At 41.2% G+C, this 230,686-nt stretch carries 212 protein-coding genes (2 of these 212 cut by a window edge); 95 read left to right on the forward strand and 117 right to left on the reverse strand.

All coding sequences use genetic code 11. From position 1 onward, the window contains the following. From E4S40_RS06085 to E4S40_RS06120, 8 genes are all read right to left on the reverse strand, one after another. Window positions 1-388 carry the 5' portion of a cytochrome-c peroxidase gene (locus E4S40_RS06085; protein ID WP_135072230.1) on the reverse strand. 797 nt of this gene lie to the left of the window's left edge, so 388 of the gene's 1,185 nt are visible here — the first part of the coding sequence; it begins with the start codon at window positions 386-388; its stop codon lies off the left edge, out of view. 292 nt (window positions 389-680) lie between these two features. Next, window positions 681-2,003, reverse strand: a complete 1,323-nt coding sequence (locus tag E4S40_RS06090) for an erythromycin esterase family protein (RefSeq protein WP_135072232.1) — start codon at window positions 2,001-2,003, stop codon at window positions 681-683. A gap of 302 nt (window positions 2,004-2,305) precedes the next feature. After that, window positions 2,306-2,887 (reverse strand): fibrobacter succinogenes major paralogous domain-containing protein, encoded by a 582-nt coding sequence (locus tag E4S40_RS06095; protein WP_135072234.1) that lies wholly within the window; start codon window positions 2,885-2,887, stop codon window positions 2,306-2,308. Window positions 2,888-3,104: 217 nt separating this feature from the next. After that, window positions 3,105-4,850 (reverse strand): hypothetical protein, encoded by a 1,746-nt coding sequence (locus tag E4S40_RS06100; protein ID WP_135072236.1) that lies wholly within the window; start codon window positions 4,848-4,850, stop codon window positions 3,105-3,107. A 33-nt stretch (window positions 4,851-4,883) separates the two neighbouring features. Then, a complete protein-coding gene (locus E4S40_RS06105; RefSeq protein WP_135072238.1) occupies window positions 4,884-5,612 on the reverse strand; it encodes a WG repeat-containing protein in 729 nt (242 codons plus the stop codon). A 274-nt stretch (window positions 5,613-5,886) separates the two neighbouring features. Next, a complete protein-coding gene (locus E4S40_RS06110; RefSeq protein WP_135072240.1) occupies window positions 5,887-6,300 on the reverse strand; it encodes a hypothetical protein in 414 nt (137 codons plus the stop codon). 200 nt (window positions 6,301-6,500) lie between these two features. Continuing rightward, window positions 6,501-7,853: an ADP-ribosylglycohydrolase family protein gene (locus E4S40_RS06115; RefSeq protein ID WP_135072242.1), complete on the reverse strand. Its 1,353-nt coding sequence runs from the start codon at window positions 7,851-7,853 to the stop codon at window positions 6,501-6,503. Between the two features lie 40 nt (window positions 7,854-7,893). Beyond that, window positions 7,894-8,634: a hypothetical protein gene (locus tag E4S40_RS06120; protein WP_135072244.1), complete on the reverse strand. Its 741-nt coding sequence runs from the start codon at window positions 8,632-8,634 to the stop codon at window positions 7,894-7,896. 642 nt (window positions 8,635-9,276) lie between these two features. Here E4S40_RS06120 and E4S40_RS06125 point away from each other — a divergent pair. Further along, window positions 9,277-9,840: an SdpI family protein gene (locus E4S40_RS06125; protein ID WP_135072246.1), complete on the forward strand. Its 564-nt coding sequence runs from the start codon at window positions 9,277-9,279 to the stop codon at window positions 9,838-9,840. Between the two features lie 236 nt (window positions 9,841-10,076). Here E4S40_RS06125 and E4S40_RS06130 read toward each other — a convergent pair whose 3' ends face one another. After that, window positions 10,077-11,306 (reverse strand): alpha/beta hydrolase-fold protein, encoded by a 1,230-nt coding sequence (locus E4S40_RS06130; RefSeq protein WP_135072248.1) that lies wholly within the window; start codon window positions 11,304-11,306, stop codon window positions 10,077-10,079. Window positions 11,307-11,723: 417 nt separating this feature from the next. Here E4S40_RS06130 and E4S40_RS06135 point away from each other — a divergent pair, with 417 nt between their 5' ends. Further along, window positions 11,724-12,218, forward strand: a complete 495-nt coding sequence (locus tag E4S40_RS06135; protein ID WP_135072250.1) for a hypothetical protein — start codon at window positions 11,724-11,726, stop codon at window positions 12,216-12,218. 100 nt (window positions 12,219-12,318) lie between these two features. Further along, window positions 12,319-14,133 carry an adenylate/guanylate cyclase domain-containing protein gene (locus E4S40_RS06140; RefSeq protein WP_135072252.1) on the forward strand — a complete coding sequence of 605 codons (1,815 nt, stop codon included), beginning with the start codon at window positions 12,319-12,321 and terminating at the stop codon, window positions 14,131-14,133. 872 nt (window positions 14,134-15,005) lie between these two features. On the opposite strand, the gene E4S40_RS06145 is transcribed toward E4S40_RS06140, so the two are convergent. From E4S40_RS06145 to E4S40_RS06195, 11 genes are all read right to left on the reverse strand, one after another. Beyond that, window positions 15,006-15,512, reverse strand: coding sequence for a Cif family virulence factor (locus tag E4S40_RS06145; protein ID WP_135072254.1), 507 nt, complete (start codon window positions 15,510-15,512; stop codon window positions 15,006-15,008). A gap of 893 nt (window positions 15,513-16,405) precedes the next feature. Further along, window positions 16,406-16,963 carry a hypothetical protein gene (locus tag E4S40_RS06150; RefSeq protein ID WP_135072256.1) on the reverse strand — a complete coding sequence of 186 codons (558 nt, stop codon included), beginning with the start codon at window positions 16,961-16,963 and terminating at the stop codon, window positions 16,406-16,408. Between the two features lie 63 nt (window positions 16,964-17,026). Next, complete coding sequence (locus E4S40_RS06155; RefSeq protein WP_135072258.1) at window positions 17,027-17,677, reverse strand: heavy metal-binding domain-containing protein; 651 nt, start codon at window positions 17,675-17,677, stop codon at window positions 17,027-17,029. 144 nt (window positions 17,678-17,821) lie between these two features. Continuing rightward, a complete protein-coding gene (locus tag E4S40_RS06160) occupies window positions 17,822-18,547 on the reverse strand; it encodes a hypothetical protein (protein WP_135072260.1) in 726 nt (241 codons plus the stop codon). 800 nt (window positions 18,548-19,347) lie between these two features. Next, complete coding sequence (gene fumC / locus E4S40_RS06165) at window positions 19,348-20,748, reverse strand: class II fumarate hydratase (RefSeq protein ID WP_135072263.1); 1,401 nt, start codon at window positions 20,746-20,748, stop codon at window positions 19,348-19,350. Between the two features lie 76 nt (window positions 20,749-20,824). Then, window positions 20,825-21,313 (reverse strand): hypothetical protein, encoded by a 489-nt coding sequence (locus tag E4S40_RS06170; protein WP_135072265.1) that lies wholly within the window; start codon window positions 21,311-21,313, stop codon window positions 20,825-20,827. Window positions 21,314-21,960: 647 nt separating this feature from the next. Next, a complete protein-coding gene (locus E4S40_RS06175) occupies window positions 21,961-22,341 on the reverse strand; it encodes a RidA family protein (RefSeq protein WP_135072267.1) in 381 nt (126 codons plus the stop codon). A 202-nt stretch (window positions 22,342-22,543) separates the two neighbouring features. After that, window positions 22,544-23,362, reverse strand: a complete 819-nt coding sequence (locus E4S40_RS06180; protein WP_135072269.1) for a TPM domain-containing protein — start codon at window positions 23,360-23,362, stop codon at window positions 22,544-22,546. Continuing rightward, the gene (locus E4S40_RS06185; protein WP_135072270.1) at window positions 23,340-23,777 is read right to left on the reverse strand and encodes a TPM domain-containing protein; all 438 of its coding nucleotides are present in this window, start codon (window positions 23,775-23,777) and stop codon (window positions 23,340-23,342) included. Before E4S40_RS06185 ends, E4S40_RS06180 begins: the two co-directional genes overlap by 23 nt. A 10-nt stretch (window positions 23,778-23,787) precedes the next feature. Beyond that, window positions 23,788-24,378 (reverse strand): LemA family protein, encoded by a 591-nt coding sequence (locus E4S40_RS06190; protein WP_135072272.1) that lies wholly within the window; start codon window positions 24,376-24,378, stop codon window positions 23,788-23,790. A gap of 95 nt (window positions 24,379-24,473) precedes the next feature. Continuing rightward, complete coding sequence (locus E4S40_RS06195; protein ID WP_237563141.1) at window positions 24,474-25,724, reverse strand: aspartyl protease family protein; 1,251 nt, start codon at window positions 25,722-25,724, stop codon at window positions 24,474-24,476. A 190-nt stretch (window positions 25,725-25,914) separates the two neighbouring features. On the opposite strand from E4S40_RS06195, the gene E4S40_RS06200 reads away from it, so the two are divergent. Further along, window positions 25,915-26,385 (forward strand): Fur family transcriptional regulator, encoded by a 471-nt coding sequence (locus E4S40_RS06200; protein WP_135072274.1) that lies wholly within the window; start codon window positions 25,915-25,917, stop codon window positions 26,383-26,385. Here the strand turns inward: E4S40_RS06200 and E4S40_RS06205 are convergent. Together E4S40_RS06205 and E4S40_RS06210 are read right to left on the reverse strand one after the other, a co-directional pair. Continuing rightward, complete coding sequence (locus E4S40_RS06205) at window positions 26,382-26,822, reverse strand: SRPBCC family protein (protein WP_135072276.1); 441 nt, start codon at window positions 26,820-26,822, stop codon at window positions 26,382-26,384. The two genes, E4S40_RS06200 and E4S40_RS06205, sit on opposite strands and share 4 nt — an antisense overlap. Before the next feature lie 3 nt (window positions 26,823-26,825). Beyond that, on the reverse strand, window positions 26,826-27,440 hold the full coding sequence (locus tag E4S40_RS06210) for a cytochrome c oxidase subunit 3 (RefSeq protein ID WP_135072278.1): 615 nt from the start codon (window positions 27,438-27,440) through the stop codon (window positions 26,826-26,828). Between the two features lie 114 nt (window positions 27,441-27,554). Between E4S40_RS06210 and mfd the strand changes: the two genes are divergently transcribed. From mfd to E4S40_RS06260, 10 genes are all read left to right on the forward strand, one after another. Further along, the gene (gene mfd, locus E4S40_RS06215; RefSeq protein WP_135072280.1) at window positions 27,555-30,908 is read left to right on the forward strand and encodes a transcription-repair coupling factor; all 3,354 of its coding nucleotides are present in this window, start codon (window positions 27,555-27,557) and stop codon (window positions 30,906-30,908) included. A gap of 178 nt (window positions 30,909-31,086) precedes the next feature. Continuing rightward, window positions 31,087-32,310, forward strand: a complete 1,224-nt coding sequence (gene gldJ, locus E4S40_RS06220; RefSeq protein ID WP_135072282.1) for a gliding motility lipoprotein GldJ — start codon at window positions 31,087-31,089, stop codon at window positions 32,308-32,310. Between the two features lie 144 nt (window positions 32,311-32,454). Continuing rightward, complete coding sequence (gene cls, locus E4S40_RS06225; RefSeq protein WP_135072284.1) at window positions 32,455-33,909, forward strand: cardiolipin synthase; 1,455 nt, start codon at window positions 32,455-32,457, stop codon at window positions 33,907-33,909. A gap of 1,154 nt (window positions 33,910-35,063) precedes the next feature. Beyond that, window positions 35,064-37,163 (forward strand): LuxR C-terminal-related transcriptional regulator, encoded by a 2,100-nt coding sequence (locus E4S40_RS06230; RefSeq protein WP_135072286.1) that lies wholly within the window; start codon window positions 35,064-35,066, stop codon window positions 37,161-37,163. Window positions 37,164-37,267: 104 nt separating this feature from the next. Beyond that, on the forward strand, window positions 37,268-38,812 hold the full coding sequence (locus E4S40_RS06235; RefSeq protein ID WP_135072288.1) for an amidohydrolase family protein: 1,545 nt from the start codon (window positions 37,268-37,270) through the stop codon (window positions 38,810-38,812). A gap of 67 nt (window positions 38,813-38,879) precedes the next feature. Further along, a complete protein-coding gene (locus tag E4S40_RS06240; protein WP_135072290.1) occupies window positions 38,880-40,535 on the forward strand; it encodes an amidohydrolase family protein in 1,656 nt (551 codons plus the stop codon). A 39-nt stretch (window positions 40,536-40,574) separates the two neighbouring features. Further along, window positions 40,575-42,299 (forward strand): amidohydrolase family protein, encoded by a 1,725-nt coding sequence (locus E4S40_RS06245; RefSeq protein ID WP_202615342.1) that lies wholly within the window; start codon window positions 40,575-40,577, stop codon window positions 42,297-42,299. 327 nt (window positions 42,300-42,626) lie between these two features. Continuing rightward, the gene (locus E4S40_RS06250) at window positions 42,627-43,154 is read left to right on the forward strand and encodes an HdeD family acid-resistance protein (RefSeq protein ID WP_135072292.1); all 528 of its coding nucleotides are present in this window, start codon (window positions 42,627-42,629) and stop codon (window positions 43,152-43,154) included. A gap of 39 nt (window positions 43,155-43,193) precedes the next feature. Continuing rightward, on the forward strand, window positions 43,194-44,474 hold the full coding sequence (locus E4S40_RS06255; RefSeq protein ID WP_135072294.1) for a DcaP family trimeric outer membrane transporter: 1,281 nt from the start codon (window positions 43,194-43,196) through the stop codon (window positions 44,472-44,474). A 384-nt stretch (window positions 44,475-44,858) separates the two neighbouring features. Beyond that, the gene (locus tag E4S40_RS06260; RefSeq protein WP_135072296.1) at window positions 44,859-45,647 is read left to right on the forward strand and encodes a hypothetical protein; all 789 of its coding nucleotides are present in this window, start codon (window positions 44,859-44,861) and stop codon (window positions 45,645-45,647) included. Window positions 45,648-45,715: 68 nt separating this feature from the next. On the opposite strand, the gene E4S40_RS06265 is transcribed toward E4S40_RS06260, so the two are convergent. From E4S40_RS06265 to E4S40_RS06285, 5 genes are all read right to left on the reverse strand, one after another. After that, the gene (locus tag E4S40_RS06265; RefSeq protein WP_135072298.1) at window positions 45,716-46,138 is read right to left on the reverse strand and encodes an organic hydroperoxide resistance protein; all 423 of its coding nucleotides are present in this window, start codon (window positions 46,136-46,138) and stop codon (window positions 45,716-45,718) included. Between the two features lie 2 nt (window positions 46,139-46,140). After that, entirely contained in the window at window positions 46,141-46,566 is a 426-nt protein-coding gene (locus E4S40_RS06270; RefSeq protein WP_135072300.1) for a MarR family winged helix-turn-helix transcriptional regulator, read from the reverse strand. Between the two features lie 75 nt (window positions 46,567-46,641). Continuing rightward, window positions 46,642-48,183 carry an amidase gene (locus tag E4S40_RS06275; RefSeq protein ID WP_135072302.1) on the reverse strand — a complete coding sequence of 514 codons (1,542 nt, stop codon included), beginning with the start codon at window positions 48,181-48,183 and terminating at the stop codon, window positions 46,642-46,644. An 87-nt stretch (window positions 48,184-48,270) separates the two neighbouring features. Then, window positions 48,271-48,720 carry a hydrogenase gene (locus E4S40_RS06280; protein WP_135072304.1) on the reverse strand — a complete coding sequence of 150 codons (450 nt, stop codon included), beginning with the start codon at window positions 48,718-48,720 and terminating at the stop codon, window positions 48,271-48,273. 96 nt (window positions 48,721-48,816) lie between these two features. Then, window positions 48,817-50,109, reverse strand: a complete 1,293-nt coding sequence (locus tag E4S40_RS06285) for a Gfo/Idh/MocA family protein (protein ID WP_135072306.1) — start codon at window positions 50,107-50,109, stop codon at window positions 48,817-48,819. Between the two features lie 164 nt (window positions 50,110-50,273). On the opposite strand from E4S40_RS06285, the gene E4S40_RS06290 reads away from it, so the two are divergent. After that, on the forward strand, window positions 50,274-51,206 hold the full coding sequence (locus E4S40_RS06290; protein ID WP_135072308.1) for a hydrogen peroxide-inducible genes activator: 933 nt from the start codon (window positions 50,274-50,276) through the stop codon (window positions 51,204-51,206). Between the two features lies 1 nt (window position 51,207). Here E4S40_RS06290 and E4S40_RS06295 read toward each other — a convergent pair whose 3' ends face one another. The 5 genes from E4S40_RS06295 to E4S40_RS06315 form a co-directional block, all read right to left on the reverse strand. Then, the gene (locus E4S40_RS06295; protein WP_135072310.1) at window positions 51,208-51,687 is read right to left on the reverse strand and encodes a copper resistance protein NlpE; all 480 of its coding nucleotides are present in this window, start codon (window positions 51,685-51,687) and stop codon (window positions 51,208-51,210) included. 18 nt (window positions 51,688-51,705) lie between these two features. Next, window positions 51,706-52,314 (reverse strand): energy transducer TonB, encoded by a 609-nt coding sequence (locus E4S40_RS06300; RefSeq protein WP_135072312.1) that lies wholly within the window; start codon window positions 52,312-52,314, stop codon window positions 51,706-51,708. 110 nt (window positions 52,315-52,424) lie between these two features. Further along, window positions 52,425-53,078: an energy transducer TonB gene (locus E4S40_RS06305; RefSeq protein ID WP_135072314.1), complete on the reverse strand. Its 654-nt coding sequence runs from the start codon at window positions 53,076-53,078 to the stop codon at window positions 52,425-52,427. Window positions 53,079-53,084: 6 nt separating this feature from the next. Further along, entirely contained in the window at window positions 53,085-53,735 is a 651-nt protein-coding gene (locus tag E4S40_RS06310) for an energy transducer TonB family protein (protein ID WP_135072316.1), read from the reverse strand. Window positions 53,736-53,803: 68 nt separating this feature from the next. Beyond that, entirely contained in the window at window positions 53,804-54,256 is a 453-nt protein-coding gene (locus tag E4S40_RS06315) for a DUF1569 domain-containing protein (RefSeq protein WP_135072318.1), read from the reverse strand. A gap of 121 nt (window positions 54,257-54,377) precedes the next feature. On the opposite strand from E4S40_RS06315, the gene E4S40_RS06320 reads away from it, so the two are divergent. From E4S40_RS06320 to E4S40_RS06335, 4 genes are all read left to right on the forward strand, one after another. Further along, complete coding sequence (locus tag E4S40_RS06320) at window positions 54,378-54,953, forward strand: hypothetical protein (protein ID WP_135072320.1); 576 nt, start codon at window positions 54,378-54,380, stop codon at window positions 54,951-54,953. Beyond that, window positions 54,940-55,227, forward strand: coding sequence for a winged helix-turn-helix domain-containing protein (locus tag E4S40_RS06325; RefSeq protein WP_135072322.1), 288 nt, complete (start codon window positions 54,940-54,942; stop codon window positions 55,225-55,227). The genes E4S40_RS06320 and E4S40_RS06325 overlap by 14 nt, the downstream gene beginning before the upstream one ends. 43 nt (window positions 55,228-55,270) lie before the next feature. Further along, on the forward strand, window positions 55,271-55,996 hold the full coding sequence (locus E4S40_RS06330) for a tetratricopeptide repeat protein (protein ID WP_135072324.1): 726 nt from the start codon (window positions 55,271-55,273) through the stop codon (window positions 55,994-55,996). A 131-nt stretch (window positions 55,997-56,127) separates the two neighbouring features. Next, window positions 56,128-56,910 carry an undecaprenyl-diphosphate phosphatase gene (locus tag E4S40_RS06335; protein WP_135072326.1) on the forward strand — a complete coding sequence of 261 codons (783 nt, stop codon included), beginning with the start codon at window positions 56,128-56,130 and terminating at the stop codon, window positions 56,908-56,910. A gap of 590 nt (window positions 56,911-57,500) precedes the next feature. On the opposite strand, the gene E4S40_RS06340 is transcribed toward E4S40_RS06335, so the two are convergent. Together E4S40_RS06340 and E4S40_RS06345 are read right to left on the reverse strand one after the other, a co-directional pair. Further along, complete coding sequence (locus E4S40_RS06340; protein ID WP_135072328.1) at window positions 57,501-59,936, reverse strand: S9 family peptidase; 2,436 nt, start codon at window positions 59,934-59,936, stop codon at window positions 57,501-57,503. A gap of 156 nt (window positions 59,937-60,092) precedes the next feature. After that, window positions 60,093-61,721 (reverse strand): helix-turn-helix domain-containing protein, encoded by a 1,629-nt coding sequence (locus tag E4S40_RS06345; protein ID WP_135072330.1) that lies wholly within the window; start codon window positions 61,719-61,721, stop codon window positions 60,093-60,095. 115 nt (window positions 61,722-61,836) lie between these two features. Between E4S40_RS06345 and E4S40_RS06350 the strand changes: the two genes are divergently transcribed. Both E4S40_RS06350 and E4S40_RS06355 read left to right on the forward strand, forming a co-directional pair. Further along, a complete protein-coding gene (locus E4S40_RS06350) occupies window positions 61,837-62,412 on the forward strand; it encodes an outer membrane beta-barrel protein (protein WP_135072332.1) in 576 nt (191 codons plus the stop codon). 71 nt (window positions 62,413-62,483) lie between these two features. Further along, window positions 62,484-63,077: a hypothetical protein gene (locus tag E4S40_RS06355; protein ID WP_135072334.1), complete on the forward strand. Its 594-nt coding sequence runs from the start codon at window positions 62,484-62,486 to the stop codon at window positions 63,075-63,077. Between the two features lie 56 nt (window positions 63,078-63,133). On the opposite strand, the gene E4S40_RS06360 is transcribed toward E4S40_RS06355, so the two are convergent. Then, on the reverse strand, window positions 63,134-64,111 hold the full coding sequence (locus tag E4S40_RS06360; RefSeq protein WP_135072336.1) for an NADPH:quinone oxidoreductase family protein: 978 nt from the start codon (window positions 64,109-64,111) through the stop codon (window positions 63,134-63,136). 99 nt (window positions 64,112-64,210) lie between these two features. On the opposite strand from E4S40_RS06360, the gene E4S40_RS06365 reads away from it, so the two are divergent. Together E4S40_RS06365 and E4S40_RS06370 are read left to right on the forward strand one after the other, a co-directional pair. Then, window positions 64,211-65,599 (forward strand): dipeptidase, encoded by a 1,389-nt coding sequence (locus tag E4S40_RS06365; RefSeq protein ID WP_135072338.1) that lies wholly within the window; start codon window positions 64,211-64,213, stop codon window positions 65,597-65,599. Between the two features lie 54 nt (window positions 65,600-65,653). Continuing rightward, window positions 65,654-67,711 carry a protein-disulfide reductase DsbD family protein gene (locus E4S40_RS06370; protein ID WP_135072340.1) on the forward strand — a complete coding sequence of 686 codons (2,058 nt, stop codon included), beginning with the start codon at window positions 65,654-65,656 and terminating at the stop codon, window positions 67,709-67,711. 8 nt (window positions 67,712-67,719) lie between these two features. Here E4S40_RS06370 and E4S40_RS06375 read toward each other — a convergent pair whose 3' ends face one another. Next, window positions 67,720-69,033: an APC family permease gene (locus tag E4S40_RS06375; RefSeq protein ID WP_135072342.1), complete on the reverse strand. Its 1,314-nt coding sequence runs from the start codon at window positions 69,031-69,033 to the stop codon at window positions 67,720-67,722. 84 nt (window positions 69,034-69,117) lie between these two features. Next, window positions 69,118-70,350, reverse strand: coding sequence for a M28 family peptidase (locus E4S40_RS06380; RefSeq protein ID WP_135072344.1), 1,233 nt, complete (start codon window positions 70,348-70,350; stop codon window positions 69,118-69,120). 74 nt (window positions 70,351-70,424) lie between these two features. Between E4S40_RS06380 and E4S40_RS06385 the strand changes: the two genes are divergently transcribed. The 3 genes from E4S40_RS06385 to E4S40_RS06395 all read left to right on the forward strand — a co-directional run bounded on the left by E4S40_RS06385 (window position 70,425) and on the right by E4S40_RS06395 (window position 73,624). Next, entirely contained in the window at window positions 70,425-71,534 is a 1,110-nt protein-coding gene (locus E4S40_RS06385; RefSeq protein ID WP_135072346.1) for a TolB family protein, read from the forward strand. Between the two features lie 111 nt (window positions 71,535-71,645). After that, a complete protein-coding gene (locus E4S40_RS06390) occupies window positions 71,646-72,560 on the forward strand; it encodes a mechanosensitive ion channel family protein (protein WP_135072348.1) in 915 nt (304 codons plus the stop codon). A gap of 2 nt (window positions 72,561-72,562) precedes the next feature. Then, a complete protein-coding gene (locus E4S40_RS06395; protein WP_135072350.1) occupies window positions 72,563-73,624 on the forward strand; it encodes a porin in 1,062 nt (353 codons plus the stop codon). A gap of 12 nt (window positions 73,625-73,636) precedes the next feature. Here the strand turns inward: E4S40_RS06395 and E4S40_RS06400 are convergent, their stop codons facing one another. The 5 genes from E4S40_RS06400 to lysA all read right to left on the reverse strand — a co-directional run bounded on the left by E4S40_RS06400 (window position 73,637) and on the right by lysA (window position 81,130). Further along, a complete protein-coding gene (locus E4S40_RS06400; RefSeq protein WP_135072352.1) occupies window positions 73,637-75,166 on the reverse strand; it encodes a cryptochrome/photolyase family protein in 1,530 nt (509 codons plus the stop codon). Between the two features lie 58 nt (window positions 75,167-75,224). Further along, window positions 75,225-76,250 (reverse strand): PorP/SprF family type IX secretion system membrane protein, encoded by a 1,026-nt coding sequence (locus tag E4S40_RS06405; protein ID WP_135072354.1) that lies wholly within the window; start codon window positions 76,248-76,250, stop codon window positions 75,225-75,227. A gap of 3 nt (window positions 76,251-76,253) precedes the next feature. Further along, window positions 76,254-78,320 (reverse strand): T9SS type B sorting domain-containing protein, encoded by a 2,067-nt coding sequence (locus tag E4S40_RS06410; protein ID WP_135072356.1) that lies wholly within the window; start codon window positions 78,318-78,320, stop codon window positions 76,254-76,256. A 359-nt stretch (window positions 78,321-78,679) separates the two neighbouring features. Beyond that, window positions 78,680-79,711 carry a PorP/SprF family type IX secretion system membrane protein gene (locus E4S40_RS06415; protein ID WP_135072358.1) on the reverse strand — a complete coding sequence of 344 codons (1,032 nt, stop codon included), beginning with the start codon at window positions 79,709-79,711 and terminating at the stop codon, window positions 78,680-78,682. Window positions 79,712-79,897: 186 nt separating this feature from the next. Then, window positions 79,898-81,130, reverse strand: coding sequence for a diaminopimelate decarboxylase (gene lysA, locus E4S40_RS06420; RefSeq protein WP_135072360.1), 1,233 nt, complete (start codon window positions 81,128-81,130; stop codon window positions 79,898-79,900). Between the two features lie 174 nt (window positions 81,131-81,304). On the opposite strand from lysA, the gene E4S40_RS06425 reads away from it, so the two are divergent. After that, window positions 81,305-83,023, forward strand: coding sequence for a sensor histidine kinase (locus E4S40_RS06425; protein ID WP_202615343.1), 1,719 nt, complete (start codon window positions 81,305-81,307; stop codon window positions 83,021-83,023). Further along, entirely contained in the window at window positions 83,020-83,715 is a 696-nt protein-coding gene (locus E4S40_RS06430; protein ID WP_135072362.1) for a response regulator transcription factor, read from the forward strand. The genes E4S40_RS06425 and E4S40_RS06430 overlap by 4 nt, the downstream gene beginning before the upstream one ends. A 27-nt stretch (window positions 83,716-83,742) precedes the next feature. Here the strand turns inward: E4S40_RS06430 and E4S40_RS06435 are convergent, their stop codons facing one another. Next, window positions 83,743-84,753, reverse strand: coding sequence for a dipeptide epimerase (locus E4S40_RS06435; RefSeq protein WP_135072364.1), 1,011 nt, complete (start codon window positions 84,751-84,753; stop codon window positions 83,743-83,745). Window positions 84,754-84,843: 90 nt separating this feature from the next. Between E4S40_RS06435 and E4S40_RS06440 the strand changes: the two genes are divergently transcribed. Both E4S40_RS06440 and E4S40_RS06445 read left to right on the forward strand, forming a co-directional pair. Beyond that, window positions 84,844-86,325 (forward strand): M14 family zinc carboxypeptidase, encoded by a 1,482-nt coding sequence (locus tag E4S40_RS06440; protein ID WP_135072366.1) that lies wholly within the window; start codon window positions 84,844-84,846, stop codon window positions 86,323-86,325. Window positions 86,326-86,516: 191 nt separating this feature from the next. Continuing rightward, window positions 86,517-87,242, forward strand: a complete 726-nt coding sequence (locus E4S40_RS06445; RefSeq protein ID WP_135072368.1) for an SIMPL domain-containing protein — start codon at window positions 86,517-86,519, stop codon at window positions 87,240-87,242. Between the two features lie 3 nt (window positions 87,243-87,245). Here the strand turns inward: E4S40_RS06445 and E4S40_RS06450 are convergent, their stop codons facing one another. The 7 genes from E4S40_RS06450 to pdhA all read right to left on the reverse strand — a co-directional run bounded on the left by E4S40_RS06450 (window position 87,246) and on the right by pdhA (window position 92,307). Continuing rightward, window positions 87,246-87,551: a hypothetical protein gene (locus E4S40_RS06450; RefSeq protein ID WP_135072370.1), complete on the reverse strand. Its 306-nt coding sequence runs from the start codon at window positions 87,549-87,551 to the stop codon at window positions 87,246-87,248. A gap of 116 nt (window positions 87,552-87,667) precedes the next feature. Then, window positions 87,668-88,078, reverse strand: coding sequence for an OsmC family protein (locus tag E4S40_RS06455; RefSeq protein WP_135072372.1), 411 nt, complete (start codon window positions 88,076-88,078; stop codon window positions 87,668-87,670). A gap of 64 nt (window positions 88,079-88,142) precedes the next feature. After that, on the reverse strand, window positions 88,143-88,478 hold the full coding sequence (locus E4S40_RS06460; RefSeq protein WP_135072374.1) for a DUF6787 family protein: 336 nt from the start codon (window positions 88,476-88,478) through the stop codon (window positions 88,143-88,145). 71 nt (window positions 88,479-88,549) lie between these two features. Next, window positions 88,550-89,872: an aspartate kinase gene (locus E4S40_RS06465; protein ID WP_135072376.1), complete on the reverse strand. Its 1,323-nt coding sequence runs from the start codon at window positions 89,870-89,872 to the stop codon at window positions 88,550-88,552. A gap of 30 nt (window positions 89,873-89,902) precedes the next feature. Then, window positions 89,903-90,379, reverse strand: coding sequence for a 6,7-dimethyl-8-ribityllumazine synthase (gene ribH / locus E4S40_RS06470; protein WP_135072378.1), 477 nt, complete (start codon window positions 90,377-90,379; stop codon window positions 89,903-89,905). Between the two features lie 82 nt (window positions 90,380-90,461). Then, a complete protein-coding gene (locus tag E4S40_RS06475; protein ID WP_135072380.1) occupies window positions 90,462-91,175 on the reverse strand; it encodes a tetratricopeptide repeat protein in 714 nt (237 codons plus the stop codon). Window positions 91,176-91,287: 112 nt separating this feature from the next. Continuing rightward, complete coding sequence (pdhA, locus tag E4S40_RS06480; RefSeq protein WP_135072382.1) at window positions 91,288-92,307, reverse strand: pyruvate dehydrogenase (acetyl-transferring) E1 component subunit alpha; 1,020 nt, start codon at window positions 92,305-92,307, stop codon at window positions 91,288-91,290. A 90-nt stretch (window positions 92,308-92,397) separates the two neighbouring features. Between pdhA and recF the strand changes: the two genes are divergently transcribed. After that, window positions 92,398-93,504, forward strand: coding sequence for a DNA replication/repair protein RecF (gene recF / locus E4S40_RS06485; RefSeq protein WP_135072384.1), 1,107 nt, complete (start codon window positions 92,398-92,400; stop codon window positions 93,502-93,504). A gap of 250 nt (window positions 93,505-93,754) precedes the next feature. Here the strand turns inward: recF and E4S40_RS06490 are convergent, their stop codons facing one another. Further along, window positions 93,755-94,465, reverse strand: a complete 711-nt coding sequence (locus E4S40_RS06490; protein WP_135072386.1) for a hypothetical protein — start codon at window positions 94,463-94,465, stop codon at window positions 93,755-93,757. 366 nt (window positions 94,466-94,831) lie between these two features. After that, complete coding sequence (locus E4S40_RS06495) at window positions 94,832-95,734, reverse strand: nucleotidyltransferase family protein (protein WP_135072388.1); 903 nt, start codon at window positions 95,732-95,734, stop codon at window positions 94,832-94,834. A 283-nt stretch (window positions 95,735-96,017) separates the two neighbouring features. Between E4S40_RS06495 and E4S40_RS06500 the strand changes: the two genes are divergently transcribed. The 14 genes from E4S40_RS06500 (at window position 96,018) to E4S40_RS06570 (ending at window position 109,630) form a co-directional block, all read left to right on the forward strand. Then, complete coding sequence (locus E4S40_RS06500) at window positions 96,018-96,356, forward strand: P-II family nitrogen regulator (RefSeq protein WP_135072390.1); 339 nt, start codon at window positions 96,018-96,020, stop codon at window positions 96,354-96,356. A 31-nt stretch (window positions 96,357-96,387) separates the two neighbouring features. Next, window positions 96,388-97,617 carry an ammonium transporter gene (locus tag E4S40_RS06505; RefSeq protein WP_135072392.1) on the forward strand — a complete coding sequence of 410 codons (1,230 nt, stop codon included), beginning with the start codon at window positions 96,388-96,390 and terminating at the stop codon, window positions 97,615-97,617. A gap of 406 nt (window positions 97,618-98,023) precedes the next feature. After that, window positions 98,024-99,472, forward strand: coding sequence for a BatD family protein (locus tag E4S40_RS06515; RefSeq protein ID WP_135072396.1), 1,449 nt, complete (start codon window positions 98,024-98,026; stop codon window positions 99,470-99,472). Then, window positions 99,472-100,557: a chorismate synthase gene (gene aroC / locus E4S40_RS06520; RefSeq protein ID WP_135072398.1), complete on the forward strand. Its 1,086-nt coding sequence runs from the start codon at window positions 99,472-99,474 to the stop codon at window positions 100,555-100,557. Before E4S40_RS06515 ends, aroC begins: the two co-directional genes overlap by 1 nt. A 9-nt stretch (window positions 100,558-100,566) precedes the next feature. Next, entirely contained in the window at window positions 100,567-101,895 is a 1,329-nt protein-coding gene (locus E4S40_RS06525) for a dicarboxylate/amino acid:cation symporter (protein WP_135072400.1), read from the forward strand. Between the two features lie 123 nt (window positions 101,896-102,018). Then, window positions 102,019-102,699: a cytochrome c biogenesis protein CcsA gene (gene ccsA / locus E4S40_RS06530; protein ID WP_135072402.1), complete on the forward strand. Its 681-nt coding sequence runs from the start codon at window positions 102,019-102,021 to the stop codon at window positions 102,697-102,699. Beyond that, entirely contained in the window at window positions 102,696-102,944 is a 249-nt protein-coding gene (locus tag E4S40_RS06535) for a CcmD family protein (RefSeq protein ID WP_135072404.1), read from the forward strand. The genes ccsA (E4S40_RS06530) and E4S40_RS06535 overlap by 4 nt, the downstream gene beginning before the upstream one ends. A gap of 1 nt (window position 102,945) precedes the next feature. Continuing rightward, the gene (locus E4S40_RS06540) at window positions 102,946-103,362 is read left to right on the forward strand and encodes a cytochrome c maturation protein CcmE domain-containing protein (protein WP_135072406.1); all 417 of its coding nucleotides are present in this window, start codon (window positions 102,946-102,948) and stop codon (window positions 103,360-103,362) included. A gap of 24 nt (window positions 103,363-103,386) precedes the next feature. Continuing rightward, entirely contained in the window at window positions 103,387-105,906 is a 2,520-nt protein-coding gene (gene ccsA, locus E4S40_RS06545; protein ID WP_135072408.1) for a cytochrome c biogenesis protein CcsA, read from the forward strand. Window positions 105,907-106,026: 120 nt separating this feature from the next. After that, window positions 106,027-106,395 carry a molecular chaperone DnaK gene (locus E4S40_RS06550; RefSeq protein ID WP_135072410.1) on the forward strand — a complete coding sequence of 123 codons (369 nt, stop codon included), beginning with the start codon at window positions 106,027-106,029 and terminating at the stop codon, window positions 106,393-106,395. Window positions 106,396-106,407: 12 nt separating this feature from the next. Further along, the gene (locus E4S40_RS06555; protein WP_135072412.1) at window positions 106,408-107,154 is read left to right on the forward strand and encodes a hypothetical protein; all 747 of its coding nucleotides are present in this window, start codon (window positions 106,408-106,410) and stop codon (window positions 107,152-107,154) included. A 2-nt stretch (window positions 107,155-107,156) separates the two neighbouring features. Beyond that, complete coding sequence (locus E4S40_RS06560; RefSeq protein WP_317129217.1) at window positions 107,157-107,915, forward strand: sensor histidine kinase; 759 nt, start codon at window positions 107,157-107,159, stop codon at window positions 107,913-107,915. 36 nt (window positions 107,916-107,951) lie between these two features. Beyond that, window positions 107,952-108,578, forward strand: a complete 627-nt coding sequence (locus tag E4S40_RS06565) for a response regulator (protein WP_135072415.1) — start codon at window positions 107,952-107,954, stop codon at window positions 108,576-108,578. After that, window positions 108,575-109,630, forward strand: a complete 1,056-nt coding sequence (locus tag E4S40_RS06570) for an oxidoreductase (protein ID WP_135072417.1) — start codon at window positions 108,575-108,577, stop codon at window positions 109,628-109,630. Before E4S40_RS06565 ends, E4S40_RS06570 begins: the two co-directional genes overlap by 4 nt. 5 nt (window positions 109,631-109,635) lie before the next feature. On the opposite strand, the gene E4S40_RS06575 is transcribed toward E4S40_RS06570, so the two are convergent. Next, on the reverse strand, window positions 109,636-110,589 hold the full coding sequence (locus E4S40_RS06575; RefSeq protein ID WP_394345406.1) for a pyridoxal-phosphate dependent enzyme: 954 nt from the start codon (window positions 110,587-110,589) through the stop codon (window positions 109,636-109,638). Window positions 110,590-110,686: 97 nt separating this feature from the next. Here E4S40_RS06575 and E4S40_RS06580 point away from each other — a divergent pair, with 97 nt between their 5' ends. Then, the gene (locus E4S40_RS06580; RefSeq protein WP_135072421.1) at window positions 110,687-111,352 is read left to right on the forward strand and encodes a peptidoglycan DD-metalloendopeptidase family protein; all 666 of its coding nucleotides are present in this window, start codon (window positions 110,687-110,689) and stop codon (window positions 111,350-111,352) included. Window positions 111,353-111,354: 2 nt separating this feature from the next. On the opposite strand, the gene E4S40_RS06585 is transcribed toward E4S40_RS06580, so the two are convergent. Continuing rightward, window positions 111,355-112,128 (reverse strand): type III pantothenate kinase, encoded by a 774-nt coding sequence (locus E4S40_RS06585; RefSeq protein ID WP_135072422.1) that lies wholly within the window; start codon window positions 112,126-112,128, stop codon window positions 111,355-111,357. A gap of 62 nt (window positions 112,129-112,190) precedes the next feature. Here E4S40_RS06585 and E4S40_RS06590 point away from each other — a divergent pair, with 62 nt between their 5' ends. Then, complete coding sequence (locus E4S40_RS06590; protein ID WP_135072424.1) at window positions 112,191-112,667, forward strand: GNAT family N-acetyltransferase; 477 nt, start codon at window positions 112,191-112,193, stop codon at window positions 112,665-112,667. 43 nt (window positions 112,668-112,710) lie between these two features. Here E4S40_RS06590 and guaB read toward each other — a convergent pair whose 3' ends face one another. From guaB to E4S40_RS06605, 3 genes are all read right to left on the reverse strand, one after another. Then, entirely contained in the window at window positions 112,711-114,189 is a 1,479-nt protein-coding gene (gene guaB / locus E4S40_RS06595) for an IMP dehydrogenase (protein ID WP_135072426.1), read from the reverse strand. Window positions 114,190-114,359: 170 nt separating this feature from the next. Continuing rightward, window positions 114,360-115,298, reverse strand: a complete 939-nt coding sequence (locus E4S40_RS06600) for a lytic transglycosylase domain-containing protein (RefSeq protein WP_135072428.1) — start codon at window positions 115,296-115,298, stop codon at window positions 114,360-114,362. Continuing rightward, window positions 115,298-116,020 carry an LOG family protein gene (locus E4S40_RS06605; RefSeq protein ID WP_135072430.1) on the reverse strand — a complete coding sequence of 241 codons (723 nt, stop codon included), beginning with the start codon at window positions 116,018-116,020 and terminating at the stop codon, window positions 115,298-115,300. Before E4S40_RS06605 ends, E4S40_RS06600 begins: the two co-directional genes overlap by 1 nt. A gap of 173 nt (window positions 116,021-116,193) precedes the next feature. On the opposite strand from E4S40_RS06605, the gene E4S40_RS06610 reads away from it, so the two are divergent. The 4 genes from E4S40_RS06610 to E4S40_RS06625 all read left to right on the forward strand — a co-directional run bounded on the left by E4S40_RS06610 (window position 116,194) and on the right by E4S40_RS06625 (window position 118,336). Then, a complete protein-coding gene (locus E4S40_RS06610; RefSeq protein WP_135072432.1) occupies window positions 116,194-116,793 on the forward strand; it encodes a YkgJ family cysteine cluster protein in 600 nt (199 codons plus the stop codon). Between the two features lie 62 nt (window positions 116,794-116,855). Continuing rightward, window positions 116,856-117,224 (forward strand): phage holin family protein, encoded by a 369-nt coding sequence (locus E4S40_RS06615; RefSeq protein ID WP_135072434.1) that lies wholly within the window; start codon window positions 116,856-116,858, stop codon window positions 117,222-117,224. Continuing rightward, the gene (locus E4S40_RS06620) at window positions 117,205-117,585 is read left to right on the forward strand and encodes a hypothetical protein (protein ID WP_135072436.1); all 381 of its coding nucleotides are present in this window, start codon (window positions 117,205-117,207) and stop codon (window positions 117,583-117,585) included. The genes E4S40_RS06615 and E4S40_RS06620 overlap by 20 nt, the downstream gene beginning before the upstream one ends. Beyond that, on the forward strand, window positions 117,557-118,336 hold the full coding sequence (locus tag E4S40_RS06625; protein ID WP_135072438.1) for a geranylgeranylglyceryl/heptaprenylglyceryl phosphate synthase: 780 nt from the start codon (window positions 117,557-117,559) through the stop codon (window positions 118,334-118,336). Before E4S40_RS06620 ends, E4S40_RS06625 begins: the two co-directional genes overlap by 29 nt. On the opposite strand, the gene E4S40_RS06630 is transcribed toward E4S40_RS06625, so the two are convergent. The 6 genes from E4S40_RS06630 to panC form a co-directional block, all read right to left on the reverse strand. After that, window positions 118,322-119,248: an AraC family transcriptional regulator gene (locus tag E4S40_RS06630; RefSeq protein WP_135072440.1), complete on the reverse strand. Its 927-nt coding sequence runs from the start codon at window positions 119,246-119,248 to the stop codon at window positions 118,322-118,324. The genes E4S40_RS06625 and E4S40_RS06630 overlap by 15 nt on opposite strands. Before the next feature lie 140 nt (window positions 119,249-119,388). Beyond that, complete coding sequence (locus E4S40_RS06635; protein ID WP_135072442.1) at window positions 119,389-120,528, reverse strand: acyl-CoA dehydrogenase; 1,140 nt, start codon at window positions 120,526-120,528, stop codon at window positions 119,389-119,391. Between the two features lie 96 nt (window positions 120,529-120,624). Beyond that, window positions 120,625-121,311, reverse strand: coding sequence for a zinc metallopeptidase (locus E4S40_RS06640; protein ID WP_135072444.1), 687 nt, complete (start codon window positions 121,309-121,311; stop codon window positions 120,625-120,627). 32 nt (window positions 121,312-121,343) lie between these two features. Next, a complete protein-coding gene (locus E4S40_RS06645; protein WP_135072446.1) occupies window positions 121,344-122,348 on the reverse strand; it encodes a lysylphosphatidylglycerol synthase transmembrane domain-containing protein in 1,005 nt (334 codons plus the stop codon). After that, the gene (gene panD, locus E4S40_RS06650) at window positions 122,348-122,695 is read right to left on the reverse strand and encodes an aspartate 1-decarboxylase (RefSeq protein WP_135072448.1); all 348 of its coding nucleotides are present in this window, start codon (window positions 122,693-122,695) and stop codon (window positions 122,348-122,350) included. Before panD ends, E4S40_RS06645 begins: the two co-directional genes overlap by 1 nt. A 25-nt stretch (window positions 122,696-122,720) precedes the next feature. Continuing rightward, window positions 122,721-123,569, reverse strand: a complete 849-nt coding sequence (gene panC / locus E4S40_RS06655; protein WP_135072450.1) for a pantoate--beta-alanine ligase — start codon at window positions 123,567-123,569, stop codon at window positions 122,721-122,723. A 124-nt stretch (window positions 123,570-123,693) separates the two neighbouring features. Here panC and E4S40_RS06660 point away from each other — a divergent pair, with 124 nt between their 5' ends. The 3 genes from E4S40_RS06660 to glmS all read left to right on the forward strand — a co-directional run bounded on the left by E4S40_RS06660 (window position 123,694) and on the right by glmS (window position 127,787). Next, entirely contained in the window at window positions 123,694-124,506 is an 813-nt protein-coding gene (locus tag E4S40_RS06660) for a glycogen/starch synthase (protein ID WP_135072452.1), read from the forward strand. Next, window positions 124,445-125,824: a DUF4270 family protein gene (locus E4S40_RS06665; protein WP_161971780.1), complete on the forward strand. Its 1,380-nt coding sequence runs from the start codon at window positions 124,445-124,447 to the stop codon at window positions 125,822-125,824. The genes E4S40_RS06660 and E4S40_RS06665 overlap by 62 nt, the downstream gene beginning before the upstream one ends. Window positions 125,825-125,945: 121 nt before the next feature. Continuing rightward, a complete protein-coding gene (gene glmS / locus E4S40_RS06670; protein ID WP_135072456.1) occupies window positions 125,946-127,787 on the forward strand; it encodes a glutamine--fructose-6-phosphate transaminase (isomerizing) in 1,842 nt (613 codons plus the stop codon). Window positions 127,788-127,811: 24 nt separating this feature from the next. Here the strand turns inward: glmS and E4S40_RS06675 are convergent, their stop codons facing one another. After that, window positions 127,812-128,048, reverse strand: a complete 237-nt coding sequence (locus E4S40_RS06675) for a Kazal-type serine protease inhibitor family protein (RefSeq protein ID WP_135072457.1) — start codon at window positions 128,046-128,048, stop codon at window positions 127,812-127,814. A 116-nt stretch (window positions 128,049-128,164) separates the two neighbouring features. Between E4S40_RS06675 and prfA the strand changes: the two genes are divergently transcribed. Together prfA and E4S40_RS06685 are read left to right on the forward strand one after the other, a co-directional pair. Then, the gene (gene prfA / locus E4S40_RS06680; protein WP_135072459.1) at window positions 128,165-129,241 is read left to right on the forward strand and encodes a peptide chain release factor 1; all 1,077 of its coding nucleotides are present in this window, start codon (window positions 128,165-128,167) and stop codon (window positions 129,239-129,241) included. 84 nt (window positions 129,242-129,325) lie between these two features. Beyond that, on the forward strand, window positions 129,326-129,850 hold the full coding sequence (locus E4S40_RS06685; RefSeq protein WP_135072461.1) for a GNAT family N-acetyltransferase: 525 nt from the start codon (window positions 129,326-129,328) through the stop codon (window positions 129,848-129,850). Window positions 129,851-129,867: 17 nt separating this feature from the next. Here E4S40_RS06685 and E4S40_RS06690 read toward each other — a convergent pair whose 3' ends face one another. Next, window positions 129,868-131,100: a cystathionine gamma-synthase family protein gene (locus E4S40_RS06690; protein WP_135072463.1), complete on the reverse strand. Its 1,233-nt coding sequence runs from the start codon at window positions 131,098-131,100 to the stop codon at window positions 129,868-129,870. A 215-nt stretch (window positions 131,101-131,315) separates the two neighbouring features. Continuing rightward, the gene (locus E4S40_RS06695) at window positions 131,316-134,126 is read right to left on the reverse strand and encodes a YCF48-related protein (protein WP_135072465.1); all 2,811 of its coding nucleotides are present in this window, start codon (window positions 134,124-134,126) and stop codon (window positions 131,316-131,318) included. Between the two features lie 142 nt (window positions 134,127-134,268). On the opposite strand from E4S40_RS06695, the gene E4S40_RS06700 reads away from it, so the two are divergent. The 6 genes from E4S40_RS06700 (at window position 134,269) to E4S40_RS06725 (ending at window position 140,094) form a co-directional block, all read left to right on the forward strand. Then, window positions 134,269-134,922: a Tll0287-like domain-containing protein gene (locus tag E4S40_RS06700; protein ID WP_135073089.1), complete on the forward strand. Its 654-nt coding sequence runs from the start codon at window positions 134,269-134,271 to the stop codon at window positions 134,920-134,922. Between the two features lie 17 nt (window positions 134,923-134,939). Then, a complete protein-coding gene (locus tag E4S40_RS06705) occupies window positions 134,940-135,905 on the forward strand; it encodes a formylglycine-generating enzyme family protein (protein ID WP_135072467.1) in 966 nt (321 codons plus the stop codon). Window positions 135,906-135,920: 15 nt separating this feature from the next. Next, window positions 135,921-137,234 (forward strand): Gfo/Idh/MocA family protein, encoded by a 1,314-nt coding sequence (locus E4S40_RS06710; protein ID WP_135072469.1) that lies wholly within the window; start codon window positions 135,921-135,923, stop codon window positions 137,232-137,234. 3 nt (window positions 137,235-137,237) lie between these two features. Beyond that, a complete protein-coding gene (locus E4S40_RS06715) occupies window positions 137,238-138,152 on the forward strand; it encodes a hydroxypyruvate isomerase family protein (RefSeq protein ID WP_135072471.1) in 915 nt (304 codons plus the stop codon). Beyond that, on the forward strand, window positions 138,139-139,194 hold the full coding sequence (locus E4S40_RS06720; protein ID WP_135072473.1) for a WD40/YVTN/BNR-like repeat-containing protein: 1,056 nt from the start codon (window positions 138,139-138,141) through the stop codon (window positions 139,192-139,194). Before E4S40_RS06715 ends, E4S40_RS06720 begins: the two co-directional genes overlap by 14 nt. A gap of 165 nt (window positions 139,195-139,359) precedes the next feature. After that, on the forward strand, window positions 139,360-140,094 hold the full coding sequence (locus E4S40_RS06725; RefSeq protein WP_135072475.1) for a 1-(5-phosphoribosyl)-5-[(5-phosphoribosylamino)methylideneamino]imidazole-4-carboxamide isomerase: 735 nt from the start codon (window positions 139,360-139,362) through the stop codon (window positions 140,092-140,094). 105 nt (window positions 140,095-140,199) lie between these two features. On the opposite strand, the gene E4S40_RS06730 is transcribed toward E4S40_RS06725, so the two are convergent. Beyond that, the gene (locus E4S40_RS06730) at window positions 140,200-140,475 is read right to left on the reverse strand and encodes a hypothetical protein (RefSeq protein WP_135072477.1); all 276 of its coding nucleotides are present in this window, start codon (window positions 140,473-140,475) and stop codon (window positions 140,200-140,202) included. 159 nt (window positions 140,476-140,634) lie between these two features. Here E4S40_RS06730 and E4S40_RS06735 point away from each other — a divergent pair, with 159 nt between their 5' ends. Next, window positions 140,635-140,973 carry a tRNA-binding protein gene (locus E4S40_RS06735; protein WP_135072479.1) on the forward strand — a complete coding sequence of 113 codons (339 nt, stop codon included), beginning with the start codon at window positions 140,635-140,637 and terminating at the stop codon, window positions 140,971-140,973. A gap of 3 nt (window positions 140,974-140,976) precedes the next feature. Beyond that, on the forward strand, window positions 140,977-142,485 hold the full coding sequence (locus tag E4S40_RS06740; RefSeq protein ID WP_135072482.1) for a S10 family peptidase: 1,509 nt from the start codon (window positions 140,977-140,979) through the stop codon (window positions 142,483-142,485). A gap of 1 nt (window position 142,486) precedes the next feature. Here E4S40_RS06740 and E4S40_RS06745 read toward each other — a convergent pair whose 3' ends face one another. The 6 genes from E4S40_RS06745 to tpiA all read right to left on the reverse strand — a co-directional run bounded on the left by E4S40_RS06745 (window position 142,487) and on the right by tpiA (window position 148,339). Then, entirely contained in the window at window positions 142,487-144,007 is a 1,521-nt protein-coding gene (locus E4S40_RS06745; RefSeq protein WP_135072484.1) for a GH3 auxin-responsive promoter family protein, read from the reverse strand. Beyond that, a complete protein-coding gene (gene lptB, locus E4S40_RS06750) occupies window positions 144,007-144,747 on the reverse strand; it encodes an LPS export ABC transporter ATP-binding protein (protein ID WP_135072486.1) in 741 nt (246 codons plus the stop codon). The genes E4S40_RS06745 and lptB overlap by 1 nt, the downstream gene beginning before the upstream one ends. A gap of 1 nt (window position 144,748) precedes the next feature. Beyond that, window positions 144,749-146,473, reverse strand: a complete 1,725-nt coding sequence (recJ, locus tag E4S40_RS06755) for a single-stranded-DNA-specific exonuclease RecJ (protein WP_135072488.1) — start codon at window positions 146,471-146,473, stop codon at window positions 144,749-144,751. Between the two features lie 72 nt (window positions 146,474-146,545). After that, window positions 146,546-146,743 carry a hypothetical protein gene (locus E4S40_RS06760; protein ID WP_135072491.1) on the reverse strand — a complete coding sequence of 66 codons (198 nt, stop codon included), beginning with the start codon at window positions 146,741-146,743 and terminating at the stop codon, window positions 146,546-146,548. A gap of 1 nt (window position 146,744) precedes the next feature. Then, entirely contained in the window at window positions 146,745-147,572 is an 828-nt protein-coding gene (gene prmA, locus E4S40_RS06765) for a 50S ribosomal protein L11 methyltransferase (protein ID WP_135072493.1), read from the reverse strand. Between the two features lie 5 nt (window positions 147,573-147,577). Then, a complete protein-coding gene (gene tpiA / locus E4S40_RS06770) occupies window positions 147,578-148,339 on the reverse strand; it encodes a triose-phosphate isomerase (protein WP_135072495.1) in 762 nt (253 codons plus the stop codon). A gap of 66 nt (window positions 148,340-148,405) precedes the next feature. On the opposite strand from tpiA, the gene E4S40_RS06775 reads away from it, so the two are divergent. Beyond that, window positions 148,406-148,906 carry a regulatory protein RecX gene (locus E4S40_RS06775; RefSeq protein WP_135072497.1) on the forward strand — a complete coding sequence of 167 codons (501 nt, stop codon included), beginning with the start codon at window positions 148,406-148,408 and terminating at the stop codon, window positions 148,904-148,906. A gap of 146 nt (window positions 148,907-149,052) precedes the next feature. On the opposite strand, the gene crtD is transcribed toward E4S40_RS06775, so the two are convergent. Next, window positions 149,053-150,522, reverse strand: a complete 1,470-nt coding sequence (gene crtD, locus E4S40_RS06780; RefSeq protein WP_135072499.1) for a 1-hydroxycarotenoid 3,4-desaturase CrtD — start codon at window positions 150,520-150,522, stop codon at window positions 149,053-149,055. Window positions 150,523-151,129: 607 nt separating this feature from the next. Here crtD and E4S40_RS06785 point away from each other — a divergent pair. Beyond that, the gene (locus E4S40_RS06785; RefSeq protein ID WP_135072501.1) at window positions 151,130-152,167 is read left to right on the forward strand and encodes a hypothetical protein; all 1,038 of its coding nucleotides are present in this window, start codon (window positions 151,130-151,132) and stop codon (window positions 152,165-152,167) included. Window positions 152,168-152,359: 192 nt separating this feature from the next. Here E4S40_RS06785 and E4S40_RS06790 read toward each other — a convergent pair whose 3' ends face one another. The 9 genes from E4S40_RS06790 to E4S40_RS06830 all read right to left on the reverse strand — a co-directional run bounded on the left by E4S40_RS06790 (window position 152,360) and on the right by E4S40_RS06830 (window position 162,546). Next, window positions 152,360-153,826 (reverse strand): glycine--tRNA ligase, encoded by a 1,467-nt coding sequence (locus tag E4S40_RS06790; RefSeq protein ID WP_135072503.1) that lies wholly within the window; start codon window positions 153,824-153,826, stop codon window positions 152,360-152,362. A gap of 188 nt (window positions 153,827-154,014) precedes the next feature. Then, entirely contained in the window at window positions 154,015-154,476 is a 462-nt protein-coding gene (locus E4S40_RS06795) for a hypothetical protein (RefSeq protein ID WP_135072505.1), read from the reverse strand. A 448-nt stretch (window positions 154,477-154,924) separates the two neighbouring features. After that, a complete protein-coding gene (locus tag E4S40_RS06800; RefSeq protein ID WP_135072507.1) occupies window positions 154,925-155,446 on the reverse strand; it encodes a hypothetical protein in 522 nt (173 codons plus the stop codon). A gap of 421 nt (window positions 155,447-155,867) precedes the next feature. After that, window positions 155,868-156,422: a hypothetical protein gene (locus E4S40_RS06805; protein ID WP_135072509.1), complete on the reverse strand. Its 555-nt coding sequence runs from the start codon at window positions 156,420-156,422 to the stop codon at window positions 155,868-155,870. Between the two features lie 245 nt (window positions 156,423-156,667). After that, window positions 156,668-157,201, reverse strand: a complete 534-nt coding sequence (locus tag E4S40_RS06810) for a hypothetical protein (protein ID WP_161971781.1) — start codon at window positions 157,199-157,201, stop codon at window positions 156,668-156,670. Beyond that, on the reverse strand, window positions 157,182-157,775 hold the full coding sequence (locus E4S40_RS06815; RefSeq protein ID WP_135072514.1) for a hypothetical protein: 594 nt from the start codon (window positions 157,773-157,775) through the stop codon (window positions 157,182-157,184). Before E4S40_RS06815 ends, E4S40_RS06810 begins: the two co-directional genes overlap by 20 nt. Window positions 157,776-158,150: 375 nt before the next feature. Further along, complete coding sequence (locus E4S40_RS06820) at window positions 158,151-159,860, reverse strand: GMC oxidoreductase (protein ID WP_135072516.1); 1,710 nt, start codon at window positions 159,858-159,860, stop codon at window positions 158,151-158,153. After that, window positions 159,853-160,425 carry a gluconate 2-dehydrogenase subunit 3 family protein gene (locus E4S40_RS06825; RefSeq protein WP_135072519.1) on the reverse strand — a complete coding sequence of 191 codons (573 nt, stop codon included), beginning with the start codon at window positions 160,423-160,425 and terminating at the stop codon, window positions 159,853-159,855. Before E4S40_RS06825 ends, E4S40_RS06820 begins: the two co-directional genes overlap by 8 nt. Before the next feature lie 90 nt (window positions 160,426-160,515). After that, window positions 160,516-162,546, reverse strand: coding sequence for an alpha-L-fucosidase (locus tag E4S40_RS06830; protein ID WP_135072521.1), 2,031 nt, complete (start codon window positions 162,544-162,546; stop codon window positions 160,516-160,518). 131 nt (window positions 162,547-162,677) lie between these two features. Between E4S40_RS06830 and E4S40_RS06835 the strand changes: the two genes are divergently transcribed. Further along, a complete protein-coding gene (locus E4S40_RS06835; protein ID WP_135072523.1) occupies window positions 162,678-164,921 on the forward strand; it encodes a TonB-dependent receptor family protein in 2,244 nt (747 codons plus the stop codon). Here the strand turns inward: E4S40_RS06835 and E4S40_RS06840 are convergent. Continuing rightward, a complete protein-coding gene (locus E4S40_RS06840) occupies window positions 164,918-165,238 on the reverse strand; it encodes a Rieske (2Fe-2S) protein (RefSeq protein WP_135072525.1) in 321 nt (106 codons plus the stop codon). The two genes, E4S40_RS06835 and E4S40_RS06840, sit on opposite strands and share 4 nt — an antisense overlap. Window positions 165,239-165,340: 102 nt before the next feature. Between E4S40_RS06840 and E4S40_RS06845 the strand changes: the two genes are divergently transcribed. Both E4S40_RS06845 and E4S40_RS06850 read left to right on the forward strand, forming a co-directional pair. Next, window positions 165,341-166,087: a hypothetical protein gene (locus E4S40_RS06845; RefSeq protein ID WP_135072527.1), complete on the forward strand. Its 747-nt coding sequence runs from the start codon at window positions 165,341-165,343 to the stop codon at window positions 166,085-166,087. A 202-nt stretch (window positions 166,088-166,289) separates the two neighbouring features. Continuing rightward, window positions 166,290-166,670: a GxxExxY protein gene (locus E4S40_RS06850; RefSeq protein WP_135072529.1), complete on the forward strand. Its 381-nt coding sequence runs from the start codon at window positions 166,290-166,292 to the stop codon at window positions 166,668-166,670. A 171-nt stretch (window positions 166,671-166,841) separates the two neighbouring features. Here the strand turns inward: E4S40_RS06850 and E4S40_RS06855 are convergent, their stop codons facing one another. From E4S40_RS06855 to E4S40_RS06865, 3 genes are all read right to left on the reverse strand, one after another. After that, the gene (locus tag E4S40_RS06855) at window positions 166,842-167,984 is read right to left on the reverse strand and encodes a cysteine desulfurase family protein (RefSeq protein ID WP_135072531.1); all 1,143 of its coding nucleotides are present in this window, start codon (window positions 167,982-167,984) and stop codon (window positions 166,842-166,844) included. A gap of 25 nt (window positions 167,985-168,009) precedes the next feature. Further along, window positions 168,010-169,404 (reverse strand): phosphoglucosamine mutase, encoded by a 1,395-nt coding sequence (glmM, locus tag E4S40_RS06860; protein ID WP_135072533.1) that lies wholly within the window; start codon window positions 169,402-169,404, stop codon window positions 168,010-168,012. A 62-nt stretch (window positions 169,405-169,466) separates the two neighbouring features. Beyond that, a complete protein-coding gene (locus E4S40_RS06865) occupies window positions 169,467-169,697 on the reverse strand; it encodes a hypothetical protein (protein WP_135072535.1) in 231 nt (76 codons plus the stop codon). Between the two features lie 72 nt (window positions 169,698-169,769). On the opposite strand from E4S40_RS06865, the gene mazG reads away from it, so the two are divergent. Continuing rightward, window positions 169,770-170,570 (forward strand): nucleoside triphosphate pyrophosphohydrolase, encoded by an 801-nt coding sequence (gene mazG / locus E4S40_RS06870; RefSeq protein ID WP_135072537.1) that lies wholly within the window; start codon window positions 169,770-169,772, stop codon window positions 170,568-170,570. 15 nt (window positions 170,571-170,585) lie between these two features. Here the strand turns inward: mazG and E4S40_RS06875 are convergent, their stop codons facing one another. Next, a complete protein-coding gene (locus E4S40_RS06875; protein WP_237563142.1) occupies window positions 170,586-171,803 on the reverse strand; it encodes a voltage-gated chloride channel family protein in 1,218 nt (405 codons plus the stop codon). Window positions 171,804-171,919: 116 nt separating this feature from the next. On the opposite strand from E4S40_RS06875, the gene E4S40_RS06880 reads away from it, so the two are divergent. Beyond that, window positions 171,920-172,810: a TIGR01777 family oxidoreductase gene (locus E4S40_RS06880; RefSeq protein ID WP_135072541.1), complete on the forward strand. Its 891-nt coding sequence runs from the start codon at window positions 171,920-171,922 to the stop codon at window positions 172,808-172,810. Between the two features lie 19 nt (window positions 172,811-172,829). Here E4S40_RS06880 and E4S40_RS06885 read toward each other — a convergent pair whose 3' ends face one another. Genes E4S40_RS06885 through E4S40_RS06900 form a run of 4 tightly spaced genes read right to left on the reverse strand, consistent with a single transcriptional unit; the run spans window position 172,830 to window position 174,004 of the window. Beyond that, window positions 172,830-173,330: a DUF1648 domain-containing protein gene (locus E4S40_RS06885; protein ID WP_135072543.1), complete on the reverse strand. Its 501-nt coding sequence runs from the start codon at window positions 173,328-173,330 to the stop codon at window positions 172,830-172,832. 6 nt (window positions 173,331-173,336) lie between these two features. After that, window positions 173,337-173,510 carry a PLDc N-terminal domain-containing protein gene (locus E4S40_RS06890; protein ID WP_135072545.1) on the reverse strand — a complete coding sequence of 58 codons (174 nt, stop codon included), beginning with the start codon at window positions 173,508-173,510 and terminating at the stop codon, window positions 173,337-173,339. After that, a complete protein-coding gene (locus E4S40_RS06895) occupies window positions 173,510-173,731 on the reverse strand; it encodes a PLDc N-terminal domain-containing protein (RefSeq protein WP_135072547.1) in 222 nt (73 codons plus the stop codon). Before E4S40_RS06895 ends, E4S40_RS06890 begins: the two co-directional genes overlap by 1 nt. A 9-nt stretch (window positions 173,732-173,740) precedes the next feature. Next, the gene (locus E4S40_RS06900; RefSeq protein WP_135072549.1) at window positions 173,741-174,004 is read right to left on the reverse strand and encodes a PLD nuclease N-terminal domain-containing protein; all 264 of its coding nucleotides are present in this window, start codon (window positions 174,002-174,004) and stop codon (window positions 173,741-173,743) included. Between the two features lie 92 nt (window positions 174,005-174,096). Here E4S40_RS06900 and E4S40_RS06905 point away from each other — a divergent pair, with 92 nt between their 5' ends. From E4S40_RS06905 to E4S40_RS06935, 7 genes are all read left to right on the forward strand, one after another. Then, window positions 174,097-176,652: a M14 family metallopeptidase gene (locus tag E4S40_RS06905; protein ID WP_135072551.1), complete on the forward strand. Its 2,556-nt coding sequence runs from the start codon at window positions 174,097-174,099 to the stop codon at window positions 176,650-176,652. A 63-nt stretch (window positions 176,653-176,715) separates the two neighbouring features. Continuing rightward, window positions 176,716-177,837 (forward strand): amidohydrolase family protein, encoded by a 1,122-nt coding sequence (locus E4S40_RS06910; protein WP_135072554.1) that lies wholly within the window; start codon window positions 176,716-176,718, stop codon window positions 177,835-177,837. 127 nt (window positions 177,838-177,964) lie between these two features. Continuing rightward, a complete protein-coding gene (locus tag E4S40_RS06915) occupies window positions 177,965-180,124 on the forward strand; it encodes a TonB-dependent receptor (protein ID WP_135072556.1) in 2,160 nt (719 codons plus the stop codon). A 12-nt stretch (window positions 180,125-180,136) separates the two neighbouring features. Continuing rightward, window positions 180,137-180,781: a hypothetical protein gene (locus E4S40_RS06920; RefSeq protein WP_135072558.1), complete on the forward strand. Its 645-nt coding sequence runs from the start codon at window positions 180,137-180,139 to the stop codon at window positions 180,779-180,781. Window positions 180,782-180,859: 78 nt separating this feature from the next. Continuing rightward, window positions 180,860-181,930 carry a sensor histidine kinase gene (locus tag E4S40_RS06925; RefSeq protein ID WP_135072560.1) on the forward strand — a complete coding sequence of 357 codons (1,071 nt, stop codon included), beginning with the start codon at window positions 180,860-180,862 and terminating at the stop codon, window positions 181,928-181,930. Beyond that, entirely contained in the window at window positions 181,927-182,679 is a 753-nt protein-coding gene (locus E4S40_RS06930) for a LytR/AlgR family response regulator transcription factor (RefSeq protein ID WP_135072563.1), read from the forward strand. The genes E4S40_RS06925 and E4S40_RS06930 overlap by 4 nt, the downstream gene beginning before the upstream one ends. 36 nt (window positions 182,680-182,715) lie before the next feature. Further along, window positions 182,716-183,936 carry a hypothetical protein gene (locus tag E4S40_RS06935; RefSeq protein ID WP_135072565.1) on the forward strand — a complete coding sequence of 407 codons (1,221 nt, stop codon included), beginning with the start codon at window positions 182,716-182,718 and terminating at the stop codon, window positions 183,934-183,936. A 64-nt stretch (window positions 183,937-184,000) separates the two neighbouring features. Here E4S40_RS06935 and E4S40_RS06940 read toward each other — a convergent pair whose 3' ends face one another. The 3 genes from E4S40_RS06940 to E4S40_RS06950 all read right to left on the reverse strand — a co-directional run bounded on the left by E4S40_RS06940 (window position 184,001) and on the right by E4S40_RS06950 (window position 186,901). Then, the gene (locus tag E4S40_RS06940; protein WP_135072567.1) at window positions 184,001-185,572 is read right to left on the reverse strand and encodes an Rne/Rng family ribonuclease; all 1,572 of its coding nucleotides are present in this window, start codon (window positions 185,570-185,572) and stop codon (window positions 184,001-184,003) included. A gap of 189 nt (window positions 185,573-185,761) precedes the next feature. Continuing rightward, window positions 185,762-186,574 (reverse strand): tetratricopeptide repeat protein, encoded by an 813-nt coding sequence (locus E4S40_RS06945; protein WP_135072569.1) that lies wholly within the window; start codon window positions 186,572-186,574, stop codon window positions 185,762-185,764. An 18-nt stretch (window positions 186,575-186,592) separates the two neighbouring features. Continuing rightward, window positions 186,593-186,901, reverse strand: coding sequence for an HU family DNA-binding protein (locus E4S40_RS06950; protein WP_135072571.1), 309 nt, complete (start codon window positions 186,899-186,901; stop codon window positions 186,593-186,595). 145 nt (window positions 186,902-187,046) lie between these two features. Here E4S40_RS06950 and mutY point away from each other — a divergent pair, with 145 nt between their 5' ends. The 5 genes from mutY to E4S40_RS06975 all read left to right on the forward strand — a co-directional run bounded on the left by mutY (window position 187,047) and on the right by E4S40_RS06975 (window position 196,390). Next, window positions 187,047-188,117, forward strand: coding sequence for an A/G-specific adenine glycosylase (gene mutY, locus E4S40_RS06955; RefSeq protein WP_135072573.1), 1,071 nt, complete (start codon window positions 187,047-187,049; stop codon window positions 188,115-188,117). A gap of 41 nt (window positions 188,118-188,158) precedes the next feature. Next, complete coding sequence (locus E4S40_RS06960) at window positions 188,159-188,629, forward strand: single-stranded DNA-binding protein (RefSeq protein ID WP_135072575.1); 471 nt, start codon at window positions 188,159-188,161, stop codon at window positions 188,627-188,629. A 62-nt stretch (window positions 188,630-188,691) separates the two neighbouring features. Next, window positions 188,692-190,041, forward strand: coding sequence for a gliding motility-associated protein GldE (gene gldE, locus E4S40_RS06965; RefSeq protein WP_135072577.1), 1,350 nt, complete (start codon window positions 188,692-188,694; stop codon window positions 190,039-190,041). Window positions 190,042-190,419: 378 nt separating this feature from the next. Beyond that, a complete protein-coding gene (gene gltB / locus E4S40_RS06970; RefSeq protein ID WP_135072579.1) occupies window positions 190,420-194,910 on the forward strand; it encodes a glutamate synthase large subunit in 4,491 nt (1,496 codons plus the stop codon). A gap of 1 nt (window position 194,911) precedes the next feature. Then, entirely contained in the window at window positions 194,912-196,390 is a 1,479-nt protein-coding gene (locus E4S40_RS06975; protein ID WP_135072581.1) for a glutamate synthase subunit beta, read from the forward strand. Window positions 196,391-196,449: 59 nt separating this feature from the next. On the opposite strand, the gene E4S40_RS06980 is transcribed toward E4S40_RS06975, so the two are convergent. Beyond that, a complete protein-coding gene (locus E4S40_RS06980; RefSeq protein WP_135072583.1) occupies window positions 196,450-196,869 on the reverse strand; it encodes a DUF4890 domain-containing protein in 420 nt (139 codons plus the stop codon). A 196-nt stretch (window positions 196,870-197,065) separates the two neighbouring features. On the opposite strand from E4S40_RS06980, the gene E4S40_RS06985 reads away from it, so the two are divergent. Together E4S40_RS06985 and yjjX are read left to right on the forward strand one after the other, a co-directional pair. Next, a complete protein-coding gene (locus tag E4S40_RS06985; RefSeq protein WP_135072586.1) occupies window positions 197,066-197,773 on the forward strand; it encodes a YebC/PmpR family DNA-binding transcriptional regulator in 708 nt (235 codons plus the stop codon). A gap of 24 nt (window positions 197,774-197,797) precedes the next feature. Next, window positions 197,798-198,367 carry an inosine/xanthosine triphosphatase gene (gene yjjX / locus E4S40_RS06990; RefSeq protein WP_135072590.1) on the forward strand — a complete coding sequence of 190 codons (570 nt, stop codon included), beginning with the start codon at window positions 197,798-197,800 and terminating at the stop codon, window positions 198,365-198,367. A gap of 204 nt (window positions 198,368-198,571) precedes the next feature. On the opposite strand, the gene E4S40_RS06995 is transcribed toward yjjX, so the two are convergent. After that, window positions 198,572-199,561 (reverse strand): NTPase, encoded by a 990-nt coding sequence (locus E4S40_RS06995; RefSeq protein WP_135072592.1) that lies wholly within the window; start codon window positions 199,559-199,561, stop codon window positions 198,572-198,574. A 65-nt stretch (window positions 199,562-199,626) separates the two neighbouring features. Here E4S40_RS06995 and E4S40_RS07000 point away from each other — a divergent pair, with 65 nt between their 5' ends. After that, the gene (locus tag E4S40_RS07000; protein ID WP_135072594.1) at window positions 199,627-200,553 is read left to right on the forward strand and encodes a M28 family peptidase; all 927 of its coding nucleotides are present in this window, start codon (window positions 199,627-199,629) and stop codon (window positions 200,551-200,553) included. 114 nt (window positions 200,554-200,667) lie between these two features. Further along, window positions 200,668-202,395 (forward strand): chloride channel protein, encoded by a 1,728-nt coding sequence (locus E4S40_RS07005; RefSeq protein ID WP_394345411.1) that lies wholly within the window; start codon window positions 200,668-200,670, stop codon window positions 202,393-202,395. A gap of 407 nt (window positions 202,396-202,802) precedes the next feature. On the opposite strand, the gene mtgA is transcribed toward E4S40_RS07005, so the two are convergent. From mtgA to E4S40_RS07030, 5 genes are all read right to left on the reverse strand, one after another. Next, window positions 202,803-203,501, reverse strand: coding sequence for a monofunctional biosynthetic peptidoglycan transglycosylase (gene mtgA, locus E4S40_RS07010; protein ID WP_135072599.1), 699 nt, complete (start codon window positions 203,499-203,501; stop codon window positions 202,803-202,805). Beyond that, window positions 203,498-204,298: a class I SAM-dependent methyltransferase gene (locus E4S40_RS07015; protein WP_135072601.1), complete on the reverse strand. Its 801-nt coding sequence runs from the start codon at window positions 204,296-204,298 to the stop codon at window positions 203,498-203,500. Before E4S40_RS07015 ends, mtgA begins: the two co-directional genes overlap by 4 nt. Before the next feature lie 42 nt (window positions 204,299-204,340). Beyond that, entirely contained in the window at window positions 204,341-206,275 is a 1,935-nt protein-coding gene (locus E4S40_RS07020) for a DUF3857 domain-containing protein (protein ID WP_135072603.1), read from the reverse strand. Between the two features lie 110 nt (window positions 206,276-206,385). Further along, window positions 206,386-208,323 (reverse strand): DUF3857 domain-containing protein, encoded by a 1,938-nt coding sequence (locus tag E4S40_RS07025; protein ID WP_135072606.1) that lies wholly within the window; start codon window positions 208,321-208,323, stop codon window positions 206,386-206,388. Next, window positions 208,313-210,172 (reverse strand): transglutaminase-like domain-containing protein, encoded by a 1,860-nt coding sequence (locus E4S40_RS07030; RefSeq protein WP_135072608.1) that lies wholly within the window; start codon window positions 210,170-210,172, stop codon window positions 208,313-208,315. Before E4S40_RS07030 ends, E4S40_RS07025 begins: the two co-directional genes overlap by 11 nt. Window positions 210,173-210,377: 205 nt before the next feature. On the opposite strand from E4S40_RS07030, the gene E4S40_RS07035 reads away from it, so the two are divergent. Beyond that, the gene (locus E4S40_RS07035) at window positions 210,378-210,848 is read left to right on the forward strand and encodes a MaoC family dehydratase (RefSeq protein ID WP_135072610.1); all 471 of its coding nucleotides are present in this window, start codon (window positions 210,378-210,380) and stop codon (window positions 210,846-210,848) included. On the opposite strand, the gene E4S40_RS07040 is transcribed toward E4S40_RS07035, so the two are convergent. The 4 genes from E4S40_RS07040 to E4S40_RS07055 form a co-directional block, all read right to left on the reverse strand. Then, entirely contained in the window at window positions 210,845-211,570 is a 726-nt protein-coding gene (locus tag E4S40_RS07040) for a tRNA threonylcarbamoyladenosine dehydratase (RefSeq protein ID WP_135072612.1), read from the reverse strand. The genes E4S40_RS07035 and E4S40_RS07040 overlap by 4 nt on opposite strands. After that, a complete protein-coding gene (locus E4S40_RS07045) occupies window positions 211,567-212,211 on the reverse strand; it encodes a TatD family hydrolase (protein ID WP_135072614.1) in 645 nt (214 codons plus the stop codon). Before E4S40_RS07045 ends, E4S40_RS07040 begins: the two co-directional genes overlap by 4 nt. 41 nt (window positions 212,212-212,252) lie before the next feature. Beyond that, a complete protein-coding gene (locus tag E4S40_RS07050; RefSeq protein ID WP_135072616.1) occupies window positions 212,253-213,575 on the reverse strand; it encodes a serine hydrolase domain-containing protein in 1,323 nt (440 codons plus the stop codon). Between the two features lie 74 nt (window positions 213,576-213,649). Continuing rightward, a complete protein-coding gene (locus tag E4S40_RS07055) occupies window positions 213,650-216,082 on the reverse strand; it encodes an outer membrane beta-barrel protein (protein ID WP_135072618.1) in 2,433 nt (810 codons plus the stop codon). 23 nt (window positions 216,083-216,105) lie between these two features. On the opposite strand from E4S40_RS07055, the gene E4S40_RS17075 reads away from it, so the two are divergent. Beyond that, window positions 216,106-216,276 carry a hypothetical protein gene (locus tag E4S40_RS17075; RefSeq protein WP_161971782.1) on the forward strand — a complete coding sequence of 57 codons (171 nt, stop codon included), beginning with the start codon at window positions 216,106-216,108 and terminating at the stop codon, window positions 216,274-216,276. Window positions 216,277-216,292: 16 nt separating this feature from the next. Here E4S40_RS17075 and E4S40_RS07060 read toward each other — a convergent pair whose 3' ends face one another. From E4S40_RS07060 to E4S40_RS07070, 3 genes are all read right to left on the reverse strand, one after another. Beyond that, complete coding sequence (locus E4S40_RS07060) at window positions 216,293-216,895, reverse strand: superoxide dismutase (protein WP_135072620.1); 603 nt, start codon at window positions 216,893-216,895, stop codon at window positions 216,293-216,295. Between the two features lie 104 nt (window positions 216,896-216,999). Next, on the reverse strand, window positions 217,000-217,443 hold the full coding sequence (locus tag E4S40_RS07065) for a nucleoside deaminase (protein WP_135072622.1): 444 nt from the start codon (window positions 217,441-217,443) through the stop codon (window positions 217,000-217,002). After that, window positions 217,443-218,579 carry a hypothetical protein gene (locus E4S40_RS07070; protein ID WP_135072625.1) on the reverse strand — a complete coding sequence of 379 codons (1,137 nt, stop codon included), beginning with the start codon at window positions 218,577-218,579 and terminating at the stop codon, window positions 217,443-217,445. Before E4S40_RS07070 ends, E4S40_RS07065 begins: the two co-directional genes overlap by 1 nt. Window positions 218,580-218,819: 240 nt before the next feature. Here E4S40_RS07070 and E4S40_RS07075 point away from each other — a divergent pair, with 240 nt between their 5' ends. After that, the gene (locus tag E4S40_RS07075) at window positions 218,820-219,929 is read left to right on the forward strand and encodes a Na/Pi symporter (RefSeq protein ID WP_135072627.1); all 1,110 of its coding nucleotides are present in this window, start codon (window positions 218,820-218,822) and stop codon (window positions 219,927-219,929) included. On the opposite strand, the gene deoC is transcribed toward E4S40_RS07075, so the two are convergent. After that, window positions 219,926-220,591, reverse strand: a complete 666-nt coding sequence (gene deoC, locus E4S40_RS07080) for a deoxyribose-phosphate aldolase (protein ID WP_135072629.1) — start codon at window positions 220,589-220,591, stop codon at window positions 219,926-219,928. The two genes, E4S40_RS07075 and deoC, sit on opposite strands and share 4 nt — an antisense overlap. Further along, window positions 220,584-221,792 (reverse strand): NAD(P)-dependent oxidoreductase, encoded by a 1,209-nt coding sequence (locus tag E4S40_RS07085; RefSeq protein ID WP_135072631.1) that lies wholly within the window; start codon window positions 221,790-221,792, stop codon window positions 220,584-220,586. The genes deoC and E4S40_RS07085 overlap by 8 nt, the downstream gene beginning before the upstream one ends. A gap of 33 nt (window positions 221,793-221,825) precedes the next feature. Between E4S40_RS07085 and E4S40_RS07090 the strand changes: the two genes are divergently transcribed. After that, a complete protein-coding gene (locus tag E4S40_RS07090) occupies window positions 221,826-222,410 on the forward strand; it encodes a methyltransferase family protein (RefSeq protein WP_135072633.1) in 585 nt (194 codons plus the stop codon). Between the two features lie 58 nt (window positions 222,411-222,468). Here E4S40_RS07090 and E4S40_RS07095 read toward each other — a convergent pair whose 3' ends face one another. Genes E4S40_RS07095 through E4S40_RS07110 form a run of 4 tightly spaced genes read right to left on the reverse strand, consistent with a single transcriptional unit; the run spans window position 222,469 to window position 225,584 of the window. Continuing rightward, the gene (locus tag E4S40_RS07095; protein WP_237563143.1) at window positions 222,469-223,026 is read right to left on the reverse strand and encodes an FKBP-type peptidyl-prolyl cis-trans isomerase; all 558 of its coding nucleotides are present in this window, start codon (window positions 223,024-223,026) and stop codon (window positions 222,469-222,471) included. Further along, complete coding sequence (locus E4S40_RS07100) at window positions 223,023-223,577, reverse strand: FKBP-type peptidyl-prolyl cis-trans isomerase (RefSeq protein ID WP_135072635.1); 555 nt, start codon at window positions 223,575-223,577, stop codon at window positions 223,023-223,025. The genes E4S40_RS07095 and E4S40_RS07100 overlap by 4 nt, the downstream gene beginning before the upstream one ends. 15 nt (window positions 223,578-223,592) lie before the next feature. Next, window positions 223,593-224,519 carry an FKBP-type peptidyl-prolyl cis-trans isomerase gene (locus E4S40_RS07105; protein WP_135072638.1) on the reverse strand — a complete coding sequence of 309 codons (927 nt, stop codon included), beginning with the start codon at window positions 224,517-224,519 and terminating at the stop codon, window positions 223,593-223,595. Window positions 224,520-224,549: 30 nt separating this feature from the next. Continuing rightward, window positions 224,550-225,584, reverse strand: coding sequence for a DHH family phosphoesterase (locus E4S40_RS07110; protein WP_135072641.1), 1,035 nt, complete (start codon window positions 225,582-225,584; stop codon window positions 224,550-224,552). A 187-nt stretch (window positions 225,585-225,771) separates the two neighbouring features. Between E4S40_RS07110 and E4S40_RS07115 the strand changes: the two genes are divergently transcribed. The 4 genes from E4S40_RS07115 to E4S40_RS07130 all read left to right on the forward strand — a co-directional run bounded on the left by E4S40_RS07115 (window position 225,772) and on the right by E4S40_RS07130 (window position 227,795). After that, a complete protein-coding gene (locus E4S40_RS07115) occupies window positions 225,772-226,194 on the forward strand; it encodes a nucleoside-diphosphate kinase (RefSeq protein ID WP_135072643.1) in 423 nt (140 codons plus the stop codon). Between the two features lie 117 nt (window positions 226,195-226,311). Then, on the forward strand, window positions 226,312-226,647 hold the full coding sequence (locus E4S40_RS07120) for an ArsR/SmtB family transcription factor (RefSeq protein WP_135072645.1): 336 nt from the start codon (window positions 226,312-226,314) through the stop codon (window positions 226,645-226,647). A 34-nt stretch (window positions 226,648-226,681) separates the two neighbouring features. Beyond that, the gene (locus tag E4S40_RS07125) at window positions 226,682-227,152 is read left to right on the forward strand and encodes a DUF6428 family protein (RefSeq protein ID WP_135072648.1); all 471 of its coding nucleotides are present in this window, start codon (window positions 226,682-226,684) and stop codon (window positions 227,150-227,152) included. A 10-nt stretch (window positions 227,153-227,162) separates the two neighbouring features. Further along, window positions 227,163-227,795, forward strand: a complete 633-nt coding sequence (locus E4S40_RS07130; protein ID WP_135072649.1) for a low molecular weight phosphatase family protein — start codon at window positions 227,163-227,165, stop codon at window positions 227,793-227,795. A gap of 23 nt (window positions 227,796-227,818) precedes the next feature. Here E4S40_RS07130 and E4S40_RS07135 read toward each other — a convergent pair whose 3' ends face one another. Next, window positions 227,819-228,625: an ion transporter gene (locus E4S40_RS07135; protein WP_135072650.1), complete on the reverse strand. Its 807-nt coding sequence runs from the start codon at window positions 228,623-228,625 to the stop codon at window positions 227,819-227,821. Window positions 228,626-228,662: 37 nt separating this feature from the next. After that, window positions 228,663-230,686: the 3' portion of a bifunctional UDP-N-acetylmuramoyl-tripeptide:D-alanyl-D-alanine ligase/alanine racemase gene (locus E4S40_RS07140; protein WP_135072651.1), read on the reverse strand. 436 nt of this gene lie beyond the right edge of the window; the window shows 2,024 of its 2,460 coding nt (coding positions 437-2,460); its start codon lies off the right edge, out of view; its stop codon occupies window positions 228,663-228,665.

A 230,686-nucleotide genomic window follows, 5' to 3' on the forward strand; every position in this document is an offset into this window, starting at 1 on the left:
GTCGGGTTTTTTCTCCGTTAAAGCCAATACTTAGGACAGCCTCATCTGAAAAACCATGGCTTTGCTTATGGCAGGATGCACAGGATATGGTTCCATTGGCGCTTAGACTTTTATCATAAAATAATACCCTTCCTAAGGTCGCTCCATCATTCGAAACAGGATTGTCGGGAGGGGTGTTGTCATTTTCAAAGGCAGCATTTTGCCCCGGTCCTAAAAGTACATTGTTGGTTAAGTGATTGGGTAAATTGATACTGGTGTAGTCAAATGGTTCGCTGGGAAGATTTAAAACAGATTCTGCTATTGGCTCCAGTTTTTCCTCTTTCTCACAAGCGGAGAATCCAAACATAAAAATCAAAAAAAGTAGATTGGGAATAAGGACCTTATTCATAGGATGGAAAATTGATTCTAGGCATTAGATAGGTTTTAATGGAAAAGGTTTAGCGAGTATCAAGAAAAAGCTGCCTTTGAGGTGAAATGAGGGAATAGATAATGAAGGAAGCAGGGATTTGGGAATGGTTTATTCTAATACCCACGATTAAAAATGAGGTCTATTGAATAGGCTGTTTTAACCGGATTTGAAATCTTTTTTTCAATCAAAAAACCATGTACCCTATGTTTCTATGTGGTTCAAAATGGAAACCATTAAAAGGTTTTGGACTGCCTGGATATTAATCAAAAACTCATTCCCGAATACTTTTTACTTGAGTCAGGTTGGAGAAGGAATAGGTTGGTGAAACTTTCTTTAGGAAAATCAAACCATCATACATTTCCGAAAAGTTGGCCTCAATCAAAGAGCGTGTTTTGGAGGTAAAGCCTGGGCCACCTGTGATAAACTGTTTTTTTCTTGACTTAAAAAACGGTGCCGCTTCACTCTGAAGAGCCTCTTCCATATCCACAAAATAGATATCATATGCTGCCTGAATCAAAGTTTCAGCATAGGTGTCTTTAAAGGGCTTGCTGATGTAAAAAAGCCCCCATTCTTTCTTTTTGGCAACATATCCGGGTAATGTACCACTCCCAAAATCAAACCCTACACTATAGTAGTTGTCTTGATAATAGCTTTTCAAATGGCCGCCCAAATTCGTCCAATTGCTTCCATAGGGCGGAATTTCTAGGTTGTTGATGTGATTATTATGTGCCCAAATGAAGGCTTTTTTATTTGGGATTTCATACTCAAGGATTCGTCTTGTATTTTCAAACATACCCTTATCCCTCACTGTGCTGACAGGGTTTTGCACAAATTCAATATAGCTGATCAAGGAATTTAAAGCCCTTAGAATTCGATATGACTCCTGAAGCTGACTTGGATTGAATGTTAATTTTGCGTCTAAGATCCCTTTTTCAATTTCCTTCAATTTGAGAATCTGGTTAGACGCCCAATCAGCAGCTGGCCTTTGATACATAAATTGGGGCTTGGCGCAGCTATCAGCTGCAAGAAGTAATTCTTCCCGGATGGGGAGATTATTGTTTTTCACAAAACGCCGAATTTCCGTATTGATGCCTTCTACAGTTTGAATATCAATTCCAAAAAAACGGATTTGCTCCTCTTTCGGCTTTTGGATATTGTAATTCCTTATCCATTCCAGGAGATTGACTACTTCTTTTGCATGCCAAGCTCCAATGCTAAATTCCTGCTCAATCGTAGTGGCATCGCCTCTTCCTCCGCTAATCCACTCATTGATTCCTGCCTCAGCTGGATAGGAGTCTTCTAACAAAAAAGCTCTGACTCCTTGGTACTCCACCAAATATTTAAAAAACTGCGCTTTAAGATTGAAAAACTCTTTCCCCTGATGGGTAGCTTCTCCAAAACCAAATATTCGAGCTTCGCTAAATTTTCTGGGGACCTTTTTATGGAAGTTGAGCGGTTGGGAGTCAGGATCGGCACTTTCTATTTCTATCGCATACTGGTTGATCCAATCAATCACTGCTTCATCCTGCGCTTGGAGCCTGGAAGCTAGGAGGCAAAATAGAAAAGCTGTAGCCCAAATAAATTTTCTGCTCATAAGGGGTTAAAAAGTCTTCTTACAAATTCGTATTTGATCCAACTCCCAATCTAGTTTGAATACCCCAACAGGAAGAATTTCGATGCTTGAATTTTGAATTATTAACATCCTACAGGTTTTGGAAATAAGGGGTTGATTATGATTTTTTAATCAATGCCTCTGTAAATAATTTTCCATTAGGGTTCATAATCCACAAGAAACAGTGGTGAAGAAGGATAAACTATCCCGGGTTTTAACCATAGGATAAAATAAATCTAAATACAAAAAGAGAAATTGACAGTGAGTATTAGGAGAATAACAACCTAATCCTTAATGCATCGGATGGAGTATCCATCTGAAAAGGCAGTATCAAAAGTAGTGAACAACTTATCATCTCTTTTACTCAGACTGACGACCCACACCGATTCAGTGCGTGAATCATAAGTAGAACTCCACCAATAGCCGGTGTTTCCTAAACCCAAAAAGCCATTATTGGAATTAAGTAAGGTGATTTCTCGAAAACCTCCCGGCATAGCTGAAAATCCACTCAGGTTATTGCCATTCCCTTGATCATTGCACCCATCTTCATTTTTTAGGGCTCGTCCTGCCACAGGGTGTCCTCCTAGACTAGTGCTCAGTTGCACCCAGTCTTCCTGAGTGGGAATACGCCATCCTTCAGGTGCCAAGCCCCTAGGATCAATGACCGCGAAAAAATTATATAATTTCCCAAATTGAACTCCATTTTCAGTTTTATTGGCAAAATAGCACCATGCCGGTTCTCTATTTCTTGCTGCTTTATTCCACTCTTTAATGGATTTGGCCTGAGGAATGGGATCTCCATTCCTGAAGGAATCTACATTTAAATTTTCTGCCATCCATTTCTGATGACCAATAATAGTTTCCATGAATTGATTTGTAGCCTTTTGATTTTCAATTTCCTGGCTATTTGCAAAATGCCCAATCCATAAAAAAAGCGTTTGAAAAAGCAGAAATTGAGCTGAAATAAAACATGTGGATTTCACAGTATTCAAAAATTTAAAGAGTTTGAATTTACAGGTAAAGGTGTGAAAATACTTGAATAGGGCATGAGATTAATCCTCCATTTACTTCGTTTGGAAAGGGTTAATAATTCCTATAAATCCTGCTATTCAAGTAGTTATTGTACTGGCGCATGGAGTTATTGTAATTGCTTTGGTTTACTGATTGGTTAAACCTACGAGTAGTCTCGGAGCTGTATGTAAAGCCCTGCCAAGTTGATTTCTGAAACACTCCGCCTCGCCTAGGAGCTGGACTCGGATTGGCGGCTGCCCATTCATCCAATTTTCGTTGATTTTCCCTCATCCTATTTTCTCCTTCAATTCGTAATTGTGCCAAGTATTTAGCTCTTGCTTCCGTTACCCTTTTCTCAGTAGTGTCGTTGAGAGCAACTAGAAGGGGCTCGACGGAAGCTATAGCTTCATGTGGGGTTTTGGAGGAGCTACCATAGGGTGTGGGAAAATAAAATCCTAAACTTTCATAGCGGCCATCATATGCATAGCCCCTATACCTAGAAGCAAGATAACAATGCCAGTTGCCGTCTGGCAGGCGAGCAACTAGTAGTTCCGGATGAACATAAATGCTGCTATTATTTTCCTTGATGATTTCACTTTCATAGACCATAAACTCCGTCCATACCGGGTTTTCAGCCGAGCCGAAGGACAATTTTCCATCCGGTCCAGCTACTCCATAGTGCATTTTTCCTTCTTCGGCCCCTGGGTAAGCCACTAGGAAGAAATGGTTCAGGAGGTAGGTCTCGCCAGTTTTGGAAGCAGCATTTTTCTCTTCGGTGATGATAGGCGACAGCCCCAGACTCCCCTCGGGAATATCTACCGTGCCATCTGCTTGTAGCACTCCATACAGCCCCTCCAGTTCGTTGCTGGGCACCAATACCTGGCGCTGAAAGAGCTTGTCAGCCCCCAGGCCTGTGCCGCTCCGGTAGTCGGCCACCAATTTTTTGCCCTGCCCAAAGGTTTTGCTGTCCGGCATTTTTTCCCAGTTTCGGTACACCAAAAGCGCAGGAAAGTAGGAGATTTTTTCTTGTAGCTGGTTGTCGAATACGGCCACTTCGTAGGCATCGCCCATTTTCTGTTCGGCAAGTTGCACATAGCCATCCAGGTAGCGGTAATAGCGCGGTACATCCGGCTTTCCAAATCCCAGCGAACGCGGAGGCGCCATCACGGAGAGATTTTCCCAGGCTTTTACCAATTGGTTGCCCTCATAAAAGTAGCCATGCATTTGGCCAGATTTTTCAGCCGATCCGTTAATTGGGCCTTTTTTGATGTACAGCAGCCTTTTGGAAAAAACCTTGGAGTAAGGAGCGTATACAATTGCCTCGTCACTGTCCTGGACTTTGACCGCACCAGTAGCCAGATCAACTTGCCAGATGACCACCCCTTGCGCAATTTCGATTTCTCCTTTTTTATATTGCTCTTTTTCTTTCGACCCCTCAGGAAGTTTGATCCCAATCAAGCCCAAATCCGGTATATACTGAATGAAATCTGCCCGGAGGCCTATCACTTTGTTGGAATAATCCTTTTGTTCAAGGCCCGCTTTTTGTTTCAGCTTCTCATCTTCCGGGCTATTCCCCTTAGGGAAACTGATGCTTCCTTCCAGCTTCATATCGCTAAACCTTCCACGACCCACTTCGTATTCACGCTTCCCGTTTTTAACCTTCACGCTACCTGCCTTATCCCCAATCCAGACCACTTCTATAGTGGTTTGCCCCATTTGTACTACTTCGGTCCTTATTGGGCTGACGTATTGCTGTGCTACAGCACTTCCCCACATCCATAGTACTCCAATAAATAGGATAAATATGTTCTTTTTCATGACTCTTTTATTTATAAATCAGTCCCCTGATCTCTATTCTTTGATTTCTTTTCCGGTTTTATCAATGTAAAAAGGCCTACCATTTTGCCATACTCTTGCTTTTCCTTCTTTGAATACGGGTATGGTTGTGTTTATTGCCGAATAGTCATATTGGAAAGGGATAATCAGCTTGCCTGTAGGGTCAATAAATCCCCATTTGATTTTTCCTTCTTCTTTAAAAACCAATCGCACCGCAGCCAAGCCTTCCGAAAAAACTCCTGCGCCATCGTATTCAAAAGGGATTACCGGCTGCCCTTGTTTGTTGATATACCCCCATTTGTATTGACCAGTCTCTTCTATGAATCCGCTTACCGGGGCCAAGCCTCCTGAAAAAGCACCTGCACCTTTATATTGAAAAGGAAGTGCCGTTTTTCCTGCTTTGTCAATAAATCCCCAATGAGCAGTAGCCAATAATTCTACTGCTGCCAATCCTTCAAAAAATCCGCCTGCACTTATGAATTTAGCTGGGATCACCTCTTTCCCGTTGCTATCCACATAACCATAAATAGTGTACTCAGTGGGTTGGACGATGGCCATGCCTTCCGAAAATAAAAAAGCGCGGAAATACTTAGCAGGAATGACTACTTTACCCGCCTCGTCTTGATAGCCCCAAAGTTTGTTTTCGCCTTGGAAAGGTTTCAGTTCTTGTCCAAAGGAATTAGAAACAAAAAAGACAAAGGGTATAATTGAAATCAATATTTTCAAAATTTTCACGTAAGTCATAAAAAGCCATTTGATATGAGTGGAAAACCAAGTGTTTTAATCCAAAATCTAAATACTTTAAAAAATTAAGTCAATACGCTTAATGCCGTATTTTACACCGGCAAGAAGGCTTGTGAAAATGTCTGTTTTTTTCTTGGGCCAATACTAACTGTGTGCCCATTTTGACTGGATAAACCCCTTTTATTGGTAATTTTCCAACTAATCCATTGTGACCCAAAATGGAGAAATGGAAAAGTAAACATCAGACAAAAAGGAATTATAGACCAATTGAAATTCAGAGCTTTTCAAAAGTTAATCGATCCTCTGAGACCTCATTGTCTTTTCTAAAAGAAACCCGTTCATAGCCTATGAGTATTTGATACCAATTCCCGTTAAGATTTTCGAATAGAGGATTGCTTGGGAATGAAAGTTCAATTTCTGCTCGGCGATTTTCTATGCTTGTGCTCCATATTCCTAGATCGAGCAATTGAGTTCCTCGGAAAGCCTCAACCTGCCCATTCGATAAAAAATTAAAATTGATGCCTTCAAAATCACTGGCTCGATCGCTACCACCATCTTCAAAATAGCTAATCCCCCATTGCCCTGAAGTAAGTGTTTGGAAAAGGTTTTCTTCAGTACGGGAGGGACTCTCCTCTCCTGTGCAAGAGAAGAGAACCAAAACAGCCCAAAAAATCAATGCTTTTTTCATAGGTTAATTTTTTCACATGTACGAAGAAGGGTTTAATTGGTTTTCGGAAATCATTGAAATACTTTGATTAGAAAAAGATGGATTCTGATAACTCCTCTTTAATACGGGGGCAATTGAATGGGGGGTTCTCATAGGATTTGGATTCTTCTATTGAATTAAAAAGCTATTTTTCCTATGTTCCTATGGGGTTCAAACTTGCATTACTCAGGAATATACCAGCGATTTTCTTTGAGATCTATGCCTCCTTTCATCTCATCCTGAATGACACGATCTACGATCCAAATCCCCTTTTTAGCCATATTTTCAAAGGTGTCGATTCCATCTCCTTCAAATCCCACCCGAGTTCGATGGATATGAAAACGATTTGAAAATTTCCTGCCAAAGGCTTTTTCCACTCCATCTTTCCCAATCATAAAGCCAATTAGTCCACCCCAAGTGGCTGTAGGATTATCGGAATCCCAGCCTGCCAGCGTTCCGATTTTAAGGGTTTCGATCAAATCTCCTTCTCCATAAAAGTAACTGACCAAACTCGCTGCAAAATTGATCCCCGCTGCAAAACAAGCATTACAGTACAAATTGCGACTAGTCAAATCATAGCCGTCCATTTGATTGACCTGGTAGCGGTAATACACCGAATCTCTAGCCTGTTCCCAAGGGATTCCCTCCTCATATTTTGCTTTGACAAATTCATACATGTGCAATGGATAGGAATCCTGAGGCAATTCCTTTTTAGCCTGCTCTGCCATCCAAAAAAGTTGATCTTTTAGTGGTAAGGAAGTGTCTGTTGCTGAAGCAAGAGAAAAGAGGGTTACATAAAAATTTGAAATCCATTCACTTTCTCTTCGGGCAGTGGTTTGTATGGGTAAATGCGCCATTTTTAAGGCAATATCAGGTCTCCCCGGAGCATACAATCCAAAAATTTCGGTTGTCAATTGGGCATCGATCATTTCGTATTCGGGATTATTTGCAGGGTCACCGGTGGCAGGTGGGACCAAGCCCGCATTCATTAGGTCCAAAGCTTTTTGGTTGGAAACCCAGAGGTAATTTTCCTCTTCGGCTCGAATATGGCGAAGCCAACCTTCCCGAATCTGTTCACCTGTTAGAAAGGAAGTTTGATTCCTAAGAAGAAGTTCTTGATAGATGTATTCGATATCCGTATCGTCATCCGCTCCCCAAAGGCTATCCTCATCGGCAAAAACAAAGTCAATAGTCGGTGAGAGGGCACTTGGAACTCCCTGTCCCCAAATGCTGGGCTGATCGTGCTGTCCCCAATCCTCCCGTGTATAAAAAGCTCCGGTTTGGATTTCGCCTATATTTCCGATTTTATCCATTTCGGTGACCAATCCTGTCCAGTTGGCAATGCAGGTTCCCAGCCAAAAACCCTGAAGTTTGGAATAATATTGCCCCCGATCTAAGGGCAGGTCTGTGGCTTTCGGCTCAAAAGAGACATATTCAAGATTTGGATTTTTTTCGGGTTGGGGTTCACTGGAGCAAGCAAATAGCGTAGCCCCCAAAAGGCATATCGGGTATTTTTTCAGGAATTTGAGTTTCATTAAATGGAAATGTCAAATTGATTATTCAACTGGGCTTACTTCAATATAAAAGATCGGCATAGCTTTGGGCAAAGTTTTGCCAAAAGTTACTGTAATCGAATTGCCAAAGGATAGAACCTATCAGGAATACGATGAAAATGACGAGATTAGGTTTGTAGTCCTTTTTCTTTATCAAATCATATCCAAGAAAAGCACCTACAATCAAAAGGTCCAGTACATCGGTAATTGTTAGCGCTGCTTGTAGGGAAAAACCTAAAGTATTTGACAGCCCCCTCCCAATTCCAGGACCAATTGCCAAAAGGCCAGTCCCAATCATATAGCGCATATGGGCGGAAGCGTTTTTTCGATAGGCCATGGCCAAGGCCCAAAAGAGTGCGAAACTGATAAACCCTCGAATGTCCAAAACCATGGTAGCCAAGAGATCACTCAATTCAAAAGGACTATCAGGGTTTGTACTTAAGAAATCCAAACCTCTCCAGTAGGAACCTCGACCAACCAAAAACATGGAGATAATGATCAATGGGCCCAATACCCAGGAAACTTTACCTAGGCTTCGGTGCCAGTTGGCCTTTTTTAAATAAATAAACATAGGCTGCACCACTAGAAGCACCATCCAGCCCATTAATAGGGCTCCGTGAATGTGGATGGTCGGAGTAGAATCCACGAAATTGGGAAACTGGCTGATGTAAGGTTTATAAAATCCCCACTGTATTCCGAGGATTAATAGGATCATTAATAGGGAGGTAAGACGATAGCTGTCTTTTGCAGAGATGGTTATCATGGCTGGGGAGGGTTAAAAGATTATCTAAGCTATTGATTTTCTTGAAATTGTGAAATAATTGTGGAAAAAATACAATTGGGCTTTTACTATAACCTTTATTCATTTAAACCTTGAGCTAGCTCCTTAAAATCAAAAAAACTATGTGCCCTATTCGGTTAAAATATTGCTCTTTAAATGATCTCCATTAATTGCCCCGAGTATTAACTCGGGGATAAGGAATGCCAATACTGATTGGCTTTAGCCAAACTTTTGCTTTACCTAAATAGTAACCCGTCCTGAGGCCTTCAATCGCTTTTGTATTCTTTACTTTTTAAAGTCAAAAAGTAACAAAAGACTTATGCCTGAAGCAGGCTGGAATGGCCTTCGGACCATTCCTGCTTGAACTTGTCAAACGCTAAAAATCGGTGGATCACCGAGACAAGCTCGGTGCTAACCGATTTTCTTCACGCTTATTGACTTCGTTCAATCACCGCCTGCTTCAAAGGCAGATTGGGTATGATGGGAATTCTTTTTCATCTTGAATAACTCTGGGTTATTCTTTAATCAAAAAACTATGTTGGCTATGATTCTATGTGGTTCAAAAATCAGAATATTGGATTTTCCCCAAATCATTGATTTATTTCCTTTTCCTAAACATTAACCATGTCCTCAAACAGCTATTCTTTTCGTAATTCAGCCTTGGAAAAAGGCGAGAATGTCTATAGCCTGACAGATGCGGGACTGGAAATATCCACCCAAGGATATAAGGATACAATCCCCTATTCCGAAATCAAAAAAGTGCGCCTCTACCATGATCCAACTCGATTTGCCATGGACAAATATCAATGCGATCTCACCCTAAGCAATGGCGCTGTTTTCACGTTGAAAAGCGTGCATTACAGGGGATTTGGGGATTTTGAAAATAGGGGATCGGCTTATTCCGCTTTTCTTCGGCAATTGCATGAGCGATTGAAAAATTTCCCGGGTATTATCTACCATAGTGGCAACAATCCCGGTTGCTTTGCCGGAAATTTGCTGATTATAATCGGGACCGTCATCATGGTTTCTTTGGCGCTGCTATATATGGGTTCTTCTTCTACCATTGGAATTTTGATCAAACTCGGGGTAGTAGTTGTGATGTTAATTTTTTCTATTGGTTATATGAGGAAAAACAAACCCGCTACCTACAGCCCGGATCATCTTCCCGAAAAGTTGCTGCCTAAATAGGGCTTGAATCCAAGTAAATCAAAAAAACTATGTGCCTCTATGTTTCTATGTGGTTCAAAAAACCATTAAAATGGTTTGATAAGGGATAAGACTAAATCTTTTTCCCACGGTTAAAACCGTGGGCTATTCAATGGGGTTCACCTTTGGTTTGAGTCTTCCAGTCAATCAAAAAACTATGTGCGCTATGTTCCTATTTGGTTTAAATTCCCTAGAAAAAGGCTTTTGTCAAAAAGCATTCAATCCTTCTCTTTCTCTAAGGCATCGAGTTTTGCTTTAGTATAGTCCTGAAATGAGAGGGAAAGAGCCTTTTTATAGCTTTCGATGGCCTTTTCCTTTTCTTTATTCGCAGCAAAAAAATCTCCCAAGGAATCATACGCATTTCCGCTTTCCGGATACAGTCTGATGTTTAGGTGAAATAAATCCCCTGCCTTTTTCATCTGATTCATGCCCAAAAACTCATAGGCCAGGCCGTTTACCAAACTTTCGTCTGGCTTCACTTCAAATCCGAATTTTGCTGAAACTCTATTGTAATGGGTCTCCATTTTTTGGGCCATGTCAACTTCTGCATCTTCCCAATCCCTAGGAGAAAGCTTCATCGTGTAAAAGTCAAAAATGAAGCGAAAAGCATCATATTCGGTAATCAAAGGAACCGTTGGGTGGATTTCATTTTTGTAAAACTTACTGGCGTAATTGATCTTTTGGGGAGCTTGGCTCTTTAAGTAGGCATCGATTTCAAAAATTGATCGGACACCTTCCGTGATAAAGGTACTGTCAGTCAAATATTCATTGATGTCCTCCTCCATTTCCAGATTGGCGATTCCCAAATACAGGTCAATGTTTTCAAATGATTTTTCCGAGGCAAGGGCTTCTTGAAACTCCCTCAATAATCTTCCAGCTGCCCAATTTGAAGTGGGGTCCACCGCAATGTAGGAGTTGAACATTTCAGTGTGATGAAGGAGGGTGTTTAGAACGGTTAGACCTCCAAATGAATGCCCGATTAACATCCGATAAGGGGCCGTTGAATAAGTTGATTCTATGTATGGAATCAGTTCTTTTTCGATAAAGGCGATGAAGTTTTCCCCTCCTCCTGATTCCTCTACCATTTGTGGAGGAATAAATGGATCAATTGGATCAGGTTTATAGGGCGTCAAATCCCGGGTTCTATTGGTATTGGGTATTCCTACCACAATCATTTCCGGGCAGACTGTATTTCCATTGGAATAACTCAAATGGTTGATTAAGCCAACCACAGAATAAAACTGGGAATTGGCATCGAGTAGGTACACTACCGGATATTTTTTTTCGGGAGAATAGTTAATAGGAAGATGGATCCATAGATCCCTTTGTTCGTTCAGGATTTTTGATTGAATACTTTCTATTGATCCAATTACGATTTGGTTCTTATCCTGCCCTTGGAGTGGAAGATAGAGGGAACAAAAACAAATGAAAAGAATGAGCTTCTTCATACAGGTTGGTTTTGAGGAATAACCACATGTTGGCAAAGCTTTTAGCTTGATATTTATTGCTTTTTGTCCGCTGTGGCTTGACTAATGTAGATAAAAATGAGGCCTTTAAAAAGTCAAGTGAATCCATTTACCCGCCAATAAAATCAGGGACTCTTGAATAGGTGATTTAACAGAATAAGAAAGCCTATTTTCCAAATCAAAGACTATGTTCCAATGTGGTTTAAATTCTAAATCATTCAAACCACAGATTGCCGAAAAACCGGCGAATTTTCAAGAAAATCTCCTTCTAAATATGGTTTCCTGCTTTACCTAAAAACACCATTACATAAAGCCTCAATTGAATTGAATCAAGAGATAATTTATTTTTTTAAAGGCTTTACATAATTTTTTCTATATTCTTACAAAAAAATCATTTCTATGAAAAAGTACAGTTTTTTATTCGCGGCGCTTATCCTAATGTTTTTGGGGTCAAGCAGTGCATTTAGCCAAAGGGCAAAGGATATCAAAATCGATTTTAGAATTAATGCCGAAGCCATCTTTCATGGGGGAAGTGTAGAGGATAATTCCCAACTCTCAGATAACAATAATGGTAGAAGTAACAATGGTAAACCTTCTGATTTCGAATCCACAGCCTATCCTTCCAAATTCGTCAATTGGGAAATTTTTGATGTCGGGCCTCATCAAGAAAATTATCAGATTAAATTTTTAGACTTCCCTTGGACAGGAAGTGTTACAGCATTTGCACAGAATCCTATACCAGGAGGTGGCAAGAGAGCCAAAGTAAAGATAGAGGATAATACGCCGGATGGAACGGTAAAATATACCATTCGCTTTACGATAAGATCTCAGACAACCGGAGAGACTCGTACCTTTGTCCTTGATCCAAAGATCAGAATTACATCGACTCCATAAAGGATCTTTTGGCTAGTCTCTTCTGAAAGATCGCTTTATAAATATGCAATCGAACCAAGACTATGACTGAACTTAACGCCCTAAAAGCTAGCCTTTGAACTTGAAAAATCTGGTTTTCTTATTCCTTTACTTTTCGATCTTTAGTCTGACGCTTGCGCAGTCTATGGAGGGATCTAGTCAAATTCGCTCTGAGGCTGACAGCATCAAGGAATTATATTTTGCCAGTGGTGAAGAAAACCTAGACTATTTGGCAAGTTACCTAGTGTTCGAGGCCAATCCGGATAGCCTGTTGAAATATGGGGAAGTCTACTTGGAAAAAGCTCAGGCAGATTCCCTTTACAGCCATATTTCATATGCCTATAGAATGATTGGCTATTCCTATAAATTCAAGGGAGACTTGTCCAAGGCCCTTGAATACTTTTTTGAGTCGCTGAAGTATGCCCAAAAGTCGGGCTCCATGGAGGCGCAGGGCAAATCATTTATTACGATAGCTGATACCTATTCTGCTAGCGAAAACAGTCAAAACGCTGCCATTTATTACCAAAAAAGTATTGAAATTCTAGAGCAAGAAAACGATTCGACCTCCTTGGGATCTGCAATCTTTAATGCAGGGGATGAGTATTTGAAATTGGGGAAGTTGGACTCCGCCTTGCTCTTCGTCGAGCGGGCTCAATTAATCTTCGAAAAGATAAATTTTGAACTGGGGAAAGCCTACTGCCTAGGAAATCTAGGGATGATCTTTGCCGAGTATGGAGACAAAACAAGTTCAGAAAAACGTATCAATCAGGCGATTGAGATTCTTGAAAAATACGAGGAATACTATCCCATTTCCGACTATTTAAACTACTTATCTAATATTTATTTGGAGCATGGTGATCGTGAATCTGCCTTGGCTTATGCCCAAAGAAGCCTTGATCTCGCGGGAAAGTATGGTTTGAAAGATCAGATAAGCGAAGCGAACCTATTACTTTCCACTATTTATGAAAGCTTGAACAATTCCTCCAAAGCGCTGGAATTTTACAAAAAGCATATTCAATACCGGGATAGTGTGAAAAATATTCAGGCTGTACAGGAAATGGCCAATCTGCGAACCGATTACGAGGTTTCCCAAAAACAGGCCGAAGTGGATCTTTTGGAAAGTGAGGCGACTATCGCTACCCTACGAGCTAAGCGGCAGACCTTGCTGCTCTACGGAGTTTTGCTGATGCTCATTTTGGTGGCCTTGTTGGCGATAGGTTCATTTAGACGTTTCAAGTTTGAAAAGGAGACCAAGAAAATAATCGAAGAAGAGAAAAATCGCTCCGAGGAACTCCTGCTCAATATCCTCCCGGAGGAAATCGCTGATGAGCTTAAGGTTTATGGTAAAGTGAAAGCGCATCGCTTCAATTCAGCCACGGTACTTTTTACTGATTTCAAGAGTTTTTCTACCATGGCGGAAATAATCGCTCCGGAACAGCTGGTAGAAAGTATAGACTATTATTTCAAGGAGTTTGATGCGATCGTAGAAAAGTATGGGCTGGAAAAGATCAAAACCATCGGTGATTCTTATATGTGTGCCGGTGGACTTCCTACCGAAACAGAACGGCATGCCTTTGATGTGGTCCATGCCGGTTTGGAAATGATGGAGTTTATCAAAAAGCCAAAACCCGAGGGGATTGTACAATTTGAAATGCGAATAGGAATCCATACAGGTCCTATTATCGCCGGTATTGTGGGGGTGAAAAAGTGGCAGTACGATATCTGGGGAGATACCGTCAATATCGCATCCCGGATGGAGAGTAACTCAGAAGAAGGAAAGATCAATATCTCCGGTACGACCTATGAGATCATCAAGGATGAATTTGAATGCGAATACCGTGGCAGTGTGGAGATCAAGAATCGAGGGATTTGGGATATGTATTTTTTGAAGTCCTAAACGGGAAAAGTAGGTAAAGTCTTTATCTCCCAAAGCCAAGAATCGTTTATCATAAAACTATGTTGGCTATATTCCTTTGTGGTTTAAAAAAACCATTAAAATGGTTTGGGGCTGGGTATTTCAATCTATTACCCCCGATTAAAATCGGGGGCTATTGAAAAGGTGATTTCACAGAATTTTGATGCATTTAATTCCATTAAGAGCTATGTGCGCTATGCTCCTATGTGGTTTTAAAATCTTGATCATTAAATGATCTCCATCAATTGCCCCGAGTTTTAACTTGGGGATAAGGAAATGCCAATCCTGATTGGCTTTAGCCAAATGCTTTCATTACCTAAATAGTAACCCATCCTGAGGACTTCTATCGCTTTTCTATTCCTTACTTTTTGCTGTCAAAAAGTAACAAAAAACCTCCTACCTGAATCAGGCTGGAATGGCCTTCGGACCATTCCTGCTTGAACTTGTCAAACGCTAAAAATCGGTGGATCACCGAGACAAGCTCGGTGCTAACCGATTTTCTTAACGCTTATTGACTGCATTCAATCACCACCTGCTTCAAAGGCAGGATTGGTGCGATAGTAACTTCTTCTCATTTCTTATAAAACGCTGAGCTATTCTTTAATCAAAAAACTATGTACCCTATGTTTCTATGTGGTTCAATATTTTTAAAATTGGTGAGAACCCGCATTAATTGCCCCGAGTTTTAACTCGGGGATAAGGAATGCCGACCCTGATTGGCTTTAGCCAAATATTTTTCTCTTTAGTAGTAACCCGTCCTGAGCTATCCTTTTATCAAAAAACCATGTTTCTATGTGGTTCAAAAAATTTAGGATTGGAGGTTGTCGATATTTTACCCCCGATTTTAATCGGGGTTATTGAATAGGCTGATGATCAAAACTGAAGACCCGATGCATTTTCCAGCTGTTTTGATCATAACTGAGGAAAACCACAAACCTGCTTTTTCCGACCTCAAACTTTTTATTATCAGAAAGGCGAATAGAATTAAATTTTAGGTTTCCTATGACCATGGCCCCATAGAGTTGGTTTTCCTGAAACATGGTGGAAATCTCGTATGCGCCCTCCCATTCTGCATTTGTTCTCCACTCAGTATTGCTACAGAATTGCTCCCAGGATTCTCTGCTGTTTTCCTTTCCCACGCTGAGCCCACCCAAGTCGTGGTAGAATTCCATGGTATCACTTTCCAGACTCAGGATTTTCTCCACTTGGCAGGAATTATAAGCATCCCAATAGCTAGCCAAAAAATCTGAAACTTGCTGATTTACCATAGATTGAAGGCTATCTGGGTTTACATTTTGGGCGAACCCTATGGATGAAGAAAAAATCCAAAAAAGTAGAAGGGCTGGAATTCTAATGTTCATAAGTTGGATTTTTTAAATTGGTATTAGCTCAGATTCTGAGGCTCTTAGTCAATTTAGAAAACTATACTCATTATTCCATCAGATACTATGTCTGCTATGTTCCGATGCGGTTCAAAAAACCATTAAAATGGTTTGGGTTTGGAGGGTGTCGATCTATTACCCCCGATTAAAATCGGGGGCTATTGAATAGATGGTTTTTACCTGATTTTAATGCTAATCTCTAAATCAAAAACTATGTGCCCTATGTTCCTATGTGGTTCAATATTCTTAAAATTGGTGAGAACCCGCATTAATTGCCCGAGTTTTAACTCGGGGATAAGGAAATGTCAATCCTGATTGGCTTTAGCCAAATATTTTTCTCTTTAGTAGTAACCCGTCCTGAGGCATTCTTTTAATCCAAAAACCTATGTGCCCTATGTTTCTATGTGGTTCAAAACCCCCAAAAATGGTCTTAGCTAAATAGACCACTAATTAGGCCCGACGTCGAACCAAAAAGGTGAACTCATTGAGCAAAAAGGTCCTCGCGCCGAGCAAAAAGGTGAACTAATTCACCAAAAAGGTCCGGCATTTCGCCAAAAAGGTGAACTCACCGAGTAAAAAGGTTCACGCACTAAGCAAAAAGGCGAACTAGTTCACCAAAAAGGTCCGACAGTTCACCAAAAAGACGAACTCACTGAGTAAAAAGGTTCAGGCGAGGTCTTCTGAAGAGGGGAGGGGTACTTCCGAAGTACCCTCCCCCACTTGGGAAGTAGCCCTAAGGGGTTGGGAAATGGGTGAAATAAAAAAGCGTTGAGGTGGTCTACGCTTTGGTTTTGAAGTCTTTTAAATAATGAATTGCAAATTCATTTGGATAGGAAGGTGGAGATGCAGTCTAGACCTAGGCGAGGACTTTGTTATTTATTTTCTCTCCAAAACAATAGGTCCAAATGGACTCTTGCAACTCCTTTTTCAGTTGCTAGCAAATTTGCTTTTTCTTGAAATTGATCACTGGTTTCCTTTGTAAGGTTTTTAATTCTATCCCATTTTGGAAGTTTTTTAGGAAAACTACGAATTAGTCCTTTTGCAACATCTTTGTCCAGTGGAACTTCTAAATACTTTAGCATTCGATTGTTATCACTATAATCTTTTGGTAGGTTAAATTTGTCCGCGAAATATTTATTATAACAAATGTCTCTTAAAAACAAATTGAGACCTTTTCTCGCCGCTCCCCAACTTTTGGCCTCCTTTGGGAATAACTTCAAAAGTTCATTCGTGTGATTGTCAAGAAACAGTGAATACTCATCTTTTTCTTTCAAAGCAGAAAAGAAATTTTGTAGGTCAATCTTTTTTTCAAAATAATTCCTACAGGTTTCTACTAACCCACTTCCGCCTTGATTCCTTAATGCTGAAGCACCAACTGAAAGTTGAGCAATTCGTCTCTGTAATTTTTTGTCGAATTCGTCTTTATCCATTGTTGATTTTACAGCTTCAAAAATACTTTGCCTTAAATAATGGTAAGAATTTATATATCTATTCTAAGAATTCGGCACCCTTGCATTATAAGAATCCAAAATTTCAAAATTCTCTGATTCCTTTATGAGCTGATCTAGGTTTGAGAAATTCTCTCCTAGGTCTTGGAGGTTTTTGATTTTTACAGCAGTTCCTGCCATACAGACCATCAACATTCCTTTACCGGCTCCCGCTTCTGAATAATCAATATCCGTAGCAATAATGGCGTGACACTTTAATTTCAATGCTTGGGCTCGTAATTGCTGTTTACAGTTTTCTTCTGCATCGATTAATTTTTGTCGATAGGTATTGGAGTTGCTTCCAAAAAAATCTGACCAACTTGAAACAACTTCTGCAACTAATCCAGTCCCTGCAACAAGCTGAGCTGTTACAATCGAAACAGGTTCATAGTCCCATTTTGGAGGCTGATGAATCGTTAAAATTGGAAGTTCGCTGATGTGATTAGAAATAAAATCCTTTGCTTGCTTTAGTTTGGGCTGATAGTTCTTATTGGCCTCATGAAATAATTCTGGATAGCATTTTTCACAGTAAGCTTCAGCTTTGGATTCCGTAAAATCATTTAAAAATCGGGTTACATTTTCATTTTGTAAATGATTACTCGATACTAATCCGAATCCGATTTTAGCTCCACAATTTGGACAGATCTCTTTGGTCATTTTTCGTTGATTTTAACGCTCTAGCTATGAGTAGTGCGGGATTAGAAAGCTCTGAACTATCAGACTAACGCTATGTTTGTTAATATTTATTCACTTTCATTTAGCACTAAAACCCGCATTACGTATAGCTTTTGTTAGGCTTTGTTATTTTATTCTTACTATAAATTTCATAAATGAACTTGCCATTTCAATAATGATTTCTACTTCATTTTCATTTACGTTGTCATTGTGCTTTACATAGGTGTTTTGATACTTAGAGAAGTAATCTATTAGTTTTAGAAACATATTATTCAATTCTTTAGAGCCATTTCGTTCATTGATGAATTTGCCTAATTCCGAAATTTGATTTTCCAATGATTTACCATTTTCGAGAACAGTTTTTAGCAAAGTCTCCAAAGATAGTCTCAAGTCGTCCAATAAATTCCTTTGATGAATTCCATTTGAGTGCTTTTCTAAACAGTCATTGTAAAGTTTTAAAACTTCAGGGTATTCAGAGAGCCAATGTTGTGTCTCTTCAACCAAAGACTCGTTAATCTCTTCTTTTGCATTTCCTTCACCTAATGCTCCATATCGTGAGATTAATTTTATTCTTAAATCTTTTACTCCTGCATTATTTTCAAAATGAGGAAGTTCGGATAATTCTTTTATGATTTTAAACTGTTGTTCTGGATTAAAGGCTTTCAAATTTTCTCGAAGTGCAGTTCTTTTGTTTGGCAAATCTGCTGGAAATGGATATTCTGGATATGGAATTTCGATGTCAAAGTCAATTGCATATGCAGCACTGTATTCGGCAATTCGGCTTCCTGTTAGTCCGTCTTGTGTTTCGGCTAGTGTGTCAGCTGCATAATTTATAAATGTTGTTGGAATCATTTAGTTGTCCTGTTTTTTAACAAAGCCTAACTCGTTTATATACGCCACTTTATAGCGTGTATACCCCTTAATTTAGATGGATAAACGCCACAAGGGTTAAGTTTTATTCTTTTTAATTTTTCCGACATTTTCCAGAAGATTTTTTTTAAATGTGCCTTTGGGAGTCCACCAAAACTCAATCCTGAAAAATCTTCCCTGAAAAACGAATCGATTAAGAAAAGCATCTTTTCCATACGGCGCAATCCCCTAAAATGGGTATTTTTTGGCCTTTTTTAGTCAATAGTCCATAGACCATGGTCCATGGCCGGGGCGTAATGGACAGATACGTATCGGCTGTGGACTGTCGACTGTGGACAGTGGACCACAATGGAGATTGCTTCGCTCCGCCTCCCTTCTGGAGGCAGGCCTCCCTACGTGAGGTAAACCTTCCTGTGGGAGGTAAGCTCGCAATGACGTGTCCCCACTGCTTACTGAATACTGTTTACTGAAAACTGCTCACTGTGGTCTGTCGACTGTGGACCGTCGACTTATGAAAAATCCCCCTAGCCCCCTTTGAAAGGGGAAATTGAGGCGTGGTGGACTGGAAGAAAAAAGCCTCCCCATTGCTGGAAAGGCTTTTTTTGCTTTTTGTCAACGGTTGACAGTCCATAGTCCATGGCTGGGGCGTATCGGACTAGTGCGAATCGGCTGTGGTCTGTTGTCTGTGGACAGTGGACCTCACCATGAGACTGCTTCGTCGTTCCTCCCTGCCTTGTCGGCAGACAGGCTCGCAGTGACGGTTTACAACTGCAAACTGCCCACTACTTCAAACTCCCAATCATATCCTCAGGCTTCACCCATTCATCGAATTGCTCGGAGGTGAGAAGGCCTAAAGCGATGGCTGCTTCACGAAGGCTGGTGCCTTCTTTATGGGCTTTCTTTGCGATGGCAGCTGCATTTTCATAGCCTATATGAGTATTCAAGGCAGTTACCAACATCAAGGAGTTTTCCAAGTGACGCTTGATGACAGGAGTGTTTGGTTCGATGCCTACTGCACAGTTGTCATTGAAGGATACGCAAGCATCCCCGATCAAGCGGGCAGACTGTAGGAAGTTGGCTGCGATTAGCGGCTTGAATACGTTCAGCTCGAAATGTCCGTTGGATCCACCGATAGAGATGGCTACGTCATTACCCATTACTTGCGCGGCAACCATGGTCATGGCTTCTACCTGGGTTGGGTTGACTTTACCTGGCATGATGGAGGAACCTGGTTCGTTTTCAGGAATCAGGATTTCGCCGATACCGGAACGTGGACCGGAAGAAAGCATGCGGATGTCATTGGCGATTTTCATCAGGGAAACAGCCAATTGCTTCAAGGCACCATGGGCTTCTACCATGCCATCATGAGCAGCTAAGGCTTCGAATTTGTTTGGAGCTGTCACGAAAGGCTGACCTGAAAGTTCGGCGATTTTCTTCGCTACCAATTCCGCATAACCTTTTGGCGTGTTCAAGCCTGTACCTACTGCCGTACCTCCCAAAGCAAGTTCAGACAGGTGGCTCAAGGTATTTTTCAAAGCTCGAATACCATGATCCAATTGAGCTACATAGCCGCTAAACTCCTGCCCCAATGTAAGGGGAGTTGCATCCATAAAGTGGGTACGGCCAATTTTCACGACATCCTTGAAAGCCTTTGCTTTGGCATCCAAGGTATCCCGCAATTTCTGAACACCCGGAATGGTTGTTTCCACCACCATTTTGTAAGCTGCTATGTGCATAGCCGTCGGATAGGTGTCATTGGAAGATTGGGACTTGTTCACATCGTCATTTGGGTGGATGGATTTTTTGGCATCTTCCAGCGAACCGCCCATCAATACATGCGCTCGGTAAGCGATCACCTCGTTGGTGTTCATGTTGGATTGGGTACCGGAACCGGTCTGCCAAACCACCAATGGGAATTGGTCATCCAGTTTGCCCGCCAAGATCTCATCACAAACGGTAGAGATGATATCGGCTTTTTCCTGGGCAAGTACACCCAATTCAGCGTTGGTTTGGGCAGCAGCCTTTTTCAGGATGGCGAAAGCGCGGATGATTTCGATCGGCATGCGGTTTTTCTCGCCACCGATTTTGAAGTTGTTGATGGATCGCTGGGTCTGTGCGCCCCAGTACTTATCAGCAGGGACCTCTACCGGGCCCATGGTATCTTTTTCAATTCGGATGCTCATGATATTGGGTTTTTGTTTCGGTTTTTCTGGCCGCTAAATTAATGTCTGCCAGCCTTTTTCCCTAGATCCACCCGATTTAATCCTTCAATTGGTAATTGATGGTTTGGTGGAAATCCTTGCGGGACTGATTTACCTGTCGGTGAAAGAGAAAAACAGCAAGAAAATAGTTGATAAAAGCCAATCCCAGACAGATTCCTCCATTCAGGTATTCCTGTGAAATTCCCAGGTAGTAAGCGGAAAATCCCAGCAGCACAATCGTCCAGAAAAGCACAAAAAAGAGGGCTCCGGGAAAGAGTTTGTAGCGGAGGAAAATAATGGATCCCCGAGGGGTGTCTTCCACTTCGCCGAGGATAAGGGGAAGAAAGGTATTGCTGCGCTGAATGACTTTGGAAAGGCGGAAACTTTGATTTCCTACGATGCCATTGAAGGCGATGCCTGCTTGATTGGCTAGCTGGTTTTTATCCAAAAAATTCACTTCCCGTGTTTTGCGGGAAATATGTTCCATGACCTCCTCCTTGGAAAGAGCGCTGACCAGCGTTTCGGTATAGAAAGGGATGAGATTCATGGGTTTATAACTCGCATTTGGTTGATAGGGTTATCAATTTACGAATCGATTTACGATTTACGAAGTACGATTTACGAATTACCGAACCCTCCAAGGGATTGGGGATTCTATTATTTATGGATATTAAAAATTCGATTTTGGATAAAAAAGAACCCTTGGAGGGTTTTTAAGGGTGGTTTTTGAATATCGAATGTTGAATGATGGGAATTACGATTTACGAATGACGATGGACGAATCGAAGTGCGATTTGCGAGGTGCCGAACCCTCCAAGGGATTGGGATTTTTATAATTAATTGATATCAAAAACTCGATTTTAGAAAAAAAAGAACCCTTGGAGGGTTTTTTAGGGAAGGGTTTTTCAATATCGAATGGTGAATTATGGGAATTACGATTTTCGATGGACGAATGACGAGGTTAAATGGAGAATTAGGAATGAAGAATTTTTGTCAGTCCTAGCACCTACTTTACTGTCAGTCCGAGCGCCTGCCTTGCCGGTAGGCAGGGAGTCGAGGACCATTCTTGCCTCCCGACTCCCCTCGGTCATGTGCTCAGGGTGACACTAATTTCAACCTTCCCACTTTCCAACCTTCTCACTTTTCCACCTTAAAACTTTACAACCTTCCAACCTTCCAACCTCAACCTCCCAATCACTTCACCGCAATACAGGAAATCTCCACATTCACATTTTTAGGGAGTTTGCTGACTTCGACGGTTTCACGAGCGGGAGGGTTGGATTTAAAATATTGTCCATATGCCTCGTTGATCGTTGCGAAATCATCCATGGACTTGATGAAAATGGTGCATTTGACTACATCCGCAAAGCTGAATCCAGCAGCTCGAAGTACGGCCTCCAGATTTTTCATCACGGCATGGGTTTCTTCTGTGATGTTTTCATGGATCAATTCCCCGCTATCTGCGTCCAAGGGAATTTGCCCCGAAACATAAAGGGTATTACCCGCCAAAACAGCCTGTGAATAAGGTCCAATTGGGGCCGGAGCTTCCGGGGTGAAAATGATTTGATTTGCCATTTAGTATTCTATGATTATAAACTATAAAACTTTTTATTCTAATGAGGCTTCGACTCCCCGCTTGACAGTGAGGCAGGAGCTCAGCCAGATTATCATTCTAATATGCTTAGAATTGTCCTCGACTCCGCTAGGACTGACACTAGGCCAAACTTTTCCCTTTCCAACCTTCCCACTTTATAACCTTCCAACCTTCAACCCTTCTCTACCAACTTCCTCCGGCGCCGCCGCCACCGAAACTACCACCACCGAACCCTCCAAATCCGCCGCCACCGCCGCCGAATCCACCAAAGCTTCCTCCACCTCTGGAGAAGTCTCCAAACTTCCCTCTTCCTCCGCCTTTCAGCATATTGGCCAGCATGATGGTTGTCCAAAGGTCAATGCCTCCTCCTTTACCACCCATGTGGTTATCATTATCCTTACGGTTTCGAATCAACGGAATAATCACAAAAATCAGGATGAAGATGAAGAGAATTACAAATCCCCCACCCTCATTTCCATTGTCCAAAACCTGCTCGGCTTTGTATTCTCCGGATGCGAGTTTGAAGATCATATCCGTAGCCTGATCCAATCCCGCATAGTAGTTTTCCATTTTGAAATTAGGGATAATCAGGTCGCTGACAATACGCTTTGCCAAGGCATCCGGCACTGCTCCTTCCAAACCATAGCCGGTGGCGATAAATACCTTTCGGTCGTCCATGGCAGCTAGAATCAGGAGTCCATTATCATTCTCAGCTCCACCGATTCCCCATTGATCTCCCAGTTGGAAAGCATAATCGGAGATATCGTACGGACCCACTGATCGAATCATGACGATAGCGATTTGGGTGGAAGTACTGTCATTATAGGCTACCAGTTTTCGCTCGAGTTGATTGACTTCACTGGAGCTGAGTGTTTGGGTGAAGTCATTCACCAAACGGGGAGGATTGGGAGGTGGTGGAAAGTCCTGAGCTTCCGCTCCTGCCAGAATGAAAAAAGTCAATAAAAGGAATAAGAGGTCTTTAAGACCCGAATGAAATTTCATCAGGTAGTTCGTTTTCGTCTGCGTCGCCTTGGTGAGGGAAATGTTCGGAAAGGGCTTTTCCTGCGGATTCGATCCCTTCGATCAGGCCTTGGGTAAATTGACCTTTGCTGAATAGCTCGGCCATGCGGTTTTTGATCTGTTCCCAAAAGTCCACGGGAACCACTTGGTTGATCCCGGCATCTCCCAGAACAGCAAATTTGTGATCTTCCACAGCCAGGTAGAAGAGGACTCCGTTTCTATCCTTGGTCTGATACATTTTGAGGGTTTCGAATACCTCTGCCGCCCGATCGAGTACTTCGATGCGGCAGTGGTTTTCGATATGTACCTGGATTTCTCCGGAAGTGACTTTTTCAGCCCCTACAATGGCTTGGATGATTTGTTCTCGATCTTCGGTAGAAAAGAGTTTCTCAGCCATTTTTCAGAATTTAAAACTGAACCGTTGGAGCATTTTCAGCACCTGCTGAAGCTTCAAAAGTTCCTTTGGTTTCAAATCCATACCATCCTGCAAAGAGGTTGTTCGGGAAGGTTCGCAAGTTGGTATTGTAAGCAACAACCTCTTGGTTGAAGTTCCTTCTAGCAACCGCAATTCGGTTTTCAGTTCCTTCCAATTGAGCCTGCAGCTCGAGGAAATTTTGGTTTGCTTTCAAATCAGGATAGCGCTCCACAGCTACTAACAATCGGCTCAAAGCACCTGAAAGTTGGTCCTGAGCTTGTTGGAATTGCTCGATATTCTCAGGAGTCAGATTCGTCGGGTCGATGGTGATAGAAGTAGCTTTTGCTCGGGCTTCAATCACACCGGTCAAGGTTTCCTGCTCGAAATCCGCATAGCCTTTCACGGTATTGACCAAGTTTGGAATCAGGTCAGCACGACGCTGATATTGGGTTTCTACTTCGGCCCACATGCCATTGACTTGTTCTTCTGTAGCTACAAAGCTGTTATAGGTTCCTACCGCTTTGGTGTAAATGAAAATTCCCACTACAGCTAGGATGGCAATTGGAATCAATACTTTTTTCATAGTGTCTGTTTTTTTAATCTGTGATCAAGTTGGTTAGTTTTTAAATTAACTGCTTGCTGATCAAAAGTAAGAAATTTTTGATGCTTTGCTTTCGATCAAATTTGTTTCTGCAAGGTAATCTGATACGTAAAATCCTCATAGCGGGTTAGGGTCTCGTCAAAGTACCTGCGCACTTCGAATTCCACCACCTTTCCTTCCTCCGACCGGAGGAGTTTGATAACCTCTGCCAGTTCCCAAATAATGACGGGAATTTTATTGATGCTAAGGACCTCATCAAAAGGGAGAATTCCTGCTTTGGCTGCCGGGGAACCTTCACGCACTGCTCCAATGTAAAATCGTTGATCATCCGTTGGGACTTTTTTCACCGTCATCCCGCTCATGTCATATTCATAAGGCACATAAAAAGTCTCGCCTTTTTTAAACATGGCTCGTTTGCGCGGATAATCCAGAATTATTCGGGTTCGTCCCAAAATCTCTGAGCCCAAACTTCCATAGCGCCCTGTTTCCTTGATGACATAGCTAAAGGCTGTTTCCTCCGGATAGGATGTAAGGACATCCCGTTGCTTTAGACTCTTGATTTTGACCCAATCCACTCGCGCGATATGTCCATAGAGTGTACCGCCTAGGCTTTGTCCCAATTCGGTTTCGATATTCATAGAAGGGAGTTCGATGCGATCGGTGGTTTCCTGATTGAGTAAGAGCCCGTGATTAGCACCCGTATCGATGAGCAATTTGGAATCGAGAATATCCCCATTTCGCTGCTTGACAGTAGCACGGATATAAGGCTTGTTTTGCTCAATGCTCATGTCAAGTTTTGTGTAAAAAGGCGGTCGCCATTTCATAGCTTTTCTACGGAAAAATTCAATTCGCTCATCATCATAATTGATTTTGACAGGGTTGAATTTGAAAAACTCATAGCCGATGATTCCATAAATCGGTACACCAACTACTGATTCCAATTCCAAGAAGTCCTCTTCCAAAACGAGTAGACTTTGAGCAGTCCCTTCGATAGGCCCCAAGTCCAGGTGATTCACAGGAGAAACCTGTGCCATGATTTCCTCCGAACCATCAGCTCCCATCAAATTAAGTCGACGGGAATATTCCAAGCCCATGGCATCTCCCAAATCTTTACTGAAAAGGATATTGGAGCGCACACCGGTATCGATGAGGAAATTCACCGGATAGGTGCCATTGATGGAGACGGGTACGATGATGAGGCTGTTGGAGGCGTAAAAAGGTAAAATCACACGCCGTTTATCTTCTTTCATAAAGAATCCTGGAATTTGGGCGATAGCTCCAAATTCTATGGCAAAGATGAGTGAAAACAGAACCAGAAATCTTTTCAAGTCTCTTGGGGTCGGGTGGTTTCTTAATTTACAATTTTGCTTGCAATGCGTACAATGATTAAACGAAAATCCCCACCCTCAATGTTTCCATAAATTTTTAATTAGACTGAAACCAAATTATTGTAAAGAGGATGGCTGGCTTGTCAAAAAATCGATTATCCCGCATCTTTAATTTTTAGATCGTAAAAAAATGGCAGAGACGGCGCTGATCGAAAAAGCGAAAAAGATTTTTGAGAATTTCCTGATCAAAAAGGGAAGCCGAAAAACCCCGGAGCGGTTTTCGGTCATCGATGAATTGTATTTGCTTCCTCAGGATGAGCACATTGATGTGGAGGGGCTTTTTCTGAAGATGCGGAATAAGGGCTATACCATCAGCCGGGCAACGATTTACAACACGCTTGATTTGTTGGTGGAAAGTGGCTTGGCCGTAAAGCACCAATTCAAGGACAAGGTGGCGCTGTATGAGCAGGCCTTGACCTATAAGCACCATGACCATCATGTATGCAATCAATGCCGGAAAATCCGTGAGTTCTCAGATCCTAAAATCAATGAAATCAAGGAGTTGATTGGAAAGGAATTCGATTCATCCATCACCTCCCATTCCTTGGTTTTGTATGGGGATTGTCAGATCAAAAACTGCGAGAATCTCCCTCAGATTTAAGCCTTTCGAAAGATTTTTCGGTAGATAGGTTTGCGATAAACAAACTGTACCCAAAGTGCCGGATAAAGAAGAAAGGTCAGCAAGAAATTAGGCCCTTCGAACTCAATTTCATCTCGAATAATGCTACCCTCTTCTTTTCTGATGACACGGTGTTTGTGTGTCCATTTTTTGAGGAAAAAAGGGAGTTCAGTTCCCTGATCGATGAAATAAAATTCCTTTTCATCGGTATGGTCCTCAGTGATATCACTGGTCCACTTTTGCTTGAAAAAAATAAAATTCAGTTCCAGGGAGACTACATCACCTTTTTTCGAACCATCAAATCGAAGCAATTTCACCGGAGGAAAAGGAGGACTTAACCGCTTGAATAGGCTTTCATCGAAGCCGTCCTTTACGGTTAGGTAATCTTGCTGTACGTGAGTTTCGAGTTGGAGCTTCATCTTTTACAAACTGATCACAAATAATAAAAAGAGCACCAACCAGATCCCATCCATAAATTGCCAGTAAACGGTAAAAAGCCGAAGGCGCATTTTCTCAAAAGGGTTGGTAAAAAGGATGAGGCGCTGAATTTCATCATGTTTCCGCTTTCGCAGTTGTACCCAAAGTATGGCAGCAAATACCATGGCTCCCAACAAGTGGAAGATGTGGATTCCAGATAGGAGGTAGAGAAAACTTCCGCTTGGGATTCCCTTGAAGTCAATTCCCATGGATTGCAATTCCATCCATCCGGATACCTGAAGTGCCGTGAAAATAATTCCTAGCAGCAAGGTCGTTCCTAAAGCCCGACTTACTTTATCGGCTTTTTCTTCCTGATAATAGAGGCGCATTTTGGTGGCAGTATAGCCACTGGAAACCAATAAAAAGGTTGAAATCAGAAAAGAGACTGGGATTTTTTTATTCATCCCGGCTAATTGATCCAAGCCTGAAAATAGGAAAGCAGCCACCAAAAACAGGAAGATCAAACCGCTCCCAATCATCCCCAGGTACAAAAGCGTCTCATAGGGATGCATGGATTCGATGCGCTGAAACCAGGTTTTATGTTGGGAAGTCTGATTCATTGAGAGGAAAACAAATTACAGCGCCTTAGGTTCAGGACTTGGGATATTTCATCAATTTCTAATTTGAAAAAATGAAATAGCCTAAATTGCGCCCCCAAACAAAACCCTACCGTTTTGGATAGAGCATCTTTCCTTTCCATATATCATTCGGATCCTTTCTTACGGACTTTCACTGAAAAGCTCGCGCAAAGCCCCAAGGGGAATTTCCAGATTCGGGGACTTTCCGGCAGTTTGGATATGGTGGTTTTTACGACCATTGTTCAGCGAATGGGAGGATTTCATCTGATTATTGCTCAGGATAAAGAAGAAGCTGCCTATCTCAATACCGACTTGCAAAATCTCACGGGCAAGGAGGATTACCTGGTTTTTCCTTCCAGTTTTAAAAAGCCCTACCAATATGAGGAAGTGGACAATGCCAATGTGCTGCTTCGTTCCGAGATTCTCAGCCATGTGCTTAATGCTCAGGAAGAAGATCAAATTCTGATCACCTACCCTGAAGCTTTGTATGAAAAGGTAATCAATAAGCGATCCCTTCAGGAAAATACTTTTCAAGCCCGAGTCGGAGAACAGGTAGATATGGAGTTTGTATCCGAACTCCTCCATAGCTATGATTTTGAGCGGACGGATTTTGTCTACGAGCCTGGGCAATTTGCCATTCGAGGAGGGATTTTGGATGTTTTCTCCTTTAGTAATGAACATCCCTATCGTTTAGAGTTGTTTGGAAAGGAAATCGAAAGCATTCGGACCTTCGATCCCGAATCTCAGTTGTCCATCGCGGAAGTCGATCTGATTTCCCTGATTCCCAATACACAAACCAAATTATTGCAGGAAGTAAGGCAGTCATTCTTGGGCTTTCTGCCAGAAAAAACCACCCTTTGGATTAAGGATTATCAGTTGACGGCTGATGTGATGGAAGAGTGTTTTCATAAGGCCGAGTTGGCTTTTGATCAGATATTGGCCAAAACCAATCAGACCAAGACCGTTCTAAAACCAGAAGATCTTTTTGAAAGGGCAGATGATTTCATCCGACAGGTGAAGGCCTTTAAAATCGTGGAATTTGGGAAGCAGTTTTACCTCAAGGGTAGCGATCATTTGAATTGGGATTCCAAGCCACAGCCTTCTTTCAATAAAAACTTTGACCTCTTGGTGAGTACCCTTGCTGAAAATGAAAAGCAGGGACTTACCAATTTGATTACCGGTGAAAATGCCAAGCAAATCGATCGCTTGGTTGGAATTTTTGCAGAACTCGATCCGACTTTACAGGTTCAGACCATGCTTTTGGGATTGCGGGAAGGCTATGAGGACAAGCAAAATAAACTCATTTGTTATACGGATCATCAGCTTTTTGAGCGATTCCACCGCTATAGATCCCGAAAGAAAGCCAGCAAATCCAAGGCCCTAACTATCAAAGAGCTAAAGGCTCTGCATCCAGGCGATTACATCGTCCATGTGGATTATGGGGTGGGTCGATTTGCCGGATTGGAAAAGGTGGAAGTAGGTGGAAAAATGCAGGAAGCCGTTCGCCTTGTCTTCCGGGATGATGATTTACTTTATGTCAACATTCACTCACTCCATAAAATCTCGAAGTACTCTGGACAGGAAGGGCAAATGCCAACCATGTCTAAATTGGGGTCGCCGGAATGGGAAAATAAAAAGAAGCGCGCCAAGAAGCAGGTCAAGGATATTGCCAAAGACCTCATTGCCTTGTATGCCAAGCGTCGTTCAGCTCATGGCTTTGCTTTCTCCAAAGATTCGGTATTGCAAGTGGAGCTGGAGAGTTCCTTTATATATGAGGATACTCCAGATCAAGCCATGGCCACGAGTGATGTGAAGGCCGATATGGAAAAAAGTTATCCCATGGACCGCTTGGTTTGTGGGGATGTGGGTTTTGGAAAGACTGAGGTTGCGATCCGAGCCGCCTTCAAGGCGGTCAATGATGGAAAGCAAGTGGCGGTCTTGGTGCCTACGACCATTTTGGCTATGCAGCATTTTCAGACTTTCAAAGAGCGGCTTTCAGGATTCCCGGTTACTGTGGATTACATCAACCGATTCCGCACAGCAAAAGAGGTTAAGCAGATCGTGGAAGAGGTAAAATCAGGAAGAATCGATATCCTGATCGGTACGCATAAAATTGTGAATAAAAGCCTCGAGTTCAAGGATTTGGGCTTATTGATTATAGATGAAGAGCAGAAGTTTGGGGTGCGTGTCAAGGATCAATTGAAAAATATCCGTGTCAATGTGGATGTACTTACCTTGACGGCGACTCCGATTCCTAGGACCCTGCATTTTTCTTTGATGGGAGCACGGGATCTTTCCGTGATTTCCACTCCCCCACCCAATCGGCAGCCAGTCACTACGGAAGTTCACTCATTTCAGGAGGAAGTCATTCGAGATGCAGTAGCCTATGAGCTACGGCGTGGAGGTCAGGTATTCTTTGTTCATAATCGGGTTGGTGAGATTGATAGTATTGCCAATCTGATCAAGAAGCTGGTGCCGGATGCTCGAGTCATCGGTGCACACGGCCAAATGGATGGGAAGAAATTGGAAAAGATCATGGTGGATTTCATTGAGCATGAGTACGATGTGCTTGTTTCCACCAATATCATTGAATCCGGTCTCGATATCCCAAATGCCAATACCATTATCATTAACCGGGCACATATGTTCGGATTGAGTGACCTTCACCAAATGCGTGGTCGAGTAGGAAGAAGCAATAAAAAGGCCTTCTGTTACTTATTGACTACTCCTATGTCAGGTTTGACTCCTGAATCCAGGAAGCGATTGCAGACTTTGGAGGAATTCTCAGATTTGGGAGATGGATTTAAGGTAGCAATGCGGGATTTGGATATCCGAGGAGCCGGGAATTTGTTAGGTGCCGAGCAAAGTGGATTTATCACGGACCTAGGCTTTGAGATGTATCATAAAATCCTGGATGAAGCGGTGCAGGAGTTGAAGGAGAATGAATTCGCAGCTCTATTCGAAGTGGATTTGAAGGAGAAAGTAAAGGTGCTGGTTCAGGATTGTACGGTGGAAACGGATTTGGAATTGCTAATTCCAGAGGAATATGTTGCCAATATCAGCGAACGCTTGAGTTTGTATTCCAAGCTGGACTCCATCAAGGATGAGGAAGAATTGGGTCAGTTTGCTCAAATGCTGGATGACCGCTTTGGACCTGTTCCGCCAGTGGTTCAGGATTTGATGGAGACGGTTAGATTGCGATGGAAGGCAGAGAAGCTAGGAATTGAAAAATTGGTGCTGAAAAATGGACAGATGAAGTGCTATCTCTTGCCATCCGATCGAGGGGATTTTTACTCCTCACCTATCTTCCAGAAAATCATGGCTTTCGCGCAAATAAACTCCCGATACTTTAAAATAAAGGAGTACAAGAATCGTTTGATTCTTACGATTTCAAATGTTTCCAGCATTTCTGAAGGCCAAAAATGGCTGAAAGACATGCTCGAAAGCTAATTTTACAAAAATTTAACTGGCATAAATATTGCAGTTTCGCACTGGAATTTTGCAGATACCTTGTGATTTGGGCAAGTTTGGCAAAAATCAACGTTTTCAGCCGGTTGGCAATGATTGCAAGTCCATCCGAATGAACTTATATTAGCAAATCAAATTGGGCAAAAAAACCTCTTTTCATATGTATTCGAGTAAGAAATCTTGGGGACTTTGGGCTACAGCCTTATTGATCGTAGGCGGGTCTATTCTATCCTCTTGTAACAAAACTCCAGGCTACGGTCGAAGAACTGCAGCCAAGCCGGGTAAGCGAAGTGCTACCACTGGTGCAGAGTTTTCTTTTGACGAGCAAGACACAACTTCATTCTTTGTAGCGAGAAACGCAGAACAGATTCCTGGTCCAAACTTGAAATTCATCCAAGGTGGCCGTGCTGTTATCGGTTCTCAGGAAGAAGATATCATGGCATTCCGTGATAACTTGGAGCGAACTGTGACAGTGGCTAATTTTTACATGGACGAAACAGAAATCACCAATAATGATTATCGGGAGTTCCTGTTTGACATGAAGAAAAAAGTGAGCGCAGACTCCTTGTTGAAGCTAGAGCCTAGAGAAGATGTTTGGGGTGGTGCTTTGTCATTCAATGACATGTACCAGTCTTACTATTTCCGATTCCCAGGTTTCAATTTCTATCCGGTAGCTGGTGTTTCTTGGAAGCAGGCAAATATCTATGCGAAGTGGAGAACTGATTATGTTCAGGAGTTGATCCGTCAGGAAAGAGAATTGGATTCCACCTTTACCAAAGCCCAATTGATTGAAAGAGGTGTGGCTATGGCTGATTTCCGTCTTCCTTCTGAGGCAGAATGGGAATATGCAGCCAAGGCGATGATCGGAACCCAATATTTAGATGAGAATCAAGAATACGGACGTATCTATCCTTGGGATGGTCGTGGCGTTCGTAACCCATATAACGTGAAGCGTAAAGGAAAGCAAGGTGATTTCTTGGCCAACTTTAAGCGAGGCCGTGGTGACTACGGAGGTATTTCCGGTAATCAGCGAAATGACGGTGAAATTCTACCTACCAACGTATATGATATGGCTCCAAATGACTTTGGATTGTATCACATGGCCGGAAATATGAACGAATGGGTATATGACGTGTATCGTCCGATGACCTTCCAAGACGCAGATGACTTAAACCCACTTCGTAAAGATGGATATGGTGACGAAGCTGAAAACTATGAGGTTTCCATGCTAACAGATGAAATGCGTGTTTATAAAGGAGGAAGCTGGAGAGACGTAACTTATTGGTTGGCTCCAGGGACTCGAAGATTCATGCATCAGGATTCTGCAACCAATCACATTGGATTCCGATGTGCTATGATCTCTATCGGAGAAAAAGGAAAATAATAAAGGTTAAATCAATAAAAGAAGGCTAGCTGAATAATTCGGCTAGCCTTTTTTTGTTTTTTGAATTTCCCTAAATGGACTCGGAAGTACGATGATAATAGGCGATATTGAATTTATATGTGAACAAATATATCTTTTAGACTGATGAAAGCATTAATGATTGTTTTAGGTATTTCTTACATCTGCATTTTTATATACACGTCCATAAGGATTCTTACTGATACCCATTCTACGTCCAAATCATTAGCTTATTTTATTTTGGTATTGGCATTTCCGGTTGTAGGTATTATAATTTATTTCTCAATTGGGATAAACTATCGTCATCTAGCTTCTACTTTTAAAGGCAAAAAAGTACAAGAGGAGATGGATGCCGCTTTTCCCGCTTTGGTGCCTGATCAGACCGACTTACTGATTTCCTCCTCACCTAAAAGATTGAGACAATACCATAGGTTAATCACATTTTTGAAGCAAATAGGGGGAGAAAATTTAAGCGAAAATCATTTTCAGCTACTTATTAACGGAGAACAAAAATTTCCTGAGGTTCTTGATACCCTGGCAAATGCCCAACACTTTATTCACATGGAATATTACGATTGGGAAAACGATTTGCGTGGAAATCAAATCAAGGAGGTGCTATTAAGAAAAGTAAAAACAGGAGTCAAAGTTCGTGTCCTTTATGACGATTATGCCAGTAGGAAAATCAAACGAAATATTGTTAAAGAATTAAAAGAAGGAGGCGCCGAAGTCTATCCCAAGATCAGAGTAAAGCTTCGGAAGATAGCTAATCGAATGAATCACCGGGACCATCGAAAGGTGATTATTGTGGATGGACATTTTGGATTTGTAGGAGGAATTAATGTTTCGGATCGGTATGACAACTCTATTGATACAGGATTGTACTGGAGGGATACACATGTTAAAATTTCGGGCCCTTTGGTTTATAGTCTTCAGAGACATTTTATCGTGAGTTGGAATTCTTGTGGTGCACCCGAAATATCTCCAACTGGAGATTTGTTTCCTGAATTTACTAGTGAACCTCAAAAAGGAATCCCCGCACTTGCTCAGATTATTGCTGGAGGCCCGATTTATCCAATGTCAAACATCATGTTGACTTACTTTCATTTATTTACCATCGCAAGGGAAAAACTATACATTACTAATCCGTATTTTATTCCGAATGATAGCATCCTTGACGCATTAAAAGAGTCAGCCCTTTCTGGAGTAGATGTTCGGATTATGCTTCCAGAAAAATCCGATTCAAGCTTAGTGGGAGCGGCTTCTAGGTTTTATTTTGAAGAGCTTCTTGAAGCTGGAGTAAAGATATTTCTATATAGGAAAGGATTTGTTCATGCAAAGACAGTGGTAGCTGATTCCTTTATTAGTGTCATAGGCACAGCAAATATGGACATTCGTAGTTTTGATTTAAATTTCGAAATCATGTCTGTTATCTATGGGGAAGAAATGGGTAAACAACTTGAGGATGTCTTTTTAAATGATTTAAAAGAATGTGTAGAAGTAGACATGGAATCTTGGCGGGAAAACACTTTTTCAAGACGCCTTATTTACGCTATAGCACGCCTTATTTCCTCATTTCTATAAGTTATATTTCTTTCCATTCCAATAAGCATTTTTCTATAGCATCCTTCAATTTATTCTCGTCATTATTCTTTAAATGATCGGTTCTAATGGGGAGTCTAAAGATTTTATTGGATACTCAATTTCTTACATTTTTTTAATTCTGTGGAAGGTATAGGTTCCGGTTTGGAAGTTGATTTCGTAACATTTTTCCAAATCTAATCCCATGGTTTATTGATTATGGGATATTCCAAATCCAAGAGAATGATCTAAAAACTGGAAATGCGCCTAATTTGCCCCCCCGTTTTTCTTACAGATTTCGCCGTGACCTCGATGTTTCCTGTAGTAGCTTTGGAGAAAGGGGAAACTTCAAAAGGTGCTTGGCCAAACCTTCTGGGTTATTATTTTATATTCAATTTTCCTGATTCTCTTTTTTTGCTGCCCAAGTCTTCGAAATAAATTTTTCTATCTGGGTAGAGTTTTAAGACTTGAAATCTAAAAGTCACCTTTTTGATGACACCCTTGAAAAAGGGTTCTCATTAGTATTTTTTTATGAGTCTTGATTTTGATTTTTATATTTATTGTCAAACAAGCAGGATCAAAACAGAAGAATTACCTTGGAAATCCTTCATTCTCTCATCAGTAAGCCGAAATTAACAGGGAAAGAGTTTCTTAGGGAGCGATTAATTGAAAGGCTTTCTTCAGGATGCGAGAGAAAGCTTCTTTACATATCTGCGGGACCTGGATTTGGGAAAAGTGTCTTGGTTAGCCAATGGATTGACCACAAAAAGTCAAAGTATATTTGGATTTCCTCAGATAAGATTCTAAACAATCCAAGTGTTTTTGCCCAATATATTTTTTATGCATTAAAAAAATTGGACTTGACCTTTACTTTAGGGTCTTGGGAGATATTTTGTCAAAATCTGGAAGATAACCCCAGCTTTTCTCTTTCAATCCTAGTAGATTTATTTGAAGAAATAAATGAACCAATAATTTTAGTCATAGATGATTTCCATCTTCTGACCCATCCTTTTTTCGACCGGCTTTTTGTACAGTTTTCCAGTTTTCCATCAGAGAATTTAAAACTTTGCCTTATCACTAGGAAAGATACCCTAAGTAATCTTAATCAATTGAGAATAGGTGATTCAATTTGTGAGGTTAGGGCAGATGATCTTTGTTTGGATGAAATTGAAATCGCTCTGTATTCTACTGAAGTTCATGAGGTAGAACTTAATGAAAAGGAGTTAGAATTCATCCAGAAAATTACTGAAGGATGGCTTTTGGGAATCAATCAATATTTATTTCTGTGTAAGAAAAACTCTCTAGTTAATATTGATCTAACGAAGTTTAATCTTCTTAATTTAGAAAAGATCTTCTTGGAAGAGTTACTAGAGATTTCCCCTCCTTCAATAATTAAGACATTAAGAATATCGAGTCTGTTTGACAGGTTTTCGGAATCATTGCTTCAAGAAGTAATCAATGGTTCGGAGGACGAGCTAGGTTTTCCAATTCCCTGCCAATACATACAAAAATTAAAGGAGAATAATTTTTTTCTAATTCAGCTTGATTCTGAACAGACCTGGTTCAGGTTTCATCACCTTTTTCAAGCCGCCCTAGTTAAGTATACTAATACTTTAGAATTTGAATTAGAGAGGGAATCTTTCTTGAAAAGAGGAAGTAATTGGTTTTTGAAACATGGATTCTTCGAAGATGCGATATTAAACGCATTGAAAACTCAAAATGAAGAATTTGCCATATCCCAATTATCAAAAATTAAATATCAGTTACTGAATACGGATCAATATTTCCGTTTGAAGCAAATTGTATCGAATTTTCCACTCGAATCACAAGAGAGACAACCGGAGCTCTTAATTACCAAAGCCATAATTCTTGAAAATGAGGCTAAACATGAAGCTCTTTTTCAGCAACTCAGGTATATAGAGGAGCAGGTAGATTTTAAGGTGGTTGATAAGCAAATCAAAGCCGAATTTTTGATTTTTAAAGGCATGGGCAGCTATTTTATCGGCAATTTTGATCTGGCCCTGAAGCTTTTAAACGAAGGGATTGAATTGAATAAACCTAAAGCAGAGTCGATCTGCACCTTTGCAAATGCATATAAGGTTTTTAGTCTTAATGCTTTGGGAAGATATACAGAAGCAATCAGGTTTCTTGATAGACATCTTGATTCTTTATTTCCAAATCAAACACAAAGTATTGTCAGAACGCACGTTGCCAAAGCATTATTATTAAGTATCAGAGGGGATTTTAATAATTTGGAGCCTCTTACAAATCGAATTCTGAAAATAAGCAGGGAATTCAATTATTATGAAAGTCAAGGTTTTGCCTTGTATTTTCTTGCCGATATATACTACAGACAATATAGATTTGAGTATTTAAGTCAAATTTTTGAAGATGCTTATGAAAAAAGGTATTTAATTCGATCTGTTTGGTTTTTAAAATTATGGGCCATTAAGGCATTTTATTTTTTGCGAATTGGAAATCAAAAAGAGTTAGATCGAACTATACAAGAAATCAATCAATTTAGCGATGCCAGTAATTCCAGTAATTTAAAACACCTAGCGGAAGCTTTGATTCTTGAGATTAACCTTCAAAATGGGAAAAGTTTTTTTGCAAATTCTTCGTTTGCAAATGTTGACTTTGAACTTTACCCACCCATGTTTTATCATTACTTCACTCAGAATACCCTTTTGAGACTATTGTTAGAGCGCGATGATGAACAATCACAGAATTCATTTGAGGATAAAATTCTTAGCCTAGAGGGTTATGCTACCCAAATATCGCACGCCGGAGCCTTAGCTAGAATTAACATTCTTCATGCGCTAAAATCCTACAGGAAAGGTGAAATGACCAAATCAGAGGAATATATTCTAAAAGCTATTTCCATTTCTGAAAAAGCGAATGATTATATGGTCTTTTCGGAATATGGGATAGAGTTATACCATTTACTCAATGAAATTACCCCAACGAAAAAATCGAGAATTTTTATTGATAGGTTAAGACAAATCCTTAAAACCTTATTTCAGCGAGAAATTAAGCTGAATTCAAAATTTCAAACGGATCCAATTTTAAATCAACGTGATATAAAGATTTTATCCTTGGTCGCTGAAGGATATAGTAATTCAGAAATTGCTGATCAAATGAATCTATCTCTGAATTCAATAAAAAAATACCTTTCCAATATATTTTTAATCCTTGAGGTGAAAAATCGTACCAGCGCAATTCTAAAAGCTAGGGATTTGGGCATTTTTAAAAGTTGAAACTTCTCTATCCTCTTTTGAGATATCTACTTTAGTGTATTGTTTGACTGTTTATATGCAAATACCTTACATACAATGTATGTATCATATAAACAGTAATTGTGATGAATTTCTTAAGATTTTCCTTGGTATTTGCTTCATTTTTCTTGATTTCGGAGGCATCCATTGGACAAGAGTTCGATATTGTTATTAAAAATGGTAGAGTAATCGATCCCGAATCTGGACTAGATGCTGTGCGAAATGTGGGGGTCAATGGAGGAACCATTGCTATAATTACTCAGCAAGACATTTCTGGCAAAGAAACTATCGATGCTTCTGGAAAAGTAGTTTCTCCAGGGTTTATAGATCTTCATGCTCACGGACAAAATATAGGGGATTACCGAATGCAGGCTATGCAAGGGGTAACCACAATGCTAGAGCTTGAGTCGGGAATACTTCCTGTAGCTGGCTGGTATGAGGCTCAGGCAAAGAAAAATCTACCGTTGAATTATGGGGCGGCAGCAGGCTGGACCTATGCAAGGATCGCGACATTCTCTGATACGGAGCCTGAACCCACGGTGGCCTACTTTCAAGATGCTCAAAAAGATTCGGAGTGGAAGATGAACCTAGCCTCACCTGATCAGATGGATCAAATCCTCAATTATGTTCAGCAAGGGTTGGATGAGGGAGGTTTAGGCATTGGAATCAATGCTGGATATGCTCCAGGATATGGATCCAAGGAATATTATGCGCTGGCAGAAATGGCTGCCAAAAATGGAGTCGCTACCTACACGCATGTGCGCTACGCCAGTAATATGGAGCCAAAAAGTTCATTTGAAGCTGTGAAAGAACTTATCGCCAATGCCGCCATTACAGGTGCGCATATGCATATATGCCATATAAACAGCACTTCCCTCAAAGACATAGATGCTACCATGGAACTCATTCACAATGCCTTTGAACAGGATATTAATATTACTGTGGGAGCCTATCCCTATGGGGCTGCTAGCACCGTGATAGGGGCCGCTATGTTTTCAGGGGATGGCTGGCAGGAACGTATGGGAAGTACAGCCAATAATTTTCAATTGGGTACGGAACGAATGACTGAAGAACAGGTGGAGGATTATCAAAAGAATAAGCCTGGGACTTTTATTACCTGGCACTTCCTCGATGAGAGCAATCCTGAAGATTTGGCTTTGTTGGATAAATCAGTTTTGGATCCGAGAGTAGTGATCGAGTCTGATGAGATGTTCTGGATGTTTTTTGATGATCAAGGTGAAGTGGAAAATTATGAAGGGGATGCATGGCCTTTACCAGAAGGTTCCTTTAGTCACCCAAGGTCAAATGGTACGTTTGCCAAGATTCTGCGGTCCTATGTCAGGGAAAGAAACCTGATGACCTTAGGTGAAGCCATCCGAAAAATCTCCTTAATGCCAGCCCAGACCCTGGAAGATTTTGTTCCCCAAATGAAGAAAAAGGGCCGGCTTCAGGAAGGGATGGATGCAGATATTGTGGTATTTGATCCTAATACCATAGCCGATATGGGTACTTATGAGAAGCCAAATCAACCTGCTATAGGAGTGCAATCATTATTGGTAAATGGGCAATTGGTAATAGTAGATGGTCAGCTGAAAATTGATGTTGCTGCCGGAAAACCGATTAGAAGATAGGTTGTATAGAGCCAATACTCTAAATACCTCAAGTTAATTCTTAAAACCCCAGCTTAAACAAATTAATATGAAGAAGGCAATTCAATATTTTATCATTACAGTTTTTGTGGCTATAACTTCAAGTTGTGGCGATGAAACTACGGTAAGTAAGGCTAACCGGCCCTCAGCATCTACAGAATTCGACATTGTAATCCTGAATGGTCGTGTAATGGATCCTGAAACAAATTTCGATGGAATCCGGAATGTGGGAATCCTAGATGGTAGGATCGCATTGATCACAGAGGAAGAAATCTCTGGCAAAGAAACCATAGATGCAACAGATCAAGTCGTGGCTCCAGGGTTCATTGATACCCATTTCCACTGGCAGAGATTGCTTGGTTACAAAATTGGAATTCGGGACGGATTGACCTCCAACTTGGACATTGAGTTGGGTTGTGTCGGCACAAAGATAGATCAATGGTATGCAGACAGGGAAGGTAAGTCTCCAGCCAACTATGGTACAGGTTCAAGTCATGAATTGGCTCGAGCGGCAGTGCTAGATGGCACAGACCCCTATGGCGATATAGATGCATTCCGTACCCGTGCATTAGCACAGGGATGGGCCCTGACCAAGCCAACACTCGAACAGGGTAATCAAATCCTGCAGATTATGGACAAGGGGTTGCAGCAAGGTGCTTTAGGCATATCGAGTACGCTCGGCTACATGAGAGAGGGCATCAGTTCACGCGAGGTTTTTGAAGCTCAAAAAGTTGCAGCTCGATATGGAAGAGCCTATCAAGGACACACTAGATACACACCAGATAATGATGTTGGCGAGGCCAATGGCGCACAGGAACTTATCGCCAATGCTCTGGCACTTGACGCTCCGGTTGTAATTTCTCATTTCAACAATCCTGGTTGGAGACTTGTACATGAGCTAATCACACGGTTAAGAGAGCAAGGTCATAACGTTTGGGGTGAAATTTATCCTTATGCAGCCGGATCTACCACTCTCAATGCCGTATTCCTGCAACCAGAGAACTGGATTGACCGATTGGGACATAAGTACGAGAACACACTACAGGATGTAGAAACTGGAGAGTTCTACACACGTGAGACCTATGCTAAGGCAGTAAAAGAGACACCGACCAAGGAAATTCTATTATGGAAGATGCCCCCAGAAGATGCTGTAGAATGGATTAAACTCAAAGGTACTACTATGGCAAGTGATGGGATGGCACCGATGAATGTCCTAACATCACCGTGGGATACGCCTTGGGAGGAGTTCGGCAATATGCACCCTCGTGGTGCGGGAGCTCGTGCCTTTACATTAAGACTGGCACGTGAGCATGACGTTCCCTTGATGCAAGTCCTTTCAATACTTAGCTATAACGCGGCCAAATACCTTGGTGATACCGGATTAAAGGCGATGCAGGAACGCGGTCGATTGCAGGAGGGCATGGTGGCCGACATCGTAGTCTTCGATCCGATGACTGTGACTGACAACGCAACCTTTTTGAACGGTTCAATTCCTTCGACCGGGTTCAAATCGGTGATAGTCAATGGGGTCCAGGTAGTAATCGATGACAAAGCAATCGAGGTCTATCCGGGACAACCTATCCGCTATGAGCCAGAAGATAAACCTCGTTTCGAACAGGTAAGTCTTGAAGCTTGGGAGGCTATTTATAATACATCCATTGAGATTCCGGGGAGCGAGTGTATTCCTGTGCCTTGGGAGAAATAACGTAGTTCATTTTTAAAAATTCATAAGCAATTACCTCAAATGAAAAATTCAAAAATTATTTCCCTGTTTTTTACTTTACTTATACTCACTTGTATTAAGAATGTAAAAGCGGATCAATCTAGTTTTAAGCCACTACCGGTTTCAACTGAATTCGACTTGGTGATTTTAAATGGCCGAGTTATGGATCCTGAAACCAATTTTGATGGTATTCGAAACGTTGGAATCAAGGACGGCATAATTGCTTTAATCACTGAAGATAAAATTTCAGGTAAAGAAGTAATTGACGCCACCGGTCATGTAGTAGCTCCTGGATTCATTGATACCCATTACCATGCGGTAGATGAATTTGCTACCAAAATGGCCTTGAGAGACGGTGTGACCACCGGTATGGACCTTGAACTTGGAGCTATAAATGTTGGAGCCTGGTACGACAAAAAGGCCAAAACTGGATGGCAAGTCAACTATGGAACAACTTCTGGCTTGAATCTTATCCGAATGATGGTTCATGATTCTGAGGTTGAATTCAATGAGCCTGTTGATTTTTCCATAACGCCGCCATACATAGCTGCTGCTGCTAAAGATGGCGTTCCCGGATGGTCTATTACAAAATCTTCGATTGATGAAATGAACCAGATTATGCAAATTCTGGATGAAGATTTGAGGCAGGGAGCATTAGGAGTTGGTGTTGGTGCTGCTTATATGGCTCGCGGCTTAACCAGTTATGAGCTTTACCTGGCTCAAAAAACAGCGGCAAACTACAATCGCTTAACCTCTGTTCATACCCGGTATCATCTTATAAATGATACACCCACTGAAGCACCTATTTCTTTTGATGAGGTATTTACAAACGCGATGCTTCTTGAAGCCCCATTATTAATGGCACATGACAATGATTATGGATGGTGGGAAATTGAGGAAAAACTGCAAATGGCCCGTGAAAAGGGCTTAAACATGTGGTCTGAATACTATCCGTATACAGCAGGTTCTACCCCGGTAAGTGCCGATTTTTTACGACCTGCAGAATGGAAGGATAAATATGGCTATACCTATGAAACCACACTTTATGATCCTATTGCTGACAGCTTCCTTAATGACGAAAGCTACGCTGATTTGATTCAAAATAATGCTGGTAGGTCTGTAGTAGTGTTTTTTCCTTACCGCGAAAAATGGCTGCCGTATTGGCTCACAGTGCCGCATATGACCTTAGCAAGCGACGCGATGGCTGGCGTTGGAGATGATGGAGAATTGCTACCATGGGATGCAGATTGGTCGGAATATAGAGGTCATCCAAGAACATCGGGCACCCGAGGAGCTACCTTTAGGTTGGCGAGGGAAAATGGTGTGCCTCTAATGTTTACCATTTCCCAAGCTAGTTACTGGGTAGCAAAGCACCTCGGGGATGCTGGGATTGAAGCGATGAAAATTCGAGGCAGAATGCAAGTTGGAATGGCTGCAGACATAACAATTTTTAATCCTGAGACGATTACAGACAACTCGGGCTTTAAGGTTGGTACTCATGGTATACCTACAACAGGAATTCCATATGTAATAGTAAATGGGACAATGGTAGTGAAGGACAACGAAGTTCTTCCTGTAAAACCCGGTAAAGAAGTTCGTTTTCCAGTTGAGGAAAAAGGCCGTTACAAGCCCATTGACCTTAATGGATGGCTGAATGAACATACCATTGGCCTGGATCCTGAATTATCGAAAATCCATACCGATGATGATTCAGGTGCAGGTAAATCTTTAGATGGAAAGAATTGAGATAGTAATATCATTTAGGAATCATTTTCAATTGTAGTAAGAGACTAATATAATATTGAAATGAACCCAAAATTGGTTGCCAAATTATCGGGCAACCAAGATGGGACTAGAATCACAATTCTGAAAAGGAAAACCGTTTGACTTTTCCTATCGGGTTAAGGCAAAAGAACGAAGCGAAATTGGAAAATTACTTACCAAGGTAAGCCCTCAATACCTGGCCTTATTAGCTTCTTATGATGCATTTTGACCTATCATCAATTTAGGTTTCTGAAAGTATCTGTTATCAAATTGACTTAAAATAAAATCGGACTATTTAACAAATTAATTATGAAGCAAAAATCGAAATATTGGTGGGTAATTCTTTTGAGAGGAATACTATTCCTTTTATTGGCCTTTTATGTGTTTTCAAATCCAATTGATTCCTTGGTAGGCTTAGCCATTTACATTGGAATAAGTTTAATGATAAGTGGGGTTTTACTCATTTTCACCTCCTTGGCCTCAAAAAATATAAATGGAGATTGGGGATGGCAATTAGCAGAGGGAGTTTTTGATATTTTATTTTCTCTGGTTCTATTATCCAGTCCGGGGATAACAGCGGCAACTCTGCCGTTTGTTGTAGGTATTTGGGTGATGGTTTATGGAATAATTCTTTTTGTTGGGTCATTTCAAAGTAAATCCTCAGGAGGGGAGTTTTCATGGGTTAATCTTTTTGGGGGAGTCCTTACAGTAATTGTAGGGTATTTAATAACCAATAATTTATTGGTTGGAGCTTTAGCACTAACCTATTGGATTGGATTCGGATTTTTAATTTCAGGTATTCTCAACTTGAATATTGGATTGAAACTGAAGAGTTAGAAGCCAACAATTCCACCTCATTCTATATCCATATTATTCATGAAACATTCGGCCATAGTAGTCTTTGTTGGTTTTCTCATGGGATATGCATTTGAATGTCATTCTCAAAATTGGCATCCAGGTGATTCCCTAAATATTATTGAAACAGATACCGCTAGGATCAACCAGTTTCGTAATAATATGATAGATTATACAGGCCAGGATTTGATAGATGCATCCTTTCCCAAATCCTGGCCATTATTTGGCACAAATGCCCGAATGGCCATAGGTGGATATATCAAACTGGACTATATCCAGGATTTCGATGGAGGATATGATAGGTATCAATATGAAATAAAAAATGTACCTATACCTGGAGATGGTAGGTTGCCTCAAAAGGGCTATATGAATATGCATGGCCGTGAATCGAGGGTAAATATTGACGTAAGAAGTATTTCGAAGGAAGGGGTCCCATATAGGTTCTATTTTGAATTTGATTTTTATAATCTGGATAGAGGAGGATTTTATCAGACCCCTAGATTGCGTCATATATATGCGGTTCTTGGACGGCTTTTATTTGGGCGAACTTGGGGAACACAAACAGATGTATTTGCCCTTCCTAGTACAATTGATTTTTCTGCCGGGGATGCAATTGTAGGTATAAGGAGAGATCAGGTTCGTTGGGAGGATCAAATCAATGATAAGATGAATTACGCAATAGCCATTGAAATGAACGATTTCACCGAAATTGATCCAAATGGTTTTAATGGGCAAGCAAGCAACTCCCTTCCTATGCTTGTAGGTAGAATAACAAAAGAAACAAATTCTGGAGGTAGATTATTTTTAGCGAGTTCTTTGTATCAGTTAAGATGGGATGGTCAGGATATCGGGCCAGATGATTCTGCTTTAGGGTGGGGGGTAAGTTTCAGTGGTCGAGAGTATTTAATTAAAGATAAGTTTTATTTTATTTGGCTTGGATCCTATGGGAAAGGATGGGGCTCAAATGTGATTTCTACTCTTGGTACGAATGCATCAGCCATAATTCAACCTAATGGAGAACTTGAAACAATGCCTCTGTGGAGTCTAAGTGGAGGAATTGTATATAATATTTCACCAACTTTATTGACTAACATAAGTGCTGCTTCCTTTAGCCTTGACCCATCTGATTACCGGGATATTGATCAAATAAAAAATGGTCATTCATTTCATGCAAATGTCATTTGGTCTCCAGCCAAATCTATAAATGCAGGTATTGAAATTATGTCTCTTTATAAGGAAAATGGAAGTGGTGACTCTGGCGTTGGAAACCGACTTCAATTGATGTTGAAATATCTATTTTAATTAAAAGGAACCAACTATATGTTTAATAATTTTCAAAGAATTTATGCTTAGTGGAGGTTTAATTTTGGTCCTTTGGTTTTATTCAAGTCTTTCCTTAACCCAAAAATCTATTTCAGTTAACGGGAATCACCTATTTTCAAGAGGATTTCTCCTGTTATCAAAAGACACTAAGCTTGATTATGAAGTAAACTTCAAGCCTACCAAGTGTAACCTATTAATGGGTTTACGTATTCCATCTTCTAATCATTTTGATTTAGCTGTCTAAGAAGGGTTTGCAAAAAGGTGTTCCTTGATCGCGGTATTGGGATACAGATTTTTCAAAGTTGAAATATGCTAGAATCTAAAACTCTATTGCTTTCTAAAATCTCTGAAAGAATTCATATCATGAACAAGAAAAATAGTTGGTTAATAATCTCCCAATTCTTGGTGATAATGCTTGTACTTATTTTTGGTTTCTCAATCAAAGTAAGGGCTCAACAATTCAATACCGACAACTACCTGACCATGCCCCATGGGACAGGAACATTCGTAATTACTGCTGGGCAGCGTAATTCCACTTTGCTTAGTTCGTTTGCTCTAGTGCCAAACTTTGAATTCTTCTTTCAAGCTAATTTGTTTCGTGATTACCGAATTGAAAATTATACCCAACACTTTACAACTACTGTATATGCTAAATATATGTTTTGGGTAAATGAAGCAAACAACGGAGGGGCTGCTGTTTTCTTGGGTTTTGGAAGATCACCTGGTTACTTTCAGGATACAGAGTATACTGAACTGCACAAGAATATATGGACGGCTATACCTATTACCATTCCTTTGTTTAATAACGCGATATCTTGGGATCTTATGCCAGGCGCTATGGTTGATTTTGATACAAAAGATAAAAATCAGACTGCGTGGGGATTTACCTGGTCTTCACGCTTGGCTATTTATAAAGTCATTCCCAAAACCGCAATAGTTGCAGAAGCTTACGGTACTCAAGGGCAAGCTAGTTCTCCGGCAGAATATAAAATTGGATTGCGTTGGGAACCTAATGATTTTATTGTGCCCGCAATTTCCTACAGTTCACAATTCCGTGGAGGATATGGGGCCGGTTTGGAAATCGGTATCGTCATATTTTCTCCCCAGTTTTTGAAGAAGGACTTTATTAAGTCTAACCACATGGTTTATTGATAATAGATATTCTATTTCAGGGAGGAAAGGCTAAAAAATTGGAAAGGCGTCTTATTTGACGCCTTTTTTTATTCAACCGCTTTCACATTCACTTCAATATTTCCTCTTGTAGCCTTTGAATAGGGGCATACTTCGTGGGCAGCCTCTACCAATTTTTGAGCATGTTCTAGAGATTCAGCTTGGGGGATTTTGACTTCAATATCCACAGCAAGTCCGAAACTGTTTGGGCCATAATTTCCTAAGTGGACTTTAGCCTTGATTTCGGAGTCTCTGAGACTGGTTTTTCCTGCAACAGCTCCTAAAGCCCCTCCGAAACAAGTAGCATAAGCAGCTGCAAAAAATTGTTCGGGATTGGTTTTTTCTCCATCACCCCCGATCTCTTTGGGCATGGATACATCAAAATCCAATTTTCCATCATCGGTTCGAACATGACCTTTTCGGCCACCCGTATTGATCGCAACTGCGGTGTAGTCGATATTCAGTTTTTCCATAATTAGTAAAGTGATTTTAATGTGGATAACAAGTCAGAAAGCGAACTGTTTAGCTTGGCTACCTGGGAATCTGGTAAAAGTTCTAATTGCTCAGAAAATTGGCTCAATACTGCTTCAACTTTACTTTGAAGCGATTTTCCCGGATAGGTGAGTTCTACCTTGACTTTTCGCTCATCCTCCTCGCTTCGGATTCGTTTAAGGTAGTTTTGGGTTTCCAGTTTTTTCAGCAAAGGAGTTAAGGTTCCCGAGTCCAATTCCAATTTTTGCCCGATTTGGTTGACATACTGCCCATCCTCCTCCCAAAGGACTGAAAGAGTCAGGTATTGGGTGTAGGTTAGCCCAAATTCCTGAAGTTGGGATTGGATTTGTTGAATGAGTAAGCGGGAATTGCTGTATAGTAAATAGGTGAGATTTTGTAAGGAGTCCATGATATTTCAATTTGACTCAATTTAATTGGAAAAATTTGGACTTCCGTCAATAAGCAGCTGAAAATGATTTTACCTTTATTCTTGATTCATTGTTAATACCGGAGGCCTTCTATGCATTGTTCCCTGCTCATAAGCATAAGCAAGTTTGATAAGTGTAGGCTCAGCATACATTCTGCCTAAGAACTGAATTCCCGCTGGTAAATTCCCGTTGGTGAATCCCATGGGAACCGTAAATGCAGGTTGACCAGTATGGGGAGAAATGATTTGATTGTTGTCTCCCCTGTATTCCTCTTGAAAATGGTCGATTCTAGCGGGTTTGAAATTCCAGGAAGGATAAACAATTGCATCGAGTTGAAGGGAATCCATTAAATTTTCAATTGCCTCCCGGAAAGCAATCCTTCTAGGATCTTCATATACATTTCCACAGGTTTCCTCTTCCAGCCTCCATCTGCCAGAATTGTTAGCCATCATTTCCAATCTATCCAAAGCAAATTGTGACTTGGAGCCGATTCGAATGATATCCTCTACAGTTTGAATTGTGTCATTTTTCACAAAATCTGCCAAGAAAGTTTCCAAATCTTCTCGGAAAGTAGCGCACCATTGATTTTGACGTAGAGTAGCAAAATTCGGGACTACGATAGGATCAATGACTGTTGCTCCCAGATTTTGAAGATCAACCAAAGACTGTTCAAAAAGGACTTTGACCTCTGGGTCTATTTCTTCACTGATTTCCCGAAGTACGCCGATTCGGGCTCCTTTTAGACCATTTTTATCTAGGAATTGCTGGTAGTTTGTTTGAGTTTTTCCTTCGGAATACTGCGTAATCGGATCTTTTGGGTCAATCCCAACCATTACTTCCATGACACGTGTAGCATCTTCCACTGTTCGGCACATAGGACCGACTACATCATTTCGAAGATAAAGAGGAACAATCCCTGTTCGGCTGATCAAGCCAAGGGTAGTTCGGAATCCAACCAAGGAATTATGAGAAGATGGTCCCCGAATAGAATTCCCTGTGTCTGTTCCCAAGCCTACTGTTCCAAAATTTGCTGCGACTGCTGCCCCTGTACCTCCGCTAGAACCTGCAGGCACAAAGTCAAGATTGTAAGGGTTGTGAGTAGTACCATGTGTAGAGCTTTCGGAATGCATGGGAGAAAATGCCCATTCCGCCATATTGGATTTGGCGAGGATGATGGCTCCTGCATCGATCAATCTAGAAATAATGGGTGCATTTTCTTCAGGAATAAAATCCTTCAGGGCGATGGAGCCAGCTGTAGTAGGGAGTCCGACTGTGTTGATATTGTCTTTGACGATAATCGGAATCCCATGCAAGGGTCTCAATATTCCGGATGTCGCGAATTCTTGATCAAGCTCCTTCGCCTTGGCGATTGCATCAGGATTGATGACTGTAATGGAATTTATTGGACCATCCAAAGCGGCAATTCTATCCAGATAAGCCTTGGTTAACTCTTCTGCCGAAAAGGTTCCCTCTTGGTAAGCATGGTGGATTTCCGAAATCGTAAGTTCTGAAAGCTCAATGGAAATGGACTTTTCCGCTTGCTGACATCCTGATATTCCAAGAATCAATAAAGAAATGAAGGCGAGGATTCTAGACATAGTTGAAAACTATTTTCGGATTTTATTTTAAAAGGCTCAGGTTAAATCTAAGCAGAAATTAAATCGAAGTTTATTGGACTATCAGATTTAGACCATTTCTGACATATTTTTTCGAAGGCCAATCAATAGAATTATGCAGGTGGCAATCATGGCTATTGAAAGTGAAATAAGTGAGAAACCTATCATGCCCTCTACTATGGGAGAACTTTCCTGAGGGGGAGCCATGATACCCAGCATTTTCCCACCATTGAATATAGCCGCGAGTAAGATCCCAAACCAATTCATGAAGGTTCCATAGATAGCCAGCCAAAAGGTAATTTTCAGCCATTTTTCCGAAACCTGGATTTTATGCCAAATAAGTCCAAGAATCATCAGGAACATTCCGTTTAAAATCCCTTCAATATGGCTGGAAACTCCCATTCTTGGGTTTGCGAATACAGGGGCCATTAGCCCAACCACTAAACCAAGGAGGAAAAGAAAAACACCCCAATAGATAAGTCTGTTGGATTGAATTTTTATGAGAATTGACTTTTCCATGCGATTTTGGTTAGGGTTATAATTGAAAAAGAGAGCCTAAAATGGAGGCTCTCCTGATTTAATTTGGATAGATGAATTCTGGACTTTGCATAGTACCTACACTAAAGAGATTCCATTTTGATAGGTGTAGTGCAATTTGGTGTTTGCCTCAAAATCATCTCCAAAATGTTGTGTAATCGGATCCCATTTTAGCGGGCGGTTCAGGTCCTTTGCAATATTTCCAATGGTACAGGAAGTACAAGTGCTATGCCCGATTTCAACTGGTACGATAGGATCTTTTCGACGTTGGATTGATTCTATAAAGTCTATGTAATGCTGGGTGTAATTGAAGTTCTCATCATTTTTTTCCAAGCTGATTTCTGGAAGAGAGCTATCAAAATTTCCTCGTGAAACCTTAATCCAACCTTTTTCCCCCATGAATTTTACACCTTGACGACCTTCATCGAAAGAAGTGATTTTCATTGGGATTCCATCAGCAAAGCGATAGGTGAGAGGAGCATCTCCCATTGGTGGGATGATTTCTACCGGGCCTTTCCTATCCTGATTTAACCCCCATTGTGCGATATCAATCATGTGAGCTCCCCAGTCGGTCATCAATCCTCCTCCTGTCTCCTTAAACCAGCGCCAAGCTGCCCATAGTTTTTCGTTTTCCACTGGATCAAGGGAAATAGGAGGGTTCAAATTGGGATGGTAGGGCAAGTCAGGTAATGGACCCAACCAAGCTTTCCAGTCCAAACCGGTAGGAACAGTTTCTGGAGTTAGATCAAAAGGTTTTGGGAAAGGGTTTTCACCCACATGGACCAAGACCTCCTGAATTTTTCCAATACTTCCCTTTTGAACATGGGCGACAGCAGTTTGGAAGTTTATAGCTGAGCGCTGCATGCTTCCCACAGCAAGTACGGTTCCATTTTCGCGCACGGCTTTGACGAGCTGCTGTCCTTCATAGACGGTGAAAGTCAGAGGTTTTTCAAGGTAAATGTCTTTTTTAGCCCGGCATGCGTCTATAGCAATCTTGGCATGCCAGTGATCCGGGGTGGCAATCACCACTGCATCCACTTCCGAACTTGCCAAAAGGTCCCGGTAATCATCGTAGACTTTTAAGCTCAAGGGTTGAGTTCCTCGCTGTGCATAAGCAGCCTTTACTCGCTCTTCGAACCGTTTCCGTTTGATCTCATACACATCTGCCCCTGCGGTGACTTCTACTTCAGGAAGTTGCATGAAACGATTCATTAATCCCATCGCTTGGCGTCCTACGCCAATAAAGCCCAGTCGGACTGTTTTACCAAAGGAAGTTCGCTTGGTTTTAGCGAAGGAAAACTCAGGAGCTAATGTCAGTCCAGCCCCTGCAAGTGCGCTGGTCAGGAAAAATTTTCTTCTTGAAATAGCCATGGATTTAAGGTTTTTGGGTTGTAGACAATGGAATTTAACCAATTCATGAAAAATCTCGGCTATTTTTTTATAAATGGCGGGGATAGCCCCCAGAATCAAAATGTAAAGATGAATGTTGAACTCTTTGAGGTTTTTCTAACTTAGGGATTCAGATTTTAGTCCTTATGACGATTCAGCAGCTCGAATATTTGATTGCCGTGGATAAGCATCGGCATTTCGGCCATGCGGCCGAATCCTGTTTTGTGACTCAGCCAACGCTTAGTGCGCAGCTTAGCAAATTGGAACGGGAACTGGGTGTGATTCTTTTTGATCGGAGCAAAATGCCCGTAATTCCAACTGAAATTGGGGTTCAGGTAATTGAGCATGCGAAGAAGGTGGTTTCTGAGAGCAAGGGAATTTATGAATTGGTTGCTCAATTGAAAGGGGATATTTCCGGTACAATCAAGCTTGGAATTATTCCTACGCTAGCACCATACCTTTTGCATTTGTTCGTTCGAGGCTTTTTGGAGAAATACCCAAATGTGAAATTGGAAGTGCAGGAAATGGTTACCGAAGAGGTGGTTCGGAGATTAAAAAATGACGAGTTGGATTTGGGAATTATTGTAACTCCATTGGATGAGCCGGGAATAGTGGAAAAGCCCATGTTTTATGAAAAATTCTATGCCTACTTATCCAAAGGCCATCCACTCTTAGCTAAGTCAGAAATCACGGCTGATGAGATCAAGTCTGACGAACTATGGATTTTACAGCAGGGGCATTGCTTCCGGGATCAGGTAATCAATTTCTGTGATCCTTCCAGTAGTGGGCATCGAAATTTCCATTATGAGTCAGGGTCTTTGGAAGGACTTCGAAATATGGTGAATCGCTATAAAGGAGTGACTTTGCTTCCTGAATTAGCAACCCATGATTTGAATGAGGAGGAGCGAAGCCGACTTCGTCCATTTAAGGGCCAAGCACCTACGCGCGAAGTGAGTATTATTCTCAATCGAAGCTTTTTGAAGCAGAAATTGGTAGAATTATTATTTAATGAAATCACTCAAGCCATTCCTGAGGAAATGACTTCTAAAGCGCATGGGAAAATAGTGCGGTTCAAGTAGGCTATTGCTTCCTTAGAATATAGCGATCTGCCAAATCCCCTTCGATGCGCTTTCCATTCATGTCGAGATGCCATAATTGGTTTTCCCCAACCTGATATTTTCCAGGAGCATCTTCCATTTCCAAAAGTGTAATCATAGAGCCTGTTTCATCCCACTGAAATGGAGCTTCGATTTCGAAAACCTTTTCTTCTTCACCCAAATAGGTGGCTTTGTACTTGTATTTCCCATCTAGGTTGAGTGTGAGTTCAATTTCAATTCCTTCACAATCGGCACAGGGGATAGTTCCTATGTAGGTCCCATTCCAATCCAAAGCATTCATGGAATTATCGCCTTTTGGAACTGGCATTTCAATCGTTTCAGGAAATTCATCGGTAACGGTTTTCGTGACTTCCTCAGTGATTTCCACTGTTTTGGATTCTTGTTTTTGGCAGGAGTATAGTGCCAAAAGCAGGAACGCCGACAAAATGGTTGACTTTTTCATAATTTGGGGCAGAAGGAGTTATTCTCCATTGAGCAATTTTTTATGAATTGAATGATAGCCTACCACGACGATAGTCGTCAGTTCTTTTGCTTTTAAAGACTTTGCTTTTTCCTCGTCTAACTCAGCCAACAGGTCCTGTCCAATGCTTTTAAAGTATTCTGCTCGTTGTTGATAAAATTTTGGAAAATAGGGGTTGGACTGGATTTGCTCATTAAGTTTTTTGATTATTCTATTTTCCGAATCAGGTCTTTCCGGAATATAAAATCCGATATTCCTAGGTTCTTGGATTTTAAATTCGACAGAAAGCAAGTATTCCTCGCCAAAGATCTCTGAGGGTAGAATGGTTGCTGTTCCTTGGGCTTCCATCAATTCAAAGATTCTAAAGACCTCCTGTGCCAATGCTTCAGAACCTCCGATAAGTGAGGGAGATTTTTTTAAGGAGCCTTGCTCATCGATGGATAGTAATAACGTTACAGGGCCTTGTACTTTTTCTGATCGCAATTCCGAAGAGTATTGCAGGTTTTTGGACAGAAATTGATTGAACTTGTGTAAGCTACCTACCTCTTGAGCAACAGAGGCTATAGAAATAAGGCCAATTAGGATTGTGGATAAAAGTTTATGTATCATGGCAAAAGTTGATTTAGTTTTTACCAAAATAAGAATTAATAATAAAAAATGAAATAATTAGTTAATTTAACTTATTCAATTATTAAACATATCCTAAAAAAATTTATGAGTTAGCGCTGGAAAGTACCGCTAACTACTCGAGTGCTTGTTACCCCAAAGACCTTGATGTCAATAGTGGCAAGTGTTTTCTCTTTAAGTCGTTGAGATTCCAAGAGATCTGCTGTGGCTTCGGCTTCATTTCCGAGTTGCCGATGAATTTGAGATCGAAGTTCCAAGTATTTGGGATCAAAAGGTTTCTCATTTACCAATCGATCGGCGATTTTCAGTGCTTTTTCAGGCTTGCCTTTGTAGATCTGCTTAGTAGCCGCTTCGATAGGCGCATCCGGATTGTTGGGATCAATCATGTCAAAGCTAAAGACCAGTTGATAGATTTCTTCACGGCTTCTATCACTCAGCATTTCGGGTTTCCAGAGATCCTTGGCTTTTTCCAAAGCAGTTTCTGCGGATTTTTCCATTTCCTTGGACTTTGCTTCTGCAGTTACATGGGAAGCGATATTTCCTTGTTCATCAAACTGAATATCAATGATGATATAGCCGGTTTTCCGAGCCCTTAAGTTGGCAGTCGGATAGCGGGTATTGGAAGCAAGGATTTTTTCCCAAACCTTCAAGGCTCCATTCGAAGCGTTGGCTTCCTGAGCTTGAGTAGGAGATAGGAAGAAAAAGAAGCAGGAGAAAAATAGGGCAATGAATGATATAGGTCGCATTTATTTTTAATTTCTTGAAATTCCGACAATTGTTCCAGGCTTGGTAATGGGTCTTGGAACACCAAAGGCTTTAACTTCTGCACTGACCAAGACTTTCTTCTTGATCTGTTTCGCTGTCATAAAATCACGCTGAGAGTCTTCGGTTTTTCCCATCAAGCGGTAAATTTCTGAACGCGTGGCATAATTTTTCCAATTGAAGGGATTCTCCTCAATTTCTTGATTGATTAAATCAAAAGCCTTTTCAAATTTTTCTTTTTTAATAAACTTCTCAATAAGGCCTTGTGTATCGGTATAATCCGGTTTACCGATTTGAGAGTAAAAAGAAAAGACCAATAGATACTCATCCCCACTTGGTCTATTTTCCAAGAAAGTCGGATCCCAGTTTTGGATGATAAGCTCCATCACCCGTAAGCTTTCAGCATCAAAGCTTTCTGAAGCAGATTGAGCTAAAAATACACTATCTGGCAGTCCCTCTTCGGTAACTTTTAAGGAAAGAATTACCCGACCTTTATTTCCATCGAATAACTCAGGACTGGGGAGTTTGAGATTTTCCCTCACCAGTTTATTCAAACTGCCGGAACTTTCCTGTTCTTGAGCGCTGGCTACAAAACATAGAATAAAGAAGAAACCAAGAACAACAAAAAATCGAATTTTCATATTGAATACTAATTTCTTCTCCAAAGAAAGTAGCATCAATCAATTTCACAAAAGAATTTAGTGAAAAATTAAACCCCAAATTGCGTGAGGTGATGATCGAGGTGTTTGTAGAATAAGTTATTCCACTCCTGAGCGGTCATAGTTCCGAAAGATGGGGATTCTTTCCCTTCAAAATAAGATGCTCCCAATTCCTGAGTCTTTTTGATATAAGCGATCAATTGATCTTTTTCCTTTTCAAAGTTCCTTCTATCTGCGATGATAAATACCGGAGCTGTGCGTGCATTTTTTGGATAGGGCTTTTCATTGACCACGCCAGATTTCACGAAAGTTTTGAGCAAAAATCGCAATAGGGCATTCGGCTTGGGGTGCTTGTCCGTAAAGGCCATCTCATAGGCAATGATGCAATGGGCGAGCATTTGGTCCACGGCCATCTTTCCCCAAAGGGGTTTAGATTCGGGAGTGAGTTTTTCTATTCGTTGGATTAATTCATTGCTTACTTGGGGATCAAAAATATTTTTCATATGCTTTTTTTGGGGTCTAGGAGTTGAATATACTCATTTAGAGATATTTTTTGAAATAAATAGGTTTATAAAATAAACCATTTTATATTTGTCCCGTTGGTATTGATAAAATGAATTCAATATGGAAAAATCATTAACGAGTAATGAGTCGCTTGCCATCATCACAGAAATGATCAGGAAGGCGAAAAGAGAGACGGTCGGAGACGGCGGTTTTCAGATGCTTCTTTGGGGCTGGGTGGTTGCGATTTGCAACTTTGGGCATTTTGCCTTGGAAAAATTAAATTATGAAGCACCCTATGTGGTTTGGCTTTTGATAATCCCTGCTACGGTGATAAGTTTTATAAAAGGCTATCAGCTTTCCAAAAATGCTCCTGCAAAATCCCATTTGACCAGTGTGATCAATCAATTATGGATCATTATTTTCGTGGGCATAATCATTGTCTTAGGCTTCATGGGCCAGCTGAATTTCCATCAAAACCCAATCATTCTGATTCTCGCTGGAATCGGCGTATTTGGTACGGGTGCACTTGTTCAAGAAAAACTGGTCCGGTTTGGAGGAATATTCCTTATAGGTGCAGCCGCGGTGAGCTTTTTCCTTCCAGTCACTGAACAATATTTATTATCTGGCTTGGCCATTGTCGTTGGCTATTTGATTCCAGGTTATCACCTTAAAAAGAAGAGTCTTGAGCGAGTTTAAGCCACTTGATCCTTTATTGCATTCTCAACTTCGGCTAGCAGTAATGTCATTATTGCTCAGTGTGGAGGAGGCAGAATTTACCTTCCTGAAGGAAAAAACAGAATCCACAGCAGGGAATCTCAGCGTGCAACTAGACAAGTTAGAAAAGGCAGGCTATATCGAAATCGAGAAGTCTTTTCGTGGAAAACGTCCCCTTACTACCTGCAAAATCACAGGCAAAGGAATCAAGGCCTTTGAAGCCTATGTGGAAAACTTAAAAAAATACATTCAATAAAAAATTTTCTAAATATAGTTTATAATATAAACCAATTTACGTTATGAAAACGAACTCTAAAATTTTCGCAACAGTCTTGATGGTAATCTTGATGGCTATGGGTTATCCACAGGAACTCCGTAAGATGAATTACCAGGCATATTTGGAAACTAGTAAGGAGCTTTGGAAGCAAAATGTAGCAAAAGCTTTTCAAGCCTTTCAGCAAAATCCAACTCCTGAAAATGAGCTGGAATTGGCTTTGACTGAGTTTGGTCTCTTGAATGCTACCATGGCAGATGAGGATGAGGCTTTGTTTGAGGCCTATGTGGATGGCTTGGAAGAGCGATTGGAAGGGATGAAAAAGTCTGGTAGCTATCAGGCAGAAGCAAAGGCACTGCTTTCGGGTTTGTACGGATACAAAATCGCCTTCAGTCCATTTAAGGGTATGTTGTTGGGAGGAAAAAGCTCCAAACTGATCGCTGAGGCTATGGAGGAAGCTCCTGAAAACCCGATAGTACTTAAGCTTTATGCAAGCAACAAATACTTCACCCCTAGTATGTGGGGAGGGGATGTGGAAGAAGCTCAAAAGGCATTCGAAAAATCAAATGCGCTTTTTGAAAAACAAGGAGTGGAGGACAATTGGATGTATCTGGATAACCTCGCTTGGCTGGGAATGATCTATCGAGAGAATGGACAGAAGGATAAGGCTCGGCAGGTTTGGGAAGAAGCCGTCGAATTAGAACCTAATTTCCATTGGGTTGCTCAAGGGCTTTTACCTTCTTTGAATTGATTTAGAGGTCTAAAAAAGAAAAAACAGCGGTCATTGGCCGCTGTTTTTTTTGATGAGTCCAAAAGCCCCTTATAAAAATGCTAGGCAGTAGGGAGGGGATTTGTATTTTTGCCGGCAAAGAATTTCAACTTATGACGCTTTTTCAAACGATTATCATTGCCATTATCGAGGGGCTTACGGAGTTTTTACCGATTTCATCTACTGGCCACATGATTTTGGCATCCACAGCAATGGGGATTCATGACGATGAATTTGTCAAAACCTTCGAGGTATTTATTCAGCTGGGAGCAATATTGGCTATTGCCCTGATGTATATCAAGCGATTTTTTCGGGGATTGAAAATTTATTTCAAACTATTGGCCGCATTTATTCCTACAGCGATTGTAGGTCTTTTGGCTTATGATATCATCAAAGGCTATTTATTCAATCCTGTGGTGGTTTCTGTTTCCTTGATTTTGGGAGGGGTGATCTTGATTTTGATTGACAAGAAGGTGGTCAGCCGTGAGTCTCAATTGTCAGAAGTGGAGGATATTTCCTACAAAAACGCCTTTTTCATCGGCCTATTTCAGTGTCTTTCCATGGTGCCCGGCACATCCCGTGCAGCTGCCACGATTATCGGCGGTGTTTTCAATGGGCTGGATAAAAAACAAGCGACTGAGTTTTCATTTTTGCTTGCTGTGCCTACCATGATGGCTGCAGGAGGCTATGATTTGATTAAATCGGATTTGGCCTTCACCCGTGAGCAAATTATTCTTTTGGCTATTGGATCGGGTATAGCATTTATTTCAGCTTGGATTGCTGTAAAATTATTCATCCGCTATGTCTCCAATCATGGATTTACCGCTTTCGGTTGGTATAGAATTGTTTTGGGAATTCTTTTCCTTGCTTTAATGTGGGGAACTGATTTGGGTTGATATAAGTATTTGTTTCAAGAATTCCGTGTAGGGATAGGCTTTGGTCAACGGTCCACGGATGACAGGCAACAGTGTGCAGTTGGCAGTTAGTGGTAATCTGTAAGCAGTAAACAGTAGGGAAATGTCACTGCGAGCAGAGCGAATCAATCTCCATTGTGGTCCACTGTCCACAGACGACAGTTTACAGTAAACAGTATTCAGTGAGCAGTAAATAGTGATTAGTCCATAGCAAATAGACCATGGTCCATGGACTATCGACCATCAACCAAAGAAGCCTTCTCAGCAATGGGGAGGCTTTTTTGTTTCCAGTCCACCACTCCACAATTCCCCCTTTCAAAGTGGGTTAGGGGGATTTTTTTATAAGTCGACGGTCCACAGACGACAGAGCACAGTAAACAGTATTCAGTGAGCAGTAAATAGTGCTTAGTCCATAGAAAATAGACCATGGTCCATGGACAATATGCCCGTGCTATCGACTATGGACCGTGGACTGTTGACATAAAAAAAGAAGCCTTTCCAGCAATGATCCGCCCCCAAAAAGTTTGACACTTATTGGAGGCAGATCATTTATTTGGAGAGGGTTTTTTATTTTACTTAGACCGATCGATTTGATTTCGGTTTTTCACATATTTATCAAGCCAGCTATCCATTTCATACAAGGTATGCAAGATGGATTCTTGAGCGGCATAGCCGTGGCTTTCATGCGGTAAAAATACCAATCTGGCAGTTGCTCCATGCCCTTTCAAAGCATTGTAATAACGCTCCGACTGAATCGGGAAAGTTCCGGAGTTGTTGTCTGCCTGTCCATGAATTAGTAGAATTGGAGTTTTCACCTTGTGTGCAAAAGAGAAAGGAGACATGTTGAAATATACCTCAGGAGCTTGCCAGTAGGTACGCTGCTCATATTGGAAACCAAAAGGAGTCAGAGTTCGGTTGTAAGCCCCACTTCGAGCAATACCTGCGGCAAACAAATCTGTATGCGAAAGCAAATTGGCAGTCATGAATGCTCCATAGGAGTGACCTCCAACAGCAATGCGGTTTCTATCACCGATTCCCAAGCTAACGACATGATCTATTGCTGCTTCTGCATTGGCAACCAATTGCTCGATGAAGAAATCATTTGGTTCCTGATCTCCTTCTCCTACAATTGGCATCTCTGTTTGGTCCATGATAGCATAGCCTTGAGTAACCCAATAGATCGGAGATCCCCAGCTAAGGCGGGTGAATCGATACTTAGAACCACGAACTTGAGCCGCGATTTCTGCAGATTTGTATTCCCGAGGATAAGCCCACATCAATACTGGAAGCGGTCCGTCTGTTGCTGGATCATAGCCTTCCGGAGTATAAATCACAGCTGAAAGATCCAAGCCATCATTTCGCTTGTATTTTACCAATTGCTTATTGATGCCTTTCAGGGCTTCATAAGGATGGGCAAAATCAGTGATCTGCATTGGAGCGATTCGCTTCTTGGTGTTGACCAACCAATAGTTTGGCTGAATATCAGTGCTTTCTTTGATAGTGATGAATTCAGAAGCGTCTTCGTCAATTACTTTGACTACTCGCTCATAGTATGGAGCTTGTGATCTCCAAAGGATATTTTGTTCCTTGGTTTTCACATTGAAGGTAGAAAGGAAAGGCATACTTCCCTCCGGGCTTCCTCCTTCAGAAGTCATGAAAAGTAAATCTCCTTTTCGCTTCAATACATTTCTTCCAAAATCATTGGTTTCGAAGAGTGGATCTCCCGGATCATTGTAAATGTCATCATAAGAGCGATCAATGATTACTTGCTTTCCTTGAGATGGATTGGAAGGGTTAATCACAGAGCGGATTTCCCGTCGAGCTCCAAACCAGCGCTCATTCAAAATTGCAAAATCATCAGAAGACCAAGCAATACCCCCAAATCGAAGGGAAGTGGTAGCTAATTTCTGATTTGGACCATTAAATGGAGCGGCAAGTGTATAGACAATCTCCCGTTCTTCCATATCTACTTTTCCATCACCACCATCTTGAGCTTCCACCCAATACAGCACTGCGCCCTTATCTGCTCTCCAATTGATGCTTCGGGGACCTGTCACGGTAGCATCGAAACCAGTTGGGCGAACCTCATCCAATGGGATTTGAGCAAAGGTTTTTACTTTTTGCCCTGCGCTGGACCAGATTTCTACATCGTAAGGGAATCTTCCAGCAGGGACTAGATAGGAGAATGGCTTTTTGATGATTTCTACCAAGATGTATTTTCCATCAGGAGATAAATCAAAGGACTTGATCATAGATGCTGGTCCAATAGGCTTTTTGCTACCATCCAAGCTGACTAGCATCAATTGGGAATCCATAAAGTAGGCAAAAAGCTGCTCGTCGTAAGGATTCTTCAACAAGTCCTGATAGGTACGGCTTGGAGCTGCATCACCGGCAGTTTCCTGAACAATAGGTCCTGCAGGTGCAGCAGGAGCCTGAGGCATGGAACCTCGGGATAGGTTTACGGCTTTGATCAAAATCTGATTATCCGGAGTCCAGGTCATCACATTTCCATAGACATCATTCAGAATAGCATCAGTTAGCTTTTTAGCTTCAAATGTGGATAAGTCCACTACCCACAAGCTGATTCCATTGGATTCTGTATTTGTGAATGCCAAGAACTTTTCATCGTTGGAAAGGGCAATATCTCCGATAGATGGATTCTGAGGCAGGTTTTTTATCTGAATTTCATCCCCAGATCGAGTCATGCGAACTTTGAGGTTTTCAATTCCTCTCGTTCTACTTGGACCGGAAGTAGCAGGGTTGATTCGCATTCCTGCAATACGAAGTTCGGGTTGAGATAAAGTCTCGATTGAAGGATTGTCTGCACGCTCGAGTAGGAGCATCCAATCCGCATTCTCTGAAAATACTACCGAAGGGGTACTCGGTGCATTGACGAGATCGGCGATTGCTTTTGGTGGGGTTTGATAGGTGATTTGGGCGAAAAGAGGTAAACTCAGCCCTAAACCCAAGAAGAGTAGTAGGTAAAGCTTTTTCAGTTGGGAAATCATATGGATTTAGTTTTTTAGAAAATTACAATATTTCGACACCGCCACCTGCGAAAACTCCGTGTGCGGTTTTCGGCTTGTTTGAAGGTGGATTTCAAAGGATTTTTGTGGTAAAAGCATGCAAAAGAGAAAGAAAAAATCAGGAAGTCTGCTTGTGATTTAATCCAAGTTCAGTTCTGTTTTTATCAATTTGGTGGAATAACCGATAGCTTTTGCTACTTCCTCCAAGTCTTTACCGTCTTGAATCATTTCTTTGGCTTGTTTGAGTTTGACTTGCTTGAGAAATTTACCCGGAGTAGTTCCCAGTTTCTTAAAATTCCGGTTAAGTTGAACGGTGTTTGTTTCGAAGGATAAAGCCAAGGCTTCTACAGTCTGGATTTTTTCGGATAAAATTCTGTTTTCAAGTTCTTCAAGACTCCATTCATTCTTACTTCCATTTCTAGCATTGACCAGGTCTTCTTTCCTTTTCTTTCGGAAAAGAATAAAACCAATCAGAAAACCCAAAACAGCTAAAGCACCCCCAATTAGCCATGTAGATTTCCGCTCACTCAAAGGTACCTGAAGGGTGTTTAGCAGATTGGGAAGGTAGGATTTTTCAATTTCGTAGGTGTTGAGTTGATAAAGTCCGTCAACTGCTCCCACATAAAGCATTTCGCCTTGAAGTAAAAGAGCCTCCCGATTAAATTCCACATTGGGGATAATTAAAATAGGGTCCGGATAGTCACTGCTTAGCACGTATAGGCCATTTTCTGTAGAAATCCACAGATTATTGAAGTCATCCAAGGTAGTCATTACCGAATTGGGTGTATCGGCTAGTTGAGTGAGTTTGGGATTATCGGCATTCAGTTCAAAAACTCCCGCGTCGGAACTGAAGATTAAGCGGTTTCCGATTGGGAAAATATCTTTGACTTTCGCTGGTATTTGGGCTAAAGTGTCGATTTTTTCCCCGTCCCACGTTAAACAAATTCCTTCGAATGTGGAAAAAACCAAATCCTCGCCGAATACCTCCAGATCTAAATATTCCAAGCCTTGATGAATAGGTTGCAGTTCAAATTCTGGAAGGATTTTCGATACCGATTGGGTGTATAGCGCATAGTTTTCTCCCTTCCAAGAAATTACTTTTCTAGCTTTTCCAGAAAATAAATTAGTGGCATTTGGAATGATATATATAGAGTCAGGAGGAAAAAATAAGCTCACCTCATCCCAGGGCAGATAGTACAGGGAGTCAATTTTTGCTAGAGGGCCATTAGAGTATTCCGGATATTCCAGTCGGATGCTATCATTTACATAAATTCCCGAATAAGTGAGGATGACTTTCAGGCTGTCTTCTATGTAAATATCCCGGATGGACATGTTATGGTAGGTTCGTGTATAATGGTCCCGAATTTCATATTCAAATAATTCACTTCCTGTAGCAATGAAAAATCGAGAACCTACTCGTGCGGCAGTGGCAATAAATTGACCTCTTTGAGGAACTAGTTCTTTGATTGGGTTTACATCAAAAAGTTCGGAATTGGGGATAAAATCCGATTCGTAAAAGTTGTTTTTATAGAAAACATAGGGCTTAGAAAAATCCTCTTGAATTGGTGTCCATGTATCTCCATCCAACTGGTATAAATTGAGAGTAGTTTTTGCAAAAACAGTTTCCCGAGCCTCGAATACATTTTGAACTGGGCTTGGAAAAAGGTGCTTATTCACAAAAAGGGTATCCTGTGGATAAGCTATGCTCAAAAGGAAAAAATACAGTAATAGACTAAAGAATACCCGCATTTCTATTATAAATAACACCTGAAAATAACGTTTTTTATAAAAAAAACATATTCTGTTATTTTTTCTCAAGCTAAAAGCTTAGCCAATCTTTTTAGAAAGTCGAAATTTCATAAAATCTAAATTTTCTAAAATTATGAAAAAGCTTTTAGCGACTGCCAGTGTGATTATGTTGCTTGTTTTTAGTCTTCAAGCACAAGTCACAATCAAGCCCGGTGTAGGGGTAAATTTCACGAATGTATCTGGAGGATCATTTGATGATTTAAAAGGTAATCCAGGTTTTCAGTTTGGAGGTTCTGTAGCATTTGGGGAAAAATTTTATTTCGAGCCAGGTTTGTTTTATCAAACAGAATCCATTGAGGTAACCAGTGCGAATAACCCTTTTCCTGTTACAGATGGCAATTTCAAAGGTTTCCGAGTTCCAATCGCAGTTGGTTTGGAAGTGCTAGGTGATGCGGATTCATTTGCAGGCCTTCGAATATTTGGAGGAGCTTCAGGATTCTTTGTGACTAGTGTCAGCAATGAATTTTTGAGTGAGGATGATTATGCTTCTCCTAAGTGGGGGGTATTTGCCGGTGCAGGGGTTGATATTGCTATTTTTTATGTAGATCTGTCTTATCAATGGTCTTTGACAAACATTACTACCGACGTAGCTAATCTTGAATTGGGAAAATCAAATGGTCTATTCCTAACAGCGGGACTTCGATTTTAAAAAATTAAGTCTTCAATAAATTAACCACTAACCCAAACGGAGCTAGCAATCGCTAGCTCCTTTTTCCTTTTATGAAGAGAATTGATTTTAGATTTTTATTGGCTTTTTCTATACTACTTGGATGTAAATCCAGCAGTTCGGTGGAAGAAATTGCCTCAGAGATTTCTATCCTAGAGGTAGTCTCGGATTCCACTAGAGAAGAAATTCCTATATCTCAAGGGGATCAGGAAAAAATCGAACAATTAATAAATCTGAAGATTCAGGATTTATTCAAGGAAGATCTCGCAGGGGATTTTTTGGATTCCTTGGATCGTCGCTATATGTACTATCAAGTGGACTTAAATGAAGATGGTATCTCAGAGATTTTGGTCGGTATGACGGGTCCATTTTTCTGCGGTTCCGGTGGCTGTACCCTTCTTCTGCTTTCTGATCAAGGAGATTTTATCACTCAATTCTCAGTAGTGAAGTACCCGGTTTTTGTGGATAATGAAAGCTCAAATGGTTGGAAAAATTTGATTTTGTATAGTGGGGGTAAAAACCGGTTGGTTCAATTTGATGGAGAGACGTATCCATCAAACCCCTCAATTTTACCTGTTTTTGAACGTGATGTGGATAACTTGAAGAAATTGTTGGATTGGGAGGGCTCTGAAACTTACTTTTTCTAGCTTCGATCCAGATTTATATATTACAGGATGTAAGAATTGGATTGGAATTGGGGCCCTTATTTGATAATTACAACCCCTTTCCCAAGCATCTTTCTATCTAAGATAGCTCGTAAAGCTTTCGGGGAATCTTCCAGAGAAAACCGTTCCCCTATGTGTTGTTTAATTTTTCCTTCCTGAATCCACTTCATCAATTGGGCGATGTTCTGGAAACTTTTTTCTGGTTCCAGTTTTGAAAATTGTCCCCAAAAAACACCCATAATGGAACAACCTTTCAAAAGTGGAAGATTCATTGGGATTTTGGGTATTTCTCCATTGGCGAAACCAACTATGAGATAGCGACCTTTCCAGGCTATTCCCCGAAGTGCAGCTTCAGTAAATTTCCCACCAACCGGATCATAAATCACATCCACTCCTTTTCCATTGGTCAATTCTTTGATTCGGGATTTAAGGTCTTCAGTTTCGTAATTGATGGTTAGTTCGGCACCTTTTTCCAGACAGAGTTCCAATTTCTCGGAAGAGGAAGCGGCTGCAATCACTTTTGCTCCCATCAATTTTCCTAATTCAACTGCCGCCAATCCAACTCCCCCTGCAGCACCTAATACCAATAAAGTTTCTCCAGGCTGAAGGTTTGCCCTATCCATTAAAGCATGGTAGGATGTGCCGTAAGTGTATAAAGTGGTGGCCGCGATTTCAGCGGGAATTCCAGAAGGAAGTTTGAAGACGCGATCAGCATCTACGGCAACTTTTTCAGCAAAACCTCCCCAGCCGCAAAGAGCCAAAACAAAATCGCCAACTTGGAAACTTTTCACTTTTTCACCTACTGAAATGATTTTTCCAGCCACTTCCCCTCCTGGGGAGAAAGGCAGCTCCGGTTTAAACTGATAAAGGTTCTGAATAATCAGGACATCCGGAAAATTCACCCCACAGGCTTCTACTCCAATCAATACCTGATCCGGTCCAAGTTTCGGGTCTGGTAATTCTCCAAATCGAAGGGTTTCTGGAAGTCCAAATTGCTCACAAATAATCGCTTTCATACGCTTCTGTATGGTTTGTCACTGAGAAAAGATGAGCGGAAAATAGGCATTTCCTCTTGAATCCGATAATTTTGGGGACTTTCATTAATCCCATCAAGCATGTCAGTAAATAACTATATCCAAACCCATAAGGAACGTTTTTTAAATGAATTGTTAGATCTCTTGCGGATTCCTTCTGTAAGTGCTGATCCCAAATTCAAAGATGATGTTTTCAAAGCAGCTGAATTCGTAAAAGAAAGTCTCCTCAAAGCCGGGGCAGATGTAGCGGAGGTTTGTGAGACAGCAGGTTATCCCATCGTTTATGGTGAGAAAATCGTAGATCCGAATTTGCCCACCGTTTTGGTTTATGGTCATTATGACGTGCAGCCCGCCGATCCTTATGAATTGTGGGATTCTCCTCCATTTGAACCAGTAATTAAAAAGACTCCGAATCATCCTGAAGGAGCCATTTTCGCACGTGGATCTGCGGACGACAAGGGACAGTTTTACATGCATGTCAAAGCTTTTGAGGCGATGATGGCGTCTGGAGATTTGCCTTGCAATGTCAAATTTATGATCGAAGGGGAAGAGGAAGTTGGTTCGGATAACCTGGAAACTTTTGTTCTTGAGAATAAAGAAAAATTGAAATCCGATGTCATCCTGATTTCAGATACGCATATGATTTCCATGCAGGATCCTTCCATTACGGTTGGCTTGCGTGGTTTGACCTACATGGAGGTAGAAGTGACCGGTGCTAATCGAGATTTGCATTCAGGAACTTATGGAGGAGCCGTTGCCAACCCTATTAATGTGCTTTGCAAAATGATTGCTTCCCTAAGAGATGAAAATGAGCACATCACGATTCCGGGCTTTTATGACAAGGTGCAGGAATTATCTGCTGAGCAAAGAGAGCGATTGAATGAAGCCCCTTTTGATTTGGAGGAATACAAGTCCAAATTGGAAATCGATGAGGTACATGGAGAAAAAGGCTTCACCACGATCGAGCGAGTGGGCATTCGTCCTACTTTGGATGTAAATGGGATTTGGGGAGGTTATACTGGTGAAGGTGCCAAAACGGTTTTACCTTCCAAAGCTTATGCTAAAATCTCCATGCGTTTAGTGCCTGATCAGGATTGGAAAGAGATCGCAAAACTCTTTGAAGACTATTTCAAATCCCTTGCACCTGCTTCGGTGAAAGTGAAGGTGAGAAGTCATCATGGGGGTTCTCCTGCGGTAGTTTCTGACACTTCTGTAGGGTACCGAGCGGCAGAAGCAGCGATGGAAGAGACTTTTGGAAAAAGGCCAATTCCTACACGAGAAGGAGGGTCTATTCCTATTGTAGCCTTATTCCAAAAAGAGCTAGGTTCAGATCCGATTCTATTTGGTTTTGGATTGGATACAGATGCCTTGCATTCGCCGAATGAGCACTATGGAGTTCAAAATTACTTTATTGGGATTGAGACCATCGCAGCATTTTTCCGACACTTCAAAAAATTGAGTGAAGCATAAATCGGAACTAAGGCGCTATCAATTTCCTTTCTCTTAAAAAGCTGTTCAAACGGTATGAATAACTCCCATTCTTGGACTAAAAATCTCCTGCTTATCCTGGCATTTTTGATAAGCTTGGGGACCCAGGCCCAAATTATTTCCCCTCCCCAATGGACGATTAGTCTTTCACCTGCGCAGCCTCAGGTAGGAGAGGAGGCTAAGCTGATCCTCCAAGCCCAAATTCCTGCTGGATGGTATATCTACGGAACTGATTTTGATCCGGATTTGGGACCTCTAGTTACGACTTTGATTCTGGATGAATCTCAGGCTTTTGAAAGGGTTGGGGACTTGAAGGAGATTGAGGGGAAAAAGAAGTTTGATGAGATTTTTGAAGGGGATATTACCTATTTCATCAAAGAGGGACGGTTTGAACAGACTTTAAAAATCAACTCTTCAGGGATGATTTCTGGGGTTTTGGAATATCAGATGTGCTCTGATTTGACAGGACAGTGTATCAATTATGAGGAGGACATAGAGCTTTCTTTTACTGCTGTAGGTTTGGAGGAAAATACCAATGCACTTGAAAGTGATGCCTCCGATGAAGGTGAAATGATTTTCAACCAAATTGATTCAGAAGAATCATCGAAAAAAGAAACTGCTGTAATTACTGATTTTGAACCTGAAGGAGCTACCGAAGAAAGCTTGTGGGGATTTATGGTTTTAGCTTTCTTGGCAGGGCTTGCTGCCCTTTTGACTCCCTGTGTATTTCCTATGATTCCTATGACCGTGAGTTTCTTCACGGGTCGAGCAAAAAGTCGATCGGCAGGAATCCGGCAAGCCTTTATTTATGGCTTATCCATCATTGGTATTTATACCATAGCAGGAACAGCTGTATCAGCGATTCAAGGTCCTGAGTTTGCCAATTGGTTGGCGACTCACTGGCTTCCGAACCTATTCTTTTTCGGGATCTTCATTGTTTTTGCATTGGCATTTTTGGGAATGTTTGAGATTACGCTTCCCTCCAGTTTTGTCAACAAAGTAGATGCGAAAGCGGAGAAAGGTGGTTTGGCAGGGATTTTCTTCATGGCTTTTACGCTGGTTTTGGTATCCTTCTCCTGTACCGGTCCAATCGTTGGATCGATTCTGATTTCCTCTGCTGGAGGAGAATTGATCAAACCGATTTTGGGAATGTTTTCCTTTTCCCTAGCCTTTGCTATTCCATTTACGCTTTTTGCGATTTTCCCAGAATGGATGAATCGCCTTCCAAAATCCGGAGGTTGGCTCAATTCTGTCAAGGTAGTATTGGGATTCCTAGAGCTCGCTTTAGCTTTCAAATTCCTTTCTATTGCCGATTTGGTTTACCATTGGGGAATTTTGGATCGAGATATATTCCTGATTATCTGGATTGTGATTTTCGGCGCTTTGGGCTTGTATTTGCTTGGAAAAATTCGCCTTCCTCATGATTCTCCTTTGGAATCTATTTCCGTTCCTCGTCTGCTATTGGCCCTTTTGACCTTCATGTTTGTGGTCTATATGATTCCAGGTCTTTGGGGAGCTCCGCTTAAATATTTGAGTGGGTACCTTCCTCCTATGAGCACCCAGCAATTTCAAATAGGAGAGGCCTCATCAAGTGCTTCTTCCGAAGCCTATGTTTTGGATGAGCCGGTGAAATATGCTGATATTTTGGAAATCCCTCACGGGATCAAGGGCTATTTCGATTATAATCAGGCACTTCGGGCTGCGAAAGAAGCTAATAAGCCACTGTTAATTGATTTTACTGGGCATGGCTGTGTGAATTGCCGGAAGATGGAAGAGAATGTTTGGGTGAATCCTGAGGTGTTACGGCGTCTGAAAGAAGACTTTGTGATGGTGGCTTTATATATCGACGAGCGACTGGAATTGCCGGAAAGTGAGTGGTACACTTCTTCTTATGATGGAAAAGTCAAAAAGACCCTCGGAAAGCAAAATGCAGATTTTCAGATTACCCGATTTCAAAATAATGCTCAACCCTATTATGTGATTTTGGATCATGAGGAACAGCTTTTGGCCAAACCAAGAGCGTATGATACCGATATTCAGGGATTTATTGAGTTTTTGGATGGAGCGAAGCAAGAATTCGAGCTTCGTAATTAAACCCCGAGCTATTTTTTGTCTGCTGTTGGGGCATTCTTTTTTGAATAAATAATGGCTCCGAAAGCGAGTAGCACATAGAATCCAAGAATTGCGATAAACTGACTGAGGTTTTCGGTAAATTCGAAATAAACAATCAACACTCCTGCGGCCAAAAGACCTAGCATGGCTATTCCGGTAAACCAAGCGCTGGAATTAGTTTCTTTCCGCTTTTTGAAGTTTGCTACAGCCATCAAAAAGGACACAAGAATAAAAGTAATACTCCCAAACTCCAGAATCACCTGTAATCCTCCTGAAAGGACTAGAATCCAGGCAAAAATACTCATGGTGATAATGGCCTTGTAAGGAATATAAGTTTGGACTTTTTCGCTGAGGGGCTTTGGGAAAAACCCATCTTTTGAAATTACGGCCATGAGTCTGGATGCTCCAAAAAGTGTCCCACTGATGGCACTGGAAGTCGCCAACAAGGCTCCAAATATCACAATAAACTGTCCAAAGCCACCCAAGAATGTTTTTGCTCCAGCTGCCAATGAGTATTCCTTGTCTGCTATGATGCTTTCCTTTGGGATGACCGAAAGCGCTGCGACGGCAAGCACTACGTATAAGGTGATGGCAATTCCAATCGAAATGTAGATGGCACGTGGAATGTTCACTTGTGGTTTGTCCATTTCATCATAAGCATTGATGACTAGTTGAAAACCCTCGTAGGCGACAAAGGTGATAGCAGAAACCATCAGCACCTTCATCCAAGTGGTGTCTGCTGAAATCAGCGGTTGGAGTTTTTGTAAATCGCCTTTTCCCGCAAGCAATCCAGAAATAAAGAGGAGAATAACAATCTTGGTATAAACCATGACATCCTCGACTTTTCCCATTCCCTTTACACTCACCAAATTCACCACAGCGAAAACTGATATGATTGCTCCAGCCACCAATTTTTGGCCAATGGGATGATTTAAAGACTCAAATTGGCTACAGAAATAAGAAGAAAACGTGAAAGCATATAGAGCCAAAGTACTGATGTAACCAAAGGTGATAAGCCACCCGATGACTGATGAGGCCATTCGGCTTTTCGGGAAGGTTTTTTTGAAAAAAGAATAAGTGGCTCCTTCATCCTTGTAAAGCAAAGCCAATTTGACGTAAGAATAAGCTGCAAAAAATGCGAGTCCCCCTCCGATTAAAATTGCAATCGGAGTGGCATTCCCAATTTGCTCTGTGGAAATCCCAAGGATAGAAAAAATTCCTCCTCCCACCATGCCTCCCAAGGCTACAGCAATCAGTTCTCCGAGGCCTAAAGGATTGTTTCTTTCTCGGCTTATTTTATTCATCTGAGGCTCTGGTCTTGATTTTCAGTTTAGAGGCTGAATAAACAAAAATGCCTTCCAAATTCATCTGGAAGGCATTTTCTGTTCTTAGAATTTGACTTTAGCTTCAAGTCGTTTTCCATCTCGTTCATATACCACTTGGGCTTCTTCCCCTTTTTGGAAAGCACTTAGAGAGCGCATGTAGCTCATCATATCTACAATGGTTGAGTCTCCCAATTGTACGATGATATCTCCTTTCTGTAAACCTGCCGCTTGAGCCGGTTTGTCTTCTGATACACCATCGATTCGCATTCCTTTCCCATCATAGAGGTAATCAGGTACAACTCCAAGAGTTACCGTGAATCGAGGAGAGTCTCCGGAACTGTCTTTCGTTTTGGTGAAAGCCAATTTTGATTCCTGATCTAATTGAACGATCAATCTGTGGATGTACTGAACAACCTGAAGCAGGCCATTGTAATTGATTTTCTCGGAATCGTCAGAAGGACGGTGATAATCTTCATGCTGTCCTGTGAAGAAATGCAGAACAGGCAAATCCTGTAGGTAAAAAGAAGTGTGGTCAGATGGCCCAACGCCTGATTCTGAAGTCACTAATTTCAAACTATCACTATTCACCAAGTCCAAAGCCGGTACAAAACTAGGGCTGGTCCCTACCCCGTTGATTGCCAATGTATTTTCTTCATTCAGTCGTCCCACCATATCCATGTTGATCATGTAGTTGACTGTGCCGAGATCGATGGTTGGATTTTTTACAAAATAATTGGAACCCCATAGTCCATTTTCCTCACCTGAAAAAGCGATGAATAAGAAATTGGAAGGGTGTTTTTCATGTTTTAAAATATCAGCTAGGGCTACTAAGGCAGCTGTTCCAGAGGCATTGTCGTCAGCACCGTTATGAATGGCAGAATCACCTCGGTATAAGGAGCCTGAACCTCCATATCCCAAATGGTCAAAATGAGCGCCGATTACAATGGTTTTTTCGGACTGATTATCAATAAATCCAATAACATTCCGTCCTGTGACTCCTTCTCCATCCGTGCCAATCACTGCTTCTTCGTGAGGATTGGTAGGTTTGGAAACGGTAAATTCCTGAAAAAATCCGTCAGTTCCCTTTGGGCTAAGACCGATTTCAGCAAAACGCTCTGCTAGGTATTTGGCCGCTTGTTCTTCACCAGATGTGCCAATTGCTCGGCCTTCCAACTGGTCAGCAGCTAAGTAACTCACATCTGTTTTCAGATTTTGAAGTAAAATATCATTCGTGGGAGCACTATTGCATGCCAGCAGAAGGCTAGCGGCAATAATAGATAAGCGATAGATTTTCATTATGTAATTTCGGTTTAGCCCAAAGATAATAATTGGTATCTTCGCGCTGCAATGATTATCAACTAATATCCAACATGCGATTTCAATTTCTGATTTTATTGATGTTTGTCATGGCCTGTTCCGAAAAGGCCAGTGAAATAGTAGCTGAAAATGAACCACAGCATACTGCGCTTGATTCGCTTTTGCTCTCCGAAAATGAAATGAAGTACCTGCGAAATATTAAGCAACTCACCTTTGGAGGAAATAATGCCGAAGCTTATTGGTCTTTCGATGATGAAATGCTGGTATTCCAATCCGATTACGCTGAATGGGGAGCAGCATGTGATCAAATTTTTTACACCAACTGGAAAACAGACGATCTGAAAAACAATGTTCCTCAACGCCTATCTACTGGCTTGGGTCGGACTACCTGTTCTTACTTCCTTCCAGGAAATGAAACCATCGTTTATGCTTCTACCCATCTTGGTGGTGATAATTGTCCGCCTGTTCCAGAGCGTCGCACAGATGGCAAATATGTGTGGCCGATTTACGATACCTATGACATTTTCACTGCGGATTTGGAGGGAAATATTCTAGCTCAATTGACTAATGAGCCTGGATATGATGGAGAAGCGACTGTTTCCCCAAATGGAGATAAAATTGTCTTCACTTCCATGCGTACCGGTGATTTGGAATTGTTTACTATGAATATTGATGGATCAGATGTCCGTCAAGTAACCTTTGATTGGGGATATGATGGAGGAGCATTCTTTTCACCAGATGGCACCAAATTAATTTGGAGAGCTTCCAGACCACAAACAGAAGAGGAGATTGCAGAATACAAGGAATTACTTGCTGAAGGATTGGTGAAGCCGACAGAAATGGAATTGTATGTGTCCAATGTGGACGGTTCAGATTTGCGAAAAATCACTGATCTCGGTCAAGCCAACTGGGCTCCATTCTTTCATCCTTCCGGTGAGAAAATCATTTTTGCTTCCAATCACCATACCGAGAGAGGCTTTCCTTTCAACTTGTATATGATCAATTTGGATGGAACAGGCCTTGTTCGAATTACCGAGAACGACACTTTTGACGCCTTCCCTGTTTTCTCAAATAATGGAAAATATCTCGTTTTCTCTTCCAACAGAAACAATGGAGGTACACGTGATACCAACCTGTTTGTAGCAGAGTGGATTGGAGATTAATGAAGGTTTATTCCTTGATGAAATAATTGAAAGCGGGGGTGTCATCACTCCCGCTTTTTTTGTGGTATGGGATTCCTTTTTTAATTTGAAAGCTTACCAACTGATTTTTAGATGAAGATTTACCGCAGATTAATCATTCCACTGCTGGTCACCTTACTTTTGGTTTTTGCCAAGATATATTTTCGGGGCCAATCGGAGAGCTGGGAGGGTTTGTTGGGCTGGTTGCCCCACCTGAATACCATCCTGATTATTTCCGGTTTCACCTGGTGTCTTTTAGTACTCACAGGGATATTGAAAAGGATTTTTTTGAAGCAGTTTGATATCAGTCAGGAGGATAATTTACGGGCGAGAAAGATTTATACCCAGCTGAATATTCTCCAAAAGATTGTCAACTTCATTATCATCATTTTGGGTATAGGATTGATTTTGGTGTCCTTTGATCCGATTCGAAAAATAGGAGTGGGGCTATTTGCTTCAGCGGGGGTAGCGGGGATTATTATTGGTTTTTCGGCACAAAAGGCTATTGGAACCTTGATTGCAGGGATTCAAATTGCCTTTGCTCAGCCTTTTCGACTGGATGATGCTGTTGTGGTTGAGGGAGAATGGGGTTGGATCGAGGAGATCAATTTGACCTATGTGGTGGTGCATATTTGGGATCAACGGCGCTTGGTTTTACCTACCACTTATTTTTTGGAAAAGCCATTTCAGAATTGGACTCGGACTTCAGCAGATATTATTGGTTCGGTTTTCATTTACACGGATTACACGGTTTCCTTTGATGCTATGAGGCAGGAGTTGGATAGAATTTTGGAAAATACTAGCCTTTGGGATAAAAAAGTGAAAGTCCTTCAGGTAACAGATGCTAAGGAGCGAACAGTGGAAACACGGATATTAGTTTCTGCCAGAAACTCACCAACTGCTTGGGATTTGCGTGTTCATGTTCGGGAAAAGATGATTGAATTCTTACAGAAAAATTATCCCGAGGCACTTCCTAGAACCAGAGTAGTTTTGGATAAAGAGGACTAATTATGAGGAAGTTTGGGCTGATTCTTGTTCTCCTTTTTTCTTTCAAGGCCTTTTCGCAGGAAAAAACCAATGGTTTGGAATGGGATTTCTCTGCATTTCTTGATGTTTATTACGGACGTGATTTTTCTAGTCAGCCAGGTGACCCTAAAAGGTTACCATTCTTGTATAATCATACCAATCCAAAACTGGGAATCAATTTGGCATTGGTAAGTGTAACTGTGAAATCTGATTTTTTTCGTGCTAATCTTGGCTTACAACAAGGTTCTTACATGCGCGATAATTATGAAAACGAACCCCAATCCCTGAAATGGATTCACCAAGCTAATGTTGGAGTAGCGATAGATAAAGAGCAAAAACTTTGGTTGGATGTTGGGGTTTTGCCTTCTCATATCGGTTTTGAAAATGCGGTTTCTACGGAAAATTTAACCCTTTCAAGATCCATTATCGCAGAGAATAGCCCTTATTTTGAAACGGGGGCGAGATTGAGTTGGAATAAGGATGAGCGATGGTATTTTGCTTTTTTGTACTTGAATGGCTGGCAGCGGATTCGTTCTATTCCCGGGAAAAATAAACCTTCATTTGGAACACAGGCCACGTTTTCTCCCAATGAGAATACGACCATTAATTGGAGCACATTTTTGGGTACAGATCAGCCTCTTGAAGCGGAGACTATGCTGTATTTCACCAACTTCTATGGAGATTTTAAATTGAGAGAGGGTTGGCGCTTTATTGCTGGATTAGATGGTGGCAGACGAACTTTAGCTTTTGATTTTGATCGAAATTGGTGGGGGATGTCCGCCATTTTACAAAAGCGATTTTCTGAAAAATTCGCATCTGCATTTCGATTTGAATACTATAACGATCCTTTCCAAGCAATTGCAACGAGCTTGATTGATCAGGGAATTAAAACCAGTGGATTGTCTTTAAATACCGATTGGAAACTTGGGAAATTGGCGACTTTTCGATTAGAAGGTCGCTGGCTCACGAGTCCTGAGTTGGGTTTAGATCAAGCAGAAACCGATAATTTTTTCCTGCTTGGCTCTCTGGCTTTACAAATCGATTGATTTTGTAATCGCTTAAAGCTCATTGATTTTATCAAGATAAGCTTCTGCCTGATCCAGAATTTCCTGCTTGTTTTTCATTTTATCCCAAGTCCGGTATGCCATTCCAATTCTGGGGTTCTTTTCTAATTTATCCCGATTTCGATCGTAAAAATGCCAATACAAGCTATTGAATGGGCAGGCTTTTTCACCTACTTTTTCCTTGTGACTGTAAGCGCAGTGATCGCAATAATTCCCTTGTTTCTTGATGTAATTGGCTGAGGATACATAAGGTTTGGTGCCGACAATTCCTCCATCTGCAAACTGAGACATTCCCCGAGTATTCGTAATCTCCACCCACTCAATCGCATCAATGTAGATTCCCAAATACCATTGATCCACTTCGTTTGGATGAATACCAGCCAAAAGGGCAAAGTTTCCAGTGACCATTAAACGTTGGATATGGTGGGCATAAGCTAAGTCCAAAGATTGACCGATGGAGCTAGATAGACATTTCATTTTGGTTTTTCCTGTCCAAAACCAGTCGGGAAGTTTACGGACATGGCCAAAGAAATTAAGCTGGGCATAATCCGGCATTTTTGCCCAATAAACCCCGCGCATGTATTCCCGCCAACCGATAATCTGGCGAATGAATCCTTCTACTTGGGAAATGGAGATCTCATTTTGGTGACTTTCCCAGTACTTTTCCACTCTTTCGACTACTTCCAACGGGGAAAGCATCTTGCTGTTCATGGCAAAACTCAATCGGGAATGGAAGAGGTAAGGGTCCCAAGTGGTCAATGCATCCTGATAGTCCCCAAAATGCACCAAAAGATTTTCGCAGAAATAATCCAAGACTTCCAGACATTCCTCTCGCGTAGTTGGCCATAGGAAATTCTCAGGATCTACTTTGCCAATGGTTTTGATTTGGGCTTTTTGAATGACTTCGTATAGCTCGCTTACGTTTTTGGGATGGGTTTTTGGTTTTCGAAGCAGTCGTTTGTCTTTTAGGGCAGATCGGTTTTCCTGATCAAAATTCCATTTGCCTTGCACAGGCTCCTTGCCATCCATCAGGATGTTGAATTTTTTGCGCATTTCCCGATAGAAAGACTCCATCAGGTAAGATTTTTTCCCTTTGAAAAAATCAGCTAAAAATCCTCTTTCAGTCAAAAAGTGCTCGGAATCAACAGTCTCGGATTGAATCGATAATTTGGAGCAAATCGTTTTTAATTGTTCATCCAAACGGTATTCATCAGGGAGTTGATATTCGAATTTTTCTATCTGATAGGTTTTAATGCAATCCAAAATAATTTTCTCCAAATCCTGAGGATTGGAAGGGTCATTAATTGTAATGTAGTGTACTTGGTGTCCTTTTTCTCGGAGCTTTTTTGCGAAGGCTCTCATCGAAAGGAAAAATGCCAGAACTTTTTGAATATGATGTACGACATAGTCCGTTTCCTGACGCATTTCTACCATCAAGTAGATAATATCCTCGTTTTTTTCATCAAACCAGGAATGCAATTCATTGAGCTGATCTCCTAAGATGAGTCGTAAGATTTTTGCCATAAAAAAGGGGCTTTACCTTAAGATAAAGCCCCTTTGATGAAGTATTGTTTTTGAGAAATCAATATTTAAAACAAGGCATGGAAGACTTTCTTCCTGCTCCTTTTGCTGATCCTGCCAAAAAGCTATAACGAATAGAAATCTCGTGTGCACCGCCTGTATTGGCATTTCCCAAAGAAGACAGGGTGAAATCATGGCTGTATCCAATATCTAATCCTCCGCCAAGTGAGATTCCCACCAAAGCAATCACGGATTCATGATTTGGAATGGCTGTTTCTTTTAAAGGGATTCCTCTATACCAAACCCCCAAAACCAAAGGCTGAATGTTTACCTGAGTGCCCAAGTCCAACTGCGTGAAAGGTCCTTGATTTTTATAATTAAAAGCAAAAGTCAATTCCCGAGTACCAGTTCGTTGATTATAGAATGCTTTTGAATTTCCTCCTGAAAGATCAAATTTCACTCCGCCATGAGCGGAAAGTTTGAGTGGAAGTTCGCTGATTTCACTATCGATAAAGGAGATATTAGGCTGAGTTACGTGATGGGCTGAGGCTCCAAACCAGAAATTGTCATTGTGAAAAAGCATTCCAAAGCTGTAATCAATAAATTGGTGACGCATATCCTCCCCTAAATTTTCACCTGAAAAATCACCGATTGATCCAGTCATATCGTCGATTTGGCTTCCAAAAACCAAGTCTCCAAAATATGCATCCCTATCCATGTAGCTCACCTGTCCACCAACTCTTAAGAAAGAGCGGAATCCCAATCGAGCTCTGTAAGAGTATGTTGCACCAATTTCAGATACGCTGAGGTTTGCCATGCTTTGTTCAGAGCGATTGAAAATGATTCCGATTCCACTGTTAGCACCGAAAATGAAATGATCCAAGTATGCTGAATAAGAATTGAATGATTGATCAAGACCAGGCCATTGATTGCGATAGTTTACCCCAATTCGGGTCATTTCGGAAGCACCTGCCATGGCAGGATTTAGGTATAATGGGTTGGCGTAGAATTGAGAATATTGCACATCCTGGGCGCGAAGGCCCAGGCTGGCAATAAAAAGGATGATAAACGTAAACAGTCTTCTCATAATCTATCGGATTAGGGTGACACCACCGGTTTTCTCGGTAAGCTGAGAATCCCGATCGATATAGGTGATTTTGTAGAGATAATTCCCTGGTGGAAGCAATTGTCCACGATAGGTACCATCCCAACCTTTACTTTCCTGAGAATTGGTGAAAAAGAGCTTTTCACCCCAGGTATTGAATATTTCTAGTGTAATTGATTCGATATTTTTTGCCTTAGGGAAGAAGAAGTCATTCAGTCCATCTCCATTTGGAGTGAAGGCATTTGGAATGACAACTTGAGCATCAGCGCTGGTTACTTGCACTTGATTTACTTCGAATGCAGAGCAGCCGAATATGTCATAACCCGTTAATTTGACTTCATAGATTCCCGGATTTTCGTAAACATGTACCGGGTCTTTTTCGCTGGAAGTTTTTCCATCTCCGAAGTTCCATTCCCAAGCGATGATTTCTGGTGCGATTTCACTTTCAAAAAGGATGCTTTCATCAGTAAATACTTCAGACTCACTTGTGATTTGGAGTTTTCTGTACTGGAAATCCAAGCGACCGCTACGGTTCACTTCAGAAGGGAAATCCAAAACAGTTGAAGTTTTAGACATGCATCCATTGGCATCGGTCACGATGACTTCTACAGTACCTGCATTGAAGTAATTGATTTCGCGGATATTGGTAGCACCTGTGCTCCATTGGATGGTATAAGGTTCTTTCCCACCGGTAATCGATACCCAAGCATGACCAGTTACACTTCCTTGATCACAGTTTACATCCAATGCAGATTCGATTCGGGCATTTACTGCTTCTGCTTGAGTTACGGTATAGGAGCCTTGGACTTCGCAGCCAGACTCATCTGTGATAGTTACCTCGTAGGTTCCTGCCAATAGATTCGATCGCTGCAAAACATCCTTTTGCCCATCAGACCATACAACAGAAGTATTTCCTTTGGATCCAGTTAGCTTTAAGGTGATGCTTCCGTCAGGCTCTCCGCCGCAGCTTTGAGGAGTGGTTTCTACCAAATCCAATTTCAAAGCAGACTCAGCGGCGATAGTAATTTGCTTTTCAACAAAGCACCCTGAAGCATCCGTAATTGTAGCCAAGTAGGTGCCGGCAGCAAGATTTTCAAGTTTTTTGCCATTTGCTCCATTATTCCACTCGATTGTATAAGGGGCTGTACCGCCATTGATAATCAAATCAATCCAGCCGTTGTTGTCCCCAGAGCAGGTTGGGTTTTCAGATTGAACATTTACCTGCATGGATTGAGGTTCTTCTATTCGATAGGAAGCCTGCAGCGTACATCCTCCCTGATCTTGAATCAATACCTCATAAATACCAGCCGGAACATTGATCAAATCCTTTGTTTGAGCGCCATTGCTCCACTTATATATATAAGGAGCAACTCCTCCATTGACATTCAGAGAAATATTACCATCTGATTTGCCTGCACAGGATGCATTGGAAATGGTTTCTGCAACCTCAATTCCAGCTTCTTTGGAAGCAATTTGGAAACTGACAGAAACATCACAATTGTATTTGTCAGCTACGATGACTGTGTATGTTCCCGGCTTTAGGTTTGTAGCTTCCCATACATCCTTCAGACCATTGCTCCAAGTCACCCGATATGGTTCCCCGCGGCCTACTTTCACAGAGATTTTTGCAGATCCATCTGCAGAAGATCCGCAAGAAGCATCAGTCTTTTCTACTGGATTAAGAATAAGTGGGTATGGAGGCTGAACGACAATAGATTCTATATGCTTTAGACCCTTTGAATCGGTGATTTCGACTGTGTAGGATCCTGCATATAGGTTGGTTCTGTTCTGAGTAGTCTCATGTGTATTCCAAAGGAAGGTATAAGGGGGCGTTCCTCCGGTTACATCCAAGATGATACTGCCTTTTTCAGAATGAGAACAAAGGGCGAGTTTGCCACTTACTGAAACTTGGATTCCATCATAACTTAAAATGCGGGCATTTTCCCGCTGAGGAATTTCAAAAGCAAATTGACTCTGAGCATTAAATACCAATCCCCAGCTGAAGCACACAGCCGCTACTAAGAAGCGATATGATCTCAAAATCCTTAACATGGGAACAGTACTAATTTTCAGAAGGGTAATTTTGCCTTATAAATCGAAGTTTTTGTATTTCATTTTTTAGAATATTATTTTTTGTAAATCATATACAACAAAATGATATTCTATAAAATCAATCATTTCGACGAAAAATACCTTAAAAATTCTAAATGTCAAGTATTTTAAAACTCTGTCCGAAAATGAAATGCAGCTTAGAATTTTATCATTTTTCTTAAAAATGTACTATTGTTCAAAAAAGCAGGGAAGTGAAACTTTTTTCTAGGTATGAAATGAAAAAGGCCTGAAAATCAGGCCTGAATAAAAATTTGAAAAAATTTTAAAATTTTTTTCTGTGAGGAGTCGATTTTGCCAAATTAATAGCGGAAACAAGGGATTGTCCGAGCTCTTTGATTTCTGCTTTTTGGGTCTCCCCATAAGAATCGATAGGTCACAGAGATCTCATGAGCCCCTCCTGAGTTCCGCATTCCAAGTTTGGAAACGGTATAATCAAAGGAGTAACCTATATCCAATCCGGTAGGAAGTGAGACACCTACCAAGGCAATAACAGCTTCATTATTCGGAAGTGAATTTTTGGTCGGTAAGCCTCGGTACCATAGACCTAATACTAAAGGATCCAGGTAGAGCTGTGTTCCAATATCTAGCTGATTAAAGGGGTCTTGTTGTTTGTAATTGAAGGCGAAGGAAATTGCCCGTTCCTGATAAGCGTGGGTGAAATAATCTCTTCGGCCTCCTGTAAGGTCAAATTTAACTCCCCCTTGAGCTGAAATTTTCATGGGTAGCTCTGAAATCTGCCCCTCAACAAAACTTACATTGGGTTCTCCCAAGTGGTGGGCTGAGGCTCCAAGCCAGAAGTTTTTGGTATAGAACATACCCCCAACCGCAAAGTCAAAAAAGCTGTATCGGCTATCAATTGGAATTCCATCTAATTCATCTGTAATCACCCCGATATTTCCATTGATGATGTCAATCTGTGTTCCAAAAACCAAGTCCGAGAAAAAAGCATCCCGCTGCATATAACTGGCCTGTCCTCCCAATCGAAAGAAGGTGTCCTCACCAAGTTGGAGTTTATATGCGTAGGAAAGGCCGACTTCATTGGTGGCGAGATTGGCCATGCTTTCGCGATTTCCGTTGAATATCAACCCAATTCCAGAATTGTAATCAAATACGTAATGGTCTATATAAAAGGAATAGGAATTGAAGCTGTGGTCCAATCCAGGCCATTGATTTCGGTAATTTACACCAATTCGTGTGAGTTCGGATGCACCTGTAAGGGCGGGGTTGAGGTAAAGTGGGGCAGCATAAAATTGAGAATATTGTACATCCTGAGCTTTGCTAAAAAAGCTAAGCCCTATCAATACAACCGCTCCAAAAATTTTCTTCAACATAACTTTCCCCTCTTTGACAAAGGTATAGTTGCCTGATAATCAAGCCAAATTAAATTCCACAAAGACTAGAAACTACTAGGGCTTATGATTGGGGCGATCAATCAGATTTGTTTCTTGACTTTTACTAAATGTTGTGGTTCTTTTATTCAATAACTATACCAAAGCGACGTTTATTGGGCATTTTGCCTAAAACTCCAGCTGCACTTGATTCTTCACTAAATCTTCAAAGCTTTCACGCTTTCTGATTAGGTGTGCTTTTCCATTCCATACCAATACCTCAGCAGGTCGAAGTCTTGAATTGTAATTGGATGCCATGCTAAATCCATAGGCACCAGCATTCTTGATTACGAGTATATCCCCTTGCCGAACCTCAGGCAAAACCCGATCAGCAGCAAGCGTGTCTGTTTCACAGATGTAGCCAACCACATGATAAGATTGATTTCCACCTTTTGGATTGCTCAGATTATAAACATCGTGATAAGCATCATAGAGCATAGGACGGATTAAATGATTTAATCCAGAGTCCACTCCTACGAAGGTGATGGTGGGGGTTTCCTTGACAACATTCGCCTCTACCAAGAAGTACCCTGCCTCACTTACCAAAAATTTACCAGGCTCCAACCAAAGCTCTAAGGAGCGCCCATACTCCTTACAAAAATCCTGAAAGGCTTTAGAAACCTTATCTCCAACCTCCCGAATATCCGTAGCTGGATCTCCTGCTTTGTAAGCAACCTTGAATCCTCCACCACAATCGATAAATCGTAGATCAGGGAAATTTTTTGCAGCTTCAAATAGCACATTCGCACCCCTAAGGAAAATCTCGGCATCCAAAATATCGGAACCCGTATGTACATGAAGTCCCGCGATATTCAGGTCATAAGCAGCAACTGTAGCAATGATTTCCGGAAGCTGTTCAATAGAAATTCCAAACTTACTGTGTTTGTGCCCAACTGAAATTTTAGCATTTCCTCCAGCCAGAATGTGTGGATTGATTCGAATGCAAGCTGGAACTTGATTTCCGTATTGCTTCCCAAATTGCTTCATCAAAGGGATGCTGTCCAAATTGACCATCACCCCTAATTTTACCGCTTCCTCAATTTCAGAAAATGAAACCCCACTTGGAGTGTACATAATCTCTACCGGGTCAAAACCCGCCATTATCCCAAGTTTTACTTCCTCAATGGACACGGCATCAATCCCAGCTCCGGCATTTCTGATCAGTTTTAATATAGAAATATTGGAAAGGGCCTTAGTAGCATATTTAATCTTTAAAGGAACATCAGAAAAGGCCTCTTGGATAGAGCGGATTTGACTGACGATTTTTTCTCCATCATAAACATAAAGTGGCAGCCCGAATTCTCTAGCGATAGACTCTAGGCTTACTCCCTGAATCTCGGAAGGATGTTGGTTTAAATTCATGGTCTGAAATTTGCCCCCAAAGATAGGGATCATCCATCCAAGCAACGAATGATTCAAGGCTTTTCCCCGCTGGATTTTCCAAATTGATTTCGAAAAAGACTTGTCCTTGATTGTCTGCCGGTTAAATATTGTTAAGTATTAACCCTCCCTTTTCAAAGGGCGTAAATTTGTACTATGTCCAAAAATAAAATCACCCTGATTATTGTGTTAATGTCCGTGGCCAGTTTGGGGCTTATGGGCTTTCAATATTATTGGGTGAGCAATGCCATTAGGATTAATCAGGAGCGATTTGACCAAGAAGTGTATCAGGCATTAGCAGGTGCTGTAGATCAAATCGAAAAAGGAGAAACCAGTGATTTTTTATTGGGGCAATTGATGCGTGACCCAGTCCTTCAGGAGTCGCTATTTGAAAAAATCGAGCCTATCAATATAGATGAAATCAGACCCAAACCACGAATCCGCCCAAGTACTTCCATTGTAGACACACTCCAAATTGCATCAGTTCCTCAAGTGAGTACGCGATTTAAGCGAATGCTTGAAGTTCGAGGAATTGATCTGAGTTTATTGGAGGAGTTGGAGCAATTTTTTGCCTATATGACTCCCGAGGTGGCGTCTTCCATTTTCACCCCTGATGAGATGGCTATTCTTTTGGAGGAAAAGGAACGGCAACTAGAGTATTTGAGTAGAGTAGAGGTTTTTTCCTTTTCAAGAGGGACAGGAGTACTTCCTAATAATATTGTCGAATATGAACCAGCAATTTCTCCGGAAGCCATTGACAAAATTCGTCGTGCCAACTTGAAGATTGATCTTATGAATAAGGCATGGGAAGAAATGGCAGAGGGGCAAAAGGAAATTTTGGAAAGGCTCGATACGACCAATGTGCGGAAACTGGTGAAAAGTAACCTGCTTGAGCGGGGAATTATGGAGGATTTTGAGTTGGGGATTCTTCAAGATGATGGGCTTTTGATGCCTATTGGGAAAGTGGATCAACCATTTCGATTGGTACAATATGGAACGCAGGCCAAGCTTTTCCCACGGGATATTTTGGGCAAGGAAAACTATCTGTACATCTTTTTCCCTGAAAAGACACAGCATGTGATCCGCCAAGTTTGGTTGCCTATTAGCTCCTCAATCCTTTTTATTGGAGTGATTATCTGGTGTTTTATTTATGCAATTCGTGTGATTTTTAAGCAGAAGGCTCTTTCCGACACCAAGAATGATTTTATCAACAATATGACCCATGAGTTCAAGACTCCTCTTGCGACGGTGAGTTTGGCGGTGGAGGCATTGCAGGATCCTGAACTTTCCACCCAGGATAAATTCAGAGACCGATATCTGGGGATCATTAAAGATGAAAATAAGCGTTTGGTCGCACAGGTTGAAAATGTACTGCAGGCTGCTGCACTAGATAAACAGGATTTCAAACTTAAACTGGAGGAAGTTAATCTTTCAGAGTTATTGGATGATGCGGTAGATCATTTCAGTTTGCAAATTGAAAAAAGAGAAGGTGAATTGGTTTTTGAAAATGAACTTCAGCATCCAGTGATTCAAGCAGACCGTTTTCACATAAGCCATATTTTCAATAACCTATTGGATAATGCCAATAAGTATTCGCCAGAAAAACCAATGATTACCGTTCGGGCTTGGGAAGAAGAGGACCAGATTTTGATAAGTATACAGGATCAGGGGATCGGCCTTAGCAAGGATGCGCAGCGGAAAATTTTCGATAAATTCTACCGAGTTCCTACCGGAAACCTTCATGATGTAAAAGGCTTTGGCTTGGGTCTTTCCTATGTCAAAACTATGCTAGAGGCCCATAAAGGCGGAATTTCCGTCAAAAGTGAACTTGGGAAAGGAAGTACCTTTACCATTAACTTACCAAAAAGAAAATGAGCAAAGCAAGATTATTAGTCGTAGAAGATGACCCTAATTTGGGTGATATCTTAAAGGAATATTTAGAAATGAAAGGCTACGAGCCTACTCTTTGCCGTGATGGGGAAGAAGGTTGGAGCAAGTTTAAAAAAGACAAATACGACCTGTGTCTTTTGGATATCATGATGCCAAAGAAGGATGGTTTTACCCTCGCAAAGGAGATAAAGAAGGTTCAGGAAGATTTACCTATCCTTTTTCTGACTGCCAAAAACCAAAAAGAAGATGTCATCGAAGGTCTAAAAATCGGAGCTGACGATTATTTGACCAAACCGTTTAGCATGGAGGAACTTCTCCTTCGGGTCAATGCCATTCTAAGAAGAACACAAAAAGGTCAGGAGACTGCGCCTTTGAAAGTTTATAAGTTTGGCGGTTTTGAATTGCATTATGATAAGCAGTTATTGGAAGGACCAAAAGGACCTCATAAGTTGACTTCTAAGGAAAATGAATTGCTACGTCTTTTGGCTTCAGAAATGAATCGATTGGTAAATCGAAGTCATGCGCTGAAGCAAATCTGGGGAGACGACAGCTATTTCAATGCCCGAAGCATGGATGTGTACCTGAGTAAGATTCGAAAAATCCTCAAGGATGACCCAAAGGTTCAAATCATCACTGTACACGGAGAAGGCTTTAAGCTGATTGTAACAGAAGATTGATTTTCGCCGGACTTTTGTCCGGCTTTTTTATTTTAAAATGGCACCAATTCCAGATCGGTTTGGAAATTCTACTCCGGAGGAAGTGACTATTACGCCTTCGGCAGGATCTTTAGCCAGCAAAAGTGCTCCATCCATATCCACATAATCCAACAAAGGAGCTAAATGTGCAATGGCAGAGATTCCCACGGATGATTCTGTCATACAACCAACCATGGTTTTCATTCCAAGGGATTTTGCTTCCTGAATCATTCGAAGTCCAGGGGTAATCCCGCCAGCTTTTACCAATTTCACGTTGATGGCATGAAATAAGCCATGGCACCGTTTCACATCTGATTCTACCATACAACTTTCATCTGCCATGACAGGAAGTTTGGAATGTTGGTATACTTCTTTCATTCCTTCCCAATCTTCTCTAGGAAGAGGTTGTTCCATAAATTCTACTCCAAGCTTGGCGAGTTCTTCTGAGTTTCGAATTGCCTGCTCAGCAGTCCAAGCACAATTGGCATCAATTCGGAATACAGCGTCAGTTTCATTTCGAAGAGCCCGGACAATATCCAAGTCATTGTCAGTTCCCAATTTGATCTTATAAATTGACCAATCCACTTCCTTCATTTTGGCAACCATTTTTTCTACCGTATCAATCCCAATGGTATAATTGCTGATAGGAATTCGTTCCGGATTCAAGCCCAAAACTTCGTAGAGTTTTTTGCCTTGCTTTTTGGCAAAAAGATCCCAAGCTGCCATATCCAAGGCACATTGGGCAAAAGCATCCTCCTTAAAATGAGCTTTCCCATGTTCCCAAAGTTCGGAGGGGTGATTCCAATTTATCCCTTCAACTATGGGCCTGAATTTTTCCAAGCTTTCTTGCATTCCTTCGACAGTTACCCCGTAATAGGGATTGCTGGTTGCTTCGCCTAAACCTTCCATTCCGTCTTCTTCCAATTTCACAATCAGGGTGTCTTGTACTTCTCGGCTTTGGTGCGCAATGGTAAATCTGTGTTTCAAAGGAAGGTCATAGACCTGATATGATAGCTTCATAGAATAGTCGCTGGGATATTGGGAGTTTGGCTGTTTTTTTCTGGTGATTTGCGTAGTTTTACTCGAAACCACACTATTGATTTTCAAAAGATGAAGTTAAATAAAAGATCAATTTCTAGTCTTTTCTTATTGTTTTTGTTTTTCGCTTATGGATGCGACCAAGCAAGCAAAACATCACCGGAATCTATTCCATTAGAAACGCTTCAAAATGCTCATGAACAGTTTTTGGAAGGGGCAATTACTCATCGTCGCTTCAAGCATGAAGATTTGCAGCCTCTCATTCAAAAGCATTCTGATGCCTTTGAAATTGCAGTGCTAGGAAACTCTGTGGAGGGAAGAAGTATTTCTTCCTTAGACTGGGGACAAGGAGAAACCAAAGTGATGCTTTGGTCTCAGATGCATGGGAATGAAAGTACAGCTACCATGGCCTTGTTTGATTTATTCAATTTTTTGAAAGCTTCAGGAGATGAATTTGATCCAATTCGGCAGACCTTAATGGAGAATCTGAAAATCAAATTTATTCCTATGATCAATCCCGATGGGGCCGAAGCTTTCAAGCGGAGAAATGCATTGGATATCGACCTCAATCGAGATGCGATTTCCCAGATTTCACCAGAGGCTGTTATTTTAAAGGGAGCTCGGGATTCTTTTGAGCCAGAATTCGGATTCAATCTCCATGATCAGCAGATTTATTATAATGTGGAAAACACACCTAAACAGGCAACTATCTCTGTTTTGGCACCTGGATACAATTATGAGCGGGATATCAATGAAGTACGTGGCCGTGCGATGAAGACCATCGTGGGAATGAATGAAGTGCTTCAGCAATTGATTCCGGGACAGGTTGGGAAATATGACGATGGATTTGAGCCACGAGCTTTTGGTGACAATATTCAAAAATGGGGTACAAGTACGATTTTGATTGAGTCAGGAGGTTATAATGGAGATCCTGAGAAGCAATATATCCGCAAGCTCAATTTCATGATCATCCTAAATGCCCTTCATCAGATTGCCAAAAAGGGTTATGAAGCCTACACTGTGGATCAATATTTTGAGATACCAGATAATGGCTTCCAATTGATGGATTTGATTTTACAGGAAGTTCAAGTTCCAGTGGAGGGATCGTTGTATCCAGTGGACATTGCCATTAGAAGGAGGGAATCCAATGCCGGTCCGACTTATTCTGTCACAGGGAATGTTGAAGATTTGGGTGATATGCAGGTTTATTTTGGTTTGGAAGAACTGGACGCAACTGGCTTGAAGTTTACAGAAGGGAAAGTGTATGAACAGGCTTTTGAATCTGTAGATGAAATCACTGTTGATAAAACGATGGAATTATTGAGGTCAGGCTATATTGCTGTAAAAGTAAAAAATGGCCAAGCTGGAGATTTGCATCAACTTCCAATTGTAGTGCTTCAAAGCACTGATAAATTTTCTTTTGGATGGAAAACCGGATCAAACCCTACCTTTTTCCTTTCCGATGGAAATACGCTTCGTTATGCTGTGGTTAATGGCTATTTGATTGATCTGGAGAATCCAAAAGATCAGTTGATCAAGCAGCGCGTTTATTGATTTTATCATGTCTTAGAATTTGAAAGAGGCTGTCTCGAAAGCCATTTTTTTGTCAGGCTGAGCGAAGTCGAAGTCTATTTTTGCTTGATTAGCATCGTTTCGACTCCGCTCAACGTGACAAAGCTCAATTAGGGACAGCCTCTTTTTCTTTCCAAAAAATCCATAACTTTAATTAGTTAACTCTTTCGACCATGAGATCAAATGCAATACTTTTCGCAATAGCCATTGTGCTGTCATCCATCATTTTTGGCTATGCAGTGATTAATCGAAATCGCCCTCAGGGAACTGTGAATGTGACTGGTTTGGGTGAGAAAAATTTCACCTCGGATTTGATCGTTTGGGAAGGTAACTTCAGTAGAAGCAGTGCCAATATTCAATCGGCATATGCCAATTTGGAAAAAGACAGGGAGGCAGTGACCCAATATTTGGTATCGAAAGGTATTCCTCAGGAACAATTGGTTTTTAATGCAGTCACCACTAATCCAACCTATGATCAAAATTATTCCAATGATGGCCGCTACATGGGCCAGACATTTACAGGATATCAACTGAATCAGTCTTTGGTTATCGAATCTCAAGAGGTGGAAAAAGTCGAGAAAATCAGCCGGGAAATTACCGAGCTTTTAAACCAAGGCATAGCTTTTTATTCTCAGCAGCCTCGCTACTATTACACTGAACTTGAATCTTTGAAATTGGAAATGATTGCCAAGGCTACGGAAGATGCTCGGATTCGTGCCGAACGAATTGCTGAAAATTCCGGGGCAAAACTCGGAAGTCTGATTTCAGCTAATATGGGGGTTTTTCAGATTACCGGTCAAAATTCCGGTGAGGATTATTCTTGGGGAGGAGCTTTTAATACCAGTTCAAAAAATAAAACAGCTTCGATTACGATGAAGCTGGTTTTTGAGGTGGATTAATTTTTATCCCAAAGCCAAGGCTAGTGGAATAAACAGTCCGTAAGCAAGCAAACCTATTGCCCAACCCATTATTTTCTTGAAACCCGTAGATTGGCGAAGGCCAACCGTATTTTTGAAAATTATTCCAGAAATCCCTGCAGCAATAGGAGTGAAGATGAAATAGATGGATAGCTCTTTCAGGTTTTGGATTGAAAGAGAGCCATTTACACTGAAAAACACGAGAAGAAGTAAAATTGCGAAAAGTGCGTTTTTGGCGAAAATCATACGATTGGAATCATAGGTCAATCGCCTTGCAGAGATGGTATTCATGGTAATCTGTGAGTTGGTTTAGTAGTCGTAGCAGATTCCTAACGGATTTGACTGCTGTAAAGTTCTAACAAAAAAAGATCCCGAAGGATCTTTTTGTTATGTTAAAATTCCTAATCTTAATTCAATGTGTATTCCACTGAGATTTCCATGTTTAAAGCTTTGGAAATTGGACAGTTTTTCTCAGCATCTTTGACAAGCTCTGCAAATTTTTCCTCGCTAATTCCCTCCACCTTAGCTTTTAATACCAAGTGGGATTTCTTCAAAGTTCCATCTTCAAAAGTGATGTGGCTAGTGACATCGAGTTCTTGTGGAGGAAAGTTTTCCCCGCTCAAATTGAAGCTTAATTTCATGGCAAAGCAGCCTGCATGAGCTGCGGCGATTAATTCTTCAGGATTGGTTCCGATTCCATCTTCAAATCGAGATGAAAAAGAATATTGTGTTTGATTGAGGACTGTGCTAGCGGTGGTCAAGTGGCCTTTGCCATCTTTTCCACTTCCATTCCATACGGCTGTTGCTTTTCTGATCATGATATTATGGATTTGGGGTTAAAAATTAATTTATTTAAGAAATGAAATTGTGGTTGCTTTAGTTCTATGATTTCGATTTTTTTCCTTTGAAGGGCTTGATCATTCTACGAACTATCTGTTTTTCCTTTTCCCAGAAAAATCTAAACTGACCAAATAGAAAGCCATAGATCAGAAGAAAAATCTGATAGAGAGGAAGAACAAGGAGCAGGTAAACGACTGTATTAATAAAACCTCCTTTTTCTACTCCAAAAAAATCCAAGATGGGATTTTTGATAAAGAGGATGGTAAAACCTGTGCAGGCAAACACGATCAGAACCATGACTACCTGAAACAAGCTGTCCAATTTCCATTTGGCTTGGAGTCGCTTTAAAAAGCCAGGTTTATCAGGGTGATTGGACATGCGGCAAAAATAACAGGAAAGAGGCTAATAAAAAGAGCCGCGCAAATAAGCCCGGCTCCTTAGTCAATTTTTTAATCCCAATTAAATACCCCTTCATTCAAGTGTTGGAGGGCGTCTTTTTTATACTTAGTATCCAATAATAGAGAGACATTATGTCTACTTCCTCCGTAGGAGACCATTCGGATAGGAAAATCAACCAGGCTATCCATAACAGATTTGATTGCTCCCCGAGTTTCCGAAACCATATTTCCCACAATGCAAATAATGGTTTGGTTTTGATCCACTTCGACTGAACCTAAGGTTTCCAATTCTTCGATAATAGCCTTCAAGTGACTAGTATCGTCAATCGTAACAGAAACAGCCACCTCAGAGGTGGTGATCATATCGATTGGGGTTTTGTACTTCTCGAAAATTTCGAAAACCCTTCTCAAGAATCCATAAGCCAAAAGCATTCGGCTGGATTTGATTTTAATTGCAGTAATTCCATCTTTTGCAGCAATCGCCTTCACTCCTTTGGTTTCCACATCGGCTTTGATCAAAGTTCCATGTGCTTGTGGATCCATGGTGTTCAGTAGACGTACTGGGACGTTGTACTGTTGTGCTGGCCAGATTGAAGCAGGATGGAGGATTTTTGCCCCGAAATAAGCCAACTCAGCAGCCTCATCAAATGAAAGCTCTGCGATTGGACGGGTTTTGTCCACGATTCGCGGGTCATTATTGTGCATGCCGTCAATGTCTGTCCAGATTTCACAGACGGAAGCATTGATGGCTGCTGCTATAAGAGAAGCAGTATAATCAGAACCCCCTCGCTTGAGGTTATCCACTTCATTTCGATGATTTTTGCAGATATAACCCTGAGTGATGAAAAGTTTTTCTCCCGAGTGCTGAGCTAAAATGGCTTTGAGTTTTTCAGAAATTTTTCCGAGCTCAGGCTCTGAGTTTTCATCAATGCTCATGAAGTCCAATGCCACCAAGAATACTGCAGGAATTTCCAATTCCTCTAATAGCGTGTAGAATAATTTGGTAGAGAGTAATTCTCCCTGAGCCAAAATATCCCGATTGATTGCCTCATTGAAGGAAATCTTGAGGATGATATTCAAAAACTCAAAATGCTCTTTAATGATAGCTTCTGCTTTCTTTCTAGCTTTTTCAGTTTTAAGTAGCTGTGGATAAAAATCCAAATAATGTGCATGTAGGGCGTCTATTCGCTCTTTTGCCAAGATACGATCAGCTGCAGCAAGTGCTTCTCCAATACTTACAAGTGCATTGGTCGTGCCGGAAAGAGCTGAAAGCACCACAATGGTTGGTTCGTCTGAAGCAGTGACTAGGTCTTTGACCTGATGCATTCGCTCGGGCTTACCTACAGAGGTTCCCCCGAATTTCATGACTTTCATAAATGATCTATAGGTTTTTGGTTTGAGTGCTTAGAATCCGAGCATTTTGACGGCTGTGATAGCAGCTTCGTCACCTTTGTTTCCATGTTTTCCTCCAGCTCGGTCCATGGCTTGTTGCTGATTATTGGGTGTTAAAACCCCAAAAATGACTGGTTTGTTATACTTCAAACCCACATTGGTGATTCCATTAGCAACGGCGTCACAGATGAAGTCGAAGTGACGGGTTTCGCCTTGAATCACACAGCCCAAGCAAATAACCGCATCGATGCTTTCGTCCTGAGCACACCACTGTGCCCCAAGTGAAAGCTCGAAAGAACCGGGGACATTTTTTCGGATGATGTTTTCCTTTTTTGCACCATGCTGAAGTAAGGTCTGATAGGCTCCGGAATAAAGGGCTTCGGTTACGTCCTCATTCCACTCGGAAACTACGATCGCAAATTTTTTGGTGCTTATATCGGAGATGTTTTTGGAGCTGTATTCGCTCAGGCTTTTGTTAGAGGTAGCCATAGTTTGATTTCGTTTGGGTTTAAACAAAAAAGAGTAAGACCGGAGGGGCCTTACTCTTCTAATAATTGCTTATAGTCAAGCATTACTTAGCGGCAAGGCCTTCTAAGCGTGCTTTGTGTTTTCGTGCAAAAGAATACTCGTAAGACTCATAGTAGTTGTCCTCGATTTCACCATATGCTTCGATTGCGTCTTGGATACGACCTGCTTCTTCGAAAGCAATGGCTAATTTGTACAAATACTTAGGAGTGAAATACTTGTTTTCGTTGTAATTAGCTGCTTTTTCATAGTTTGTGATAGCCTTATCCAGGTCACCACTTTCTAAGTAAGCATCGCCTAACAAAGAGTAAGCTTTTCCTTGAACCAAGTAATCGTCAGAAGAAAACTTCTCCAAATAGTTAATTGCTTCTGCGTAGTTTTTCTCAGAAAGGTAGATGGAACCCAAGTAAAAGTTGGCTAGGTTAGCCGCATCGGTATTTGGATATTCATCTACGATTTGCAAGAATCCCGCATTAATTCCATCGCCGTTCAAAGCAAAGTCAATACTGTCCTGCTCATAGAAATATACAGCTTGGAACATTTCGGACTGTGCCTTGTCGTTTTGGTTTTGATTGTTGATTTGGAAGAATAGGATGCCTCCGATCAAAATGATCGCAGCAATCAAGACTCCTCCCAATACTTTGCTATTTTTCTTCAAAAAAGCTTCACCTCTTCCAAGTCTCTCTGCTAAAACCTCAGGGTTCTCTAGCAATTCATTTGAAGGATCGTGCGCTGCTTTTTTGGAATGTTTCGTTGCCATGTTACTCAATTTTCGAGTCGCAAATATACAGTTTTTATGATTTACACAAAGCCCAATAAAAAAGCCATGAAGTCACATGAAATCATGGCTTTGGGTCTTCAATATTTTGTGCTTATTCCATGACGAAAGGATAGTCTTCTTGGACATATACATCCTTGAAGGCATCCATTCCATCAGGCCAAGGAGATTCCTCAGCAAATTTAACGGCATCAGCTACTTGTTTTTTCACCTTTGCATTGATTGCCTCGATCTCTTCTTCAGTCAAAATTTTATTATCCTGAATAGTTTTAAGGACTTGCTCGATAGGGTCTTTCTTCTTGTATTCCTCTACCTCTTCCTTGGTTCGGTATTTTTGAGGGTCAGACATTGAGTGTCCTTTGTATCGATAAGTTCGGAATTCCAATAGGGTAGGACCATCTCCTCTTCTTGCTCTTTCTGCAGCTTCAGCTACGGCCTCGTGAACAGCTTCCACATTCATTCCATCCACGGGGAAGGAAGGCATGTCGTATGCATCTCCAATTTTGTAAAGCTCTGTCACATTTGAAGTACGCGCTACAGAAGTACCCATAGCATAGCCATTATTTTCGATCACGAAAATAACTGGAGTCTTGTACAACATAGCCAAGTTGAAAGCTTCGTGAACGGCACCTTGACGAACGGCACCATCACCCATGTGACAGATACAAAGGTTTTTCGTGCCTTTATATTTTTCAGCAAAGCCAATTCCCAAGCCCATAGGGACCTGAGCACCTACGATGCCGTGACCGCCCATGAAGTTTCTCTCTTTATCAAAAATGTGCATGGAACCGCCCTTACCTTTAGTAGTACCAGTGGCTTTGCCATACAATTCAGCCATGATGGCTCCCGGGTCTGTGCCCAAGCCTAGCGGATGACCGTGATCCCGGTATGCTGTGATCCATTTGTCGTCCTTATCTAGGGCAGTGATTGCACCTGCAGCGCAAGCTTCTTGTCCGATGTAGAGGTGGCAAAAGCCACGGATTTTCTGCTGGCCATAAAGCTGGCCTGCTTTTTCCTCAAACCTCCTCATCAAAAGCATGCTTTCGTACCAGTAGGCGTAAGTTTCCTTGGAATACTTTACTTTGGACTTATTTGCTGTGGTTCTCTTTGCCATATCGTAAATTCAAAATATGCTAATTTAGGCCCCAAATATAACCAACCTCTCCTAAAAATCAGGCTGCCGCCAAAATTATTCCTGAACCGCATGTATCTAAAGTCCCTGGAACTCTTACAATTCAAAAACCATGAGAAAACCCGGCTGGACTTTTCCCCTCAAATCAATTGTTTCACCGGATTGAATGGAAGTGGAAAAACAAATATCCTTGATGGAATCCATTATCTCTCTCTTACCAAAAGTGCGGTTCAGTCCAGTGATTCCCTTAATGTACAGCACGAACATGATTTTTTCGCGATAAAGGGGATTTTTGAGATTAACCAAAAACCACTGGAAGTTCGCTGTACCTTTGAGTTAGGGAAAAAGAAGCAGATCTGGCAAAACGGGAAAGCTTTGGACAAGACCTCTGAACATGTAGGGCTGATTCCTTTGGTTTTAATTGCTCCGGATGATACTGAATTAATAAAAGGAGGAAGTGAAGGCCGTCGAAAATTCTTCGATGGACTGCTGTCCCAAATGGATAAAAGTTACTTATCTGAGCTTATTCGATATCATCATTATTTGAAGCAGCGGAATGCACTTTTAAAGCAGTTTGCTGAGACGGGTAGAAGGGATTTGACTCTTTTGGGAAGCTATGATCAAGAAATGATTCGGCTGAGTCAGATGTTGGCCAAAAGGCGAAGTGAGTTGATGTCAGAATTGGCTCCTATGCTTCAGGAGCATTATGAGGAGATTTCCCAAGGACAGGAAAAAGTAAGTGTACAATATGATACCGAGGCCTTAAGGGAGGATTTTGCAGATTACTTTCTGGATCTTCGGAAAAAGGATTTTATCACTAAGAATTCCAATGCTGGTATTCATAAAGACGATTACAATTTTCTAATTGGTGAACATCCTATCCGAAAAATCGGAAGCCAGGGTCAACAAAAGTCTTTTATCATCGCTCTGAAACTGGCTCAGTTTCAAATCTTCGAGCAGGTGAAAGGAGAGAAGCCCTTGCTCTTATTAGATGATATTTTCGACAAATTGGATGATTCACGAATCGCTCAGATGATGCAATTAATTTCCAAGCATACTTTTGGACAGATTTTTTTGACGGATGCTCGGCCGGAACGCTCTCATTCCATTTTAACCCAGTTGGACTCGGAGGTTTATTTCTTTGGAGTGGAAAATGGAAAAGTAAATCCGGAGCAATAAAAAAAGAGGCCGAAGCCTCTTTTAATATTTCCACAAATTATTTCAACTTTCGAATACCTTGCCTTATTTAACCGAAATGAGAATTTTCTTTAGTTCTGCTAGTGTTGGATGAACTAGAAAACAGTTTTTTTAAAATTTTCCAGCCCTTGTATAAGATTATCAAAATAAGCGCTAGTAGTACCAAAAAAAATATTGATACAACGAATAGATAAATGTAGCTATCGATATAGTTTTCCATAATGATTTCCTTTTAGGGTTGGGCATAGAACCAAGATACGGAACCTGTACATCCATCAATCCTCATTCGAATATAGTAAGTTTCATAATTTGTAAAAGGTGCACCATCAATCCAAAGGTTAAATGTCACCGTATATTCAACTTGAAAAACATAGGTATTCGTTAAGGGCCAAGAATCAGGATTTACTGGATTAACAGTGGTTCCTCTTACACCCATGAAAGGATAAATACCGTACATTGAGAATGAATGACTATTCAAATTGCCGTTTCCAACAGCTAAAGTTATTTTAACTCCATTTAAATCTTGACCAGGAAGCACCATAGCAGGTACACGAGCAGATACGGTATGGGCATTATGAAGGCATAAAATTTTATTATTTGGAGTTGTACTAGAATTTTTCCGAAAAGACTCAAGTGTTTGTTGGGGAATAGAGATATTATTTCTTTCAAGAATTTTCATTATCTCCGAAAAATCTATTTTAGATTTTTCAATATTAGAGTGAGTCTGCTTTCGATATTTTAAGAAATACTCAAATTCTTTTATTGTTAACTGAATTGTTTCGTTTTCTGGGTTTTTAAAATCATTGACACTTTCTGCTCTAAAACCATATCTCTCAGAGAGTAATTTGACTTTATTTGAAAGTTCATTATGATTATCTTCATGTATGGAACAACCTAGAAGTCCCGTTAGAAGCAAAAAAATCAAAGAATTAAACGTTTTCATGATTTTGAAAATTTTATATTAAACAAACTAAGACAACAAAAAACAGCGAAAAAAATAGGTTTGATGTTTTATTTAGGTATTAACCTACTAAAAATATAAATAAAAACAAAAATAAATTTTAAGTTTCACGAAAAAATTTTTTTAAAACATTGAAAATCAATGGAATAAAATATAAAATATTTTTTCGTTCAAGTCTAAAAAATTACCCTCGACACACCTTCAGGTAGATCTTTCTCACCAATGTCCTATAGGAGCGATCCCGGGGTATCTTGAGTCAACTGGATCCGGAGGTTTATTTCTTTGGAGTGGAAAATGGAAAAGTAAATCCGGAGCAATAAAAAAAGAGGCCGAAGCCTCTTTAAATGATTACCACAAATTTTCCGGGTATTCTCCGCTTTCATGTAATTTTTTCAAAGCTTCAATCACCACTGGTTTGTCTTCAGTATAGGTCACTCCAAACCAAGTTTTTCCACCGGGAAGGATCTCAAAGGCTGCCTTTCCAGATTGAATCAAGTTATTTGCGACAGTTGGGATATAAAACTCTGATTTAAGGTTTTCTAGGTTGGCTGGAAGAAATTCCATCCACATCTGTTCAATATCTGAAAAAACTGCTGGATGGAAGCCCCAGAAATTCATGGACACAGGTGTGTCTTCTGGAATCTCAATAACTTCTCCTTCCCCACGGCTGACAATTTTGTCTCCTTCGCGAGCGATAGAGGTACGTTCAGTCATTCCAATCAATTGACCTTTTTCATTGGTTTTGCACACCCCACGGCTTACTGTTCCGTTTTCAGAAAGCACATTTTGAATTGCATAACCCACCAAGGCATGTAGGTCTGGTTTTACTTCTGCTGAAAGGAATTTTCCTAAAACTTCAAATGCTTCCTTTCCATAAAAATCATCAGCATTAATTACTGCAAAAGGCTCTTTGATAGCATCCTTTGCACAAAGCACGGCATGAGCAGTTCCAAAAGGCTTTTTACGATCAGCTTGCTTGTATTCTTCAGGCACAAAGCTATCCAAGGACTGAATAACCCAATCCACTTCAATTTTTCCCTCCAGTTTTGGAAGGAATTTTTCTTTGGCTACATCTATAATTTCTTCACGAACGATAAAAACAACTTTCCCGAATCCGGCACGGATGGCATCAAAAATCGAGTATTCGAGGATGGTCTCCCCATTCGGGCCAAAGCCATCAATTTGTTTGTTTCCACCATAGCGGCTTCCCATTCCGGCAGCTAAAACTAATAAAGTTGGTTTTTGAGTCATGTTCCTGTATTTCTTATAAAAACGCTGCAAAATTAATCGAAATGCCGGCGGGCACAAGGATAGTTTAAAATCTAATTTTCAGCATTTGGGGTGATTTTTATCCTAAATCTTAAAAAAACTTGTCTTGAAATTGAATTCAGGGTCTTTTGAAACCCTTAAATATGGAAAATTTGCAAAAAATATTTCCAAATAGGATATTTTTTAGACTAGGTTTTGATTTTTGTTCAATTTTTGAATTACTTTCATGCCAAATTCTCAACGATTCCTAAAACCTATTGTAAAAATGAAAAAAATTGAAGCGATTATTCGAACCTCCCGCTTCGAACAAATCCATACCTGCCTCTCTGGATTGGGAGTCAAATTCCTCTCATTTTATGAGATCAAAGGGATGGGTTTTGAGCATGCGCGTCAGGAAATGTACCGTGGAGTTGCTTATGAACCAGCATACATCCCACGCACCAAATTAGAAATTGTAGTACCTGATGAATTGAAGGATTCAGTCATCCGATGCATTCTCTCCGAAGGAAAAACCGGTGAAATAGGAGACGGAAAAATCTTTGTCTTCGATGTATTGGAGGCTTATCGAATCCGAAACAACGATACAGGAGAAAGCGCGCTTTGATTTATTCATTTTAAAAGAACCTCTCAAACCTATGCAAGATTTATTTACCATCAATAACCTGTGGATGATGGTGGCCACGATTCTGGTCTTCATTATGCACTTGGGCTTTGCCAGTCTGGAAGCCGGACTGACGAGAGCCAAAAATACTGTCAACATTCTCTTTAAAAATACCATTATCCCTGCCATTGGTCTTTTGACCTATGCACTTGTAGGATTTAATTTAATGTACCCGGGAGCTGGATTTGAAGGTTCCGTATTCGGCTTTGCCGGATTTGGACTCAGCTTGCCGGAAGGTTGGGATAGCTCCAACTACAATGAAGGCTATACCTATTTTACGGATTTTATCTTTCAGGCCATGTTTGCGGCTACTGCAGCTACGATTGTTTCCGGAGCTGTAGCTGAGCGAATCAAATTGGGACCATTCATTTTCTTTTCAGTGCTTTATGTAGCGATCTGTTACCCTATTGTAGGGATGTGGAAATGGGGTGGAGGATTTTTGAATACTCTGGACACTCCATTTTATGATTTTGCAGGTTCCACAATTGTGCATTCAGTTGGTGGATGGGGAGCCTTAATAGGAGCATTTTTGCTTGGGCCTAGAATTGGGAAATATACCGAGCGCGGAATGAGCGCCATACCAGGTCATAATCTTCCACTAGCGACTTTTGGAGTATTTCTTCTATGGTTCGGATGGTTTGGATTTAATGGTGGCTCTGTCCTCAGTGCGAGTCCTGGAGCAGTATCCAAAGTATTTGTTACCACTTCCATTGCTGCCTCAGCTGGAGCTTTTGGTGCATTGATTTTTTCTTACCTGAAATTTAAGTCCTATGATATAACCATGGTGCTTAATGGGATCTTGGCAGGCTTGGTAGGAATCACAGCAGGTGCTGATCAAATGGGAGTGGGAGAATCTGCTATCATTGGTTTTATTGCTGGTGGCTTGATCGTATTTGCCGTAGTCTTCTTTGATAAAGTCAAAATTGATGATCCTGTTGGTGCTATTTCTGTACACTTAGTAGGTGGAATTTGGGGAACATTAGCTGTAGGAATATTTGGAGACTTGGCTGGATGGGGTCAGTTTTACTCTCAATTGCTAGGAGTAGCGGCTGTAGGATTCTTCTGTGTGCTGTTCTCAGGATTGATTTTCTATACCTTGAAGAAAACTGTTGGTATTCGAGTGGATGAGCGCGAAGAAGTGGAAGGGTTAGATATCAACGAACACGGTATGAGAGCCTATCCAGATTTTGCAAGTAAAGACTAAATCAACAAAACTACCAATCAACCACAATAAGCGGAGGGAGATAGCCCTTCGCTTTTTTTTATCAAAAAAAAATCCCGCCGGGCTAGGCGGGAATTTAATTTTAGAGGGCCGGTTGGAAGTACCGATCCAATATGGCTAAATGTATCTTTTTGAACATTTTGTAACACCAGTCTCTAAATTCCTTCAACTCATTTGGTAAAATAAGTCTCAGGCCCTTTCTCAGCTCCTTCTCAAAGAGATACTTCGAGAAGCTCACCTTTTGCAAAATGGTCTTCACGTATTCTATCATAAGATCTTGAGTTTAGGGTTTATTTTAACTGATTTTAAGTAACCATACGGAGACAATATCCCTATAGTTACGTAAAATTGACGTTCGAGAAATTGAAATATCCTTAATTTCGCAACCATGTCTAAAACGCTGATCACTTCTATTTTGGTATGCTGGTTTTCCCTTTTTACGGGGATTTCGTTGGCCCAGCAAGTGGAGGTGGAATTGGGACCTGACCAAATCGGGCTCAATGAAACTTTCACCATCAAAATAAGTGTGGCCAATGAAAAAATCAAGTCCTACGATCAATTCCCGGATATCCCAAGTTTTCAGAAACAGGGTATCTCCCAATCCTCTTCCATGAACGTGATCAATGGGCAGGTGACCAGCTCAAATAGTATCATTCAATACTACAAGCCTACCCGAAAAGGAACCTTTACCCTTCCCGCTTTTTCTATCACGATTAATGGGAATCAATTTGATTTTCAAGGAAAAGAAATCACTGTCGGAGATGCTGTAAGCAACCAACAGAGCTCAGGAGGAGGCTTTTTTGATCCTTTCTCCGAATTTTTTGGAAGGACCCAAGAAGAACCAGAATACATTGAATTGGATGATGAGGCTTTTTTCTCGGTGACGGTTGATAAAGAGGAAATTTATGCCCGGGAAGGATTTACAGTTGCCTTGGCTTTCTACATGTCTGAAAACAATCAGGCTCCATTCAATTTCTACAAACCAGGAGAGCAGTTGGATGATGTGTTGAAAAAAATCAAACCTACCCAGGCATGGGAGGAAAATTACAACATCACGAATATTGAGCCCGAGCAAGTCACCATCAATGGAAAGCGTTGGGTTCGCTACAAAGTATATGAGGCGACCTTTTTCCCTTTCTCGGAAGGAACAATTGAGATTCCAAGTATTCCTTGGGAGATGATTAAATACCGGGTGGCAAGAAACCCGAGTTTCTTCGGTTCCAATAGGCAGGAAGATTTTAAGACTTTTTCCTCTTCGCCAAAAACTGTCAAAGTGAAGCCGCTTCCTCCTCATCCCTTGCGAAATGAAGTAGCTGTGGGTCAGTTCCAGTTGAGGGAAAATATCACGAATCTGGAAGTCGAAACCGGGCAGGGCTTCAATTATAATTTCGGAATTAGCGGAGTAGGTAATATCAATTCCATCTCCCAACCAAGACTAATCAGCGGGGGAAGTTTGAATACTTATGATCCTAATGTGCGCCAACAGATCAATCGGGGATATGGCCGTGTTTCAGGTATTAAAGAGTATTCTTACTACATCACGTTAAACGAACCAGGTGAGGTTGACCTTGGAAATCATTTTGAGTGGATTTATTTTGATCCGGTTCAGGCAGCCTATGATACCTTGCGCCCTTCTGCAAAAATTCAGGTGGTTGGAGAAAGCAAAACCAATCAAGCTATTTCTAATCAGCGCTTGGGAGGAATCTATGATCGGATAGGTACTGAGGACAATAAGTTTTCAAACGAGCGATATAAATACTATTTTGGCACGGCTATCAATATCCTTTTACTACTGACAGTGATCCTTTTGTCAGTACTTATCATCCGAAACAAATAATGGGAAATTCATTCGGTAAACTTTTCAAAATCACCACTTTTGGTGAGTCTCATGGCCCTGCTTTGGGTGTGATTTTAGAAGGCTGTCCAGCAGGTCTTTCAATCGATGAATCCTTCATTCAGTCTGAAATGCAACGCCGAAAACCCGGCCAATCAAAGATTACTACTCAGCGAAAAGAGGAGGATGAAATAGAAATTTTATCTGGAGTTTTTGAAGGAAAAAGTACCGGAACTCCAATAGGTATAGTCATTCGCAATGCCGATCAGAAAAGCAAAGACTATTCCCATATAGCAGACAAATTCCGTCCTTCCCATGCGGATTTCACCTACTTTGAAAAGTATGGAATCCGGGATTACCGAGGTGGAGGTAGAAGTTCGGCACGGGAAACTGCAGCCCGTGTGGCAGCAGGTGCAATTGCAAAGCTTTTGCTTCAAGAAAAAGGAATATCGGTTCAAGCATTTGTTTCACAAGTGGGGAGTTTGAAACTGGAAAAGGCCTATCAGGAATTAGATCTGAATAAAACAGAGGACAATATTGTCCGATGTCCTGATCCTGAGACCGCTGAGCGAATGATTGAATTGATCGACTCAGTTCGGAAAGATCGGGATACCATTGGTGGTGTTATTACTTGCGTCATCAAAAATACACCTCCTGGATTGGGTGAGCCTGTTTTCGATCGCTTGCATGCCGAGTTAGGTAAGGCCATGTTGAGCATCAATGCCGTTAAAGGTTTTGAATACGGTTCTGGCTTTGATGGAGTGAGCATGCGTGGAAGTCAGCACAATGATGCTTTTGTGAAAGAAGGGGATCAAATCAGAACTACCTCCAATCATTCGGGAGGAATTCAAGGAGGAATCTCGAATGGAGAAGATATTTATTTCCGTGTGGCATTTAAGCCTGTTGCCACGATTATGCAGGATCAGGATTCGGTTAATGAAGCTGGAGAAGCGGTAACAGTTTCAGGAAAGGGTCGTCACGATCCTTGCGTCGTTCCTAGGGCTGTACCGATTGTGGAAGCGATGGCGGCTTTAGTCATAGCCGATTACCTATTATTGTCAAAAAGCAATAAACTTGCTGAAATTTAAAAACGCATCATGCTAAAGAAAATCCCTTTACATACGCAAATCATCATTGGCTTGGTATTAGGCCTGATTTTCGGACTTGTTTCCATTCAGACTGCTATCCCAAGCTCATTCACGATCGATTACATCAAACCGGTCGGTACCATCTTTATCAATGGACTTAAAATGATTGCCATGCCTTTGGTATTGGCGTCTTTAATTATTGGTGTTTCCAATTTGGGAGATATTTCCAAATTGAGCCGAATTGGTGGAAAGACCATTGTCACTTTCGTGATCACCACGGTTATTGCGATTTCAGTTGGTTTGACTTTGGTAAATCTTTTTAAGCCAGGAACTAGCCTTCCTGTGGAGACTCGGGAAAACTTGATGAACCTGTATGAAGGGGATGTAAGTACGCGAGCAGATGCGGCAGCTAAGTTTCAAGAGCAAAGTCCACTTCAGCCATTGGTGGATATGGTTCCTCAAAATTTCTTTTTAGCGACTACTGATAATGCAGCAATGCTTCAAGTGGTGTTTTTCGCCATTATTTCAGGTATTGCATTGCTTCAGATTCCTAAGAGTAAAGCTGAACCTGTGATCGCTTTTTTTGATGGTTTCAACGACCTGATTATTCAGATCGTGAATTACATCATGCTGATCGCTCCTTATGGGGTATTTGCTTTGATGGCATCTCTGATCGTCGAAATCGCGGGTGATAATCCTGATTCAGCTATTGATTTGCTGATGGCATTGTTAAAGTATAGTGTGATCGTATTGGGAGGTTTGTTCTTTATGATGTTGGTGATATACCCACTATTGCTAAAGACCTTTACCAAAGTTCCTTATTTCGAATTCTTCCGAGCTATTCGACCTGCTCAGTTGTTGGCATTCTCTACTTCCAGTAGTTCTGCTACACTTCCGGTGACGATGAAAATTGCCGAAGAAGAAATCGGTGTATCTGAGAACATTTCCAGCTTCGTTTTGCCTTTGGGTGCTACCATCAATATGAATGGTACAAGCTTGTATCAAAGTGTGGCGGCTGTATTTATTGCTCAAGCTCTAGGGATGGAATTGAGCTTTTCTCAGCAATTAATGATCGTTTTGACTTCTACTTTGGCAGCTATTGGATCTGCCGGTGTACCTGGAGCGGGTTTGATTATGTTGATTGTAGTGTTGGAATCGATCGGAGTTCCGGCAGCAGGAATTGCCTTGATTATGGCACCTGACCGGATTTTAGATATGTTCCGAACAGTAGTAAATGTAACTGGCGATGTGGTAGTGACTACTGCTGTAGCTAGTACAGAGGGAGAATTGCCTGAAGGTTTGATCCGAAAAAGCAATCCACTTACTCCGGATCTATAACATTTGAAAATCATACAGAAAGGCCAGTCTGTTAACAGTCTGGCCTTTTGTCTTTTCTTATAAAATCCGAAGTTTTCAGAAACTTATGACTTATTTTTGCAATCGAAAAAGCCAAATGACCCTATGCGCCAATCCTGGTGGAAAATACTGGCTGTAGTCCTTTTGCTCTACACGATCGTGGCGGGGCTACTGATGGATGTTCCCCGACTCCCCATTCTCAATGAAACCATTCGGGCATTGCATTTCCACGTGACCATGTGGTTTGGAATGATTCTGATGTTGATGGTATCGGTGTACTACAGTTTCAGATACTTGCGGAGCAATGATTTGCAGCACGATGACATGGCAATTGAATTTACCAATGCGGCCATTTTGTTTGGAGTGTTGGGGATTTCTACTGGTATGCTTTGGGCAAAATTTACTTGGGGAGATTATTGGAGTGGAGATCCAAAGCAGAACGCTTCTGCGATAGGTTTGCTGATGTATTTTGCCTATTTGATCTTGCGAAATTCCCTTACCGATGTACAACAAAGAGCCCGCATCGGAGCGATTTATAACATATTTGCTTTTGCTGCCTTTATCCCATTGATCTTTGTTTTACCTCGTTTGACAGACAGTTTGCATCCCGGAAATGGAGGCAATCCAGGCTTTAATGCTTATGATTTGGACTCAAAGCTTCGGATGGTGTTTTATCCGGCCATAATCGGATGGACACTTTTTGGGGCTTGGATAGCAACTGTTCGTGTCAGAATGCGTAGGGTTCAACGGGTACTTGAAGATCAACTGATCAATTCCAAACAATGAAAAAACTAATCACACTTGTTTTGCTTTTGGTCAGCTTGACCGTTTTGGCTCAGGAAAAAATTCCTGTTACTGAAGCTGACTATGGAAATAATACCGTAGAAATGGCTGATCGCATGCGAGCAGATGGCAAAATCTACGTTTTAGTTGGAATAATTGGAATCATATTCACCGGAATTACGGTTTATCTCGTAAGTACTGAGCGAAAGATCGCCAAAATCGAAAAATCAATTACTACTCAGAAGTAACATGAAAAAAGGACATCTAGTCGGAATAGGAATAATCGCTATTGCCATCATCATTATCATGACTTCAATAGGTGATGCATCGAGCTATGAAACTTTTGAGACTGCTTTGGAAATGAAACAGTCTGGAGACGACAAAGCCATTCACGTGGTTGGTCAATTGAAAAAAAGTGATTCAGGCGAGGTAGTCGGTTTGAATGTGCGGGAGGATAAAACCTCTTTCACCTTTATTTTAGTGGACAATGACGGGACAGAGCAGGAAGTGTTCTACAACGAGCCTGTTCCAGCTGATTTTACCCGTTCAGAATCCGTGGTTGTAATTGGCTCTTACAAAAACGAAGATATATTTATCGCAGATAAAATCCTGATGAAGTGTCCTTCCAAATATCAGGAGACAGAGGTGCAGGCGGCAGGAATGTGAGGCAGAAGCAATAGACAATAATCCATGATCAATACCTTAATCGGGAATTTTGGCCATTTGATGACGATAGTGGCCTTTGTGAGTGCATTGGTGACGGCCTTTGCTTACTATCAATACTTCAAAGCCAATGAGCTGGAGAAGAAAAGCTGGCAACGATTCAGTAGAATTTCTTTCTACATGCATGCTGTCTCTAGTACTTTAATCGCTTTTTCGCTTTTTGAGATTATTTACAATCACCGATTCGAATATTTCTACGCCTATTCACATTCAAGTAAGGCGCTTCCCGTTCATTATATGATTTCCAGTTTCTGGGAAGGGCAGGAAGGAGCTTTTATTCTTTGGATTTTTTGGAATGTGGTGCTGGGCTTGATTTTAATCCATACCAATAAACTTTGGGAAGCACCTGTAATGATTGTATTTGCCTTGGTGCAGGCATTTTTGGTTTCCATGATTCTTGGGGTAGTAGTTGGGGATTTGAAAATTGGAAGTTCTCCATTCATTCTCTTGCGGGATGCTACTCAAGCACCGGTTTTTCAAATCAATCCTGACTTTGTTCCAGAGGATGGAACAGGACTGAATCCGCTTTTGCAGAATATTTGGATGGTGATCCATCCGCCTACATTGTTCTTGGGATATGCATCTACCTTGGTTCCTTTTGCATTTTTAATCGGAGGCTTGGCCATGAAGCGCTATTCCGAATGGATCCGTCCTTCTTTGCCGTGGGCTATTTTCTCCGCCATGATATTGGGAATGGGGATTTTGATGGGAGCTTACTGGGCCTATGTGACCTTGAATTTTGGAGGGTATTGGAACTGGGATCCAGTGGAAAATGCCGTTTATGTGCCTTGGCTAATTTTAGTGGCTGCAGTACATACCATGATCACTTTTAAGAAAAGTAGTACAGCACTGAAGACTTCCATGGTCTTGGTTATTTTGTCCTTTATCTTGGTGCTCTATGCCACATTCTTGGTACGTTCCGGAGTGCTAGGAGATGCTTCCGTACATTCCTTTACTGACTTGGGACTTTCTGGTCAGCTGTTGATTTATATGTTGTTTTTCACGGCTGTAGCTTTGTTTTTTACCATTCGATCTTGGAAGCACATCCCGACATCTGAGCGCGAAGCTTCCGTCTATTCCCGCGAATTTTGGATTTTCATTGGAGCTACAACTTTGGGGCTCATGGGATTCCAAGTGATCCTTCCGACTTCCATTCCTGCCTGGAATTCCTTGGTGGAAAGTTTTGGAGGAATTAGTAACCTAGCTCCTCCTGCTGATCAAGTAGAGTTTTATACCAAGTTCCAACTTTGGTTCGGAATTGCTTTAGCATTACTGACTGCTGTTGGTCAGTTCTTCTGGTGGCAAAAGATGGATAAAAAAGCATTGAAAGATGCCCTTTTGACTCCATATATTATATCAGTCGTAATTGCTGCTTTGATCATTGTGATTGCAAAGGTTTATGACTGGCGTTACATGATCATTGTGATTGCTGGGACCTTCACCATTGTCGCCAACTCAGTTATTCTTTCTCGACTTTTGAAAAGATCTACCTTCAAATTGGCAGGAGGTTCTTTGGCTCATATTGGTTTGGGGATGATCTTGATTGGTATCATGTTTAGCTCGGGCTATTCTGAGACTATTTCTATCAATATGTCTGGGTTGACCTATAGTAATTCCTGGGAAGATGAATTGAATAAGGAACATGTCCTTCTTTGGATCAATAAGCCAACTCAAATGAAGGATTATACGGTGATTTACCGAGGAAGACAAAAGAAGGTGGTTGGCGTTCCCGAGTATGTTCCAGCAAAAATTCTTGAATCTACAGGGAATGTCAATGAAGCAATCGCCTTAGAAGGCTTCAAAGATTATTTCAAAAAAGGGGAAGTTGTCGAATTGGTTTTAGAGGAGAATGATTATTTCAAAATCGATTACTTCCAGAATGAGACGTTGAAATTTTCCCTAGCTCCAATGTCTCAGTTCAATGAAGGAATGGGTGGATTGATTTCTTCTCCAGATTCTAAAATTTATCTCGACAAGGATCTCTATACCTATGTAGCTGCGATGAATGATTATTCTGATCCTGAGTGGAAAGAGGATGAATTCTATGAAGTAAGCCCCGGCGAGCAATTTCATGTTGCGGATTTCGTGACCTATTTTGATGGAGCTGAGGTCTTAAATCAAGTTGAAGATTATGTGCTTCAAGAAGGGGATGTAACTGTTAGAGCCAATTTGCGGATTCTAGATTATGATGTAGAAAAGACCCTACAACCGACCTTTATTATCCGAAATAATCAAGTTGGAAAAATTCCTGTGGTAGATAATGAATTAGGAATTCGGGTAACCTTGGACAATATCCTTCCGGAGCAGAATAAGTTCGTGTTTAAAGTTAATCGCTACCAAAAGGACTATGTAGTTATGAAGGCGATTGTCAAGCCATATATCAATGTTTTGTGGTTGGGATCGATTATCACCTTGATAGGATTCACGGTAGCGATTTATCGCCGATTTGATGAATTCAAAAAAATGCGAGATAAAGGGATGGAGTAAAGATTTCCATAAATGAATTTAAGGGGGCTTAGGCCCCTTTTTTATTTTTTGAAGTCCCGAAAAAGCCTATCTTCAGGACTTTGTTAAGCTTTTCACTAACATCTTATATACCTTTTTACCATGAAAATTACCAAGAAAGATTTTGAGCAAATGCAAAAGAAATACGATCAGGAAATCCGAAGAGGGAAGCCTGCTCGTGGTCCTCAGCGGGATGTGGATAACCAAACCAATTGGATATTTTTTGATAGAGAGACAATTGAGGAAGTATTGAGTAAAGCAGATCAAGATCCAAAAAAAGGTGGAATAAAATTTTACTTTACCGAATACACAGAAGAAGTAGCTCGAAAATTATACCCAGAAAACCCTGAGGATTATATTGGAAGGCTTGGTTTTGTGATGTCTCCTTGCAATTCAGCTAGTGAGAATGTGGATGAAGAGGAAGAAGAGTATTACAATCGAGGAGATTTCTGTCCTCCTAAATGTGAATAAATCAAGCTTCTTGTGATTGAAAAATTCCTAGCCAGAATTGAGGATAACTATTATTTCCACATGGTGGCAATATGTGGCTTATTATCTCTATTATTTTTCCTCTTATTGGATCAGGAGAAAAGAAGAAGTCATTACATTCTAGTGCCTTTTTTACTGGTAATGTTGGTGAACTTCTATGAGATTTTGGCCACTTTCATGGTAGTCAATAAACCCATAAATGAGAAATTTCATCGACTGCTTACAGATGAACCTTTCTTGGGATGGAATGCCTGGGTGTATAATATTTTCTACTATCAGGTTTCTAAATTGGGATTGCTTCTGCTGATTGGGATTAATCTAAAAAAGGCTTTGAGCAAAAGAATAGTATGGGTTTTAGGAATCGTTTTTTTGCTTTATTGTATTTACTCTTACTTCTCTAAAACTTATCCCATACATGGTATTCAGCAGCCAATCCTATATTTTCTCAGCAACACCATTTTGATTATAGCTAGTGGATTGTTTTTCATGGATTTGATTACTGAAGAGTATTATATCGAAATTAACCCACTGACCTATTTACCATTTTGGTATATCACCATCATCATGTTTCATTCTGTGATTGTTTTTATGGCAGATGTGGCAGTTGAGTATCTTACATTTGAAAATACCCGGGTTTACTACATGTTTAATTTGGTTTCAAGGGTGCTCTATGTGATTTTATTGGGAGTCTTTACGTATTTGATGTTTATAGGTAAAAATTTCATTTCTCGAACAGCTTAGACATGATGGAGGAAGAAAGTAATCAAATCATTTTTATTCTTTTTTCGGGAGCTTTTTTGGCGGCTCTCATGGCAACTTTTGTGGTGTCCATGGTTATCTTACATAGACAGCGTCAGGTTCAGAACAAACAGAAAATGGATCAAATTAAGGCTGAATATGAGAAGACGATTTTGAATATTGAGAATGAAATACAGCAGGATACGCTAAAACATATTGGTAGGGAATTGCATGATAATATTGGACAATTGCTCTCTCTATCCAAGCTCTATTTGGCCTCTTCCAAACCTGAGAAACAATCCGAGGGCAAGCAATTAATCAATCAGATAATTTCGGAAGTTCGCGGCCTTTCCAAAACTTTAAATCTTGATTGGGTCGAGTCTATTTCACTAGAAGAGTTTATATCACAGCAACTTGATAAAATCAAGTCAACTGGATTTTGTGAGGTGGAATTGCAAAAAGAGGGTGAAAATTGGGCCTTGGATAAGGATCAGAAATTGGTGTTGATTCGGGTGATTCAAGAATGTCTCAATAATGCCATAAAGCATGCTTCTCCAAGTTTTATTCGAATTTCCATGACTGAACAAGATGGGAAAAGGAAAATCCAGATAATGGATGATGGAAAAGGCTTCGATACATCCCTTTCCTCTCAGGGAAGCGGGATGACTAATCTCAGAAAACGCATGGAAACCATTGGTGGACATTTCGAAATCAATTCATCCCCCGGACAGGGCACTGACATAATTCTTTCTTTGCCAATCTAAGTTTTCCTACTAATTTAGATTTCACCCTTTTTTACTATGATTCGGATTGCTATCGCAGATGACCATACCTTATTCGCTAAAGGCATAGAGGGTTTATTGGAAGAGGAAGAAGACTTCGAAATCCTTGGTCTTTTTAAAAACGGGCTCGAATTGATTGATTTTCTTGAGAGAAACTCCGTTGATGTGGTTTTGACCGATTTGAATATGCCTGAGATGGATGGTTTTGAAGTGTTGAAAAAAATCAAGGAATCAGGTCTGTCAGCAAAAGTCATTGTCCTTTCCATGTATGATGAGGAGAAAATCTTTAAAGAATGTGTGGATAGAGGTGCAGATGGATTTATTCTCAAGGATGCCGATCCGGATGAATTAGTCTTTACGATTCGAGAGGTGCATGAAGGGAGGCATTTGATCAACTTTGATCGAATAATTGAACAAGCACGGCCCAATGCATTTTTTGATTCTTTTCGGGAGAAATTTAAACTTTCCCGAAGGGAGGTACAGATAATTAAATTGATTAAAGAAGGAAAAACTTCTAGAGAAATAGCCTCAGAACTTGTACTCAGCATAGGTACAATCGAAAGCCATCGAAAGAATATTTTTAATAAACTGGGAATCAATTCCAGAGTAGAATTGGTCAATAAGGCCTACGAAATGAACTTATGAGAAAAATCTCTTCACCGCTACGAGTAGCCCTTGTTGGCTATGGTTCGGTAGCTGAAAAAATGCATGCTCCTCTGATTGATGTCTGTCCGGATTTAGAGTTGACGGCAGTGGTAGAGCGTCATTCTAACCGATGTGAAGAAAAATATCCACAAGTTCAGACTTTTCGAAGTTTCGATTCATTGTTGGAGCAAGGGGAAGTTGATTTGATTGTCATTACAACACCCAATGAGTTTCATTTTCCGATGGCAAAACAGGCCTTAGAGGCAGGAAAGCATGTGGTTGTTGACAAGCCTGTTACGATTTATTCTTGGCAAGCTGAGGAATTACAAAAATTGGCAAGCCAAAAAGGCTTGGTTTGCTCAGTATTCCATAACCGCCGATTTGATGGGGATTTTAAGACAATTCAGCAATTGATTTCAGAAGATATCCTGGGAAGAATAGTCTATTTAGAATCCCATTTTGATCGATTCCGGCCGAATGTCTCGGAGAATTGGAGAGAAAAAGATGTTCCTGGAAATGGAATTACCTATGATTTAGGATCTCACTTGATTGATCAGGTGGTGTTGCTTTTTGGACTTCCTTTTGCTATACAGGCCGATATTCAGAGGCAACGGGATGGAGCTGTAGCCGACGATCATTTTGACATCGTTTTGTATTACGGGCACAAAAAAGCCAGAGTAACAGCTGGAGTTTTGGTCAATGCTCCTACACCGAAGTTTTTGCTTTTAGGTGAAAAAGGATCTTACCAGAAATATGGTTTGGATGTTCAGGAGGCAGCGTTTAAAGCAGGCATCAAACCTGAAGGCGCAGATTGGGGAGTTGAGCCTAAGGAAAGTTGGGGAAAGCTTTATTTAGAAAATGAGACTAAGTCCTTCCCAACTTTGCCGGGAGACTATCGGGTATTTTATCAAAATGTAGCTGATGCGATTCTCCAAGATAAAGAGCTTAGTGTTACTCTTTCGCAAACAATTGGGGTTCTCAAACTTATCGAAGCGGCTTTTGAAAGTTCCAAAGAAGGAAAGAAGGTTCTTCGTGCAGAAGGGGGCTGGTGATTTTCCTAAAAAGGCAATTTACCCAAATCTACATTTCCTCCAGAAAGGATAATCCCTACTTTTTTCCCTTTGAATTGCTCTTTATTTGCCAATAAGCCTGCTAATGGAACAGCGCATGAAGGTTCGATGACGATTTTCATTCGCTCATAAATGAGACGCATGGCTTCAATAATTTGAGGATCAGTAGCTAGCAAAATATCTTTCACGTAGCGGCTGATGATTTCAAAATTTATATCACCCAAAGAAGTCAATAAACCATCTGCGATAGTCTGAGGATTGGTTTGGGGAATGATCCTTCCAGCTTTCAAAGAACGATAGGCATCATCTGCACCTTTGGGTTCGGCACCATAAACTTTTACTTCCGGATCCCAGTAATGGGCCAAAAGTGCTGTTCCTCCCAATAGTCCACCGCCTCCAACAGGAGCAATTAAGCATTCTAGGTCAGGCTGATCATCCAAAAATTCCAAAGCGCAGGTTGCTTGTCCTTCTACGACGTCCATGTAATCATAAGGCGGGATAAAAGTAGCACCGGTTTCTTTCACTACTTTTTCCAAGGTCGTTTCCCTCGCCATCAAATTGGGTTCGCACTCGATGATTTCTCCGCCATATCCTCGAACGGCCTTTTTTTTGATTTCGGGAGCATTGGAAGGCATGACAATGTAAGCTGGGATTCCTATCACTTGTGCCGCTCTGGCTAAAGCCGCGGCATGGTTTCCACTACTGTGAGTGGCCACTCCCTTGGCCCGTTCCTCTTCGGAGAGTTTCATAACGGCATTTGCAGCCCCACGGGCTTTAAAGGCTCCTACCTTTTGAAAATTTTCGCATTTGAAATAAATCTCACAACCTGCAATTTGGTTGATCGCGGAAGAAGTCAAAATCGGCGTTCTATGGATAAAGGATTTGATGCGGATCAGCGCGAATTTGATGTCGTTTAAGGTAGGAAAAGCCATGTCTTTCATATTCGAAAATTAAAAAATCGTGAATCAAAATTGACTCTTTCCAGAATAATTTTCCCAATCTCTTTTTTTGGATTCCTTCAAATAGTTTTCTTCGGGTATGGATTGGAATTCAATAATAGCATTCCCTGTAATGGGAGAAAATTTGACGGCTGAAAATACCCTTCCTATGGATTTCAGTGCCCAAAATCAGACTTTGAAAGAAGTAGATCTTGGAAACACGGAGGCTTTTAACCAGTATGTTTTTGCTCAGTTGGAACAAGCTCAGAAAACCTTTGGTATAGGGGGGTATTTGGAGAACCGAGCGATATATCAGCGATCGGAAGTGTTTGCAACGGATCAATCGGATTTCCGAAATATCCATTTAGGAATTGATATTTGGTGTAAGGCCTGGACTCCTGTATATGCTCCTTTGGATGGGATAATCCATAGCTTTCAGGATAATGCTGGCTTTGGAAATTATGGAGCTACGTTGATTTTGGAGCATGATCTCGGGGAGAAAAAGCTATATAGCCTGTATGGTCACTTAGCCCAAAAAGATTTGAAGGAATATTCAGTTGGAAAGGAAGTAACAAAGGGGGATCCAATAGCACATGTCGGCCCTTTCCCAGAGAATGGAGATTGGCCTCCTCACTTGCATTTTCAATTAATGTGGGACTTGGAAGGAAATTGGGGAGATTATCCAGGTGTTTGTTCTCAACGAGAAAAAGAGCATTATGCGGCTAATTGTCCCGACCCTAATTTGATTTTAAGGTTTCCTTCATAGGACTAAGCCTGATTGATTTGAGTGATCAATCGGATTCCATCCAAAGTCAGGTAGCGGTCTATTTCTTCGAATTCATCCCTAAGTGTGGTCAAAATTGCAGAAAGACCTCCTGTGGCAATAATTTTAAAAGGAAGTGGTTTTTCATTTCGAATTGTTTGCAGCATGCCTTTCACCAATCCCGTATATCCATGTAGGATTCCTGCCTGAATCGCATGAATGGTATCTTGGCCTATGGCTGATTTTGGAAATTCAAGCGAAACTTCCGGTAACTTAGAAGTATTCATAAACAAGGCTTTGATAGCCGTTTGAAGGCCAGGAACAATGTTTACTCCTAATACCTGCCCTTTTTCATCAACCACCGTGAAGGTAAGTGCAGTCCCAAAATCAACCACGATGAAAGGCTGATGGAATTTTTCCCATGCAGCCATGACATTGCACATCAGGTCAGTTCCGATTTCATTGGGACGACGAGCTACAACTGGAAGCTTCTTGTAGCTTTTTGCAGAAATCACATAGGCCTTTTTTCCGAAGAAATTTTCACAAAACTGCTGAATGGTGTCTTGGATTTCCGGAACCACCGAACTAAATCCAATTAGTTCGATATCCTTTGGATGGATATCATGCTCCAAAAAATACAATGGGACCTTTTTACTCAATTGTGAAATTAGACGTTCAGTCTTGGTTTCCAATCGGAATTGGTTAGTCCATTTTTGAGTTTTTTCGTCATAAAGCGCAAAAACTACATTAGAATTGCCTGCATCGATGGCTAGAAACATGCTATTTGGAGGTTTTGCCTAATTTAGGCTTTCCTTAATGAAAATTTAAATCCTCAACGAATATGTATACAGTCCGAGAAGGAAAAATTGAAGATTTACCCCGTGTCCTTGAGTTGATCAAGGAGTTGGCTCTTTATGAAAAGGCACCTGAGCAAGTGACCAATACCTTGGAACTAATGGAAAAGGATGGGTTCGGTCCCAATCCGGTTTACGGACTTTATGTTTGTGAGAAAGATGAGACGGGAGAAATTATCGGAATTGCTATCTACTATTACCGATATAGCACTTGGAAGGGAAAGCGAATGTATCTGGAAGATATTGTGGTCACAGAGACCGAGCGAGGAAATGGAGCTGGAAAATTATTGTTTGAACGAGTGATGGCGAAGTCTCTAGAAGAGGGCTGTACTGGTATGATGTGGCAAGTCCTGGACTGGAATGAGCCAGCAATCAACTTTTATAAAAAATATGGGGCAGACTTAGAAGCAGGATGGTTGAATGCCCATTTGCAGGATTATGAAATAAAAGCTTTGCTGAAATGAAAATAAAAAACCCAACGATTTCCGTTGGGTTTTTTTATGATTCTTATCCTTTCAAACTATAGTTAGGAGCTTCTCGAGTTACACTAACATCATGTGGGTGAGATTCTTTCACACCGGCTGCGGTTATTTTTACAAACCGACCATTCCTTTGGAGATCTTCCACTGTTTTGGTACCGCAATAGCCCATACCTGCCTGAAGACCACCAACTAATTGATAGAGGACCTCAGCTACGAGGCCTTTATAAGGCACTCTTCCCACAATGCCTTCAGGAACAAGCTTTTTGATATTGTCTTCAGCATCTTGGAAGTATCGGTCTTTGGAGCCTGATTCCATGGCTTCAAGAGAACCCATACCACGGTAAGTTTTGAATTTTCTTCCTTCGAAAATGATCATTTCTCCAGGAGCTTCTTCTGTACCTGCAAGGAGAGAACCGATCATAATGGAACTTGCGCCAGCGGCGATGGCTTTAACCAAATCACCAGAATATCGGATACCACCGTCTGCAATTACCGGTACATTTCTAGTCTTTAGGGCTTCTGCGCATTCAAAAACTGCAGAAAGCTGAGGAACGCCTACTCCGGCAATTACCCGAGTAGTACAGATAGAGCCAGGACCGACACCCACTTTCACCGCATCGGCACCTGCTTCAGCTAGTGCAATCGCAGCTTCTGGAGTAGCAATATTTCCTACAATGACTTCCAAATCCGGGAAGGCTCCCTTAATTTTTTTACAAGTATCGATTACTCCTCGGGAATGACCGTGCGCTGTATCAATTGAAACGACATCTACCCCGGCTTGTACCAAAGCCTCAACCCGATCAACAATATCAGCAGTTACCCCAACTGCAGCTCCTACTCGTAGACGCCCGTATTCATCTTTACAAGCGTTTGGCTTATCCTTTCTTTTCAGAATATCCTTGTAGGTGATCAAGCCCGTGAGCTTGTCATCTTCGTCTACAATAGGAAGTTTTTCGATTTTATATTCCTGAAGAATTTCCTCTGCCTGTTCCAAAGAAACCCCTGACTTTGCAGTAATGAGGTTTTCTTTCGTCATGATTGACTTAATTGGAAGACTATGATCCTTGATAAATCGAAGATCTCGGTTAGTGATAATTCCTTTTAGGACTCTGTTTTCATCCACTACTGGAATTCCACCAATGTGATATTCACGCATAATTGCCTCGGCATCCTTGACTTTGGCATCGATATGTAGGGTGATTGGATCCAAAATCATCCCCGCCTGAGAACGCTTCACCTTTCTAACTTGGGCAGCTTGCTTCTCAATGGACATGTTTTTGTGGATAAAACCAAGACCACCTTCCAAAGCAATAGCAATCGCAAGTTCAGCCTCTGTGACGGTATCCATAGCAGCGGATACAAGAGGGATGTTTAAGCGAATTTTTTTGGTAAGCTGGGTGGAGGTGTTGGTTTCGCGGGGCAGTACTTCGGAGTAACCCGGAACAAGAAGCACATCGTCATAGGTGAGTGCTTCGAAGAGGAACTTATCAGAATTTAGATTCATAGCAAATATCGGTTTGAGGTAACCCTATTTGCCCGCCAAATGTACAAACAATTTCTCAGGCTAAAGCAAGCCATCAAAAAAAATAATTGGAATTTGACCAAAAACTCCCTGAATAATAGAATAATATTCGCCTGAGAGGAAGATTTGTCTTTTTAATTGGTGTATTCAATCTATCTCTCAGGCAAAAGAATTTGGTAGGTTTTTCCTCTTCTGACATTCAAGTTTCTTTCCCGAAGCCAAGGGTTATAAATTTTTAATTCCTTGTAAGTGTAACCTTTGGATTTTGCCCATTCTGCTAGATTGGAAATGTCTTGATTAACCTCAATCGCCTGAAGTGGAGGATCTTGGTAGTAATCTTTCTCCCGAAGATTAAAGCCGTAGGCTTTTGGGTTTTCAAAAATGACTTTAAAAGCTAATATTCGGAACATGTAACGACTAGTCTCATCATTAAGGAGTAAGTGATAATAATCCTCTTCGAGTTGTTCCTTTTGTCGTTTCGAAAAACCTGTTTGCCCCATATTATAACTAGCGGCAACAGAAGTCCAGTTACCAAATTTATTGTGAGCTTCTGTCAAATACTTAGTAGCTGCAAGGGTAGATTTTTTCCAGTCATAGCGCTCATCGATATTCCGATTGACTTCCAATCCATAATCTTTGGCTGTGCCTTGCATAAATTGCCAAAAGCCCTTGGCACCGGCAGGAGAAGTGACATTCATCAAGCCGGATTCTGCAATTGCCAAGTATTTAAAATCTTCAGGAATTCCTTCCTCTTTTAGAATCCTTGTGATTTCATCCAAATATTTTCCTGATCGCTTCATTAAAAGAATCATGTTGGATTGCCAATACGCATTCACATAGATTTCCCGCTCCAATCGCTCCAGGATATCTTGATTATCAAGAGGTACAGGTTCTCCTGCGAAAGTCAGACTTTCGGGAATTGGGAAAATCCTCACTGAGTCTAAAGGAATTGGAGAAAAACCCTGCGAGGAAATTGGAAAACCTGAGTCAGTTGGAGTCGATGGAGAAGATTGCTTCCAAAGCAAATAACCAAGCATTGCCATACAAATAGCAATTAATCCATAGATCGCATTGAGGTGAAAGCGATTCATTAGAAGTTCGGACTGAGAAGATATTTACTGTAGAAGTCATCGATGACTTGAACTGCTTCAGTTGCATTTTCTACGACACAAAACAAATCCATATCCTCAGGGCTGACATATTTGTTGGCCAGAAGGGTTTCTTTGATCCAATCGACCAATCCTTCCCAATAATCTTTTCCTACTAATACGATTGGGAACCTACCAATTTTATTGGTTTGGATGAGAGTTAATGCTTCGAAGAATTCGTCCATTGTTCCAAAACCTCCCGGCAAAACCACAAAACCTTGGGAGTATTTCACAAACATGACCTTTCGGACAAAGAAGTAATCGAAAGTCAAAAGTTTATCACGATCGATGTAGATGTTATTGAATTGCTCAAATGGAAGCACAATATTCAAACCCACTGATTTTCCTCCTTCGGAATGGGCTCCTTTATTACCCGCCTCCATTATACCAGGTCCACCACCTGTAATAACACCATAGCCATGGCGGACTAGTTTGGCGGCAATTTCTTCCGCCATTTGGTAATGTTTGTGATTTCTAGGGGTTCGGGCCGAACCAAAAATTGAAACGCAGGGGCCGATTTTTGCAAGCTTTTCAAAGCCTTCCACAAACTCAGACATCACTTTAAAAATTGCCCAAGAGTCTGCACTTTTTATCTCACTCCAATCTCTTTCTTTAAATGCTCTTCTGATTTTTTCTTCCTGTTTCTTGATCTCTTGATTGGTCATATTCTAATAGTATTTTCATTCAAAACGAATCGAGCGACAAAAGGTCGATGAAACTCGAATTAAATTTTTCTAAAAACGATCAGGGAATGTACTGTGAAGGTAGAAAATTTTTGCAGGAGCTGGTATCAACAAGCTTGTTTTGGTGGTAATTTTGAAGGCTAATTATTGAAATCTTGAAACTGAGCGAAAAGTCTCAAGCTGTTTTGGAATTATTCCAGGACCTTGAAATTGAGAGTAGGGCTTTTGCCGAGAGGGCTGATTTGGGTTGTGTGGTTGGTTGTGGGAAATGCTGCGCCAATCCTTCCATTCCGGCTAGTCCTTTGGAATTTCTCCCTTTGGCTTTTGAGCTTTATGAAAATGGAGCCGTTGAAGCCAGCATCCGGCTTTTGGATTCATTGGGAGAAAATGGATTTTGCTTGCTCTATAGACCTACAAATGAAGATGGGTCTAAGGGATTCTGTGGAAATCATTCCTCACGGGGATTGATTTGTAGACTTTTTGCCAGTGCTGCCCGCCGCAATAAACATGGTCTCAAAGAATTGATTATTTGCAAAGTCTTAAAGGAGCAGAAATCGGATCAATACCATCGTGCAATCCAAGCAGTCCAAGAGGATTTAGAAATTCCATTAGCAGCGTCTTATTATGGAAGGCTTAGTGATATTGATGCTCATTTAAGCCAAACTTACCCGATCAATCAAGCGATAAGAATGGCTATTGAAATGGTCCTGCAGTATAAATTCTATGAAGAATCTGAATCGGCAGAGGAACTCTGATTTTTTTGCTCTTTGCAATTGGAGTATATTAGAGCATTGAAATCATCTTTTTCGCTTTTCATATGGTGAATATTTCTGAAATCAGCCAAACAATCCGCAAACTCGTTGAGACACGAATAAATTTGATCAAGGAAGAAATCCAAGATCAAGTAATGGGTGTGGTCACAAGGGTGCTCCTCTTAGTAATTATCGGTGGATTGATGTTGCTGGTCCTGTTATTTTTTAGCCTTGCACTAGCCTTTTTCTTGAGTAGTGTATTTGAGTCGACCTATTCAGGCTTCCTTTTGGTAGGATTGTTCTATCTATTACTGGTAGTTGGCCTTTATTGGCTTCGGTATTCACCTTCTATTCGAAAAGAAATTCAGGGTGGAATGAGCAATTTTATTTTTGACAATAGCAAAAAAGAAGAAGATGGCGAAGAAGGAGCTTGAAAATCAGGCAGAGGAATTGGAGCAAACCCTTCAAAAACAATTGGATTTGCTAAAGAAGGATTCCGAAGACTGGCTCAAAGTCGGAGGGGCTGTGCTCGCAGGAGGCTTATTGGCATATTCCATCGTCAAAATGACCAAACGAAAAAAAAACCGAAAAACAGCTAAAGCTTTGGAGGTTTTAGAAAGGGAGGGATTGTTGGATGAAGAAATAAAAGAAAAACTCAGCAAACCACAGAAGTCCACTTTTTGGCCTAGTCTAGGACAGCGATTGTTGTTGGTAGGTTTTGCATTGGCTCAAGAAAAATTATTAAAAAAATTGATAGCACCTGAAGATGCCGAAGCAGCAGAGAAAGGTGAGTAACGCTATTCAGCAGCTTTTTGAAAATAAAAAAAAGGGTGTTGCTTGGCTGATTGATCCGGGGAAATTTGATCCTAATTCCATTTCTGATGTTTTCTGGGAAAACCTTCATGGGCTGGAATTAGACCTGATTTTGGTAGGAGGGAGTCAGGATGAATCATCTGATTTGGGAGAATTGATCCAATTTATTAAAGAAAGAACAAGCCCAATCCCCGTAGTACTATTTCCAGGTTCTTATCAGCAAGTTTGTCCTGAGGCTGATGCGATTCTTTTTATGAGTTTAATTTCAGGAAGAAACCCCGAGTATTTGATTTCTCAACAGGTTCAAGCCTCCAGGACAATCCAAAATTCCGGTTTGGAGGTTTTACCTACTGCCTACTTATTGGTTAACGATGGGGAAATTTGCAGTGTACATCGCAAATCAGGAACCCTTCCCCTCTTAAATGAAGAGCTTGATTTAATCCTTGACACGGCTCTAGCCGGGAAATTTCTAGGGATGAATTATGTTTATTTGGATGCAGGAAGTGGATCTTCTTCCTCGGTTTCTACGCGTGTAATTCAGGCTGTTTCTTCAGAACTTAGGCTCCCGCTGATTGTAGGTGGAGGGCTAAACAAACTCAAAAAAATCCATCAATGCTTTGAAGCTGGGGCGGATTTAGTGGTTATTGGCAATCAGATAGAAAAAGACCCCGACTTTTTAGTCGAGGTCCTGAATTTTAAGAAGTTTTACAACGAAGAATTACACGTTAATTAGCGATTCTCTTCTTCGCATTTTGCCTGCCGGAACTCCATACATCATTTTGAATCGACGGCAGAAATAAGCTGTGTCCTTATAGCCGACCTCTTTACCTATATCTCGGATAGATTTCTTTGTGGTTCGCAATAAATCAACTGCAGCCTCCATACGTTGGTATTCAATGTAATCCTGAGGGTTGATTCCTGTCAACATTTTAAAGTATTGACCCACGTAATCTTCAGATACATTTGCCACTTTGGCAAGAACTTTATTGGACAAATCTCCTCCTAAATTGCTCTTGATGTATTTGAATAATTCGATGAGGCGAGGGTCTTTGAAGTAAGTGACGTTGGTAGAAAGCTCTTCCACGAAGAGGCGGTTTTTCAGAATATGTCTTAAAACTTCGATCACCAAGGTTTCAGTTAAAGCTCGAAGGATTCGCTCTTTTCCTACGCTGCTTTGTTCCATTTCCTTCATGATATCTTCAATCAAGATGGCGATTCGATCATTGAATCGGATAATGAAAGCTGGAATGTCAAGGCTGTTGAAGAAGTTGACTACATCGAAGACCTTGGATTCAAAGCTTACGACCGAAATGCAGTCTTCCTCAGAATTACGAATATCTTTAAAGCTTATGCTTTGCAAGTATTTCCGCTTGCTTTCAATAAAGTGCTCCATGGGTACTTCGGCCCGCTTGTTTCCTCCTCCAATGGTTAATGGGATCTTTTTTTCACCGGGCAAAAAGAGAACTTCCCCTTCATTGACTAATTCTTGTTCGTCTCCAAATTTTAGGGTACCATGATGGAGCAAAATCAGCATGTTGTCAAATTCCTTGTGATCAGGAATAAAAACGGGCTTTTCAACCTTATAATTGAAACCTCTTAAAAAGCGAATATTTACTGATTCAATAACCTTATTGTAATATTCCATTATTTTTTTTCAATATATTCCGACTCACAAAAATAGCACTTTTCCAACTAAGATTTTATAAAAATCCATGTTAAAAGTGAAAATAAATTAAAAAAGGCGCAATTTTTTGAATTGCGCCTCTGATTTAAGTGATAATCGGTTTATCGGAGAATGCCTCTGGATATAACTATTTTTTGAATTTCTGAAGTGCCTTCGTAAATCTGAGTGATTTTTGCATCTCGCATTAGGCGTTCTACATGGTATTCTTTTACATATCCATAGCCTCCGTGAACTTGTACTGCTTCCACGGTAACATTCATAGCCACTTCAGAGGCATACAGTTTTGCCATAGCTGATGCATGTGCGTAATCTTCACCTTGGTCTTTGAGCCAAGCAGCCTTGTAAACTAGCATTCGAGCTGCCTCAATTTGAGTAGCCATATCCGCTAATTTAAATTGAATTGCCTGATGTTGACTGATAGGCTTACCGAAAGCTTTTCTTTCTTTGGAATAAGCCAATGCAAGTTCGTATGCGCCGGCAGCAATTCCTAATGCTTGTGCGGCAATACCAATTCTACCTCCATTGAGGGTTTCCATAGCGAAAGTGAATCCAAATCCTTCAAATCCGATTCGGTTTTCTACCGGAACCTTGACATCGTTGAACATCAAGGAATGGGTATCGCTACCTCGGATACCTAGTTTGTCTTCTTTTTTTCCTATGATAAATCCATCCCAGCCCTTTTCAACGATAAAGACGGAGATTCCTTTATGCCCTTTACTTGCGTCTGTTTGTGCAATTACCAGATATACGCTGGCAGAAGATCCATTTGTAATCCAGTTTTTGGTACCGTTCAATACATAGTGATCACCTTCCAATCTCGCCTCTGTGCGCTGAGAGGTGGCATCAGATCCTGCTTCTGGTTCGGAAAGGCAAAAAGCACCTAGGATTTCTCCGGTTGCAAGTCTTTTAAGATATTTCTCTTTTTGCTCTTCGGTTCCGTATTTTTCAAGTCCCCAGCAAACCAAAGAATTATTGACTGACATGGAAACTGAAGCGGAGGCGTCGATTTTGGAGATTTCTTCCATCGCCAAAACATAAGAGATGGTATCCATACCTCCTCCATTATATTTTGGGTCAACCATCATTCCCATAAATCCCAACTCTCCCATTTTTTGGATTTGCTCCTTTGGAAAGCGGGCTTCTGTATCTCGTTCAATGACACCGGGAAGAAGTTCACTTTGAGTAAACTCACGGGCTGCATCTCGTACAGCTAAATGCTCTTCAGTAAGTTGAAAATTCATCTGTGTTTTATTCGGGTTTATTTAGATTCGGAAGTTATATTAAAAAAAGAAAAGGGGCAAAATGTTGCCCCTTTCCGAATTTAATTTTGATTTGAATCAATCTCGGTTTCCAAAGAAAATAAAAATATAGTAAGCCAAAGTAGCCAATGAAGCTAGTGCCGCTACGACATAAGTCATGGCCGCCCATTTCAGTGCATCTTTAGACATGTCATATTCATGTGCCGTTACGATGTTTCGATTTTTTACCCAAGCCAAGGCGCGGTTTGATGCATCAAATTCTACAGGTAGGGTTACCAAAGTAAATAAGGTCATTACCCCATATGAGCCCACTACGATGAAGCCTATCCACTGATAAGGAAGTCCTAATGCAAAGCCACCGAAAAGCGAAGCGATTAATACTACATTCAAAATTTTTCCGGAGATATTTTGAATCGGAACCATTGCTGATCGGAAGTTGAGCCAAGCATAGCTAGTAGCATGCTGTACGGCATGGCCACATTCGTGAGCTGCTACGGCTGCGGCAGCAGCATTTCTTCCATAGTAGACTTCAGGACTTAGGTTGACCGTCTTATTCATGGGATTGTAGTGGTCAGTAAGTTGACCTTCTACGGAAACCACTTGTACATCATGAATATTATGATCCGCCAACATCAATTTGGCGATCTCAGCACCTGAAAGATTTGCCTCCAAGGCAGTCTGAGAATAGCGCTTGAATTTGCTTTTTAATCTGCTGCTCACCACGAATCCGAGGATCGCAAAGACAACAACAATAAGTATAATCATAGTCGTTTTAAATTTCTGGATTGATTACGAATTTACTCCCTTACGGGTTTATTCCAAGCAGGCTTTTGCATCATATAAATCCATGAAATTAGACCTGCCACTAATATTAGCACCAGCTGTGTCCCATGGATAATAGCCGCAAAGATTTTTCCATCCTGCTCAGCAATTCCCAATTGTATCAAAATAAAGGCCACCAACGCATGGAAGGTGCCAATACCCCCTTGAACTGGAGCAACCATGCCAATACTGCCCATTACCATGACCAGGAGTACTTCGCCGCTTGACAAATTGGCAGTACTTGCAATCCCTTTGGATACTGCGAACATGGTTAAAAAATAAATTACCCAGATCATCAGGGAGCTAATCCAAAATCCCCACGGATTTCCAAGTCGTGCTATTCCTTTTATTCCAGAATAAATTTCGCGTAGAAAATTCTGTGCCTTTAAAATCAGGCTGTGTTGTCTGAATTTTCTAAAAAGAATGTAAAGGAAGAGTACCAAGACTCCTAGTCCACCCAAGATAATCGGAAGGTTTTGTGTAGCCTTTTGAAGAAGAAACTCCAGATTCACCAATTGATTGGCTAGACTTATGAACAGTTGGTTTTCCACCAAAAAAGCCATTGCAATAGTTCCCATCAAGAAAACCAAGTCTATAGATCTTTCCAAGATCACGGTTCCCAGCAAGTGGCCAATTGAAATTCCATTGGTTCGGCTGAGTATTCCACAGCGAGCAACTTCTCCTGCGCGTGGCACCAATAAATTGGCTAGGTAGCCTACCATCACGGCATGATACGAATCTCCGCTGCTGATAGGTTTACCTTCCTTTGAGTCCATCAAAAGGGTCCAGCGCCAGCCCCTCAACCAAAAACCAAAAAGAGAAATAACCAAAGAAAACCCAATCCAGATCCAATTACTGCTTTGAACTTGGCTCCAAAGTGTGTCGATTTCGATATCCCGATAAAGAAACCAAAATATCCAGATTGCCAATCCTAAGGATAGGAGCACCTGAATAGTTTGTTTGATTCGGGGGTGAAGCATTAGATCAATCGGTTATGGTCGTCCGGAAAAATTACCACAGGTTTGTATTTTTTTGCTTCCTCAAAATCCATTCCTGCGTATGAAATGATGATAATAATGTCTCCAACAGCTACTTTTCGTGCCGCTGGACCATTCAGGCAAATTTGCCCGCTGCCTCGCTCGCCTTTAATCACGTAAGTTTCCAAACGCTCTCCATTATTGATGTTGACAATTTGGACTTTTTCGTTTTCGATAATGTTGGCTGCGTCCATCAAATCTTCATCAACGGTAATCGATCCCACATAATGAAGTTCCGCCTGAGTGACTTTCACCCGGTGGATTTTGGACTTCATGACTTGAATATGCATTGGTTTAGTTTTTCAGCCCGCAAACTTAAGAAATTACAGGGAGGTTGTCGATTAATCTGACTTCTCCCACATAGGCGGCTACACATAGGGACGCCTTTTTAAGAGTGCTAAATTCAGTGGAAAGCTCGAATCGATCCGGTTCTACCAGTTCAAAATACTCCAAATCAACTCCTTCGGTTTTCTTAAATTCTTGGTGAATCTTTTTTTGTACCTCCAACCAGCTTTTTCCTTCCAATAGTTCCTTTTTGGCTAAAACCATGGACCTATAAAGAATGAGGGCTTTTTCTCTATCGCTTTTGTTTAGTCTTCTGTTTCGTGAAGAGAGAGCTAGACCGTCTTCTTCTCTGCGAGTAGGGACAATCTCTAATTGGATAGGAAAGGAAAGATCATTTACCAATCGTTTAATGATGGCAACTTGCTGAAGGTCTTTTTGTCCGAAAAATGCCAAGTTTGGCTGGATCATATTGAAAAGTTTGGAAACAATAATTCCAACCCCATTGAAGTGTCCTGGCCGGAAAGCTCCTTCCAATACCCGCTCCAGGGGTCCGAAGTCAAATTTCAGGTTTGTTTCCTGCGGATACATGGTTTTGACTTCTGGAACGAAGACGTAATCTACCCCGGCTTTCTCCAGTAATTCCAAGTCTTCTTGAAGGCTACTTGGGTACTTTTCGAAATCCTCTGGATTATTGAATTGCGTAGGATTGACAAAGATGGAAACAACGGAAATGTCTGCTTGCTGTATGCATTGAGCAACCAAATCAAGGTGTCCCTCATGTAGCGCTCCCATTGTTGGGACAAGACCAATTGTCGAATTATTTGATTGAAATTGAAGCCTGATGGATGTCCATTCGGCCCCTGTGTAAAATACCTGCACGCGTCGGGTAATAGTTTGGGGAAATTGCCGCAAAACTAGATTAATATTCAGAAAAACAAGGCTTTTCAGGCTTTTTTTATTATCTTTGTGCCGTTGTTTATCACTTTACTTAAAAACAATTAATATGTCCAAACTACGTATCCTCTACGTTGCCAGTGAAATCAACCCCTTTCTCCAAACTTCAGAAGTAGCCAATTTCCTAAGAACTCTCCCTCAAGCCATGCAAGAGCGTGGAATGGAGATTCGTATTTTGGTTCCTCGTTTTGGGCTGATCAATGAGCGCAAAAACCGACTTCATGAAGTGGTGAGACTTTCAGGGATTAATATTGCCGTGGGCGAAGAAGAAAAACCCCTAGTTATTAAAGTAGCATCCATCCCGCAGGCAAAATTGCAGGTTTATTTCATTGACAATGAGGACTACTTCCAGCGTAAAAGTGTATTCCATGACAAGCAAGAAAACTTCTACGAGGATAATGACGAGCGGGCCATATTCTTCTGTAAGGGAGTGATCGAAACAGTCAAAAAATTGGGATGGGCTCCTGACATTGTACACTGCAATGACTGGATGACTTCATTGATCCCTATGTATTTGAAGACTACCTACAAAAACGAACCTCTCTTCAAGAATACAAAATCCGTATTTGCTATCTACAACAATGGATTTTCTCATACCTTTGGCGATGATTTGTTAAACAAGGTTAAGATGGTGGACATTGATGACACGATTTTAGCACCTTTGGAAAGCAAAGACTTCGAAGGCTTTATCCGCATGGGTATGGAATATGCCGATTTAGTAGTGAAAGGCGGCGAAGTCTCCGATGAATTAAACCAACTAATTGAGGATTTCTCTAAAGACAAGAAGTTTGAAATCAGCATTGAAGAAGAGGAACAAGCTCACGAAGAGCTCTACGATATCTACACCAATTTGGCAGGCTAAGTGGACAGCCCTTGCCGTTGTATTCACAATTTTCTTTAATTCTTGTTCCGACCCGTCTTCCGTAGGGATCGAATTGGCACCGGGAAACAACCAAGTGGGCGTTTTCTTCACCGAGTTCGAGCTTCCTGCGGAAGTCGTGTTGTTGGACTCATTCAATACCACCAACCAAAGCTTGTTGGTAGTAGGGAATGAGGAAGACCCCTATTTTGGAAAAACTTCCAGCACGGGTTTTACTCGGATGTTTTTTGAGGTGACTGATGAGCGCCCAAAGGCAGAAGCTATTCTAGATTCCATGTTTTTCTCAGTGGATATCGTTTCCGTCAATGGTCAGAATCTGGATGAACCCAAATTTTACAGTATTCATCGCCTAACTGAAAGTATCCTCGATACCCTTTATTATAACTTCAGTGAACTTGCCTATGAGGAAAATCCAATTGCGAGTTCGGAGGTTGAATTTGGAGAAACAAAGGATACGACGATCTTAATGACGGTAACTCCTGAATTTTCTGAGGAGCTTTTTGGTAAACTAAAGCGAGGTACGGAGTTCAATAATATTTTCACCTTTAGAGACTACTTCCCCGGCGTTGCGATTAAAGCAAGAGAGGGAGATAATACCACCATTGGTGTGAATTTAGGTTCTCAAACTGCAATCTTGACTTATTTCCATTATCCGGGGGATACTGTAGCCACCTCTTTTGAAATCAACACGGCATCTTCCCGAAGTTTTAATGGAGTCAAAAGTGATCGTAGTGGTACTCCAACAGAAGTCGTGGTAGAAAAACAAAAGGCCTATCAAACAGGAAATCTGGTAGGAATGAAAGCTAATCTCGGGATGACGATCAAAGTTGACAGTTCACCAATTGATGAGTTTTTGGATACTTTATCTGGAGTAATTTTCAAACAGGTCCAATTAGAAATCGGCGAAATCGAAACTGTTCCTGAAGGTCAAAACCCTCCTGCTTTTTTTGTTTCCTACTTTACCGATGATAGCAATGAGATTTTGACACGCGCTGATGGTCAGCCATTGACAATTCAGCGAGACGGTCAGCCTCAAAATATCCTGGATGAAAATGAACAAACCATACCTGCAGTAATTGCTCCAGCTATTGGAAGTTATAATTCTACTCAAGGGACCTATGTTGTGGGGATTACCTCTTATCTAAATGGAATTTTTAGAGGTGAGGTTACCAGAAAAGATTGGTTGCTATATGGAAACTCATCAGAGACTACCGGAGATGATTTCAAACGGTCCTTGAGGCAGTTTAAAGTCCAGAATAACAGATTAAAAGTCAAAGTGATCTACTCGAAAATCCGTTAAACAATCGATTTCGAAAAAGTATTCTGAATCCACTTTCAAATTTTACGGAAGTGGATTCTTTTTTTTGGCACGAAAGCTGTTTCTTTGTGCAAGTTCTAAAAAACAAAAAGAATTTTTCAATATGTGTGGAATTGTTGCATATGTGGGGCAGCAAGAAGCTTTACCCATTATTATTAAAGGACTAAAAAGACTCGAATATCGAGGCTATGACAGTGCAGGAGTTGCTTTGTTAGATCAAAATGGACTCAGTATTTACAAAAAGAAGGGTAAGGTTACTGAACTTGAAAAGCACCTCGAATCCAATGGCGAAATCCATTCTAAAATTGGAATAGGCCATACTCGTTGGGCTACTCATGGAGAGCCAAATGATGTAAATGCTCACCCTCATTATTCTTCTTCTGAAAAACTCGCGATGATCCATAATGGGATCATTGAAAATTATGAAGTGTTGAAAAAAGACCTTCTTCAGAAAGGATATACTTTCCAATCCGAAACAGATACGGAGGTTTTCATCAAATTCATTGAGGATATTCAGTTGCATAATAACTGCTCATTGGAAGAGGCACTTCGACTTGCCCTTCATAAAGTAGTAGGAGCTTATGCCATTGTGCTAATCAACCTAGAAGAACCGGATACCTTAATTGCAGCGAGAAAAGGATCTCCTTTGGTGATCGGTGTTGGTGAAGATGAATATTTTTTAGCTTCCGATGCCACTCCTATCATCGAGTATACCAATAAGGTAGTGTATTTGGATGACTATGAAATCGCGGTTATTCGAAATAACCGCCTTCAGGTGAAAACCATCGAAAACGTAGAAACCAACCCCTATATCAACCAATTGGAGTTGGAGCTTGAAGCGATCGAAAAAGGTGGCTATGACCACTTCATGCTTAAAGAAATCTATGAGCAGCCAAAATCCATTGCAGACTGTCTTCGTGGTCGATTGGATGCCAAGTCAGGTAGATTGGTTTTAGGAGGCTTGCGGGATTACATGAAAAAATTCCAAAATGCTGAGCGAATCATCATCACAGCTTGTGGTACATCTTGGCATGCTGGATTGGTAGCGGAATATCTGTTTGAGGAATTTGCTCGGGTACCCGTTGAAGTGGAATATGCCTCTGAGTTCCGATACAGAAATCCAGTGATTAATGATCGAGATTTTGTAATCGCTATTTCTCAATCTGGTGAAACAGCAGATACCCTTGCTGCGATTGAATTAGCTAAATCAAAAGGAGCTACCATCTTTGGTGTTTGTAACGTAGTAGGTTCATCCATTCCAAGAGCCACTCACGCAGGTTCTTACACCCATGCTGGTCCAGAGATTGGTGTTGCTTCAACCAAAGCTTTCACTGCGCAAATTTCTGTATTGGCGATGATGGCCCTGAAACTTGGTTATCACCGTGGAACCTTGCCTGAAGGAAAATACATCCAGTTATTGCATGAATTGGAGTCTATCCCTGGAAAGGTAGAGAAAGCTTTAGAGACCAATGATATCATCAAGTACATTGCCGGTGAGTATAAAGATGTGCGAAATGCGCTTTATCTAGGTCGTGGATACAACTTCCCAGTAGCTTTGGAAGGAGCTTTAAAGCTGAAAGAAATTTCTTATATCCATGCGGAAGGTTATCCTGCTGCTGAGATGAAGCATGGTCCTATCGCTTTGATTGATGAGGAAATGCCTGTGATTTTCATTGCAACGCAGGACAGTTCCTATGAAAAGGTCATCAGCAATATCCAAGAAGTAAAAGCCAGAAAAGGAAAGGTGATTGCCGTAGTGACTGAAGGGGATACTCAGGTAAAAAATATGGCAGACCATGTCATCGAAATTCCTGAAACTCATGAAGCCTTTGCTCCATTAGTAGCGGTGGTGCCATTGCAATTGCTTTCGTACCATATTGCAGTTATGCGTGGATGTAATGTGGATCAGCCAAGAAATTTGGCAAAATCTGTAACTGTAGAATAATCAAAAGGCCCTGTTTTCAGGGCCTTAATTTTTTTCATCACATGCTCCTTGGGTAAAGGAAGTTAGCCCTGAATTGATGGCCACACATTCATTGCTGTAGGTCTTTCCATCACATCCACAAACAGGGGCATATAGCGTGATACAAGCTGCATCTAAGTTGATTTTAGACTTGTCGATGCAATCATGAAGTTGGGTGTCTTCTGAACATTGTGCTAACCCAATAGCTAGAAAAAGGAATACAGAAATGCGGAAAGCTTTCATGGCAATCAATTTACGAATGCTAAACGAAAGATTGGATAGAAATGATACAACGCAAATGCTGTCGCCTCTCATGAAGCGAGAATTAATCCTTACTTTTGCGAAGCGAACAAAGAACTATGCTGGATAAATTACAAGCACTTAAAGAGCGATTTGAAGAAGTAGGACAGCTTTTGATCCAACCGGACACCATGTCCGATATGAGTAAGTATACAAAGCTTACCAAGGAATACAAGGATTTGGAAAAGGTGGTCAAAGCTTATGATGAGTACAAGCTGGTATTAGAAAATATTGATAGCTCCAAGGAAATCCTTGAGAAGGAAAAAGACCCTGATTTTCGAGAGATGGCAAAGGCCGAACTGGAGGAGCTCAAGGAAAGGAAAGTTGATTTAGAGGAGCATTTGAAGCAATTGCTTATTCCTAAAGACCCCAATGATTCCAAGGATTGTATTTTGGAAATCCGAGGAGGTACCGGAGGAGATGAGGCGGCGATTTTCGCAGGGGATTTATTCCGCATGTATCAGCGATTCTGCGAAATGCAGGGCTGGAAATTGACCGTTTTGGATTTGACCTTTGGTTCTGCTGGTGGCTATAAAGAAATCATTGCCACAGTCTCTGGTGAAGATGTCTATGGGATGCTAAAATATGAATCAGGTGTTCATAGGGTGCAGCGAGTACCGGCTACCGAATCCCAAGGCAGAGTGCATACCTCAGCCGCATCCGTTGCGGTTTTGCCGGAAATGGATGAAGTGGAAGTTCATTTGGACATGAATGATATTCGGAAGGACACCTATTGTTCATCCGGCCCAGGAGGACAGTCTGTCAATACAACCTATTCAGCGGTTCGCTTGACGCATAATCCGACAGGTCTTGTTGTCACTTGCCAGGATGAAAAATCTCAGATCAAAAACTTTGAAAAAGCGCTGAAAGTACTCCGTTCACGTTTGTATGAGATAGAATTAGCTAAACACAATGAGTCAGTAGGGGCTCAGCGAAAATCCATGGTGGGAAGTGGAGACCGATCCGATAAAATCCGAACCTATAATTACCCTCAATCCCGGGTTACGGATCATCGGATTAACAAGACCGTGTACAACTTGCCCGAAGTAATGGATGGTCATATTGAGGAATTTATTTCAGCTCTTCGTTTAGCGGAGAATCTGGAAAAAATGCAAAATTCTGGCTTAGAAGAATAAATCGACCATTTGCGTAAATGTGTGGGTATTTTTGTAGATTGGTGAGATAGCTACTTATCTTACTTATTGATAGGATCTGTTTTTATGATATTAGCAGGAGAAAGAGAAATTAATTTGGTCAATTGGAATGAAACTCATTTTCATCAGCTGTACCCTTTGGCCAATAACCCCAAAATAGCCATGAATCTTCGGGATAGCTTTCCGCAACCCTACACGATTCATGATGCGAGGCATTGGATTGAGCATAACCAAAAATTCAATCCTCCTCAAAATTTTGCAATTGAGTTTGAAGGTAAGCTAGCCGGAGCCATTGGCTCGGAGCGAGGCAAAGATGAACTTAGCACAAATGTGGAATTAGGCTTTTGGATTGGTGAACCTTTCTGGGGTAAAGGAATTGCAACAGAAGCGATAAAGCTATATACCAGCTACCTTTTTGATCGTTTTGATATACAGCGGATTTTTGCTCAGGTCTATGACTACAATGGAGAATCCATGCATGTTTTGGAAAAGGCAGGTTATGTGCCTGAAGCTATTCTTCGAAAAGCCTACATTAAGCGAGGAAGTATAGGGGATATCTTCCAATATGTAAAAATTAGAGGCGAGGAATAATCCCCGCCTTTTTATTTTTAGACTTGGTCTAGAGCTTGGGATATATCCCAAATAAGATCCTCAAAGTATTCCACTCCGATAGATAAGCGAACCAGGTTTTCAGAGATTCCGATCTCGGCCCTATCCTGTTCATCCACATCACTATGGGTCATGGTAGCAGGGTGCTCAGCAAGGGATTCTGTACTACCAAGAGAAACGGCCAGTTTGAATAATTTCAATCCATCCAAAAACCGAAATGCCGCATCCTCTCCTCCGATCACATCAAAGGAAACCATTGCGCCAGCACAACTCAATTGACGCTTGAAAATTTCATATTGAGGGTCATTTTCCTCTAAATGACCTAGGTAATAGACCTTGCTTACTTTAGGGTGATTCCGTAAGAAATTAGCCACTTTCTCAGCATTTTGGGCCTGCTGCGTCATTCGAACTTTCAAAGTTTCCAAGCTACGCATTAGCAACCAACCTGTCCAAGGTCCGGCCATATTGCCCAGGAAAGTTCGTAAAGTCCTAACTCGCACCATCAATTCTGATCTTCCTAGAACTGCTCCAGCAATCAAATCAGAGTGGCCTCCAATGTATTTGGTAGCTGAATAAACAACCAAATCAGCTCCCAATTTTAGCGGGTGCTGCCAAAGAGGTCCCATGTAGGTATTATCTACAACTACATAGACTGGATTTTCAGGAGTACTAAGCCGGTCTGCTACTTTTCGGCAAAGCTGTAAGTCAAATAGTGCATTGGTAGGATTTGCTGGAGTTTCTACATAGATGAGGCGAATTTTCTTTCCTTCTGCCAAAGTCATCAAAGATTCCTCATCCATAAAATTGGTAAAACCTACTCCTTGGATTTGGTATTGGGGAAGTACTTTATTGATAAAATGGTCTGTACCGCCATAGACAGGTTTACTATACAATAAGGCATCTCCTGGTCTTAAAAATTCAAGAAGGACTGTGGAAATAGCAGACATCCCACTTTCGAAAACAGCGCATTCGTCTGCACCATCCCATAAGGTAAGGCGCTCTTCTAAAATCTGTAAGTCAGGATTGTTTAATCTGGAATAAATTAGTCCAGGTTGTTCACCCGGTGATTTTTCTCGTTTGCCATAGGCAATTTCAAAAAACTCCTTTCCTTCACGGGCACTTTTGAAGACGAATGTGGAGGTTTGAAAGATGGGACATTTGACGGCGCCTTCTGACCACTCGGGATGGTAGCCATAGGACATCATGAGGCTTTCAGGTGCTAGGGATCTCATGGTTATATTTGGGTTTAAATATTTCCCAAATCAGGATATTTTTTTTCGATTTTTCAAATTTTAAATCCTAATAATATTTTGTCTAAATTATATTTTCAGGAACATATTTTGAATTTGCCTAACAAAAAGTATATCCTTTTTTAAACACCAAATAAAATTTGGTAACGATTCAGTTTTTGAACCTTTAAAAAAATCCTATACGGATGAGAAATTTTTTAATGAACTACAATCTTTCTCACAAATGTATTCTGGGGACCCAGTAATCGAATAAAATACATGCCAGGCTTCAAATCAGTAAATTCCAAGCTTTCCAAACCTTGAGGAATTTCATGTTGAATTAAGGCTTGTCCTTGACTAGAAATTAATTCAGCTTGATACCAGCGATCCAAAAATTCTGCTTTGATATATAAGGTACCCGAACTAGGATTAGGATAAATTTTTAACCCTTCCAAATCAGGTGAGGGCTCAAGTCCTGTAATCAGACTTACCTGAATAGGCATAGTTCGAGCCGGCCCGAAATCACAAGCATTTTGAGCTGCAACACTTAGCACGAACTCTCCTTCTTCTTCCCAAAGGACTCGAATAGACTCTGTTCCTTGACCTGCTAGGATTCGTCCACCTCCATCAATAGTCCATTGATAATTTAAGCCTTCTTCAACTTGAATTTGATAGGTAAATTCTCCCGGGGGAACAATACTTTCTCCGGAAATCTCGGAAGGTTGTTCTGGTAAAGCAGAAATTTGAACTGGGAGTTTGATAGGAGGATTGGTTCCGCAGGAATTTTGGGGTACAGCGATTACTTCGGTAAATCCAGGTGAATTCCAACGAATTTCCACAGATGAGGTTCCTTGGCCTGAGATGATTTCTCCCCCTTCGGAGCTCCAGTTATAGCTCACACCTTCTAGATTTGGGAGAGAATAGGTCTCGGTTTGGTTGGTGCAGGTGGCACCTTGCCCCTCGATTTGAAGAGTTTGTGGGGGCAGATCGGAGACAATGACTTCGATATAGGACGTTTCGCCGGTTCCACAAAAATTTTGACGACTTACAAAGACACCCTTTCTTCCTGGGTCAATCCATTGAACTTCTATTTGGGATGTCCCTTGCCCAGAAATAATTTCGCCACCATCTACCCTCCAAACGATGGTGGAACCCGGAATGGGGCTATCTTCGATTTGGTAAGTTTGGGATTGAAGGCAGGTTTCACTAGGTCCTTGAATCTCGCTTAGAGTTCCCTCCGGGGGAGTACAATTGTATCTTATAATGGTACCGTCATCCCCTACAGCATAGGCAATCAAGGGAGTTCCAGCACTTATTCCATGAAGGTCTCTGGAAGTTCCGGTTTCAATTTGTTGCCAAGTTTCGCCTCCATCTTTGGTAGCAAGGGTTAGCCCGTTTTTACCCGATATAAAACCGTATTGATTATCAAAAAAATCTACCGAGAGTAAATCCTCTGAGATTTCAGTTTCTATCACTCGCCATGAAGTAGCCTTATCCTCTGTTTTTAGAATTGTTCCTTTATTGCCAACTACGATAGCTGTAAATTCATCCAACTTGGCAAGGCCATTTAAATTTTCTGTGGTTGGGGAATTCATACTAGACCATTGGATTCCGCCAGTCGAGAAAGAAATTTCTCCTCCATCTCCAATTGCTATTCCATAGACAAAATCAAAAAACATGACTGCCTTGAAGTCTTTTTCAGTATCCGTAGTCGGGAGATCATTCCAACTGTCTCCTGAATTGAATGAACTAGCAACAAAGCCATCATTTCCGGCAACGTAGAATACAGATGGAGCGAAAAGATAAAAACCATTAATGACATTGCTTTCGGGGGGAGTTACGTCAAGCCAAGTGCTGCCTGCATTGGTGGTTCGGTAGATTTTTGAGCTCTCTGTAGAAACATATCCAAAAGAGCCATTCCAAAAGCTCAAACCACGAATTGTGGAGGATTCGGGAATGGGTCTTGCAACCAAACTTTGTGCGAAATTGGATGTAACGAATAATTTCCCTTCCTCACCCCCAATCAAACCATATCGATCCGTTTTGAAATCAACCTCCAAAAAGTCAATGTCTTGACCAGCTTGACGCTGAGTGTAGCTCGCTCCGGCATTTGTAGAGGAAATAACATACCCAGTTTCTCCGACAGCCCAGACCACATTTGAGTTGGGTAAATAGGCTAAATCAGCAAGATTTCGATTATTTCCGGCTCCTAAGTTAGCAATGGAAAAAGTAGCTCCTTCATTTGTAGATCGAATGGCAGCGGCATCTTCTCCAACGACTGTAAAAATTCTGGCATCCAAAGCAGAAATTGCAACCTCTTTAAGATTTTTTGTGAGGCCGGAATTCAGAGAAGTCCATGTTTCTCCAAAATCCTGTGTTTTTAAAATTGTCCCGTTTTCACCAACTGCATACCCAACCTCCCTTGATGAAAATGCGACACCAAATAAATTGTTGGTGGTTCCACTAATTTGATTTTCGTATAGATCTCCTTGATCCCAACTTCGGAGAATTAGACCCTGGCTTCCGACTAAGAAAAGAGAGTCGTTATTGATGAATTCACCGCCATAAATCTCTTTTTTTGGGTAAGGGGAAATGTCTTCCCATTTTCCTCCAAAATCTCGGCTCCGTATAACTAAACCGCTTTCTCCAATTAATAGCCAGGTGTTATCTCCATTGAAAAGAACTTCATTCCAATTATCCGAAGAAGTGATTTTTTCAGACTTCCAGCTTTCCCCACCATCACTTGTTTTTAAAATCAGTCCATTCTTACCTACAGCAAAACCTTCTGAGTCAGAGTTAATGTGAATAGCGAGAATATTTCCTTCAAATTTGAAAGGGATTTCACTCCAGGTTTGTCCACCATCCTTAGTTTCAATAAGTAAATTTTCACCTCCAGCTATCCCAGTTTGGCTATCGATCCAAAAAATTGCTGAAAGATCCAATCCCCAGCCCTGCATTCGGGTCCAAGTTTGCGCTGCTAGACTTGCTGATAGAAAAATAAAAAATAAGGCTAGGCCGACTCGTTTCATTTTTAAGAATTCTATTTAAACAAAATTAAGTGATTTCCCCACTTGTCAAAGTTTGTATATCGTTCGCCAAACCAATTCCCTTCATTGCTATCATTTATGCCGATTGATTAGTAGATTTAGCTTATTCAAAAAGCAATTAATGATGAAAAAAATATTTTCAATAGTAGCAATTTCTGTGCTTTTAAGCGCCTGCGGAAGTGGGGAGCGAGTCTCCAAAGAGGTTTTTGAAGAGGTGAATGAGGCAATGGAAGTCAAAAAGTTAAGTGAGGCCGAAATCATCGACGCAGCCATGGTTTGGGGAGATTCTATAAGTATGGAGGCGCAGCAACAATTAGTCAACCAATTACAGCAAGCAATTTCTGAAAAAGGAATTCCGGGTGCCATTGAATTTTGTAATGTTCAAGCCTTGTCAATCTTGGAGGACGTTGGGAAACCCTATGGAGTAGAAATTCGGAGAGCTTCCAATCGCTATCGAAATCCAGCAGATCAACCCACTGAAATGGAGCGGCGATACCTAGAAACCTACGAGTATGATGTAGAAAATGGGAACCCACTTGCTCCAAATATTCAAAAAATCAACGAAGGAGAGGAGTTGCTTTACACCAAAGCAATCGTCATTCCCGGAGGGCTCTGTCTCAACTGCCATGGTGAGCCAGGAAAAGAAATCAATGAGGAGGCACTCAAAGTCTTAGAAGAGCTTTATCCTGAAGATCAAGCCAAAGGACATAAAGTAGGGGATTTGCGGGGAATGTGGTCCATAAAAATCCCTAAAAAAGAGGTTGTTAAAAGAATGTAAGCCTACTCATCAAGCCCATGATTCAATATATTTTCTGGCTTTCAATAGTGATTTTGCTCCAAAGTGAAAAGGTAGATTTTGATAATCAATCTTTTGAACCTTATCAGCAAAAAATCCCTGGGACCAACCTAGACTTTACCATGACCCCCATTCCTGAAGGATCTTTTGAGATGGGTTCGGATGAAAGCGACAAGGAGGATGAAAAACCAGCCCATTTGGTTGAATTGGATGCCTTTTGGATGGGAACTCATGAGGTAACTTGGGATATTTTTGAGCTTTTCGTAGACAAAAATTACGAATTGGCTATTTCAGAGGAGCCAATCGGTGAACGAGTGGATGGGCTTTCCCGTCCATCATTGCCGTATTTGGATATGACCTTTGGGATGGGAAAGGAAGGAAAGCCTGCTGTGGGTATGACGCAGTACGGAGCCATACAATTTTGCCACTGGTTGTATCTTAAGACTGGAGTCTTTTACCGATTACCTACAGAAGCGGAGTGGGAATATGCAGCTAAAGCTGGGACAAACACCTCTTATTTTTTTGGTGAAGACCTTAGCCTTATGTCAGAGTATGCTTGGACTAAGGAAAATTCAAATGAAACTACTCAGCAGGTAGGCGAGAAAAAGCCCAACCCATGGGGCTTGTATGACATTTACGGGAATGTCTTGGAATGGACTTCCGACCAATATGATCCCGAGTTTTATAAAAATGCTCCCAAGGAAAATCCACTGAATCCTTCTGTTAATTTATATCCTCGAGTGGTCCGTGGAGGAAGTTTCAAGCATTCAGCTGATGAAATCAGTTCTACCCGAAGATTTGTCAGTGATCCTAAATGGAAACAGATTGACCCTCAGATTCCAAAGAGCCAATGGTGGTTTCCAGAGGCTCCATTTCTGGGAATCAGACTTGTTCGCCCATTAAATCCACCCAGTGAGGAAGAAATCAAGGCCTATTATGGGCAAGCACCAATCGATGACTATTAAACCTAAAATAACACTATGAAAACAGACTCATCCCGACGCACCTTTATCAAAAGTTCTGCTCTAGTGGCAGGAGGACTGATGACTTCTCCATTTACAATTCCCGGAGCTTATGCTGCTCCTGATAATCACCTGAAACTAGCTTTGATTGGATGTGGGGGTAGAGGTACTGGAGCAGTTTTTCAAGCGTTTGAAACAGGGCATCCAATAAAACTCGTAGCCATGGCGGATGCCTTTCAGGACCGATTGGAAAATAGCCTAAAGCCTATTTTGGCGAAATATGGTCCTGAAAAAGTTCAGGTTCCCCAAGAAAAGCAATTTGTAGGTTTCGATGCTTATAAACACGCTATTGCCGAAGCTGATGTGGTGATTTTAGCAACCCCTCCAGGATTTAGGCCAAGTCATTTTGAGGAGGCCGTTCGTCAAGGAAAACAGATTTTTATGGAAAAGCCAGTGGCCACTGATGCTGCTGGAATTCGTCGTGTTTTGGCAGCAGCTGAAGAGGCGAAGGCTAAGAAATTGAATGTAGTGGTCGGTTTACAACGGCATTACCAAAACAATTACCGGGAAACGATTAGAAGAATTCACGATGGGGAAATTGGAGATATCATTGGAGGTCAGGTTTATTGGAATGATGGCGGTGTTTGGGTGAGAGAGCGTCAGCCTGGTCAAACAGAAATGGAATACCAAATGCGAAATTGGTATTACTTCAATTGGCTATGCGGGGATCACATTACTGAGCAGCATGTGCATAACATTGATGTGGCCAACTGGGTAAAGCAAGGATATCCTGTAAAAGCAGAAGGTACCGGGGGAAGATTAGTCCGTACTGGAAAAGATCATGGAGAAATCTTTGATCATCATGTATTGACTTTTACTTATGAAGATGGCTCAGTCATTCACAGTGAATGCCGGCATTTTCCTGGAGCGGCCAATCGGGTAGATGAAAGCTTTCAAGGAACAAAAGGGAAAGCCTACCTCAGCGCAGGAAATCACGGAAATTTGACAGATTGGAAGGGAAATGCCCTTTATACGCATGACCGGGAAAATAATCCAAATCCTTATCAGCAAGAGCATGATGAACTTTGGGCAGCACTTGTGAAGGGCGAGTACAAATTTGCGGATGCTGAAAATGCAGCCAAAAGTACCATGACTTCTATTATGGGACGTTATGCCACCTATTCCGGGAAAGTCATTACCTGGGAGGAAGCTTTAAATGGTACAGTTGATCTTTTCCCGGATGAACTTGCTTGGGATGCACTTCCCAAAATTCTTCCAAATGAAGATGGATATTACCCACATGCAATTCCAGGAAAAACTAAAGTGATTTAAGCCATGAAAAGAAGAGGATTTATAAAAAAAGCCGGTTTAAGTGGAGTTTTGATGGGAGTTTCTGGAGGTTTGGCCTTCCCAAGTCCCCGAGATAATAATAAAGCAGATGCTTTTACCATGGATTTTGCTCCGCACTTTGGCATGTTTAGAAATCATGCTCCGGGAGGAATCATTGACGAACTTAAATTCATGGCAGATCAGGGTTTCCGTTCTTTTGAAGACAATGGTATGCTTCAGCGTCCCGTGGAAATTCAGGAGCAGATAGGAAAAACCTTAGATGAATTAGGGATGCGAATGGGCGTTTTCGTAATTGATGGAGGAGATAATTGGAAGGTTTCCTTGGCCACAGGCAAGCAGGAGTTTTTGGATAATTTTCTCAAAACCTGCCGCGCAGCGGTGGATACCGCCAAGCGAGTAAATGCCAAATGGATGACGGTCGTTCCGGGGTATTTTGAGCGGAATTTGCCTTTAGGAATTCAGACTGCCAATGTTATTGAGGCTATGAAACGAGGAGCAGAAATTTTCGAACCTCATGGGTTGACTATGGTGATGGAGCCTTTGAGTGACAATCCGGATCTTTTTCTACGGCATGCCGATCAGACATATATGATTTGCCAAGCTGTTGGAAGTCCTTCCTGTAAAATCCTTTACGATATCTATCACATGCAGCGAAATGAGGGAAATCTGATCGCTACCATGGAAAAAACTTGGGAGGAAATTGCCTATATCCAAATCGGTGATAATCCTGGCCGCAAGGAACCTGGAACTGGAGAAATTAACTACGAAAACGTATTCAATTACATTCATCAAAAAGGTTTTAAAGGGATTTTGGGGATGGAACATGGAAATGCGCAAGCAGGAAAAGAAGGAGAGTTAGCTTTGATTGAAGCCTATCGAAAAGTAGATGTTAAAGTTTAAAAAAGCCTTCCTTATCCTACTAGAAATAGGATTTTTAGTAGGATGCTTTTCTTGTCAAAATCAAAAACAAAACGAAGTCTCCGTTAAGCCAATAGGTTGGAAGATTTTGGAAACTCCAACTGAGGCCTCACTTAGAGGGCTAAGCCCTGTCTCAGATGATGTTGTTTGGGCTAGTGGATCTGGAGGAACTTGGTTAAGAACTATAGATGGAGGAGAAACTTGGGCAACAGGAGTGATAGGAGGAATCGATACGGTTGACTTCCGTTCCATTCATGCTTTTGATGCTGAAAAGGCTGTCGCTGTTACAGCGGGTCAACCAGCTCATATTTATAAAACTACAGACGGAGGAAAAAGCTGGGATTTGAAGCTCATTGAATCAGATCAGGCATTTTTTGATGGGATCAGTTTTGCGGATGAGAATCGAGGCTATGTTTTCGGGGATCCGGTAGATGGATTTTGGATGATTTATGAGACTTTGGACCAAGGAAATTCTTGGACCTTGCTGGATTCTCTACCGAAAGCAGAAGAAGGAGAGGCGGGATTTGCTGCTTCCGCAAGCTCTCTTTTGGCTTTTGGAGATGATATTTGGTTAGGAAGTGGAGGAAGTTTCTCCTTTTTACATCATTCTCCGGATCGTGGAAAAACTTGGTTTCGATATCCCTCACCAATTATTCAGGGGGAATCATCACAAGGAATATTTTCGCTTGTAGAGGTTGATAACGAGGAAATAGTGGTTGTTGGTGGAGATTATTTGAAGCCTGAGGGTACCGAAAAAAATTGGGGAGTTTTTGATATAACCACAAAGGCTTGGAAAGAGAAAAAGGATTCTTCACCAGCAGGTTATCGATCTGGTGTAACCTATTTTCCAAAATACTCCTGGCTGATTACAATTGGGCCATCTGGATCGGACTATTCCGAAAATGGGGGAGATTCCTGGGAGAATTTTTCTTCGGAAGGATTCCATGCGATATTCAAAAGCAGAGAAGGAGAAAGCGTATGGGCTTCAGGCGCTAAAGGAAAGGTGGCTAAATTGATATTTTGAAAAATAATCGAGAGCTGGGTGTGGAAATCCTAGAATTCAGGTGCTTTTGTTTAAAAAATTGTAAAGTTTTGACCGTAATTTTAGATCGGTAGTCTACTTCTGTATTATCTTTAGGATTCAAATTTTTAATGCTTAACTTATAAATCACCTCAATAGCAACTAATTATGTTTGAAATAATACCATCTATTTGGTTGATTAATGGCAAATGTGTGCGCCTAGAGCGTGGGGATTTTGCTACCGAGGAGGTGGTATCAACCAATCCCTTGGGAATCGCTCAGGAGTTCGAATCCATTGGAATCAAGCGACTTCATTTGGTAGACTTGGATGGTGCAAGACGTGGAGAACCGAAGAACTACCATATACTGGAAGCAATTGCTGGATATACCAATCTCAAAGTTGATTTTACCGGAGGTATCACTACCGATGGAGATGTGATCAAATGTTTCGAGTATGGAGCTAAGACTGTTACCATATCTTCTGCCGCCGCAAATTACCCAGAGCGTTTTGCGCAGTTCATTCTTTCCTATGGTCGTGAGAAGATAAACTTGGCTGCTGATACCAATCCAACAGACCATAAAATTAAAATCCGGGGCTGGTTGAAAAAAACAAGCATAGATTTATACGATCATATTGAATTTTTCTACGAGCGAGGCCTGAAATACCTGAAAGTTTCTGACGTGACCCGGGACGGAGTGATGGAAGGGCCTAATTTTGATTTGTATAAAAGTATATTGGAAAGGTTTCCTTCAATTCAGCTAGCGGCAAGTGGCGGCGTACGGGGAATTGATGATTTTAGAGAACTTCGAGATATGGGAGTTCATTCATCTGTATTTGGAAGGGCCTATTATGAGGGAAAAATTTCTCTGAATGACTTGGAGAAATTTCTAAAGGAAGGATAAATCTCGGTTAGAATTGAGTCAAAGGGCTTGAAAAATTTTTAACCAACATGCATAAAAAAGGGACCTTAGAAAAAGGTCCCTTTTTATTTATTAAGAAAACACAAATTAATCCGCTTTGAATTTTTCCAGTACGTAAAGGAAAATATTGAATGACAAGGTAGAAGGAGTTTCGGTTTTCTTACCTTCTGGTCCGATGACTACCTCTCTTCGAATAGGAGTGGAAGGAATGATCGGTGCAATATTTTTAGATTCCTGATTTGGCTTGGCTGCATTCGGAGTGATTAAAGGCTCGTGATGCAGTCCCAAATCCTCCTCGAGAATTTGCTTATCTAATGGACGGTTGGATTCCATAATTGGCTTATCTTGCTCTGTCTGAGCCATAGATTTTTCTGACAAAAGACAGAATCCCAAAAGGGAACAGATGAATAATCCAATTTTGGAAAAAGAAAATATTGATTTTCTTGACATCTTTAAGTTGAGCTTACCTGATTTAAACTGAGAGTTTTGTAAAAGGTTCTAAAATTAATAAAAAAATTGTCTATGCAAACGATTGACTACGAAGATTTCGCCAAATTAGAGTTTCGCGCTGGGACCATAATTCGAGTCGAAAATTTTGAAAAGGCTAGGAAACCCGCATATAAAATTTGGGTGGATTTGGGGGCTGAATTGGGAGTAAAAAAGTCCTCAGCTCAAATTACTGATCTCTATTCTTCTGAAGAATTGATAGGTCGTCAGGTTGTTTGCGTAGTTAATTTCAAACCTAGACAAATCGCAGACTTTATGTCTGAAATTTTAATTACCGGATTTCCCGATGAACAAGGTCGAGTAGTCCTTACTTCTGTAGAACGTAAAGTGCCTAATGGGGCAAAACTATTTTAAGTCATGAGAAAAATTATACCTGCTTTCCTTATTCTTTGTTTGTTTTCTTTAGAGCTCAGCTTCGCTCAAGATTCTACTTCTATTCAGCGAAGTCCTCGAGTTTTTGAACGGAACCATACGGGAGTTTTCAATGGACAACGGATTGCATACCGATCGGTGATGAAAGAAACCTTCCTTAAAAATTCCAAAAATGAAGTGACGGCTTCTTTTTGGAGTACGAGTTATATCAAGGAGGGAGCTGATCAATCGCGACCTGTGATTTTTATTTTTAATGGTGGCCCTGGCTCTTCTTCCATTTGGTTGCACATGGGTTTTTTTGGTCCGAAAGTGGTCCGTGTTGACTCGGATGCCAAAGAAGATGATGGGGCCGCTCCTTACATTACGGAGGCAAACTCCATGGCCTTATTGGATTTGGCGGATTTGGTTTTTTTGGATCCTATAGGTACAGGCTTCAGCCGAGTTACTGAAAAGGGGAAAGTGGAGGATTATTGGGGATTGGTTGAAGATGCTCAGTCTATTGCTGAATTTATTCGAATTTGGATCCGCGAAAACAACCGTTGGCAAGCTCCTAAATTTCTGGCAGGTGAGAGTTTTGGAACCACCCGAGCTGCAAAGGTTGCGGAAGTCTTGGAAGGCGATGGACAACATGTGGCACTTAATGGATTGATCTTAATTTCACAGGCCTTGGATTATGCGGGTTCTTCTTCCTGGCCTGATAACCTGACTTCCTTTTTTACCTATTTGCCTTCGATGGCGGTCACTGCCCGATACCATGGTAAAGCTGGGGAAGGGAAAAGTCTGGAGGAATTTGCCCAAGAAGCACGAAATTTTGCCTACCTGGAATACCTGCCTTCTCTTTTTGAGGGACAGAGACTATCAAAAGAACGACAGGAGCAAATTGCTGAGAAGCTAGCTTATTTCACTGGATTGGATAAAGAATACATTCTTCGGTCCGACAACCAAGTTTTGATGCATCGCTTCAAAAAAGAACTTTTGAGAGAGGAGGGAAAGGCTATTGGAACCTTGGATGGTCGCTTTGCAGCGGAAGAAACGGATCAAGTTGCGGAAGGTCCAGTTTTGGGGGATCCAAGTGATTATATGACTGAGGGAGCCTACACCGCAGCCTTTAATTCCTACCTGCTCAATGAATTAGGGGTAGAAATGGAGATCCCTTATTTATCCTCAAATGGAGAAATTGGGGGAAAATGGCGATGGAGACCTGTTCCGGACGGAAGCTACTGGGAGCCTAGCTATGTGAGTACTGCAAGAGGACTAAGTGAGGTCATGCACCGAAATACAAAAATGCGAGTAATGGTTGCCAATGGCTATTATGATCTAATTACTCCATTTTTTGATGCGGAATTTACCTTTGCCAGGCATGATTTCCCACAGGAGCGAATCGAGATGAAATATTATGAAGCTGGGCACATGATGTATAACCGTCGAGAAGATTTTGAAGCTCTAGCGAGGGATATTCGATCTTTTGTCGAAGAGGTACTTTCTGGTCAATAAGTTATTTCATCAGCTTTAAAAGCTCATCCAAATATTCCCGGTTATTAGAAAGTCGAGGTACCTTATTCTGCCCTCCTAATTTTCCTTTTTGGCTTAGCCAATTTTGGAAAAGACCTTCTTCGGCCACATGAATGATTGGTTTTACCAAGGCTAGGTCTTTATGTCGCTTGGCATCATAATCAGAGTTGATTTCTCGTAAATGCTGATCTAATAATTCAGTAAAGCGATTAACATCTGAAGGATTTTTGGCAAACTCAATAATCCATTCATGAGCTCCCTTTTCGCCGGAATTTCCAAAATAGGCAGGTGCGGCAGTAAAGTTTTCAATGCTTGCCCCCGTTTGCTCGGCAGCGTAAGCAATCGCCTTTTCGGCATTTTCTACAATCACTTCTTCACCGAAAGCATTGATGAAATGCTTGGTTCGGCCCGAAATTTTAAAGCGATATGGTTTGGTAGAAGTGAAACGAATGGTATCTCCGATTTTATATCGCCAGAGACCTCCGTTGGTTGAAATGACCACTGCGTAGTTTTTTCCCACTTCTACATCTTCCAAGGGAATGGCCTGAGGATTTTCATCATCCCAATGATCCATAGGGATAAATTCATAAAAAATCCCATAATCCAATAAGAGCAGAAGTTCTTCAGAATCGGGTTGGTCTTGGAGTCCAAAAAATCCTTCTGATGCATTATATGTCTCCATGTATCGCATCTTTTCGGAAGGAATCAATTCCTCAAAAAGACTCTTGTAGGGGCCAAAAGCTACTGCTCCATGAAAAAACACTTCTAGATTTGGCCAAACCTCAAGAATGTGTTTGGCTTTTTTGATTTCCAAAATCTTTCGAAGAAGGACGATGGTCCAGGTTGGCACTCCGGCAATGCTGACCACATTTTCATTCATTGTTTCCCGGGCCATCTTTTCAATTTTCGCCTCCCATTCTCCCATCAATGCGACCTCTAAAGATGGGGTCCTGGCGAATTGAGCCCAAATGGGTAAGTTTTTCATGATGACGGCTGAAATATCTCCAGCCTTGGTACTACCGGAAGGGTTTAAAGGGTTCTTTTCCAGCGAACCGCCAATTGATAGGCTCTTTCCTGAAAAAAGCTTGGAGTCAGGATAATTATTCACATAGAGGGTAACCATGTCCTTTCCTCCTTTGAAATGACAATCCTCCAAACTTTCCTCAGTGACAGGGATGTATTTGCTGCGGCTAGAAGTGGTGCCGGAGGATTTCGAAAACCATTCAACTTCCGTATTCCAAAGTACCTCCTGCTCCCCTTTCATTACTCTATCGATGAAAGGTTTCAGGCCTTCATAGTCAAAAAGAGGGACCTTTTTGGAAAAATCCTCATAGTTTCGAATAGATGAAAAGCCAAATTCTCTTCCAAACTTGGTTTGCTTTCCGGCTTCAATTAATTCTTTGAAAACTCCCGCTTGAATGGCATGTGGATCCTGCTTGAAGCTTTCTATTTGCCCCAAGCGACTCTTAAAGATCCAGGTCATAAAACTGTTAATGACCTCCATTAATTCGTAAAAGTTTTGCGTTTCAACTCGAAATGGCTTCCCAAATAGACTTTTCGAACCTGCTCATCAGCTGCTAGTTCTTCTGCTGTTCCAGCTTTGAGAAGTCTACCCTCAAACATCAAATAAGCCCGGTCAGTAATGGAAAGCGTTTCATTCACGTTGTGGTCCGTGATCAAAATGCCAATGTTCTTGGTTTTGAGTTTGGCAACGATGGTTTGGATTTCTTCCACAGCAATCGGGTCCACTCCAGCAAAAGGTTCATCCAGCAATACAAATTTAGGGTCAACTGCTAAAGCCCGAGCAATTTCAGTTCGACGGCGTTCTCCTCCGGAAAGAACCATTCCCAAGTTTTTTCGCACATGAGTTAGACTGAATTCCTCGAGCAGACTCTCCATCTTTTCTTTTTGGGCCTGCTTGGGAAGGTCAGTCATTTCCAAAACGGCCATGATATTTTCTTCGACGGAAAGCTTTCGAAAAACCGAAGCTTCTTGCGCCAAATAACCGATTCCTTGCTGGGCCCGCTTATACATTGGAAGTCCCGTAATGTCTTCCCGATCCAAAAAAATCTTTCCCTCATTCGGTTGAATCAAACCGACAATCATGTAAAAGGAAGTTGTTTTCCCGGCTCCATTAGGTCCTAGAAGCCCCACGATTTCTCCTTGACTGACTTCTACGGAGATATCATTGACCACTCGTCGTCCTTTGTATATTTTGACCAAATGTTCGGCTTTCAGTATCATCTTAGTCGAATTTGATATCTTTCACGTAGAGTTGCAAGCTACTTTTATCGCGGAAGAAATTTTCCCGCATTTCTGCTACCAAGTCAAATCGCATTTTGGAGCGAAGAAAATTCACCGTAGTCAAATCAGGATCTTTTGCCCGGTCAGCCATGCCAAAGCCAAGACAAACAGGTGTAGTCTCCTGGCCATCCTGCTTTATTTTGAAACGCAAATGCTTTTCCTTCAAAACCACCACATCCTCGGCATAGACATTCGAAATTCTGAAAATAGGCTCCGGATTCCCTGGCCCAAATGGCGCCATCTGCTTTAGAATATTGTAAAAACGGTAATTTATCTGATCCAACAACAATTCATCGTCAATTTCAATGACAGGTTTACGGTGGACTTCCTCAATTCTGCTTTTGACAACTTCTTCAAATTTTGCCTGGAAAGCCGGCACTTTGTCAACGGACAGGGTCAAACCTGCCGCATATTTATGTCCTCCGAATTGATCCAACAAATCGCTGCACTCGGAAATGGCTTCGTAAATATCAAAATCCACCACTGAGCGTGCGCTTCCTGTAGCCTTGGAATTGGATTCTGTGAGAATGATGGTAGGCCTATAATATTTCTCAATGCATCGACTCGCGACAATGCCGATCACTCCCTTATGCCAATCTTCCTTAAAAAGCACAGTGGTGTTCCATATTTGTTCCTGCTCTCGGGCAGCGATCATCTCAAAGGCCTCTTTGGTGATGTTTTCGTCAAAATTCCGCCGAGTTGCATTGACTTCATCCACGACTTTTGCCCGCTCCAATGCTTCATCCAGATCGGTAGAAATCAATAATTCAACTGAAGCCTTGGCATGTTCCAATCGGCCGGAGGCATTGATCCGTGGTCCAATTTTGAAGACGATATCCGAGATGCCAATTTCCTTTTCGATTTTGGAACGGAGGATTAAAGCCTTAAGACCGGGTCTTGGGGTATTATTGATTCGGTCTAATCCGTAATAGGCCAAAATTCGATTTTCTCCAGAAATTGGGACAATATCAGCCGCAATGCTCACCACCAACAGATCGAGGTAGGCATACAGACCAGATTCATCCATCCCTCGTTTTTTGGCAAAGGCCTGAATCAATTTAAAGCCAACTCCACATCCACTCAATTCCTTGTAAGGATAAGGGCAATCTTCTTGTTTGGCATCCAAAACAGCCACTGCTTCAGGAAGGGTCTCCCCAGGAGTATGATGATCGCAAATAATGAAATCCACTCCCAACTCCTTGGCAAGAGCGACTTTATCAATGGCTTTGATGCCACAGTCTAAGGCGATAACCAAAGAGAAATTTTCCTCGGCAGCAAATCGTACGCCTCGTTCTGAAATACCATACCCCTCTTTATAGCGATCGGGAATGTAAAAATCCACTTTGGGATAAAATCCCTTCAAAAAGCTAAAAACAAGTGCTACAGCAGTGGTGCCATCCACATCGTAATCTCCGTAAACAAGGATTTTTTCACCAGAGCTAATTGCTTGCTCAATACGCTCTACCGCATGGCTCATTCCCTTCATTAAAAAAGGATCATGCAATTGGCTTAAGCTTGGTCGGAAAAAATCCTTGGCCTGATCAAAGCTTTCAACTCCCCGATTGATAAGCACATTCGCCAAGGTAGGATTCACATTGATTTCCTTACTGAGCTTTTCCAGTGCTGCCTGAGAGGCTTTAGGCTTTGTTTTCCAGACGTACTCCATGCGTTTAAATTACGAAAGTTCTTCACTTTCGATTGGACTGATTTTTTAAAAAAGACTTTGAATTAAGGGATTTTACGAAGATTTGCCTTCACTTTTTTGGTATTGAAACCAAAAATATCCTGGGAAAATCAAGGCTTTTAGCTTCCAATCATTCTTTTCCTGAATCGTCAGGCTGGAATTTTCATGGACCTTGCGGTACATTTTTCCAGCCAAAAGCGTATGTCCAATCAATAGCAAAAATAGGACAGCATAAAGAATCAATTCCTCCATATTATTTTTTAGTGAAGACCAAAGCAGCCCAATTATCATGGGTCGACTGTTGAATCAATTCCAGATTTAGCCCTTTGCAATGATCAACCAAATCCGGAATATCTTCTGAATAAAAACCGCTCAGCAAAAGAAAAGCATCGGGCTTCATCAGTTGGGCATAAATTTCCAATTCGTCCAACAAAACATTCTTATTGATGTTGGCTAGGATAATGTCATAAGGACCTTGTGGATTGACATCGCGGATGGTTCCCAATCCCATCTGAGCAGGCACCTGATTAAGTTGGAAATTTTCATTTCCATTATCCACACACCAATCATCGATATCAAATGCTTCTACGGATTCTGCTCCCAGAAGATGAGCCATAATGGCCAAAATTCCTGTTCCTGAACCTACATCCAAAACTCTTTTTCCTTGATGATCAATTTGCCCCTGAAGCTGAAGCATTTGAAATGTCGTAGCATGATGTCCCGTACCAAAGGACATTTTGGGATTGATTACAATTTCATATCGGAAACCACCTTTTGGGGGATGAAAAGACGCCCGGACATAGACCAAATCATCAACGGCGATGGGGTCGTAGTTTTTTTCCCATTCTTCATTCCAATTGACTTTTTGGGTGAGGCTTTCTTTGAATTCGATTTGGGCAGGCTCTCGATAGCGATCAATGATCTCTTCAAAAGCCACTTGATCAAAGCCTTCCAAAGGAGAATAGCAATCAAAGCCTTCCTCTGTTTCCAAGAAGGCATCAAACCCAATTTCAGATAATTCCGCAATTAGAATTTCGCGAAAGTCCTCCGAGCAGGTGATCTTAAATTCCCGATAGTCCATCCCTTTTAGTAGGATTTGGCAATGTCAATAAAGTCTCGTGATTTCAAGGAAGCTCCTCCGATAAGTCCTCCGTCTACATCTGGTTTAGAAAGGAGTTCTGCTGCATTGGAAGGCTTCATACTTCCGCCGTAAAGGATGGAAATGGAGTCAGCAACTTCTTTTCCGTATTTGGAAGCAAGGTGTTTTCTCAATGCATAGTGCATTTCCTGAGCTTGCTCCGCAGTTGCAGTTTTACCGGTTCCGATAGCCCAGATAGGTTCGTAGGCAATCACAACTTTTGAAATTTCTTCAGCCGAAAGGTCAAAAAGGCTGTCAGTTAATTGGTATTTGACATTAGGCTCATGCGTGCCTGCTTCCCGAATATCCAATGACTCTCCACAGCAAAAAATTGGTGTCAAACCAGCGGCCAATGCTTGCTTCACTTTAGTAGCGAGTAGTTCATTGCTTTCCTTGAAATATTCTCTTCGCTCAGAGTGGCCGATAATTACATAATCCACGCCAAAAGAAGCCAAGATTGGAGCTGAAACCTCACCGGTATAGGCACCGGATTCTTTATCCGAACAGTTTTGTGCGCCCACGAAGATATTTGAAGTTCCTCCGATCAATTTTTTTACCACATAGAGGTGAGGAAAAGGAGGATTAAGAACCAGTGTCACTCCGTCCAAATTTTCGTCTTTGGCCATTTGAACAATTTCGGAGGTGAGTTTTTGACCCTCTTCATAGGTCATGTTCATTTTCCAGTTCCCGGCTATGATTTTCTTTCGCATCGTCAGTTAAAATTTTGTTAGGTTTGAGAGAAACTTGAGTAGAAATTTTCTCTAAAATTAATCAAAATGTCCGGTTGGGGAAGGAATAACCCGCAGCATACCCGAAAAACCACATGGACTGTTGAAGAGGCCAAGGAAAAAATTGCTGCCTTTTGTGCTTATCAGGAGCGATGTGTTTGGGATGTTCGCAGAAAGCTGTTTGAAAAAGGCATTTCTGGTGAAAAGGAGGAAGAGTTGATCAATTTTTTGCTGAAGGAAAAATTTTTGGATGAGGAGCGCTTTGCGAGAGCATTTGCTCGAGGAAAATTTCGGCTGAAGAAGTGGGGGAGAAACCGAATTCGAATGGAAATGAAAATGCGCCAAATCCCCGAGTCTTTGATTCGAAAAGGCTTGGCCGAAATAGACCCGGTGGAATATTACGATACCTTATTGGGTGAGACGGAGAAGAAGTGGGAAAAAACCAAGGAACCTGACCCTTACAAGAAGCGCTTCAAAGTCGTGGGTTATTTGATGCAAAGGGGATTCGAGCAGGACCTGATTCAGGAAGCGATAGAATCACTTTTGTGATTTATGATTGACGAAGTACGATTTACGATGGTAGGGTTGGAAGTGAAGCTTAGAGTCTTTGCCCGAACTTTCCAACTTTCTAACTTTCCCACTTTATAACCCAAATATCGAATAATGAAAATTCTCCATTGACTATTGACCATGGTCTATGGACTTGGAATAAAGCCACTCATAATCTTCGCCGAAAGCAGACTCAGCGGGATTCCTCCTCCAGGATGGACGGAGCCGCCACAGAAAAAGAGATTTTTGATATCCGAGGAATAGTTGGCGTGACGAAGGAAGGCAGCAAAGCGATTGTTGGAACTGTTGCCATACAATGCACCATTTGCACTTGAGGTTTTGAATTCTATGCTTCTAGGCTCGAGAACGTCCTCCACTTCAATCAGCGATTCCAAGTCGGTATTTAGAATTCGGTTGATCTTGGAGATCATATTTTTTCGGGCTTTCGCTATCAAGCTATCCCAATCCTGTCCTTGGTTGTTTGGTACATTGATCATTGTAAACCAGTTCATGCAGCCTTCCGGAGCATCATCAGGTTTGCAGACAGAAGTGATATTGATGTAAACCGTTGGGTCCTGGTAAATCGATCCCTTCTTGAATATATGTTCAAATTCGGTTTGGTAATCATCCGAAAAGAGGATGTTGTGCAGACCCAATTCATGAAAATTCTTTTTGATCCCCCAGTAGAAAATCAGGGCGGAACTGGACTTAGGTTGGCTCAGTAATTTTTCAGGCTGTTTTTGCTTTCGCAAAATGGTTTTATAAGCGTTCACCATATCCATGTTGTTGACTATTACATCCGCAGAATGGGTTTCACCATTGACCAGAATCCCCACTGCTTTTCCTTTTTCCACCAGAATTTCTTCCACTTTGGAATTAAAATGGAATTTCACTCCCAGATCCAAGGCAAGTTGGTATAGGCTGAGCGTGATATCATGCATACCTTTTTTAGGGAAATATGCTCCGATATTAAACTCCAAGTGCGGAATGATATTCAAAGTAGCGGGAGTCTGATAAGGGTCCGAACCGTTATAGGTTGCGTAGCGATTGAATAACTGAACGAGCTTGGGATTTTGGAATTGATTCTTATTGGCTTGGTTCATGGTGGAGAAAATCCCCAACTTCCCCATTTTCAAATAGGATTTGATGGCTTGTGCATTGGTCCAAGTGCTGAGCTGATGCAGGGATCTATGCATAAAAAGCGGTGCCAAATGCTCATAGATATAGGCTGAGTTTTTCAGTGCTTGTCGGATATGCTGGGCAGGTTCTCCCAACTTGGTTTCCACCTCCTCAGCAAATCGATTAATATCAGCCCAAGCCTTGATTTGCTTGCCATCCTCCCAGAAATAATGACAGGCAACTTCCAGTTTTTGATAATCGAAATGTTCCTGTGGGTCTTTGCCTGCCAGTCTGAAAAGTTCTTCAACCTGCTCAGGCAAGGTAAAAAGCGAAGGACCCGCATCAAATCGGTAGCCTCCCAATTGGATTTCGGACAGCTTTCCTCCGGGGTAGGCATTGGCTTCGAAGACTTCAACTTGATAACCTTTGATAGCTAATCGAATGGATGAGGCAATGCCGGCGATACCGGAACCAACTATTAGAGCTTTTTGGGACATGAATATGGTTTTGCTTTTTAACTACACAATCAGCCCAGAAGTTGGTAGAAATTTAGGAAAAGCCCAAAAACAATAAATTGCCGGATTTAAATTTGCTCCCTTGGATTTGCAATCGTGAGGATTTATGATAGGATTTCCAATCTGGAAATAACTCCAGTCATAAGAATTGCCAGATTAAAAATCCTACTAGCCTGCTTCGGAATTACAAATCCGGAAGAATACAAAAAAATGCTGCTTCTCCGGAAGTAGCATAGCTGATAACGATTGATTTACTTCGCCCCTGTTAGTGTCTCCACTAACAGCCAATCAAATCTTCTCAAAAATCCTTCTAAAGCTTGTCGCTTCTGCCATGAAGTTCAGAGTTAGGCACTCGCTCTTGTTCGGTGGTATCCAAATGACAGATGGTTACCGAATTCTCCTTCAAAGTCACTTTTAAATTAAACACCTAAGGGCTAGGAATAGGCTCACCTGTGTTTGTAGAATTTCCCTGATAATTTTTCTCCCAAACCATCTTTTTCCCTGAGCAATATCACCTCATCAGGTGATGCGAACTACCCTTTTTGTGCTAATAGGTTGAGTAACTTCCATATAGATAAACTATACAACTATGAAAGCATTCAACACAAATTTATGGTGGCTGGCCGTATTGGGCTTGACCCTAGGTGCCTGTAGTTATATGGGTCCTTATGAAACGGTTGACATGATCAATGAACAAGCTTCAGCCAAGTCGGAATTCAACTTGATTCCTATTGGTTCACAGAGGCTTTTAAACGCTCGAGAGTATGAAGGGGCTGATTGTGCCTCGGATTGTATCGTGGCTGGTACTGGTGAGTATTTTGTCAAAACTGATTCGAAAATAGCAGAAGGAGACGGTACAGGTGGTGGTGGCGGAGATCATGGTGGACACCATGAAGTAGGTACCACCGATACCCACGAAGAAGGAGGAGGTGGACATGATGGAGAAGAAGGTGAAGGGGGCGGAGTGAAGAAGGAAATCGTCTACAGAGCTTACAATACCGCTAGTGAATTTATCGTGGAGGTGGATTATAATATTCTGGCAGAATCAGGACATCCCAATCCAAAGACTACCATTAAAATCAGTATTAATGGTGACTTAGCGGAATTTAATGAGGTCTCTAAAGGCAGTACGGTGTCCCATTCCTTTCCTCTTGGGGATGACTGGGAAGCCTGTGATATGATGGAGTTTTCTGTGGAAAGTCATGGCGGTGGTCCTAAAGTATCCTGGGTAGATGAGACTTATTATCTCTTCGATATTTGTTGCGCACCTGCTTCATTGTCCTATCAAACAGAGGATAATCTGAACATCAAGTTTTTCTACAACTCTAGTGAGCCACTCGAGGATGCTGTGGTGCAATTCACTTTCCCACAAATAATGCCTTTGGGGGAAAATGGAACCTATACTGCACCGGATGGAAAGGTATATGATGTTAATTCAAAAGGAAAAAGCTCGGTATTAACCTGGATAGGTGATGTGCGATGTGGTCCTGGTAGGACTTCCTTCCAATTCTCCGTACTTCCAGACTGTAAAGCAAGTGGCAAAGCGGTGATTTGGACTAGTGCAACAGTCAACGGTGTTGACGTCAAGAACAAAATGACACCGAATATTGTAGCAGGCTGTAATTAAAATTTACCCTTTTCAATTCAAATCCCCTAAGGCTCCCTTGGGGGATTTTTCTGCTCTATCAAATGATTTCCAATCCCCGTTTAGCGGAATTTGTAATTCCGAAGAACAAAAAAAATGCTGCTTCCGGAAAAGCAGCATAGCTTATGACGATTGATTTACTTCCCCACTGATAGTGTCTTCACTAACAGCCAATCAAATCCTCTCAAAAACCCTTCTAAAGCTCGTCGCCTCTGCGATTCTGCCATGGAGTTCAGATATAGGAACTCGCTCCTGCTCGGTGGTATCCCGATGACGGATGGTCACCGTATTGTCTTCCAAAGTCTGATGATCCACTGCGATACAGAATGGCGTTCCGATTAGATCCTGACGGGTATATCGCTTTCCGATAGAAGCTGCCTCTTCGTAAATGATATTGAAATCATACTTCAAAAGCTCTACGATTTCCTGAGCTTTTTCTGGCAAGCCATCCTTTTTTGTCAAAGGAAGAATAGCTGCTTTTACTGGAGCAACTGCTGGGTGGAACTTCAGGTAAACGCGAGTTTTATCCTCGGTTGTCTCCTCAGTGTAAGCATTGCAAAGGGTAAGCAAGAACAAGCGATCTGCTCCGATTGAAGTCTCAATCACATACGGAATATAGTTCTGATTGACCTCCGGATCGAAGTATTGCTGCTTTTTCTTGGAGTATTCCTGATGGGATTTCAAGTCGAAGTCTGTGCGTGAGTGAATTCCTTCCACTTCCTTAAATCCAAATGGAAACTCATACTCAATATCCATAGCCGCATTGGCATAGTGAGCCAATTTCTCATGGTCATGCTTTCGGAGCTTTTCGGCAGGAGTACCCAAGGCCAAGTGCCATCTCATCCGAACATCTGCCCATTTCTGATACCAGTCTAGTTCGGTGCCAGGGCGAACGAAGAACTGCATCTCCATCTGCTCGAATTCCCGCATACGGAAGATAAATTGACGGGCGACGATCTCATTTCGGAAAGCTTTCCCGATTTGGGCAATCCCGAAAGGAACTTTCATTCGAGCTGTTTTCTGCACATTTAGGAAATTCACAAAAATCCCCTGTGCAGTTTCAGGACGCAGGTAAATGGTAGAGGCATCGTCAGCCACAGAACCTACCTGAGTAGAAAACATCAGGTTGAACTGGCGTACATCGGTCCAATTGGAGGTGCCACTGATAGGACAGGTAATGCCTTCATTGATGATCAAATCACGGACACCCGCCAAGTCTTCTGCCTCCAACAAGCGAGCTAAGGCAGCAGTCAATTGCTTGGCTTCATCAACTTTCCCCTCATTCTCCAACTTGGCAGCATGCTCTTCCACCAAGACGTCAGCACGGTAGCGCTTTTTGCTGTCCTTGTTGTCGATCATGGGATCATTGAAGGAATCTACGTGGCCGGAAGCCTTCCAGGTAGTTGGATGCATAAAAATAGCCGCATCAATTCCCACGATATTTTCATGGACGCGGGTCATGGTTTCCCACCAGAGACGCTTCAGGTTGTTTTTCAACTCAACCCCATAAGCCCCATAATCATAGACCGCCTGTAGGCCGTCGTAGATTTCCGAACTGGGGTACACAAACCCATACTCCTTGGCATGGGCAATTATATCTTTCAATTGGGCGTTTTCCGCCGGATTCGCTGTCTTTGCCATAGGGCGCAAAATTAAGGAAACAAATTGATTTGGAGGATGAAGGGAATGAAATTGATAATTCAAGTTTTATTTGGTAAAAAATAAAAAAGCCCAAATCTCTCTCGACTTGGGCCATTTTTTAAATTCTGGATTTTCCATTCAAATATCTCTATAGGTAAATTGCCCAAATGGATCCCCTAAGTAGAATTTTACTCTATTCCTCCAGTATATATATTCACTTCATAAGCAGTAAACTCAAACTCCGGTTTAAGTGACCCTTTTACCAAATACTCATCTTGGTAGATAATGTAATATTTATCAAAACTCAAGGAAAACCAATCCATATAGTCCATCTCAGAGTCAAACCATACGTTCATTCGTTCTAATTCTTTTCTAGAAATCAGTTTATTTTGGTGGTCTATACCATGAAAAACCTTAATATTTAGATTAGGGTCATCGAAGGGGGGATCAAAATTTTCTCGTACGAAATAGAAGTCTTTTGTAAAGTCATTTCTAAAACTAGCAATAATAGTATTCCTATTATTTCGATCGAAAATTATAACCAATTCATTTTGAATATTTAGTGGCGGAGATGTTGGAGGAGTACCAGTTTTTTTTTCATCACAAGAATAGAACAAAAGTATAATCATTAAAACGTTTAAATTCTTCATGACTAGTTTAGTTGCATTCATCGGTAAGATTAAGATCAGCCCCACTGGGATTAGAATAGGATGGATTTATAAAAAGACGTTGACTAGGTGTAGTTTGTAACTACCCCTCTCTATCAATACAAATTTGTAATTGGACATGGTCTAAGCGGATAGGTTTTACGGCTGGATACCAATTAAAAATTGGTTAGGATAAGAGGGTGGAATTGCAAATTCCACCCAGCCTCAACTGGAATTTCATAGCCTGTTGAAGAGATTCTACGCCCAGATGGGGAGGATGAAGGGAGGGAAATTGATAATTCATGTTTTATTTGGTAAAAAATAAAACAGCCCAAATCTCTCGACTTGGGCCATTCTTAATTCTACATTTTCAATTTATCATTTCTGACTTTCCGTAAACCGGAAATTTATTTTTACTTGGCTAAATAGGATATGAACTTAACGGATAATCTTAATTTGTATTTTTCTTTTTCCTTCTTACCGAGTCCACTTCTGGAAGGGGAAGCAAATTTAATGGTTCGATCACATCATCCGTACTGGCAGTTACGTCGAGGTTGACTTCATAGAGGGTAAATTCATAACCATTCAAAAACCGCTTTTCAGAGCAGTAATCTTCAGGTATAAGGATAAAGAATGAGGTGTCTTTTAACTTACTAAGGTTTTCCCAATTTTTTTTGCTTAATCCAGAAGAAAAAATCGGGAGGCCTTCTAATAAGTCTGAGTATTTCAATTTTATGGATGAAAGTCTCTTGTCATCAGCAAGCCAGACATGTGAAAAATTCACCTCAAAGACTTCTTCAAATAATTTTTTATCAAAGTCCTTATACAAAAAGAACATATTTTTTTTGTCCAAAAACCCACTTCTTTTCCAGTTTATACAATCATCTAGAATTAGATAAACTTCCTTTTTTGCAGGTAAGTGCTCATTAAAAGGAAATACTGAGAAAAAGAAAAATATAACTAATCTATACATGATTTTGATAATAAATCTTTGGCAGTTGTTAAATCCCCCACTGGGATTAGAATAGGATGGATTTATAAAAAGACGTTGACTAGGTGTAGTTTGTAACTACACCTCTCGATCAATACAAATTTGTAATTGGACATGGTCTAAGCGGATAGGTTTTACGGCTGGATACCAATTAAAAATTGGTTAGGATAAGAGGGTGGAATTGCAAATTCCACCCAGCCTCAACTGGAATTTCATAGCCTGTTGAAGAGATTCTACGCTCAGATGGGGGTAGTCAAACCCTAAACTTCCTCCTGTTGGTCCATATTTTTTATCCTAATTGTAACGATTTCAGCCAAGCTGATTCCTGAACATCTTCAATTAGGCGCGTTTCAAACATTTTAGTAAAAAGCCATCCCTAATTCTGGATGGCTTTCTAATCAAATTAATCAGTGATAACTACATACAACGGGATAGAGCATTCATAGACCCATTCTCCTTTTTCATTCTTTTTTTGAACTTCTAAACTTTCTGAATTGGGATATTTAAACAATACAAAAGAGTAGTCTCCTATAATGATCGGCTCTGTAAGGGACAAATAGGGTTCCTCTGTCAAATCTTTGACCAAAACAAATCTTTTTCCCAGCTTCCTAGGATTAAACTCTTTGACCTGAATATTCCGTACATGATCGATTACTTGATCGATGGATTGTTCTAGTTTGGAATCCTCAAATGAGCAAAGTGCAATGCCCCAATCCTCCCTGTAGTAGTCCCCATACAATAGGTGGACCCAGGATTTGTAATCGATTGTCTGAAAGAAAATCCGCGTTTGATCTTTTCCGGAATTTCTGAATGCTCCTTCGATCACCTCATATTGTTCTTTTGTCAGCCTATCTTTTTGTTGAGCTTCGCAAACGAAAGAAGATCCGAGTAGAACAAGGAATACAAATCTATTAATTACATTTCGTACCATTTGCTTGATTGCTTCCAGATGCTTCATTTTTTAGAATTTGATCGATTTCAGCCCAGCTACTTCCTGATGGGATGAATGGTTTTGCTTCATCGATTAGTTGCGTTTTATCAGAAGGATTGACTAATCCTCCAAAAGCCATTTTGTAGTAGTAATCAAATGGCAAACTTCCAGCCGTTGGTCCATATTTTTTATCCCAATTATGAAAAAATTAGCCATGTAAACTAAGAAAGGCTGATACTTCTTAAGTATCAGCCTTTCTCAAGATTAGATATTTACTGCAAATCTGTAGGGAAATATATTCCACAGGCATAATCCCAGTTACCTTGGTCGTTTTTCTTTTGAACATTCAGCGCCTTCCCATAAAATGATTTTATAAATTGAAAAGAGTATTCATTTATAATCATGGGTTCGGAAATAGCAGAAACATTTTTGCCAGAAGTTTTTTTGACCTTGAGTTTAGAATCAAGCTCTTTCGAATTTATCTTTTTTGTTTCTAGGTTTAACATTTCATTTTTGAAATCTTTAAACTCTTGCTCAAATTCAGGATCATTGATTGAACAATAGCCAATAATCTCTAAATCCTCAAAATCACTAGTCCTAATAAAGTCCATCCACGATTCGTATTCAAGAGTTTTCTTGTTCAACCTAATCTGTTTTTCAGGAGAGTATTTAAAAACACTATTTATTACTAGATGCTGCTCCTTATCAAGTGATGTGACTTTTTGAGAATACCCATTTTGGAAACCTAAGGATAGGAAAAGAATTACTCCAAGTTTTAAATAAGTTTTAATTACACTTCTCACCATTTGCTTGATTAGTTCCATTTGCTTCGTTAAGTAAAATTTTCTCAATATCGGCCCAGGTGACTCCATCAGGAAGATAGGGTTTCGCTTCCATTATCAATTCACTAGTACCTTTTTTGACTAATCCTCCAAATGCCATTTTATAGTAATAATCGAACCCTAAACTTCCTCCTGTTGGTCCATATTTTTTATCCCAATTGTAAAGTGATACTGCCATGCCTAAGATATATTGACTCATTAGAGAATGATGGGCATCATTTATGATCCCTGGATATTTTCTACCATATTCAACAAGTAATTGATGAGTGTTCATGTCTGTGGCAGAATGATATAATGTTTGTTTTCTCAGGTAGGCATGGATCGTTTCATGAATAATTGTTCTAGCAATACTTAAAGATGTCGCGTTTCGTAGATAATCATCACTCAAAGTTATAGTGATGATACCATTTACAATAGGAGAAGTAGATCCTCCAGCCTCTGAACCTGTATTTCCATTTCGAATCCGATAGTCAAATTGTCCACTTTGTTCAAAGAGATCCAGCATTCCTGGAAAGATATCCAAGCTGCCCAGCCCCACTGGGATTAGAAAAGGATGGATTTATAAAAAGACGTTGACTAGGTGTAGTTTGTAACTACACCTCTCTATCAATACAAATTTGTAATTGGACATGGTCTAAGCGGATAGGTTTTACGGCTGGATACCAATTAAAAATTGGTTAGGATAAGAGGGTGGAATTGCAAATTCCACCCAGCCTCAACTGGAATTTCATAGCCTGTTGAAGAGATTCTACGCCCAGAGGGGGCAAAAGTGTTGTTCATAAAATTTTAGATTAGTTGGTTGATTAAAAGATAAGTCAATCTAAAACTTAATCTATAATTGTCAAATTTTTTTTATCCAAAAAAGCCCAAATCTCTCGACTTGGGCCATTTTTAATTCTACATTTTTAATTTATCATTTCTTACTTTCTGCTACCGCATGGTGTGCTGCTCTCGCGGCAAAGGCCATGTAGGTTAGGGATGGATTCTGTGTAGACGTGGAAGTCATAGAGGCTCCATCTGTCACATAGACATTCGGCACGGCATGCAGCTGATGATTTGCATTGAGAAGGGAAGTCTTTGGATCCTTACCCATTCGAACGCCACCCATTTCGTGAATATCCAAACCAGGAGCCTGCTTACTGTCATTTGACCGGATATTGGTGAAGCCTGCTTTGGTAAACATCTCCGTCATCTGCTCAATGTAGTCCTTGACCATTTTTTCATCATTGTCATCGTAATCCACATTGATTTTAAGTTGAGGCATGCCCCACTCATCTTTCAAGTTCGGATCGAGCGCTACATAGTTGCTTTCCTTTGGGATGGTTTCGCCCATCATATGCGAACCTACCCGCCAAGGGCCATATTGATTTGGATTGAGAATGCTATTTTTCAAATCCATACCGATTCCGCTTGTATCCGTACCTGTCCATCGACTAGCAGAGAATCCAGCTGCATATCCTCGGAGAAAATCGGTCTCCTGTTTGTACACATTTCGGAATCTAGGGAAATAGCCGCTCGTTGGTCTTCCTCCTGAAGTAGTATATTCTGAATGACCCTCGTATTCTGCTGAAACTCGGGCTCTGTAGTTGTGGAAAGCCACATATTTTCCAAGCAAACCATTGTCATTGCCGAGACCATTCGGGAATCGGCTTGAGGTAGAATTCAATAAGATTAGGTTGGAGTTTAAGGCAGCGGCATTAAGGAAAATCACATCCGCATAAAACTCCTCCATTTCTTTGGTTAGGCGGTCAATGATTCGAACGCCGGTGGCCTTTCCTTTTTCTTCATCATAAATAATCGAATGAACGATGGAATCCGGCCTAAGTGTCAAGTTGCCAGTTTTAAGTGCCCATGGAATGGTGGAGGAATTGGAACTGAAATATCCACCAAATGGACATCCACGCTGACATAGATTTCGGTTTTGACAAAGCGCTCTTCCTTGCTGAGCATAGAATTCCGCATTGCCATGAATATGTGCACATCGGGCAGAAATCATATGCCTATCATTGCCATAATGCTTTTTCAACTGCTCTGCGAAGTACTTTTCCACGACATTCAGCTCATAGCCTGGTAAAAACTCCCCATCTGGCAGGTGTGGTATTCCATCCTTATTTCCGGATACCCCTGCGAATTTTTCCACATGGCTGTACCAAGGTGCAATATCCTTGTAGCGAATCGGCCAATCGACTGCGAATCCATCTCTAGCAGGACCCTCGAAGTCAAAATCAGACCAGCGCTGTACCTGTCTTGCCCAAAGCAGGGATTTTCCCCCGACCTGATAGCCCCGAATCCAGTCAAAAGGCTTTTCCTGCACATAGGGATGCTCCGTGTCTTTTACGAAAAAATGCATGGCATCTTCCCGAAAAGCATAGCAACGGCTCACTACTGGATTTTCCTGTTTGATTCTCTCCGGAATCTGCCCCCGATGTGGAAATTCATAAGGAAGCATGTTTGTCGTAGGATAATCTTTAATATGCTCCACATTACGGCCACGCTCCAGCATGAGGGTTTTGACACCCAAGTCACAGAGTTCTTTGGCAGCCCAGCCACCGCTGATTCCAGAACCGATCACGATGGCCTGATAAGTTCGCTCTTGTTTGCTTCGAATATTGAGATTAGCCATTGACACGAGGTTTTTGAAGGTCAGAAATCAATACAGCACCATTGTATTCTCCTGGGATAAGGGAATAAGGCACCACTTCGGTTTGGATGTACTCAGAGGCCATGTAGCCTTGTATGGTGAAGCGCTTGGCGGAATTCACAAAATAGGAGATGTTGCCATTTCTTTTACCAGCTTCTGTTTCATCTCCTTCCAATTTGGCAGCATTCAAAATAAGTTGTTCCCGCTCTTTGGTGCTTAGGGCATCGAATTTTTTACCGCTTTGCTCCTGTACAAAATCCGGAAAAGCATTTAGCCCTGCGGAGAATTTTTCCTGATTTTCGGAGGTAAAGCAGTCATTCACCATCACCAAGATGAAATCATGAACCTCTAGGTCTAAGGCTCCTTTTATTTCTCCGGCAGGAATTATGGTGTCTGAAATAGCTCCCAAAAGTGCTTTTTGGGAAGAGGTGATTTTTAGATTGTCGTAGGCGGCTAGAATATCTTCTTGGCTGAAATCACAGGAAGGAATCAGGGCAAGTCCTCCGGAAATCAGAGCAATATGCCGCAAAGCATGTCTTCTGTTCATTAGGTATTGGGTTTAAAGCAATCGTTTTAAAAAGTAGGGATTTTTCAAGCAAAATCCCAGATCATCACCATTACTGGCAGAATTCATTTTTTATCGGGTCAAAACACCTAACTCCCCAACCGTAGCCGAGTTGCCATCGGCTGTCTTCAAAGCCTGGAGTTTGATAAACTTGGCTTCTGTTGGATCAAATCGGATAAACTGTTCGATAGGGCTATTGACTACATTTGAAAATTCACCGCTGCTGATTTTCTTCCAATTTTTTCCATCCAAACTTACCCAAAAGGCATATTCGGTGATATGACCACTTGGGTAGCGGGCTTGCATGGGTAGATAGGTGAACCCTTCAATCGTTAATTTTTCTCCTAAATTGACGATTAGCTCATTGTCAGAACTTGTAAAATAAGTGGCTTGGTTTTCATCAATGGCTCGCTCTCCGGAACTTTCCCATTTGGCTTTGGCTACTTCCAAATCCTTCCGTGAAATCTCACTTTTTTGTCCGGAATTAGGATCAGCAGAAAGGACTTGAAGGGTAGCGGCCTTTTCCACGGGGAAGGGCTCCTGATAGGTTTGGCTAGGTTCAGAACCATCCAATGAATACCGAATTTCCAAGCCTTCGTCCGGTGACACCAAAGTCACCAAACCGGATTTTTCCCGCTTGATTTCTGGTGCCAATAGTAATTTGGGAGCAGAATAGACACCCAGCTCTGAGATTATGGGAATGTCTTTCCCATCCTCGAAACGAATTCGGATTTTTTGAGCGTTTACATCGGGAAATCGCAAAATCCGCTTGTAACCGATGGTTGTTCCCGAGGCGATTTTTTCCCAGGATCCATCCTTTTCAACTTCCAAAGAGAAGCTTTTTACTCGCTGACCTAGCGGAGTAAATTCCTGCAAGAGCAGTCGATTAAAGCTGATTTCTTTACCAAAGTCTAAATCCAGTAGCGACTCGATTTGTCCATCTGGGACGGTCCAATAGGTATTGTAATCCCCATCGATGGCTAATTCTGCCTCATAGCCTTTTCCACGTTCCAAGCTTGCTGAAATTTCAGCATCTTGAGCAAGATTTGTTTCAAAATCTTCCCGGACTTTAGCAGCGAATTGAAGGATGGCTTTTTCATCATTTTCATGGATCAGCCCTCGAGTATCTACCGGAAAGTTGATCAATAGGGAAGAGTTCCTACCTATGCTTTTGTAGAAAATCTCCATCAATTGGGGTAGGGTCTTCACTTTATGATCTTCATAGGCATGATAATACCAACCCGGCCGAATACTGACATCGGACTCGGCAGGAACCCAATGCGTTCCATTTTCCTGACCCGTGGCCCATTTATCAGAATACTCGGGCATTCCTGCATAGACGGAGTCTCGCATCAGGTTGGACCAGGTGCTTTCGTAAGCGAATCCATGTTCATTACCCACCCAACGCACATCTGGTCCAGCGTCACTAAAGAGCATGGCTCCTGGCTGCAGGTCGCGAACCAATTGATGGGTAGTAGGCCAGTCATAGTAGGTAAGTTTATCAACTTTACGCTCCTCATTCGCGCCGCCGTACCAGCCTGTACCCCCATTGGCTCCATCAAACCAGACCTCGAAAATATCCCCGTAATTCGTCAGTAATTCGGTCAGCTGATTCCGCATGTAGGTAATGTATTCGGGCTTGCCGTAATCGGGGTGATTTCGATCCCAAGGAGAATAATAGATGCCAACTTTTAATCCGTATTCTCGACAGGCATCCGCAAACTCCCGGATCAAATCTCCTTTTCCATCTCGCCAAGGGCTATTTTTCACGGAGTGCTCGGTGTAGGCCGATGGCCAAAGGCAAAATCCATCGTGATGCTTGGCGGTAATGATTAGCCCTTTCATTCCAGCTTCGGAGGCGATTCTAGCCCACTGCCGAGCATCAAGAGCAGTGGGATTAAATTGCTCCGGTTTTTCATCTCCAAATCCCCATTCCCGATCGGAAAAGGTATTCATATTGAAATGGATGAATCCATAAAATTCCAATTCCTGCCAGGCGATCTGTCGCTCATCCGGAATTGGAGAGACAGGGTTTGGTGGTGCAGCTTTTTCTTGGCAAAAAGTAAATAGGAGAAGGACAAGAGGAAGCAGTTGTTTTTTCATGGTCTGGATTTAAGGAAGCATTCTAAGAAATTTCGAAGGATTTGGAAAGGAAAAGCAGAATTCAAACGGGCTTTTCTGCCATTTGGCAAATTCATGAAACTAATGCTATTCATTCCTTGTATTTTCAGGGTATGAAAAAATTGCTACCTCTTCTGTTGGTTTTTGTTTCATGGTCAGCCTGGGCTCAAGTTACGCTTACCGTCCGGGATGGATTGACATTTAGTCCGCTTTCGGAGGTTTTGGTTCGTTTGGAGTCCGGCGATGAATTTCGAACGGATCGACTGGGCCAGGTTACTTTGGATCAATCGACTCCACTAGAGGTCACACTTTTTAAGGAAGGCTATGAATCATTTTCGGGAAGCATCACAGTAAATGAAAAAAATATTTTCCTATTTCCCCTTAGCATTTCACTTTCGGGGGTCACTGTAAGTGCTTTCGAAACCGAGCGTCCACTTTTGGAGCAATCAGCCTCGATAAGTCTGGTCGGGGAGTCGGATTTCTTTCGATTCAATGAAACCTCAATTGTCAACGCCTTCAATACCAAGCCTGGAGTACGGATAGAAGAAAGAGCCCCGGCCAGCTACCGAGTATCTATTCGGGGAAGTTCGCTTCGAGCTCCTTTTGGGGTTCGGAATGTGAAAGTCTATTGGACTGAAGTGCCAATCACTGCACCCGATGGAACGACAGCTTTGAATCTCTTGGACTTAAGTAATATTCGGACAGCCGAAGTGATTAAAGGTCCTTCGGGTAGCATCTATGGAGCTGGAAATGGAGGGGTGATCAATCTGCAAAGTCCAGCAAACCCTCAAACAGGATTAATCACTTCAGAATGGCTTTCCGGTTCATTTGGACTAAATAAAGGCCGATTTGCTATAGCCCAACCGATCGGTAATGGTGGCCTGGAAGTTTCTATAGTGAACCAGGAAAGCGAAGGCTATCGGGAGCATTCGGCAGTGGATCGGACAGTCTTTCAAGCAGGGGGATTTTTCCCGATCAATGAAAAACAAGAAATTCGAACTCAGCTGCTAATTTCGGATTTGGATTACCAGATTCCAGGGGCCCTTAATGCCGATCAACTGGCAGAAAATCCAAAGCAAGCTCGTCCCGGTTCGGTAGCCCAAAACAGCTCCATTTCTCAACAGTCCGTTTTAGCCACCTTTGGTCATAGTTACCATTTCTCTGAAAAGGCTGAAAACAACACCACCCTCTATTTGAATACCAATGATTTTGAGAATCCTTTCATTTTGGATTACAAAAAGGAATTGGGTTTTGGCTATGGAGGAAGAACTCGTTTTATCTTCGATTGGGATTTGGCAGGGAAGCCTTTTCGGCTAATTGCGGGAGCTGAGTATCAGCAAAGCTTGACTGATGCACAGAATTTTGGTAATCGGGATGGAGTGGCGGATACCATTCGATTTGCGGATAAGTTGAAAGCAACGCAGGGATTTTTATTTCAGCAAGCTGAATGGGAATTGACTGAAAAATTCCTGTTGACACTAGGACTCAGTCAAAACTTCTCTTCCTTTGAAATTGACAGGCAGATTGATGCCAGTGGAGGAGCTACTGGATTACAGAAGCGGACTTTTGATCCTATTTTGGTTCCCCGATTAGCGATGAGCTACAGTTTGAATGAGTTTTCTGCTCTGAGAGCTTCCATCAGCAGCGGCTTCTCTCCGCCTACGATTGATGAAGTTCGGACCAATGAGGGAAGTTTGAACTTGGATTTGGAAGCTGAAAAAGGCACTAATTTCGAAGTCGGATACCGATTGGGGAAAGATCGCTTGAATCTGGACTGGACGGCTTTTTATTTTAGATTAAATGAAACTATCACCACCTATACGAATGAACAAGGGGTGGTGCTTTTCCGAAATGCTGGATCCACTGACCAGAAAGGAATCGAAGCAGCTATTGATTATCAAATTTTGCAGCAAAGAAATGCTAGCTTCGTTCGGGGAATCAAATGGGGATCAGCGTTTACAGGGCACTATTTCAAATTCAAGGATTATCAAAAAAGGGAAACTGATTACTCTGGTAACCAATTGACTGGAGTTGCTCCGAATACCTTGGTCAGTACTTTGGATTTTCGCTTTTCAGGAAATGTTTACCTGAATTTAACCCATCAATTTACCGATGAGATTCCTCTGAATGATGCGAACACGGTTTATCAGGATGCCTTTCACCTGATGAATTTGCGCATGGGATTCATCGAGCCGATTTCCAAAAAGGTTGATTTGGAAATCTATTTCGGGGTGGAAAATTTGTTGGATGAACTTTACTCCTTGGGGAATGATCTGAATCCATTTGGAGGGCGTTACTATCAGCCTGCCCCTGAGCGGAATTTTTATTTTGGTGCCAAAGTCAACTTCCGATATTAAATAGAGATCAATAATCCTTCTTCTGTTAATTGAGCAGGGTAGATGGGTAAATCTGGGCAAAGCCCTGCTTTCACCTGTCCTGTCTTCAGCTCAAAGCGATATTCATGTAAAGGACAGATGATTTCTCCGCTTCCATTGATTCGACCTTGAAGGAGGGAAGCACCTCGATGGGGACAGGAAGGATCAAAAGCAAAAAATTCCTCCTCAATTCGGATTACTCCTATTTCCTTTTCCCCTAAGCGAACGCGTTTGATAGTCAGATTTGGGAAGAGTGAAAGAGCTGAATCACGAGAAGAACCGAGTTGATAGTTTTTCATACTTGAGTTTATACAAAATTGAAAGAATTCCAACCGCTGAAAAGAAAAGGTTGGAATTCCAGTGTTTGTTTTGGTAATTTTCTACAAACAGAGATAAAAATCATGAGAAAATACCTTTTAATCGCTTTGACAATGCTCTTTGGCTGGGCAAATGCTCAGTCCATAGAGGGATCTTGGAAAATGACCCATCAAGATGGTCAGCCTGTGGAAGATGTGGAATACATCAAAATTTATCAGGACGGATATTTCGCTTTTGGAGCTAAGCAGGTGGCCGACAATCATTTCGTAGGTGCCGGAGGAGGGCCTTTTGAATTAAATGGGAATGATTACACTGAAACTTTGGATTTTTTCACCTTGGATCCATTTCAGGTAGGAACTGTCAATAAATATACCTTGGATTGGGTAGATGGAAAGATGGTAATATCCAGCGAGATCAATGGTAAAATGCTGGTTGAAATCTGGGAAAGGGTTTCTGATGAGAAGGATGATTTGACCGGAAATTGGGTGATCACAGGAAGAAAGCGGGATGATGAAATCCGTCGATCAACTCCTGGCGCTAGAAGAACGATCAAAATCCTATCAGGAGGAAGATTTCAATGGGTGGCTTTTAATTCCGAAACTAAAGAGTTTAGTGGCTCGGGTGGAGGAACCTATACAGCTGTTGATGGAAAGTACACAGAGAATATTACTTTCTTCTCCCGAGATGATTCCCGAGTAGGAGCTAGTTTGAGCTTCAATTATGAGGTGATCGATGGAGAGTGGCATCATAGCGGATTAAGCTCAACCGGAAATCCGATCTATGAGATTTGGACTCCGTATGCAATCGGATATCCAGGGGCGAAGAAGTAAAAAATCTAGGGTTTTCTCCCGCAGATTTTCGCAGATTTGTTACACGGATATTCCCAGATTTTTGAACTCAAAGGTTTATAAATCCTGATCAAATTTCTGTGTTAATCTGTGACCTTTTCAGTGGATATCTGTGGGAGACAATATTTAGTGTAAAAATTGGGTTAAGAACTAAACTTAATCCAACTATTTTTTAAATTTATTTATGCATGAAAATGAATTAACATTTTTGATCCGGGGAGCGATTTTTAAAGTTTATAATTCATTGGGGCCCGGACTTTTGGAATCAAGTTATGAGGCGGCTTTAGGATATGAATTAGTCCAAGAGGGGCTATTGGTGGAGCATCAAGTTGGTCTTCCTTTGATTTATGAAGAGTTAAAACTGAATGTGGGGTATCGTATTGATTTATTAGTAGAGAAAAAAGTAATTGTGGAGATCAAATCTCTTGAAAATCTCCATGAAGTTCATCACAAGCAATTACTAACCTATTTGAGACTTTCAGGGATAAAAGTTGGGTTGCTCGTCAATTTTAACACTACACAAATTGATAAGGAGATCCATCGGAAGATTAATGGTTACCTTTAGTCTTTATTAATTCCCCACAGATTTTCACAGATTTGGAGCACAGATAAGCTCAGATTTTATGAGCAAAAAAGATTAAGCATTCCCATCACATATCCGTGTTAATCTGTGATTTTTTCCGTGGATATCTGTGGGAGAATATGAAAATAAAAAAGAGCCTTCAAGGCTCTTTTTTTATGCTTCTACTGCGTAGAGTTCTTTTAGTTTCTCTATGGTGTAGTCAACCTCTTCTATTGTATTGAATCGGCTGAAAGAGAAACGAACAGAGTCTCTTTCAGGATTGTGGTTTAATGCCCGCAAAACATGAGATCCCACAGTAGCACCAGAACTACATGCAGATCCTCCAGAGGCAGAGATTCCCGCCAAGTCCAAGTTGAATAGCAGCATTCCGGCATTTGCTTCCGACGGAGGCATGCTGACATTCAATACGGTATACAGTGATTTATCCGTTTGCCCGGAAAGCCCATTGAATTCTACTCCAGGGATTTCAGCTTTCAACTTTTCGATAAAGTGCTTCTTAAGTGCTTTGATATGGGCTTCATGACCTGTCATGTCCTCATAGGCAAGTTCCAAAGCCTTCGCGATTCCGATAATTCCAATCACATTTTCAGTTCCACCCCGCATGTTTCGTTCCTGAGCACCCCCATGAATGAATGGATGGATTTTTTTGTCCTTGCGTACATATAAAAAGCCTGAACCTTTCGGGCCATGGAATTTATGTCCTCCTGCTACAATCGCATCCACAGGAAGATTTTTCAGATCATGTGCATAATGGCCCATAGTCTGCACAGTATCCGAATGGAAAAATGCTCCATATTCCTGAGCCAAAGATCCGATTTTCTGCAAATCATTGAGGTTGCCGATCTCATTGTTTGCATGCATTAAAGAAACCAAAGCATTCGGATACTTTTTCAAAAGCTCCTCTAATTGGTTCAGATCAATTTCACCTTTCGCATTGACATCCAAAGTGTGAAGTTGGATGTTTCCTTTTTGCTCACATACTTCTAAGGTATGCAATACCGCATGGTGTTCAAGAGGCGAAGTGATCGCATGCTTTATACCATGTGTTTCAATTCCGCAAACCAAAGCTGTATTATCAGCTTCTGTTCCCCCGGAGGTAAAGAAGATTTCAGAAGGTGTTGCATTGAGTAATTCTGCCACTTTTTTACGAGCTCTTTCAATTGCAGTACGCACTTCTCGGCCATGACTGTGAACTGAAGATGGATTTCCGTAATGATTTTTCATAAAAGGCAGCATGGCTTCGATTACTCGATCATCCATGGCCGTAGTGGCGGCATTGTCAAAATAGACCTTCATCTTTTCTTCGTTAATTGGGTTTAAATTAAATCAGGGAGGCGCTGATTACCTCTTTGATATCTAATATGATTTTTTTGGCTAAGTGCTCGGCTTTGGCTTCAGAATCGGATTCGGCATAGATCCGAATGATCGGTTCCGTATTGGATTTCCGAAGGTGAACCCACTCTTTGTCAAATTCGATTTTTACCCCATCAATATCGTTGATAGGCTGTTTTTTATACTTCTCTCTGATTTCATCGAGGATTTTATCCACATTGATTTCAGGAGTCAGTTCAATTTTATTTTTCGAAATGTAGTAGTTCGGATAGGTCGCCCGAAGACGGGAAATGGATTTTCCGAATTTTGCTAAATGAGTCAAAAACAAGCCGATACCAACCAAGGCATCCCGACCATAATGGGAGGCAGGATAGATGATTCCACCATTTCCTTCACCACCAATTACAGCATCAACTGCTTTCATTTGATTGACTACGTTCACTTCTCCCACAGCAGCAGCCGTATAATTTCCTCCTCGTTTTTCAGTCACATCTCGAAGTGCTCGAGTGGAAGAAAGGTTGGAAACGGTATTTCCGGGCGTCTTGGAAAGCACATAATCCGCCACAGCTACTAAGGTATATTCCTCCCCAAAAGGAGAACCATCTTCATTGATCAAGGCCAAGCGGTCTACATCCGGATCAACAACGATTCCCAAGTCGAAATTTCCCTTTTCAAGTTTATGAGAAATGTCTCGTAGGTTTTCAGGAAGAGGCTCAGGATTATGAGGGAAATGTCCATCTGGTGTGCAGTACATTTCTTCTACTACTTCCACTCCTAGGGCTTTCAAAAGTTTGGGGACAACAATGCCTCCAGTAGAATTCACAGCATCCACCACGATTTTGAAGCCTCTGGCATGGATTGCTTCCACATCCACCAATTCCAAGTCCAAAACATGCTGAATATGACGATCCAAATAATCGTCAATCTGAGTATAGCCCCCTAGTTTTTTCACCTCAGCAAAAGAAAAATCCTCATTCTCCGCTTTATCCAAGACATCTTTTCCTTCTGCGTCAGAGATGAATTCACCCTTGGCATTCAAAAGCTTCAAGGCATTCCATTGAATAGGATTGTGGCTAGCTGTAAGGATGATTCCTCCGCCTGCCTTTTCCATAGGGACAGCCAATTCGACAGTAGGCGTAGTGCTAAGACCCAAGTCGATTACATGGATTCCTAAGCCTTGAAGAGTAGCCGAAACTAATCGGGAAACCATATCACCGGAGATTCGCGCATCTCGTCCGATGACGACCTTCGGGTTTCCAGTTTTTTCCAATACCCAAGCGCCATAAGCCGATGTAAATTTCACGACATCAATAGGAGTCAGACCTTCTCCGGCTTTCCCTCCTATTGTCCCCCGGATTCCGGAAATTGATTTGATCAGTGACACGTACAGTAAATGTTTTTAAGTGAAAAATCGTAAAAAATCCTGCCAGAGGCAGGAGTGTGTTTTTATTTGAATTTTGCGAGAACCTTATCTACTTCGTTGTCGGGATTACCGCAGGAGCTATTTGCATCCACGGTTTTTCCGCAGTAGCTACAAGTTCCCCCATCTTTATTAAGGTAAGGATTTTGAGAGGCACAAGTGCCTTTAAATTCTCCGTTTTTCAAGAATAAGAGCCTTACTGACATCAATATAAAGAACAATGCCACAAAGCCCAGCGTGATTAATACAGTTGCCATAACCGATAAATTTGCACAAATTTAAAGCTTTACTTCGAAAACGACTACCAAATCAACTTAGTTTCCCGAATCATGTCAAATTTCAGTAACCGGGCCGAGCAATTGGCTGCATTTGACCGACTATTGACCATTATGGATGAGCTTCGAGCCCAATGCCCTTGGGATAGAAAGCAGACTACGGAAAGCCTTCGCCATCTTACCATTGAGGAAACATTCGAGTTGTCGGATGCGATTTTGGAGGGAAATCCAGAGGAAATCAAAAAGGAACTGGGAGATTTGCTCTTGCATATAGTTTTTTATGCGAAGATCGGTTCGGAGGAAGGTAATTTTGACATTGCATCCCTGACCCATTCTCTTTGTGAAAAACTGATTCGCCGGCATCCACATATTTATGGAGATACCCAAGCCAATGACGCAGATACAGTCAGTCAGAATTGGGAGAAAATCAAACTTAAAGAAAAGGGAAATCAGTCTGTCTTGGGAGGAGTGCCCAAATCTCTGCCTGCATTGATCAAAGCCATGCGAATTCAGGAGAAGGCTAGAGGTGTTGGATTTGATTGGGAAGAAAAACATCAAGTTTGGGAAAAAGTCGAGGAGGAAATGCAAGAATTCAAAAATGAATTTAATGCAGCCTCCAATGAAGAAATTGACAAAGAGAAAGCCACAGCCGAATTTGGAGACTTGCTTTTTTCTCTAATTAATTACGCGCGCTTCATTGATATCAATCCCGAGGAGGCTCTAGAGCGAACGAATTTGAAATTCATCAAGCGATTCCAGTATTTGGAAAAAGCTGCTAAGGATGCCGGGAAAAATCTCAGTGATATGACTTTGGCTGAAATGGATGTGTTTTGGAATGAGGCAAAGAAACTCTAAATCGAGCTGGAATTTTCAATAAAACCAACTCTTTTTCCACCCTAAATCCTGGGAGGAATAAATGCTCCCCTTTCCGCTGAAGACATAGGCAATTCCACAGGATAAGGCTAAAAATACACCAGCCTCTACCCCAAATAATTCCATCCCCATTACGGTGCAAGCCATGGGAGTATTGGTAGCCCCAGAAAAAACTCCCACAAATCCACATCCAGCTAATAGAGCTAATGGTAGAGGAATCAATCCGTGCAAGGCATTACCCAAAGTGGCCCCGGTGAAGAATAAGGGAGTGACTTCCCCTCCTTTGAAGCCTGCTCCAAGGGTAAATCCTGTCAAACCTGTTTTTGCCAGCCAGTCATACCATGGTAGAGGATTTTCAAAGGCTTCTACAATCCTCGGAATACCTAGCCCCAAATAAGTCGTACTGTCCGAAATCCATACAAATAAAGCGATCAGCAGTCCGCCTACGACCGGACGAAGAGGTGGGTAAGAAATGGTCTTGGAAAAAACTTTTGAAAAAAAATGAGAGGTCTCTCCAAAGAGTCTACCGGACAAACCAAAGGCAACTCCTGCGGGAATTATCCAAAATAAGTTGGAAAGGGTGTGACTCGGAACTTCCGAAATATGATAAGCCGTATGGCCTACTCCCCACATCGATTCGCAGACCCAATGGGCCACCCAGCCTGCCCAAAATGCCGGATAGATGGACTTCCAGCGAAGTTGTCTTGAATGCATCCATTCCAGAGCGAAAATTGCTCCGGCTAGAGGGGTTCCAAATACAGAAGCAAAACCTCCTGCAACACCTCCAATGAGGATTAAACGGCGATTTTCTGGTTCAAAACCTATGACTCGAGTAAGCTGATCAGCTAGAGAGCCGCCCATTTGGACGGCTGTACCTTCCCTTCCGGCAGAACCACCAAATAAATGTGTCAAAATCGTCCCAAAAAGCACTAATGGGGTCATTCGGAGCGGAATCGGGCTTTTATGCTCGTAAAGTTCGTCCAGCAGCAGGTTATTCCCTTTGATTGAGTTTTGACCGATTTTATAGTAGGACCAACCAATCAGAAATCCAGCAATTGGTAAGAAGGCAATGATCCAGATATGGCTTTCGCGATAGTTGGTTGCCCAATCCAAAGCGATAAGAAAAAAGGCTGATGCACTGCCAGCCAGAAGCCCAATTACCAGCCCTCCTATGAGCCATTGAAAAAAGTAAAGAGCAAATGATTTGATAGCCAAAGCAGGTTTTCTTTCTTGCAGCAGACAAATTAGGAATAGAAATTGAATTTTTAGAAATCAAATGGTCGGTTTCAACCAAAGCTTGACCAAATTGGTTATCAACACAAATCATAGAAATGAAAAATATTCTCATCACCGGAGGCTCAGGGCTGATTGGTCGTAGAATCACCCAATTACTCGAAAAAAAAGGGATGGAAGTGGCTTGGCTCAGTCGCTCTTCTCAGGGTCGGAAATCCTTCCAGTGGGATATTTCTAAACAAGAACTAGACCCGGAAGCTATGGAATGGGCTGATGCTGTCATCCATTTGGCGGGGGCTGGGGTTGCAGAAAAACGATGGACTCCTGAGCGCAAAAGGGAGATTTTAGATTCCCGAGTCAAAAGCACCCAATTGCTGTATAGTGCTATCGAGAGGGCCGAAAATAAACCAACTACCTTTATTTCTGCCTCTGCTGTAGGATATTATGGTTTCAATACTGGAGCTGCTTTGGTAGATGAAAATTCCCCAGCAGGCCATGATTTCTTAGCTGAGGTTGTTGTTGCTTGGGAGCAAGAGGTGAAAAAAATCGAAAATCTAAATCTTCGTACGGTTTTACTTCGAATCGGCATCGTCCTAGATGCAGAAGGAGGAGCTTTGGGTGAAATGCTTAAGCCACCGGTTGCCGCACCTTTGGGAAATGGCGATCAGTGGATGAGCTGGATTCATATCGAGGATTTGGCTCGGATGTTTGTATTTGCCTTGGAAAAGACTACCCTACAGGGTGTCTATAATGCCGTTGGGCCACATCCAGCAACTAATCAATTGCTCACTCTGGAAGCAGCTCGAGCCAAGGGGAAACCTTACCTAGGAATTGGAGTTCCTGGATTTTTGCTCAAGCTAGTTTTGGGGGAAATGGCCGCTATGGTTTTGGGAGGAAACCGGGTTTCTAGCCAAAAAATCCAAAAAGCTGGATTTGATTTTGAGTTTGAAGATTTGAGAGAGGCTTTAAAAGATTTGTTTTCCAGATAGCGGAAAAAGAAATGGGGGGTTAATCAGATTTTCTTTTGAGAGAAAGGAAAATATAGACCCCTAAAACAAAGAGTATTGTTCCACCTAGCCAAAGGGCAAAGCTTAAACCTAAATCGATGCTTCCTGAAAGCGCCGCTTGAATTTTCTGGTGAACTATATAAAGGAAACTACCCAAAATAATTACCGACAAAAGGCCTAACATTCGGACAGCCAATAAATATTGTTTTTGGGCATTTTTTGTAGTTATTTCCACTGCATAGTTAAAAATATGTGGGGATTTTTTGAGGAAAAATAAGGCAATGAAAATCCCAATTCCCAAAACTGGTAATCTCCAAAGTCCATATTTTGATCCATACCCGTCTGGAAGACCATCGGCAGAAAAATGAACAGGAATCTGATCGGGAAGCTCTGATAATTTGATTATTGGGAGTGTGATTAATGCCACTAATAAGAGGACATTTATCCCATCTAGTATCCAATCTAGAATACCTTTTTCCAGTTGAATGATTGGCCTATCCACGGTTTTTTATAGCCGTTTTCCTCTACCAATAACAAACCAAAGTACTGTTCCTAAAAAGGGAACGAGAACTACGATCAAAAGCCAAATTAGCTTATCTGTTTCATTGGCAAATTTGCTTACAACCACATCATAAATGGTGTAGGCGTAGATAGCAAGTCCGATGAATCCTAGTCCAAACATCAGAAGGAGTATTTTTTACCGTTGCTTCCTATCAAGATGTAAATGATAGGTCCTATACCTTGAGCAAAAATCAAAATCAATACCCAAATCAGTTTCATGTTTGGGTCTTTAAACTCAGAGCGTAGCACATCCACCAGGCAATACACCCAGAAAATGAAGTAGAAAATGCTGATAAGAAATAGGATTAAAAATCCACCTCCGATATTTTGAATAAAAACCATATTTGAATTTTAGTTTAAGGTTCGATTTGAAAAATTAGGTTGAAATTTCCGCTTCTCTTTGGTTGCTCTTGCCAAGGATAGGTAGATGAAGACACCAAAAGGTTGAGCGAATAAAATGATGAGTAACCAGATTAACTTGTCATGCGGGCTTCTGAAATCACTTTTTACCAAATCAATCAAAGCATAGACCCAAAAAAACAGATACCCAAATGCGATAATAAATCCCGATACCTGCCAAATCAAAAGTCCATTTCCAGGTGTGACTAAATCCATTGCGTTTCTTCAGTTATTTTTACCATTGTTCCAAAATAGCTTTTTTTGCGAAAAATAAGTAAGAATTTAGTCGGAAGTTTAACCGTTATCCAATGAAACGAATTGTATTTCTTCTTTCTCTTTGCTTTCTAAGTACTTGGGCAAGTGCTCAAGTAGATTTGTCCTATTATTTGCCTGAAGGATATACCTATAATCCTGCTATTCCTACGCCTAAGGAGGTTTTGGGATATGAAGTAGGTGAATGGCACGTGACTCATGATCAGTTGGTCATGTATATGAAAGCCGTAGCCGAGGCATCCGATAGGGTGATTTTTGAGGAAACTGGCCGTAGCTACGAAAAACGCCCTCAGACTTTATTAACCATTAGTTCACCGGCTAATTTGGCCCGATTGGATCAAATCAAAGCAGATCGGAAAAAGTTGAGAGACCCGAATGCCAGCGTTTCCATTGAGTCTATGCCTGTGGTAATGTTTATGGGCTATTCTGTTCATGGAAACGAGCCTAGTGGAGCGAATGCTTCCCTTTTGGCCGCTTATCACTTTGCTGCTGCCAATGAGATCGAAGCAGATCTTGAAAACATTGTTCTTTTACTCGATCCTGCGATCAACCCTGATGGGCTTAACCGGTTTGCATCTTGGGTTAATTCACACAAGGCTTATAACCTAAATGGAGATCCGAATGGTCGGGAGTATAATGAAGCTTGGCCAAGAGGACGTACTAATCATTATTGGTTTGACTTGAATCGGGACTGGTTGCCTGTACAGCATCCGGAAAGCAGAAATCGCGTTCGGGTTTTTCAAAGTTGGTTACCGAATATTCATCTGGATTTCCATGAAATGGGAACCAATAGCACCTTCTTCTTCCAGCCAGGTGTTCCTTCCCGAACCCACCCACTTACTCCAACAAAGAATTTTGAATTGACGGCGAAGATTGGAACTTATCACGCCAAAGCTTTGGATAAAATTGGGTCCTTGTATTACAATCAGGAAAATTACGATGACTTCTATTATGGAAAAGGGTCAACCTATCCGGACGTACAGGGTTCCATTGGAATTCTTTTCGAACAGGCAAGTTCTCGAGGACATCTTCAAGAGTCTGCGAATGGAATGTTGAGTTTCCCTTTTACTATTCGAAATCAATTCACTGCCAACCTTTCATCTTTTCAAGCAGCAAAAGAAATGCGGGTAGAATTGAATCAGTGGATGCGGGATTTCTATCAAGGAATTGCTGAAGAAACAGCTGCTGATGTAAACAAGGCTTATATTTTCGGAAGTGCAGAGGATGATGCGAGGAGCTATCATTTGGCCGATTTGATTTTGCAGCATGATATCAAAGTCTTTAGTCTTCAGGAAGATATCACAGTGAATGGCAAGGAATTTAAAAGTGAAAATTCCTATATCGTTCCAGCAGATCAGCCTCAATATCGTTTGATCAAGGCCATGTTTGAGACTAGGACTACTTTCCAGGATTCCCTGTTCTACGACATCTCTGCTTGGACTTATCCTATGGCCTTTGGTTTGGATTATATGGCTTTGAATAGCCGTATCCTCAACTTGGCCAATGTTCAAGAAATCAATAAAAATGACTTCAGCTTGAAGTCGGGACAGGTAGTCGGTGGCGCTGGTGCGTATCAATATGCTCTGGAATGGACGGATTACTATGCGCCAAAAGCAGCTTATAAGCTGATGAAGGAAGGTTACCGAGTTCGTGTTGCCAATGCAGAATTTAGCACGCCGGAAGGAAAGAGTTTTGGTCGGGGAACTATCCTAGTGGATAAAGGAGAATCAGGTCAATCGGATCAGGCTTTCTTCCAAAAACTTCAGGAGATCGCCGCTTCATCCACAATAGATATTCATGCGATCAGTACAGGATATACTTCAGGAATCAATATGGGTTCTACCTTTATCACTCCATTGGAAATTCCAAAAGTTGCCCTTTTGGTCGATGGAGGAGTGGATAGCTATGAGGCAGGCGAGATCTGGCATTTGATGGATCAAAGGATTGAAATGCCAATTACCTTATTGCCAGTAGATCGGGTAAGCAGTTCTGTGATAGATCGATACAATGTGATTATCATGCCTGATGGTTCGTATGGTAGCCTTGGATCTTCTGGCGCGAATGCTTTGCGAGGCTGGGTTTCCCGAGGAAATACTCTACTAGCAAAGGGTAGAGCCTTGCGTTGGCTAGCCCAAAATGAAGTAGCGGATATCAAATTCAGAAACCTAGACACTTCCGATAAAGGGTTACAGCTAGCTTATGGGGATTATCAGAATGCAAGCGGAGCCAAGGTAACAGGCGGTGCTATTTTCAATGCCAAATTGGACTTGACCCATCCGATCGGGTACGGATATACAGAGGCAGATGTCCATACTTTCCGAAATGACAATTTCTTCTTAGAGCCAGCTGAAAACCCTTACGCCAATCCGTTGGTTTATACTGAAAATCCACTTGCTTCTGGTTATTTGCATCCAAGCAATTTACCGGGTATTCAAAATGGATCTGTGATTCAGGTTCGTGGTGTTGGAAGAGGCCGAGTAGTGGCGTTTGCTGACAACATGAATTTCCGAGCCTTCTGGTTTGGTACGAATAAGCTGTTCTTGAATGCGATTTTCTTCGGACAAGTAATTAACGGCGGGACAAGCCGATAACATTTTCAAATCCCAGTTCGTGAAAAGAACTGGGATTTTTGTTTCAACCCTTTTTCCAAATTCATGAAAAACCTTCTAACTATTGCTTCTGCTGCCTGCATATTCTTCGGATATCAATTGTCGGCTACTGCTCAGGAAATGAGTTTCGAGGAATACAATCCTCCTTCGACTCTTAAAGTCCCAGAAAACCCAGTTACCCGAGCCAAATATCCTTTTGTGGATATTCATAGCCATCAAGGAGGAATCAACCAGGAGAAAATCGAAAAGCTTCTTTCTGAAATGGAGGAGTTGAATATGGGCGTTTTGGTAAATCTGAGTGGAAGAGGCTTTGGTAGAGGTGATTCCAATAGTCAACAAGAATATATCCGAGGAATGCTCAAAGAATTTGAGGCCCATGCTCCGGGTAGGTTTATGGTATTTACCAATTTGAATTTTGCGGGCTTTGGGGATGAAAATTGGAGCCGGATTGCGGTGAAGGAATTGGAGGAAGACGTGCAAGCTGGAGCTGTAGGGCTTAAAATCTACAAAAGTCTTGGGCTTTCAGTAAAAGATATCAATGGAAATAGAGTTCCAGTCGATCATCCTGATTTGGATCCGGTTTGGGCAAAAGCTGGTGAATTGGGAATTCCGGTAATTATCCATTCGGCGGACCCATCACAATTTTGGCAACCTATGGATGCTAATAACGAACGGTGGCTAGAGCTGAAGACTCACCCGAATAGACAACGTTCTGATACGGATCCAGCGCCTTTTGAGCAAATCATTGCAGAGCAGCATCATGTGTTTGAAAAGCATCCAAACACCACCTTTATTAATGCGCACATGGGTTGGATGGCCAATGATTTGGATAAGGCTGAAGCGCATTTGGAACGCTATCCGAATGTGAATTTTGGAATCGGGGCAGTCATTGCGGAGTTTGGAAGACAGCCTCGAAGAGCTCGTGAGTTTTTCATCAAGTATCAAGATCGATTGTTATTTGGAAAAGATGCCTACAATCCTGAGGAGTTTCATACCTACTTCCGAGTTTTGGAGACAGCAGATGAATACTTCCCCTATTACAAAAAGTACCATGCCTTTTGGAGAATGTATGGGCTAGATTTGCCTGATGAGGTGTTGAAGAAAGTTTACTATAAAAATGCCCTCCGAATCGTTCCAGGCATGGATAAAACCCTTTTTCCAGAGTAGGTCAGCAGCCTGCTCTTTTTTTTGAGTTCCACTTTTTGACAGTTCAGTCACTGATTTCTACACTTCAGTCAGGTTCAATTTTTTAGAAGGCTAAGGCTCTTCAATTTTGATTCAAATACGAATCGAAATGAAACTCCGAGTCATCTTATTCTTTTACTTTTTCCTCAGCCAATTTTTGGCTTTTGGCCAAACGATTCTCAAAGGTCGCGTTTTGGATGAGCAAGGGAAAGGACTTCCCGGAGTGAATATTTATATCAAAGGCTCGTATGATGGTACTACTTCAGGAACCGAAGGCGATTTTTCATTTCAAACTACCCAGGAAGGAATTCAAATTTTGGCTATCCGAATGATGGGATTTAAAAGCCAAGAGCAAAATATTACCTGTGATGGAGGAGAACTCCAGCTTGAGGATTTTAAGTTGGTAGAGCTGATCACAGAGATGAATGGAGTGACTATTTCTGCGGGAGCAATGGAGGCTTCTGATGAGAAAAAGTCAGTGATTCTCCGGCCATTGGATATTGTGACTACTCCGAGTGCTATGGGTGATATAGTGGGAGCTTTGCAAACACTTCCTGGAACCAGCACGGTTGGAAATGACGGAAGACTTTTTGTTCGCGGAGGAGATGCGAGTGAAGTTGGGATATATATAGATGGAATGCGTGTAGGCAATGCTTATGGCACTACTGCCGGAAATGTTCCTACCCGCACCAGATTTAATCCTAATCTTTTCAAAGGCACCTTCTTTTCAACCGGGGGCTATTCTGCCGAATATGGTCAGGCTCTTTCTTCTGCCTTGGCTTTGAATACCAAGGATCTTTCTGTAAGAAAACAAGGTGATTTGAGTTTGATGTCAGTTGGTGGAGGCTATTCCCAAACTTGGGCTTCTGAAAAACAAAGTCTGACTTTGAGTGGAAATTACTTTGATTTAGGGCCATACCAACAAATTATTCCTCAGGATTTTGATTTTGAGCGAGCTCCTTTTGGATGGGATTTGGAAGTAGCTGCGCAAAAAAAGCTCAAAAATGGTGGCCTATGGAAAGTCCTTGCAAGAACCGAATCCGGAGGAATGAAACTCTGGGATGTCCAGCCTGGGTCTGAAAATAGAGGTACTTTAATCGATTTAACTAATCGGTACAGCTATGCCCAAACTAATTGGAAAAAGGCTGGGAAGAGCGGTTGGACTTGGTTTGCTGGTGCAGCTATCTCCTCCAATTTGGATGAAGTGGATTTCGATACTTTGCAAACAGAGCGGGACAACAAATTGGCGCACCTGAAAGCATCAGCTGTCAAGGATTTCTCTGATCGTATTTCCATGAAAATCGGAGTGGAGCATTTTATCCATCGCTATGCAGAAGGATTACCTCAAATCAATCAAGAGCGCGATTTTCTGGATAATCAAAGCTTTCTATACACGGAATGGGATTGGTATCTCAGCCGAAAATTGGTGTTAAGAGGAGGACTTCGGGCCGGAAAGAGCAGCTTGAATTCAGAGGAATGGTTGGATCCACGTTTTTCCTTGGCCTATCAACTTTCACCAAAAGGTCAGCTAAGCCTAGCAGCTGGGAAATTTTCTCAACTACCTGTAGAGACATATCGAGTCTTGACTCAAGACTTAAAAAATACTGAATCCAATCACCTGATCTTGAACTATCTCTGGCAGAGCGAGGGGATTACCTTTCGTGCAGAAGCTTTCTACAAAAGCTATCAAGGTTTGATACGATTTGATGGGACTGTACAAAACCCTGAAAATCTCCGCAACGAAGGAGAAGGCTTTGCCCGAGGTTTGGATTTCTTCTTTCGTGATCAAAAGTCCATCAAAAACACGGATTACTGGATTACCTACAGCTTTGTGGACAGCAAGCGAAGCTTTGAGCAGTTTGCTTCTCGGGTTCAGCCAGGCTTCGCCCCTCGCCATAATTTCTCTGTGGTAGTGAAGCATTTTGTTGCACCACTTAAGTCTCAATTAGGAGCGAGCTTCTCATTTAACGACGGCTATGCCTACACGGATCCGAATTTTCCAGGTGAAATGAATAGAAAGACTCCGGGATTTCAAAATCTAAGCCTAAGCTGGAGTTATTTGCCCAAACCCAATTTGATTATCCATGCAGGAGTGACCAATGTGCTGGGCAGGGAAAATGTATTCGGCTATGACTTTGCGGGTGAGCCCAATTCTCAAGGAATCTACGAATCACGAGCTATCGGTCAAGCAGCTCCCAGGTTTCTTTTCCTCGGGATCTTTTTGACCCTTTCTCAAGACAAAAACGCAAATCAATTAAATAACCTCTAAAATCAATTTATCATGAAAAAGTATCTTTTTATCCTTGCCTTTCTTGCAGTGAACTTGTCAAATGTGGCTCAAGCTGATCCGGCTTATGAATCAGCTATGAAGTCTCAGATTCAAGCCATGAATGAAATAACCGATGCACAAGCAAGTGCGGAAGTTGCCAATGCTTTTTTGCGCATTGCTGAAGCAAATTCAAATGAATGGTTACCGCTGTATTATGCTGCTTTGACCAAAATTGAGGGAGCTTTCCGATTCGATGTCAACAAGGATCAGGAATTTGACTCGGCCATTGAGTTGATCCAAGAGGCATCTGAGATTTCTCCAAACAACTCCGAGCTTACCGCTTTGCATGGGTATGCATTAATGGGCAAATTATCCTTGGATCCGGTTTCTAGAGGACAGAGCATGAGTCCCCAAGTCATGCAGCTTTTTGGTTTGGCCATCAATCAGGATCGGGAAAATCCCCGTGCAGTGACTCTCATGGCACAAATGGAATTAGGAATGGCTGAGTTTTTCGGTTCCGGTCCTCAAAAAGCTTGCGGAATGGCTCGAATTGCCTTGGATTTATACAAAAGTGAAAGTGCCAAAATTGATGAAAGCTACATCCATCCTACTTGGGGAGTAGAGACTGCCGAAGAATTGGCAAAAAGATGTCAATAAGCAAACTTAAATGAGCCAAAGACCAATGAATCTGATTTTTAGGTTCATTGGTTTGGCTTTTATTCTTAATTTCCATCGATGCAATCTGAGATAGACAACACACGCACCAACGAATTCCTATTCAAAAAGATTGGGCCCTTTGTTCTGTTGAACTTAGGGATTGCTTTGATTATTTCTTTTAGCATTTGTCCCAGCTGTTTTTTGTCTTTCGATGGATTCACCAAACTAATTCCTGATTTTATTTTTTCATTTCTGGTTTCCTGTTCTTTAAGTTTTGGAGGAAGTGTAATTACCGATTGGCTTGACCGCCGAATTTCTTGGATTGATCAACCCCTGACTCGTCTCCTTGCCACGATCGGTATTTATTTGGGGTATTCATTTCTAGTATCCTACATATTGGTCTTTTTTCATGCCTGGTTTTTGGGTCAATTTTCATTGGATAATATTCCCTGGTTGGAAATTTCCAAGTATACCATCATGCCTATGCAGGTTGCTGTGGTAGTGATGGCCATCTTCACTACTTGGTCATGGCTGGGAGAATGGAGAAAGTCCGCGGTGGAGGCTGAGCGCTTAAAAACCGAGCAATTTGCCAGTCAATACCAAAGTTTAAAGGATCAACTCAATCCCCATTTTCTCTTCAATTCCCTCAATGTCTTGACCAATTTGGTGTATGAGGATGCAGATCGATCTGCTGCTTTTATTCAAAAGCTCTCGCGGATTTATCGCTATGTTTTGGAGGTTCAGCAAGAGGAGTTGGTATCCGTGGAGAAGGAACTGGAATTCGCTAAAAACTTCCTGGAATTGCAGAAAATACGCTTTGAAGATAAATTGGAGTTTCGGGTTCAAGTAGAGGATTTGAAAGGATATTTTCTTCCTCCGCTATCCCTTCAATTGCTTTTGGAAAATGCCATCAAGCATAATGTGGCTTCAAGAGAAAATCCTTTGTTTATCCATATTCAACAGAAAAACGGAGAGCTTTGGGTTACCAATACGCTACAATTGAAGAATCAATCCGAGACCTATTCCACGGGAGTTGGGTTAAAGAATATTTCAAAAAGGTATCAGCTATTGAAAGCACCAACTCCTACGGTAAAGCAAGGAGTGGATGAGTTTTTGGTCATTTTACCCTTAATCCAAATTGAGTCATGAGAATTTTACTGATTGAGGATGAAAATCCGGCAGCAAAAAGACTATTGACCCTTTTGAAACCTCATTTTCCAGAGGCGGAGTTTTTGGGGAATATAGATTCAGTCAAATCTTCGGTTCATTGGCTGGAGACAAATTCAGAGCCGGATTTGATCTTTTGTGATATACAATTGGCGGATGGATTGAGCTTTGAGATTTTTCAGAAGAGACCAATCCAAGTGCCGATCATTTTTACTACAGCCTTTGATCAATATGCTATCAAGGCCTTTCAAGTCAATGCCGTAGATTATTTGCTAAAGCCCATTGATCCGGAGGATTTAGCCCGGGCAGTGGAAAAATTCAAAAAGAATCAGCTTCGAAAGGAATTGGATGTTCAGCTATTAGAAAAGTTGCTCAAGCCCCAAACCAAGGTTTATAAGTCCCGGTTTTTGGTTCGCTTTGGCGAGAAAATTCAAAGCATTCCAATAGAAGAAGTCGCCTTTTTCTTCAGTGAGGAGCGTGTCACATTTTTACAAACTCAGGCAGGGAAAAAGTACGTCTTGGACCAAACTTTGGAACAAACAGAATCTCAAGTGGACCCGCTGCATTTTTTTCGAATCAATCGAAAGTATTTGGTTTCTCATCCATCCATTGAGGAAGTCTTTACCTATTCTAATAGCCGGTTAAAAGTCAAATTGGTGAATTGTGAAGACGCAGATATTTTAATAAGCCGCGAAAAGGTATCGGATTTCAAGTCTTGGCTTGATCAATGATTCGGAATTCAGCTTTCTTTCTTCTATTTTTTCAAAATGAATTCAAAACCAGACAGTTCTAGAAAAAGCGATGAGCTAAGTTGGCTTGAGAATCTTCAGCGAAACAGTTGGGAGCCGGAGGTAATTATTTCAGGTATTATTCTGGCGTTTTTATTTGCGTTCCCTTCTAAGATTTATGCTTTTTCGGCTATGTTGGTTCAGGAATTTGGCCTCAACTATGCCGGAGCCGTTTTGGTGCTTTTTTACCTAAGCGCCGTAATCAGTGTTTTTAAGATTTTCTTTGTAGTACATCTTGTGCTCCGGTTTATTTGGGCGGGTTTTTTGGGTTTGAGTTATGCCTTTCCTCAAGGGGTCATTCATGAAAAGCTATTTAAGATTTCGCAGCATTTTGAATATCTAAAACCTGGAGATATGGTTTTGGCAATGGAGCGAATCTGTAGTATGACTTTCGCCTATCCCATTTCCTTGGTGTTTACCATTCTGGTTTCTACAGCCTATCTGGTACTTCTGCTTTTTCTTTATTATTGGCTAAAAATCAGCTTTTTTATTATTTACCTGATTTTTATGATCAGTCTTCTTGTTTTTGCACTCTTTGTGTTGATCAATAAAAATGCGAAATGGAGAGCAAAAATGGCCAAAACCATGATGGCCTCAGTTGGGGCTATTTACCAAAGCAATTTGGGGAAGTGGTTTAGTGTATTTTATGGACTTGGAATATTTCTCCTTGCCATGCCTCTGATTTACAATGATGTTCGGGATTTTTCAATGTTTTTTAATGAGTCAAATCTATTGGAGAATGAGCTAAAATGGCCGACGAAAGAGCTTTCGTATTCGGAGTTTCATCAAGAGGAAAAGCGATACCCAAGAGCATTTTTATCGACTGAAACGGTTCGTGGAGATTACCTCAAACTAGGAATCGCGCGCTATGCCGGGGATGATCAATATCTAATTGATTTAAACGAAAATTTCAAAAAGGAACTAGATTCTCTAGGCTGGCATGAGTTGGTAGACACCCCGGATTTATATCGATTTACAATAGGGGATGAGGTGATCAGAGCAGGTTCATGGAAGCGAAATCGATTACAGGTGACTGACCAGAAAGTATATGAAACCATGTTGCCTATTGGTGATTTACCTCCCGGGATTTATACCCTGAAAATTGAAAAGCTGTTGGTGCGGTACAATTTATTCACTAATAAACCTGAGGAAATTCGGCTTCGAGAACAATGGGATGAAATTGATTTTATCAAGGAGTGAAATTGATAGATTTAAGGCTTTTGAATTTTATTGCCAGAAAAAATTAACATAAAAAAAGCGAGACTTACTCAGTCTCGCTTTTTACTGTTAGTTCTATTTCCTCTCCAGATTCATCTTCGAATCTGTATTCCGTCACCGGTAGGGAAGAGTCTTTGATCAGTTTAATCCATTTGAAATATTTGAAAAACCACTTCACCTGACGGCTAATCAGACCGACAGTAAAGTAGGCATGCAAGTAGGGATGCAGCCCAATTTGGACTTTGGCAATGTTTTGCATGGTCAACAAGTGCTCCAGATCTTTTTCAAGTTTGTCTGCAATCAAAATTGAAGCTTGGATTTTTCCAGTTCCATTACAAGCTGGACAAACTTCTTTGGTTACAATGTTAACTTCTGGCCGTACTCGCTGACGGGTGATTTGCATCAATCCAAACTTGCTCAGCGGTAATACGGTGTGCTTAGATCGGTCGGCTTTAAGCTCATTTTTCACCGCATCGTAGATGGCCTTTTTATTTTCGGCCCGCTTCATATCGATAAAATCGACTACGATGATACCTCCCATATCCCGGAGGCGGAGCTGTCGAGCGATCTCTTTGGCAGCGACCAAATTGGTCTTTAATGCCGTCGATTCTTGATCGCTTTCTTGATTGGATTTATTGCCACTATTGACGTCGATGACGTGGAGCGCTTCTGTGTGCTCAATTATCAAATAGCCACCTTGTGGTAAACTAACCGTTTGTCCAAACAGACTTTTGATCTGTTTTTCAATCCCAAAACTTTCAAATAATTTAACTTTACCGTTGTAAAGTTTGACAATTTTTTCCTTTTCAGGTGCAATGGACCTGATGTAGGATTTAATCTGATCGTAAGTAGATTCCTCTTCTACAGTGATTGCATCGAAAGATTCATTGAGTAGGTCTCGCACTAATGAGGAGGCCATACTCATCTCTCCAATAATTTTGTCGCGGCTTTTTGCCTTCATCAGCTTTTTCATCCCTTCTTCCCATTTGTAGAGAAGATTTCGAAGGTCTTTGTCAAGTTCAGTCACTGACTGACCTTCGGCCACCGTCCGGATGATTACTCCGAAGTTGGCTGGTTTGATGGAAGTAATGAGTCTTAAAAGCCTTTTACGCTCGTCATTGCTGCGGATTTTTTTGGAGACATTAACTGTATCCGAAAACGGCACCAAGACGAGGTAGCGACCGGGAAGAGAGAGCTCACAGGATAGTCGGGGGCCTTTGGTAGAGATAGGTTCTTTCACTATCTGAACCAACACCTGATTGTTCTTCGACAGAATGGATGAAATCTTTCCGATTTTGTCGATTTCAGGTTCGTTTTCAAAACCCTTCAGGTTGTAATTGCTGTAGTTGTTGTTGCGCACCATCTTGGTGAACTTCTGAAGGCTTTGGATATTAGGGCCTAAATCTTGATAGTGCAAAAAGGCGTCTTTTTCGTAGCCTACGTCAATAAATGCCGCATTGAGGCCGTTGACAATTTTTCTAACCGTACCAAGATAGATGTCCCCAACCTTAAATTGGTTTTCCAAGCTGTCAGAGTGTAACTCTACGAGGCTTTTGTCCTGAAGGAGGGCAATCCGACTCCCGTCCTGAGCAGAATCAATTAACAATTCTGTACTCAAAACCTAGTCTAATAAATATGTAAATGAACGTGTGGTTTTCTTTAAAACAGGAAAAGAAGAAGTGTATTACTTCTTCTTATGTCTGTTCTTTCTTAGTCTCTTTTTACGCTTGTGCGTAGCGATCTTATGTCTCTTTCTTTTCTTTCCGCAAGGCATAGTCTTGTTTGTTTAGATGTGATACAATTTTATTTATAGCCTATCTAGGTAGCTTTGGATACTCTCCAGGATCATTTGATCTTGGGTCATTTCTTTCACTGCCTCAAATTGGGCTTTTGCTTTATTTCTTTGATTTGACTCAAAATAGCTCACGCCTAGATAAAACTGTCCTTGCAGATTATCAGGGTGATAGCTGACCAATTCCTCAAAGCGCTCCACCGCCCGCTTGTATTGTCCGGACTGCATGGACAAAATACCCATATTGAAAAGGGCATCTTCATTTTGAGGATCCTCTTCCAAAATTTCACGGAGCATCATGATGCCCTGCATAGGGTTGGCAGAGGACACATAGGTCATGGCAATTTTTGATTTCAAGTCTGATCGGCTTGGATCGTTTTCCAATACCTTTCCGAGATATTCCCGGGTTTTTTCAGCAGTAGCTTCAACTTTCTTAGGATCCAGTGCAAAAGTGAAAGCCTCAAAGTAGGCATCTCCTGTCTTTTCATCCCAGATCAACTCCTCGGATCGTTCCGCTGCAACTGAAAGGAAATAGGCGGCGCTATCATAGACTGCCTTTTCCTGATACAAATTGGCCAAATTTTCTAATTCCTCAAGGGAAATAGTTGATTCAGCAGCTTTGTTTCGCAATTGTGAGAGTAGATTTTCCTTTTCTTCACTCAATTCGGCAGCATGCATTTCCACTGCACTTTCGGAAGATTCTTCTGTATCCTGTCCCACAGTTGCCCCAGCTTGGGCCTCATTATCCACGACGATCTTGGGTAAGGAGTACAATCCTACAATGGCCAATACGCCGACGATAATGAGGATTAGCTGAGTTTTTTTCATGTCAATTCTCCCTAAGACTTATTCTTGTGGAGCTAGTTCTTTGATCTTGTTACTGTTTTTGATCTTTTCGATAAACACTTTGGATGGCTTGAAAGCCGGGATATAGTGCTCGTCGATGACAATGGCAGTATTTTTGGAAATGTTTCGAGCGATTTTCTTAGCTCTTTTCTTGTTGATAAAGCTACCAAACCCTCTTACATAAATGTTTTCGCCTTCTGACATGGACTCTTTGACCACGCTGAAGAAAGCCTCTACTGTTTGGGTAACATCATCCTTTTGGATCCCGGTCATGTCCGAGATTTTGGTGATTACTTCTGCTTTTGTCACGGTGATTTAGATTTAGAAATTATTAAATAAGCTTAACAACCTATTAACCAAGTGTTTTTGGGACTGCAAATGTACGAGAACCAAGTCAATTAAAAAACAAATCCATAAAAATTAACCAGTTTTGTACTGGAGAATTTTCAATCCCATGAATCATAAATCCACTGATAATCAAGCATTTTCTAATTCAATCTTAAGTTGGTATCGTTCAAATCCTCGCGAATTGCCTTGGAGAGGTACGCAGGATCCGTACAAAATTTGGCTCTCTGAAATCATCTTGCAGCAAACTCGGGTCGCTCAGGGATTACCTTATTATTATAAGTTCGTCACCCAATATCCCACCGTTAAGGATTTGGCGGAGGCTCCTGAGGAAGATGTGCTTCGATTGTGGCAAGGATTGGGCTATTACAGTCGAGCCAGAAATCTTCATTTCTGTGCCAAACAAATCTGGTTTGATCGGGCTGGCGAATTTCCAAATTCTTATGAGGAATTGATACAGTTAAAAGGTGTAGGGAGCTATACGGCTGCCGCAATTTCAAGCTTTGCTTTCGGAGAGCGAAAAGCAGTCGTTGATGGGAATGTCTTTCGGGTATTGGCTAGAGTTTTTGGAATCGAGACGGATATTGCTAGCGGAAAAGGGAAACGGGAATTTCAGGAGCTGGCCGATCAACTCATTTCTAAAGATGAGCCGGGAGAATATAATCAGGCGATTATGGATTTTGGTGCCCGACTTTGCGTTCCTGCAAAGCCCGAATGTGAATCCTGCCCATTAAAAAGTAGCTGTTTCGCCTACACCCACAATTTGGTGGATTCCCTGCCTGTGAAAATCAACAAGACCAAAGTCAAGGACCGCCATCTTCATTATTTTGTCATCCGCTGTGGAGGCTCTTGGGTATGGAAAAGAAGGAATTCCGGTGATATTTGGGAAGGCTTATTTGATTTTCCTTTGGCTGAAAAAGCAAATCAAGAGGAGGAGCATCAGTTGGATTTACCAGTTGAATCTCAGGAAGTGCGGAAATTTCCCAAGAAGTACAGACACTTATTGTCTCATCAGCGGCTTCATGCGGAATTTTCCGAAATAGATATTGATGCCCGATATCAAGAAAAACTTCAGAAATGGGCTGCTGAGGAAGGTTTTATGATGGTGGAAGAAGATCGAATCGAGCAGCTGGCAAAACCAAAGTTGATCGTAAATTTTTTGAACGATCAGGGCTTTTGATTACCTTCAATATTCTATTTTAAATCATGAATTCATAAAAAATGGCTGGAGTAAATAAAGTGATCCTAGTTGGGAATTTGGGAGCAGATCCTGAAGTAAAATATTTAGAGGGAGATAATGTGGTGGCTAATCTTCGTCTTGCAACTACAGAGGCGTATAAGGATCGCAATGGAAATCGAGTAGAGCAAACCGAATGGCATGATCTGGAGCTTTGGGGAGGTCAAGCGAAAATCGCCGAGCAATACCTTAAAAAAGGAATGCAGATTTATGTCGAAGGGAAAATTAAGTCTGATACCTGGCAGGACCAAGATGGAAACAATAGAAAGCGGACAAAAATCCGTGTGTTAAGTTTTACCATGCTAGGATCTCGCTCAGAGAATCCAGGTGGAGGTCCAGGTGAAGGAAATTATCAGCGACCTGCTTCTGCACCTGCAAGTCCAGCTTCTCAACCCACTTCCAATTCGATGGACTTGGCTCCATCAGGAGATGAGGATGATGATCTTCCGTTTTAAATCAAGTCCCCTGAATTTTTCAGGGGATTTTGTAATTTTGTAGCAACCATCGTGTTTAGTCCATGGACGACCCATACCCGAGTACCGATTTACTCGCTCAAATAGCTGAACCTGGAGCGGCTTATTTATTGCTCAATTCAGTACTTTTTATTCTCTTGCTGATCGGTTCCGCCTTGGTTTCCGGATCAGAAGTTGCGTTTTTTTCTTTGAGCAATGATGAATTGGATCAGCTTTACGAAAAAGATACTTCCAGAAGCAAATCCGTAGTGGAGCTCTTGCAGCGACCCAAAGAACTGCTCAGCACCATCCTTATCCTAAATAATCTCATCAACATCGCCATCGTTACTTTGACCACCTTTGTGGCATGGAGCATTTTTGGGATGAATGCGACAGGAATTATTGTCATTTTGATCCAAACTGTGGGGATCACCTTTGCTATCGTATTCTTTGGGGAGATTGTTCCAAAAGTCTATGCAAACAAAGCCAAAATGGAATTCAGTCAAACCATGGCCCCCACCATGAAGTTTTTCGCGTCCATTTTGAGACCTTTTTCTTTCTTGCTAATGTCCATCAGCAACTTGATTGAGCGAAGAATTGAGAAAAAAGGGTATTCCCTTTCAGTGGAAGAGCTCAACCAAGCGCTTGAATTGACTACCGAAGACACGCCAGACGAAGAGCGGGAAATTTTGAAAGGGATCGTGAATTTTGGGACCCTGACCGTACGGCAAGTTATGCGAAGTAGGATGGAAATCACTGCAGTAGATACGGAGATGGATTTCCATGAATTGATGGACAAAATCAATAAAAGTGGCTATTCCCGAATTCCCGTCTTTGAAGAAACGATCGATAATATTCAAGGCATTCTTTATATCAAGGATTTGCTTCCATACATTGAGCGGGATGAAAATTTTGCTTGGCAGGAACTTATCAGGAAAAGCTTTTATGTACCTGAGAATAAAAAAGTAGATACACTTTTAAAGGATTTCCAGCAGAAAAGAGTCCATATGGCTATTGTGGTCGATGAATATGGGGGTACATCCGGTTTGGTGACTCTGGAAGATTTGATCGAGGAAATTATCGGTGAAATCAATGATGAGTTTGATGATGCTGATGGCTTCTATTTCAAGGAGTTGGATAGTCAGACCTTTATTTTTGAAGGAAAAATTTCACTTAATGATTTCTGCAAAAAACTGGAATTGGATGCTCAGATTTTTGATGAAGTCAAGGGTGAAAATGAGTCTTTGGGAGGTTTGTTGCTGGAGTTGAATAGTAAGCTGCCAAAGAATGGAACAAAGATTACCTTCCTGAATTTTGAGTTTACCATCCTAGCAGTCGATCTAAGAAAGATTAAAAAGGTAAAAGTCCACATTAAGTCTCCAGATGAGGAAGCTGGCAGGGTATTCACCGATTAATCGATTTTGTAATTGAATAGAAAATCCAAATTTTCCATGGCATTGAAATTTTTGAGGTAAGTTCTATTCTGTAGAATTTTAAAAACTCAATCAAAAAAAATCAGCTTTCTTTTAATTTTTTCCTGAAAACCGATTTTCAGGAAACTGACATCATTTTTTCCAAACGAGCCTTATTTTATCATCAGGTTTCCAGTTTTTGGTGAAATTTTATCCCAGATGGGGTGTTTTTTCAACAAAATTTCAAATTATGAAAAAATAAAAAAAAGATCATTTTCTATAAAAAATGTTATTAGAAAAGGCTCTTTATTGTATAAATTTTAATAGAAGTAATTTTTTTGGTAATTTTTGGAAATTTTGAACCTATTAAACTTAATTTATATGCATCATGGATTATACCGTCCCGAACTGGAGCATGATTCCTGCGGGATTGGAGCAGTGGTGGATTTGACTGCAGAAGCCTCTCACGAGACGATCAGCGACGCCCTCTTCATGTTGAGTAATATGGAGCATCGTGGAGGACGTGGAGCTGACCCCAAAACGGGAGATGGTGCGGGAATTTTGATCCAGATTCCTCATGAATTTTTAAAGGACATTACAGCGCGAACTGAAATTAACCTTCCGGAAAAAGGTTCATATGGTGTTGGAATGACCTTTTTTCCTAAAAACAAACAGTTATTTCAAAAGTCAAAAGCCCTTCTCAATCAGATAATTGAGGAGCTGGATTTTGAATTGATTGGTTATAGGCCCGTTCCAGTTGATGAGACAGTTCCGGGTTCTGGAGCTTTGGAAGTAATGCCGAATATTGAGCAATTGTTTGTTCGGCATAAAAGGGGACTGACTGGGATTGAATTGGAGCGAAAACTTTACGTGCTTCGAAACCATGCTTCGACTCAAATCAATAATCAAATCCCAGGAGTAAACCAGTCCTTTTATTTTGCTTCTTTAAGCAGTCGCACGCTTATTTATAAAGGTCAGCTTCGAACGGATCAGGTTTTGCCTTTTTATAAGGATCTTCAAAACAGCAAGATCGAGTCGGCTTTTGCAATCGTACATTCCCGTTTTTCGACCAATACTTTTCCAAACTGGAGACTAGCTCAGCCTTTCCGTTGTCTTTCTCACAATGGAGAGATCAATACAATCCGTGGTAACCTCAACAAAATGAAGTCCAAAGAGACGCTGATGCAATCCAAGTACTTCTCTGATGAGGAACTTCAGATGCTGATGCCTATCACTAATAAGTTGAATTCAGATTCAGCCAACTTGGATGCCATGGTGGAATTGCTGTCACTTTCAGGTCGGTCCATCTCCCATGCCATGATGATGTTAGTGCCGGAAGCTTGGCAGGATAACGAGGTGATGGATAGAGACAGAAAAGCTTTCTATAAATTCCATGCTTCCTTGGTAGAGCCTTGGGATGGACCTGCGGCACTTTTATTTACAGATGGAGAAAATGTAGGTGCAACTTTGGACCGAAATGGTCTTCGCCCTTTGCGATATTTTATCACTAAAGATGAGCGTTTGGTATTGTCTTCAGAGGCTGGTGCTTTGCCTATTAGAGAGGCTACCATCGTTCAAAAAGGCCGAATTAGCCCTGGAAAGATGATTTTGGCTGATTTGGAAAAAGGAAAGGTGCTTTTTGATGAGGAAATCAAGTCAGAGATTTGCCGAAGTCAGCCTTATGAAAAATGGGTGAATGAGCAGCGAATCAAGTTGCGCTTGGAGCCCGATCCGGAAGTTTTGACACATCCTTATTCCACCGAGAACATCCACAAATTCCAAACGATTTTTGGATACACCTCAGAAGAATTGAAGGTGGTTTTGGCGCCGATGGGTGCTAGTGGTCATGAGGCGATTGGTTCCATGGGAGCGGATACTCCTTTGGCAGTCCTTTCCAAGCAAAGCCAACATATTTCCAACTATTTTAAGCAGCTATTTGCTCAGGTAAGTAACCCGCCTATCGATCCGATTCGGGAGCGATTGGTGATGTCTTTGTTCACCAGAATTGGTGAAGGGCATAATATCTTGGAAGAAAGTCCACAGCATACCCGCCAAATTCACATTTCACAACCGGTACTTTTGAATGAATCCTTGGAAAAGATTCAAAACATGGAATCTCAGGGATACCGTGCGGTGAAATTAACTTCTCATTTTAAGGCAGATCATCAGCCAGGTCGATTACTAGAAGCTTTGGACACCCTATGTAAAGAGGCCGAAGATGCGGTAAATGCCAGAAAAAATATTCTGATCATTTCTGATCGAAACAGTAATGAGGAGTGGGCTCCGATTCCTTCCTTGCTCGCTATTGGAGCGGTTCATCACCACTTGGTGAAGAAAAATATGCGAACTAAAGCCGGTTTGGTGCTAGAGTCCGGAGACATTCGAGAAACCCATCATTTTGCGACAGCGATTGGATATGGTGCTTCTGCGATAAACCCTTATTTGGCTTTGGAATCCTTATTGGATCAATACGAAAAAGGAATGTTCCCAGGGGTTAAGGATCGTAAAACGCTCTTTTCCAACTACCAAAAAGCAATTGGAAAAGGTTTGTTAAAAGTACTTTCCAAAATGGGTATTTCTACTCTTCAGTCCTATCAAGGTGCTCAGATTTTCGAAGCCATCGGCTTGGGGCCTGAAGTCATCGATCGCTGTTTCAAAGGAACTGTTTCAAGGATTTCAGGAATTTCTTTTGATGAATTGGCGGAAGAGGTACTGATTCGTCATCGAGCAGCCTATCATACCCAAAGCCCTACCTTAGAAACGGGAGGAGTTTATCAATGGAAACGTAGAGGAGAAAAACACCTCTTCAATCCTGAGACGATTCATTTGCTTCAGAAATCAACGCGGCTAAATGATTTCGAGCTTTATAAAAAGTTTGCTGCAAAAATCAACGAACAAAGCCGAGATGCTTTGACCTTGCGGGGTTTGTTTGAATTCAAAAAGCGAATTTCCATTCCAATCGAAGAAGTAGAGCCGGCTGAATCCATTTTAAAGCGTTTTGCGACAGGAGCTATGTCTTTTGGTTCCATCTCTCATGAAGCCCATACTACTTTGGCGATTGCTATGAACCGAATTGGTGCTAAAAGTAATTCCGGTGAGGGTGGAGAGGATGAAATCCGATTTGAAAGAAAAGAAAATGGAGATTGGGAACGCTCTGCGATCAAGCAGGTTGCTTCCGGTCGTTTTGGTGTGACTAGTAATTACCTCACTAATGCTGAGGAATTGCAGATCAAAATGGCGCAAGGTGCCAAGCCGGGAGAAGGAGGGCAGTTGCCAGGTCATAAGGTGGATGAATGGATTGGTCGAGTAAGGCATTCCACACCGGGGGTAGGATTGATTTCTCCGCCTCCTCACCATGATATTTATTCGATTGAGGATTTGGCTCAGCTGATTTTTGATTTGAAAAATGCCAACCGAAAAGCCCGGATCAATGTCAAGTTGGTATCCCAAGCTGGCGTTGGTACCGTTGCTGCCGGTGTGGCAAAGGCTATGGCTGATGTGATTTTGATTTCAGGTGCCGATGGAGGAACAGGTGCATCTCCGCTATCATCTATTCGCCATGCAGGATTGCCATGGGAACTGGGCTTGTCGGAAGCGCATCAGACTTTGGTAAAAAATAACCTTCGAAGTCGGGTAGTCCTTCAGACAGACGGACAATTGCGGACAGGTCGGGATATTGCCATTGCCACTCTTTTGGGTGCAGAAGAATGGGGGATTTCTACAGCAGCTCTAGTTGTGGAAGGATGTATTATGATGCGAAAGTGTCATTTGAACACTTGTCCGGTGGGGATAGCGACCCAAAATCCTGAGCTTCGAAAACTATTCACGGGAGACCCTGATCATGTGGTAAATTATTTCCACTTCCTTGTTCAAGACTTGCGTGAAATTATGGCTTCTCTAGGTTTTAGTACCGTGGATGAAATGGTGGGTCAAAGCCATGTACTTCAGTCAACAGGTCACTTGAACCACTGGAAATGGGATAAAGTGGATTTATCTCCAATTTTCCACAAAGTGGAAGTGCCAGATCATGTGGGGATTCACAAGCAAATCGACCAAGAGTGGGATTTGTCTGAAGTGTTGGATACCAAATTGATCGAAGCGGCAAAACCTGCTTTGGAACAGGAAATTCCTGTTACAGGCACTTTCCAGATCAAGAATACGGATCGGGCTGTTGGAGCCATGCTTTCCAATGAGATTTCCAAGATTTATGGAAGCAAGGGCCTTCCGGAAGACACCATTCAAATCAAATTTACCGGTTCCGCCGGGCAAACATTTGGAGGATTCCTGACTAAAGGAGTTAGCTTCGAATTGGAAGGTGAAGCCAATGACTATTTCGGAAAGGGACTTTCTGGAGGAAGGTTAACCGTATATCCAAGTCGAAATGCTCGCTTCAAGCCAGAGGAAAATATCATCATCGGAAACGTGGCCTTTTATGGAGCTACTTCCGGGGAAGCTTTTATCAATGGAAAAGGTGGGGAGCGATTCTGCGTCCGAAATTCCGGTGTAAAAACCGTCGTGGAAGGAATCGGAGATCACGGTTGCGAATATATGACCGGGGGATTGATGATCAATTTGGGAGAGGTCGGAAGGAATTTTGCCGCGGGAATGAGTGGTGGTATCGCCTACATTCTCCAGGATTACATCACCGAAATCAATCCTGAATTGGTGGATGTGGATCCTTTGACCAAAGAAGATCTCAGTACGATTCAGTCCTATTTAAGAAGACACGTCAAATTGACGGGGAGTAGTCTAGCTCAATCGTTTTTGGATGATTGGGAGAAAAACAGCCAGAAATTTATCAAGGTAATTCCGAGAGACTACAAAGCAGTTTTGGAAAAGAGAGCAGAAGAACAATCAAAAACATTGGCTTAAGATGGGAGCGAAAGAAGGATTTTTACAATTTAAAAGAGAAACTCCGGTAAGTCGAGATCCAAAAGAAAGGATAGGCGATTACCAGGAAATATATGAGCCTTTTTCAGCCGAAAAGCTGAATCATCAGGCAGCACGATGCATGGACTGTGGGGTTCCATTTTGCCATCAGGGGTGTCCATTGGGCAATGTGATTCCGGAATTTAATGATGCTGTTTATCAGGAAAATTGGCAGGAAGCGATTCAGATTCTAAGAAGTACGAATAATTTTCCTGAGTTTACAGGTAGAATCTGTCCAGCTCCTTGTGAAGCTAGCTGCGTGTTGGGGATCAATAAAGACCCGGTTACAATTGAATTAATCGAGAAAAATATTGCTGAGAAAGCTTATGAATTGGGACTGATTCAGCCGAATCCACCTCAAACTCGAACTGGCAAGCATGTGGCAATAATTGGTTCGGGTCCTGCGGGATTAGCGGCTGCTGATCAGTTAAATCAGGCTGGACATGAAGTAACCGTTTTTGAAAAGGATGCTAAGCCCGGAGGCTTGCTGCGATATGGAATTCCTGATTTCAAATTGGAAAAGTGGGTGATTGATCGGCGCATAGAATTCATGAAGCAGGAGGGGGTGATTTTTATCTGCAATTCTGACGTGGGTTTCAATATCAAAGCCGAAAATATCCTCCGAAATTTTGATGCGGTTGTCTTGGCTACAGGAGCCCAACAGCCTAGAGCGCTTAAGATCAAAGGTTCTGATTTAAAAGGTGTCCATTTTGCGATGGAATTCCTTGGAAAACAAAATCAAGTTGTAGGAGGAGAGATTGAGGAAAACCCAATTTCTGCCAAGGGAAAAAATGTCATTGTAATTGGTGGTGGAGATACAGGGAGTGACTGTATCGGAACTTCCAATCGTCATGGGGCAGCTTCCATTACGCAGTTGGAATTGCTTCCAAAGCCTCCAAAACAGCGGACTGTTTTGAATCCTTGGCCAGAATGGCCGATGACTTTAAAAACTTCCAGTTCCCATGAGGAAGGAGCCGAGCGTATGTTCTCTATCTTGACAAAAGAATTTATTGGAAATGAGGATGGAGAGGTGACTGGGCTTAAGCTTGTAGATATTGAGTGGCTGGAAAAAGATGGACGAATGACCTTTGAAGAAGTAGAAGGAACGGAGAGGACCATCCCATGTGATTTGGCATTTATTGCAATTGGATACATGGGGCCAGCTCAAAATGGACTTTTGGAAGCATTTGGCGTAGAAGTAATGGAAAATACCCTTCCAAAATCCAAGAAATTCCAAAGTACCAATTCCAAAGTTTTTCTTGCTGGAGACATGCGCCGTGGCCAATCATTGGTTGTATGGGCGATTTCAGAAGGCAGGGAAGCGGCTGTTCAGGTTGATGAATTCCTGATGGGTGCATCTAATCTTCCTCAGAAAGATGAATCCTACTTTCAGGTGGAAGATGAAATTCATGGGGTGGATTAAGCAAAATCTTCATCTAGAAAAAAAAAATGCCACCAAATTTGGTGGCATTTTTTGTTGAGTTATTGTTGACCTCCGCCTCGTCTTTTTCGGAATTCTTCTCGATCGTGAATTTCACCCCCGCGATTTCCTCTAGGACCACGTTCCCTTCTTGCTTCTTTAAGTTCTTCCCATTTTTGCCTTTGCTCTTCCGTAAGAATCGACTTAATTTCTTCTTCCTGAGCTTTGGCTTGTTCTCTTCTCGCCTCGGCTTCGGCTTTTCGTGCTTCAGCTTCTGCTTGGCGTTTTTTAGCATTCTCTAAATTGATGGCAAGAATTTTTGCTTTCTGCTCTTCAGAAAGTCCCAATTGTTCTGCCATTCGATCGGTCATCATTTTTGCTCGAGTTTCAGGATCTGGCATTTCTCTTTGAGGGCCTCTTTGGGCAAATGCTCCCATAGAAAGTAGAAAAACTAATCCGGCGCTAAATAAGATCTTTTTCATTGTCTTTGTGGTTTTGTTTGCTCCTTTGACTGGAGAAAGGAGGCAAGGTTTATTCAAAAAAATGGAATTAACATTTATTTGCTTTTCATTTTTTGAAAGGGAGTAAAAAGCTTGAAATCACTTTTTGATTCAGGGTCAAGGAGTTCTCCTCAAAACCAAAAGATTTGCTAATTTTGGCAGCAAATCGAGCAAATCCATGGGAAGAGCATTTGAATTTAGAAAAGAGCGAAAGTTTAAAAGATGGGCTAAGATGTCCAAGGTCTTTACCAAACTAGGTAAGGAAATAGTCATGGCAGTAAAAGCTGGAGGTCCCGACCCTGATAGCAATGCCAAACTTCGGACTGTCATCCAAAATGCCAAGGGAGCCCAAATGCCAAAAGATCGAATTGAGGCAGCGATCAAACGGGCGACCAATAAAGATGAAAAAGACTACGAAGAAGTAGTATACGAAGGCTACGGACCTCATGGTATCGCCGTCATCGTAGAAACTTCCACGGATAATACCAATCGTACCGTAGCGAATGTTCGTTCCTATTTTACCAAGTATGGAGGATCGCTGGGAACTTCCGGCTCTGTAAGTTTCATGTTTGATCATAAGGCGGTTTTTCGATTCGCCAAAGATGATTGGGATATGGAAGAGTTGGAGCTTGAACTCATCGATTATGGGTTGACAGATATTGATGAAAATGAAGGTGAAATCTTCGTATACACCGAATTCGGAGACTTCGGTGCCATGCAAAAGGCCCTAGAGGAAAAAGGTATCGAAATTATCTCCGCAGACTTCCAGCGTTTTCCGACTACCCTAGTGGAGTTGACTGAAGAGCAGGAAGAAATTATTAATAAGTTGATCGATAAACTTGAAGAAGACGACGACGTCAATAACGTATACACCAACATGGCCTAAGCATTCAGCTTAGGCTTTTTTTCTATGAATTTTCCAAAAAGAGAGAACTTAACCGCTTACTCCAATAAGTTGATCGTGGTGGGTAGTGCCAACCCAGTAAAAATAAAGAGTGCGGAAGAGGCTTTTAATCTGGCTTTCGATCACCCATTTCACGTCACAGGAATCAATGTGCCTTCGGGAGTTTCTGACCAACCCATGAATGCTGAGGAAACTTGGGAGGGTGCCAGAAATAGAGCTAGAAATGCCAAAAAAGCTTTTCCAGAGGCGGACTATTGGGTCGGAATAGAAGGTGGAGTGGATGAAGATGAGCATGGATTATTTGCTTTTGCCTGGATATATATTGAGGATAAAAACGGGAAAAGCGGACAGGCCCAAACAGGCACCTTTTATCTTCCTGCACCCATTGCGGATTTAGTAAAGCAAGGAGTTGAGTTAGGAAAGGCGGATGATCAGTTTTTTTCTCAGGAAAATTCCAAGCAGCAAGGGGGCTCTGTGGGGATTTTGACTAAGGGAAAATTGGATCGAAAGAACTATTATTCTCAGGCTGTTTTACTGGCACTAATTCCCTTTGTCCAAAAAGATTTGTATAAATAGGATATAACCAATAAAAATTTTAAAAAAGCCAATTTTAATTGAAAAACTTTTTTCAAAATTTAGGATGTTAGAACTTTTTTTATTTCTTTAGGGAAAAGAATCGTTCATATACGAAAAAGAACTTTTCATCACAGGAATTACAAGTAGAAGTTGCTTTAATCACCCCTAATTCAGTCAAGCAACAAAGCCTCCCTTCGGGGAGGTTTACTTTTTTAGATTTCTCAGGAAATTTCGAAGTGCCACTCTCCAATCGGGATCTGCATCCCATTCAGGTCCAATGTAAAGTTCGTCCCTTACAATCAACTTGATGTAATACTTGACTACCGTTTCTGTTTCAGTTTGTGGGTCGGCTTCTAGCCCCATACTTTTCTTTAAATCAGCTTCGCGGCCCTCCACTCGAATCAATAAAAATTGTACTCGATCCCGAATTAATTCCTCATTGGTTTTGGGTTCAGTAAGCCAAACGAATTCATGGGGATATTCTGCATTCAAGATAGATTCGAGTTGGGTTTTTTGAGTAGCTTGTTCAGCTAAGATTGTTTCAGGAGATTTTCCAAATAGATCAAACCTGAAGAAGCTCAGAAATCCGGTGGCAGCACTACTTCCCTCCAAAGGAATCCCGAGCTTAAAAACTTCTAAATTCAAAGGATTTCTCGGTAGAAATTTGGAGGCAGCAAGGCTGGTGTTGCTTTCTATTCCTGCCAAGCTTGGGAATTCTGGTACATCGATCACCAATAAATTTTTGCTTGGGGTAGTTTTAGCGGCATTGGCAAGCTGCTTTCCAGCTTCCGGTAAATTTGTTGCAGTTGAGCCATATAAAGCCGTACTAGAGATTACTTTTCCATCTCCGCTGAACTCACCGATGTGGATACTGGATTGATTTTTTTGCCGAGTGATCAAGATGATATTCTTCACCAGCCGCTGCTCGAATGCTTTTGCATAGGCGGCCTGCACTTCCTCAGAAAGCACTACTTGCTCCAATTCATAATAGGCCACCGGGTCACCTCCGGCTTCTACTAGATAATGATGCACGGTGTCAGATGCGATTTTCCAGTCCATAACAGGCCTAGCGCCTGGATCTACAGAAACCAAGACGACAGACTTGCCATCATAAAAACTTTGAGGCAATCCATTCTGAGGAAAGGCCTTCAAGGAAATGAAACCAAGAAGTAAAACGAAAAAGAAATATTTCATGAATGAAGGTTTCTGACTGCTTCCTTTTAAATTTCGACTTTAAATAACGAAAAAATTACCAGCTCATGAGATGGAATCTTCAAGTATTCGCTACAATTCTACTGTTTTTTACCATCCACATTTCTTTTTCTCAAAAACTCCAAGAAAAAAGCCTGATCAAACATTTGGTTTATTTGTCTTCAGATGAGCTGAAAGGAAGAGAATCGGGAACTGCCGAAAATCGTGAAGCTCGAGATTATATCCGAAAAGAATTTATGGATATGGGCCTTGATTCCCAATACCCTGATTTTTTGCAGGAATTCCGATTTACCAGTAGAAGAGAGAATAGGACCATCACAGGATATAATGTAGTCGGTTTTGTACCAGGAACAGAGAGTAAGAAAATTATTGTTATCACTGCTCATTTTGATCATGTAGGAATAGGCAGAGCATCTGCTTCGGAAGATTCAATATATAATGGTGCGGATGACAATGCTTCCGGTACCGCTGCTTTGATTGAGATGGCTCGATATTTTTCTCAAAACCCACCTCAGCACTCTATGATTTTTGCGGCTTTGGATGCTGAAGAAAAAGGCTTGCAGGGAGCTAAAGCTTTGGTGGAAGATTTTCCTTTTGAGTTGGATCAAATCCTTCTCAATGTCAATATGGATATGATCTCTAGAAATGAAGCTGGCGAACTTTATGTTTCAGGAACACACTATTATCCTGAATTTCGGAAGTTATTGGAGGATGCGGACTCTGAAGGAAAACCTCTGTTAAAATTCGGACATGATGTTCCTGGAACGGGGCGGGATGATTGGACCCGCTCCTCTGATCATGGTGCTTTTTTCGAAAAAAAGATTCCTCATCTTTATTTTGGAGTCGAAGACCATGAGGATTATCATCAGCCAAGTGATGAATATAGAAATGTTGATCCTCAATTTTTTGTCGATTCTTGCAATCTAATTCTGGCTTGTATCAAAAAAATCGATGAAGAACCCATAATTCCTTGACGCTTTTTTTTCCTTTGATGGAGAGCTTAGTTACTTTGCTTTCTGGAACAAAACTCCACTGTTTTGGCAAAGAATGATTTCATTGCACGTCTGCTCATTTGGAGGCTTCGCCATATGAGCAATCAGAATTTTATCCTGATACTCAGTGGGATAATTGGGATACTTTCTGGAGTAGCCGCAGTGATTTTGAAGGAGGGGGTGCACTTTATCCAAAATTTTTTAACGGAGGACTTTTATGTGGAGTACGCTAATTTCCTCTACATCATTTATCCAATTATAGGTATTTCGGCAGCTTTCATTCTCAGTAAATACCTTTTCAAGGATTTTGGAGGTCATGGGATTCCGGATGTATTGTTTACTATTTCAAAAAAGCAAAGCCTAATCCCTCGTGTAAAAACTTACAGTCGGGTAATTACTTCTGCTTTGACGGTAGGTTTTGGAGGATCGGTAGGATTGGAAGCGCCCATGCTGGTGACAGGATCGGCGATTGGATCCAATATTGGGGTTCTCGTTCACCTTAATTCAAAAAAACGGGCCTTATTAATTGGTTGCGGAGCTGCGGGAGCGATCTCTGCCATATTTGGAGCTCCTATTGGAGCGGTGATTTTCGCCATTGAGGTAATATTGATGGAAATCAGTACCGCTAGTTTCATTCCGCTTCTCATTGCTTCAGTTACCGGTTCTTTGACTTCCATGATTCTCATCGGAAGAGATCGGGTCTTCTATTTCGATCTACAGGATTCCTTTGAGGCTTCTCATATGCCTTATTACTTGGTGCTGGGAATACTTTGTGGGATTACCTCTCTTTACTTTAGTAAGGCCGTGATGCGTACGGAAAAGATCATGGAAGGATTCGAAAGTCAACTGCTTCGGATTCTGTATGGAGGGGCTTTGTTGGGTTTTATCCTATTTTTCTTTCCGCCAATTTATGGAGAAGGCTACGATACTTTGAATATGTTGATTCGTGGAGAATCCAGTCAATTATTGGATAAATCGCCATTCTTCTCTGCGATCGAAAATCCCTACATGATTTTGTTCTTCCTGGCATTTGTAATCCTAATCAAACCTGTTGCTTCTGCCCTAACATTGAGTGCTGGTGGCGCTGGGGGAATATTTGCTCCTTCGCTCTATGTCGGGGGAATTTTGGGTTTCCTTTTTGCATTCGCGAAAAACATGTTTGACTTTCATATGCCGCTCCCTTTGGCTCATTTTACGCTAGTAGCCATGTGTGGGGTGATGGCAGGAGTCCAACATTCACCGCTTTCCGCGATATTCTTGATTGCTGAAATTACAGGCGGTTACGAGCTTTTTGTTCCGCTTATGTTTGTTTCGGCTATTTCATTTGTCACCAAGACTTATTATCAAAAGGATAGTCTTTACACCCTTCAATTGAAGGAGAAAGGACGCTACCTACCAGAGACGCCAGATCAAGAATTGCTGGATATGATTTCCATCCATCAGGTAATCGAGCGGGATTTGCTGCCGATCCATCCAAATGCCCGATTGAAAGATCTGATTGATTTGGTCAAAATTTCCAAACGGAATATTTTTCCTGTGGTCGATGAACATAGGCATCTTCGTGGTATCATCACACTAGATGATATTCGCGATATTATGTTTGATGCTGAGAAGCAGGAGACCGTTCAGATTCAGTCCCTCATGCATAGTCCTCCAGAAATCCTATCTTCTGATGAAAATATGCAAAAAGCAATGGAAAAATTTGAAAAGTCTGGAGCTTGGAACTTACCTGTAGTAGAGGATGGACGCTATATAGGCTTCGTATCAAAGTCGAGAATTTTTAATTCCTATCGAAAAAGATTGATCCGAAAAAAGCACGAATAATTTCTTTTTAGAATAAAATTTGGATTTTGGAATTATCCACGGTTTTTGAAAAATTTTGAATCATCAATTTTAAGTTAGCTACAATTATCCACAAATCTAGGCTTTTTGAAATCAATATAAATAACTGAAAATCAATAATATATATGATTAATGTGGAGAACTGTGGATAAATTAATGAAAATGTGGATAAAAAATTCTTGACTTTTTTAATCTTCAAATACGTTGCGTATAGGGCGATTTTTAACTTTCAGTTAACCTACAGGTAATGCGCTATTGTCAATAGGAAAAACATTCTTGAACAAATTTTATTCTGAATCGTTTCCCGGAGATTTAATTGAAAGTGCTGCTAACTTTTGCTGACAATCCACATGTGAGAATAATACAAAATAGAAATGAAATAATACTATCTACTTCCCAAATGGCAAGGATTCTAGATTTCCCATTTGCCGCATAATCCAGCTTTGTCTTTGGCGTATGTAATTGGTAGGGTTTTTCGGAGACCAGCGCCGGGGATTTGGCAAGCAAGCTGCGATCAAGGCCGCCTCGCTTTTGCTTAGTCGGGCGGCGGATTTCCCAAAATATTTCTGAGAGGCAGCTTCGATTCCATAAATTCCTGGACCCATTTCAATCACATTCAGGTAAACCTCCATAATTCGCTCTTTTCCCCAAATCAATTCGATGAGTAGCGTAAAATATGCTTCGAGGCCCTTTCGGACATAATTTCTTCCCGGCCATAAAAACACGTTTTTTGCTGTTTGCTGCGAGATTGTGCTGGCTCCTCGCACTCTCCTTCCTTTTTGATTTTCTTCCCAGGCAGTTTTCATGGCCTCCCAATCAAAGCCTGAATGATTTAGGAAGTTTTGGTCTTCTGAAGCATAGACTGCCTGAAAAGCAACCTGAGCAATTTCTTCCTCCGATACCCAGTCTTTTTCAAATGGAAGATTTGATTCTCCATCTTGAAGGTTTTCTACCCATCGAATAACCATCAATGGAGTAATAGCTACGGGAACATACTTATAAAATATTACTGAAGCCAATGACAGAATCAGAAAGCCAAGGAATAGCTTAATCAAAAATCTTCCTAACCACTTTAGCAGCTTTTTCATGGCTTTACGGCATTTGCCTGAATAAACTGGTAGAAAAATATGCCATCTGGATCGGTTGATATCTTATCCAGATCTGAATTCATCTCATTTACCAAATGATTTTCTATCAAGCCTGAAGCTACCATTTCAGATGCAGAACTCAACATCAGCTTTTTCCAATATTCTGTCATCAATTTAAATCTCTCAGGTTGGGATTGGTCAAGAAGGAAGCCGCCCGGTTGGACAAGAATATTTTCAAATCCTGCTTGATGCAATAAATTTCCAAGCTGAAGACCAATATTTGGATTTCCTCCATTTTGAACTTGAAAAGTATTGTATGCCTGATAATAATCGGTAAGTCCAGGCAATTTGGGATAAAAATGAAAGCTGGAATTAAATACCTCGGTTAGATAAATGACCCCATGGGGTTCAAGGTGAGAAAAAACGCCTTCCAATACTTTTTGAGGATCTGAAATATGCTCTAAAACCCAACAAATAAAGGCCGAGTCAAATTTCTTGTCCAGTTGAAGTTGAGTAGCATCCTGTTGGATAAATTCTATATTTCTTTTCTGAAAAGCCTGTAAGTTCTTTTTAGCTTGTGATAATTGGCTCGCTTCGATTTCAACACAGGTAATGGATAGGTTTGGATAGAGCTTTAGGAGAATTTCTGTTTGACCGCCTACACCAGAGCCAAGTTCCAATAAATTTTTATTTCGGTTCAGATCAATCCAAGGATAGATCAATCCCTCCAAAAGGCCTGCCTGCTCATATAGGCGGCGTTGTTCTTCTTCCTGATAGCCGTGGAGGTATTTGGTCATGGGGGAGCGCTGTATTTTTCAGAAAATTATGAAAAATTGGCCTCAATCCTGTGAGTTTATTTTTCTCAAAATGATTGGCGTGTTCAACTTTGCAGCAACACTTTCAAGAAGAAATTTTAAGTGAGGATATTCCTCTACTGAGAAATTATCGGAAAGAATGTCCAATCTGCAATTCACTTTTAATTCGTCACTTTGAGAATCTACCAAAAATATAAACCGAGCTTTTTTGGAAGGAATTGTAATAGTTTCAGAAAAAGGGAAATCTTCTAATTCAAACCCTGCTGGAATTGGGATAGAAATGTTGAAATTTTCGTAAAAAGGGAAATCAAAAATGACTGGATATTGCCTTTCTGTTTCAGTGAAAGGGTTTTTTAAAAATCTTGAAAATTCAAATGGTCTAAGCAAAATCAACTCACCCAAGGTATCAATGGGGGAAGTTTTGTAATTCAAGGTAATGGTTTGGTTTGTGTGCAGATCATTCTGCAAATGGATTGATTCAAAATCCACAGTAGAATTATTGCTTTGGTTTGTAAAATAGTTGTCGGTCTTATTCTCTGAATCCCTGAAGAAATTAGCAATCTCGATTGCCATATAGTCCGTGAATCTTTGTTGGTAATTGAAAAATAGATTCCCGAGACTATCAGTTTGAAGTTGGATATAACTGGTGCTTCCTGAGCGGTGTGCCTGGGTAATATCTTCAAGCCTTCCTTTGTCTTTTTCTAGGATAAAAGCTTTTGAGACAAGTTTATTTGGAGGAACCATTCCAAAAGGAATAATTGAATCAGTAAGGTCTAGGAAATAGTTTTTCCCTTCAATTTCCGCTTTAATTATAGAACTGGAAAACTGATTGATAAATGGAACTTCTATTACCTTGTCTCTCCCGTTCCCTCTTTCATTCACCATCGCGAGGTTTGCATTGATCCCATTCTTTCGTAAGAAATGCACGAAAAGTAAGTTTTTATCAAAACTGTTTCCCTCTTTTTTCTCCAGGTAGGTTTCCATGGGGTAAATTGGCTCCAACCATCGAGAAGAATTAGAAATGAATTCACGTGAAATTTTGCGATAGACCTCCTTAATCTCATTCAATGAAGGCTGATTGACCAAAAAGTATTTCGGGTAATTTTTTAAATCGGCTGCATCTGTTTCAAAATAGCTATTGACATCCGGGATTTTAAACCAGTACTCTGCTACCTGATTCCAAGAAGAATAAAAAGCATCTGATTCATCAATTTTATTAGGATTGATATAGGTGCTCGAATACAGGTAACCATCTACTCGCTCTTGAAGGTCCACTACACTTCCGGAAAAAGGCTCTATTGGCATTGAAGGGATATCCCTTAAGGTCCAGGAAAAGGTGTTTTTCTTTCTTGAAAACTCATTGTTTTCATTTAGTCTTTTTCCCTGTACAATCATTTGATACTGGAAAAAATCTGGAGCCAAAAAGCTGTATTTGCTGATAAGTTTTGGCGTTTCTCCCTCAAAGGCCCAGCCCTCCAATACGCTATATTGATGGTCTATTTTTTTGTAAGACCATTCCAAAATAGAGCCTTTTTTTACATGAGGGAAAATGATTCTATACTCAAATTCCCCTCCTCCCAAGTTTACTTCCTTAAAATCATTTTTATTGAGCTTGTATACTTTTCGCTGATTATCTTCTAAATAAGAAACTTGGGCTTCAAGTTTAACGATATCTTCTACTAGGCTTTTCCCGCGAAAAAACTGAATTCCAATATTTCCGAAATCTTCAGAATTCTCATCAAGAATTTTGACTCGGTAGAAATACTCCGTATGGAGTCCATTCACCATGAAATAGCTTTTCCCTTCTTCATATAGGACCACAATTTTGGCTTCAGGTTCGAATGGAACCATTTCAAGTTCTAGTTCTTCAGAAGAAAAGCCGCCAAATTTAACTTGAGCAAAAAGCTGCGAATTTGGAAATAGCCAAAGGCATAAAAAGCCCATGACGAATTTTTTCATATGATGTAATCCGTAGGATAGTTTAGACCATTATTCAATTGTCCGATTCCAAAGAATTTGGGAGCTAATAAATAATCTCCTTTCTTTCATTATGGGAGGAGGATTTGATTTTAAGGATTTGCCACTTTTTTTAGTACAACTGGAGCTGAAAGCTTCGCTGCTACCGATTCCATGAAAAATTTCAAATCTCCATAGCGCTGAACGGGTATCAAAGGATTTCGTACTTCAAGCCTTGCCGTGATTTTTAACATATTGTCCATGATACTAGGCTGAAAGCTAAATCGTATATAATCACCTTGGATTGAAATATTTTCTGCCAATGGATAGTCATCTACTTCATATCCTTCTGGGATTTGAATATTAGCATTGTATGTTTCATTAAAGCTATATTCAAAGTCTACCGGGTAAATTCTGAAATCTTGTGTGAAGGGATTTTCTGCGAATGAAGAATATTGAAGCGGGTTGAAAATAAGGGTCTCTGCCTCACCAAAATTTGGAAGAACTCTCTCAAAATTTATCGTGAAGATATTTTTAGAAGCCAGTTCATCCTCTATTTGAATATTTTTGATTTCTTCATTTGGATTGCCTCCAGCTAGCAGCTCTTTCAGGAATCCAGGGTCATTATTTTCTCTTTTCATCAAATGTGCTGTATTCAAACCTCGATAGATCGAATTCCGGATGGAGTTTTTCATTACCAAGTTTTTGGCACTATCCAATTCTATTTGACTGAAATAGATGGAATTGGAATTATGCCTAATGGTGATGGGTACAAGCGAACTTTCCTCCTCCTTCAGAAGAAGTCCTGCCTTCACGTGTTTGTCTAAATCTACGTATCCAAACGGAGCCAATGGGTCACTGAGGTCAAGGAACTGCAGTTCTCCATCTAGCTTAGTCAGCAAAAGAATTTCATCAAATTGATTGAGAAAAGGGAAGGGGACCAATTCACTTCTACCATAACCCTTACTTCCGATTAAGACCGGATCACATTCTATTCCGACGGATTTCAATATTCCCATTAAGGCTAATACCAGTTCTCCGGGACTTCCTGTCTTTGAATTTAAAAGTTGATTGAGGGTCTTTTCTGGATAGATCCAATCTTCACCCTCATTTTGGAAATTATCCCTCAAATAATAGTATGCCTTTTCCGCAATTTCCCGCTGGGTGTTGCCAGAAATATCAAATTCTACAAGTTCTCTTTCAATTGGATTGCTACGATAATAACCTTTGTCCTTGTAATAATCGATTACCCCGTCGCCCAATTTCTGCCAAGTATCCAAGTAGTCTACCAATTCTACACCTCTTACTGGGTCATATTTTTGGTATTGTGATAGTTGGAATTCAATTCTATCCACATAATCCCGATAGTTTTTCATGTAAGGCTCTTCCTTACTTGAATAGAGATTTCTCAACTTCCAAGTATACAATCCATCGGAATTGGTGCTTTCGGCTCGGGTAGTGAAATTATAGCCCTGTCCCATCATTTTGTATTGGAGTTGGGGGATCATTTTGATCTGATATTCTGAATAGAGTGTTGGAATAGGATTTTGGAAAGTCCAACCATCTAAAAACACCTGATTCTTATCTGATTTTTTGTATTGATATTCTATGATGGAACCTATCTGAACATTAGGGAAGCTAATTCTATATTCCTTCATCCCATTTGCTAAGTCGACAAGGAAAATTCCGTCTTTTTCGACCTTGGTAACTTGTGGTTTACCATTTTCCACATTGGTGATTTGGGCTTTAATTCCACTGATTTCTTCCACCCGATCGTCCCCTGAATAGAAACGAATCCGGATATCTCCATATTCTTTACCTGCTTCCGTCAGGATTTTAAGGCGGACAAAGTATTTTGTTTCTAAAACGTCTCCAAAAAATTGAGTTTCGCCAAATTCTGCCAAAACTACTGCATCAGCTCCCGGTTCGTAGGAGACATCAGTCAGAGCAAATTCATTATCATTTATTTGCCCCATTTTTGAAGACTGTGCAAAACTTAGAGGGCCAACTAAAAGTGCGAAAGCCCCGATAAACAATGATTTAAAGTTCATTTGGTACTGAGTAATTTTTAATTAAATGAATAGGTCTGTTAGCTTGAAAATTCAGTTTTTTGATCAATGACTTTTTGTCTTCTTCCTCCATCTCATCATCGATATTCAGCTCGATGGTTCGCTTAATTTTGATGACTTGGTCTTCCTGCTCTATTTCAAATGAGAGTTGAGCTCCGGCTTCTTCCAGATTGTAAGAACTCAAATCCTCTTCCAAGCGGAGATTTTCGGGCAATTCTAGTGTGAACTCATCTTCCTGAACCAACCGCCCAGAATTGCTTGCCTGAGAGGAAATATCTCCCATAAAAGGTCTTAAAATCATCCGCTTTGCAGTCCGTTCGGCAAATCTTTGGAGGATACCCGAAAATGAAATGTTGGTAATGGGTAAGGAGTCCAAGGCATCATTTTGAAACTGCACTTCCTGAATAATAAGACCTGGAATAGGGAGTTGGGATGTAAGAAAGTTCCGTTGTTCCCGGTCATCTGCACTTTGGGTTTGCATTCTCAGTCTTTCGGAATAAATCCCTTGGTATTTTCTTGAAAATTCAATTTTGGCATTCCCTTGCTGATCTACCTGAATGTCGCTTTGAGTTTGGATTTTATTCCAGATTTCGTCTTGGTAATCTGGTGTTTTGGATAGATATCCTCCATCAGGGCCAGTCACCAGCACATGTCGATCTCTGGTAAAAGAGCCCAAGAAACCAGCTGGGATTAGGTTTGCAGTACATTCCAGCCAAATTGGATCTTGATCAGTAGGAACCTGTAAAATCACATGGTTGAACTGAGTCGAAGGAAGGTCAATTTCGATATCTCGGGCAAATTCTCCCGCCTGTACCAAGGTATAATTTGATGGGATTCCTACTGCGTTTAGCATGGCCTTCATGAGGTTAGTCAGTCCTTTACAGTCGCCATATGAATAATTCAGAACTTCTTCTGCGGTCATAGTTTGCCATCCACCCACTCCAAGCTGAATACTGACATAGCGAAAGTTTTTTTGAAGGTATTCATATAGAACTTCTACTTTCTCATACAGGTCTTCTTTGTCTTTGACCAACTCCTGGAGTTCTTTTTTGAATTTTTCAGGCAACTCATCTCTGCCTTTATTCAATTCATATTGCCAGCTAGCAAGCCCATTCCAGTCTTCCATTTTCCCTTCGAAACCATCCAATGAAAAATGAATTGGAGCTAGCAAAAGTCGATGATCGTCTTCGATTTTGAGGTCTCGATCTTGTACTGGTAAATCCTTCTCGATCCAAGAAAATTGTACCATTTCATCAGGAAGCTTTTCCTCCTTGAACTCTCCTAATAGATTTATAGCTTTATAGCGAAGACCCATGGATTCAGGGAAAATAATTTCCAACTGAGACTCCTTAACCTGCTGATTATAATGCTGAACTGGTATCCAAGCAGGTAGGTAAAAATTACTCTTGTATTCCTTTTCAGTCACCACCCGGACTGTTATTGGGAATTTTCTAGTTTGGATATTGTAAAATTTAAATCGCTGGTCATCAAAAGCATTGGTGACTGAATAAACCGCGGCATCACTCATGTCCCGAAGCCTTGCTTTTTCAATGATTTTTCCGGATTCCGGATCTTCGATTTCAAGACGAAAGTCAATTACTTTCGATAAGGAATTGTATTGAATACTATTAAGGACATGCTCTAGTCCTTCCTTTTTCAAAACTTGAACTTCAATTTCTCTTCGATGAATAAAGTTGAAATCGTCTTTTAATTCAATCCGCTGCTTTTCTGATAAAATAGAGAAAACTGGAATTTCATTAGGGTGATAATTTGGATAGAAAATCATCAAAAAAATCCCGAATATTCGGAGATACAAGAAAGGGATACTCATGTATTATTTCAGGGAAATTAATTATTGGTTTGGTGATCGATACAAAAGAACTAGAATTTTTTAAAAAAAATAGATTAGGTTGAAAAAATTTTTGTGACCCCGCATATCAAACTTCTGGTGATTTTACTTTCTATTTAAAGGTCTCGGTTGCATATAAAAAATAAACATCGCTAATTCGCTTTAAGCAAAAACTATCCTCTAGATCATGACAAATCCTATACGCATCGGCAGTTTTGAAGATTTTGAAGTATACAATGGAAAAGAGTTGGGAAACTCCGATTATTTCAAAATTACTCAAGATCAGATTAATCTATTTGCTGATGCGACGCATGATCATCAATGGATTCACACTGATCCAGAAAGGGCAAAAGCGGAAGGAGCATTTGGAAATACCATTGCTCACGGATACTTGACCTTGAGCATAGTCCCATTTTTGTGGGAGCAAATCGTTCAGGTGGAAAACCTGAAAATGATGATCAATTACGGAATAGAAAATCTGCGTTTTGCACAAGCTGTCACTGTGGATAGTGAAGTAAGACTTGTAGCCAAGCTTAAGAATGTGGCCAATCTTCGGGGGACAGTCAAAGCCGAAGTGGAGGTAAAGCTGGAAATCAAAGACCAAAAAAAACCGGCTTTCACCGGTGTTTTGATTTTCTTATATCACTTCCAAAATTAGGATTTCAGTAAGTCATTGATGACCGTAGCTGCGCAGGAGCATCCAAAAGCAGCTGGTAGGAAGGACATGGTGCCATATGCTGACTTTTTGAAGTTGGTGCCATCTGTCATCATAAGGCTCTCTCGAATTACCCGTTCCGTGGAGAAAACTGCTTTGAATCCTTTGTATATTTTCCGGTTTTTCAACCGCTTTCGAACTAACCTTGCCAGTTTACATTCGTAGGTTTCGGAAATATCGACTACACGGATTTTGGTGGGGTCTACCTTTCCACCGGCTCCCATAGAACTTACAAGTGGAAATTTTCTCCGATAAGCTCCTTCGATGAGGTGAAGTTTGGGAGTGAAACTGTCGATGCAATCAACCACATAATCAAACTCATTTTCTTCCAATAATTTGGTCATCGCATCAGGACGTAAAAATTCCCGAATGGCATGAACTTTCATCTTAGGATTGATCGCAAGTAGCCGCTCTTCCATCCACTCGGCTTTTGACTGGCCAACGTTTTTTTGCGTAGCAGGTAATTGTCGGTTGACATTGCTTATATCCACTGTATCGCCATCAATGATGGTCATTTCTCCCACTCCGGATCGGGCGATGAATTCAGCCGCAAAGGAGCCAACGCCTCCCAGACCTACGACCAACACATGCTTCTGGGCTAGTTTTTCTAATCCCTCTCTTCCCGTAATTAGCTCAGTCCGGCTCAGCCAGGCAAAGTCACTCATTTGATTTTTCTACTTGAGATTTGATTCCAGTTTTCTACGACCTGTTTTCGAAGATTTTCCACAGGCCGGACCAAAATTAAGGAAGCAGCTTCATATATGGAATCAATTCCTAGGGATGCATCGTCTGTTTCAAAAAAAATCCGATCTGAAGGACAGGCTTTTAACCAATTAGAAGCATTGGAGTTAGCATTCAGCAAAGCTTTCCCAAAGGAAAAATAAACCGGAAATTCCAACAATTGACTTGCTAAATGGGGTTTTAAATTCCAACCATGCCAAATAATGGAAGGTGGATTTTTATGATTTTTTAAATAGGCTAGTACTAAGTCGTGTGCCTTAACACAGTGGAGAATTATAGGAATATCCAGTTCCTCCGCAGTTTCAGCTTGAGCTTCGAAGGCAGCTTGTTGGATGGAAATACTCGGACCTCGAAGACGATCAAATCCACATTCACCAATGGCTAAGCAATTATCTTGTTTTGAAAGGGTTTTGACTTTCTGAAGTTGTTCTTTCCAATTTTCCTCCAAAAACCAGGGATGTAGACCTGCTGAAAAATATCCTACTGAGTTTGGAGTCTCATCGGAAGGTAGATTCCAAATTCCGGTAGAGGAGAGGTCATGGGTATGAAAGTCAAAAGACTGCATATTCCAAAGATCAAAAAAAGCCGGAAAATCCGGCTCTTTCTTTATTGCTTTTTGTATTGGAACGTCCCCCCTCCCTGTTTGAAGGTTAGGCTTTTCTCTTCAGGATTGAAGATGAAGACCGCACCCACCTGCTGAAATTCAAAGGTATGCTCAGCTGTCGGTTCTAAAGTTATTTCTGGCTGTCCTGTTGCCTGTACGACCAAGGCGTCATTTTTCTTGGTGAAAGTAAATTGCAAAGGAATTTGCTCTGAGGTATAGACCCCGAGATATTGATCGATTTCTGCAGGATCGAGGTCGTAAGTTTCAAAACTTGGAATCTCTACTTCCTTTCCAAAATAAGTGTTCAATAAGGCAAGTGTCACCTCATTTGCATTCCAATTCATGCCATTTGAAAGTGTGACGATGGTGAGTTTTTCATCTGGAAAATAACCCAGCAAAGACTGAAAACCATCAATCCCTCCATTGTGTCCAAAGGCTCGTTTTTCAAAATATGGGAATGAAAAAATTCCTCGACCAAAGCCATCCTTCATTTCGGTCATCTTCTGAAGGCTTTCTTCAGAGATTAATTTTCCTGCAAAAAGTGACTCAATGAATTTTGCAAGGTCTTCCACGTTGGATTGAAGAGCCCCTGCACCTAGCGGAATACTTGGATCAGTCTCAGGCGAAAGGATCCAACCTCCCCTAAATTCATAAGATCTAGCTTCGTCTTCAGAAGGGTTAATTTCATCAAAAACCCTAGTGTTCGATAATCCGAGTGGCTTGGTGATTTTTTCTTCCAAAAGTGTCTCAAAGTCTTTTCCATTAACTTTTTCTAGGATAAAAGTCAGCAGGATATAATTGGAGTTGGAATATTCTGCCTTCGAGTCCGGTTCGAAAACACTTCCTCCTGAACTGATGATTTGAATCAATTCAGCTTCTGTTTTTGGGGTGGTGAAATAGGTTAGATAGAGTGGGCTATCGGTAAAGTTTGCGATTCCACTCCTATGGTTCAAAAGTTGGTCTATCGTTATTTTTTCGGCATTTGGAATCTCAGGATAAAAATCAGAAAGCGCTTGATCCAATTTAATTTTCCCTTCTTCCAGGCTTTTAAAAATCAAAACCGAAGTAAACATCTTGGAAATAGAACCAATGTTGAACTTGGTAGAAGTCTCCAATTTTTGCCCTGTATCCCTATCTGCATATCCGACCGAGTAGGAGTAGACGGGATTACCCTCCGAAGATAAATATACGGTTCCCATGTATTTATCATGGGCAAAAAGAGCATCAAGGTAATTACTTGCTTGACTGAAGTCGGTTGTTTGGGAGAAGGAGTTTTGTCCAATGAGAGATAAAATGGAGAAAATAAAAAGGAGTCTACGTTTCATAAGAATTTCGAATTTTAAATAAAAAGCTCCCAACAAATATCTTCGTTGGGAGCTGGTTTTCAAAATGTTAAGTTTTAATCTAGTCGGTTTCTTTCTTCAGAGCTACCGGTGCTAGATCTCACACGGAAACTTTCACCTTGTGCAAATCTCCATCGAAGGGTAAAACGCACACCTTGATTGCTTCGGTACTGTCTGAATCCTGTATTGATATCAGCAAAGTCTACATTGGCTCGGATCACTTGGGTTCGGAAAAGATCTGTTCCATTGACGGCTAAGGTTACCTTATCTTTCATCAAGCTTTTGGTTATACCTGCATCCATCCATGCAAATCCTTCGATTGTTCCCTGCCCCCAAATTTGAGGACCAACGTACATGCCGACTAATTCGAGTTTAAATCCCTTTGGCAACTGAACATTGTGCTGAGTTCGGGCCATAAAGGATACTTGATCCACATCTAGGAAATCCTGTCCAATTTGGGATTTAAATTGATTGTAATTCACCTGAACCATGTTGGAAGTATTCCACCATTTCGTGATTTCTACAGGGACAATTCCTCTGAAATTCAAGTTTCTCGTCTTATCGAAATTATCGGTGAAAGTGGTGGTAGTTCTTTCTTCCTGATCCTGAATAAATACTTGCATAAAGGCATCTTCCGTCTCCGAATACCCCAGCGTGAATTGATAAGCCCCATTGATCACATGGTTCATCTCAATATTATTGGAGTATTGAGGACGGAGATTTGGATTTCCTCTTTCTGAAGTCAATGGATCGATGTAGTAGACAAAAGGATTCAACAATCGGTAATTAGGACGAGTGATTCGTCTATTGACATTGTAGATCACCTGGTATTTTTCGCTCACTTGATGCTGTACAAAGAAGCTAGGGAATAGGTTGAAATACTCTTGTTTGTTCTGTTGATCCAAGGTCACAGAATTACCCAAGATGTCAGAGTATTCCCCTCTTAAGCCAAATTGGTAATTTACCTTAGGACTGAATGAACCTTTGAGAGATGCATAAGCGGCCAATACATTTTCATTGTAAATGAACCGGTTGGAATTTGGATCTGGCTCAAATGGTCCTTCCTCAATTGATCGACTTAGATCTAAGTCATTGTCTGATTTCACCCAGCTTCCTTTTACACCTGTTTCCAATACTTTTCCATTTTTAAGCGGTTTGGTAAAGTCTACCTTCGCTGTGAAAATGGTATAGTACATATCATTTAAGGTCTGAATCCGATCTGTGTAAAAGTTAGCCTGTTGCTCCCCTGTCCAATATTCATTTGAAAGGATGGAAGTGGAATTGGCATCCATGATCGTATAATCTATATCGGAAGAGATTTTGGTGCCTAGTGTATCCAATTTTCCATCATAGTGGAGGTTTCCGAAAATCCGTGTTCTGGTTCCATTGTCATCATTCCAGGAGTTCAGATAGTTGAAGTCCGTTTCGCCTGGAATCGAAATCTCCGTAAAGGAGGTGTTGTTTGATCCGCCAGAAGATCGTGATGCCTGTAGATTGACTCCCAAGTTATGATTTGGGTTGATTTCATAGTTAGCAGATCCGGTGAAGTTTGGAGTACGGAAACGTGTCTTAATTCTGGAATCCTGTGTAAACCTGGAAGTTCCTTCTTCCAATTCAAAGTTCCGGATGATGTCCAGGTCATTGTAATTTGCGTATTCGTTGTAGTTCAAATTCGCATTGGTGGACCATTTTCCTTTTTTCACATTGATGGTAGCACCTCCAATTGGAGCAGCCAAGCCATTATATTGAGCACCGACTTGGATATTTCCGAATACTCCATCCACTGTATTTTTCTTCAATACAATATTGATTACTCCGGCAGCTCCCTCTGCATCAAATCGGGCAGAAGGGTTGTTGATCACCTCAATACTCTTGATGTTTTCGGCAGGCATAGAACGGAGGTAGTTGGCAAGGTCCGTCGCACTCATGTAGGTTGGGCGATCGTTGATCATGACAGTCACGCCACCTCTTCCATTCAAGATGATATTTCCATCCTGATCTACATATACGCCAGGTGATCTCCCGATTACATCCAATGTATTTGATCCTTCAGCCATGACCGTTCCTTCTACGTTCACGATCGTCTTATCAGGCTCGATGATGATTTCTGGACGAGAGGACTTGACAGTCACCTCATCCAATCCGGTCATTTCATCATTGATAGTGATGGTTCCGAAATCCCGGGTCATGCCAGGCACTAAATCAAATTTTTCCGATGTGAAAGTTGCATATCCAATGGAGGAAATAACCAGTTGAACTTTCGCAGACTTTACGGATTCGATGAAGAATACACCTTCCTCATCAGAAACTGCACCATCTACTAGTCCTCCTCCCTCGGTATTCACAAGGGCTACATTGGCAAAAGGTACTGGAGCTCCGGTTTGGTCTACCACTTTACCGGATAGTTTACTGATGTCTTTCGCTGCTAGGGTACTTAGTCCCATAAGGTAGAATAGGAAAGAAAGAAAAATCAAGTTGGCAGTTTTCATTTTAGTTGGTTTGAATTGTTTTCATGCCATCTAATGAAAAAGAAATGCCATTTGATGAGAAAGCCCTTGAAAAAGCAATAGGGGCCATTTTTCAACAAAATTTAAAAAGAGGCTTGTTCGAATACGAACAGTTTTTAGTATCAGGGCGAACAAAAAAATCCCCGGATCGGACACCCGGGGATCTTGTAAATTAAACTTTTTATCTCTGAATTAAAGAGCGGCTTGATAGCGCTTTTCTACTTCAGCCCAGTTAACTACATTCCAGAAAGCTGAGATGTAGTCAGGTCTTCTATTTTGGTAATTTAAGTAATAAGCGTGCTCCCATACGTCTAAGCCCAAGATTGGAGTTCCTTTGATTTCAGCCACGTCCATCAAAGGATTGTCTTGATTAGGAGTTGAAGAGACAGCAAGTCCGTTTTCCGTCACAACCAACCATGCCCAGCCAGAACCGAATCGAGTAGCCGCAGCTTTGTTGAAAGTATCTTTGAACTCAGCAAAAGTTCCAAACTTGGTGTTGATTGCTTCAGCTAATGCACCGCTAGGCTCGCCACCACCATTTGGGCTAAGGATAGTCCAAAACAAAGAGTGGTTGAAGTGACCTCCTCCATTGTTACGAACTGCAGTGTGAGCACCTGCTACTTTCATCAAATCCTCAAGGGATTTGCCTTCCAAGTCAGTACCTGCTACAGCATTGTTCAAATTAGTTACGTATCCATTGTGGTGCTTACCATAGTGGATTTCCATAGTTCTTGCATCGATATTCGGCTCAAGGGCGTCAAATGCATAGGGTAAAGATGGTAGTTCAAAAGCCATTTTTTCTCTAAAATTTATGGTTAAACATCTAATAAAATTTTCTATAGAATCTGCTTGGTAAACTCTTATCGAGTATAAAAGGTTCTTTTCTGTCAAAAAACATCCTATTTCCGGAGTTTTTCGAAAAATCTAAGTAATAAATCCCCGCATTCCTGCTCTAAAAGGCCTCCGCTAATCTTTGTCTTGGGATGAAGAATTTTCGGATTGGTCTGTCTAAACCCTCTTTTTGGATCAGAAGCTCCATAAAAGACCTGAGATATTTGGGACCAAAACAAAGCCCCACCGCACATGGTACATGGTTCCAAGGTCACATACAGCCTACAATCAGTTAGGTATTTAGCACCTAGAGTATTTTCAGCAGACGTTATTGCGATCATTTCCGCATGAGCGGTTACGTCCTGTAATTTTTCAGTTTGATTATAAGCTTTGGCAATGATTCTGTTTTTTGAGACGATGACTGCTCCAACAGGGATTTCACCTTCTTCGAAAGCGATCTGCGCCTGCTTGAGCGCCTCATTCATGAAATATTCATCAGAATAGAGCTCCATTATCTGAAGAAATCCAAAATTTCATTTCGAATGCCTTCATTAATTACGATGGCCAAAATCAGTGATACAACTAATCCGATTGTGGCTTTAGAAAGATCGCTACTTGCAAGTTTCAAGGCTTTAAATCTCCAAGCTTGTTTGTTTTTAGCTTTACCATGTTTTCCTATTGCAATGGCAAGTTCTCTACCTCCCAAAAGTCCAATGAAGACCCAAGTGGTACTCATCGGTACATTGTTGTACATCTTGAAGTAGAAAAGAATAATTGCATAGACGAAGTCTACAATAGTTGCTGCCCTTACGTCTGTTACATTGGTTTTTTCGTTTACGATGCCTTGGATTTTATCTCCTTTCATGTAGAAAAGAAATCCAAGTCCAATAAATACAAATCCTGCGTATGCTATAAACTCAAAGGTTCCCAATTGACGTGGAAGAAAAACCGCAATGTTGGCCGCATCTTGCATAATCCAAACTGACCAAAGTGTTCCGGATGTTATCCATTGCAATACAGTCCAGTAAGGTTTAGGTTTTCCCTTAAGATAATTTTTAACAAATCGTTCTAGTAAAAACCAAACAATAATGGCTACCACAAATGCCAGGATATATCCAAAGAAACTCTTTACCATTACGCTTGCAATGGTTCCGGCTTTGTAGGTGAAAACATTGAGAAGCAAGAAGGTGGTTGAAACTGGCATTCTCAATCGAGTCATTACCAGCAAGACAATAGGGGCGGCTAATTGCAAAAAGACGAAATTCTCAGGTGCCTTTTCCAATCCTGGAACAGATAGACGCTGATGACTGACATCTCCATCATAGACTACCCAACTGTAAGTGACTGTAGCCACAAAAATCATCCCCATGAAAATCCAAAGCCAGTACCATTTTCTATGTTGATTTGAGGCGATGAATGTTCCTATGGTCTGAATACTGTCATTGGCGATCGCAGAATAGGCTGCTAGGAAAAATCCAAACCACATGGCAGGATAGGTATAGGGTGCAATGATTGCCGCAATCGAAATCAAAATACAGATGACTATCAAAAAAGTTTTTTCTTTTTTGGTAAAGTCAAATAATGAATATGCTGTTTTGGAAAGGTTTTCCTGATTGATGTTTTGGTCAATGACTTTTTTCTTGGCCATGGTTTCTTTTGGTAGGAGATTGAGCAAAATTAAGTAAGTTATTTTAGCTCATAGTGTTAAGAAATTGTTAAGTCCAAAATATTACCTCGAATATTAGCTTTTTTGATATTGTTAATCCTAAAAAAAATTCAAATTTTGCCCTGTAATCAAATGAAATTTTGGATTCTACCTGATTAATCTTCGCGTACTTTTCCAATTCAAAAAGTCTAATTTAATACAAGACGACCCCGATCGAGATACATGGAAAACTGGGAAATTGAGCCAAAAAGAAATAAAAAATGGAAGAGCTATGTAATCGGTCTGATTGCCCTGCTCTTATTCATTTTTGCTATCGATTTACTCACGTTATCCATGGGGGATTTAAATAGCGGAGTAACAAAAGACCTGTTTTCTGCTACCCAAAATCCATTTATCAGCTTGTTCATCGGATTGTTAATGACTGCGCTTCTACAAAGCAGTTCTACGGTAACTTCAAGCGTAGTGGCTGTAGTAGCCGCAGGCACAATGACTTTGGACCAAGCGGTTCCTTTGGTGATGGGGGCAAATATTGGTACGACTCTGACAAGTACCTTGGTTTCTTTCTCCTATATCATGAAAAAGAAACAATTTAAAAGAGCGCTATCGGCCGGTATAATTCATGATATATTCAATATCATCACGGTTATTATTCTGCTTCCGCTAGAATTGTATTTTAAGCCTTTAACCAAACTGGCTATCTATTTTGCTCATTGGTTCGCACCTTCCGAAGAGTTCACAGGGCCAATGATTTACCATACACTATTTACTCGACCCGTCACCCAATGGTTAGCCGATATTATTGACATTCCTTTTTTGACCACCATTCTTGCTGTGTTTTTGGTGTTTGCTGCTATCAAATTATTGGCGACCTCTGTTTACCGTACATTTGTCAAGGATAGTTTCCAAGAGATCAATAATGTGATCTTTAAAAATCCAAATCTAGCTTTCCTTTATGGCACCTTTTTTACAGCCGCAGTTCAGTCCAGCACAGTGACCACATCCTTGGTTGTGCCTTTGGTTGCTACGAAAAAGGTCACGCTTAGAAAGGTGTTTCCCTTTATAGTAGGGGCAAATATTGGGACCACCATTACAGCTGGAATAGCAGCATTTTATAAAAGTGAGGCTGCCATAGCTTTGGCTATTGTCCACTTTTTATTCAATACATTTGGCGCGCTGATTATTCTGGGAATTCCAAGATTACGTGAGATTCCATTAAATCTCGCCAATTACATGGGAAAGAAATCCGTAGAATCAAGGGTTTGGGGATTTGCCTACCTGTTGCTGACTTTCTTTATTATCCCCTTTTTATTGATTTACCTTAGCTCAGATTAAGTTTGGGATGCTTTCCAGGCTTCAAAAAGTGCCTTCGCGCTACTTGTGCCGATCCGGTCAGCTCCTGCTTGAATTAGTTCCAGGGCAAAATCCAGGGTTTTGATTCCACCACTTGCTTTAATTCCAGTATTGGAAGAAAGGGTTTCCCGCATCAATTGAATATCTTCTACTTTGGCTCCGGTGGGTGCATAGCCGGTGGAGGTTTTTACAAAATCAGCTCCTGCGTCCTGGCAAATCAAGCAAGCTTCCTTGATTTGAGCTTGATCCAAATAGGCAGTTTCTATTATAACCTTTAGAATTCTGCCTTCATCATGACAAAGTTTTGCGATTTGGGCTATTTCAATTTTTGGCCAGTTCATACCGGAGTGGTAGGCAGTTTGTGACCAAACCAAATCCAATTCATCAGCGCCATTTTTAATTGCTTCCTGCGTTTGAGCAACCTTGCTGGCAGTATCCTCAAAGCCAAAAGGGAAGCCGATTACCGTCACGGTTTGTATATCCTCTTGTTCTAAGTCCCGACTAACTTTTTTTACCCAAAATGGAGGGACACAAACTCCTACAAATTGGAATTCGATAGCCTCTTTAATTAAAATAGCTACTTCTTCCAACTTCATGGTTGGCTTCAGAAGGGTAGATTCCAAAAATCGATTGAAGTTATTCATTCCCTTTTACGTAGTCTGTTAGATACATGTATTCCAAAGTCAAATCTCCATCTCGGGCGATGGTTGCTCGCTCCAAAATCGGAGAATTTTCTTCCAATAAAGCAGGAATAATCCATTCTGATAATTGACTGCCAAAATCCTGTGTAGCTTCTCGAGGAAGTTCACAAGGCAAATTGTCGATAGCCATCATGGAAATACTGTTTTGCTTTCCAAAGGCGGGAAGTTCTTGACCACTATCTCGGTCCACATCAAAGACGGGAGAGGCAATAGTGGATGGCCGAAGGGTGGTAGGAATGTATCCGTTGATATCACAGGTAATATCAGCAATCACTGAAATTGAAAAATCCGGTGAGGAAATTTCATTAAGTTGGAAAAGCTGTGGAGCTTTTGGATCCCAGAAAACAGCACCAATCAGGATTTCGCCCTGTTCGGCATATTTCGAAAAATGACTTTCGTAAAGAGAAGGGTTGTCATAAAATTCCTGCTTATCAAATCCTCCATCAGTTTTTCGACCATTGTAGTCTCCTACATCCAATTGGACGTAGACAGGTTCTTCAAAATACTGGTTCAAAAATTCCTCAGGGCTGACTTGACGGATATTCATGCTGTCTAGAATTTCCTTGGCGCCTTTTCCTACTCTTCCCGTACCTGTCAAAATAATCCGAACAGGAGGAAGTTGAATTTTTTGGAGCTCGGTTTTTAATTCTTTCAGGTCAAAACACTCAAAAGCCCGCTTGATATGGAAAAGGTCAGTTTTTTGTCCGTAGGTCCAAAAAGCATTATACGCACCTACTACTCCAGCCCATCGCCCAAAGGCAACGACCCGATTTCCGGTCTCATCTGTTAGTACCTCATAATCGATCAATCGGATGTTTTTTTCCAAAATTTCCTGAAGCAGCTTTCGATTATAGGGTTGTTTTTTGATGGTGTGAGAAAAAAAGAAATAGGTTTTATTCGGGATCAGATTGTCTATTGGAACTTCCTTCACCCCAAATAATATATCGCAGCCAGAAATATCCTCTAGTACCTCAATTCCAGCCTCTTGATACTCGTCATCCGAAAAACCCCGGATAGGACTTGATTCTACATAAAACTGAAGTTCTCCAGCATATTTCTCACTCAAGCTTTTGAGTTGCTCAGGTGAAAAAGGAGCTCTTTTGTCTGGAGGATTTTTTCCCTCACGGATAATTCCGATTTTCATACAGCGTAAATCTTTACCGGATAAATTTAAGAAATGAATTACCTCTATTTGATCCTTTTATGGGCTTTGTTTTATGCTTTGCATAGCATTCTCGCCGCAGGCAAGTTAAAAAGAATTTTGAAGGAAAAATTAGGGGAAGCCTACAAATGGTATAGGCTGTTTTATTCCGTTTTTTCACTCTTTTTATTTATTCTGTTGATTTTGTTTACCCTAAAAATTCCACCTTCCTACGTTTATTATCCTGAAGGATTAGCAGAATATTTTGGGTATATGCTAGCTGCTTTTGGTACCATTATCATGATGCAGAGTTCGAAGGCCTGGTCATTAAGTAAGTTTATTGGGTTGAAGCCTCAGGAGGATTCGGAATCTGAACACTTGATCGTTTCGGGTTGGTATAAGCGCATTCGGCATCCGTTATATGCTGGATTAGTATTGATATTTATTGGATATTTTTTGGTATCTGGAACCTACACTTCGTTGGTACATTTAGGATGCCTGATTATTTATCTTCCTATGGGGATCTATTTTGAGGAAAAAAATCTAATCGCTCAATTCGGTCAGAAATATCTGAATTACAGAAAGGAAGTACCTGCCATTATACCGAAGCTAAAGCTATAATAAATCAAAAAGCCTCTCCAAATTTGATAGAAGAGGCTTTCTATTGGTTTAATTTATTCTAATCCAGTCCGTAGAAATCAATATCAAATCGAAGGACCGAGTTTGGCGGAATTAGGGCATTACTGGTTTGGTCTCGATAGGCGTAAGGTGAAGGAATGATAAATATTGCCTTCGAACCTGACCGCAATCTTCTAAAACCAATATCCCATCCAGTAATCACTGCCCCGGATCCTACCACGAAGTTGAAAATGGTATAAACTCGATTTTCAACCCAAATGTCATTATCGATCGCTACTTGTTCGATGGTGGTATCAAATACAGAACCGTCTGTAATCAAGGATCCAACGTAGTCCGAATATACTACATTCCCACCTGTTGGTCGTGAACCTTGTCCTTCTTCCTGGACAATCACCACTACGCCAGAAGGATCATGGATTCTATACAGACTATCAATACGGGCTGTATCCAAATAGGCATCGATTTTTTCACGATCAATGGCCAAATTTCCCTCCACATCGTAAGTAGGACCTACTACAAACGGATTGTTGGGTTCACAGGCCATCATTAGAAAGACACCTAGAATAGCAAAGACCGGAATCCTTAAAAACTTGATCATTGTTGTGGTCCTTTTTTGATATCAATTAAGTGAAGCTCGAAAATCAAGGGGGAATTTGGTGGGATATCACCCTGAGAAGCATTTCCATAGCCATAAAGAGAAGGCATTATGACAGTGGCTTTGTCTCCAGCTTCCATGATGGCAATGGCCGCCTCGAATCCCTCGATTAGTTGGCCTCTTCCCAAAATAAATTTGATTGGGATATAATTTCTGTTTTCAGAATAAATGTTGTTTTGCCGGGCTACAGATTCAATCGAAGTATCAAAAACCTTGTTGCTCAGCAACTTTCCCGTGTAATTTACCCGTACGGTATCACCAGGAACTGGCAATTGTCCACTATTTGACATTTCCTGCCAGATCACCCGAAAGCCCGTGACTTCATCCACGAAATCCTTTGGGCCAGTAATGGGATTGGCCGCCAAATATTCTTCAATGGCTTTTTTATCTCTTTCCAGAATTGTTTCTACGGTAGATTCTGGATCTACACAGGCAGAAAACGAAATCCCGATAAGAACAAGCGCAAGGAATGAAATAAAAGGTTGTAATCTCATGGGGTTCTTTTAGATTTATTTTTGAACGTCTTTCACTTCAACGTCAAAGATCAAAATAGAGTTAGGGCCGATCAAGCTTCCAGCACCATTTTCTCCGTAAGCAAGTGGTGAAGGAATAAGGAACTTCGCCTTGGATCCCTTCTTCAAGAGCATCAATCCTTCATCCCAGCCAGGAATAACCTGTCCCATTCCTACATTGACTGGAAGCGGCTCATAAGGTCTTGATGGATTGTAAATTCCTTTTTCCTGAGCAAGGGACTCAATGGAAGTGTCGAATATGGTTCCGTCAAGCAAGTAACCTGCATAATCAACATACATAGTTGTTCCAGGAGTAGTTTCAGGTCCAGTTCCTTCTTGCTCGATCACATAGTACAAGCCATTTTCAGTCTTTTGAACATCCAAATCGTTTGCCTGAGCATATTCCTCGATTTTTTGTCCGTCCTCAACCATCAGGACTTTAGCTCTTTCAGCACGTTTCTCGCTATCAATTCGAGAAGCTTCCATGAAAAACTGACTCAAAGAATCCTGAGAAATGATGTCAAACACCCCCAAATTTACCTGAAGCTGATCTTCTGCATTCAAGAAAGGAGGGAAGTTAGGACCGAAAATCGTTTGAACACTTGAATTAAAGGTGATGCTGTCACCCTTACGTAAAGCCATGAAGATTTCATCCATTCCGTTGTTTACGGCAATGGTGTCATTGGCCATCAGATATCCTGGTACGGGTTGATCCAAGGTGGAATAAATCACAGAATCATCTGCGTTTTTGATCTGAAGGTGATACAGGTAAATATCGCCATTGGCAGCCTTTTCAGAGCCTTCTTCGATATAGGTGTATTCGATTCCGTCTTTTTGGGTGACTTTGGTTTTTTGACAAGAAGTCATTGCGCCAGCAATAAGAAACAAAGCAATAATTGCTTTAAGACTAAGGGTATTTTTCATAAGTAGTGTAAGGTTTCTAATTTTTTGGGATCAATTGGCAGATACTGCATTCTCATGGAAAAGATCTTCTTGATGTTCTTCCACTAGCTTCTCAAACCGTTCAATAGTGTCTTTAAGGCTTTGGTCTGATTTTCCACCAGCTGCGTTTTTATGCCCTCCTCCATTGAAATAGTCAGCTGCAAATTTATTTACTGCCACGTCCACAGAAGAGCGGAAGGAAATTTTGATTCCGTCTTCTCGCTCTGAAAACAATGCCGCCAATTTAATTCCATCCAAAGATAGTGCATAATTCACCAAGCCTTCTGTATCTCCGGTGCGGCTTTGATATTTTTTAAGATCTTTTTTGCTGATGACAAAATAGGCGGTATGCAGGTCTTCTCGAATAATCAATCGTCGAGTAATTGCAAAGCCGATAAATTTTAGTCGATTGACCGAATTAGAGTCGTAAATCCAATTGGAAATCTGAGAAACATTGGCTCCTAAATCAATCAACTCGGCAACGACCAAGTGTACATTTTTTGTGGTGTTTGGATGTCTGAAGCCTCCGGTGTCAGTTAAAATTCCTGCGTAAAGACACTCAGCGATGTCTTTATCGATCAAATCCCGATCCCCGAGCTTGACGATGAGTTCATAGACCAGTTCACAAGTTGCGGCGGCTTCAGTACTCCAGTAACGGAAATCTGCAAAATCTTCCGGGTCCTGATGATGGTCAATATTTACGATATAAGCATCCGATTTTCGGATGAGCTCTCCCAATTCATTTACCCGGTTCAAAACCGAAAAGTCGAGGCAAATCACCATATCAGCTTTTTTTAGAGCTTCCTTGGCTAATTTCTGATCCTCTTCTTTGCTGAAGTCGAGCACCAAATCATTCCCTTCCATCCAGTGCAGAAAGGATGGATAATCAGTAGGAGTCACGACCGTCACCTGATGCCCTTTTTTCTTAAGGTAATTTGCCATACCCAAAGAAGATCCCAATGCATCTGCATCAGGCTTGACATGGGTAGTGATAAATATATTTTTGGGGGAGGAGATTTCTTTTTTAAACGAGGCTAATGCTTCCATTATCTAATTCTCTACGGCACAAAGGCACTAGTAGTGCGCAAAGGTCAGGATTTTTTTCGCAAATGCCAAAGTGCTCAGCTTGCTGAAAATGAGAGAAATAACGGATAAATACCTGGGGGCGTTCGGATTCTCTGCCCTTTTCTACTATTTTTGCGCCCGAATTAAACCAATGTAAACTCAAATAAACATGGCAGGAAACAGAACATTCACCATGATCAAGCCTGATGCTTTTGAAGCGGGCAATTCAGGAGCAATCTTGAAGATGATCGAAGAGGCAGGCTTCAAAATCGTGGCAATGAAGGCTACCCGTTTGACTCCCGAAATGGCAGGCAAATTCTATGAAGTTCACAAGGAAAGACCTTTCTACAAGGACCTTTGTGCATACATGTCTTCTGGACCAATAATCGCAGCGATCTTGGAAAAAGACAATGCTGTTGAAGATTTCAGAAAACTGATTGGTGCTACCAACCCTGAGCAAGCAGCAGAAGGCACGATCAGAAAGATTTTCGCTAAATCAATCGAAGCGAATGCTGTTCACGGTTCCGACTCCGATGAAAATGCAGCTATCGAAGGAAACTTCTACTTCTCTCAATTCGAAAGAGTGATTTAATCCTTTATCAACTCAAATTTGATTGAAGCCTAAGGGAAAATTTCCTTAGGCTTTTTTTATTGGCCTTTACTTTCTTTTAAATTTATTATCGTAATATTACGATGAAATAAAAAATCCATGGGAGCTACCCAATCACATTTATTTACAGATGAGCAAAATGAGCTAGCCAGAATTGCTAGGGTTTTAGCTCATCCAGCTCGAATCGCCATCCTTCAATATCTCATCCAAGCCAATGCTTGTATTAATGGAGACCTGGTGCAGGAAATAGGACTTGCACAAGCTACGATCAGTCAGCATTTGCGGGAGTTGAAATCCATTGGGATCATTCAAGGAACCATAGACGGGGTGAAGGTTTCCTACTGTATTGACCCATTGCGTCTTTCAGAAATTAAAAAACAGCTCAACCAATTATTTGACAGTTTTTCATCTTCTTCCTTGGGAAACTGTTGCTAAGCATTCTACTAAATCAAAACCTAATTGCAGCACTATGAGACTTTCAGAAGTTAAAGAAGCCTTAACCCAAATAGATCATCTCCATTTTTATCTTCCCAATGGAGTCCAAATCCCAGATCACTTCCATATCACTGAGGTAGGGAAAGTTTCTAGGCATTTTATTGATTGTGGAGGTACGATTCGAAAAGAAGAGGTGATCAATTTTCAACTTTTTACTGCAGATGATTACGATCATCGGCTAAAAGCACAAAAACTTCTTTCGATCATTGAATTATCTGAAAAGCACTTGAATTTGGAGGATTTGGATATCGAAGTGGAATATCAAGGGGATACGATTGGGAAATATGGGTTGGAGTTTAAACAGGGAGGATTTTTCTTGACCAAAACCTTCACCGATTGTCTAGCCAAAGATCAATGTGGTATTCCAGCGAAAAAACCCAAAATCCGACTTTCTACTTTACAATCCCAGCAAAGTGAATGTCTTCCTGGTTCTGGCTGTTGCTAACCATTAAGAAATGAAATCAAATCCTAATTTTTTATTTCCTAAGCTTGCATCCACAATAGAGGAACTTAGGCAGTTGTCAATTTCAGAAGAACGAAAGAAAGTACTTCGGCCTTTGGTTTTATATATTCAGCGTTGTGTTCAGGAAAGCAAAACCTGCAATCTCAATTTTATCTGCACGCATAATTCCCGCCGTAGTCAATTTGGTCAAATTTGGGCCAAGGTTGCCTCTGAATATTTTGGGATTTCTGCCAATTGTTTTTCCGGGGGAATGGAAGTGACAGCTTTCAATGAACGGGCAGTAGAATCTCTTAAAAGAAGTGGTTTTAAGATTTCTTCGAAGGGAAAAGGTAACCCTATTTATGCTGTTTCTTTTTCGGAAAATTCAGACCCTATCGTTTGTTTTTCAAAATTGTATGATGATCGCGTGAATCATGTTGAAAATTTTGCAGCAGTGATGACTTGCGACCATGCCGAAGAAAACTGTCCCTTTATCCCGGGGGCAGAGGTGCGGATTCCGTTACATTACAAAGACCCTAAGGAATTTGACGGAACAGACTTGGAAGAGAAAAAATATGATGAGCGGTCCATGCAGATCGCTTCAGAAATGTTTCATGTTTTTTCTGAGGCAGAAAAGCAGGGATAAACCTTTTTGAAGGCAAAACGAACTTACAATTCCCCTCCACATTTCTTACAAAACTTATCGTCTACTCCAAGACCTTCTGCACCACAAGAGTGACAGGTTTTGGTGTTGATAAGATCGTGAGGATTTCGGCGTTTGGCCATTTCCGAACTCACGATTCCGGTAGGTACAGCAATGATCGCATATCCCAATAGCATGATTAAGGATGCAATAAATTGCCCTAGGGGAGTGGAAGGAGTAATGTCTCCAAAACCCACTGTAGTGAGCGTGACGATGGCCCAGTACATGCCGCGAGGTATTGAAGTAAAACCAGAAGAAGGCCCCTCGACCAAATACATGAGGGTTCCCATAATCAAAACCACTGTCAAAACAGTAAAGAGGAATATTTGAATCTTGGCCATACTGGCTTTCAAAGACTGACTAATAAAATCAGCTTCTGATAAATACCTCCCTAGTTTTAAGATTCTGACAACTCGCAGCAAACGAAGGGCTCGGACCACAGTTAAAAGCTGTACATCTGCCACGAAGAAGCTCAAATAAAAAGGTAAAATAGCCAGCAAATCTACTATTCCGTAAAAGCTCGTTACATACCGCAGCGTCTTGCCGGTCAACCAAACACGGAGAACATATTCAATGGTAAATAGAACCGTGAAAACAACCTCAAGAATATAAAATGTCGTTCCAAATCTGCTTCTTAATTCGGCGACTGAATCCAAAGTAGCCACGATGACCGAACCAAAAATCAAGACCAAAAGGACTACATCAAAGGTGCGAGAAGCCCAATCATTGTGGTCAAAGACAATTTCTGCAATTCTCTTTTTGGTGAGTTTCATGATGGAAGATAAAAAAAAGCACCCATCAACAAGCGATTTAATCTAGAAAATAGATACGCTTTACCCGGCTACTAATATGGGTCAGTAATTCGTAAGGAATGGTGCCGATTTCTTTTGCCAAGGGAGCCAAAGGGATTTCTGCTCCGTAAATGATAGCTTCGTCTCCAGCTTCTACTTCAATATCGCTGACATCCACCATAACCATGTCCATGCAAACATTTCCTATCACAGGAGCTTTTTTCCCATGAATGAGTACATAGCCTTTTCCATTGCTAAATCGGCGATCATAGCCATCTGCATAACCAATGGGAAGGGTTGCGATTTTTCCTCCCTTAGGGAGTTTCCCTCTTCTGGAATATCCAACAGTGGCTCCCGCAGGTAAGGTTTTAACCTGAGAAACTGTCGTTTTGAGTTGGCTTACAGGCAGGAGATCTGAGGAATAATTTCCGGTAACTTCCACTCCATAAAGACCAATTCCCAAACGAACCATATCAAACTGAAAGTCAGGGAAAGCTACTATCCCAGCAGAATTCAAGGCATGCAAGAGGGGTTTTTGAGGGAGTAATGGCAGAATTTCTTTTGTCATCTGCTCAAAATCCTGAAGCTGTTGAATGGTATAGTTGATTTCTTCTGATTCATCAGCAGCAGCAAGATGGGTGAAAATGGAAGTTATTTTGAGTTGCTGATTTTCATGAATAAGCTTTTTCAACTCTTCCAAATGTTGTTTTTCAAAACCCAAGCGATGCATCCCGGTATCAAGATCTAGATGGATTTTCATGGTTTCAGAATGAGTATTGGTCCAGTTGGCTAGATTTTCAAAAAACTCGGGACTAAAGACTACCGGTTCAAGCTGATATTCCAAAAAACTGGCAAAGGATTCCTCTGACGGATTCAAAACCATGATCGGAAGATGAATTCCTTGTTGGCGGAGGGCAACGCCTTCATCTGTGAAGGCAACTGCAAGATAATCTGCCCCCATAGTTTGAATGTGATTGGCGATTTCTGGAGCACCTCCCCCATAGGCAAATGCCTTGACCATCACCATCACTTTGGTTTCTTCTTTAAGAAGGCGTTTGTAAAAATTGAAATTATGGGTCAGCGCATTGAGATTGATCTCCAAGGTGGTTCCGTGGACACGCTGCTGAAGTTGCTGGACGACTTTTTCCAGTCCAAATGGCCGAGCCCCCGTGATCAGAATCAAATCATTCTCAAGTTGAAATTCTCTCAAGTGAGCTAGTAAATCCTCTGTTCGCTCCCAAGTGTAAAGATTTTGAACTCCTGATTCAGCTAATTGACTCAGTTCTGTCCCAACTCCCAGTATCAAGTCTAATTGGTGATTTTGGATTAGCTGAGCAGCTTCAGGATATATCCATTCTGGTTTTCCTTGTTGCAAAAAGTCGGATAAAATCAGGATTTTTCTTCTCTTTGGACGTTGCTGTTTCATGAAGTCCAAGGCAACCCGCAATCCAGCCAAGTCATGATTGTAGGTGTCATCGATCAGGATACAGTCCTTTAATCCCGCCTTCAAAGTCAATCGCATGTCAACAGGCCGGAGTTGGTCTAGGCCTTGTTGGATCTTTTGAGCCGAAAGTCCTAAAGTTAAAGCAGCTACGATAGCATGAATAATGTTCTCGAGCGATGCAGCATCCCGAAGTTGAGTGCGGAAAGTCAAAGTGGTCAAATCCTTTTTCATCAAAAGAATCCGGTTCTCCTCTTCTTTGAATTTGATTGCTCGAGTATAATCAGCACCTGGTTGATCGGACCAAGAGATCAGTTTTTCAGCTGGAAAAAGGTATTCTACTTCCTTTGAAACAATACCTTGATCTTTGCAATAAATTAGGAATTTGGAGTCCTGAAATAGACTGAGTTTTTCTCGGAGTTTGTTTAATCGATCTGAGAAACCCGCATCGTGAGCCGATCCAATATTGGTCAAAATACCCAAATCTGGCCGGATGATTCGCTCCAAACTTGCCATTTCTCCAGCTTTGGAGATGCCAGCTTCTAATATGGCAACTTGGTGAAACGATTTGATTTCAAAAACCGATAGGGGAACGCCAACTT

Origin of the sequence: Algoriphagus kandeliae (genome assembly GCF_004571135.1) — a bacterium.
Taxonomy (GTDB): Bacteria; Bacteroidota; Bacteroidia; order Cytophagales; family Cyclobacteriaceae; genus Algoriphagus; species Algoriphagus kandeliae.

Bases quoted from the DNA above. Each gene is read 5' to 3' on its own strand.
- E4S40_RS06090 (WP_135072232.1), bottom strand. From the start codon at position 2,003: ATGAGCAGAAAATTTATTTGGGCTACAGCTTTTCTATTTTGCCTCCTA.
- E4S40_RS06095 (WP_135072234.1), bottom strand. From the start codon at position 2,887: ATGGAAACTATTATTGGTCATCAGAAATGGATGGCAGAAAATTTAAAT.
- E4S40_RS06100 (WP_135072236.1), bottom strand. From the start codon at position 4,850: ATGAAAAAGAACATATTTATCCTATTTATTGGAGTACTATGGATGTGG.
- E4S40_RS06105 (WP_135072238.1), bottom strand. From the start codon at position 5,612: ATGACTTACGTGAAAATTTTGAAAATATTGATTTCAATTATACCCTTT.
- E4S40_RS06110 (WP_135072240.1), bottom strand. From the start codon at position 6,300: ATGAAAAAAGCATTGATTTTTTGGGCTGTTTTGGTTCTCTTCTCTTGC.
- E4S40_RS06115 (WP_135072242.1), bottom strand. From the start codon at position 7,853: ATGAAACTCAAATTCCTGAAAAAATACCCGATATGCCTTTTGGGGGCT.
- E4S40_RS06120 (WP_135072244.1), bottom strand. From the start codon at position 8,634: ATGATAACCATCTCTGCAAAAGACAGCTATCGTCTTACCTCCCTATTA.
- E4S40_RS06125 (WP_135072246.1), top strand. From the start codon at position 9,277: ATGTCCTCAAACAGCTATTCTTTTCGTAATTCAGCCTTGGAAAAAGGC.
- E4S40_RS06130 (WP_135072248.1), bottom strand. From the start codon at position 11,306: ATGAAGAAGCTCATTCTTTTCATTTGTTTTTGTTCCCTCTATCTTCCA.
- E4S40_RS06135 (WP_135072250.1), top strand. From the start codon at position 11,724: ATGAAAAAGTACAGTTTTTTATTCGCGGCGCTTATCCTAATGTTTTTG.
- E4S40_RS06145 (WP_135072254.1), bottom strand. From the start codon at position 15,512: ATGAACATTAGAATTCCAGCCCTTCTACTTTTTTGGATTTTTTCTTCA.
- E4S40_RS06150 (WP_135072256.1), bottom strand. From the start codon at position 16,963: ATGGATAAAGACGAATTCGACAAAAAATTACAGAGACGAATTGCTCAA.
- E4S40_RS06155 (WP_135072258.1), bottom strand. From the start codon at position 17,677: ATGACCAAAGAGATCTGTCCAAATTGTGGAGCTAAAATCGGATTCGGA.
- E4S40_RS06160 (WP_135072260.1), bottom strand. From the start codon at position 18,547: ATGATTCCAACAACATTTATAAATTATGCAGCTGACACACTAGCCGAA.
- fumC (WP_135072263.1), bottom strand. From the start codon at position 20,748: ATGAGCATCCGAATTGAAAAAGATACCATGGGCCCGGTAGAGGTCCCT.
- E4S40_RS06170 (WP_135072265.1), bottom strand. From the start codon at position 21,313: ATGAATCTCATCCCTTTCTATACCGAAACGCTGGTCAGCGCTCTTTCC.
- E4S40_RS06175 (WP_135072267.1), bottom strand. From the start codon at position 22,341: ATGGCAAATCAAATCATTTTCACCCCGGAAGCTCCGGCCCCAATTGGA.
- E4S40_RS06180 (WP_135072269.1), bottom strand. From the start codon at position 23,362: ATGAAATTTCATTCGGGTCTTAAAGACCTCTTATTCCTTTTATTGACT.
- E4S40_RS06185 (WP_135072270.1), bottom strand. From the start codon at position 23,777: ATGGCTGAGAAACTCTTTTCTACCGAAGATCGAGAACAAATCATCCAA.
- E4S40_RS06190 (WP_135072272.1), bottom strand. From the start codon at position 24,378: ATGAAAAAAGTATTGATTCCAATTGCCATCCTAGCTGTAGTGGGAATT.
- E4S40_RS06200 (WP_135072274.1), top strand. From the start codon at position 25,915: ATGGCAGAGACGGCGCTGATCGAAAAAGCGAAAAAGATTTTTGAGAAT.
- E4S40_RS06205 (WP_135072276.1), bottom strand. From the start codon at position 26,822: ATGAAGCTCCAACTCGAAACTCACGTACAGCAAGATTACCTAACCGTA.
- E4S40_RS06210 (WP_135072278.1), bottom strand. From the start codon at position 27,440: ATGAATCAGACTTCCCAACATAAAACCTGGTTTCAGCGCATCGAATCC.
- gldJ (WP_135072282.1), top strand. From the start codon at position 31,087: ATGTATTCGAGTAAGAAATCTTGGGGACTTTGGGCTACAGCCTTATTG.
- cls (WP_135072284.1), top strand. From the start codon at position 32,455: ATGAAAGCATTAATGATTGTTTTAGGTATTTCTTACATCTGCATTTTT.
- E4S40_RS06235 (WP_135072288.1), top strand. From the start codon at position 37,268: ATGAATTTCTTAAGATTTTCCTTGGTATTTGCTTCATTTTTCTTGATT.
- E4S40_RS06240 (WP_135072290.1), top strand. From the start codon at position 38,880: ATGAAGAAGGCAATTCAATATTTTATCATTACAGTTTTTGTGGCTATA.
- E4S40_RS06245 (WP_202615342.1), top strand. From the start codon at position 40,575: ATGAAAAATTCAAAAATTATTTCCCTGTTTTTTACTTTACTTATACTC.
- E4S40_RS06250 (WP_135072292.1), top strand. From the start codon at position 42,627: ATGAAGCAAAAATCGAAATATTGGTGGGTAATTCTTTTGAGAGGAATA.
- E4S40_RS06255 (WP_135072294.1), top strand. From the start codon at position 43,194: ATGAAACATTCGGCCATAGTAGTCTTTGTTGGTTTTCTCATGGGATAT.
- E4S40_RS06260 (WP_135072296.1), top strand. From the start codon at position 44,859: ATGAACAAGAAAAATAGTTGGTTAATAATCTCCCAATTCTTGGTGATA.
- E4S40_RS06265 (WP_135072298.1), bottom strand. From the start codon at position 46,138: ATGGAAAAACTGAATATCGACTACACCGCAGTTGCGATCAATACGGGT.
- E4S40_RS06270 (WP_135072300.1), bottom strand. From the start codon at position 46,566: ATGGACTCCTTACAAAATCTCACCTATTTACTATACAGCAATTCCCGC.
- E4S40_RS06275 (WP_135072302.1), bottom strand. From the start codon at position 48,183: ATGTCTAGAATCCTCGCCTTCATTTCTTTATTGATTCTTGGAATATCA.
- E4S40_RS06280 (WP_135072304.1), bottom strand. From the start codon at position 48,720: ATGGAAAAGTCAATTCTCATAAAAATTCAATCCAACAGACTTATCTAT.
- E4S40_RS06285 (WP_135072306.1), bottom strand. From the start codon at position 50,109: ATGGCTATTTCAAGAAGAAAATTTTTCCTGACCAGCGCACTTGCAGGG.
- E4S40_RS06290 (WP_135072308.1), top strand. From the start codon at position 50,274: ATGACGATTCAGCAGCTCGAATATTTGATTGCCGTGGATAAGCATCGG.
- E4S40_RS06295 (WP_135072310.1), bottom strand. From the start codon at position 51,687: ATGAAAAAGTCAACCATTTTGTCGGCGTTCCTGCTTTTGGCACTATAC.
- E4S40_RS06300 (WP_135072312.1), bottom strand. From the start codon at position 52,314: ATGATACATAAACTTTTATCCACAATCCTAATTGGCCTTATTTCTATA.
- E4S40_RS06305 (WP_135072314.1), bottom strand. From the start codon at position 53,078: ATGCGACCTATATCATTCATTGCCCTATTTTTCTCCTGCTTCTTTTTC.
- E4S40_RS06310 (WP_135072316.1), bottom strand. From the start codon at position 53,735: ATGAAAATTCGATTTTTTGTTGTTCTTGGTTTCTTCTTTATTCTATGT.
- E4S40_RS06315 (WP_135072318.1), bottom strand. From the start codon at position 54,256: ATGAAAAATATTTTTGATCCCCAAGTAAGCAATGAATTAATCCAACGA.
- E4S40_RS06320 (WP_135072320.1), top strand. From the start codon at position 54,378: ATGGAAAAATCATTAACGAGTAATGAGTCGCTTGCCATCATCACAGAA.
- E4S40_RS06330 (WP_135072324.1), top strand. From the start codon at position 55,271: ATGAAAACGAACTCTAAAATTTTCGCAACAGTCTTGATGGTAATCTTG.
- E4S40_RS06335 (WP_135072326.1), top strand. From the start codon at position 56,128: ATGACGCTTTTTCAAACGATTATCATTGCCATTATCGAGGGGCTTACG.
- E4S40_RS06340 (WP_135072328.1), bottom strand. From the start codon at position 59,936: ATGATTTCCCAACTGAAAAAGCTTTACCTACTACTCTTCTTGGGTTTA.
- E4S40_RS06350 (WP_135072332.1), top strand. From the start codon at position 61,837: ATGAAAAAGCTTTTAGCGACTGCCAGTGTGATTATGTTGCTTGTTTTT.
- E4S40_RS06355 (WP_135072334.1), top strand. From the start codon at position 62,484: ATGAAGAGAATTGATTTTAGATTTTTATTGGCTTTTTCTATACTACTT.
- E4S40_RS06360 (WP_135072336.1), bottom strand. From the start codon at position 64,111: ATGAAAGCGATTATTTGTGAGCAATTTGGACTTCCAGAAACCCTTCGA.
- E4S40_RS06365 (WP_135072338.1), top strand. From the start codon at position 64,211: ATGTCAGTAAATAACTATATCCAAACCCATAAGGAACGTTTTTTAAAT.
- E4S40_RS06370 (WP_135072340.1), top strand. From the start codon at position 65,654: ATGAATAACTCCCATTCTTGGACTAAAAATCTCCTGCTTATCCTGGCA.
- E4S40_RS06375 (WP_135072342.1), bottom strand. From the start codon at position 69,033: ATGAATAAAATAAGCCGAGAAAGAAACAATCCTTTAGGCCTCGGAGAA.
- E4S40_RS06380 (WP_135072344.1), bottom strand. From the start codon at position 70,350: ATGAAAATCTATCGCTTATCTATTATTGCCGCTAGCCTTCTGCTGGCA.
- E4S40_RS06385 (WP_135072346.1), top strand. From the start codon at position 70,425: ATGCGATTTCAATTTCTGATTTTATTGATGTTTGTCATGGCCTGTTCC.
- E4S40_RS06390 (WP_135072348.1), top strand. From the start codon at position 71,646: ATGAAGATTTACCGCAGATTAATCATTCCACTGCTGGTCACCTTACTT.
- E4S40_RS06395 (WP_135072350.1), top strand. From the start codon at position 72,563: ATGAGGAAGTTTGGGCTGATTCTTGTTCTCCTTTTTTCTTTCAAGGCC.
- E4S40_RS06400 (WP_135072352.1), bottom strand. From the start codon at position 75,166: ATGGCAAAAATCTTACGACTCATCTTAGGAGATCAGCTCAATGAATTG.
- E4S40_RS06405 (WP_135072354.1), bottom strand. From the start codon at position 76,250: ATGAGAAGACTGTTTACGTTTATCATCCTTTTTATTGCCAGCCTGGGC.
- E4S40_RS06410 (WP_135072356.1), bottom strand. From the start codon at position 78,320: ATGTTAAGGATTTTGAGATCATATCGCTTCTTAGTAGCGGCTGTGTGC.
- E4S40_RS06415 (WP_135072358.1), bottom strand. From the start codon at position 79,711: ATGTTGAAGAAAATTTTTGGAGCGGTTGTATTGATAGGGCTTAGCTTT.
- lysA (WP_135072360.1), bottom strand. From the start codon at position 81,130: ATGAATTTAAACCAACATCCTTCCGAGATTCAGGGAGTAAGCCTAGAG.
- E4S40_RS06425 (WP_202615343.1), top strand. From the start codon at position 81,305: ATGTCCAAAAATAAAATCACCCTGATTATTGTGTTAATGTCCGTGGCC.
- E4S40_RS06430 (WP_135072362.1), top strand. From the start codon at position 83,020: ATGAGCAAAGCAAGATTATTAGTCGTAGAAGATGACCCTAATTTGGGT.
- E4S40_RS06435 (WP_135072364.1), bottom strand. From the start codon at position 84,753: ATGAAGCTATCATATCAGGTCTATGACCTTCCTTTGAAACACAGATTT.
- E4S40_RS06440 (WP_135072366.1), top strand. From the start codon at position 84,844: ATGAAGTTAAATAAAAGATCAATTTCTAGTCTTTTCTTATTGTTTTTG.
- E4S40_RS06445 (WP_135072368.1), top strand. From the start codon at position 86,517: ATGAGATCAAATGCAATACTTTTCGCAATAGCCATTGTGCTGTCATCC.
- E4S40_RS06450 (WP_135072370.1), bottom strand. From the start codon at position 87,551: ATGAATACCATCTCTGCAAGGCGATTGACCTATGATTCCAATCGTATG.
- E4S40_RS06455 (WP_135072372.1), bottom strand. From the start codon at position 88,078: ATGATCAGAAAAGCAACAGCCGTATGGAATGGAAGTGGAAAAGATGGC.
- E4S40_RS06460 (WP_135072374.1), bottom strand. From the start codon at position 88,478: ATGTCCAATCACCCTGATAAACCTGGCTTTTTAAAGCGACTCCAAGCC.
- E4S40_RS06465 (WP_135072376.1), bottom strand. From the start codon at position 89,872: ATGAAAGTCATGAAATTCGGGGGAACCTCTGTAGGTAAGCCCGAGCGA.
- ribH (WP_135072378.1), bottom strand. From the start codon at position 90,379: ATGGCTACCTCTAACAAAAGCCTGAGCGAATACAGCTCCAAAAACATC.
- E4S40_RS06475 (WP_135072380.1), bottom strand. From the start codon at position 91,175: ATGGCAACGAAACATTCCAAAAAAGCAGCGCACGATCCTTCAAATGAA.
- pdhA (WP_135072382.1), bottom strand. From the start codon at position 92,307: ATGGCAAAGAGAACCACAGCAAATAAGTCCAAAGTAAAGTATTCCAAG.
- recF (WP_135072384.1), top strand. From the start codon at position 92,398: ATGTATCTAAAGTCCCTGGAACTCTTACAATTCAAAAACCATGAGAAA.
- E4S40_RS06490 (WP_135072386.1), bottom strand. From the start codon at position 94,465: ATGAAAACGTTTAATTCTTTGATTTTTTTGCTTCTAACGGGACTTCTA.
- E4S40_RS06495 (WP_135072388.1), bottom strand. From the start codon at position 95,734: ATGACTCAAAAACCAACTTTATTAGTTTTAGCTGCCGGAATGGGAAGC.
- E4S40_RS06500 (WP_135072390.1), top strand. From the start codon at position 96,018: ATGAAAAAAATTGAAGCGATTATTCGAACCTCCCGCTTCGAACAAATC.
- E4S40_RS06505 (WP_135072392.1), top strand. From the start codon at position 96,388: ATGCAAGATTTATTTACCATCAATAACCTGTGGATGATGGTGGCCACG.
- E4S40_RS06515 (WP_135072396.1), top strand. From the start codon at position 98,024: ATGTCTAAAACGCTGATCACTTCTATTTTGGTATGCTGGTTTTCCCTT.
- aroC (WP_135072398.1), top strand. From the start codon at position 99,472: ATGGGAAATTCATTCGGTAAACTTTTCAAAATCACCACTTTTGGTGAG.
- E4S40_RS06525 (WP_135072400.1), top strand. From the start codon at position 100,567: ATGCTAAAGAAAATCCCTTTACATACGCAAATCATCATTGGCTTGGTA.
- ccsA (WP_135072402.1), top strand. From the start codon at position 102,019: ATGCGCCAATCCTGGTGGAAAATACTGGCTGTAGTCCTTTTGCTCTAC.
- E4S40_RS06535 (WP_135072404.1), top strand. From the start codon at position 102,696: ATGAAAAAACTAATCACACTTGTTTTGCTTTTGGTCAGCTTGACCGTT.
- E4S40_RS06540 (WP_135072406.1), top strand. From the start codon at position 102,946: ATGAAAAAAGGACATCTAGTCGGAATAGGAATAATCGCTATTGCCATC.
- ccsA (WP_135072408.1), top strand. From the start codon at position 103,387: ATGATCAATACCTTAATCGGGAATTTTGGCCATTTGATGACGATAGTG.
- E4S40_RS06550 (WP_135072410.1), top strand. From the start codon at position 106,027: ATGAAAATTACCAAGAAAGATTTTGAGCAAATGCAAAAGAAATACGAT.
- E4S40_RS06560 (WP_317129217.1), top strand. From the start codon at position 107,157: ATGATGGAGGAAGAAAGTAATCAAATCATTTTTATTCTTTTTTCGGGA.
- E4S40_RS06565 (WP_135072415.1), top strand. From the start codon at position 107,952: ATGATTCGGATTGCTATCGCAGATGACCATACCTTATTCGCTAAAGGC.
- E4S40_RS06570 (WP_135072417.1), top strand. From the start codon at position 108,575: ATGAGAAAAATCTCTTCACCGCTACGAGTAGCCCTTGTTGGCTATGGT.
- E4S40_RS06575 (WP_394345406.1), bottom strand. From the start codon at position 110,589: ATGAAAGACATGGCTTTTCCTACCTTAAACGACATCAAATTCGCGCTG.
- E4S40_RS06580 (WP_135072421.1), top strand. From the start codon at position 110,687: ATGGATTGGAATTCAATAATAGCATTCCCTGTAATGGGAGAAAATTTG.
- E4S40_RS06585 (WP_135072422.1), bottom strand. From the start codon at position 112,128: ATGTTTCTAGCCATCGATGCAGGCAATTCTAATGTAGTTTTTGCGCTT.
- E4S40_RS06590 (WP_135072424.1), top strand. From the start codon at position 112,191: ATGTATACAGTCCGAGAAGGAAAAATTGAAGATTTACCCCGTGTCCTT.
- guaB (WP_135072426.1), bottom strand. From the start codon at position 114,189: ATGAATCTAAATTCTGATAAGTTCCTCTTCGAAGCACTCACCTATGAC.
- E4S40_RS06600 (WP_135072428.1), bottom strand. From the start codon at position 115,298: ATGAATCGCTTTCACCTCAATGCGATCTATGGATTAATTGCTATTTGT.
- E4S40_RS06605 (WP_135072430.1), bottom strand. From the start codon at position 116,020: ATGACCAATCAAGAGATCAAGAAACAGGAAGAAAAAATCAGAAGAGCA.
- E4S40_RS06615 (WP_135072434.1), top strand. From the start codon at position 116,856: ATGGTGAATATTTCTGAAATCAGCCAAACAATCCGCAAACTCGTTGAG.
- E4S40_RS06620 (WP_135072436.1), top strand. From the start codon at position 117,205: ATGGCGAAGAAGGAGCTTGAAAATCAGGCAGAGGAATTGGAGCAAACC.
- E4S40_RS06625 (WP_135072438.1), top strand. From the start codon at position 117,557: ATGCCGAAGCAGCAGAGAAAGGTGAGTAACGCTATTCAGCAGCTTTTT.
- E4S40_RS06630 (WP_135072440.1), bottom strand. From the start codon at position 119,248: ATGGAATATTACAATAAGGTTATTGAATCAGTAAATATTCGCTTTTTA.
- E4S40_RS06635 (WP_135072442.1), bottom strand. From the start codon at position 120,528: ATGAATTTTCAACTTACTGAAGAGCATTTAGCTGTACGAGATGCAGCC.
- E4S40_RS06640 (WP_135072444.1), bottom strand. From the start codon at position 121,311: ATGATTATACTTATTGTTGTTGTCTTTGCGATCCTCGGATTCGTGGTG.
- E4S40_RS06645 (WP_135072446.1), bottom strand. From the start codon at position 122,348: ATGCTTCACCCCCGAATCAAACAAACTATTCAGGTGCTCCTATCCTTA.
- panD (WP_135072448.1), bottom strand. From the start codon at position 122,695: ATGCATATTCAAGTCATGAAGTCCAAAATCCACCGGGTGAAAGTCACT.
- E4S40_RS06660 (WP_135072452.1), top strand. From the start codon at position 123,694: ATGTCCAAACTACGTATCCTCTACGTTGCCAGTGAAATCAACCCCTTT.
- glmS (WP_135072456.1), top strand. From the start codon at position 125,946: ATGTGTGGAATTGTTGCATATGTGGGGCAGCAAGAAGCTTTACCCATT.
- E4S40_RS06675 (WP_135072457.1), bottom strand. From the start codon at position 128,048: ATGAAAGCTTTCCGCATTTCTGTATTCCTTTTTCTAGCTATTGGGTTA.
- prfA (WP_135072459.1), top strand. From the start codon at position 128,165: ATGCTGGATAAATTACAAGCACTTAAAGAGCGATTTGAAGAAGTAGGA.
- E4S40_RS06685 (WP_135072461.1), top strand. From the start codon at position 129,326: ATGATATTAGCAGGAGAAAGAGAAATTAATTTGGTCAATTGGAATGAA.
- E4S40_RS06690 (WP_135072463.1), bottom strand. From the start codon at position 131,100: ATGAGATCCCTAGCACCTGAAAGCCTCATGATGTCCTATGGCTACCAT.
- E4S40_RS06695 (WP_135072465.1), bottom strand. From the start codon at position 134,126: ATGAAACGAGTCGGCCTAGCCTTATTTTTTATTTTTCTATCAGCAAGT.
- E4S40_RS06700 (WP_135073089.1), top strand. From the start codon at position 134,269: ATGAAAAAAATATTTTCAATAGTAGCAATTTCTGTGCTTTTAAGCGCC.
- E4S40_RS06705 (WP_135072467.1), top strand. From the start codon at position 134,940: ATGATTCAATATATTTTCTGGCTTTCAATAGTGATTTTGCTCCAAAGT.
- E4S40_RS06710 (WP_135072469.1), top strand. From the start codon at position 135,921: ATGAAAACAGACTCATCCCGACGCACCTTTATCAAAAGTTCTGCTCTA.
- E4S40_RS06715 (WP_135072471.1), top strand. From the start codon at position 137,238: ATGAAAAGAAGAGGATTTATAAAAAAAGCCGGTTTAAGTGGAGTTTTG.
- E4S40_RS06720 (WP_135072473.1), top strand. From the start codon at position 138,139: ATGTTAAAGTTTAAAAAAGCCTTCCTTATCCTACTAGAAATAGGATTT.
- E4S40_RS06725 (WP_135072475.1), top strand. From the start codon at position 139,360: ATGTTTGAAATAATACCATCTATTTGGTTGATTAATGGCAAATGTGTG.
- E4S40_RS06730 (WP_135072477.1), bottom strand. From the start codon at position 140,475: ATGGCTCAGACAGAGCAAGATAAGCCAATTATGGAATCCAACCGTCCA.
- E4S40_RS06735 (WP_135072479.1), top strand. From the start codon at position 140,635: ATGCAAACGATTGACTACGAAGATTTCGCCAAATTAGAGTTTCGCGCT.
- E4S40_RS06740 (WP_135072482.1), top strand. From the start codon at position 140,977: ATGAGAAAAATTATACCTGCTTTCCTTATTCTTTGTTTGTTTTCTTTA.
- E4S40_RS06745 (WP_135072484.1), bottom strand. From the start codon at position 144,007: ATGGAGGTCATTAACAGTTTTATGACCTGGATCTTTAAGAGTCGCTTG.
- lptB (WP_135072486.1), bottom strand. From the start codon at position 144,747: ATGATACTGAAAGCCGAACATTTGGTCAAAATATACAAAGGACGACGA.
- recJ (WP_135072488.1), bottom strand. From the start codon at position 146,473: ATGGAGTACGTCTGGAAAACAAAGCCTAAAGCCTCTCAGGCAGCACTG.
- E4S40_RS06760 (WP_135072491.1), bottom strand. From the start codon at position 146,743: ATGGAGGAATTGATTCTTTATGCTGTCCTATTTTTGCTATTGATTGGA.
- prmA (WP_135072493.1), bottom strand. From the start codon at position 147,572: ATGGACTATCGGGAATTTAAGATCACCTGCTCGGAGGACTTTCGCGAA.
- tpiA (WP_135072495.1), bottom strand. From the start codon at position 148,339: ATGCGAAAGAAAATCATAGCCGGGAACTGGAAAATGAACATGACCTAT.
- E4S40_RS06775 (WP_135072497.1), top strand. From the start codon at position 148,406: ATGTCCGGTTGGGGAAGGAATAACCCGCAGCATACCCGAAAAACCACA.
- crtD (WP_135072499.1), bottom strand. From the start codon at position 150,522: ATGTCCCAAAAAGCTCTAATAGTTGGTTCCGGTATCGCCGGCATTGCC.
- E4S40_RS06785 (WP_135072501.1), top strand. From the start codon at position 151,130: ATGAAAGCATTCAACACAAATTTATGGTGGCTGGCCGTATTGGGCTTG.
- E4S40_RS06790 (WP_135072503.1), bottom strand. From the start codon at position 153,826: ATGGCAAAGACAGCGAATCCGGCGGAAAACGCCCAATTGAAAGATATA.
- E4S40_RS06795 (WP_135072505.1), bottom strand. From the start codon at position 154,476: ATGAAGAATTTAAACGTTTTAATGATTATACTTTTGTTCTATTCTTGT.
- E4S40_RS06800 (WP_135072507.1), bottom strand. From the start codon at position 155,446: ATGTATAGATTAGTTATATTTTTCTTTTTCTCAGTATTTCCTTTTAAT.
- E4S40_RS06805 (WP_135072509.1), bottom strand. From the start codon at position 156,422: ATGAAGCATCTGGAAGCAATCAAGCAAATGGTACGAAATGTAATTAAT.
- E4S40_RS06810 (WP_161971781.1), bottom strand. From the start codon at position 157,201: ATGGTGAGAAGTGTAATTAAAACTTATTTAAAACTTGGAGTAATTCTT.
- E4S40_RS06820 (WP_135072516.1), bottom strand. From the start codon at position 159,860: ATGGCTAATCTCAATATTCGAAGCAAACAAGAGCGAACTTATCAGGCC.
- E4S40_RS06825 (WP_135072519.1), bottom strand. From the start codon at position 160,425: ATGAACAGAAGACATGCTTTGCGGCATATTGCTCTGATTTCCGGAGGA.
- E4S40_RS06830 (WP_135072521.1), bottom strand. From the start codon at position 162,546: ATGAAAAAACAACTGCTTCCTCTTGTCCTTCTCCTATTTACTTTTTGC.
- E4S40_RS06835 (WP_135072523.1), top strand. From the start codon at position 162,678: ATGAAAAAATTGCTACCTCTTCTGTTGGTTTTTGTTTCATGGTCAGCC.
- E4S40_RS06840 (WP_135072525.1), bottom strand. From the start codon at position 165,238: ATGAAAAACTATCAACTCGGTTCTTCTCGTGATTCAGCTCTTTCACTC.
- E4S40_RS06845 (WP_135072527.1), top strand. From the start codon at position 165,341: ATGAGAAAATACCTTTTAATCGCTTTGACAATGCTCTTTGGCTGGGCA.
- E4S40_RS06850 (WP_135072529.1), top strand. From the start codon at position 166,290: ATGCATGAAAATGAATTAACATTTTTGATCCGGGGAGCGATTTTTAAA.
- E4S40_RS06855 (WP_135072531.1), bottom strand. From the start codon at position 167,984: ATGAAGGTCTATTTTGACAATGCCGCCACTACGGCCATGGATGATCGA.
- E4S40_RS06865 (WP_135072535.1), bottom strand. From the start codon at position 169,697: ATGGCAACTGTATTAATCACGCTGGGCTTTGTGGCATTGTTCTTTATA.
- mazG (WP_135072537.1), top strand. From the start codon at position 169,770: ATGTCAAATTTCAGTAACCGGGCCGAGCAATTGGCTGCATTTGACCGA.
- E4S40_RS06880 (WP_135072541.1), top strand. From the start codon at position 171,920: ATGAAAAATATTCTCATCACCGGAGGCTCAGGGCTGATTGGTCGTAGA.
- E4S40_RS06890 (WP_135072545.1), bottom strand. From the start codon at position 173,510: ATGTTTGGACTAGGATTCATCGGACTTGCTATCTACGCCTACACCATT.
- E4S40_RS06895 (WP_135072547.1), bottom strand. From the start codon at position 173,731: ATGGTTTTTATTCAAAATATCGGAGGTGGATTTTTAATCCTATTTCTT.
- E4S40_RS06900 (WP_135072549.1), bottom strand. From the start codon at position 174,004: ATGGATTTAGTCACACCTGGAAATGGACTTTTGATTTGGCAGGTATCG.
- E4S40_RS06905 (WP_135072551.1), top strand. From the start codon at position 174,097: ATGAAACGAATTGTATTTCTTCTTTCTCTTTGCTTTCTAAGTACTTGG.
- E4S40_RS06910 (WP_135072554.1), top strand. From the start codon at position 176,716: ATGAAAAACCTTCTAACTATTGCTTCTGCTGCCTGCATATTCTTCGGA.
- E4S40_RS06915 (WP_135072556.1), top strand. From the start codon at position 177,965: ATGAAACTCCGAGTCATCTTATTCTTTTACTTTTTCCTCAGCCAATTT.
- E4S40_RS06920 (WP_135072558.1), top strand. From the start codon at position 180,137: ATGAAAAAGTATCTTTTTATCCTTGCCTTTCTTGCAGTGAACTTGTCA.
- E4S40_RS06925 (WP_135072560.1), top strand. From the start codon at position 180,860: ATGCAATCTGAGATAGACAACACACGCACCAACGAATTCCTATTCAAA.
- E4S40_RS06930 (WP_135072563.1), top strand. From the start codon at position 181,927: ATGAGAATTTTACTGATTGAGGATGAAAATCCGGCAGCAAAAAGACTA.
- E4S40_RS06935 (WP_135072565.1), top strand. From the start codon at position 182,716: ATGAATTCAAAACCAGACAGTTCTAGAAAAAGCGATGAGCTAAGTTGG.
- E4S40_RS06945 (WP_135072569.1), bottom strand. From the start codon at position 186,574: ATGAAAAAAACTCAGCTAATCCTCATTATCGTCGGCGTATTGGCCATT.
- mutY (WP_135072573.1), top strand. From the start codon at position 187,047: ATGAATCATAAATCCACTGATAATCAAGCATTTTCTAATTCAATCTTA.
- E4S40_RS06960 (WP_135072575.1), top strand. From the start codon at position 188,159: ATGGCTGGAGTAAATAAAGTGATCCTAGTTGGGAATTTGGGAGCAGAT.
- gldE (WP_135072577.1), top strand. From the start codon at position 188,692: ATGGACGACCCATACCCGAGTACCGATTTACTCGCTCAAATAGCTGAA.
- gltB (WP_135072579.1), top strand. From the start codon at position 190,420: ATGCATCATGGATTATACCGTCCCGAACTGGAGCATGATTCCTGCGGG.
- E4S40_RS06975 (WP_135072581.1), top strand. From the start codon at position 194,912: ATGGGAGCGAAAGAAGGATTTTTACAATTTAAAAGAGAAACTCCGGTA.
- E4S40_RS06980 (WP_135072583.1), bottom strand. From the start codon at position 196,869: ATGAAAAAGATCTTATTTAGCGCCGGATTAGTTTTTCTACTTTCTATG.
- E4S40_RS06985 (WP_135072586.1), top strand. From the start codon at position 197,066: ATGGGAAGAGCATTTGAATTTAGAAAAGAGCGAAAGTTTAAAAGATGG.
- yjjX (WP_135072590.1), top strand. From the start codon at position 197,798: ATGAATTTTCCAAAAAGAGAGAACTTAACCGCTTACTCCAATAAGTTG.
- E4S40_RS06995 (WP_135072592.1), bottom strand. From the start codon at position 199,561: ATGAAATATTTCTTTTTCGTTTTACTTCTTGGTTTCATTTCCTTGAAG.
- E4S40_RS07000 (WP_135072594.1), top strand. From the start codon at position 199,627: ATGAGATGGAATCTTCAAGTATTCGCTACAATTCTACTGTTTTTTACC.
- E4S40_RS07005 (WP_394345411.1), top strand. From the start codon at position 200,668: ATGAGCAATCAGAATTTTATCCTGATACTCAGTGGGATAATTGGGATA.
- mtgA (WP_135072599.1), bottom strand. From the start codon at position 203,501: ATGAAAAAGCTGCTAAAGTGGTTAGGAAGATTTTTGATTAAGCTATTC.
- E4S40_RS07015 (WP_135072601.1), bottom strand. From the start codon at position 204,298: ATGACCAAATACCTCCACGGCTATCAGGAAGAAGAACAACGCCGCCTA.
- E4S40_RS07020 (WP_135072603.1), bottom strand. From the start codon at position 206,275: ATGAAAAAATTCGTCATGGGCTTTTTATGCCTTTGGCTATTTCCAAAT.
- E4S40_RS07025 (WP_135072606.1), bottom strand. From the start codon at position 208,323: ATGAACTTTAAATCATTGTTTATCGGGGCTTTCGCACTTTTAGTTGGC.
- E4S40_RS07030 (WP_135072608.1), bottom strand. From the start codon at position 210,172: ATGAGTATCCCTTTCTTGTATCTCCGAATATTCGGGATTTTTTTGATG.
- E4S40_RS07035 (WP_135072610.1), top strand. From the start codon at position 210,378: ATGACAAATCCTATACGCATCGGCAGTTTTGAAGATTTTGAAGTATAC.
- E4S40_RS07040 (WP_135072612.1), bottom strand. From the start codon at position 211,570: ATGAGTGACTTTGCCTGGCTGAGCCGGACTGAGCTAATTACGGGAAGA.
- E4S40_RS07045 (WP_135072614.1), bottom strand. From the start codon at position 212,211: ATGCAGTCTTTTGACTTTCATACCCATGACCTCTCCTCTACCGGAATT.
- E4S40_RS07050 (WP_135072616.1), bottom strand. From the start codon at position 213,575: ATGAAACGTAGACTCCTTTTTATTTTCTCCATTTTATCTCTCATTGGA.
- E4S40_RS07055 (WP_135072618.1), bottom strand. From the start codon at position 216,082: ATGAAAACTGCCAACTTGATTTTTCTTTCTTTCCTATTCTACCTTATG.
- E4S40_RS17075 (WP_161971782.1), top strand. From the start codon at position 216,106: ATGCCATCTAATGAAAAAGAAATGCCATTTGATGAGAAAGCCCTTGAA.
- E4S40_RS07060 (WP_135072620.1), bottom strand. From the start codon at position 216,895: ATGGCTTTTGAACTACCATCTTTACCCTATGCATTTGACGCCCTTGAG.
- E4S40_RS07065 (WP_135072622.1), bottom strand. From the start codon at position 217,443: ATGGAGCTCTATTCTGATGAATATTTCATGAATGAGGCGCTCAAGCAG.
- E4S40_RS07070 (WP_135072625.1), bottom strand. From the start codon at position 218,579: ATGGCCAAGAAAAAAGTCATTGACCAAAACATCAATCAGGAAAACCTT.
- E4S40_RS07075 (WP_135072627.1), top strand. From the start codon at position 218,820: ATGGAAAACTGGGAAATTGAGCCAAAAAGAAATAAAAAATGGAAGAGC.
- deoC (WP_135072629.1), bottom strand. From the start codon at position 220,591: ATGAATAACTTCAATCGATTTTTGGAATCTACCCTTCTGAAGCCAACC.
- E4S40_RS07085 (WP_135072631.1), bottom strand. From the start codon at position 221,792: ATGAAAATCGGAATTATCCGTGAGGGAAAAAATCCTCCAGACAAAAGA.
- E4S40_RS07090 (WP_135072633.1), top strand. From the start codon at position 221,826: ATGAATTACCTCTATTTGATCCTTTTATGGGCTTTGTTTTATGCTTTG.
- E4S40_RS07095 (WP_237563143.1), bottom strand. From the start codon at position 223,026: ATGATCAAGTTTTTAAGGATTCCGGTCTTTGCTATTCTAGGTGTCTTT.
- E4S40_RS07100 (WP_135072635.1), bottom strand. From the start codon at position 223,577: ATGAGATTACAACCTTTTATTTCATTCCTTGCGCTTGTTCTTATCGGG.
- E4S40_RS07105 (WP_135072638.1), bottom strand. From the start codon at position 224,519: ATGAAAAATACCCTTAGTCTTAAAGCAATTATTGCTTTGTTTCTTATT.
- E4S40_RS07110 (WP_135072641.1), bottom strand. From the start codon at position 225,584: ATGGAAGCATTAGCCTCGTTTAAAAAAGAAATCTCCTCCCCCAAAAAT.
- E4S40_RS07115 (WP_135072643.1), top strand. From the start codon at position 225,772: ATGGCAGGAAACAGAACATTCACCATGATCAAGCCTGATGCTTTTGAA.
- E4S40_RS07120 (WP_135072645.1), top strand. From the start codon at position 226,312: ATGGGAGCTACCCAATCACATTTATTTACAGATGAGCAAAATGAGCTA.
- E4S40_RS07125 (WP_135072648.1), top strand. From the start codon at position 226,682: ATGAGACTTTCAGAAGTTAAAGAAGCCTTAACCCAAATAGATCATCTC.
- E4S40_RS07130 (WP_135072649.1), top strand. From the start codon at position 227,163: ATGAAATCAAATCCTAATTTTTTATTTCCTAAGCTTGCATCCACAATA.
- E4S40_RS07135 (WP_135072650.1), bottom strand. From the start codon at position 228,625: ATGAAACTCACCAAAAAGAGAATTGCAGAAATTGTCTTTGACCACAAT.